222 protein-coding genes, 7 tRNA genes and 2 riboswitches (1 of these 231 cut by a window edge) are annotated in these 230,686 nt (G+C 56.8%); of the genes, 118 read left to right on the top strand and 111 right to left on the bottom strand.

Translation table 11 applies throughout. The annotated features are described in order from the left end of the window. From ETC00_RS05565 to ETC00_RS05520, 10 genes are all read left to right on the top strand, one after another. Positions 1-886: the 3' portion of a hypothetical protein gene (locus ETC00_RS05565; RefSeq protein WP_171564962.1), read on the top strand. It extends 227 nt beyond the left edge of the window; only the last 886 of its 1,113 coding nucleotides appear in the window; its start codon lies beyond the left edge, outside the window; its stop codon occupies positions 884-886. A gap of 10 nt (positions 887-896) precedes the next feature. Next, the gene (locus ETC00_RS05560; RefSeq protein ID WP_171564961.1) at positions 897-1,118 is read left to right on the top strand and encodes an IDEAL domain-containing protein; all 222 of its coding nucleotides are present in this window, start codon (positions 897-899) and stop codon (positions 1,116-1,118) included. 86 nt (positions 1,119-1,204) lie between these two features. Further along, a complete protein-coding gene (locus ETC00_RS05555) occupies positions 1,205-1,627 on the top strand; it encodes a DUF2487 family protein (protein ID WP_171564960.1) in 423 nt (140 codons plus the stop codon). Positions 1,628-1,846: 219 nt separating this feature from the next. Then, positions 1,847-2,365: a Rieske (2Fe-2S) protein gene (locus ETC00_RS05550; RefSeq protein WP_171564959.1), complete on the top strand. Its 519-nt coding sequence runs from the start codon at positions 1,847-1,849 to the stop codon at positions 2,363-2,365. A gap of 1 nt (position 2,366) precedes the next feature. Further along, positions 2,367-3,038, top strand: coding sequence for a menaquinol-cytochrome c reductase cytochrome b subunit (gene qcrB, locus ETC00_RS05545; RefSeq protein ID WP_171564958.1), 672 nt, complete (start codon positions 2,367-2,369; stop codon positions 3,036-3,038). Positions 3,039-3,067: 29 nt separating this feature from the next. Next, positions 3,068-3,862 (top strand): menaquinol-cytochrome c reductase cytochrome b/c subunit, encoded by a 795-nt coding sequence (locus ETC00_RS05540; protein ID WP_171564957.1) that lies wholly within the window; start codon positions 3,068-3,070, stop codon positions 3,860-3,862. 74 nt (positions 3,863-3,936) lie between these two features. Continuing rightward, complete coding sequence (locus ETC00_RS05535) at positions 3,937-4,536, top strand: DUF1405 domain-containing protein (protein WP_171564956.1); 600 nt, start codon at positions 3,937-3,939, stop codon at positions 4,534-4,536. A 49-nt stretch (positions 4,537-4,585) separates the two neighbouring features. After that, entirely contained in the window at positions 4,586-5,395 is an 810-nt protein-coding gene (locus tag ETC00_RS05530; RefSeq protein WP_171564955.1) for a sporulation protein YpjB, read from the top strand. Between the two features lie 241 nt (positions 5,396-5,636). Further along, entirely contained in the window at positions 5,637-7,172 is a 1,536-nt protein-coding gene (locus tag ETC00_RS05525; RefSeq protein ID WP_171564954.1) for an FMN-binding glutamate synthase family protein, read from the top strand. A gap of 27 nt (positions 7,173-7,199) precedes the next feature. Beyond that, complete coding sequence (locus ETC00_RS05520) at positions 7,200-7,898, top strand: YqjF family protein (RefSeq protein ID WP_171564953.1); 699 nt, start codon at positions 7,200-7,202, stop codon at positions 7,896-7,898. Between the two features lie 122 nt (positions 7,899-8,020). Here the strand turns inward: ETC00_RS05520 and ETC00_RS05515 are convergent, their stop codons facing one another. Next, on the bottom strand, positions 8,021-8,878 hold the full coding sequence (locus ETC00_RS05515; protein WP_171564952.1) for a YitT family protein: 858 nt from the start codon (positions 8,876-8,878) through the stop codon (positions 8,021-8,023). A 311-nt stretch (positions 8,879-9,189) separates the two neighbouring features. On the opposite strand from ETC00_RS05515, the gene ETC00_RS05510 reads away from it, so the two are divergent. From ETC00_RS05510 to ETC00_RS05440, 15 genes are all read left to right on the top strand, one after another. Further along, complete coding sequence (locus ETC00_RS05510; RefSeq protein ID WP_171564951.1) at positions 9,190-9,528, top strand: nucleotide pyrophosphohydrolase; 339 nt, start codon at positions 9,190-9,192, stop codon at positions 9,526-9,528. Positions 9,529-9,530: 2 nt separating this feature from the next. Then, positions 9,531-10,283 carry a 4-hydroxy-tetrahydrodipicolinate reductase gene (gene dapB, locus ETC00_RS05505; RefSeq protein ID WP_171564950.1) on the top strand — a complete coding sequence of 251 codons (753 nt, stop codon included), beginning with the start codon at positions 9,531-9,533 and terminating at the stop codon, positions 10,281-10,283. Between the two features lie 43 nt (positions 10,284-10,326). After that, positions 10,327-10,737 (top strand): methylglyoxal synthase, encoded by a 411-nt coding sequence (locus ETC00_RS05500; protein ID WP_171564949.1) that lies wholly within the window; start codon positions 10,327-10,329, stop codon positions 10,735-10,737. Continuing rightward, positions 10,734-11,423 (top strand): bacillithiol biosynthesis deacetylase BshB1, encoded by a 690-nt coding sequence (gene bshB1 / locus ETC00_RS05495; RefSeq protein ID WP_171564948.1) that lies wholly within the window; start codon positions 10,734-10,736, stop codon positions 11,421-11,423. Before ETC00_RS05500 ends, bshB1 begins: the two co-directional genes overlap by 4 nt. Positions 11,424-11,441: 18 nt before the next feature. Continuing rightward, positions 11,442-12,569, top strand: a complete 1,128-nt coding sequence (bshA, locus tag ETC00_RS05490; RefSeq protein WP_171564947.1) for an N-acetyl-alpha-D-glucosaminyl L-malate synthase BshA — start codon at positions 11,442-11,444, stop codon at positions 12,567-12,569. Positions 12,570-12,696: 127 nt separating this feature from the next. Next, a complete protein-coding gene (locus ETC00_RS05485) occupies positions 12,697-13,920 on the top strand; it encodes a CCA tRNA nucleotidyltransferase (protein WP_171565023.1) in 1,224 nt (407 codons plus the stop codon). Continuing rightward, positions 13,910-14,893: a biotin--[acetyl-CoA-carboxylase] ligase gene (locus tag ETC00_RS05480; protein WP_171564946.1), complete on the top strand. Its 984-nt coding sequence runs from the start codon at positions 13,910-13,912 to the stop codon at positions 14,891-14,893. The genes ETC00_RS05485 and ETC00_RS05480 overlap by 11 nt, the downstream gene beginning before the upstream one ends. A gap of 251 nt (positions 14,894-15,144) precedes the next feature. Then, positions 15,145-16,008, top strand: coding sequence for a 3-methyl-2-oxobutanoate hydroxymethyltransferase (gene panB / locus ETC00_RS05475; RefSeq protein ID WP_171564945.1), 864 nt, complete (start codon positions 15,145-15,147; stop codon positions 16,006-16,008). Then, entirely contained in the window at positions 16,008-16,868 is an 861-nt protein-coding gene (panC, locus tag ETC00_RS05470) for a pantoate--beta-alanine ligase (RefSeq protein WP_249178866.1), read from the top strand. The genes panB and panC overlap by 1 nt, the downstream gene beginning before the upstream one ends. Positions 16,869-16,900: 32 nt before the next feature. Beyond that, the gene (gene panD, locus ETC00_RS05465; RefSeq protein ID WP_171564944.1) at positions 16,901-17,284 is read left to right on the top strand and encodes an aspartate 1-decarboxylase; all 384 of its coding nucleotides are present in this window, start codon (positions 16,901-16,903) and stop codon (positions 17,282-17,284) included. A gap of 79 nt (positions 17,285-17,363) precedes the next feature. Then, positions 17,364-18,917 (top strand): tetratricopeptide repeat protein, encoded by a 1,554-nt coding sequence (locus ETC00_RS05460; RefSeq protein WP_171564943.1) that lies wholly within the window; start codon positions 17,364-17,366, stop codon positions 18,915-18,917. Positions 18,918-18,963: 46 nt separating this feature from the next. Beyond that, positions 18,964-21,846 (top strand): ATP-dependent DNA helicase DinG, encoded by a 2,883-nt coding sequence (dinG, locus tag ETC00_RS05455; RefSeq protein WP_171564942.1) that lies wholly within the window; start codon positions 18,964-18,966, stop codon positions 21,844-21,846. A 90-nt stretch (positions 21,847-21,936) separates the two neighbouring features. Continuing rightward, a complete protein-coding gene (locus ETC00_RS05450; protein WP_171564941.1) occupies positions 21,937-22,830 on the top strand; it encodes a ComEC/Rec2 family competence protein in 894 nt (297 codons plus the stop codon). 16 nt (positions 22,831-22,846) lie between these two features. Further along, complete coding sequence (locus tag ETC00_RS05445; protein ID WP_171564940.1) at positions 22,847-23,470, top strand: redox-sensing transcriptional repressor Rex; 624 nt, start codon at positions 22,847-22,849, stop codon at positions 23,468-23,470. A gap of 15 nt (positions 23,471-23,485) precedes the next feature. Continuing rightward, the gene (locus ETC00_RS05440; protein WP_171564939.1) at positions 23,486-24,784 is read left to right on the top strand and encodes an amidohydrolase; all 1,299 of its coding nucleotides are present in this window, start codon (positions 23,486-23,488) and stop codon (positions 24,782-24,784) included. 82 nt (positions 24,785-24,866) lie between these two features. On the opposite strand, the gene ETC00_RS05435 is transcribed toward ETC00_RS05440, so the two are convergent. Next, entirely contained in the window at positions 24,867-25,028 is a 162-nt protein-coding gene (locus ETC00_RS05435; protein ID WP_171564938.1) for a hypothetical protein, read from the bottom strand. A 133-nt stretch (positions 25,029-25,161) separates the two neighbouring features. Between ETC00_RS05435 and ETC00_RS05430 the strand changes: the two genes are divergently transcribed. From ETC00_RS05430 to ETC00_RS05335, 20 genes are all read left to right on the top strand, one after another. Then, complete coding sequence (locus ETC00_RS05430; RefSeq protein ID WP_171564937.1) at positions 25,162-25,845, top strand: hypothetical protein; 684 nt, start codon at positions 25,162-25,164, stop codon at positions 25,843-25,845. A gap of 28 nt (positions 25,846-25,873) precedes the next feature. Next, positions 25,874-26,353, top strand: a complete 480-nt coding sequence (locus ETC00_RS05425) for a cell wall elongation regulator TseB-like domain-containing protein (protein ID WP_171564936.1) — start codon at positions 25,874-25,876, stop codon at positions 26,351-26,353. Positions 26,354-26,528: 175 nt separating this feature from the next. After that, positions 26,529-27,056, top strand: coding sequence for a hypothetical protein (locus ETC00_RS05420; protein ID WP_171564935.1), 528 nt, complete (start codon positions 26,529-26,531; stop codon positions 27,054-27,056). Then, a complete protein-coding gene (locus tag ETC00_RS05415; protein ID WP_171564934.1) occupies positions 27,049-28,560 on the top strand; it encodes an AAA family ATPase in 1,512 nt (503 codons plus the stop codon). The genes ETC00_RS05420 and ETC00_RS05415 overlap by 8 nt, the downstream gene beginning before the upstream one ends. Positions 28,561-28,736: 176 nt before the next feature. Next, entirely contained in the window at positions 28,737-31,535 is a 2,799-nt protein-coding gene (locus ETC00_RS05410) for a WIAG-tail domain (protein WP_171564933.1), read from the top strand. Positions 31,536-31,763: 228 nt separating this feature from the next. Beyond that, positions 31,764-33,053, top strand: a complete 1,290-nt coding sequence (asnS, locus tag ETC00_RS05405) for an asparagine--tRNA ligase (protein WP_171564932.1) — start codon at positions 31,764-31,766, stop codon at positions 33,051-33,053. Positions 33,054-33,178: 125 nt separating this feature from the next. After that, entirely contained in the window at positions 33,179-33,874 is a 696-nt protein-coding gene (locus ETC00_RS05400) for a DnaD domain-containing protein (protein WP_171564931.1), read from the top strand. A gap of 202 nt (positions 33,875-34,076) precedes the next feature. Next, entirely contained in the window at positions 34,077-34,436 is a 360-nt protein-coding gene (locus ETC00_RS05395) for a hypothetical protein (protein WP_171564930.1), read from the top strand. Further along, positions 34,417-35,610, top strand: coding sequence for a glycosyltransferase family 4 protein (locus tag ETC00_RS05390; protein ID WP_171564929.1), 1,194 nt, complete (start codon positions 34,417-34,419; stop codon positions 35,608-35,610). Before ETC00_RS05395 ends, ETC00_RS05390 begins: the two co-directional genes overlap by 20 nt. Before the next feature lie 123 nt (positions 35,611-35,733). Beyond that, complete coding sequence (locus ETC00_RS05385) at positions 35,734-36,780, top strand: glucose-1-phosphate thymidylyltransferase (protein ID WP_171564928.1); 1,047 nt, start codon at positions 35,734-35,736, stop codon at positions 36,778-36,780. Further along, positions 36,777-37,598, top strand: a complete 822-nt coding sequence (locus ETC00_RS05380) for a glycosyltransferase family 2 protein (RefSeq protein ID WP_371808871.1) — start codon at positions 36,777-36,779, stop codon at positions 37,596-37,598. Before ETC00_RS05385 ends, ETC00_RS05380 begins: the two co-directional genes overlap by 4 nt. A 120-nt stretch (positions 37,599-37,718) precedes the next feature. Then, positions 37,719-38,795, top strand: coding sequence for a glycosyltransferase (locus ETC00_RS05375; RefSeq protein ID WP_171564927.1), 1,077 nt, complete (start codon positions 37,719-37,721; stop codon positions 38,793-38,795). A 9-nt stretch (positions 38,796-38,804) separates the two neighbouring features. Continuing rightward, entirely contained in the window at positions 38,805-40,094 is a 1,290-nt protein-coding gene (locus ETC00_RS05370; protein WP_171564926.1) for a UDP-glucose dehydrogenase family protein, read from the top strand. Between the two features lie 122 nt (positions 40,095-40,216). Then, positions 40,217-42,028, top strand: coding sequence for an oligoendopeptidase F (gene pepF / locus ETC00_RS05365; RefSeq protein ID WP_171564925.1), 1,812 nt, complete (start codon positions 40,217-40,219; stop codon positions 42,026-42,028). Between the two features lie 245 nt (positions 42,029-42,273). After that, complete coding sequence (locus ETC00_RS05360) at positions 42,274-43,497, top strand: efflux RND transporter periplasmic adaptor subunit (RefSeq protein WP_171564924.1); 1,224 nt, start codon at positions 42,274-42,276, stop codon at positions 43,495-43,497. A gap of 3 nt (positions 43,498-43,500) precedes the next feature. Next, positions 43,501-46,584, top strand: a complete 3,084-nt coding sequence (locus tag ETC00_RS05355; protein ID WP_171564923.1) for an efflux RND transporter permease subunit — start codon at positions 43,501-43,503, stop codon at positions 46,582-46,584. Positions 46,585-46,798: 214 nt separating this feature from the next. Beyond that, positions 46,799-47,587: an SDR family oxidoreductase gene (locus tag ETC00_RS05350; protein ID WP_171564922.1), complete on the top strand. Its 789-nt coding sequence runs from the start codon at positions 46,799-46,801 to the stop codon at positions 47,585-47,587. Between the two features lie 49 nt (positions 47,588-47,636). Further along, entirely contained in the window at positions 47,637-48,128 is a 492-nt protein-coding gene (locus ETC00_RS05345) for a YajQ family cyclic di-GMP-binding protein (protein WP_171564921.1), read from the top strand. Between the two features lie 80 nt (positions 48,129-48,208). After that, positions 48,209-48,679 carry a hypothetical protein gene (locus ETC00_RS05340; RefSeq protein WP_171564920.1) on the top strand — a complete coding sequence of 157 codons (471 nt, stop codon included), beginning with the start codon at positions 48,209-48,211 and terminating at the stop codon, positions 48,677-48,679. 176 nt (positions 48,680-48,855) lie between these two features. Continuing rightward, positions 48,856-50,514, top strand: coding sequence for an AMP-binding protein (locus ETC00_RS05335; RefSeq protein WP_171564919.1), 1,659 nt, complete (start codon positions 48,856-48,858; stop codon positions 50,512-50,514). A 287-nt stretch (positions 50,515-50,801) separates the two neighbouring features. Here the strand turns inward: ETC00_RS05335 and leuD are convergent, their stop codons facing one another. Continuing rightward, entirely contained in the window at positions 50,802-51,398 is a 597-nt protein-coding gene (gene leuD / locus ETC00_RS05330; protein ID WP_171564918.1) for a 3-isopropylmalate dehydratase small subunit, read from the bottom strand. Beyond that, positions 51,398-52,828 carry a 3-isopropylmalate dehydratase large subunit gene (gene leuC, locus ETC00_RS05325; protein WP_171564917.1) on the bottom strand — a complete coding sequence of 477 codons (1,431 nt, stop codon included), beginning with the start codon at positions 52,826-52,828 and terminating at the stop codon, positions 51,398-51,400. Before leuC ends, leuD begins: the two co-directional genes overlap by 1 nt. Positions 52,829-52,940: 112 nt before the next feature. On the opposite strand from leuC, the gene ETC00_RS05320 reads away from it, so the two are divergent. The 4 genes from ETC00_RS05320 (at position 52,941) to ETC00_RS05305 (ending at position 56,354) form a co-directional block, all read left to right on the top strand. Continuing rightward, positions 52,941-53,828, top strand: a complete 888-nt coding sequence (locus ETC00_RS05320) for a LysR family transcriptional regulator (RefSeq protein ID WP_171564916.1) — start codon at positions 52,941-52,943, stop codon at positions 53,826-53,828. A gap of 81 nt (positions 53,829-53,909) precedes the next feature. Then, entirely contained in the window at positions 53,910-54,257 is a 348-nt protein-coding gene (locus ETC00_RS05315; protein WP_171564915.1) for a thioredoxin family protein, read from the top strand. Positions 54,258-54,290: 33 nt separating this feature from the next. Next, on the top strand, positions 54,291-55,211 hold the full coding sequence (locus ETC00_RS05310; RefSeq protein WP_171564914.1) for an RluA family pseudouridine synthase: 921 nt from the start codon (positions 54,291-54,293) through the stop codon (positions 55,209-55,211). 42 nt (positions 55,212-55,253) lie between these two features. Beyond that, on the top strand, positions 55,254-56,354 hold the full coding sequence (locus ETC00_RS05305; protein WP_171564913.1) for a YheC/YheD family endospore coat-associated protein: 1,101 nt from the start codon (positions 55,254-55,256) through the stop codon (positions 56,352-56,354). Positions 56,355-56,459: 105 nt separating this feature from the next. On the opposite strand, the gene ETC00_RS05300 is transcribed toward ETC00_RS05305, so the two are convergent. Beyond that, positions 56,460-57,443 (bottom strand): glycerophosphodiester phosphodiesterase family protein, encoded by a 984-nt coding sequence (locus tag ETC00_RS05300; protein ID WP_171564912.1) that lies wholly within the window; start codon positions 57,441-57,443, stop codon positions 56,460-56,462. 254 nt (positions 57,444-57,697) lie between these two features. Here ETC00_RS05300 and ETC00_RS05295 point away from each other — a divergent pair, with 254 nt between their 5' ends. From ETC00_RS05295 to ETC00_RS05280, 4 genes are all read left to right on the top strand, one after another. Further along, on the top strand, positions 57,698-58,147 hold the full coding sequence (locus ETC00_RS05295) for a hypothetical protein (RefSeq protein WP_171564911.1): 450 nt from the start codon (positions 57,698-57,700) through the stop codon (positions 58,145-58,147). Between the two features lie 463 nt (positions 58,148-58,610). Then, a complete protein-coding gene (locus ETC00_RS05290; RefSeq protein ID WP_371808870.1) occupies positions 58,611-60,383 on the top strand; it encodes an ABC transporter ATP-binding protein in 1,773 nt (590 codons plus the stop codon). A gap of 5 nt (positions 60,384-60,388) precedes the next feature. After that, entirely contained in the window at positions 60,389-61,063 is a 675-nt protein-coding gene (locus tag ETC00_RS05285) for a response regulator transcription factor (protein ID WP_171564909.1), read from the top strand. Beyond that, the gene (locus ETC00_RS05280; protein ID WP_171564908.1) at positions 61,060-62,109 is read left to right on the top strand and encodes a sensor histidine kinase; all 1,050 of its coding nucleotides are present in this window, start codon (positions 61,060-61,062) and stop codon (positions 62,107-62,109) included. Before ETC00_RS05285 ends, ETC00_RS05280 begins: the two co-directional genes overlap by 4 nt. Before the next feature lie 106 nt (positions 62,110-62,215). Here ETC00_RS05280 and trhO read toward each other — a convergent pair whose 3' ends face one another. The 5 genes from trhO to ETC00_RS05255 form a co-directional block, all read right to left on the bottom strand. Further along, on the bottom strand, positions 62,216-63,157 hold the full coding sequence (trhO, locus tag ETC00_RS05275) for an oxygen-dependent tRNA uridine(34) hydroxylase TrhO (RefSeq protein WP_171564907.1): 942 nt from the start codon (positions 63,155-63,157) through the stop codon (positions 62,216-62,218). A gap of 121 nt (positions 63,158-63,278) precedes the next feature. Beyond that, the gene (locus tag ETC00_RS05270) at positions 63,279-63,974 is read right to left on the bottom strand and encodes an iron-containing redox enzyme family protein (protein ID WP_171564906.1); all 696 of its coding nucleotides are present in this window, start codon (positions 63,972-63,974) and stop codon (positions 63,279-63,281) included. A gap of 10 nt (positions 63,975-63,984) precedes the next feature. Continuing rightward, positions 63,985-64,989 (bottom strand): hypothetical protein, encoded by a 1,005-nt coding sequence (locus ETC00_RS05265; protein WP_171564905.1) that lies wholly within the window; start codon positions 64,987-64,989, stop codon positions 63,985-63,987. Continuing rightward, the gene (locus ETC00_RS05260; RefSeq protein WP_171564904.1) at positions 64,986-66,077 is read right to left on the bottom strand and encodes a DUF3419 family protein; all 1,092 of its coding nucleotides are present in this window, start codon (positions 66,075-66,077) and stop codon (positions 64,986-64,988) included. Before ETC00_RS05260 ends, ETC00_RS05265 begins: the two co-directional genes overlap by 4 nt. After that, positions 66,070-66,807, bottom strand: a complete 738-nt coding sequence (locus ETC00_RS05255; RefSeq protein WP_171564903.1) for a hypothetical protein — start codon at positions 66,805-66,807, stop codon at positions 66,070-66,072. The genes ETC00_RS05260 and ETC00_RS05255 overlap by 8 nt, the downstream gene beginning before the upstream one ends. A gap of 345 nt (positions 66,808-67,152) precedes the next feature. On the opposite strand from ETC00_RS05255, the gene ETC00_RS05250 reads away from it, so the two are divergent. The 7 genes from ETC00_RS05250 (at position 67,153) to ETC00_RS05220 (ending at position 74,673) form a co-directional block, all read left to right on the top strand. Continuing rightward, complete coding sequence (locus ETC00_RS05250) at positions 67,153-67,692, top strand: dUTP diphosphatase (protein ID WP_171564902.1); 540 nt, start codon at positions 67,153-67,155, stop codon at positions 67,690-67,692. A gap of 149 nt (positions 67,693-67,841) precedes the next feature. Next, positions 67,842-68,486, top strand: coding sequence for an MOSC domain-containing protein (locus tag ETC00_RS05245; protein WP_171564901.1), 645 nt, complete (start codon positions 67,842-67,844; stop codon positions 68,484-68,486). Positions 68,487-68,754: 268 nt separating this feature from the next. After that, a complete protein-coding gene (locus ETC00_RS05240; RefSeq protein ID WP_171564900.1) occupies positions 68,755-69,804 on the top strand; it encodes a sulfate ABC transporter substrate-binding protein in 1,050 nt (349 codons plus the stop codon). Between the two features lie 35 nt (positions 69,805-69,839). Continuing rightward, entirely contained in the window at positions 69,840-70,685 is an 846-nt protein-coding gene (gene cysT, locus ETC00_RS05235) for a sulfate ABC transporter permease subunit CysT (protein WP_171564899.1), read from the top strand. A gap of 3 nt (positions 70,686-70,688) precedes the next feature. After that, the gene (gene cysW, locus ETC00_RS05230; protein ID WP_171564898.1) at positions 70,689-71,549 is read left to right on the top strand and encodes a sulfate ABC transporter permease subunit CysW; all 861 of its coding nucleotides are present in this window, start codon (positions 70,689-70,691) and stop codon (positions 71,547-71,549) included. Next, on the top strand, positions 71,549-72,673 hold the full coding sequence (locus tag ETC00_RS05225; RefSeq protein ID WP_171564897.1) for a sulfate/molybdate ABC transporter ATP-binding protein: 1,125 nt from the start codon (positions 71,549-71,551) through the stop codon (positions 72,671-72,673). Before cysW ends, ETC00_RS05225 begins: the two co-directional genes overlap by 1 nt. A gap of 386 nt (positions 72,674-73,059) precedes the next feature. Beyond that, positions 73,060-74,673: an ABC-F family ATP-binding cassette domain-containing protein gene (locus tag ETC00_RS05220; RefSeq protein ID WP_171564896.1), complete on the top strand. Its 1,614-nt coding sequence runs from the start codon at positions 73,060-73,062 to the stop codon at positions 74,671-74,673. Positions 74,674-74,759: 86 nt separating this feature from the next. Here ETC00_RS05220 and ETC00_RS05215 read toward each other — a convergent pair whose 3' ends face one another. Beyond that, positions 74,760-76,382 carry a PucR family transcriptional regulator gene (locus tag ETC00_RS05215; protein ID WP_171564895.1) on the bottom strand — a complete coding sequence of 541 codons (1,623 nt, stop codon included), beginning with the start codon at positions 76,380-76,382 and terminating at the stop codon, positions 74,760-74,762. Between the two features lie 174 nt (positions 76,383-76,556). Here ETC00_RS05215 and ETC00_RS05210 point away from each other — a divergent pair, with 174 nt between their 5' ends. From ETC00_RS05210 to ETC00_RS05090, 25 genes are all read left to right on the top strand, one after another. After that, entirely contained in the window at positions 76,557-76,757 is a 201-nt protein-coding gene (locus tag ETC00_RS05210; protein WP_171564894.1) for a DUF3311 domain-containing protein, read from the top strand. Continuing rightward, a complete protein-coding gene (locus ETC00_RS05205) occupies positions 76,754-78,241 on the top strand; it encodes a sodium:solute symporter family protein (RefSeq protein ID WP_171564893.1) in 1,488 nt (495 codons plus the stop codon). Before ETC00_RS05210 ends, ETC00_RS05205 begins: the two co-directional genes overlap by 4 nt. Before the next feature lie 24 nt (positions 78,242-78,265). Continuing rightward, positions 78,266-79,888 (top strand): amidohydrolase, encoded by a 1,623-nt coding sequence (locus ETC00_RS05200; RefSeq protein WP_171564892.1) that lies wholly within the window; start codon positions 78,266-78,268, stop codon positions 79,886-79,888. Beyond that, complete coding sequence (locus ETC00_RS05195) at positions 79,885-81,144, top strand: M20 family metallo-hydrolase (protein WP_171564891.1); 1,260 nt, start codon at positions 79,885-79,887, stop codon at positions 81,142-81,144. The genes ETC00_RS05200 and ETC00_RS05195 overlap by 4 nt, the downstream gene beginning before the upstream one ends. 190 nt (positions 81,145-81,334) lie before the next feature. Next, a complete protein-coding gene (locus ETC00_RS05190; RefSeq protein WP_171564890.1) occupies positions 81,335-82,192 on the top strand; it encodes a carbon-nitrogen hydrolase family protein in 858 nt (285 codons plus the stop codon). A 16-nt stretch (positions 82,193-82,208) separates the two neighbouring features. Continuing rightward, positions 82,209-82,886, top strand: a complete 678-nt coding sequence (locus ETC00_RS05185) for a GNAT family N-acetyltransferase (protein WP_171564889.1) — start codon at positions 82,209-82,211, stop codon at positions 82,884-82,886. A gap of 54 nt (positions 82,887-82,940) precedes the next feature. After that, positions 82,941-83,612, top strand: a complete 672-nt coding sequence (locus tag ETC00_RS05180; protein ID WP_171564888.1) for a GNAT family N-acetyltransferase — start codon at positions 82,941-82,943, stop codon at positions 83,610-83,612. 123 nt (positions 83,613-83,735) lie between these two features. Next, complete coding sequence (locus ETC00_RS05175; RefSeq protein WP_171564887.1) at positions 83,736-83,984, top strand: hypothetical protein; 249 nt, start codon at positions 83,736-83,738, stop codon at positions 83,982-83,984. After that, the gene (locus ETC00_RS05170) at positions 83,981-85,294 is read left to right on the top strand and encodes a sigma-54 interaction domain-containing protein (protein ID WP_171564886.1); all 1,314 of its coding nucleotides are present in this window, start codon (positions 83,981-83,983) and stop codon (positions 85,292-85,294) included. Before ETC00_RS05175 ends, ETC00_RS05170 begins: the two co-directional genes overlap by 4 nt. Before the next feature lie 173 nt (positions 85,295-85,467). Continuing rightward, positions 85,468-86,544: a tartrate dehydrogenase gene (locus ETC00_RS05165; protein WP_171564885.1), complete on the top strand. Its 1,077-nt coding sequence runs from the start codon at positions 85,468-85,470 to the stop codon at positions 86,542-86,544. Positions 86,545-86,547: 3 nt separating this feature from the next. Then, a complete protein-coding gene (locus ETC00_RS05160) occupies positions 86,548-87,993 on the top strand; it encodes an aldehyde dehydrogenase family protein (RefSeq protein WP_171564884.1) in 1,446 nt (481 codons plus the stop codon). Positions 87,994-88,006: 13 nt separating this feature from the next. Next, positions 88,007-88,765 (top strand): SDR family oxidoreductase, encoded by a 759-nt coding sequence (locus ETC00_RS05155; RefSeq protein WP_171564883.1) that lies wholly within the window; start codon positions 88,007-88,009, stop codon positions 88,763-88,765. Between the two features lie 19 nt (positions 88,766-88,784). Beyond that, positions 88,785-89,654, top strand: a complete 870-nt coding sequence (locus ETC00_RS05150; protein ID WP_171564882.1) for an energy-coupling factor transporter ATPase — start codon at positions 88,785-88,787, stop codon at positions 89,652-89,654. Next, on the top strand, positions 89,651-90,511 hold the full coding sequence (locus ETC00_RS05145) for an energy-coupling factor transporter ATPase (protein WP_171564881.1): 861 nt from the start codon (positions 89,651-89,653) through the stop codon (positions 90,509-90,511). Before ETC00_RS05150 ends, ETC00_RS05145 begins: the two co-directional genes overlap by 4 nt. 12 nt (positions 90,512-90,523) lie before the next feature. After that, entirely contained in the window at positions 90,524-91,360 is an 837-nt protein-coding gene (locus tag ETC00_RS05140; protein ID WP_171564880.1) for an energy-coupling factor transporter transmembrane component T family protein, read from the top strand. Positions 91,361-91,423: 63 nt separating this feature from the next. Then, entirely contained in the window at positions 91,424-91,981 is a 558-nt protein-coding gene (locus ETC00_RS05135) for an ECF transporter S component (RefSeq protein WP_171564879.1), read from the top strand. A 139-nt stretch (positions 91,982-92,120) separates the two neighbouring features. Then, a complete protein-coding gene (locus tag ETC00_RS05130) occupies positions 92,121-93,338 on the top strand; it encodes a M20 family metallopeptidase (RefSeq protein ID WP_171564878.1) in 1,218 nt (405 codons plus the stop codon). Positions 93,339-93,360: 22 nt separating this feature from the next. After that, positions 93,361-94,683, top strand: coding sequence for an MFS transporter (locus ETC00_RS05125; RefSeq protein WP_171564877.1), 1,323 nt, complete (start codon positions 93,361-93,363; stop codon positions 94,681-94,683). A gap of 119 nt (positions 94,684-94,802) precedes the next feature. Next, a complete protein-coding gene (locus tag ETC00_RS05120) occupies positions 94,803-96,584 on the top strand; it encodes a M3 family oligoendopeptidase (protein WP_171564876.1) in 1,782 nt (593 codons plus the stop codon). Between the two features lie 100 nt (positions 96,585-96,684). Next, the gene (locus ETC00_RS05115) at positions 96,685-96,915 is read left to right on the top strand and encodes a hypothetical protein (protein WP_171564875.1); all 231 of its coding nucleotides are present in this window, start codon (positions 96,685-96,687) and stop codon (positions 96,913-96,915) included. A gap of 347 nt (positions 96,916-97,262) precedes the next feature. Beyond that, positions 97,263-99,482: a hypothetical protein gene (locus ETC00_RS05110; protein ID WP_171564874.1), complete on the top strand. Its 2,220-nt coding sequence runs from the start codon at positions 97,263-97,265 to the stop codon at positions 99,480-99,482. A 45-nt stretch (positions 99,483-99,527) separates the two neighbouring features. After that, positions 99,528-100,694 (top strand): HEAT repeat domain-containing protein, encoded by a 1,167-nt coding sequence (locus ETC00_RS05105; RefSeq protein ID WP_171564873.1) that lies wholly within the window; start codon positions 99,528-99,530, stop codon positions 100,692-100,694. Positions 100,695-100,809: 115 nt separating this feature from the next. Next, complete coding sequence (locus ETC00_RS05100; RefSeq protein ID WP_171564872.1) at positions 100,810-102,225, top strand: glycosyltransferase family 2 protein; 1,416 nt, start codon at positions 100,810-100,812, stop codon at positions 102,223-102,225. A gap of 24 nt (positions 102,226-102,249) precedes the next feature. Continuing rightward, positions 102,250-103,068: a response regulator transcription factor gene (locus ETC00_RS05095; protein ID WP_171564871.1), complete on the top strand. Its 819-nt coding sequence runs from the start codon at positions 102,250-102,252 to the stop codon at positions 103,066-103,068. Positions 103,069-103,096: 28 nt separating this feature from the next. Continuing rightward, positions 103,097-104,455, top strand: a complete 1,359-nt coding sequence (locus tag ETC00_RS05090) for a nucleotide sugar dehydrogenase (protein ID WP_171564870.1) — start codon at positions 103,097-103,099, stop codon at positions 104,453-104,455. Here ETC00_RS05090 and ETC00_RS05085 read toward each other — a convergent pair. Together ETC00_RS05085 and ETC00_RS05080 are read right to left on the bottom strand one after the other, a co-directional pair. Beyond that, on the bottom strand, positions 104,452-105,390 hold the full coding sequence (locus ETC00_RS05085) for a hypothetical protein (protein WP_171564869.1): 939 nt from the start codon (positions 105,388-105,390) through the stop codon (positions 104,452-104,454). The two genes, ETC00_RS05090 and ETC00_RS05085, sit on opposite strands and share 4 nt — an antisense overlap. Positions 105,391-105,622: 232 nt before the next feature. Continuing rightward, positions 105,623-106,558 (bottom strand): C40 family peptidase, encoded by a 936-nt coding sequence (locus ETC00_RS05080; protein WP_171564868.1) that lies wholly within the window; start codon positions 106,556-106,558, stop codon positions 105,623-105,625. Between the two features lie 184 nt (positions 106,559-106,742). Between ETC00_RS05080 and ETC00_RS05075 the strand changes: the two genes are divergently transcribed. The 8 genes from ETC00_RS05075 (at position 106,743) to ETC00_RS05040 (ending at position 112,381) form a co-directional block, all read left to right on the top strand. Beyond that, positions 106,743-106,819 (top strand) — tRNA-Asp (locus ETC00_RS05075). 57 nt (positions 106,820-106,876) lie between these two features. Then, positions 106,877-106,963, top strand: a tRNA-Leu gene (locus tag ETC00_RS05070). Between the two features lie 102 nt (positions 106,964-107,065). Further along, positions 107,066-107,152 (top strand) — tRNA-Leu (locus tag ETC00_RS05065). A 224-nt stretch (positions 107,153-107,376) separates the two neighbouring features. After that, positions 107,377-108,012, top strand: a complete 636-nt coding sequence (locus ETC00_RS05060; RefSeq protein WP_171564867.1) for a DsbA family oxidoreductase — start codon at positions 107,377-107,379, stop codon at positions 108,010-108,012. 191 nt (positions 108,013-108,203) lie between these two features. Next, positions 108,204-108,737, top strand: coding sequence for a hypothetical protein (locus ETC00_RS05055; RefSeq protein ID WP_171564866.1), 534 nt, complete (start codon positions 108,204-108,206; stop codon positions 108,735-108,737). Positions 108,738-108,812: 75 nt separating this feature from the next. Then, complete coding sequence (locus tag ETC00_RS05050) at positions 108,813-109,439, top strand: fumarylacetoacetate hydrolase family protein (protein ID WP_171564865.1); 627 nt, start codon at positions 108,813-108,815, stop codon at positions 109,437-109,439. Between the two features lie 275 nt (positions 109,440-109,714). After that, a complete protein-coding gene (locus ETC00_RS05045) occupies positions 109,715-110,623 on the top strand; it encodes a C40 family peptidase (RefSeq protein WP_171564864.1) in 909 nt (302 codons plus the stop codon). A gap of 177 nt (positions 110,624-110,800) precedes the next feature. Continuing rightward, positions 110,801-112,381 carry an acetate--CoA ligase gene (locus ETC00_RS05040; RefSeq protein ID WP_171564863.1) on the top strand — a complete coding sequence of 527 codons (1,581 nt, stop codon included), beginning with the start codon at positions 110,801-110,803 and terminating at the stop codon, positions 112,379-112,381. A gap of 136 nt (positions 112,382-112,517) precedes the next feature. On the opposite strand, the gene xerS is transcribed toward ETC00_RS05040, so the two are convergent. Further along, a complete protein-coding gene (gene xerS, locus ETC00_RS05035) occupies positions 112,518-113,690 on the bottom strand; it encodes a tyrosine recombinase XerS (RefSeq protein ID WP_171564862.1) in 1,173 nt (390 codons plus the stop codon). A 365-nt stretch (positions 113,691-114,055) separates the two neighbouring features. Between xerS and ETC00_RS05030 the strand changes: the two genes are divergently transcribed. After that, positions 114,056-115,249 carry a glycine C-acetyltransferase gene (locus ETC00_RS05030; RefSeq protein ID WP_171564861.1) on the top strand — a complete coding sequence of 398 codons (1,194 nt, stop codon included), beginning with the start codon at positions 114,056-114,058 and terminating at the stop codon, positions 115,247-115,249. Continuing rightward, a complete protein-coding gene (locus ETC00_RS05025) occupies positions 115,246-116,208 on the top strand; it encodes an L-threonine 3-dehydrogenase (RefSeq protein WP_171564860.1) in 963 nt (320 codons plus the stop codon). The genes ETC00_RS05030 and ETC00_RS05025 overlap by 4 nt, the downstream gene beginning before the upstream one ends. A gap of 470 nt (positions 116,209-116,678) precedes the next feature. Here the strand turns inward: ETC00_RS05025 and ETC00_RS05020 are convergent, their stop codons facing one another. After that, on the bottom strand, positions 116,679-118,259 hold the full coding sequence (locus ETC00_RS05020; protein WP_230076920.1) for an S-layer homology domain-containing protein: 1,581 nt from the start codon (positions 118,257-118,259) through the stop codon (positions 116,679-116,681). A 236-nt stretch (positions 118,260-118,495) separates the two neighbouring features. Between ETC00_RS05020 and ETC00_RS05015 the strand changes: the two genes are divergently transcribed. Then, the gene (locus ETC00_RS05015) at positions 118,496-119,479 is read left to right on the top strand and encodes a YpdA family putative bacillithiol disulfide reductase (RefSeq protein ID WP_171564858.1); all 984 of its coding nucleotides are present in this window, start codon (positions 118,496-118,498) and stop codon (positions 119,477-119,479) included. A gap of 71 nt (positions 119,480-119,550) precedes the next feature. Here ETC00_RS05015 and ETC00_RS05010 read toward each other — a convergent pair whose 3' ends face one another. Then, positions 119,551-119,889, bottom strand: coding sequence for a histidine triad nucleotide-binding protein (locus ETC00_RS05010; RefSeq protein ID WP_171564857.1), 339 nt, complete (start codon positions 119,887-119,889; stop codon positions 119,551-119,553). A 324-nt stretch (positions 119,890-120,213) separates the two neighbouring features. Between ETC00_RS05010 and fdhF the strand changes: the two genes are divergently transcribed. The 8 genes from fdhF (at position 120,214) to ETC00_RS04970 (ending at position 132,775) form a co-directional block, all read left to right on the top strand. Further along, the gene (gene fdhF / locus ETC00_RS05005; RefSeq protein WP_171564856.1) at positions 120,214-123,171 is read left to right on the top strand and encodes a formate dehydrogenase subunit alpha; all 2,958 of its coding nucleotides are present in this window, start codon (positions 120,214-120,216) and stop codon (positions 123,169-123,171) included. Then, positions 123,171-123,650: a helical membrane plugin domain-containing protein gene (locus ETC00_RS05000; RefSeq protein ID WP_171564855.1), complete on the top strand. Its 480-nt coding sequence runs from the start codon at positions 123,171-123,173 to the stop codon at positions 123,648-123,650. Before fdhF ends, ETC00_RS05000 begins: the two co-directional genes overlap by 1 nt. A 26-nt stretch (positions 123,651-123,676) precedes the next feature. After that, a complete protein-coding gene (locus ETC00_RS04995) occupies positions 123,677-124,087 on the top strand; it encodes a Na-translocating system protein MpsC family protein (protein WP_171564854.1) in 411 nt (136 codons plus the stop codon). 384 nt (positions 124,088-124,471) lie between these two features. Continuing rightward, complete coding sequence (locus ETC00_RS04990; RefSeq protein WP_171565020.1) at positions 124,472-125,713, top strand: exo-beta-N-acetylmuramidase NamZ family protein; 1,242 nt, start codon at positions 124,472-124,474, stop codon at positions 125,711-125,713. A gap of 13 nt (positions 125,714-125,726) precedes the next feature. Continuing rightward, positions 125,727-127,439, top strand: a complete 1,713-nt coding sequence (locus ETC00_RS04985) for a serine hydrolase domain-containing protein (protein ID WP_171564853.1) — start codon at positions 125,727-125,729, stop codon at positions 127,437-127,439. Positions 127,440-127,492: 53 nt separating this feature from the next. Then, entirely contained in the window at positions 127,493-129,544 is a 2,052-nt protein-coding gene (locus ETC00_RS04980; protein ID WP_171565019.1) for a glycoside hydrolase family 3 protein, read from the top strand. A 116-nt stretch (positions 129,545-129,660) separates the two neighbouring features. Next, positions 129,661-131,076: a hypothetical protein gene (locus ETC00_RS04975; protein WP_171564852.1), complete on the top strand. Its 1,416-nt coding sequence runs from the start codon at positions 129,661-129,663 to the stop codon at positions 131,074-131,076. 310 nt (positions 131,077-131,386) lie between these two features. Continuing rightward, the gene (locus ETC00_RS04970) at positions 131,387-132,775 is read left to right on the top strand and encodes an aspartate kinase (protein WP_171564851.1); all 1,389 of its coding nucleotides are present in this window, start codon (positions 131,387-131,389) and stop codon (positions 132,773-132,775) included. 51 nt (positions 132,776-132,826) lie between these two features. Here ETC00_RS04970 and ETC00_RS04965 read toward each other — a convergent pair whose 3' ends face one another. After that, positions 132,827-134,059 carry an MFS transporter gene (locus ETC00_RS04965; protein WP_171564850.1) on the bottom strand — a complete coding sequence of 411 codons (1,233 nt, stop codon included), beginning with the start codon at positions 134,057-134,059 and terminating at the stop codon, positions 132,827-132,829. A 901-nt stretch (positions 134,060-134,960) separates the two neighbouring features. Between ETC00_RS04965 and ETC00_RS04960 the strand changes: the two genes are divergently transcribed. Further along, positions 134,961-136,214 carry an MFS transporter gene (locus tag ETC00_RS04960; protein WP_171564849.1) on the top strand — a complete coding sequence of 418 codons (1,254 nt, stop codon included), beginning with the start codon at positions 134,961-134,963 and terminating at the stop codon, positions 136,212-136,214. Between the two features lie 792 nt (positions 136,215-137,006). Here ETC00_RS04960 and deoD read toward each other — a convergent pair. From deoD to ETC00_RS04925, 7 genes are all read right to left on the bottom strand, one after another. Beyond that, positions 137,007-137,714 (bottom strand): purine-nucleoside phosphorylase, encoded by a 708-nt coding sequence (deoD, locus tag ETC00_RS04955; RefSeq protein WP_171564848.1) that lies wholly within the window; start codon positions 137,712-137,714, stop codon positions 137,007-137,009. Between the two features lie 150 nt (positions 137,715-137,864). After that, a complete protein-coding gene (locus ETC00_RS04950; RefSeq protein WP_171564847.1) occupies positions 137,865-138,626 on the bottom strand; it encodes a glycosyltransferase family 2 protein in 762 nt (253 codons plus the stop codon). A 52-nt stretch (positions 138,627-138,678) separates the two neighbouring features. Further along, positions 138,679-139,548 (bottom strand): glycosyltransferase family 2 protein, encoded by an 870-nt coding sequence (locus tag ETC00_RS04945; protein WP_171564846.1) that lies wholly within the window; start codon positions 139,546-139,548, stop codon positions 138,679-138,681. 227 nt (positions 139,549-139,775) lie between these two features. Beyond that, positions 139,776-141,005, bottom strand: coding sequence for a D-alanyl-D-alanine carboxypeptidase family protein (locus ETC00_RS04940; RefSeq protein ID WP_171564845.1), 1,230 nt, complete (start codon positions 141,003-141,005; stop codon positions 139,776-139,778). A 52-nt stretch (positions 141,006-141,057) separates the two neighbouring features. Next, positions 141,058-141,873 carry a GTP pyrophosphokinase gene (locus tag ETC00_RS04935; RefSeq protein ID WP_171564844.1) on the bottom strand — a complete coding sequence of 272 codons (816 nt, stop codon included), beginning with the start codon at positions 141,871-141,873 and terminating at the stop codon, positions 141,058-141,060. Between the two features lie 590 nt (positions 141,874-142,463). Then, positions 142,464-142,736, bottom strand: a complete 273-nt coding sequence (locus ETC00_RS04930) for a hypothetical protein (protein ID WP_171564843.1) — start codon at positions 142,734-142,736, stop codon at positions 142,464-142,466. A gap of 188 nt (positions 142,737-142,924) precedes the next feature. Continuing rightward, positions 142,925-143,128, bottom strand: coding sequence for an alpha/beta-type small acid-soluble spore protein (locus ETC00_RS04925; RefSeq protein WP_304414317.1), 204 nt, complete (start codon positions 143,126-143,128; stop codon positions 142,925-142,927). Between the two features lie 244 nt (positions 143,129-143,372). On the opposite strand from ETC00_RS04925, the gene ETC00_RS04920 reads away from it, so the two are divergent. Further along, a complete protein-coding gene (locus tag ETC00_RS04920) occupies positions 143,373-144,251 on the top strand; it encodes a 5'-3' exonuclease (RefSeq protein WP_171564841.1) in 879 nt (292 codons plus the stop codon). Between the two features lie 148 nt (positions 144,252-144,399). Here ETC00_RS04920 and ETC00_RS04915 read toward each other — a convergent pair whose 3' ends face one another. Both ETC00_RS04915 and ETC00_RS04910 read right to left on the bottom strand, forming a co-directional pair. Then, complete coding sequence (locus tag ETC00_RS04915) at positions 144,400-146,124, bottom strand: hypothetical protein (RefSeq protein WP_171564840.1); 1,725 nt, start codon at positions 146,122-146,124, stop codon at positions 144,400-144,402. Between the two features lie 19 nt (positions 146,125-146,143). Continuing rightward, entirely contained in the window at positions 146,144-147,445 is a 1,302-nt protein-coding gene (locus tag ETC00_RS04910) for an AAA family ATPase (RefSeq protein ID WP_171565018.1), read from the bottom strand. Positions 147,446-147,691: 246 nt separating this feature from the next. Here ETC00_RS04910 and ETC00_RS04905 point away from each other — a divergent pair, with 246 nt between their 5' ends. Beyond that, entirely contained in the window at positions 147,692-147,838 is a 147-nt protein-coding gene (locus tag ETC00_RS04905) for a hypothetical protein (RefSeq protein ID WP_171564839.1), read from the top strand. A gap of 98 nt (positions 147,839-147,936) precedes the next feature. Next, positions 147,937-149,334, top strand: coding sequence for a hypothetical protein (locus tag ETC00_RS04900; RefSeq protein ID WP_171564838.1), 1,398 nt, complete (start codon positions 147,937-147,939; stop codon positions 149,332-149,334). Positions 149,335-149,432: 98 nt separating this feature from the next. On the opposite strand, the gene ETC00_RS04895 is transcribed toward ETC00_RS04900, so the two are convergent. From ETC00_RS04895 to ETC00_RS04865, 7 genes are all read right to left on the bottom strand, one after another. Beyond that, the gene (locus ETC00_RS04895; protein WP_171564837.1) at positions 149,433-151,505 is read right to left on the bottom strand and encodes a thioredoxin domain-containing protein; all 2,073 of its coding nucleotides are present in this window, start codon (positions 151,503-151,505) and stop codon (positions 149,433-149,435) included. Positions 151,506-151,636: 131 nt separating this feature from the next. Next, complete coding sequence (locus ETC00_RS04890) at positions 151,637-152,320, bottom strand: DUF2306 domain-containing protein (RefSeq protein WP_171564836.1); 684 nt, start codon at positions 152,318-152,320, stop codon at positions 151,637-151,639. A gap of 2 nt (positions 152,321-152,322) precedes the next feature. After that, positions 152,323-152,970 carry a TetR/AcrR family transcriptional regulator gene (locus ETC00_RS04885; RefSeq protein WP_171564835.1) on the bottom strand — a complete coding sequence of 216 codons (648 nt, stop codon included), beginning with the start codon at positions 152,968-152,970 and terminating at the stop codon, positions 152,323-152,325. 234 nt (positions 152,971-153,204) lie between these two features. After that, positions 153,205-154,593 (bottom strand): amino acid permease, encoded by a 1,389-nt coding sequence (locus ETC00_RS04880; RefSeq protein WP_171564834.1) that lies wholly within the window; start codon positions 154,591-154,593, stop codon positions 153,205-153,207. Between the two features lie 408 nt (positions 154,594-155,001). Further along, entirely contained in the window at positions 155,002-155,736 is a 735-nt protein-coding gene (locus tag ETC00_RS04875; protein ID WP_171564833.1) for a 2-phosphosulfolactate phosphatase, read from the bottom strand. Between the two features lie 37 nt (positions 155,737-155,773). Further along, positions 155,774-156,739: a phosphotransferase gene (locus ETC00_RS04870; RefSeq protein ID WP_171564832.1), complete on the bottom strand. Its 966-nt coding sequence runs from the start codon at positions 156,737-156,739 to the stop codon at positions 155,774-155,776. A 244-nt stretch (positions 156,740-156,983) separates the two neighbouring features. Then, positions 156,984-157,139, bottom strand: a complete 156-nt coding sequence (locus tag ETC00_RS04865) for a hypothetical protein (RefSeq protein ID WP_171564831.1) — start codon at positions 157,137-157,139, stop codon at positions 156,984-156,986. Between the two features lie 169 nt (positions 157,140-157,308). Further along, positions 157,309-157,459: riboswitch (cyclic di-AMP (ydaO/yuaA leader) on the top strand. Positions 157,460-157,466: 7 nt separating this feature from the next. On the opposite strand from ETC00_RS04865, the gene ETC00_RS04860 reads away from it, so the two are divergent. Further along, positions 157,467-158,201: a CAP domain-containing protein gene (locus tag ETC00_RS04860; RefSeq protein WP_171564830.1), complete on the top strand. Its 735-nt coding sequence runs from the start codon at positions 157,467-157,469 to the stop codon at positions 158,199-158,201. Positions 158,202-158,307: 106 nt separating this feature from the next. Here the strand turns inward: ETC00_RS04860 and def are convergent, their stop codons facing one another. Next, positions 158,308-158,835, bottom strand: coding sequence for a peptide deformylase (gene def, locus ETC00_RS04855; protein ID WP_171564829.1), 528 nt, complete (start codon positions 158,833-158,835; stop codon positions 158,308-158,310). Positions 158,836-159,008: 173 nt separating this feature from the next. On the opposite strand from def, the gene ETC00_RS04850 reads away from it, so the two are divergent. Then, positions 159,009-160,310, top strand: coding sequence for an aminotransferase class I/II-fold pyridoxal phosphate-dependent enzyme (locus ETC00_RS04850; RefSeq protein ID WP_171564828.1), 1,302 nt, complete (start codon positions 159,009-159,011; stop codon positions 160,308-160,310). A gap of 75 nt (positions 160,311-160,385) precedes the next feature. Here the strand turns inward: ETC00_RS04850 and ETC00_RS04845 are convergent, their stop codons facing one another. The 14 genes from ETC00_RS04845 to dacB form a co-directional block, all read right to left on the bottom strand. Then, positions 160,386-161,090 (bottom strand): YczE/YyaS/YitT family protein, encoded by a 705-nt coding sequence (locus tag ETC00_RS04845; RefSeq protein WP_212131954.1) that lies wholly within the window; start codon positions 161,088-161,090, stop codon positions 160,386-160,388. A 48-nt stretch (positions 161,091-161,138) separates the two neighbouring features. Next, a complete protein-coding gene (locus ETC00_RS04840; protein ID WP_171564827.1) occupies positions 161,139-161,543 on the bottom strand; it encodes a MarR family winged helix-turn-helix transcriptional regulator in 405 nt (134 codons plus the stop codon). 142 nt (positions 161,544-161,685) lie between these two features. Beyond that, complete coding sequence (locus ETC00_RS04835) at positions 161,686-162,864, bottom strand: acyltransferase (protein WP_171564826.1); 1,179 nt, start codon at positions 162,862-162,864, stop codon at positions 161,686-161,688. A gap of 114 nt (positions 162,865-162,978) precedes the next feature. After that, complete coding sequence (locus tag ETC00_RS04830; RefSeq protein ID WP_216369281.1) at positions 162,979-164,172, bottom strand: DUF418 domain-containing protein; 1,194 nt, start codon at positions 164,170-164,172, stop codon at positions 162,979-162,981. A 214-nt stretch (positions 164,173-164,386) separates the two neighbouring features. Further along, positions 164,387-165,697, bottom strand: a complete 1,311-nt coding sequence (brnQ, locus tag ETC00_RS04825; RefSeq protein ID WP_171565017.1) for a branched-chain amino acid transport system II carrier protein — start codon at positions 165,695-165,697, stop codon at positions 164,387-164,389. 260 nt (positions 165,698-165,957) lie between these two features. Then, positions 165,958-166,794, bottom strand: a complete 837-nt coding sequence (locus tag ETC00_RS04820; protein ID WP_171564824.1) for an alpha/beta fold hydrolase — start codon at positions 166,792-166,794, stop codon at positions 165,958-165,960. 68 nt (positions 166,795-166,862) lie between these two features. Next, positions 166,863-168,143: a purine/pyrimidine permease gene (locus ETC00_RS04815; protein WP_171564823.1), complete on the bottom strand. Its 1,281-nt coding sequence runs from the start codon at positions 168,141-168,143 to the stop codon at positions 166,863-166,865. Position 168,144: 1 nt separating this feature from the next. Continuing rightward, positions 168,145-168,936: a putative hydro-lyase gene (locus tag ETC00_RS04810; RefSeq protein WP_171564822.1), complete on the bottom strand. Its 792-nt coding sequence runs from the start codon at positions 168,934-168,936 to the stop codon at positions 168,145-168,147. A gap of 78 nt (positions 168,937-169,014) precedes the next feature. Further along, a complete protein-coding gene (locus tag ETC00_RS04805) occupies positions 169,015-170,202 on the bottom strand; it encodes an NRAMP family divalent metal transporter (RefSeq protein ID WP_171564821.1) in 1,188 nt (395 codons plus the stop codon). A gap of 21 nt (positions 170,203-170,223) precedes the next feature. After that, the gene (gene pxpA, locus ETC00_RS04800) at positions 170,224-170,991 is read right to left on the bottom strand and encodes a 5-oxoprolinase subunit PxpA (RefSeq protein ID WP_171564820.1); all 768 of its coding nucleotides are present in this window, start codon (positions 170,989-170,991) and stop codon (positions 170,224-170,226) included. Positions 170,992-171,002: 11 nt separating this feature from the next. Continuing rightward, positions 171,003-172,007 (bottom strand): 5-oxoprolinase subunit C family protein, encoded by a 1,005-nt coding sequence (locus ETC00_RS04795; RefSeq protein ID WP_171564819.1) that lies wholly within the window; start codon positions 172,005-172,007, stop codon positions 171,003-171,005. Continuing rightward, positions 172,004-172,747, bottom strand: coding sequence for a 5-oxoprolinase subunit PxpB (pxpB, locus tag ETC00_RS04790; RefSeq protein ID WP_171564818.1), 744 nt, complete (start codon positions 172,745-172,747; stop codon positions 172,004-172,006). The genes ETC00_RS04795 and pxpB overlap by 4 nt, the downstream gene beginning before the upstream one ends. Further along, positions 172,744-172,902, bottom strand: coding sequence for a hypothetical protein (locus tag ETC00_RS04785; RefSeq protein ID WP_171564817.1), 159 nt, complete (start codon positions 172,900-172,902; stop codon positions 172,744-172,746). The genes pxpB and ETC00_RS04785 overlap by 4 nt, the downstream gene beginning before the upstream one ends. A 213-nt stretch (positions 172,903-173,115) precedes the next feature. Further along, a complete protein-coding gene (gene dacB, locus ETC00_RS04780; protein WP_171564816.1) occupies positions 173,116-176,016 on the bottom strand; it encodes a D-alanyl-D-alanine carboxypeptidase/D-alanyl-D-alanine endopeptidase in 2,901 nt (966 codons plus the stop codon). Between the two features lie 255 nt (positions 176,017-176,271). On the opposite strand from dacB, the gene ETC00_RS04775 reads away from it, so the two are divergent. Next, positions 176,272-177,435 (top strand): glycosyltransferase family 4 protein, encoded by a 1,164-nt coding sequence (locus ETC00_RS04775; protein WP_171564815.1) that lies wholly within the window; start codon positions 176,272-176,274, stop codon positions 177,433-177,435. Positions 177,436-177,714: 279 nt separating this feature from the next. Here the strand turns inward: ETC00_RS04775 and ETC00_RS04770 are convergent, their stop codons facing one another. The 17 genes from ETC00_RS04770 to ETC00_RS04690 form a co-directional block, all read right to left on the bottom strand. Next, positions 177,715-178,749, bottom strand: coding sequence for an ABC transporter substrate-binding protein (locus tag ETC00_RS04770; RefSeq protein ID WP_171564814.1), 1,035 nt, complete (start codon positions 178,747-178,749; stop codon positions 177,715-177,717). Between the two features lie 15 nt (positions 178,750-178,764). After that, the gene (locus ETC00_RS04765; protein ID WP_171564813.1) at positions 178,765-179,544 is read right to left on the bottom strand and encodes an ABC transporter permease; all 780 of its coding nucleotides are present in this window, start codon (positions 179,542-179,544) and stop codon (positions 178,765-178,767) included. Continuing rightward, complete coding sequence (locus tag ETC00_RS04760; protein ID WP_171564812.1) at positions 179,544-180,320, bottom strand: ABC transporter ATP-binding protein; 777 nt, start codon at positions 180,318-180,320, stop codon at positions 179,544-179,546. The genes ETC00_RS04765 and ETC00_RS04760 overlap by 1 nt, the downstream gene beginning before the upstream one ends. Continuing rightward, entirely contained in the window at positions 180,305-180,985 is a 681-nt protein-coding gene (gene tenA, locus ETC00_RS04755; RefSeq protein ID WP_171564811.1) for a thiaminase II, read from the bottom strand. The genes ETC00_RS04760 and tenA overlap by 16 nt, the downstream gene beginning before the upstream one ends. An 8-nt stretch (positions 180,986-180,993) precedes the next feature. Further along, the gene (locus tag ETC00_RS04750) at positions 180,994-182,262 is read right to left on the bottom strand and encodes an acetylornithine deacetylase (RefSeq protein ID WP_371808872.1); all 1,269 of its coding nucleotides are present in this window, start codon (positions 182,260-182,262) and stop codon (positions 180,994-180,996) included. A 1-nt stretch (position 182,263) separates the two neighbouring features. Then, positions 182,264-183,034: a thiazole synthase gene (locus tag ETC00_RS04745; protein WP_171564809.1), complete on the bottom strand. Its 771-nt coding sequence runs from the start codon at positions 183,032-183,034 to the stop codon at positions 182,264-182,266. Positions 183,035-183,038: 4 nt separating this feature from the next. Continuing rightward, positions 183,039-183,242, bottom strand: a complete 204-nt coding sequence (gene thiS, locus ETC00_RS04740) for a sulfur carrier protein ThiS (RefSeq protein WP_171564808.1) — start codon at positions 183,240-183,242, stop codon at positions 183,039-183,041. Positions 183,243-183,474: 232 nt separating this feature from the next. Further along, positions 183,475-183,585: riboswitch (TPP riboswitch) on the bottom strand. A gap of 45 nt (positions 183,586-183,630) precedes the next feature. Then, positions 183,631-184,011, bottom strand: coding sequence for a kinase-associated lipoprotein KapB (gene kapB / locus ETC00_RS04735; protein WP_171564807.1), 381 nt, complete (start codon positions 184,009-184,011; stop codon positions 183,631-183,633). A gap of 36 nt (positions 184,012-184,047) precedes the next feature. Further along, on the bottom strand, positions 184,048-185,259 hold the full coding sequence (locus tag ETC00_RS04730) for an alanyl-tRNA editing protein (RefSeq protein WP_171564806.1): 1,212 nt from the start codon (positions 185,257-185,259) through the stop codon (positions 184,048-184,050). Between the two features lie 99 nt (positions 185,260-185,358). Then, positions 185,359-185,586: a 50S ribosomal protein L7ae gene (locus ETC00_RS04725; protein ID WP_171564805.1), complete on the bottom strand. Its 228-nt coding sequence runs from the start codon at positions 185,584-185,586 to the stop codon at positions 185,359-185,361. A 104-nt stretch (positions 185,587-185,690) separates the two neighbouring features. Beyond that, positions 185,691-186,974: a glycoside hydrolase family 18 protein gene (locus ETC00_RS04720; RefSeq protein ID WP_171564804.1), complete on the bottom strand. Its 1,284-nt coding sequence runs from the start codon at positions 186,972-186,974 to the stop codon at positions 185,691-185,693. Between the two features lie 168 nt (positions 186,975-187,142). Beyond that, positions 187,143-187,517 (bottom strand): DUF779 domain-containing protein, encoded by a 375-nt coding sequence (locus ETC00_RS04715; RefSeq protein WP_171564803.1) that lies wholly within the window; start codon positions 187,515-187,517, stop codon positions 187,143-187,145. Between the two features lie 33 nt (positions 187,518-187,550). Then, complete coding sequence (gene adh, locus ETC00_RS04710) at positions 187,551-189,071, bottom strand: aldehyde dehydrogenase (protein WP_171564802.1); 1,521 nt, start codon at positions 189,069-189,071, stop codon at positions 187,551-187,553. Between the two features lie 221 nt (positions 189,072-189,292). Then, positions 189,293-189,805, bottom strand: a complete 513-nt coding sequence (locus ETC00_RS04705; protein ID WP_171565016.1) for an ACT domain-containing protein — start codon at positions 189,803-189,805, stop codon at positions 189,293-189,295. 45 nt (positions 189,806-189,850) lie between these two features. Continuing rightward, positions 189,851-190,177, bottom strand: coding sequence for a hypothetical protein (locus ETC00_RS04700; RefSeq protein WP_171564801.1), 327 nt, complete (start codon positions 190,175-190,177; stop codon positions 189,851-189,853). Positions 190,178-190,198: 21 nt separating this feature from the next. Then, a complete protein-coding gene (mnmA, locus tag ETC00_RS04695) occupies positions 190,199-191,311 on the bottom strand; it encodes a tRNA 2-thiouridine(34) synthase MnmA (RefSeq protein ID WP_171564800.1) in 1,113 nt (370 codons plus the stop codon). Positions 191,312-191,522: 211 nt separating this feature from the next. Beyond that, entirely contained in the window at positions 191,523-191,768 is a 246-nt protein-coding gene (locus ETC00_RS04690; protein ID WP_171564799.1) for a hypothetical protein, read from the bottom strand. 165 nt (positions 191,769-191,933) lie between these two features. Between ETC00_RS04690 and ETC00_RS20830 the strand changes: the two genes are divergently transcribed. Next, positions 191,934-192,062, top strand: a complete 129-nt coding sequence (locus ETC00_RS20830) for a hypothetical protein (RefSeq protein ID WP_256379856.1) — start codon at positions 191,934-191,936, stop codon at positions 192,060-192,062. Next, entirely contained in the window at positions 192,001-192,249 is a 249-nt protein-coding gene (locus ETC00_RS04685; RefSeq protein ID WP_230077890.1) for a phospholipase A2 family protein, read from the top strand. Before ETC00_RS20830 ends, ETC00_RS04685 begins: the two co-directional genes overlap by 62 nt. Before the next feature lie 80 nt (positions 192,250-192,329). On the opposite strand, the gene ETC00_RS04680 is transcribed toward ETC00_RS04685, so the two are convergent. Then, entirely contained in the window at positions 192,330-194,027 is a 1,698-nt protein-coding gene (locus tag ETC00_RS04680) for a WG repeat-containing protein (RefSeq protein WP_171564797.1), read from the bottom strand. 295 nt (positions 194,028-194,322) lie between these two features. Between ETC00_RS04680 and ETC00_RS04675 the strand changes: the two genes are divergently transcribed. Next, on the top strand, positions 194,323-195,114 hold the full coding sequence (locus ETC00_RS04675) for a DUF2935 domain-containing protein (RefSeq protein ID WP_171564796.1): 792 nt from the start codon (positions 194,323-194,325) through the stop codon (positions 195,112-195,114). A gap of 101 nt (positions 195,115-195,215) precedes the next feature. Here the strand turns inward: ETC00_RS04675 and ETC00_RS04670 are convergent, their stop codons facing one another. The 29 genes from ETC00_RS04670 to ETC00_RS04530 form a co-directional block, all read right to left on the bottom strand. Beyond that, positions 195,216-195,569, bottom strand: a complete 354-nt coding sequence (locus ETC00_RS04670; protein ID WP_171564795.1) for a hypothetical protein — start codon at positions 195,567-195,569, stop codon at positions 195,216-195,218. Then, positions 195,554-195,796 (bottom strand): LexA family transcriptional regulator, encoded by a 243-nt coding sequence (locus ETC00_RS04665; RefSeq protein WP_171564794.1) that lies wholly within the window; start codon positions 195,794-195,796, stop codon positions 195,554-195,556. Before ETC00_RS04665 ends, ETC00_RS04670 begins: the two co-directional genes overlap by 16 nt. Then, a complete protein-coding gene (locus tag ETC00_RS04660; RefSeq protein WP_171564793.1) occupies positions 195,780-196,001 on the bottom strand; it encodes a WYL domain-containing protein in 222 nt (73 codons plus the stop codon). The genes ETC00_RS04665 and ETC00_RS04660 overlap by 17 nt, the downstream gene beginning before the upstream one ends. A gap of 168 nt (positions 196,002-196,169) precedes the next feature. Beyond that, positions 196,170-197,330 (bottom strand): iron-containing alcohol dehydrogenase, encoded by a 1,161-nt coding sequence (locus ETC00_RS04655; RefSeq protein WP_171564792.1) that lies wholly within the window; start codon positions 197,328-197,330, stop codon positions 196,170-196,172. Between the two features lie 1,460 nt (positions 197,331-198,790). Continuing rightward, positions 198,791-199,099, bottom strand: coding sequence for a hypothetical protein (locus ETC00_RS04650; protein ID WP_171564791.1), 309 nt, complete (start codon positions 199,097-199,099; stop codon positions 198,791-198,793). A gap of 1 nt (position 199,100) precedes the next feature. Then, positions 199,101-199,991, bottom strand: a complete 891-nt coding sequence (locus tag ETC00_RS04645; RefSeq protein ID WP_171564790.1) for an N-acetylmuramoyl-L-alanine amidase — start codon at positions 199,989-199,991, stop codon at positions 199,101-199,103. 1 nt (position 199,992) lies between these two features. Then, positions 199,993-200,463, bottom strand: coding sequence for a phage holin family protein (locus ETC00_RS04640; protein ID WP_171564789.1), 471 nt, complete (start codon positions 200,461-200,463; stop codon positions 199,993-199,995). 133 nt (positions 200,464-200,596) lie between these two features. Then, positions 200,597-200,734 carry an XkdX family protein gene (locus ETC00_RS04635; protein ID WP_171565015.1) on the bottom strand — a complete coding sequence of 46 codons (138 nt, stop codon included), beginning with the start codon at positions 200,732-200,734 and terminating at the stop codon, positions 200,597-200,599. After that, positions 200,734-200,934: a hypothetical protein gene (locus ETC00_RS04630; protein ID WP_171564788.1), complete on the bottom strand. Its 201-nt coding sequence runs from the start codon at positions 200,932-200,934 to the stop codon at positions 200,734-200,736. The genes ETC00_RS04635 and ETC00_RS04630 overlap by 1 nt, the downstream gene beginning before the upstream one ends. After that, positions 200,931-203,072 carry a DNRLRE domain-containing protein gene (locus ETC00_RS04625; protein WP_171564787.1) on the bottom strand — a complete coding sequence of 714 codons (2,142 nt, stop codon included), beginning with the start codon at positions 203,070-203,072 and terminating at the stop codon, positions 200,931-200,933. Before ETC00_RS04625 ends, ETC00_RS04630 begins: the two co-directional genes overlap by 4 nt. A gap of 56 nt (positions 203,073-203,128) precedes the next feature. Next, a complete protein-coding gene (locus ETC00_RS04620; protein ID WP_171564786.1) occupies positions 203,129-203,401 on the bottom strand; it encodes a hypothetical protein in 273 nt (90 codons plus the stop codon). Continuing rightward, the gene (locus ETC00_RS04615) at positions 203,401-203,685 is read right to left on the bottom strand and encodes a hypothetical protein (RefSeq protein ID WP_171564785.1); all 285 of its coding nucleotides are present in this window, start codon (positions 203,683-203,685) and stop codon (positions 203,401-203,403) included. Before ETC00_RS04615 ends, ETC00_RS04620 begins: the two co-directional genes overlap by 1 nt. Beyond that, positions 203,682-204,239, bottom strand: coding sequence for a putative phage tail protein (locus ETC00_RS04610; protein WP_171564784.1), 558 nt, complete (start codon positions 204,237-204,239; stop codon positions 203,682-203,684). Before ETC00_RS04610 ends, ETC00_RS04615 begins: the two co-directional genes overlap by 4 nt. Continuing rightward, positions 204,232-205,302, bottom strand: coding sequence for a baseplate J/gp47 family protein (locus tag ETC00_RS04605; RefSeq protein ID WP_171564783.1), 1,071 nt, complete (start codon positions 205,300-205,302; stop codon positions 204,232-204,234). The genes ETC00_RS04610 and ETC00_RS04605 overlap by 8 nt, the downstream gene beginning before the upstream one ends. After that, positions 205,303-205,740 carry a DUF2634 domain-containing protein gene (locus ETC00_RS04600; protein WP_171564782.1) on the bottom strand — a complete coding sequence of 146 codons (438 nt, stop codon included), beginning with the start codon at positions 205,738-205,740 and terminating at the stop codon, positions 205,303-205,305. Further along, positions 205,737-206,183, bottom strand: coding sequence for a DUF2577 family protein (locus tag ETC00_RS04595; RefSeq protein WP_171564781.1), 447 nt, complete (start codon positions 206,181-206,183; stop codon positions 205,737-205,739). Before ETC00_RS04595 ends, ETC00_RS04600 begins: the two co-directional genes overlap by 4 nt. A 12-nt stretch (positions 206,184-206,195) precedes the next feature. After that, on the bottom strand, positions 206,196-207,212 hold the full coding sequence (locus ETC00_RS04590) for an XkdQ/YqbQ family protein (RefSeq protein ID WP_171564780.1): 1,017 nt from the start codon (positions 207,210-207,212) through the stop codon (positions 206,196-206,198). Positions 207,213-207,216: 4 nt separating this feature from the next. Further along, positions 207,217-207,639 (bottom strand): hypothetical protein, encoded by a 423-nt coding sequence (locus tag ETC00_RS04585; protein ID WP_349290963.1) that lies wholly within the window; start codon positions 207,637-207,639, stop codon positions 207,217-207,219. A gap of 14 nt (positions 207,640-207,653) precedes the next feature. Continuing rightward, entirely contained in the window at positions 207,654-209,456 is a 1,803-nt protein-coding gene (locus ETC00_RS04580; RefSeq protein WP_171564779.1) for a tape measure protein, read from the bottom strand. Positions 209,457-209,863: 407 nt separating this feature from the next. After that, positions 209,864-210,412: a hypothetical protein gene (locus ETC00_RS04575; RefSeq protein WP_171564778.1), complete on the bottom strand. Its 549-nt coding sequence runs from the start codon at positions 210,410-210,412 to the stop codon at positions 209,864-209,866. A 224-nt stretch (positions 210,413-210,636) separates the two neighbouring features. Next, positions 210,637-211,026, bottom strand: a complete 390-nt coding sequence (locus tag ETC00_RS04570; protein WP_171564777.1) for a phage tail assembly chaperone — start codon at positions 211,024-211,026, stop codon at positions 210,637-210,639. A gap of 13 nt (positions 211,027-211,039) precedes the next feature. Beyond that, on the bottom strand, positions 211,040-211,477 hold the full coding sequence (locus tag ETC00_RS04565; protein WP_171564776.1) for a phage tail tube protein: 438 nt from the start codon (positions 211,475-211,477) through the stop codon (positions 211,040-211,042). A 15-nt stretch (positions 211,478-211,492) separates the two neighbouring features. Further along, positions 211,493-212,554, bottom strand: a complete 1,062-nt coding sequence (locus ETC00_RS04560; protein ID WP_171564775.1) for a phage tail sheath subtilisin-like domain-containing protein — start codon at positions 212,552-212,554, stop codon at positions 211,493-211,495. Positions 212,555-212,647: 93 nt separating this feature from the next. Further along, entirely contained in the window at positions 212,648-213,076 is a 429-nt protein-coding gene (locus tag ETC00_RS04555) for a phage tail terminator family protein (RefSeq protein WP_171564774.1), read from the bottom strand. Positions 213,077-213,426: 350 nt separating this feature from the next. Next, positions 213,427-213,885: an ArpU family phage packaging/lysis transcriptional regulator gene (locus ETC00_RS04550; RefSeq protein WP_171564773.1), complete on the bottom strand. Its 459-nt coding sequence runs from the start codon at positions 213,883-213,885 to the stop codon at positions 213,427-213,429. 224 nt (positions 213,886-214,109) lie between these two features. Next, positions 214,110-214,823, bottom strand: coding sequence for a BRO family protein (locus ETC00_RS04545; RefSeq protein WP_171564772.1), 714 nt, complete (start codon positions 214,821-214,823; stop codon positions 214,110-214,112). 58 nt (positions 214,824-214,881) lie between these two features. Further along, positions 214,882-215,769, bottom strand: coding sequence for a DnaD domain protein (locus tag ETC00_RS04540; protein ID WP_171564771.1), 888 nt, complete (start codon positions 215,767-215,769; stop codon positions 214,882-214,884). Positions 215,770-216,203: 434 nt separating this feature from the next. Beyond that, positions 216,204-216,428, bottom strand: a complete 225-nt coding sequence (locus ETC00_RS04535; protein ID WP_171564770.1) for a hypothetical protein — start codon at positions 216,426-216,428, stop codon at positions 216,204-216,206. Positions 216,429-216,510: 82 nt separating this feature from the next. Further along, positions 216,511-216,741, bottom strand: a complete 231-nt coding sequence (locus ETC00_RS04530) for a helix-turn-helix domain-containing protein (RefSeq protein ID WP_171564769.1) — start codon at positions 216,739-216,741, stop codon at positions 216,511-216,513. Between the two features lie 217 nt (positions 216,742-216,958). Between ETC00_RS04530 and ETC00_RS04525 the strand changes: the two genes are divergently transcribed. Both ETC00_RS04525 and ETC00_RS04520 read left to right on the top strand, forming a co-directional pair. Then, positions 216,959-217,390, top strand: a complete 432-nt coding sequence (locus ETC00_RS04525) for a helix-turn-helix domain-containing protein (RefSeq protein WP_171564768.1) — start codon at positions 216,959-216,961, stop codon at positions 217,388-217,390. 24 nt (positions 217,391-217,414) lie between these two features. Further along, complete coding sequence (locus tag ETC00_RS04520) at positions 217,415-217,849, top strand: ImmA/IrrE family metallo-endopeptidase (RefSeq protein ID WP_171564767.1); 435 nt, start codon at positions 217,415-217,417, stop codon at positions 217,847-217,849. 224 nt (positions 217,850-218,073) lie between these two features. Here ETC00_RS04520 and ETC00_RS04515 read toward each other — a convergent pair. From ETC00_RS04515 to ETC00_RS04480, 8 genes are all read right to left on the bottom strand, one after another. Continuing rightward, a tRNA-Gly gene (locus ETC00_RS04515) sits at positions 218,074-218,147 on the bottom strand. An 11-nt stretch (positions 218,148-218,158) separates the two neighbouring features. Continuing rightward, positions 218,159-218,244 (bottom strand) — tRNA-Leu (locus ETC00_RS04510). A gap of 42 nt (positions 218,245-218,286) precedes the next feature. Beyond that, positions 218,287-218,371 (bottom strand) — tRNA-Tyr (locus tag ETC00_RS04505). 12 nt (positions 218,372-218,383) lie between these two features. After that, a tRNA-Thr gene (locus ETC00_RS04500) sits at positions 218,384-218,459 on the bottom strand. A 106-nt stretch (positions 218,460-218,565) separates the two neighbouring features. Then, positions 218,566-218,874, bottom strand: a complete 309-nt coding sequence (locus ETC00_RS04495) for a hypothetical protein (protein WP_171565013.1) — start codon at positions 218,872-218,874, stop codon at positions 218,566-218,568. 89 nt (positions 218,875-218,963) lie between these two features. Then, positions 218,964-219,530 (bottom strand): thioredoxin family protein, encoded by a 567-nt coding sequence (locus ETC00_RS04490; RefSeq protein WP_171564766.1) that lies wholly within the window; start codon positions 219,528-219,530, stop codon positions 218,964-218,966. A 205-nt stretch (positions 219,531-219,735) separates the two neighbouring features. Then, a complete protein-coding gene (locus ETC00_RS04485) occupies positions 219,736-219,936 on the bottom strand; it encodes a hypothetical protein (protein ID WP_171564765.1) in 201 nt (66 codons plus the stop codon). Between the two features lie 273 nt (positions 219,937-220,209). Continuing rightward, a complete protein-coding gene (locus tag ETC00_RS04480; protein ID WP_029099143.1) occupies positions 220,210-220,503 on the bottom strand; it encodes an Mpo1-like protein in 294 nt (97 codons plus the stop codon). 266 nt (positions 220,504-220,769) lie between these two features. Between ETC00_RS04480 and ETC00_RS04475 the strand changes: the two genes are divergently transcribed. Further along, on the top strand, positions 220,770-221,936 hold the full coding sequence (locus ETC00_RS04475; protein ID WP_171564764.1) for a CapA family protein: 1,167 nt from the start codon (positions 220,770-220,772) through the stop codon (positions 221,934-221,936). A 130-nt stretch (positions 221,937-222,066) separates the two neighbouring features. Here the strand turns inward: ETC00_RS04475 and ETC00_RS04470 are convergent, their stop codons facing one another. The 8 genes from ETC00_RS04470 to ETC00_RS04435 all read right to left on the bottom strand — a co-directional run bounded on the left by ETC00_RS04470 (position 222,067) and on the right by ETC00_RS04435 (position 229,807). Then, on the bottom strand, positions 222,067-222,609 hold the full coding sequence (locus ETC00_RS04470) for a TlpA family protein disulfide reductase (RefSeq protein WP_171564763.1): 543 nt from the start codon (positions 222,607-222,609) through the stop codon (positions 222,067-222,069). A 13-nt stretch (positions 222,610-222,622) separates the two neighbouring features. Next, a complete protein-coding gene (locus tag ETC00_RS04465; protein ID WP_171564762.1) occupies positions 222,623-223,333 on the bottom strand; it encodes a cytochrome c biogenesis CcdA family protein in 711 nt (236 codons plus the stop codon). Between the two features lie 260 nt (positions 223,334-223,593). Then, complete coding sequence (locus tag ETC00_RS04460) at positions 223,594-225,111, bottom strand: two-component system sensor histidine kinase NtrB (RefSeq protein ID WP_171564761.1); 1,518 nt, start codon at positions 225,109-225,111, stop codon at positions 223,594-223,596. Positions 225,112-225,248: 137 nt separating this feature from the next. Beyond that, on the bottom strand, positions 225,249-227,006 hold the full coding sequence (locus ETC00_RS04455) for an aromatic amino acid hydroxylase (RefSeq protein ID WP_171564760.1): 1,758 nt from the start codon (positions 227,004-227,006) through the stop codon (positions 225,249-225,251). Between the two features lie 178 nt (positions 227,007-227,184). After that, the gene (locus ETC00_RS04450) at positions 227,185-228,093 is read right to left on the bottom strand and encodes a hypothetical protein (protein ID WP_171564759.1); all 909 of its coding nucleotides are present in this window, start codon (positions 228,091-228,093) and stop codon (positions 227,185-227,187) included. A 61-nt stretch (positions 228,094-228,154) separates the two neighbouring features. Next, positions 228,155-228,835, bottom strand: a complete 681-nt coding sequence (gene thiE, locus ETC00_RS04445; RefSeq protein WP_171564758.1) for a thiamine phosphate synthase — start codon at positions 228,833-228,835, stop codon at positions 228,155-228,157. Beyond that, positions 228,832-229,464 carry a thiamine phosphate synthase gene (locus ETC00_RS04440; RefSeq protein WP_171564757.1) on the bottom strand — a complete coding sequence of 211 codons (633 nt, stop codon included), beginning with the start codon at positions 229,462-229,464 and terminating at the stop codon, positions 228,832-228,834. The genes thiE and ETC00_RS04440 overlap by 4 nt, the downstream gene beginning before the upstream one ends. Then, positions 229,445-229,807: a hypothetical protein gene (locus ETC00_RS04435; RefSeq protein WP_171564756.1), complete on the bottom strand. Its 363-nt coding sequence runs from the start codon at positions 229,805-229,807 to the stop codon at positions 229,445-229,447. The genes ETC00_RS04440 and ETC00_RS04435 overlap by 20 nt, the downstream gene beginning before the upstream one ends. A gap of 395 nt (positions 229,808-230,202) precedes the next feature. Here ETC00_RS04435 and ETC00_RS04430 point away from each other — a divergent pair. Next, positions 230,203-230,686, top strand: a 484-nt coding sequence (locus ETC00_RS04430; protein WP_171564755.1) for a transposase, incomplete at its 3' end; no start/stop codon positions are given.

Below are 230,686 nucleotides of genomic sequence, written 5' to 3'. Positions count from 1 at the left end.
CGAAGACCTGATGGCCAAGGCCGGCTTGGCACTGGATGCACACAAGGAACGTAAGGCTGAAAACGCGCGCAAATTTATCGCCGACGCAATGCGGCGCGGCTGGATCTTCCCGGCAAAAAGCAGGGCGGGCGGCCAGTACCAGATTCCCCTGGACATGCGGGAACCGTACCTGCAGGCGTGGCTGGACAAATGGCGGGTTACTGTTACAGCAGCGGAACCGACGGCCTATCGCGACGAAGGAACCGCACTCTGTGACGATATCATGCAATTTTTACAATTCCTGCAGCAGGAGCCTGTTCCGCTGACTGCGGACGGTGCCATGTACAAGCGGTACCAGCAGCAGTTGTTTCAGTTTCTGCACATCAAGGAAGAGCCGCTCACGCCGCAGAAATGGCGTTTTGGCTACGGACTTCACTTCGACCTGTACCCGGACCGGTTCTCGCTGCTTTACGACTACTGCTACTACCAGAAATGGATCGAAGAGATGCCGGGGCAGGTAATGCTTACGGAAGCGGGAGAAGAACGGTTGAAACAGCCGTATGACGATCAACTGCACCACGATCTGATCCGCTTCTGGATGCGGCTGTACAAGCGGGCGGTCCCCAATCTGCCGATGCTTGTCCAACTGATTCCCCTGCTGGGAGCGGGAGGCTGGGTCAGCCAAGACGCACTTTCGGACCGGCTGCTACCCTGGATCAGGCCGTTTTACTACGATGACCCAGTCAACATTCTGACCAACCGCGTCCTGAAAATGATGGTCCATCTGGGGCTGCTCCGGGTCGGACAGGATGAAAGCGGTCAGTGGCTGTACGCCGGGACGTATGCCAGCCAGACATGGCTTCGCAAATACAATGGCTTTGCCGAATCGACTATTTTATTGAAGTGAGGGATGTATCATGGAGTGGCCAAATTTTTATTCCAATTCCAATGTGTACGGGACGAATAACCAATTGGTGTCGGGGCTGTTGTCGGAAATGGTGATTGACGAGCAAGTGCGTCTGTATCGTAAGCGCACCCTGTACAAGGAGATCGACGAAGCGCTGGCGATGAAAAACAAGGAGCGGTTTATGCGTCTGACCGACGAACTGCGCCAGATCATGGCCTACGAACAATCGTAACGTTGGGCAGCTGATGGTGGATTGCCTGTCTCCTCCTGTTCATGGTACGCTTAATTTCAGATAGTAATGGAAAGAGGAGACGCCTGATGCAGTGGAATGTTCAAGAACTGGAAAATTGGGAGGAGCTGCGGACCTATGTGGACACCGCGCTGCTCCCTCTTTATTTGTACCGACCGGAGAAGCCGGTGAAGGAGCACGTGCAGCGGATGAGTTATCTGGTGCAGGTGGCCGCTTCAATCGAACAGCGTTTGAAGGGACGGGTGCTGATGTTCCCGCTCTGTTACCAGATCGGTGACGAGCCGCTTGCCCAACGGCTGCCGGCCGGGTTTGCCCACTACGTCCTGCTGCAGTTCAGCGGGGATCGGCTGGATGCACACGAGGGTGAAGGCAGTCGCTTGAGGCTGACAGTGGGAGATGAAGACCTGGAATCGGCACTCCGCTTTGAGGTAACGATCGATGTCCTCAGCCGGGAAATTATTCGTCACTGGCAGCACGGCGGCCGTCAATAAGCGGAAATATTTCAGGAAATACTATATCAATCAGGGGAGAGTTGCCATATTTGACAAAATGGCAACAATCTCTCAATCAGACGAGGTTGGGGCCGGGCCCGTCCCCCGGATATTCTTGACATCTCTATAGGCGTTTAGCTATGATTGGGATTGACCTAGTGTATATGTATGGAAATCGCCAAAGTTGCGCTATTCTACAGAGTAAGGAGGGAAAAAGACATGGGCGACAAACGGGAAATTTCCAGACGTACGTTCCTCAACTACGCACTCATGGGAACAGGCGGATTCCTCGCTGCAGGAATAATCACACCAATGCTTCGTTTTGCAGTCGACCCCTTGCTGCAAAGCAGTGCGGGTACAGATAAAGTGGCTGTCGGCAGCGTGGACGAGTTCGGTCCAGAGCCGAAGCGTGTGGATTTCAAGGTACATACCAAGGACGGGTGGTATGAGTCCGAGTCGACGTTGGCTGCGTGGGTGACCAAGAATGAGAAGGGCGAGATTCTCGCACTGTCCCCGATCTGTAAGCACTTGGGCTGTACAGTGAGCTGGAACTCGGACCCGAATCATCCCAACCAGTATTTCTGTCCGTGCCACCTGGGTCGTTATGACAAGGAAGGTGCGCACATTTTGGGAACTCCGCCGACAGCATCCCTCGATGTATACGAGACGGAAGTGAAGGACGGCAAGCTCTATTTGGGCAAACTGAAACCAAATCCTCGTCCGGGGGTGAGTGGCTAAGATGTTGCAAAAAATGTATGACTGGGTTGATGAGCGCCTGAACATCACCCCGATGTGGCGCGATTTGGCCGACCACGAAGTCCCAGAGCACGTAAACCCGGCACACCATTTTTCCGCGTTTGTGTATTGCTTTGGTGGCCTTACGTTCTTTATTACAGTCATTCAAATCCTGTCTGGTATGTTCCTGACCATGTACTATGTACCGGACATTATCAATGCGTATGAATCGGTCAAATACCTGCAGAACGAAGTGGCATTCGGGGTAATCGTGCGCGGCATGCACCACTGGGGGGCCAGCCTGGTCATTGTCATGATGTTTCTGCACACGCTGCGTGTGTTCTTTACCGGTGCGTACAAAAAACCGCGTGAATTGAACTGGGTAGTGGGCGTGTTGATTTTCTTCGTCATGCTCGGCCTTGGTTTCACCGGTTACCTGCTGCCTTGGGACAACACAGCGTACTTCGCGACCAAGGTAGGTCTGGAGATCGCGAACTCCGTGCCGTTAATCGGTCCGTACGTCAAAACCCTGCTGACCGGCGGCGAAATCGTAGGGGCACAAACCCTGTCCCGCTTCTTCGCGATTCACGTGTTCTTCCTGCCGGGTGCCCTCTTGGGTCTGTTGGGAGCACACTTTATCATGATTCGCGCGCAAGGTATCTCGGGTCCACTATGATGAGTCTTCGATTATAAGGAGGAAATAGCATGGCGAAACACGAAAAAGATGCTACCTTCGTCGGAGACTCCCGGATACCGGCGAAGCGCATTCCAAACATTGCCCCGTCGTACTCCGACTTTCCGGGAAAAACGGAGCCGTTCTGGCCGAACTTCCTGCTGAAAGAGTGGATGGTGGCAGCCGTCTGTCTGGTCGGGTTTCTGGTGTTGACTGTCTCTCACCCGTCGCCGCTGACCGACAAGGCCAACCCGAACGACACGTCGTTCATTCCGCTGCCGGACTGGTACTTCCTGTTTCTGTATCAAATGCTCAAGTATCCGTGGGCGGCAGGTGACTGGGTAGTCCTGGGTACGGTCATCATTCCGGGTATTGCCTTTGGTGCGCTGCTGCTGGCTCCGTGGCTGGATACCAGCAAGGAACGCCGTCCGTCCCGCCGTCCGGTGGCAACCGGTCTGATGATGACGGCGCTGGTGTCGATTTTCTACCTGACGTGGGCAGCAGACCATGAGCACACCCTGAACCACGGGTCCAATCACGGCGGCAGCGGCAGCGGAGGCGGCTCCAACGCAGCTGCTCCGGCTCCGGCTGATCCGAGCTTCAAGGCCGATGCACTGTGGACTGCTCAAACGGGCTGCATGGGCTGCCATGGCAAGAACATGGAAGGCGGCATGGGGCCCAATCTGCAGAAGGTCGGAAGCAAGTATGACGCAAACCAGATTGCCGAAATCATCAAGAACGGGATACCGCCGGCAATGCCGGGCGGCCTGATTCAGGATGAAGAAGCAATCCAGAAATTGGCTGAGTACATGGCTACGTTGAAATAAGCCCATGCAAGAAAAGCTGACTGACGTTCGGTCAGCTTTTTCTTTAACGGCCTACATAGTGGGAGACGATGTTCATGAACTGGTTATGGATGTGGTTCCGGCAGTCTTTGGGGAAAAGGTGGTTTCTCTGGACCCTGTTCGTCGTCAACTTGCTGGGAACCATTTACGGCTTTGTCTGGTACAGCGATCAACTGGCAGCTACCCCGGGGTATTTGCGCCCGTTTGTACCGGACAGTCCCACGGGGAGCGGACTATTTACCATCGTGCTGTTTACCTACCTGATGGGACGGCACATACCGGTGCTGGAATCTCTGGCCGGCATCACCAATTTTAAATACGGCGTCTGGGCAGTAGGCATCATCGTGGCCGGATGGCTGTTGGGTGACGAGGTGAGCGGGACAGATATCATGTTGTTGATCTCCCACGCAGGCATGGCCGTCGAATCGGTGCTGTATGCCCGCTTTTTCAAGCTGAGCTGGCTGCCGGTGGGAATCGCTGCACTGTGGACGTTGAATAACGATTTCCTCGATTACGTCATGGACATCCATCCGTGGCTGCCTGCCGTGCTGGATCCGTACGAGGGATTCGTCGGCCTTTGCACGGTTCTGCTCAGCCTGATTTCCATCGCAGTGATCTGGTTTACCTTCACGCGGTTCAACAGAATCAAGGTCTAATCTTGTCCTCCTTTCCATAGTCTTTACTAGGGGAAGGAGGGTTTTTGCATTGAGAAAAAACATCCGGTTTCTGCTGTTCTTCCTGATCATCGGGCTGTTCCTGTCCTGGCCCATCCATACATTGCTCAACAAGCTTGACCGTCCGGCCGAAGAACAACAGTTGGCCGCGTTGGATCACATAGCGCAAGAGTTGTTAACCCATACGAAAAGAGGGGAGCTGGAGGCGGCACAGGAGAAGATCCGGCAGCTGGCGGAGCGCTTTCCCCAGCAACGCCTGCCCGTCTCCCTGCGGATAGACAGTTTGAACGCTGTGACGCAATCAATTTTGGCGGCGAAAAACAGCTTTGCCAAGTCCAGCACGAGCGATCAACTGCTGTGGCACGCGACCCGCGTGCGGATCGCCATCGACGCGCTTACCCATGATCATCAGCCAATGTGGCGAAGCTACTACGTATCCTATGCGACCCAGATGCAAAATCTGATGGAGTCGGCAGTGGAGCGGAATTATGACCAGTTTCGCCAACAATTCGACGAAAACACCCGCTTGTATCTGGCGATCAAACCGGCGATGAGCATCCATTTAAGGGAAGAGCAGATCAGGCAGATCGACGCTGCGTACGATCTCATCTCCAAAGAGCTGCGCCGCGACCGGATCGAGTGGCAGATGGTTCGGAACGCCCTGCGCGATTTGAACGTCACGATGCAGGCAGCGTTCATTGGAAAGGATCAGAGCACCATCGCCCAGTTGATGCGGCCGGCCTCGCCGTTTCCGATGTTTGTGGCGATTGTTGCAGCCGTGGTGCTGACACTGGCATATGTGGCCTGGAAAAAATACCGGGGGCAGATGAACCCTACCTGATGGTGTGAAAAGAGCATCTACCATGTGCGTAGATGCTCTTTGCTATTTTGGATATCGGGTACGTACGGCAGTCGTTGATGACGGATGTGGCTGCATTGGGGAACTGGATAAGACGGGGAAACGTGTATACCAGCAAATGAGTGGCTGCGTTTGTTTCCAACCGGTGCTTTTATGCGACAGACGCATAGGCTGCGTGCAAGATCGAAATAATGAGGGATGAAAAAAGGGCTAGGAGGTTGTCATGACCAACACGTGGCTTTCCTATCTCGCCGGAGCGTTCGCCGGGGCATTTCTGGCCATTCTCTGTGCGGGGCTGATCGCCTTCCTGTTTGCCCGCCCTTTGATCAAATGGGGAGTCGGGCGCTTCACGAAACGGCTGATGGCTGACCGTTACCCGGAAAACATTTGGGAGATGGTGTCGGCGCTTACCAGAACCAGCCCCCGAATCGTCGTGGAAAACAGTCTTCGCGCATCCAGCGGCGGCGTAATTGAGCGACCGTTTGGCAGTCCGCGCAAGTTTCTGGATTTTGACGGTCTGATTTTTTCTCCTGCTCAGCTTGCCACACTGCCCGCACCGGAAGATGCGCCCGTCGATATGATGACGACCATTGGCCCGCTTGCCCAACGTCCGCTCATCCTGAAAATCCCCGTGATGGCCGGCGCAATGGGTTACGGCATCGGGGTGTCCGAAAACGTAAAAATTGCGATCGCCAAAGGAACGGCAGCGGTCGGAACCGCGACGAACTCTGGTGAAGGACCTCTGCTGCCCGAAGAGCGAGCACATGCCGCCCATTACATCTTGCAGTACAATTCCGGGCACTGGGCCAAAGAGCCGGAGACTCTTCAGCAGGCAGATGCGATCGAGATTCATATTGGTCAGGGGGCAACAGCAGGTGCCGCGAGCAGAATCCCGTCCAAGTATATAGATGGACGGGCCCGTGAACTTCTGCAGGTTCCGGACGGTGAGGGCCTCATCATCCCTTCCCGTCACGCGGAAATTGTCAAACCGCAGGATCTGAAGCTTTTGGTCGACAGACTGCGCTCTGTAACGCAAGGCGTCCCCATTGGTGTCAAGATGTGTGCCAGCGGAAAGTTGGAAGCCGACCTGGAAGTAGCCATTCAGGCCGGAGTGGATTTTATCAGTCTGGACGGCGGACAGGCCGGCACAAAAGGGGGGCCGCCGATTTTGGAAGACGACTTTGGCCTGCCGACGATTTTCGCCTTGTCTCGCGCAGTTCACTACCTGAAAAAGCGGGGAGTCAAAGACAGGATCAGCCTCCTGATCGGTGGGGGAATTTCTACGCCCGGCCAATGTTTGAAAGCACTCGCCTTGGGAGCGGATGCCGTGTTCATGGGGACAGCCTTGTTGTGGGCCATGACCCATGAGCAGGTGACCAAAGCCATTCCGTGGGAGCCGCCCACGCAGCTTGCCTATTACACGGGCAGCCAAAAGAAGGCGTTTGACATAGAGAAGGCCGCGCATTCCTTGGAGAATTTTTTGGTTTCGTTTGTGGAAGAGATGAAAGTCGCCATTCGTGCGCTGGGTAAGACCTCCTTGAGGGACGTGAACGCAGACGATCTGGTAGCGCTTGACGAATGGACGAGCACGGTTACGAAGGTGCGGTTGGTCACTCACCCATATGAGATCGTACCCGGCTCATCGTCAGAAGAGGCGGAACCAGACGATATGGCGTTGTCGATGGGAAAGGATAATGCTGAGGAGTTAGAGGCAAACCGGGAGCGTCCAAGTGTGCTGAGTCTGTTCGAGACGTTTTGACACGAGCAGCGAGAGGAGGGGGGCGACATGAAAGGCACATGGATCATCTCGCAAACCTGGGCAGATTTGCTGTTTGCCCATTGGCCTGTTCCGGTTGAAAGGATTCAGCCGTTTGTTCCTCCTCCGTTGGAAGTAGATACATTTGACGGCATGGCGTGGATTGGCCTGATTCCGTTTGAAATGAGCGAGATTCGGCTCAGGTTTCTTCCAGTTCCCGTAACAGTTCCCTTTCCGGAAATCAATGTGCGCACATACGTGATCTTAGGTGGAAAACCGGCGGTATTCTTTTTGTCATTGGACGCGTCCAATCAGTTGGCCGTCGGAGCGGCAAAATTGACCTATCACCTACCGTACTTCCACGCGAAGATGTCAATCAAACGGACAGCAGCGGAGATCCATTTCCAAAGTGAGCGGAAAGGGGGGGAGCAGCGGTTCAGCGCGATCTACCGTCCTGCGTCCGAACCGTTCACGGCCAGACCAGGCAGCATTGAGCATTGGCTGACCGAGCGATATCGTTTTTGCTGTTTGTGCCCCCGCACGCAGCGGATTTACGGCGGGGATATTTGCCATGAACCTTGGCGTCTGCAGGCAGCCGAGGCGGTGATCCGGGAAAATACGATGGGGGACCAATACGGAATCGACATGTCGAAGGCCCCTGTGCATCTGCTTTATGCACAGGGCGTAGTAGCGCGGATATGGCGGGCCAGAAAAATGTTCGGAGCATAGGGCTTCGCTTCCCTAGTGCCTGCACACCCTGCAGCCAAACGACTCACGGTGATTCGGGGATACGGCGAAGCAGGCGAAATGCATGTCCCCGTGGCAGCTGCAGGGTATGGGCTTTGGTCCGATTACTCATGAATGGGCTGCTTGTTTTCATCCAGGGTAAATCCTTCGCCGAGCACCTCGTGCACGTCATTGACAATCACGAAGGCATGGGGATCGATCTCCTGCACGATGCTTTTGTAACGCATCACTTCGTTACGGCTGACCACGACGTACACGACCTGTTTCTGCTCGCCGGAAAACGCTCCTTTGCCTGCCAGCAGCGTAACACCGCGCCCCAGCTCCAGGATCTGTTTGGCGATTGCATCGGCGTGATTGGAGATGATGGTGAGCGCCTTTCCGGCGTATGCGCCGTCCTGAAAAAAGTCGATGACGCGGGCGGCGATGAAGACGGCGACCAGGGTGTACATGGCGCTTTCGAGATTCAAATAGATCAGCGACGCGGCAATCACCAGCATGTCGCCAAAAAACAGCGTACGGCCCATGCTGATGCCCATGTATTTTTGCAGTACGCGGGCGATGATGTCGATACCACCCGTGGTGCCGCCGTAGCGGAAAATGATACCGAGGCCTACCCCGACTGCCACGCCGGCGTACAGCGAGGCGAGCAGCCGATCGTCCATTGGCAGGGGCAGCACGCCCTCAAATACAGAGAGAAAGACGGAGAGGGCAACTGTGCCAAGAATCGTATAGGCAAAAGCAGTGCGTCCCAGCACTTTCCACCCGATCACGAACAGCGGCACGTTCAGGACGAAAAAGACGATCCCCTGGTCGACACTTGGGATCAACAGCTTGATCAGAATACTGATGCCGGTAATGCCGCCCTCAGCCAGATTGTTTGGAATGTTGAAGGCGTTGATGCCGAATCCCATGATGGCGGATCCGACGATGATGGCGATGATGCTTTTGAGGCGCAGATTCATAAGCGTTCTCCCTTCTTGTCGGTGATCCTGCGTCCGAAGGCTTCTGTCCGAGGAAGCGGGAGGGTCCTCTGGGGGATACCTTGCGGCGGCAGACATTCGCATGGTTGGATGCGGCCGAGGCGTGTGACTGCCCGACTGGCTGCTTCGTGCGAATAGTTGGTTGAAGGCTTGTTGGTAGGTTCGACAGCCATTATAATGGAATGTTGATTTGCTTGTCCATAACCTTCCAGCCAGCGTATTGAGATTTGGCAAACGCAGGCTTTTCAGGTACGATAAAGTCACCGAATATTCTCTGGCAGAGGAGTGACCTGATGAATCAGCGGAAGACCTTGCAGGAAATCCAACAGGAAGTCGACCAGTACATATCACAATTTAAGGAAGGATATTTCTCCCCGCTGGCGATGATGGCCCGGATGACGGAAGAGGTGGGAGAACTGGCGCGGGAGATCAACCACTACTACGGCGAAAAACCAAAGAAAAAAGACGAAGCGGAGAAAACCGTGGAGGAAGAACTGGGCGACGTCTTTTTTATCGTGCTGTGTTTCGCCAATTCGCTCGGTATTGATTTGCAAGAGGCATTTGATCGTATTATGCACAAATTTAACACGCGCGATAAGGATCGCTGGACCAGAGTAGAGGAGACGAACTAGAAATGGACAAACTGATTCGTGTAGCAGTAGCAGGGGCCCATGGCCGCATGGGCCAGGAAGTGGTCAAGATGCTGGAGCAGGATGAGGAGTTGGTGTACGCAGGAGCACTGGACACGCGGGGGGATGATGAGGCGATTCAGCGGCAGCTGGACGAAATGCGCCCCGACGTGCTCGTTGACTTTACGACGCCGCACAGCGTCTACCGCCACCTCGAACTGTGCCTTACCCACGGCATTCGGCCAGTGGTGGGGACGACCGGACTGACACCGGCGCAGCTTCAGGAGTTGACGGCGAGATACCGGGAGGCGGGGCTTGGCGGCATCATCGCGCCCAACTTCGCGATCGGGGCCATTTTGCTGATGAAATTTGCCGCCATGGCAGCGAAATACATGCCGCACGTGGAGATCATCGAGCTGCACCACGACCGGAAGCTGGACGCACCCAGCGGTACGGCGCTGAAAACGGCGGAGATGATCGCAGCTGTTCGTGAGGAAATCAAACAGGGTCACCCGGAAGAAGCGGAGAGCATCCTGGGGGCGCGCGGCGCGGAATACCACGGGTTCCGGATTCACAGCGTGCGGTTGCCGGGCTTGGTGGCTCACCAGGAAGTGCTGTTCGGGGCAACTGGCCAGACACTTTCGATCCGTCACGACTCGATCAACCGCGAGTCGTTCATGCCGGGTGTAAACATGGCGATTAAGGCCGTTGTGAACCTGAGCGAACTGATCTATGGACTGGAGCACCTGATTGATTAGGATTAGGCAGGATAACGCTACTTTCAGCGAGGGAGAGGTTTGCGTGAGAATTGCTTTGATCGCACACGACAGAAAAAAAGAAGAAATCGTTCAATTGGCAATGGCTTACGAGTCCATCCTGCGCGAGCATGAATTGTACGCCACAGGGACGACCGGACTTCGGATCATGGAAGCAACATCCCTGCAGGTCACGCGGTTTCTCTCCGGCCCCCTGGGAGGAGATCAGCAAATCGGAGCGATGATTGCCCGCAACGAGATGGATCTGATCATATTCTTGCGTGACCCGTTGACGGCTCAGCCGCATGAACCGGACATTATCGCACTGCTTCGCCTGTGCGACGTGCACAAGATTCCGTTTGCCACCAACATGGGCACGGCAGAAGTGCTGCTGAAGGCGCTGGAACGGGGCGAATTGCGCTGGCGCGAGGTCGTGCGCGAGGAGGAGCAGGCATGAGCGAGCTTGACATCCTCGCCATCGGAGCGCATCCCGATGACGTGGAGATCGGGGCGGCCGGCAGTCTGTTGCTGGCAGTGAAGCAGGGCAAACGCGTCGGCATCCTCGACCTGACCTACGCCGAGCTTTCGTCCAACGGCACCGTCGAGCGCCGGCAGGCGGAGGCGGCCGAGGCCGACAAGCGGCTGGGAATTGCCGTCCGCTACAATTTTGGCTTGCCGGATCGCGGCCTGGAACGGGTGCGCGACGAGGCGATCAGCCGGGTCGTCGACCTGATCCGGCAAACGCGGCCAAGCGTGGTGCTTGCGCCTTACTGGCAGGACCGTCACCCCGATCACGAGAGCGTCAGCCGGATCGTCCGAGAAGCAGTCTTTTCCGCCGGGATTCGTCTGTATAAACAATCCCTGCCCGCCTACCGCCCCAGCCAATTGCTGTACTATTTTATCAACACGACGGTGACGCCGAATGTGGTCGTGGACGTCACGCCGGTGTACGAGCAAAAAATGGAGGTGCTGCGTGCGTACCGCAGCCAGTTTGAAAAAGAAGAAGGCAGCGTCGCTACGCCGCTCAACAACGGGTATCTGGAACTGGTCGAATACAGGGAACGTCTGTTCGGGCAGCAGGCAGGCGTCAAGTACGCGGAGGGGTTTGTCAGCGCTGCGCCTTACGTGCTGACGAGCTTGTAGGAAGGAGAGAACACCTCGATGAAGATTGGCATTACCTGCTACCCCTCGTTGGGCGGATCGGGCGTGGTTGCCACGGAATTGGGCAAACTGCTGGCGGAGCGGGGCCATCAGGTTCACTTTATCACATCCAGCATGCCTTTCCGCCTGGGAACGTTTCATCCCAACATTTTTTACCATGATGTGGAAGTAAATCATTACGACGTTTTCAAATACCCTCCGTACGACTTGACGCTGGCCAACCGGATGGCGCAGGTGGCCCAAAACGAAAAGCTGGACCTGCTGCACGTCCATTACGCTGTTCCCCATGCACTGTGCGCCTATCTGGCCAAACAGATGGTGGGCGAACAGCTCAAGATCGTAACCACCCTGCACGGAACAGACATTACCGTACTGGGATACGACTCCAGCCTGAGCGGCATGATTCGCTTCGGGATCGAGCAAAGCGACCTGGTCACCGCCGTCTCCAAGGATTTGATCCGGCAGACGTACGACCTGCTGCAAGTCGACAAGGAGATCGTCCCGGTCTACAATTTTGTGGATAAACGGCGCTACTATCCCAAAGAGGTGGGAGAGTGGAAGCGCGTGTTCGCACCCAACGGCGAAAAGATCCTGATGCACATTTCCAATTTTCGCCCAGTCAAGCGGGTGCCGGACGTGATCGAAGTTTTTCGGCTGGTACGGGAGCAGCTTCCGGTCAAGCTGATGCTGATTGGCGAGGGGCCTGACCTGGCCTCGGTACGCAACATGGTGGCCGAACTGGGTCTGGAAGGGGACACCTATTTCCTCGGCAAACAGGAGGATGTGGCCGAGGTCATTTCCATGGCCGACATCATGTTGCTCCCGTCGGAAAAGGAGAGCTTCGGGCTGGTAGCGCTGGAAGCCATGGCCTGCGGCGTGCCGGTCGTGACGACCAATGCGGGCGGATTGCCGGAAGTGGTGCTGGACGGCGAGTGCGGCTTTCTCCTGCCGGTCGGGGACGTGGCTGGCATGGCGGAACGGACCGTGCGCCTGTTGACCGACCCGGATCTTTTCCAGCGCCTGTCCCGCAACAGTATCCGGCGGTCGTGTGAAACCTTCTGTCACGAGAAGATCACGTCCCAGTACGAATCGCTGTACCGCCAGCTGATCGGCTCAGGATCGTCATGACGGTCACGGACGGTACAGGCTGCTTTTCGCCATCTGAAACAGCTTGGAAATCATGATGAACAGGCCATATACGATTTTCACACAAACGCCTCCTTTGCTGGGCGGACGAAAAAACGGGGTGAAGGAGTTGCTCAAGGAACTGGCGGTTCGTATCCTGCGCACACTGGAGGACAACGGCTATGAAGCCTATTTCGTCGGCGGGTGCGTCCGCGATTGGCTGCTCGGCAGAACCGTACACGATATAGATATATGTACGAATGCCCATCCCGGCGACGTCATGCGGCTGTTTCCCGATCACTTTCCTACCGGCCTGCAGCACGGCACCGTCTCTGTCAGGCTTGACGGCCAGATGTTTGAAGTGACCACGTACCGGGTGGAAAGCACGTACGAGGACTACCGCCGGCCCACAGAGGTCTGCTTCGTCTCCGACCTGCAGCTCGACCTGGAGCGGCGCGATTTTACCATCAACGCGATGGCGATGGATCGGTTCGACCGTTTGCGCGATCCGTTTCGCGGGCGGGACGACCTGCGGGATCGGCTGATCCGGGCGGTGGGGGTCGCGGAGCGGCGCTTTTGCGAGGATGCCCTCAGGCTGTTGAGGGCGGTGCGGTTTGCCGCGCAGCTTGACTTTTCCATCGAGCCGGCTACCCTGGCGGCGATGGAGAAAACGGCACCGCTCTTGTCGCATATCGCCGCAGAGCGAATTCGGGACGAACTGCACAAGATCGTCGACAGTGCGGCGCCGCAAAAGGGGATCGGCCTGATCGTGCAGACGGGTTTGGCCGGTTTTTCTCCGCTGCTGGATCGCCTGTTCCGGACGTCGCACGAGCAGGCGTGGCGGCTGGTGCACCTGGGTACGCTCAACCAAAAGTGGGCCCTGCTGATGTATGCCGCCCGGTTTGACCCGCAGGAGGCGCGCACGCTCTGTCGACAGCTTCGGATGTCCAAGCGGGAAGTGGAAGCGATCGCCCAATTCGTCGGGCTGCTGGCGTCGCTGCGGCCGGATTGGGATGCGCCGCGCGACGTGGAGTGGGGACGACTGCTGCTGCAGGCAGGGTGGCAAGTCTGCATGGAAACGGACAACCTGTTGCAGGCGTGCTGGTGGAAGCGGAAGGACGGCCGCTCCTCCCGGTCGCTGATTGCCGCCTACGAGTCGATGCCGGTCAAGTCGCTGCGCGAACTGGCTGTCACCGGTCGCGATCTGCAGGCGGCGCTGGAACGAAAACCGGGGGGATGGATTCAGCGCGTGCTCTTGCACCTGTTGGAGCAAACGGCGCTGCACGGACTGCCCAACACCCCGGAGGCACTGGTGGAAGAGGCAAGGAGAGAGGTAGCGCGTCATGAACATTAAGCAGGAAATCCTAAAGGCGTTTCACGCCAATCCCGGCCGATTTATCTCCGGCGAGGAGCTGAGCCAGACCTGCGGCTGCTCGCGGACGGCCGTGTGGAAGCATATCGAGGAACTGCGTCAGGAAGGCTACGAGGTGGAAGCGGTCCGCAAGGCGGGCTACCGATTGCTGGCCGCCCCTGATCGCCTGTCCGCCGAAGCGGTCATCGCCGGCTTGGACACAAAGCGGATTGGCCAGCACGTGTTGGCCTACGACACGGTAGTCTCCACCCAGCTGTTGGCGCATGAAGCGGCAGCCAAAGGGATGCCGGAAGGGACCCTGGTGATCGCGGAGCAGCAGACGGGCGGCAAAGGGCGCCTGGGACGCGCCTGGCATTCGCCCAAGGGCACGGGCATCTGGATGAGCATGATCGTCCGTCCCGTGATCCCGATTCCGAAAACACCGCAGATGACGCTGCTGACAGCTGTCGCTGTGGCCAAGACGATGCAGCAGGAGACAGGCGTGGACGTCAAGATCAAATGGCCCAACGACATTTTTATCGGGGGCAAAAAGGTGTGCGGCGTGCTGACGGAGTTAAATGCGGAAGCGGACCGTGTCAATTACCTCGTCATCGGCATCGGCATCAACGCCAACACCGCCGCGGCCGATTTTCCCGAAGAGCTTAGGGACATTGCCACGTCGCTTGCGATCGAGAGCGGGACGACTGTCGACCGGGTGCGGTTCATCCAGCAGTTTTGCCGGATCTTTGAAGCGGAGTACGACCACTATTTGCGGCACGGCTTTGACCGGATCAAGACGGAGTGGGAAGCGTGCTCCTACACGATCGGCCGGTGGGTGACCGTCAAAACCATCCATTCCGAACTGGAAGGACGAGCAGTTGGTCTCGACGAAGAAGGCGTCCTGATTATCGAAGACGCCGCGGGTGCACGGCACAAAGTGTATTCCGCCGACGTCAATTATGGTGCAAACGAATAAGTCTTCTGGTATACTCCTATGGTGGAGGCCGTATCGTCCGGCGAACGGCACTCCAAACCGGGAGTATTTTTTATGTATGAACAACACATCGTAATGGACTACAATCTGCTCAGAGCCTGTGTGGACCGAGACAGAAGGAATCCAGCGACCATGGACATATGTTTGCATGGACACCCTTCTCCCTTTTCGGCGAGAGGGTTTTTTATTTCCGGATGGGTCCACGGGGTGGGGCGCACAAAGAGGTGGGAGAGATGACAAACAACCTGGCGCCGGTCACCACGTCCGATTTGCGTAAAAAAAAGCGTGACGGCCAACCGATCACCATGGTCACCGCGTACGATTTTCCTTCCGCCAAGCTGGTGGAGGAAGCGGGAGCGGACATGATCCTGGTGGGAGATTCGCTCGGGATGGTGGTACTGGGATACGATTCGACGATCCCGGTCACGATGGACGACATGCTGCACCATACCAAAGCTGTGACCAGGGCGGTCAAGCGGGCCTTCGTGGTCAGCGACATGCCGTTTCTCAGCTACCACGGAACGGTGGAGGAAGCAGTGAAAAACGCGGGCCGTCTCCTGCAGGAGGGGCTGGCCAAAGCGGTAAAAATGGAGGGGGGCCGGGAGCTGTCCCCAATCATCACGCGCTGTGTGCAGGCCGGTATTCCGGTGATGGGGCACATCGGTCTGACGCCGCAGGCCGTTCACCAATTGGGCGGTTACAAAGTGCAGGGGCGTGAGCTGCATCAGGCCCGCCGTCTGCTGGAAGATGCGCTGGCGCTGGAGGAAGCGGGCGTGTTTGCGCTCGTGCTGGAATGTGTGCCGCAGGAAGTGGCTGCTGTCATTGCGGACAAGCTGGAGATTCCGGTCATCGGCATCGGGGCCGGTCCCTCCTGTGACGGCCAGGTGCTGGTCCTGCACGATCTGGTCGGCTACGGGTCGTCAGATTGGAAGCCCAAGTTCGCCAAGCGTTACGCCGATACCGGGACCATCATCCGCGAAGCAGTGGCGGCATACGTCTCCGATGTGAAGGAGCGCCGTTTTCCGGCTCCCGAACACGTCTTTCACGCGGCGGAGGAAACGGTGAAACAGCTCTACGGAGAAGGAGTGAACCGGTGATGATCGAACGCATGCTGCAGGTACCCACGATTGCCGAACTGCGCCGTTTGGTCGGCGAAGCGCGCCGGCAGGGGAAACGGATCGGCTTTGTGCCCACCATGGGCTATCTCCATGACGGCCACCTCAGCCTGGTCAAGAAGGCGCGGGAGACGTGCGATTTTGTCGTGATGAGCATTTTTGTCAACCCGCTGCAATTTGGGCCCAACGAGGATTTTGATCGCTATCCGCGCGATCTGGAACGGGACCGTGAACTGGCCCGGTCTGCCGGAGTTGACCTCCTGTTCACCCCGAGCGTGGAGGAAATGTACCCGCGTCAGGTGTTGACGACCGTCTCCGTGGCGCAGGTGTCCGAGCCGCTGTGCGGACAATCCCGTCCAGGTCACTTTGACGGCGTAGCGACTGTCGTGTTGAAGCTGTTTCAGATCGTCCAGCCGGATGCCGCCTTTTTTGGACAAAAGGACGCCCAGCAGCTAGCCGTCATCAGCCAGATGGTGGAGGATTTGTCTGTTCCGGTGCAGATCGTGCCCTGCCCGATCGTGCGCGAACCGGACGGATTGGCGATGAGCTCGCGCAACGTCTATCTCAGCCCGGAGGAACGGCAGCAGGCCACCGTCCTGTACCGCAGCCTCAAACAGGCGGATGCGTGGCTCAAAGAGGGCGTTCCGCTTGACGAGATCAAGCAGCGCATGGCGGAGATGATCACGGCCGAGCCGTTGGCCGAGATCGATTACGTCGAGGTGCTGACGTACCCGCGATTGACGCCAGTGGACACGGCCAGCCCCGGCCAGCAGCTGATATTCGCCCTGGCGGTGCGGTTCGGCCGCACTCGCCTGATCGACAACATGCTCGTAACCGTATAGCGACCACGACAGAAAATAGGGAGGAGACCGCCGTGTTTCGCACGATGATGAAAGCAAAAATCCACCGCGCCACCGTCACGGAAGCCAACCTGAACTACGTCGGCAGCATCACCATCGACAAGGAAATCCTCGATGCGCTGGACATCCTGCCGAACGAAAAGGTGCAAGTCGTCAACAACAACAACGGCGCGCGCCTGGAAACCTACGTGATAGAAGGGGAGCCGGGCAGCGGGGTAATCTGCCTGAACGGAGCCGCCGCCCGCCTGGTGCAGCCGGGCGACATCGTCATCATCATTTCCTACGCGATGATGTCGGACGAAGAAGCTCGCACCCACAAGCCGCGCGTGGCCATTATGGACGAAAACAACAAAATTGCCCAACTGCTGGCGGAGGAAGTGCACGCGACCGTCTATTGACGGAAGCGGTAGGCCTGCATAGAGCCACCTGCCTTGTGAGACAATGAGACTACTCACGCCACAAGGGGGTGGCTTTTTTATGAAGCTGGAAGAATGGTTCTCTGCGCTGCGTTCCAAAGCGGAGACAATCGAACGGAAGTGGCCGACGGCGTCCCAGGATGAAAAGCTCCGGCTCGCCGAAGAGTTGTTTGAACTGCGCCAGGTGAGTGATCGGGTAGTCGATCTGTGGCTGCAGTTTGAGGAAAAGCTGTCCATTGCGATTCGCCATATCAAGCAGCTGGAGGGAGAATACCCGCAATTGGAGGGTGAGTATCCGTCTGCTGATGCAAGTCAACCGGGCGCAGCCGCGCCGGCGATGGAAACTACGGACGTCAACGCATCGTCGGGGACACAACATGACGATGTCAGCAGCACGGCCGCCGTAAACCTGGAAACGTTCCCGGCAGATGTGGCCGGTCGTCCCTTTGAGCACATGTACCGCAAAGGCGAAGGGTTTTATCAGCTTCGCCTCTATCAGGACGCCCGACAGTGCTTTGCCGAACTGCTCAAGGAATCGCCGGACTGGGAGAGCGGTCGGCTGTATTACGCCTACAGCCTGTTGTTTTCCGAGGCGAGAGAGGAAGCGCTCCGGGAATTCCGCCTGCTCAGCCGCTCAGCCCAATCGCCGGTGGTGGCGGCGATCAGCTACAATGCGATCGGCTGCATGCTGGCGGAAGAACGGCAGTGGCTGGAGGCGGCACAAGCCTTCAAGACGGCGCTCGAACACCATCCGGAACAGCGGGAGGCGCGGTTTAACCTGGCGCTCTGCTACCTGCAGGACGACGATGTGCAGGAGGCGCTGGAGACGATCGAATCGCTGCTTCACGAGGGGGATTCTGACTGGGAAGCGCAATTGCTCTGGTTGAGGGCGGCCCGCATCCTGCAGGCGCGTGACGAGTCGGCGCAGCCGCTGCCTCCGGACTTGCTGAAACTGCCGACGCGCAAGCTGGACAGCGAGACACTGCGGGAGATGGCCAGCCTCTATGAATCGTTGGGCAACTATCACCGCGCCCAGGTGTGCTACCACTTTTTGGTAGAGCGATTTCCTCGCGAAGGGTGGGCGTGGCACGGATTGGCCTGGAACACCTGGTTGATCGCCGGCACGCGGCGGGCGCTGACCCTGATGAAAAAAGCGATCAGCCTAGCGCCGGACAATCCCGACTTTACCTTCAGCTACGGCTGGATGCTGCTGTTTGACGGCCGGGTGGACGACGCGCTGGCGACGTTTCGCTCGATCCTAAGCAAGCAGCGGGATCACCGGCTGGCCCAGTCCGGACTGATCACCGCATACGAGCGGCTGGGGGACACGCTGACAGCCAAGCGATTGGCCGCGCCGTTTACCGAGGACGGTGATCCGTATATTCGTTCGCTCGGGTATTACCATCTCGGCCGGATTGCCGTTGCAGAGGAGAATTGGCGGCTGGCGGAGCACTATTTTCGACGGGTGCTTCCCCACAGCGGCCACTTTCAGGAAATTCCGCTTTACCTGCAGTTGTGCGCCGCCAAACTTGGGGGACCGACGGCCGCCAGCGAGCTTTTGCAGCCGGAGACAGTGACCGGAGCAGGAATATGTACGGACGCTGCCGAATGCTAGGGAAGCGGACGCCCTACTGTCCGCGCACGTACGAGGTGACAAGAGATTGAATCGTTTTATCGTCGTAGACTTTGAGACAACGGGAAGCCACCCGCGGCAGGGGGACAGCATCATCCAGATTGGCGCCGTCGCCATCGACGACGGGCAGATAACGGAGAGCTACTCCACCCTGATCAATCCCGGGCAGCCGATCCCGCCGTTTATTACGCAGTTGACCGGCATCACAGACGACATGGTGGCAGATGCCCCCTCGCTGGAGGAAGCGCTCCCCAGGTTCCTGCGCATGCTGGAGGGGCGGGCTTTTGTCGCTCACAATGCCGCATTTGACCTGCAATTTTTGCAAGAAGCCCTGCTGAGCCAGGGCTATTATACGTTTGACGGATATGTGCTGGACACGGTGGAATTGTCCCGCTTTTTGATGCCGATGCAAAACAGCTACCGCCTGGGGGAATTGGCCGATGACCTGCAGATCGAACACGACCGTCCGCATCAGGCGGACAGCGACGCGTTGGCGACGGCCAGGCTGTTTTTGCATCTGTTGGACATCCTGCGCCAACTTCCGTTGGTGACGGTGCAGCGGCTGCAAATGCTCGTTTCGTCGTTTCGCACTGACATCGACGTGCTGCTGCGCCACATTGAGATGGAAAAGCTGGCGGAGGTGCCGCTTTTGGATGAATCCGGCACCAGGGCAGACGAGTCAAAGCTGTGGGACGTGTACCGCCAGCTTGCCCTGCGCAAACGGGACGGACGTGCCAAGGTGCCGCTTGCCCGGTCCGACGCGCCGACAAAACCGTTTGCCGAGTTGCTGGAGCAGATGCTGGATGAACAGGCGGCGCTGGGGCGCAACCTGCCTGGCTATCAGCGGCGGGAAGCGCAGGAAGCGATGATGCGCGCGATCCATGACGCGATGAGCGATGGTGCCCATCTGCTGGTGGAAGCGGGGACCGGGACCGGCAAATCGCTCGCCTACCTGCTGCCCAGCATCGTGTGGGCCAAACAGAATCGTGAACCCGTGGTGATCAGCACGCACACCATCCACCTGCAGGAGCAGTTGTTTCATAAGGACATCCCTGCACTGAAACAATCGCTGCCGTTTGACTTTGAGGCGGCCACGCTGAAGGGGCGGGGCAATTATCTCTGCTTGCGCAAGTTTGAACAAAGCCTGGAGGAACCCGTGGAGGGAAACAGTCAGGAACTGCGCCTGGTTAAAGGGCAAATGCTCATCTGGCTGACCCAGACGGAAACGGGCGATGTGGAAGAGCTGAGCCTGCCCGCCACCGGACAGTTGTACTGGCAGCAGGTGAACAGCGATGCCGCTTCCTGCCTGCACAGAAACTGCCCGTGGTTCAGCCGCTGCTACTATTTCCAGGCCCGGGAGCGGGCGCGGGACGCGGACATCCTGATCGTCAACCACGCGCTTTTAATCAGCGATTTGCAGGCAGACAGCCGGATCCTGCCGCCGTATGAGACGGCAGTAATCGACGAGGCGCACCATCTGGAAGAGATCGCTACCGCTCATCTCGGCAAGCAGTTGTCCACAGCAGGAATGATGTTCCTCCTGGATCGGGCGGCAACGGAAGAAGGCAGCCTTGTGCGCCGCTTCACCGCCGAACTGCTGGATTGGCAGGCGGATGAGGGGGGCAGAGTCGCGGAGATCCTGGAAGAGATGGACGGGCTGTTGCCCGCGCTGCGCGAAAAGGCGTTGCAGTTGACTCAGCTGCTGTACAAATGGGCGGCGGATCGGGGAGAGGAGACGACCGATACCGGGCATGAAACCGTGCGGTACCGCAAGGAGTCGTTTTCCGGCCGACACGAGCGGATTCGCAGAGCGGCGCGCCGGGTGATCGATGCCCTCACGTCGTACACCGCTTTGATCGACCGCCTGCTTGCGTGCATCCCCGCCGACGAAAAACCGCCGTATGAGCTGCGCAGCCTCAGGACGGACGTGTCAGGCCTGGTGGACGAACTTCAGGAAGCGGCCGAACTGCTTCACTTTTTTTTGCTGGAACCGGACACGGCGTACGTCTGCTGGATGGAAGTGGAGGCCCGCACTCCGCGCAAGCACGTCTATTTGCACGCCGCACCGCTAAACGTCGCCGATGTGCTTGCCCATCCGCTGTTTGCCGCAAAACGCAGTCTGATTCTCACCTCGGCCACCTTGACGGTGAAGAACAGCTTTACCTACATGATCGAGCGGTTTGGCCTGGACCGGCTGCCGGAGGAGAAGGTCCGCACCCTGACCCTGCCCTCCCCGTTTGCCTATGAGGAACAGGGACTGCTGTTCATCCCTTCTGATTTTCCCACCCCGGGAAAAGAAAGCGACGAACACTACATGGAAGCAGTCGTGCAGGGCTGCCTGGACGTGATCCGCGCCGCCGGTGGTCGAACACTGATCCTGTTTACGTCTCACTCGATGCTCCGCCAGGTATACCAGATGATGAAGGAGCAGTTGACGGACGAGCCATACACCCTGCTTGGCCACGGCATTGACAGCAGCAACCGCAGCAAGCTGGTCCGGCTGTTCCAACAGCTGGAACATAGCGTGCTGCTGGGGACCAGCAGCTTTTGGGAAGGCGTGGACATCCCCGGCGAAGCGCTCAGCTGCCTGGTCATCGTGCGGCTTCCCTTTACGCCGCCCAACCATCCTGTATATCAGGGGAGAGCGGAGCAGTTGAAAGCAGTCGGGAAAAACGCCTTCATGTCGCTGGCTCTGCCGCAGGCGGTGATCCAGTTCAAACAGGGCGTCGGCCGGCTGATCCGGCATCATTTGGATCGCGGCGTCGTGGTCGTGTTTGACGCACGCATCATCGAGTCACGCTACGGCCGGGCGTTTTTGCAATCCCTGCCGCCGTTTCAGGTGCAGACGGGCACCTGGCCGGAGCTCCGTGAACGGATCGGTCCGTTTCTGGCCCAAGAGACCGGCACGTAACGAAAGGCGTTGAGCGCCGGTCTGCATGCAATCCTGGCGAGGCTCATAAAATGAAGCAATAGTCTCGCAGGGATTTAGGTGATAGAATAAATGCTGGGGATTACGCGTAAGGCTTGTTGGCTGCTGCTGTGCGTCGTGCTGTTCGCCGGCTGTTCGATCGACAGTCATTTGCAGAACGCGGTGAAGGTGGAGGACCCCTACGCCAGCGACGACGAACGCGAATTTGTCGGGCTGGTGATCCACTTTCTCGCCCTGCCGCATGGCGAGAGCACGCTGATCCGACTGCCAAGCGGAAAGACCATGCTGGTCGACACGGGAAGCGCGGAAGACTGGCCCGTCTTGTTTGGCTTGTTGTCCGAGCAAAAACTGACGCGGCTGGACTACGTCGTCGTGACCAACGATCAGCCGGAACAAGCGGGAGGCTTTGCCTTCCTCAGTGACCGGATGCTGGTGGATACGGTCATTCTGCCCCGTCTGATCGAGCCGTCGATTCGCGGGTTTGTCCCGCTCAAAGGGGACAAGAAGCTGTTGCCCGTCGCGGACGGCGACGCGATCAGACTGGACAACGACGTGGTGTTGGACGTGCTTCATCCCAGCGAACCGCTGTTTTTGTCTCCGCAGGACAATTCCCTGGTATTCCGGCTGCGACACGGCCAGCTTCGCTTTCTCTTCGCCAGCGCCATCAATGAAAAGGCGGAAGAGCGCCTATTGGAGCAGTACGGCGGGCAGTTGAAGGCGGAAGTGCTGAAGGTGGCCGACCAGGGGAGAAATCAGGCCTCTTCCCAGCCGTTTCTCTCCAAGGTGGACCCGCAGGTGGCAGTCATTCTGACCGGCAAGTCCCGAAACGAGCTGAAAGACAGCCAGGAGGAAGTGCTGGAACGACTGGGGGAATCATGGGCGGAGACCTTCATCACCAGCCAGCACGGCACGATCACGATTCTGTCCAACGGCCGCGATTACCGTGTCGTCAAGCGAAAAACGTAAGGAGGGAGGACCGTACGTGGCCAAAAGTGAAAAAATTTCAGAAGCGGTTGTTCGCCGTTTGCCGATCTATCTGCGCTATTTGAGCTATCTGCAGCAAGTGGGCGTGACGACGGTATCCTCCCAGCAGATGGGCAAAAATCTGGACATCAACCCCGCCCAAATCCGCAAAGATTTAGCCGCGTTCGGCGATTTCGGCAAAAAAGGCATCGGCTATGACGTCAACTACCTGGTGGAAAAAATCCGCCAGATTCTCAAACTGGATCAGGAAATCCGCGTCGCGCTCGTCGGAGCCGGCCATCTCGGCCATGCCATCAGCAATTACAATGCGTTCCTGAAGGATCAGATACGGATCGCGGCGATTTTTGACAGCGATCCGGCCAAGCAGGGCAAGCAGATCGCAGGGATCACGATCCAGCCGTTGGAAGAGCTGAAAGAGACGGTGAAGGAGCGTCACATTCGCCTGGCGATCATTACGGTCCCGGCTGCCGCCGCACAATCAGTGGCCGATCTCTTGATCGAGGCGGGGATCGAAGGCATTCTCAACTTCGCGCCGACGACCATTCGGACGGAGAAAGAGGTGCGCATCCACTATGCGGATGTGACGTCCAGTCTGCAAAGCCTGGCTTATTATCTAACGTAAGAACGGAGTGGTACGATGAAACAGACGATCTTGACTCACGCCACCGTGATCACCGTAAACGAACAGAACGAAGTGATTCATGACGGGGCCGTCGCGTTTGCCGGCAGCACGATTACGTACGTTGGGCCGACGCCTGAGGATGTGTCCGGCTACGACGAGGTGATCGACCTGAAGGGCAACTACGTCCTGCCGGGCCTGATCAACACGCACGGCCATGCGGGCATGTCGCTGTTGCGCGGATACTCAGACGATCTGCCGCTGCAGCAGTGGCTCGAAGACAAAATGTGGCCGCTGGAAGCGCAGTTTACCGGCGACCATGTGAAATGGGGCACATACCTGTCGCTGATTGAAATGATTCGCACGGGGACGACAACGTTTGTCGACATGTACGACCACATGGACGAAGTGGCGAAAGCCGTGGAAGCAACCGGGATGCGCGCCCGGCTGTGCCGCGGCATGATCGGCCTCTGCTCGGAGGAAGAGCGGGCGGCAAAACTTGAGGAGGCCACCAATTTTGCCAAAAACTGGCACAATCAGGCGGACGGCCGCATCACCACGATGCTTGCACCCCATGCGCCTTACACCTGCCCGCCGGAATTTATCATGCAAATTGTGGAACGGGCAGAAGAGCTTGCTTTGCCGATTCACATCCACATGTCGGAAACGAAGTGGGAAGTGGGGCAAAACGAGCAGGATTATGGCCTTCGTCCGGTCGCCCACCTGGAAAAACTGGGCGTGTTCCGCCGTCCGACGCTGGTAGCACATGCCGTCCATTTGACGGATGAAGAAATAGATGTATTGGCAAACTATCAGGTGAAAGTCTCCCACAATGTGGTGAGCAACCTGAAGCTGGCCAGCGGCGTGGCGCCGGTTCCCAAAATGTTGGCGAAGGGGATCAGCGTTTCGCTGGGTACAGACAGCACCGCCAGCAACAACAACCTGAACCTGTTTGAAGAGTTGAAGCTGGCTGCTATTCTGCACAAGGGAGTGAGCTACGATCCCGTTGCCGTTCCGGCGGAAGAAGCGCTGCGCATGGCTACCCGCTACGGGGCGGATGGCGTGTTCCAGCCGGATGCGCTTGGGTCGATTGAGACTGGCAAGCAGGCCGACCTGATCGTCCTGGACAGCCATCAGGCCCATTTCCATCCCGCTCACAACCCGGTCTCCCACGTGGTGTATGCGGCCAATGGCCGGGACGTGACCGACACGATCGTAGCCGGCCGGTTCCTGATGCGCAACCGCGAGCTGTTGACTGTGGACGAGGAGCGCGTGATTTTTGAAGCAAACCGCGTGTTCCAAACGCTGAAACGGTAAAAGTCTCCTGTCAGGGCAAGTGACAGGAGAAGGGGAGCGTAGGTGTAGGTAGGGGAAGTTTTGTTTGGACGCCATGCCACGCTCATTTTTTCCACACGTCCGTAAGCGGGGCGTGGCGGAACTTAAGTGTGGGCGAGTGGGTCAAGGTTCTCAGCGGCGACGACAACGCTGCCCAGGAGACGCGGTATTCCTGGAGCAGATACCCTAGCACGTCAGGAGATGTCGTTCGTTGCGACGGTTTCACGCGCTCACCTCCTCGGGGTGTATCTGTAGTATGACCGGGACGACCGGGGGTATGTTTAGCAAGTTTTCCGTAGCGTTCTAAAACCTTCCCGCCGCACATAGGGTAAGGAAAAACGGGACAGGAGGGGAAGGACATGTACGTCCGGCCCAAGCAGCTCTGGTGGCTTATCCCTGTTTTTCTCGGCCTGTTTTTCCTTGGCGTGTCGCTGGGGGCGCTGCACAACCGGCACGACGGGAAGGTGACCATCATGGCGGAGGCGGAACGTGCGGAAGCGGATCGGACGGTCGTGGCCGCTCTCTTGGACCAGCTCACCGGGCAACAGGAGAGGCCGTTTGAAGTATTGCTCAAAGATCACGTCCTGAGCGGACGCTACCAGGGACAGCAGTTTCAAGTAAGCGGGGAGTTTGACGGTCACCACATGGAACTTAGGCGAAGCGGACAGGATGTCAGCGTGAGCGTGGATGGCCAGGTGCAGGACCACACAGCGCTGCCCTATGCCCTGTTTACGCCCCACGAGCATGCGGCACTGTTGAAAGCTCACCTGCACTCGGTCACGCCGCTAGCCGTGTCGGACCCCTCCAACCGGGCGTGGCAGGGGTACCGCTTGTCCATCCCGGCTGAAGAGGTCAGCTCGCTTTTGGCGACGTGGCTGGGACCGTCATTTCCCATCCAGGAGGCGGAAATGGCCCGCCAGATTTCCGTCGATTACCATGTGTGGTACGATGGTGCGACACGGGAATTGCGGCAGTTGGACGTACTGCTGCAAATGAAGACGCCGGCCGGCACGAAGCAGGACCAGCTTCGCTTCCGGCTGTAACGTATGGAGGATAAAGGGGATTGTCATTGTGTTGGTACGAATCATAATAGGGGCTGTAGCCGTTTGTCTGGTGGTCACCCTGGGTGCCGCCTATCACTTGACGTCCACGGTCGTGGGCAAACGGCACGACTTCGAAGACCAGGTGCGGCAGTGGGTACAGGAACGGACGACGATCACCGAGATCGATGTGATTGACGAATACCGCAGCAAAGAGTCCTACGCCGTCGTGCTGGGCAAGAACAAGGTCGGAACACCGGTAGTCGCATGGTTGACCGCCGACAAGGCCGTGTTTGACACGATGGACAGGGCGGTCAGCCGGGAAAGTGTCGAAGAGGCAGTCAAAAAAGGCTTTCCCGATGCGCGGGTGCTGCACATCGTCCCGGGGCTGGACGAAAACAGCCGCTTCTGGGAAGTCACCCTGCAGGATCGCGACGGCCGCTTTCACTATCTCCACTACGACCTGTTCAGCGGCAAGCTGCTCACCTCTTATATCGTCTCGCCGGCGTAGGCCGGATGCAGATGTACAGATGTACGCTCAAAAGGCCTTTTTCCAAGTGAAAAAGGCCTTTTTGCCGTTCTGCTCGGGGCCGGGTATCCAACATCTGCATACAAAAAACGCTATACGGATGTGATATACTGGAACCGTTGACTGAGCGCACAATACAACAAAAGGGGGAGTAGCTGTGCAACTGCGAAAACGTGCAATTGGCCTCTCGCTGCTGGCGACGCTCACTCTCCTGTTCGGTGGTTGGTTTTTATACCAAAAAATGGAAGTGGAAACACCGCTTCGTACCCATATCGGACAGATGAAGTCAGCGGAACTGACGCACTTGGATGTTAGCAAGGATCGCATTGAGATAAAGCTGCAAGTGACCCGCCCGGATCTGTTCCCGCAGGAATACCGCCGCTTGCTCCAGGAAACTGCCGACCTGGCTCGGGGCAAGACGGTGGAAGTTGACGTGGACAACGATTCGCAAGACCTGGAACAGATTTGGATGGATGGGTTATTTTCCTTTACGGAAGCGCTGGATTTGCATCAATACAGCCGCATTCCGCAGATGTTGACGGAGTGGAAGACCGCTCATCGGCTGGATGAAGCGTCCGCACTGATGGACGACCGCAACGTCTACGTCTACTTGAAAAAGGGGAAGGACGACTTCTACGCGATCATTCCCCGTTCGGCCGGAAACGAGGTGACGATGCATGGGTAAGGAAATCTTGATCGGCGTGGTTCCCGGCATCCTGATTTTTCTGCTGTTTCTCGGTGTCAACATTACACCGTTTCTCTTGTTTGCCGCCGTCTTGACGGCCATGTATTTTCTGATCGTGCGGCAGAATCAGGGAAAACTTCCGTTTGGCGGAAAGTCCCAGCCGAGCAAACACGCTGTACCCGCCTCCAACGTGACGTTCGCCGACATCGGCGGACAGGAGCGGGCCAAAAACGAGCTGAAAGAAGCGCTCGATTTTCTCGTGCACAAGGACAAAATTGAGCAGTACGGCATTCGCCCGATCAAAGGCGTGCTGCTGACAGGTCCCCCGGGGACGGGGAAAACGCTGATGGCCAAAGCGGCTGCCAATTACACCAATTCCGCGTTTTTGGCTGCGTCCGGTTCCCAGTTTGTGGAGATGTACGTCGGGGTGGGTGCTCAGCGCATTCGTGATCTGTTCAAGGAAGTCAAAGCACTGGCGGAAAAGAACGGTCAGGACAGCGGGATCATTTTCATCGACGAAATTGACGTGATCGGCGGCAAGCGCGACGGTCAGCAGCAGCGCGAATACGACCAGACGCTGAACCAGCTGTTGACCGAGATGGACGGCATCGCCACCAGCGACAAGCCGCGCATCCTGCTGATTGCCGCGACCAACCGCAAGGACATGCTGGACCCCGCTCTGCTGCGTCCCGGACGCTTTGACCGGCACATCAGCGTCGATCTGCCAGACAAGACTGCACGCGAGCAGATTCTGATGATCCACACCGCCAACAAGCCGCTTGCTTCCGATGTCTCGCTGGACAAAGTGGCGCAGGAGACGTTTGGCTTCTCCGGCGCGCAGCTGGAGAGCGTGGCAAATGAAGCAGCAATTTACGCCATGCGCGACCAGAGTGAGATGATTGAGGCGCGCCACTTTGCGCTGGCGGTGGACAAGGTCATGCTGGGGGAAAAAGTGGACCGGGAAGCGTCCCTGGAAGAAAAGAAACGGGTGGCGCTGCACGAACTGGGACACGCGATCGTCAGCGAACACGTGCGCCCGGGTTCTGTCTCCCAGGTGACGCTGAGTCCTCGCGGCAAAGCGTTGGGGTACGTCCGTCAAAATCCGCTGGAGGATCGCTACCTGTATACCAAGGAAGCGCTGGAACAGCAGATCATGGTCTGCCTGGGCGGCGCCGTTGCCGAAGAAATCTACTACGGCGGCCGGAGCACCGGCTCCAAAAACGACTTTGAGCAGGCGCTGAACATGGCGACGGAGATTGTCCAAAGCGGGATGTCCCGCTTGGGGATTGTCCATTTGCAATTCGCAGACAAAACGCACATTCACGAAGAAGTAAACCGGTTGCTGGAGGAACTGCTGGAGAAGACGCGCGCGCTGCTGCGCAAGTTCGACTCCGTGTTCCAGATTGGCCTCAACACGCTGCTGGAAGAGGAAGTGCTGCATGGCGATGCGTTCCGCCGCCTGCTGGCCGAAGCCCGGCAATCGTCCAAGGAGCTGGCGGTTTGATCCGCCGGCTTTTTTGTGTTTCTACAATCTCTGGCAGGGAACAGGCCGTGCCGGTTTTCCGCTGTTCAGACCAGTTGTCGTCTCGACTTTTTTTGCAGGACAGGGTACCCAACCCCGCCCGTGTTGAATATCCTACAAGAGCACATGGGAGTGACATCAGAAGGGAAGGAGACCCAATGGCAAAAGTAAACCGGAGAAAACAGCACAAATCCTTGGGAAAACGCTCGAAGAATGAGTCGTTCGAGATTCCCTTTCTGCCGCAGACATCAGAGTTGGTCTGGCTCGAACGGCTGGAGTCGGAATTGACGGATGAAGACGATTACGAGGATTTTGAGCCGAAATCGTTCACAATCACCAACAAAAGCAGTGACGTCATTCCGCCCCTGCACAATGTGCCCCCACAAAACGTTTCCTCCAATCAAACAACGTTCTCCAAGATCATCAAGGAGCGGAAGCAGGAGCAAGAATATTCCTTTGTCTACACGGACGATCTGAGCGACCAGGCAGTGACGACCGAAAAGATTGCGAACCGGGCGATCGACGCTTCCAAGATCAAGCCGGGCTGCATCGACAACACCCTGCTGAAAGACTACGCCGTCGACAGTGCCAAACTGGCCGACAACAGCGTCACGTCCGGCAAGATTGCCCCGGAAGCCATCCAATCCATCCACATCGGCAGATACGTCATTACGGGTGAGATGATTCAGGACCGCACCATTTCCGGTGACAAGCTGATGAACAACAGCATCACCTCGGAAAAGCTGGCAGACAAGACGATCGACTCGATCAAGTTTGCCGAGGGAGCAATCCAGACCAAGCACATTCAGGAACAGGCGATCACCAGCGAACTGATCCAGGATCAGGCAATCACGTCGGAAAAGATCAAAATGGGCACGATTCAAACAGGCAATCTGGCCAACTACATCATCAATTCCGTCAAGCTGGAGGACGGTGCAGTCACGACCGACAAACTGAGGGACGCGTCAGTGACCGCAAGCAAGCTGGACGAGGAAGCGGTCGAATCCCAGCACATCAAACGCGGGGCAATTCTGCACGAACATTTGGCAGAACGTGCTGTGGACAGCGTCAACCTGATGCCGGGCTGCGTTGGGGAGCAGCATATTGCCCATCTGATCATCGGCCCTCACCATCTGGCTCCGGAGGCGGTCAACAGCCAAAAGCTGGCACCGTTCGCGGTTCAGTCGGAGCATTTGGACAGCGGTTGTGTCACCAGCGAAAAATTGGCCAAGGGAGCTGTCAGTGGTGTCCATCTGCAGGCAGGCGTGATTCAAACCAGTCACCTGCAGGACAACGTGGTGACCAGCAAGAAAATCGGCGACCAGCAGGTGACCACCAGCAAACTGGCCCATCAGGCGGTGGAAGCCGACAAGCTGGCGCCGCGCAGCGTCTACGGTGTCCATGTGGCCGATGAGTCGATCGAAGCCAGACACATCGCCGAAGGGGCGATCACCAAGGAGAAGCTGGCCAGGAGCGCAATCGAAGATGTCCATCTGCGCGAGCGCATTATCAGCAACGTTCATTTAAAGGATCACATTATCCAGACGAACAACCTGGCCGATCACGTGGTGACCACGTCGAAGTTGGCGAGCGAATCTGTCTCCACCGACAAAATCACGGACCTGAGCGTCACCACCCCCAAACTGGCGGACGGGGCCGTCACATCGGCGAAATTGGCTACGGAGGCCATCAAGGTACGTCATTTGTCAAATGGCGTGGTCACCTGGGATAAACTGGCCGAGAAGTCCGTGCATGCCCAGCATCTGGTGAGCGGATCCGTGCACAACGAACACATCCTACCAGGCGCCGTGACGGGGGAAAAGCTGGCCGACAGCAGCGTCACCCGGGAGAAACTGGCGGACGGCAGTGTGGATGGCACCAAACTGGAAGCCCGTTCGGTGACCGGAGTGCACGTGGTGAAAGGCAGCCTGACCGGTGAGCACCTGGCTCCCGGCAGCGTGACCGGCGATCTGCTCACTCCCCAGATCGTCGACAGCGACCATATTCGTCCGCAGGCGATAGGCCCTCAGCATCTCCAGCCGCAGTTGATCACTTCTACATTCCTGGCCGATCAGGCGGTCACCCGGGAAAAGTTGGCGGCACGCAGCGTGGACGGCGATAAGCTGGACGTGTTTGCAGTGTCGACAGATCACATCGTGGACCGGTCGATCAATCGGGATAAGCTGGCCAACGGCTCGGTTCATGGCGAACACCTGCAGCGAAAGAGCATTGCGTCTCATCATCTGCAGGAATCGATCGTGTCCGCTGTCCATCTGAAGGCGGCTGCCGTGACAGAGGAAAAGCTGGCTGCCGGTGCCGTGACGGCGGAAAAATTGGCGGCTGGTGCCGTAACTGCCGAGCATTTGGCTGAAAACGCGATCGTCACGCAGCATCTCGCCGATGGTGCTGTCACACCGGAAAAGCTGTCGTTTCGGCCGCTGGAATCCGGCAGCATACAAGGGAACACCCTGCAGCAGTTCGGAATCGTTCCGTTTCACCTGGCTGCCGGGGAAAAGTCGACAGATGTGACCATCCGGCTCAACGTTCCCTATGCAGATCCCCATTACTGCCTGATCGCCATGAGCAATCAGTTGGGATGTTGTACATCGCTCAAATTCACGAACCGAACGTATGCCGTCGTGAGCGTGTTCCGCACCGATGAAGGCCAGGAGACTTCTGGCGTATTGCAGTGGATTGCGGTCGGGGAAAAGGGAACGGCGCAGACGTTGTACGAGGAACAGCCGATTGTGTTGGCGGAGAAGGACGTAGAGCCTGACGTCGACCTGAGTGCAGAGGCACAGACGGAGGAGGCTGCTGTTGTCCACGCCGAAGACGCCGGACAGACCGAAGATGCGCCCGTGACAGACCGCCATCCCGTATTCGCAGATGAGCAGGATGCCGAAAACGAACCAGGCAACGTATATTCCGTCCATCCGGATGAGACGGAGCAGCACTGACAACGGAGAAGCGGGCCCTCTCAGGCAGGGAGGGCCTTGTTTTTGCGCTCGTGCACCTGCAGGCGGGACAGTTGCTTCGCGTGCGCGTTTTGTTACCATAATATTTTTACGGTAACCTTGGTCCTAGTCAGTCTTTCATTGAATTTATACATACCCGATAGTATAATTGATTCGTTACAACCAAGTCGGAATTTGTTTTGAATGGGATATTGGAGGGAAAACAAGCCGATGATGACGACCATTGCCCAGATCGGGCAGCACGTGGGACAAGAAGTGCGACTGGGCTGCTGGCTCTACAACAAGCGCAGCAGCGGTAAAATACAATTCCTGCAGCTTCGCGATGGCTCCGGCTTTATTCAGGGCGTCGTGGTTAAGGCCGAGGTGCCGGAAGCAGTGTGGGAAGCGGCTTCCAAGCTGACTCAGGAAAGCTCTCTGTACATAACCGGTGTCGTGCGCGCTGACGAGCGGGCCCCCAGCGGCTATGAGCTGACTGTCACCGGAATCGACATCATTCAACTCGCGCAAGATTACCCGATCTCGCTCAAGGAGCACGGCGTTGACTTCCTGATGGACCATCGTCACCTGTGGCTGAGAACACCGCGCCAGCGGGCCGTGATGGCGATCCGTTCCGAGGTGATCCGCGCTGTTACTGAATTTTTCCATCAGCACGGGTTTTACAAAGTGGACCCGCCAATTCTCACGCCGACATCCGCAGAAGGAACGACCAACCTGTTCCACACCAAGTATTTTGACGAGGATGCCTACCTGTCGCAATCCGGCCAGCTTTACATGGAAGCGGCCGCCATGGCGTTGGGGCGTGTCTATTCCTTCGGACCGACGTTCCGTGCGGAAAAGTCCAAAACGCGCCGCCATCTGATCGAGTTTTGGATGATCGAGCCCGAGATGGCCTTTGTCGATCACGAAGAAAACCTGCGCATTCAGGAGGCGTTTGTCTCCCATATCGTGCAGTCCGTCCTGAAAAATTGCCAGCGTGAACTGAAAACACTGCAGCGCGACACCAGCAAGCTGGAAAACGTAGTGGCTCCGTTCCCGCGCATCACGTACGATGACGCGATCAAGCTGCTGCAGGAAAAGGGCAGCGACATCAAGTGGGGCGACGATTTCGGCGCGCCGGACGAAACGATGATCGCCGAGCACTTTGACAAGCCGGTCTTCATCACCCACTATCCGACCGAGATCAAAGCGTTCTACATGAAACCGGACCCGAACCGTCCGGAAGTGGTGCTTTGTGCCGACCTGATCGCGCCGGAGGGCTACGGTGAAATTATCGGCGGCAGCCAGCGGATTGACGATCCGGTCCTGCTGGAGCAGCGCTTCGCCGAACACAACCTGTCCGAAGACGCCTACAAGTGGTACCTCGATCTGCGAAAATACGGCACGGTGCCGCACTCCGGATTCGGTCTCGGTCTGGAACGGACGATCGCCTGGATTTGCGGACTTGACCACGTGCGCGAGACGATCCCGTTCCCGCGCATGCTGTACCGTCTCTACCCATAATGCCCCAACCGTTATGCGGCAGCGCGGCTGCCTGACGGCCCGACACCCTGTTGCCGGTGGGCGGCAGGGTGTTTTCTTGTTTGGATTTGCCGGATGACCGGCCTGTCAATGAGGTGAATGGTTTCATGGACCCCCATATTTTGCAACTGCTGCAAGAAGGCGCGACATCCGTCTCCAATCTGCTGCTGAAGATGTACAAGCGCATGTCTCTGTCCGACGAGGAGATGATGCTGATCATCCACCTGCTGTCGTTTCAACAGGAGGGGAAGCGGTTTCCCACCCTGCAGGAACTGGAAGAGCGCATGTCCCTCACGCCTGCGCGGCTGATCCAGACGCTGCAAAAGCTGTTGAAGGAAGAGTGGATCAGGATTGACGAATACATTGACCAGCAAACGGGACTGCGCCACGAGCAGTACAATTTGACGCCGCTGTACCGCAAGTTGTACCAGAGCTGGCGTGAGCAGCTCACGGCTTCCCGCATCGTCGACTCGGTGGCAGAACCGTTTGCCGAGGCGGCCGCGGCGTCTTTCGAGGAGCCGACCGACCTGTACAGCCGGTTCGAACAGGCCTTCGGACGTCCCCTGTCTCCCTTTGAAATCGAGACGATCCACATGTGGGTTGAGCAGGATGGCCATGCGGAGGAATTGATCCTGACCGCCCTTCGGGAAGCAGCAGCCGTGGGCAAACTGCACATCCGCTACATCGATCGGATTCTTCTGGAGTGGCAAAAACAACAGATCACCAGCGTGGAGGAGGCGCGGCATTACAGTCTGCGTTTTCGGCGACAGGCCCCCTCGCGCGATTACCGGCAACCGCTGTGAGCACGTAAGTCACAGCGGTTTTTTTGTTGGGCACGTACCGGTGTGAATGGCTGCTGTCGTTTCGCGGCTGTACACGTACCCATTTCCGCGTCGTTTCATACCATATTACGAAATACGTGACGTGTGCCCGTGCGGCATCGGTTTGGACGGGTAACATGGTGACCCGCTGCCGCCGGGGCACGCAGGTTGGAGGTATGTTGCCGTGGAGAAACGAAAACGAGGGGAACCGCCCCACTGGGTCATGCCGGGCGTCTTTTCCGGTCATGTCATCGTCGAGGAAGCCGTCGAACGGGTCACCTCCGTCAAACTGCCGGAGTTGCTTCCGTTTGAAGGGCAGGCGCCGAATGAGCAGGTCAAACAGCCCGAGGAATCGACGTGGAAGGAGCGGATCGAACAGCTCGAGGCGCAGGTAGCTGAGCTGAAGCAATCGCTCGCCGCCTGGGAGGAACGTTTCAAGGCGCTGGAAGCCGAACAGAAACGGGATTGTGAGTATCTGTACCAGGTCGTCCTCTCCTTGAAAAAAGAGTGGGAGAAAGAGCGAGATGAACATCGCGATCATTAGCCCCGGTCCGTTTTCCGTACCGCCAGTCAAGGGCAGCTCCGTAGAGCACGATATAGACGAAGTGAGCAAAGTGTTCGGGCCGCAGCATCAGGTGACGATCTACACCCGCACGTGTCCCGACTACCCAGAGTCCACTCGGGAGAGACACCGGGAGTTCGTCCGCTTCGACTACAGCGGCCCTGGCCCATACCTGCGCAGCGTGATCCGCGATCTGCGCAAGCGGCAGCCGGATGTGATTCTGGTGGAAAACCGGCCGCATTATGTACCGGCGCTGCGGCGCCATTTTCCCCGTGTGCCGATCGTTGTGAACATGCACTCCCACGTCTACGCGTCCCCGCCGCTGATCAGCGCAGAACAAATGCGGCGGGTAGGCCGGCTGGCAGACGGCATACTCACGAACAGCGAGTATTTGCGCAGCCATTTTATTGAGAAACTCCGGCTGCCCGCGGCCAAGGTGCACGCTGTACACCTCGGGGTGGACGTCACCCCCTATCAGGCAGCCCGAAAAAGCCGCGCGGTGAAGAAACTGCGTCGGCAGTTGGGGCTGAAGTCGCATCATCGGGTGTTGGTCTACGCGGGTCGGCTGATTCGCGAAAAAGGGGTGCACGTATTACTCAGAGCGTTTCGGCACGTGCTCGAAAGGGACCCCAAAGCCCGGTTGGTCATCGTCGGAGGGACGGGATACGGCAGCAACCGCGAAAATGCCTACGTGCGCCGTCTGAAAGAACTGGCGGCTCCGCTGGGCGACGCAGTGATCTTCGTCAACTTCGTACCCAGCGCGCAGATGCCGCTGTACTACCAGATTGGCGATGTGGTGGCGACACCGTCGGTATGGCAAGAGCCATTTTGCCGCGTCAATCTGGAAGCGATGGCGTCCGGCAAGCCAGTCATCACCACGCCGCGGGGGGGCATCGCGGAAGTGGTCAACCACCTGGGCAGCGGGTTCCTCATCCCGCCCGAGGAGTGGTCACAGGAACTTCCTTCCGTCTGGGAGTCGCTGTGGAGGATTCCCCGTTTCCGTTCTGACATGGGAAGGCGGGCGCTGATGCGAGCCAGGCAATTTTCCTGGCACACGACCGCCCAGGAGTATCTGCGTGTTTTCGAGGAAGTCATCGCCAAACGAACAGGGCGAAAGCAGGCACAGAGCAGGCAGCCGCTGCGCAGCATCGGCTGAACGGATGACCGGTTGGAGTGGATGGTCGCCCGTTCTTTTGCGGTTGAGGACGTAAGCCCTGCTCGGAAGGGAAAAGCCGCATACCTTATAAGTATCGCAGAGCACAACTGGGGAGTGATTGTCGTGAAAGGGTTAATCTTGTGTGCTGGACGCGGCACCCGCCTGCATCCCTTTTCCTATTCCCAACCCAAAACCCTTCTCCCTGTGGCCAATCACCCGGTATTGCATTACTGCATACTCAAACTGCGTGAAGTGGGTGTGCGTGATATCGGAATTGTCATACAACCGTCCCAAAAGGAAATTCCACAATATGTTGGTGATGGTAGTCAATTTGGGGCTACCATTACCTTTCTTGAACAACAAAAACCATTGGGAATTGCCCATGCCGTGCAGCTGGCGCAGCCGTTCCTGCGTGACGAACCGTTTATCCTGCTGTTGGGCGATAATCTGCTGATGGATTCCTTGCACGAGCTGACGAAGACCTTTACCCGCACCGGGGCGGACGGTGTCGTGATGCTGAGTAAGGTGGACCGACCGCAGGATTACGGGATCGCGGAAATCCAGGATGAGCGTCTGGTCTCCGTAGAGGAAAAGCCGCAGCGTCCCAAAAGCAATCTCGCAGTGATCGGCGCCTACCTGTTTACCCGCCCGATTTTTGCAGCAATTGCCACCCTGCGTCCGTCCAAACGCGGTGAGTACGAAATCACAGACGCGATCCAGTCGATGATCGACAGCGGCTATCACATTGCCCATACCGTTACCCACCGACAATATACGGATGTGGGAACGATTGAACGCTGGCTCGAGGCCAACCGCTGGATGCTGACACAGGAGCTCGGCGTCCGGCACGAAATCGGCAGCGACAGCATTGTGGAAAACTGCACCATCATCGGTCCGGTGTTGATCGGGAAGCGCTGCCGGATCGAAAACTGTCGGCTGGGTCCCTATGTGGCGATACAGGACGGCGTTCAGTTGAAAAACTGCAAGCACATTGAAAACAGCATTCTGCTCGAAAACAGCTCCCTCAATGACGTGGAATGGCCGGTGACCAACAGCGTGTTTGGCCGTTCATCCCATCTCGCCGGCAGCGGAGCGGACAGCAGTGGGGTGTTTATCCTCAGTGACAAATCCTCCATCCGCATGCCCAGGGCGAAGGGGAGTCCGCCATGACGACAATGCCGCCCAAGCCCACTACGTTCACTGTCGTCATTCCCACGTACAACCGGGAAGCGTTTATCGACAAGGCGATCCGCAGTGTGCTCAAGCAGACGTGTACAGACTGGAAACTGCTGATCATGGACGATGCGTCTACAGACCAGACGTACGAGAAGGTCGCCCCCTATCTCACAGATCCTCGCATCCAGTATTTCCAGATGGAGGAGAACTCCGGCATTTCCAAGGTGATGAACCAAGCGCTGGCGATGGTGGATACGCCGTTTTTGGTCCAGTTGGATTCGGATGACTGGCTGCCGCGTGAGGCACTCTCCATCCTGAAGCGATACATCCGCAAAGACAAGAAGAACACGGCGCTGTTCTATGGAAACGTGAAAATCTGGCGGGTCAAGCGCGAGCGCTGCTGCGATCCGTTTATCATCACCCACAAGCAATTTCACAACAAATACGACTTTTTGCAGTACAACCGCTGGATGGTGGCGCCGCGGTGCTATCGGGTAGAGGCGTTGCGGGAGGTAGGAGGATGGGATACCTCTGATCCGTATGAGGGACGGATCATGGAAGACCGGCGAATGATTCTCCGGCTGATCGAACGGTATCCCGTAAAGTGGATCAACCGCATGCTGTACAACAGGACCAAGCACCGGGGTCAGCTTACCGACAAGGAGATGAAATCGAAACGGAACCGGCTTCGCAGAGAGACCTTTCAGTACTATCTCACGCGCTGGGGGGGCAAGTACAAACCCGTCTACGGCTATAAAGGCGGGTATCTCATCATCAAGGAGCTGCAGCGAGTGAGGCGGTCACACAGATGAGGACCGTGCCGGCCATGTGTTGGCAGTGGGAGGGATTCTTCGTCTGTCCGCCACAAACCGCAGCGCAAGCACATGCGCACCGTTCAAAACGGCTCACAGATGTAATCGGGAGGCCATCGCATGCATCGGGTTCTTGTTTACCGGCGCAAATTCCTGCCGAAAAGCGAAACCTTCATCTACGAACAACTGCTTGGCCACCAGCGTGTGCAGCCGGTCGTGCTCACGCGGCGGCAGTGCAACCGCAAGGATTTTCCCTATTGGCCCGTGTACGTGCGCAGGCGGTTTAAGGGTCTTGCCGGCTGGCTGAAAAAACAGAAGTTTGCCTGCCTGCACGCCCGGTTTGGCACGGCCGGAGTGGAGCTGCTGCCGCATGCGCGAAAGGCGAAACTGCCGCTGATCACCTCCTTTCACGGATTTGACGTGACCAAACGCGTGCAACAGGACAGCCGCTACCGCCGCGCGCTGAAGCGGCTGTTTCGTCACGGAAAGGCGTTTACGGTCGTCAGCAAGCACATGAAGCGGCAGCTGATCCGACTCGGCTGTCCGCAAAAAAAAATCACCGTGATCCGCTCGGGGATTGATCTGGGCAAATTTCCCCTGCAGCCTCCGCAGCCGGTCGTCGACGGGGCGTTTCGCCTGCTGAGCGTCGGCCGTTTGACCGAAAAGAAGGGGATGGACACACTGATCAAGGCGTTTGCCCGCATTCGCCGCAAGTATCCCCGTGCGACGCTGACGATTGTCGGGGACGGGGAAGAGAAGCAGAAACTGCGCCGCCTGATCAAACGCCACCGCCTGCAGCATGCTGTTACGCTGCGCGGCGCCCAGCCCCATCACGAGGTTGGGCGTGAACTGGCGAACTGCCATGTGTTCGTCCTCGCCTGCAAAACGGCGAAAAACGGCAATCAGGAAGGCATCCCCAACGTCCTGATGGAAGCCATGGCGGTCGGCAGACCAGTCATCTCTACCTATCACGCAGGTATTCCCGAACTGGTGAAACACGGCAAGACGGGATACCTCGTGCCGGAGCGGTCCGTCGCCAAGCTGGCCAAGATGATCAAACGCGTGCTGAAGGAGCAGGACCGATGGCCGGACGTGGTGATCCGGGCGAGAGAACAGGTGGAGCGCCGCCACGATATAGAGAAACAGCGCGCAAAACTGGAAGACTTGTATCTTCGCGTACTGAAAAAGCAGCGATGAGGTGAAAGCATGGAGGTAGCCGTAGTAGGTACGGGATACGTGGGTCTGACGACGGCGGTGTCCTTTGCCTTGCACGGACATCGGGTGACGGGGGTGGATGTCGACGCGGCGAAAATCAACCGCTTGAAACAAAAAATCTGCCCCATCTACGAACCTGGTCTGGAGGAAGCGTTGGCCCGGGCGATCGACAGCGGCGCACTTCGCTTTGCCGCCAGTCTAAAGGAGGGCGCACGCGATGCGGATGTGTTGTTCATCTGCGTTGGCACGCCGGAAGCAGCCGACGGTTCAGCCGATCTGTCCTATCTGTTTGCCGCCGTGGATGATATTCGCGCCCTGCAGGCGGATGTGCCGAAGCAGCGCACCGTGGTGATCAAAAGCACGGTTCCTGTCGGCACGGCCGATCGCGTGGCCGCCCTGCTTGCCGCCTGCGGGGGGATACACGTGGCGTCCAACCCGGAGTTTTTACGGGAAGGAAGCGCCTTACAGGATGCGCTTTCGCCGTCCCGCATCGTGATCGGGGCCGACGCGGATGAGGCGTTTGCCGTCCTCAAGCGGTTGTACGAAGGGGTAAAGGCACCGCGCGTGTTCACGACGCGAGCCGATGCGGAGCTGATCAAATACGCGTCCAACGCGTTTTTAGCCACGAAGATTTCGTTTATGAACGAGCTGGCCCGGCTGTGCGCGGTTCTGGGCACGGACGTGCAGACCGTAGCCCGCGGGATGGGGCTGGACAGCCGGATCGGGCCGGAGTTTTTGCAGGCGGGGCTGGGCTTCGGCGGGTCGTGTTTTCCCAAGGACACGATCGCCCTGCTGCAGCTGGCCAAACAGCACGGCGTCTCTCTCTCCATCCTGGAAAAGGTGCGGGATTTGAATGCGACGCAGCCGGACTGGTTTATCGCTCGGCTGCGCGATCGGCTGGGGACGCTGCACGGCAAGCGGATTGCCGTGCTGGGCCTGGCGTTCAAACCGAATACGGACGACATCCGGGAAGCTCCGTCCCTAAAAGTGCTGAATGTTTTGCTCCGTGAAGGGGCAGCGGTGTCGGCGTACGATCCGGTGGCGTCTCCGGCAGTCGCCCGGCTGTTCCCTCAGGTGACGTACGCGTCCGATCCGTATGCAGCGCTCCAGGCTGCGGATGCCGCCGTGCTGGTGACAGAGTGGAAACAGTGTGTAGACCTTGACTGGCAGCAGGTGAAGGCGGTGATGAACGCTCCCGTGCTGTTTGACGGGCGCAACGCCTGGCCGGCCGATGCGCTGTCGAAAGCCGGTTTCGTCTATGTCGGCGTGGGCAGAAGCTGACTTTTCCGTCGAGAAAAGTCAGCTTTTTGCGTACGGAGCTATTTGAACCGAATGGTAGAATGCGCTACCATACACTTATGGAAGGGTTCCCCAAGGAGAGAAAATACAAGGGAGTGATCGCGGTGAACAATAGCAAAACCCTGCCGAAGCGAAGCGAGATTCCGGCTGAGTACAAGTGGCGGCTGGAAGACATCTACAAAAGCGACGCTGACTGGGAGAACGACGTCCGCAAAGTAAAGGAGATGGCTGAGCAGATCGCAGCCAAGAAAGGCACGCTGTCGCAGGGCGGCCAACAACTGCTGGACGTTCTGAAACTGCAGGACGAACTGCTGATGACGCTCGACCAGGTTTACGTGTACGCCCGCATGCGGCGTGACGAAGACAACACCAACAGCACCTACCAGGCATTGACCGACCGGGCGACCGCCCTCAGCACGCAGGTATACGGAGCGATTTCGTACATACAACCGGAGATTCTGGCGATCCCGACCGAGCAGTTGGAAGCGTGGATCAATCAGGTGCCGGGACTGGATCATTACCGCATCCTGCTGGACGAAATCACCCGCTTCAAGCCGCATACGCTGTCGGCCGAGGAGGAGGCGATCCTGGCCAATGTCAGCGAGATTGCTTCGGCGCCGTCCAAAATCTACGGGATGCTGAACAACGCCGACATCAAATTCCCGATGATCACCGATGAAAACGGCGAAGAAGTGGAACTGACCAAAGGGCGTTACGTCCAGTTCATGGAGTGCAAGGACCGCCGTGTGCGCAAGGAAGCGTTCGAGGCGCTGTACGCCACGTACGACAAGCACCGCAACACGATTGCCGCCTCGCTCACATCTGCGGTCAAGGCAGACGTGTTCTACGCCCGCACCCGCAAATACCCGTCCGCCCTGTACGCCGCCCTATTTGCGGACAACGTCGACATTTCGGTGTACGACAACCTGATCGCCACCATCCGTGAGCACCTGCCGCTGATGCACCGCTACATCGCGCTGCGCAAAAAGATGCTGGGTGTGGACGAACTGCACATGTACGATCTCTACGTGCCGATCGTGCCGGAAGTGGAGATGAAGATTCCCTACCAGCAGGCAGTGGAGACGATCAAGGAAGCGCTGCGGCCGCTGGGAGAGGACTACGGCCGCGTCCTCGCCGAAGGATTTGCCGGCGGCTGGATCGATGTATACGAAAACCAGGGCAAAACCAGCGGCGCGTATTCCTGGGGAGCGTACACGACACATCCGTATGTGCTGATGAACTACCAGGACAACGTCAACAACATGTTTACCCTGGCGCACGAGATGGGGCACGCCCTGCACAGCTACTACTCCAATCAGACGCAGCCGTACACCTACGCCGACTACAAGATCTTCGTCGCCGAGGTGGCCTCTACGCTGAACGAGGCGCTGCTGATGCACCACCTGTTGCAGACGACCACGGACAAAAAACAGCGGATGTACCTGATCAACTACTATCTGGAGCAGTTCCGCACCACTGTCTTCCGCCAGACCATGTTTGCCGAGTTTGAGAAAACCGTGCACGCCAAGGCGGAACAGGATGAACCGCTCACGGCCGACAGCCTGAGCGAAATCTACCGCGAGCTGAATGTGGCCTACCACGGGCCGGAGATGGTCGTGGACAGCCAGATTGATCTGGAGTGGGCGCGCGTTCCCCACTTCTATCGCAACTTCTACGTCTACAAATACGCCACAGGGTTCTCTGCGGCCACATCGCTGGCCAAACAAATTCTCGAAGAAGGACAGCCGGCGGTGGAGCGGTACCTGCAGTTCTTGAAGAGCGGCAGCTCCGACTACCCGCTCAATCTGCTGAAAAAAGCGGGCGTCGACATGACCTCGCCGCAGCCGATCCGCGAGGCGCTGAGCGTCTTTGCCGAGATGCTCACGGAGATGGAACAATTGGCGGGAGCAAACTAAACGAATGTGCAAAACCGGGACAGCGTGTCCCGGTTTTTTTGCTGCAGCGCGAATTTGTTCCAACTTTTTTTAATAATGATGTAATCATTTTCCATCCGCGACGTATTACCCTTCTGGGGACATTGTCGGGGTTGGCTCCGTCTTGAGGAGGAGAAAAAGTTCCACCTGTTGACGGTTTCGAATAATATGGGGCCCCTGGCACAATGTTCCTTGGAAATGATTGTAACAGACTTGGGGGAATTATTGTGAACAAACGCGCATCCATTTTTCTTGCTTCTCTGCTGGTCATCACCGCAGGCTGCGGACCAGGGGCAGCTCAACCGCCGGAAGAGCAGCCCGCCAAAGCCAAAGTCGTCCAGGTGTTGACGGTAAAGAAACCGGATCACCCCGTCATGCTGTCCGTGACCGGCATCGTGGAAGCCAAGCGGGATGCCATCCTGCAGTTTGGCACGGGAGGCACGGTTGCGGCCATCCATGCGACGAAAGGAGCGAAGATCGCCCAGGGTCAGCTTCTGGCTTCGCTTGATGCCAGCTACTACCAGAAGGAAGTGGAGGCGGCGGCAAGCCAGGTGGAAGAAGCGGCGGCCCGCAAGAGCAAGACGTTGAAGGGTGCGACGGAAGAAGCGATTCAACAGCAGCGTTTGCAACTGCAAAGCGCCCAGAACCAGCTGGAGAAGGCCAAGCAGGAGTATGAGCAAGGCCAAAAGCTGTTCGAAGGCGGTGCCATTTCCAAAAGCGAATGGAACGACCGGAAATGGGCCTTGGACCAGGCGCAATTAGCCGTGAACAACGCCAAGCTGACCCTCGACGAACTGCTCAAGGGAGCTCAGCCTGAAGACATCGCCATGGCCAACGCTTCGCTGAAACAGGCGGCGGGTCAAGTGGAGCGGGCGAAAAAGACGCTGAACGACACCAAAATCATCGCCCCGTTCGCTGGTACGGTGGTGGAGGTCTCCAAGCAGGTGGGCGAATTGGCCAATCCGGGCGAATCCATCATCCATCTGGTCGATTTGTCGGAGGTAAAAGTGACACTGGACGTCACCAATGAGCTAATCAACCAGTTCCGCGAGAAGGCCAAGGTCCAGGTCATTGGCGAAGACGGCCAGAAGAACGAGGGAACCGTCACCTACGTCTCGCCGGTGGTCGACAAGCAGACCGGGAAGTTTCGGGTGGAAGTGACCGTCCCCAATCCGAAAGGCATATGGCGCGGGGGAATGGTGGCCACAGTGGAGATCCCGCGTACAATCAACGGTTTTCTCGTACCGTTGGAAAGCGTCGGCGTGAGTGAATCCACGCACTATGTGATGGCGGTGGAAAACGGCGTGATCGTCAAGCGGGAAGTCAAAACGGGACAACTGGTAGGCGATCAGATCGAAATCGTTTCCGGTGTCAAACCGGGCGACCAACTGCTGCGCGCCGGCATTACCTTCTACGTTGAGGGGCAAAAAGTGGAGGCGAAAGGGGAATAACGCATGGAAAAGACCATTCTCTTTCTGCTGAAGCGACGCCTCATTGTATTTCTGGTCACGTTTGTCATCGTCATCGCCGGGTTCGGCTCGCTGTTCAGCTTTCAAGTGGAACTGGTTCCCAAGACAAACTTCCCGTGGATTAGCGTCGACGTTTCCGGCGGATCGCTTCCGCCCGAGGAGATGGAAGAAAAGGTCACCAGGAAAATCGAACAGGAGATCAAGTCGATCCCTGACGTGAAAGAGTACACGTCCACAACCACCACCGGGAATGTCAACATCACGGTGATCGCCGAAGAAGGCAAAGGGGACAAAGTAAGGCAGGAAGTGCAAAACGTGGTGAGCCGCCTGCGCAACTTATTCCCCAAGGCGGTTGACACGGTTAACGTCACCCAGGCCAATTTCGGGGACGACGCCCTGATTGACTATGCCCTGGTGGGGGCGGACCCGCAATCGATGCTCAACTTGGCGAAAACTGCGATCAAAGACCGGATCGAATCCGTCCCCGGGGTCAAGGAAGTGGAAGTGTCGGATCGCAGTTTTGCGAATCAGATCGCCATCACGCTGCGGCCGGAACGGCTGGCCGCCTACCGCACGACGACCGCATCAGTGATGGAGCAGCTCCAGGCGACCAACTGGAAACAAGCTGTCGGCATGCTGGAGAATCCCGGATTTGACACCGTCATCATGATCGACAACACGTACACGACCGTACAGGAGATCAACCGATTGAACATCGACACGCCGGAAGGGACGGTGACCCTGGACCAGTTGGCCACCGTTGAAGATTTGCGCGGCAAGGTAAAGGATTCGATCGCGCTGACAAACGGCAATATTTTTGTCCACCTCAGCGTCAAGCGTGCAGAAGGGCACGATCTGATCACACTTCAACGCAACGTGGAGGAGGTCGTGAAGCAGATCAACGCCGAAGCCGACGGACGCTACGAGCTCAAGGTGATGTTTGAGGCCGCCTCCTACATTGAGCACGCCGTGAGCAACCTCAGCCGGGACGTATTGCTCGGCGGGGCGCTGGCGATCATCATCCTGTTTGTCTTCCTGCGCAACTGGCGTGTGACACTGGTCATCGCCACGACGCTGCCGATGTCCGCCTTGATGACGTTTATCGCGATGAAATGGGGCGGGTACAACATCGACATGGTGAGCCTGCTGTCACTTTCCCTCTCGGTTGGCCTGATCGTCGACGCGGCGATTGTCGTTCTGGAGAGCATTTATCAGTTCCGGGAGAAAGGAGAGCCGCTGCAGCAGGCGATTGTGAAAGGAACGCGGGAAGTGCTGACCCCGGTGTTCACTTCGCAGTTGACGATTATCATCGTCTTTCTGCCGCTGGTCTTTGCCGACTTTGAAGACTGGATGAAACCGATTCTGCAGACGATCGCCTTCACGGTCACGTCGGCGATTGTGGCGTCGACCATTGCTGCATTTTTCTTCGTCCCGGTGTTTTCCGACCGGTTTCTCAGCAAGGACAAGAACGTGTCACTGGAGGGACAAGGAAAGGACCACGCGATCGTGCTGTGGTTCAACCGACTGCTGCAGGTGGCTTTGCGCCACAGGGTGAAAACGGTCATCCTCGCCATTGTCATCTTTGTCAGCTCCACGTTCCTTCTGCCTTTTGTCAGAATGGGGCAGAGCATTGACACGAACGAAAACCTGGTGTTTGCATCGATGACCATGTCGACCGGGTCCAGTCTGGAAGATGCGCAGCGTGCGGGCATTGCGGCGGAAGCATCTTTGCGGCAAATCCCGGAAGTAAAAGACGTCTTTTTCTTCGGGAACAAAGAGAAGACGGAACTGTTCATCTCCCTGAAGCCGAAGAAGGAACGGGAGCGCGACAAGGAAGCGCTGACCCAGGACATCAACGACCGGCTCAAGGCGATTCCCGGCATTGAGAGCATCACGACCGCATTTGGCGGCCAGGGAAATGAGCCGCCTGTCCAACTGGATATCGTCGGTGATGACCTGGAGAAAATGCGTCAGCTCGCCGGCGACGTGGAAGCTATGCTGGCAACGATCCCGGGCGTGACCAACATCCGCAACAATTTCAAGGAGGGCAAGGAGAAAATCACCTTGATTCCCAAGCAGGAAGCGCTCGCCCGGATGCAGGTGGATGCCCGCTCCCTGATGCAGCAGATCAGCATGATGATCGGGGAACAGACGGTCACGACGATCACGAGCGACGGGATTGAGGTAAATGTGGTCGCCAAAATGCCGGACAATTGGCTGATGCATCCGGAGCAATTGCGGCAAATCATGATCAGTTCCAATACAGGTGAGCAGGTGCCGCTCTCCGAACTGGTGGAGTGGCGGCACAGCAAGTCGCCGGTCACCATCGCCCGTGAAAAGGGAGAGCGGATGGTTACCGTGTCCGCCGAACTGCTGGGCAGCGATTTGGGAACGGTGGGTCGCCAGGTGGCGAATAAACTGCCTGCGCTTGCTGTCCCGGCCGGGTACAAGGTGGAGATCGCCGGCAAATTGAAAGAGCAGAGCGCCAACATGACGCAGGGATTCTTCGTCTTTCTGGGCGTCATCGCCTTGATTTACGTCATCATGGTGACGCAGTTTGGGCGTCTGTCCCAGCCGCTGTTGATCATGCTGACGATTCCGATGGCGCTGGTCGGCGTCATCCTCGGGTTTGTGCTGACGCAGCGGATTCTCGGCGAAATGGCGATGATCGGCATCATCATGCTGGTGGGGATCGCCGTCTCCAACGCCATTCTCCTGATCGACCGCATCAACCTGCTGCGCAGCCGCGGCATGGAGCTGACGGAGGCAATTCTCCAGGGGACGAAAGACCGCGTGCGGCCCGTGATCATGACCAAACTGACCGCGATTCTCGGCATGCTGCCGATGGCGTTGGCTTTCGCCGAAGGGTCTGATCTGGAAGCGCCGCTGGCAACCGCCGTCATTTCCGGCCTGATCTTCCACACATTGGTCACCCTGGTCCTGGTGCCGGTCCTGTACTCCCTGTTTGAAAGCGTCAAGGAACGTCGACTGGCCCGCAAAGCAGCCCGTCACGCCAAACGGCTCGCCAAACAGCAGGCGAAAAACAAGATGCCTGCCACCGAACTGTAAGCAGCACCGGTTGGCAGCAAGCAATGCAAGGGTTCCAGCCGGGACCCTTGCTGCTGGCATCCACATGCCCACGGCTGCCGCCTGCACCTAGCCAACCCAGGAGGCCGGAAAGTGTCCGGCCTCTTCCCTTTTGCTTGCATTGGTCAGATTTTTCTGTAGAATGAAGGCATACATGAAATCCCAGAACATTGCGAAAGCTGAAAGGAGAATTGACATGGATCTGCAATTGCAGGGAAGAGTGGCCATCGTGCTGGCTTCGACAAAAGGACTGGGAAAAGCGACGGCGCTGTCGCTCGCGGCGGAGGGGGCGAACGTCGCCATCTGCGGCCGTGACGAAGCTGCTTTGGCCGCCACTCGGGCGGAAATCATCGACAAGACAGGGAAAGAACCGCTGGCGATGCTGGTGGATGTGACCAAAGCCGAAGACATCCAGAAGCTGGTGGATGAGACGGCCGCCCGCTTCGGCCGTGTGGACATTTTGATCAACAACGCAGGCGGTCCGGCAGCGGGCACCTTTGATCAGCTGACCGACGAGCAGTGGATCGCCGCTTTTGAATTGAACCTGCTTAGCTTCGTGCGGGCGATTCGCGCGGTGCTGCCGCACATGCGCAAGCAGCAGTTCGGCCGCATCGTCAATTTTGCTTCCTCGTCGTTCAAACAGCCGCTGGAAAACCTGATTCTGTCCAACACCTTCCGCACCGGGATTGTCGGGCTGGCGAAAAGCCTGGCCGTGGAGCTCGGCCCGGACGGGATTCTCATCAACACGGTCGGCCCCGGACGCATTGCGACGGATCGAGTCGCTTCGCTGGACAAGTTGCGGGCGGAGCAGCTCCAGGTAGACGTTGGCGAGGTGAAACGACTGGCGGAGGCTGCGATTCCGCTGGGACGTTACGGCCAACCGGATGAGTTCGCCCGTGTCGTCACCTTCCTGGCCTCCCCTGCCAACAGCTACGTGACAGGACAGGCGTTACTTGTCGACGGCGGCCTGGTCAAGGCAATCTGACCATCGCTGTGCTATAATGGATGGAAAATGCAGGTGAAGGGGAGCAGGCATGAGCAAGGAAAGTTCGTTTGACATCGTATCCAAAGTGGATCTGGCTGAGGTGACCAACGCCATCCACACGGCTGTCAAGGAAATTGAAAACCGCTTTGACTTCAAAGGCAGCAAGAGCAGCATCACGTTGGAGAAAGAGGAGATCGTGCTGGTCTCCGACGATGAATTTAAGCTGGGCCAGGTCAAAGACATCCTCATCGGCAAACTGGTCAAACGGAATGTGCCGGTCAAAAATCTGGACTACGGCAAAGTGGAGCCTGCCGCAGGCGGGACCGTCCGCCAGCGGGTGAAGCTCGTGCAGGGCATCGACAAGGACAATGCGAAAAAAATCACCGGCATCATCAAGGAGACCGGCTTGAAAGTGAAATCGCAGATCCAGGACGATCAGATTCGGGTGTCTGGCAAAAGCAAGGACGATCTGCAGGCGGTGATCGCCGCCATCCGCAAGGCCGACCTGCCGATTGAGGTGCAATTTATCAACTACCGATAAAAGTTTTGCTTCTATTTTTTCTCTCTTCGCGTATGCATGTACCAATAGGTGACAAGCATACGCGAAAGGGAGAGTAAGCGATGAAGGTCTTTATCATCAGTCTGCGCAATCTGATCCTGGGCGGCATCGTCTTTCTGATTGTGCTGGTGGCGGGCATCATCCTGCTGGTCAAAGACCCGCTGCACGCATCCGACCCCTACAGCCCGGGAGATCAGAGCGTCCCCGCATCCGCACTGACCGCTGATCCGCCGGCCGGTGCCGCGAAGCCGTCCCTCAACCTGGACGTCAAGGTGGAGGGAGACACAGCTGAAGTCAAACTGCTCACCCAGAACTTTCAATTTGTCGAGGATTCGGGTGATGCCAGCCAGGCTGTGTTCGGTCAAGGGCACGCACACCTGTACCTGAACGGCGAACCAAAGGGGATGATCTACCAGCCGGAGTTTTTGCTGAAAAAGCTGCCAAAAGGGGAGCACGAGCTGCGGGTTGAGCTGAATTACAGCAATCACCTGCCGTACAAGGTGGAAGCGGTGAAGCGAATCGTGGTGCAGTGAGGAAAAAGCGTTCCGACAAAGGGACGCTTTTTCTTTCTGGATGTCATGGGATCGGCTTTCCCTCAGGAGAACGGTTGAGAAAAGGCGTATGACAGGAAGGAATATTCCGCCGAAAAATCGAATTGATTACAAGAGACAGAATAGTCAGACATATAAAACGAAAAGGGGTGTTTTCCATGTTGCGTTCCATTACGATCGGTGACCTGCTGGACGAAACGGCAAGCCGCATTCCTGACAAAGAGGCCGTGGTCTATAAGGAGCGGAGCCTGCGCTACACCTTTTCACAGTTCCGGGACGTGTGCGACCAGGTCGCCCGGGGGTTTCTCTCGCTGGGTATCCAAAAGGGGGAACACATCGCCATCTGGGCCACCAACGTGCCGGAGTGGGTGATCAGCCAGTTTGCCACGGCAAAGATCGGAGGCGTGTTGGTCACCGTCAACACCAGTTATCGCGTTCACGAGCTGGAATACCTGCTGCGCCAGTCGGAATCCACCACGCTGCTGTTGATCGACTCGTTCCGGGGCGTCAGCTACCTGGAGATGATCCGGGAAATCTGCCCCGAACTGGACGAGTGCGAACCGGGGCAATTGCGGTCGGCACGCCTGCCGCATCTGAAAAACGTCATCTACATCGGGGAGGAGCGGCAGCCCGGCATGTTTTTGTGGCGCGATCTGCTGGAACGCGGCGCAGCCGTGCCTGACGAAGAGCGGGCGGCTCGTCAGCGGGAACTGCACCCGGACGACGTCATCAACATGCAGTACACATCGGGAACGACCGGTTTTCCCAAAGGGGTCATGCTGTCCCACAACAACATCGTCAACAATGCCATCAAGGTGGCTGAGTGCCAGCGGCTGGGGATGGAGGACCGGGTGTGCATTCCGGTGCCATTCTTCCACTGCTTCGGCTGTGTGATGGGCACGCTTGCCTGCGTGGCGACCGGAGCCACGATGGTTCCGGTGATTACCTTTGATCCGGGGATGGTCTTGTCCGTCGTGGAGGAGGAGCGCTGTACCGCCTTGTACGGCGTGCCGACGATGTTTATCGCCGAATTGAACCACCCGTCGTTTGCAGAGCGGGATCTTCGTTCACTGCGCACCGGGATCATGGCCGGCTCACCGTGTCCGATTGAGGTGATGAAAAGCGTCGTGGAGAAAATGGGCATCCGCGAGATCACGATTGCGTACGGACAGACGGAATCCTCACCGGTCATCACCCAGACGCGGCCGGATGACTCCATTGAGCGGCGGGTCTCCACCGTGGGCAAGCCCCATGACGACGTGGAGGTGAAGGTGATCGATCCCGTCACCGGAGAGACGGTGCCTCCCGGTGTGCAGGGAGAACTGTGCACGCGCGGCTATCTTGTGATGAAGGGGTACTACAATATGCCGGAGCAGACAGCCAAAGTCATCGATGAAGAAGGCTGGCTGCACACCGGGGATTTGGCGACGATGGACGAAGATGGCTACTTCCGCATCACCGGCCGGCTGAAAGACATGATTATTCGCGGCGGAGAAAACATCTACCCGCGTGAAATCGAGGAATTCCTCTACACCCATCCCAAAGTGCTGGATGTCCAGGTAGTCGGAGTGCCGGACCCGAAATACGGCGAACAAGTGCTGGCCTGCATCAAGGTGAAACCAGGGGAGACGCTGACAGAGGAAGAGGTGCGAACATACTGCGAGGGCAAGATTGCCCGGTATAAAATTCCGCACTACATCCAGTTCGTCAGCGAATACCCGATGACTGCCTCCGGCAAAATCCAGAAGTTCAAGCTGCGGGAGCAGGCGATTCGCGCGTTCGGCCTGGAGGCTGCGGACAGCATCGAAACCGCGTGACAGATGGACTGCGAAGAGTTGAAAAACAACATGCAGTGTGACAATGGATCACGAGCAGCGTGGAAAGCGAACAGTGATTAACGCCGGGGCATGCCCCGGCGTTGGTTTGTCGATACGAGTTTGAAGCGGACGTTGTCAGCGTTGGGCAGCTCTTGGGAACAGCTCGATAAGGGCCATCTTTACTTTCCGGCCGCTGTGCACTATGATGGGTGGGAAAAGCTGGAGGTATGGTCACATGAAAAAGCGAAGGCACGGAGTGCTCCATGCCTTCGCCGGTTTGCGTGGATTTACGCAAACGTTTCCCGCTTCGCCTCGTAGGCGGCGATTTTATCTTCGTATTGCAGGGTGATGCCGATGTCGTCCAACCCGTTGAGCAGGCAGTACCGGCGATACTCGTCCACCTCGAACGAATAGGAGAGGCCGGCGCCGTCCGTAATCAACTGCTCCTTAAGATCGATCGTCAGCTGGTAGTTGTCGCGGGTTGTGGCACGGCTGAACAACTCCTGCACCTGGTCTTCGCTCAGCTTGATCGGCAGGATGCCGTTTTTAAAGCAGTTGTTGTAAAAAATGTCGGCAAACGACGGCGCGATGATGGCGCGGAAGCCGTAGTCCAGCAGCGCCCAAGGAGCGTGCTCGCGGGAAGAGCCGCAGCCGAAGTTGTTGCGGGCCAAGAGGACGGTGGCACCGGCGTATTTGGGCTGGTTCAGCACGAACGATTCGATCGGGCTGCCGTCAGCGTTGAAACGCCATTCGTAAAAGAGAAACTGGCCGAATCCGGTGCGCTCGATGCGTTTGAGAAACTGCTTGGGAATGATGGCGTCGGTGTCCACGTTGACGCGGTCCAACGGCGCTGCAATCCCGGTGTGTACGACAAACGGTTTCATTATTGCAGGACCTCCTTGTTCACGCCTTCACGTTTCCATTCGCGCACGTCCACGAAGTGGCCGGCGATGGCTGCGGCTGCCGCCATATCCGGGCTGACCAGATGGGTGCGTCCGCCGCGTCCCTGGCGTCCTTCAAAGTTGCGATTGGAAGTGGAGGCGCAGCGTTCGCCTTCCTGAAGCACGTCCGGGTTCATCGCCAGACACATGGAGCAGCCGGAGTCGCGCCATTCGAAGCCGGCCTCCTGGAAGATCAGGTGCAGGCCTTCACGTTCCGCCTGCTGCTTTACAGCTTGCGAACCGGGAACCACCATTGCGTGCACGTGCGGGGCGACGCGGCGTCCCTTTGCCACTTCGGCAGCACGGCGCAGGTCTTCAATCCGGCCGTTGGTACAGGAGCCGATAAAGACGCGGTCAATCTTGATCGCGGTCATCGGGGTGCCCGGTGTGAGACCCATGTAGGCGAGGGCGTCCTTGGCCGCTTTGCGCTGCGCTTCCGTCGGGAACGAATCGGGATCAGGAACGGTGCCGGTAATGTCGGTGCCCATGCCCGGGCTGGTTCCCCAGGTGACTTGCGGCGCAATTTCGCTGGCGTCAATTTCCACGCGGTGATCGTACGTGGCGCCCGGGTCGGTGCGGAGCTGTTTCCAGCGCTCGACGGCACGCAGGAAATCTTCCCCTTGCGGCGCGTAGCGTCTGCCCTTGAGGTAGGCGAACGTGGTCTCGTCCGGTGCGATCAGGCCGGCCCGCGCTCCCGCCTCGATCGACATGTTGCAGACAGTCATGCGTTCTTCCATCGTCAGTTTGCGGATAGCCTCACCGGTGTACTCAATCACGTAACCGGTAGCAAAGTCTGTCCCGAATTTTGCAATGATCGCCAAAATTAAGTCTTTGGCAGTGACGCCAAAGCCCAGCTCGCCTTTCACGTGCACTTCCAGCGTCTTCGGTTTGGCTTGCTGGAGGCATTGGGTAGCCAGCACGTGCTCCACTTCGCTCGTGCCGATCCCGAAGGCGAGAGCGCCAAATGCGCCGTGCGTGGAGGTGTGGCTGTCACCGCAGACGATCGTTTTGCCGGGGAGAGTCAATCCCAGCTCCGGTCCGATTACGTGCACAATCCCTTGATCGGGGCTGTTCAGGTCGGCCAGCGTAATGCCGAATTCCTCGCAGTTCTTCGTCAGTGTCTCCATTTGCTGACGGGAAATCGGGTCTTTGACATTGAAACGATCAGCCGTCGGCACGTTGTGGTCCATCGTCGCAAACGTCAGGTCGGGACGGCGGACGCGGCGCCCGGCCAGGCGGAGTCCTTCAAACGCCTGGGGCGAGGTGACCTCGTGGACCAGGTGCAGGTCGATGTACAGCAGGCTGGGTTTGCCAGGCTCTTCGTGAATCACGTGGGCATCCCAGATCTTTTCAAACATCGTGCGGGGTTTCATGTGTCGTCCTCCTTCGTGCAAAACTCTTATCACGGTTGTATCATGGCATTAGGAATAGTTCAAAGATATAATTATTATGAGATGGATAGCTTTTGCCTATCGGGAGGTCTTCATGGAATTACGACAGATTCGTTATGTGCTGGCAGTGGCGGAAGAGCGCAGCTTTTCCCGGGCGGCGAGCCGGCTCCATCTGGCCCAGCCGTCGCTCAGCCAGCAGATTGCCAAATTGGAAAAACTGCTCGGGGTAACCCTGTTTCATCGACTGCCGCAGCACGTGGAGCTGACAGACGCGGGGCAGCGCTTCGTTCAGGTGGCCCAGTCGCTGATTGATATGGCGGAAGCCCTGGAGCGGGAGATGCGCGCTTACGCGGTCGGCGAGAGCGGTAAACTTCTGGTGGGCAGTCTGCCGATTACGGGCGCGTACGTCCTGCCCCGGGTCATCCCCGCCTTTACCAGGCAGTTTCCGGGCGTCGAACTGCAACTAATAGAAGAGACGTCCAGCAACCTGGAGCAGCTTCTGGTCCGGGGAAAAATCGACGTCAGCCTGTTGACGATGCCGATCGCCGATCCCTCACTGGAGGTAATCCCCGCCATTCACGAGGAGATTTACCTGGCGGTTCCGCCGCAGCACCCGCTGGCGGAGCGGCAGGAAATAGATCTGGCCGAATTGGCCGGACAGCCGTTTATCCTGCTAAAAGAAGGGCAGGGCTTCCGCACGATCTCGCTGCGCCTGTGCGAACAGGCCGGATTCCGTCCGCGAATCGTCTTTGAGAGCAGCAACATCCAGACGGTGCAGTCGCTGGTGGCGGCGGGGATGGGCTTTTCGTTTGCCCCCAAGATGATTTCCCTGGCACCGGGCACGACGGCACCGCCCGTCTACGTGAGCCTGACCGGACGGCCGTATCGCACGCTGGTCGTCGCTTACCGCAAAGACCGGCCGCTCTCCCGTCCGGCAGAGTTGTTTGTCCGTTCCCTGGTGGAGCAGGGGAGCGCGATGTAGCCAAGTGCAACCCTTCGGGGACAAACATCTGCGGCTGTGATACACTAAATCCACACGAAATCCGAGAAAGGATGATTGGAAATGAAGGAAATCAAGACCGAAGCAGAATTTGAACAAGCCATCGCCTCGGAAAAACCCGTGGTCGTCAAGTTTTACACGGACTGGTGCCCGGACTGCCACCGGATCGATCCGTTCATGCCGGAAGTTGAGGAAGCCTACAAGGACAAGTTGGACATGGTCGCTGTCAACCGCGACACCCTGCCGGAACTGTCGCAAAAGCTGGACGTCTTCGGCATCCCCAGCTTTATCGCCTTTGCCAACGGCAAGGAATTGGTCCGCTTTGTCAGCAAGCTGGGCAAAAGCCGGGAGGAAATCGAACACTTCCTGAACCGCGCAGTAGAAGTGTACGAGGGCTTGAAGCAGGCCTAACCGGATGGAATACCAACCAGGAGTTGCGACGGCATGATACACATGAAAAAAGACGGGGAGTGGCTGGTCGGCCATCTCGTGGAGGACGCCGCGTCCGTAGGGGCGCTGCTCCGGGAGCAGTGGAGACTGCCGCGCAAGCAGGTGCATCTGCTCTTTCAGCACAAGGAGGTCTTGCTGGACGGCACCCCGGCTGCCCAGCTTGCGGAGGCGAAAGCCGGACAGGAGATTCGGCTCCGCCTCTGCCGACCAGAACCGCTGGGGCTCGCACCGCTGAATGAACCGGCAGACATCTTGTACGAAGACGACCATTTGCTGGTCGCAAACAAACCCCCCGGGCTGCTGCTCCATCCCACGGAGCCGCGTCACACCAGGACGCTCGATCATCTGATCGCCGGCCATTTCGCGCGGACGGGGGTGGCAGCCAAGGTGCGTCACGTCCACCGGCTGGACCAGGACACCTCCGGGGTCGTTCTCTACGCAAAACACGCCCTGGCATCGGCCCTCCTGGACGAACGGTTGCGAGAGCGGAATATTTCGCGCACCTACATCGCGTTCGTGCACGGAATGGTCAAGCAGGACAGCGGCACCATCAGCCAACCGATCGGCAAGGACCGCCATCATCCCAATCGGCGCCGGGTGTCATCCAATGGCGATCCGGCGGTTACGCACTACCGCGTGGTGGAGCGGTATGCGCAAGCGTCCAAGCTGGAGTGCCGGCTGGAGACGGGCCGCACCCATCAGATTCGCGTCCACCTCAGCCATTTGGGCCATCCCCTGCTTGGTGATACCCTGTACGGCGGAAAGGGCGGCATGATCAGCCGCCAGGCCCTGCACGCCGCCGTCCTGCGCTTTTCCCACCCGTTTGGCGAACGGCCGATGGAGGTGCGATCGCCGCTGCCGGACGATTTGCTCCGTTTGGAACAGACCTTGCGTCAAGCGCCAATGCGCCGCTAGGTGAATACACTGCCAGGGAAGGGATCGAAAGAGGGTGGTGTGATGAGACGACCCGTGATCGGCATCCTGACCTGGCGGGAGGGAAAACGATTTGCAGAGCCGGCCTACTTTCGCCGGCTGATCCGGGCAGGCCGGGCGCTGGGCGGTACGGTTTTTTTGTTTGCGCCACAGGACGTGTCGCCGTCCGGCAGGCAGGTGCGCGGTTTTGTCCCGGATGGGCGAAGCTGGAAGGCCCGCGTGTTTCCCCGTCCCGACGTGGTGATCGACCGCTACCGCTACAAGCCGACGGCGGCGTTTCGGCAGTACGTCACGTTTCGCCGGACAAATGGCTTTCGGTACGCCAACAGCCGGCTGGCCAACAAGTGGAAAGTGCACGAGGTCCTGCGGCGGGATGAGCGGATGCACCGCTGGCTGCCAGAGGCGATGCTGTACAACCACAAGCATCTGCGCAGCATGCTGGCGCGTCATCGGCTGCTCTACCTGAAGCCGCTGAACGGCACCGGCGGCAGGGGAATTGTCCGGCTGGAGAAGACGGCGGAAGGGTACCGCCTTCTGGCGCGCAACAAGGATCGGGCGAAAGTGTCTGCACTGATCAGACGCATTCCGGCCCTGCTGCGCTGGATCGACCGGTGGAAAACCGAGAAGATGATTATTCAGCAAGGGCTTCGTCTCGATCTGGTGCCGAAACGGTCAGTGGACATGCGCCTGCTGATCCAAAAAGACGGCAACGGCCGCTGGAGCATCACCGGCGCGGGCATGCGCGTCGGCGGGGAGAAGAGCGCCACAGCCAACTTGCACGGCGGCGGCAAAGCCGTACCCGTCGAGACGTTATTGCGCTCACGGTTTGGCGAACAGCGGGCGCAGGAGATCATCACGGATTGCGAGCAGTTGGCCTACCAGACGGCAGAGACGATAGAACAGCACTTCGGCCGGATGATCGAACTGGGATTGGACATCGGCATCGACGTTGACGGCCGTGCCTGGCTGATCGAGGTAAATCCCAAGCCAGGGCGTGAAATCTTCCGCGAACTGGGTATGCCTCAGGTGTACCGAGAAGCGATCCGCAAACCGATTCAATACGCCCTGTACCTCATCCGGCAGCACCCCGGAGACGAGCGGCAGTCGTCACAAGCGGCGCTGTGACAGCGGGGCTTTACAAACAGTCACATCTTGTACGAAGAAAAAAGGGGTTTCCCGAACAGGTTCGGGACAGCCCCTTATTCATGCAAACAATCTCCGGCAGGGTTGCTATTGCGTCTTGAACACAGGTGCGATTTTATCGATGCGGTTGGTCCAGATGCCGCCGGTGTAGTTGGCAGGCAAACGTGTCAGGTCTTCCACCGTATCAAAACCTTCGGAGAAATCTCCGCCGCCCGCTACCAAAATGGTTCGGGTGTTGCGGGCATCCATCCGATTGAGGAACTTGTCAGGCCAGCCCCACAGCCAGGGGGCGATCTTTTCCGGAATGTGCAGCTGCGTATTGGCGCACGCCTCCGGGACATACCCGGTCCATCCCACGGCGATATACGGGAGTAAACAGCTCTTCATCGTCGCGACGGACATGACGCGCACCTGTGGAAGCTCTTCGCGCAGCGCTTCGATCGGCTGATCTCCACCATATACCGCTAGCTTTTTCAGGCGCGTTTCCGGCAGTGCGGACAAGTACCGGGCCAGTTGTTTGCCTTCTTCCGGGTCGTTGCTTTTCACGTGAATCAAAAAGGACTGCTCGGGAAAATGAGCGAGCACTTCATCGAGTGAAGGCATCATGCCCACGCCTTTACCGCGAAACGGATACGTTTTCCCGTTGTCATACGTATAGCCGTAGCCGATGTCCAGCTTTTTCAATTCATCCAGGGTGTGTTCTCGGGTAACTCCTTTTCCATTGGTTCTGCAATCCAGCGTCCAATCGTGGAAGACGGCGAATTGTCCGTCCGTTGTCGGATGGATATCAAACTCGATGATATCGGCTCCCGCCTTGACGGCAGCTTCCATGGACGGAATCGTGTTCTCCAGGTAAGGATGCTCCGGCTTGAAGATGCGCGCGGCTGTACAGGTGTCATTGGTGATGCCTTCCATGCTGAACGTCTGCGCCAATCCCCGATGAGCCAACAGCAGGGGGGAGCCTGTCCGCTTCTCGGCCAGCAGCGATGTATTGTTTACATACATGAAGGCAACGAGCGCGATGCAAACCAATACAAACTTGTTCTTGAAAAACGCACGAAATCTGTTCATGTTACTCTCCTTGTCCATCATGCTGTTCGTACAGTACACCATGATACCATGGATGGGCGGGTTGTGCACAAACAGCAGCCGGGAAGGAGCAGTTTTCACACGATCGTCCATAACGGAACGTGCCGTGCCATTTGACCGGACCGTTTACAACCATTCATAATAGGAATAGCTTCTGGCAGTATGCAACTGGAACCTGAGGCATGGTTAGGTACGGCCCCGTTTGGGTCAGAATGGGTATAAAAGGAGTGATGGATGTGGATTCGCTGCTCAACCTCGTCAAAGATTATTGGCCCATCGTCATATGTTTGATTGTGGTGGTCGCCGCCTTTCAATGGATCATGCGGAGCCTGTTTCGGCTGTTCGCCGTGATGGCAGTGATCGGCGTCATTCTCGTGCTGGTCTTTCATTTCAGCCCGGAGCAGGTAATCGATATGGGACGCACAGCCGTGCAGACCACGCAGGATGCGGTGCAGAAGACAGTCGTCCCGATTCTGGAGGCGGAATTGAAGGACGCGGATATTACGTTTCATGACGACGGCAGCTACGAAGTGAAGACTTCCAGCATCCGGATCATTGGGAAAAAAGGCGACTCCAAGGCGACGGTGTATTACAAAGAGAACAAATGGGAAGTGGATATCGGGGTGCTGGGTGACGTGTTCAAAGAACAGCTGAACAAAGCGGAGACGTCCCAGACCACGCTGTAAACGGGGGCGAATGCGCCCGACGTTCCCAGGACATGCGCCGCCCCATTCCGTTAGACCGGCTGCTCGCGCTCGAGCGGATGCGCGAAGCGAGAAACGTGCTGGAATCAGCGCAATCGTCCGGGCGAAGAACATTGAAAAAAACGATAAAACTGGCGTAAGAAAACTCCGGTTTGTTCGTACTTTTAGACGAACACCGGAGTTTTCGGCCTGATTGGCGGAGAGCTGACTGTGGCGGCGACACCTGCCATCCGGTCATGCAGTCTTGTGCGTTGAGCCCGCGTCGTTCACATTCCGTTCATATACGTGTTGTATCCTGTTCACGGCCATAAGAGTGGAAAAGGAGTGAACACGTATGACAGACAGGAAACCGCGAGGCGGTCTGGTGAGGGACCCGGCCGTGCAGGCGGTCCCCCAAGCGTTGTAAGGATCACGGCAAACGTTTTTACAAAAGGAGATGGAGAACATGTCGAAGCAACAATCGGGTGGCTGGCGCCCATTTCTCAATCTGATCAGACAGACGAAACCTCCTGCACTGCCGCTGGCCATCGCGCTGTTCCTGAGTGTGGCTTCCACCGTCGTGGGCCTGTTCGTTCCGCTGTTCACGAAAGACCTCGTCAACAGCTTCTCGCTGGCGTCGCTGGACAAGGGGCAGGTGGCCGTGCTGACGGTTGCCTTTCTCGCCCAATCGCTCGCCGGCGGATTGTCGATTTACCTGCTCAACCGGATCGGTCAGGGCGTGGTGGCCGGTCTGCGGGACCGCTTGTGGAAAAAGCTGCTCGTTCTGCCGGTTTCCTATTACGACGACCACCAGACCGGCGAGACGATCAGCAGGATGACGAATGACACAGCAGTCATCAAGGGACTGATTACGGACCACTTGACCAACTTTTTTACCGGTGCGATCTCCATCGTCGGCTCGGTAACGATCCTGCTTTTTCTGGACTGGAAAATGACACTGCTGATGCTGACTGCCGTTCCGCTGACGATTCTGGTCCTGAAGCCGCTGGGAAGGACGATGCACAAAATTTCCCGCGGGATGCAGGATGAGACCGCAGCATTTTCCGCGACCTTGAACCAGGTGTTGTCGGAGATTCGACTGGTGAAGGCATCAAACGCGGAAGCGATCGAGTACCAAAACGGCAAACGGGGCATTACCAATCTGCTTTCCCTCGGCATCAAAGAGGGGACGGTGCACGCACTGATCTCCCCGTTTATTTCCCTCGTCATGATGACGCTGCTGGTGCTCATTCTCGGGTACGGCGGCATGCGGGTGTCGTCCGGAGCGCTCACGGCAGGCGATCTGGTCGCGTTTATCCTGTATCTCTTTCAAATCGTCATCCCGATGAGCCAATTGTCCATGTTTGTAACCAATCTGCAAAAGACGAGGGGAGCAACCGAGCGAATCATTACCACGCTGGAAGCGGCAGAAGAAGACCTGACGGCCGGACGTGAGGTCACCGACCCGCATCAGCCGATCACCCTGGAGCATGTGAGCTTTGCCTACAAGGCGGGCGAACCGGTACTGGACGACGTCAGCTTCACGATTGAGCCGGGGCGCGTCACGGCGATCGTGGGGCCCAGCGGCAGCGGGAAAACGACGCTGTTCTCGCTGATAGAACGTTACTACCGGCCGACGGGGGGGACGATCAGGCTGGGCCAGGACCCGATCGACGCGTTTTCTCTCCATTCGTGGCGGAGCCAGATCGGATACGTCTCCCAGGAGAGCCCGATCATTGCCGGAACCATCCGGGAGAACATCTGTTACGGTATGGAATATGAGGTCAGCGAGGAAGAACTACGTCGCGCCGCACGCATGGCTTACGCTGATCACTTTATCGAGGAGATGCCGGACCAGTACGACACCCAGGTGGGAGAAAGAGGTGTCAAATTGTCCGGCGGCCAGCGTCAGCGCATCGCCATCGCCCGGGCGCTGCTGCGCAATCCGCGCATCCTCATGCTGGATGAAGCTACATCCAGCCTGGACAGCAAATCGGAGATCGAGGTGCAAAAAGCGCTGCAAAATCTGATGAAGGGGCGGACGACGCTGGTGATTGCCCACCGCCTGTCCACCGTCATGGACGCGGATCACATCATCTTTCTGGAAAAAGGCAGGATCACCGGCCGGGGAACGCATGAGGAACTGTTCACCACTCATGCGATGTATCGCGAATTTGCCAGCCAACAGCTGCGGATCGATCAGCAGACCGCGGCGCAAATCCAGGCGGGGAAGGGATGAGGAGCATGGCCACCATACTGGTTGTAGATGACGATCCCCATATTCGGGAGCTGGTCGGCGTTTTTCTGAGGGAGGAAGGATTTTCCGTCCTGGAGGCCGCCGATGGCAGGGAAGCGCTTGTGCTCCTGGAAACAACCCGGGCGGATCTGGTGATACTGGACATCATGATGCCCAACATGGACGGGTGGCAGCTGTGCCGTGAACTGCGGGAACTTTACGACACCCCGATGCTCATGCTGACCGCCAAAGGAGAAACGTCGCAGAAAATCAAAGGCTTCCAATTGGGCACGGACGACTACCTGGTCAAGCCATTTGAACCGCTGGAACTGGTCGCCAGGGTAAAAGCGCTGCTGAGACGATACCGGATCGCCGTGTCGCAGCGGGTGCAGATCGGCGAACTGCTGCTTGACCGCAAGACCTACGAAGTGCAGGTGGGGGACAAGCAGCTGACTCTGCCCTTGAAGGAGTTTGAACTGTTATTCAAACTGGCCAGTTACCCAGGAAAGACCTTTTCCCGCGAGGAGTTGATCGAGCAGATCTGGGGATACGATTACGAAGGGGATGAGCGGACTGTCGACGTGCACATCAAGCGCCTGCGCGAGCGTTTTCCGGAAGAGCGGCACTCGTTTCGGATCCGCACCATCCGCGGGCTTGGTTACCGATTGGAGGTTCGCTCATGAAAGGAAAAAGAATCCTGCGCCACGCAGCGGGCATCGTGTTTGTGGTGGGATTTTTTACTGCCTGCTGGTCGGCCGTCTATTTCCTGATGTCGCAGTACGCCGGCGGGCTGACCAGGCAGATGCCCGATTACGTCAGGCAGCTCATCACCGTGATGCTCGGCTATGTGCTGGCGGGCATTTTGATGGCTTCCATCGGCATCTTGATCCGCTCCAAACAAAGAATGTTGTGGCAGTCACTGTACGATGCCTTGCGTCGAATCGCCAAGGGGGATTTCAACGTCAACCTGCAGGTCAAGGCGGACGAACACCATCCGCTCGGACAGCTTGTCGAGAGCATCAACCATATGGCCGTCGAGCTGAGTCAAATGGAGAAAATGCGTCAGGAGTTCATTTCCAACGTCTCCCACGAGATCCAGTCGCCGCTCACCTCGATCAGCGGGTTTGCCCGGGCGCTGCAAAACGAGCGGCTCAGCCGGGAGGAGCGCCTGCATTATCTCAGCATCATTGAGACGGAATGCCAACGCTTGTCGAAGCTGAGCGACAACCTGCTGAAGCTCACGTCACTGGAGTCGGACCATCATCCGTTTGAGCCGAAGCGCTACCGCCTGGACCGGCAATTGCGGCAAGTGATCCTCGCCTGCGAACCGCAGTGGGCGGACAAAGCGATCGACATGGACGTGTCCCTGGAGGAAGTGTACGTCGTCGCCGATGAAGAACTGATGAGTCAGGTGTGGGTCAATCTGCTGCACAACTGCGTGAAATTTACCCCGCACGGCGGGAGCATCTCCGTCCGTTTGGAGCAGGACGGGCAGCATGTGATCGTGTGCGTTGCCGACACCGGCATCGGCATCGCGGAGGAGGATCTGCCGCATTTGTTCGAACGCTTTTTTAAGGCGGACAAATCGCGCAATCGCTCCAGCGGCGGCAGCGGGCTCGGTCTGTCCATCGTGAAGAAAATAGTCGACATGCATCACGGTACCATCAGCGTGACGAGCAAACCGGGGGAAGGGGCGGCCTTTACCGTTACGCTGCCCCTTAAACAATAGCGAACCTTTACTTGTCAGGATGGGGGAGGAACGGCTGCGCAGCCAGATGCTCTCATAGGCAAAAAAACAAGCTGATCTCATTCACGAGATCAGCTTGTTTGCCTGTTTACGCCTGAGAGCCGGCTGCTTGCAGCTTGGCGTTTTCCTCTTCCACGTAGCGGTTGCGCGGATGTTCGCGGCATTCGTCGGAGCAGGAACGCTTGTATTTCACTTCGCATTCCGGGCAGCAGAAGTGCTGCTTGTTGCAGAACGGGTTGGCGCAGTTGACGTAGCGGTCTTCCGGTTTGCCGCAGTAGTAGCAGCGGCCGATGACAACGTCTTCCTCGGTGTGGTTGATCTTCACGGAAATGCGCTCGTCAAAGACGTAGCATTTACCGTCCCACAGGCGCCCTTTCACCTCGGGGTCTTTGCCGTAGGTGACGATGCCGCCGTGCAGTTGGTACACATCCTTGAAGCCTTCCTTCAGCAGGATACCGGTCAGCTTTTCGCAGCGGATGCCGCCGGTGCAGTAGGTGAGCACCTTCTTGTCCTTGAACTGGCTCAGATTCTCGCGGATCCACTTCGGAAACTCGCGGGAAGCGCGGACGTCCGGCTTAATGGCGCCGCGGAAGTGACCCAGTTCGTACTCGTAATCGTTGCGGCCGTCGATGATGACCACATCGTCCTGCTGCATCATTTCATAGAATTCTTTCGGCGTCAGGTACTTACCCGTCAGCTCGGTCGGACTGAAATCGTCTTCCAGACGCCAGGTGACCAACTCTTTTTTCGGGCGAACAAACATTTTCTTGAACGCATGTCCGTCTGCTTCATCTATTTTAAACCAGATGTCCGCAAAACGCGGATCCTTGCGAACGAATTCCATGTACGCGTCGGTCTGTTCGATGGTGCCGGACACCGTGCCGTTCAGGCCCTCCGGTGCGACGATGATACGTCCTTTCAGCCCAATCTCTTTACAGAACTTGAGGTGTTCCGCCGCGTATTCCTCGTAGTCGTCAAGCTGGACGTACTTGTAGTAAAGCAGCACACGATACGGCTTTTGTACTTGCAAGGTACAATTCACCCTTCCTTTATTCTTATTGAATTTTTGACGCAACAGTGATTATATCACATTGCGTTGATAAATGCCGAAAAAAATGTCAGGAAGGATGTGACCATTTGATGTCCGCCGGTTACAAGTGAGCCGCAAACGACTGCACATGGTCCAAAATGTCCGTATACAGCCGGGTGTGGTAGTACATGCCCAACTGCATGCCGCGTTCCACCAGCGGCTTGTTGTCGCCGGAATACACCTGGGCGACCACTTCGTAGATTTCGTTGGCATGCGTCACGTCCAGGATTTCGTGATCGGTAAAATGGGCCAAATCAGCCGCATTGCCGTACGCAGAGGCTGCGTAGGCGCCGACGAGCGGAGAGACGCGGGCCACGATCTCTTCGATCACACCCAGGGCGGCCAGCCCTTCCGGGAACGGGTAATGCAGGCAAAGATCGGTGATGGCGCGGTTGTACGCCAGTACGGGAATGATCGGACGGCTCACGTCCCGTTCGGCGTCTGTCACGCCGATGCCGCGCAAAAAGCGCTTGTACGTCTCCAGGTGCACATGTGCTTCATTCATCCGGCCGTGCTCTTCATACAGGTTGTCCACCAGCGGCATGCGCAGCCGGTAGTCAGGCAGATTGGTCAGGATGGCGGACAAAAAACGGGGGAAATGCTCCACGACGTGATAGATTTGCAAGGCCGCTTCCTTGGCCTGCGCCGGGGAAAACGATCGGTCGTGCAGCGCGAGAAACAGCGGATGCCGCTCCACCTGGTGCCGGGCAAAGAGCTGCTCGGCCAGCTGCTTTACTTCCGTATATGCATTTGTCATAGAATACCTCCTACAGCAAGGTGAGTTCATAGGCGCCCAGCGCCAGGCCGGACGGGACATCTCCGTAAGCGTAGGCGGTGGAGCGCAGCTTGATAAACAACGGGTGTCGATACCTCTCCGCCAGCTGCGGGGAGACGCCGGTAAAGACATAAGGGTACGCCTGCCGGTGAAAGCGGGCCAGATAGGCGAAAAACGTCCGTCGCCTGTCTTCTCCGTCCGCGCTGGCGTAATAGGCGAGGTAGGCGTGCAGAAACGGCGCTCCGGGACCAGGCAGGGCTGCGATCCCGCGCCACCGACAGGCACCATGGATCAGGCGCAGTGGAAGGGGGAGCATACGGGTGACGACCAGTCGGCGCTCCGATGATTGGTCGATGACTTTGCAGACGGCGCGCAGTTTGCCGCCATCATGCAGGCCCAAAAACCAGCCATCCCGGCGCAAAAAACGGTCGCGGTCGGCGTACGCAAACGCAGTGTCCGCTGACCAGCGCTCGTAACAGGACCACGCTTCCTCGCCGTCAATCGGAGTTACACGACGCCAGTCTCCGTCCATCGGCCAGAACAGCGGCACGCCAAGGTGGACGATGCGGCCGATGGGGACCGCTTCCGGGAACAAGCTGTTTGCCCGTGTCAGCGGCGAGCGGTGCCGGTTGCTGTCCAGGACGACGGCAAACACCCAGCGGCACACTTGGCCCAGACTCTCCGTAGCATGACCCGCCAGCCGCTGAAAGGCGCGCGTGCCGGTAAAATCAGGATGAATCCTGACATCGTGCAGGTAGAATACGGGCTCTGCCTGGCCGTTCAGAAAGCGGACCTGCTTCGTCACCCCGAAGCAGCCGATCAGACGGCTGCCGCGCCACAGCCCCGTGTATCGCGATTCCCCCCAGCTTTCGCCCAGCCGGAAAAAATCAGGCGAGCGATCTACGACAAACAGGTCGCTGCCCGTATCCGTTGCATGGGCCAGGGCCAGCAGTGCGTCGTTGTGCTCCCTCGTCAATGGGGATGTCGAGTAGTTCATTTCAGCACACCCACGGTAATGCGCTGGTACATCATCGACCGATCGAGGTCGGTCATCTCACGGGAACACGCTTCGTCCACTGCCAGCTGCTCGTAAAATGCCTCTGGAAGGGGAGGAGCGGACAGCATGTTGCGGTACAGCAGGACCGCTTCCCTGCTTTTGGCTTCAAGCACGGCGGCGCAAATCGCCGCACGCTGTGCTTCGTCCGACCAGTCGAAAACATTGGAGAGGAAAAAGGCGTCGATGCCCTGCATTTGTGGCAGTGCCTGCTGCAGGGAGAGCGGCAGCACCCGCAGTTTGTAAAGGTTGCGCTTCGCCGAGGCATAGCCTTCCTCGCTCAGGTAGTGGGGAGCTCCTTCCGGTCTGTCGAGCAGGTACGTTCCAAACATGAGCTGGGTGAAAAAATAGTTGTGGCCAATCAACCGTCGCTCCAGCTCTCTATTGAACATCGCCTCAAAAAATGCGCCAAAGTCCTGTTCCCTGGCCTGGGCAAACATGTGGGCAGGGAAGAACTGCAGGTGGGTGGTTTTGCTCAGCAAAAGACGCACGGCTGTGTGCCAGGCGTCTGTGTTCAGGTAGCGCTCGCGAAAGGCGGCCTGCTCGTCCAAGGTGCGGCAGGAAAGCAGTTCCTGCCAGACCTCGTCGCCGTAGAGGTTGAAGCGAATATTTTGGCTGATGAACCGGTAGAAACGCTCCGTCGCGCCGCACTGGTTCACGCCGAGCGCCAGCAGGTGCGGATGACTGTCCCAAAAAGTGCGGGCGTAATCGGGAAGCAGCGGCGCCAGGCGGCGGTACGTTTCCTGCCGATCCGATCCGTCCGACTCTCTTGCTCCGTCCGTCTCTCCCGCGAACGCCAGGTATTCCTCGCGGCTCATGGTCCCGATGGCCGCTTTTTTCAATTCAATCAGCGCGGCCTGAGCGGGGTTGAAATCGATCGCGTAAATCGTCTGCACATCGTCGCGCAGCAGGGAAAACGCCGTACACCCCCCGGACCCGATGACGGCGACCGTTTTCGGACGGTACCGGTCCGCAAGCGTTCGTTCCACCATGCTGTCTTCGCGAATCTGTGCAAAATACAGGTCAGTCACGGGCAGCGCCCTCCTTAAATTTTCGTAGCATCACCGGACGAAACCGCTCCCAGTGCGCGAGCATCAGCCGGCCGCGTTCCAACTCCTGCATGAGCCGGGAGCGGGATGAAGCATCGGCGGGGCAGATGAGCAGCAGGATCTGGCTGTCTCCTTGGTCCATCCGTACGCCCCTGGCGTGCAGCCAGCTCATTACTGCATCGAAGCCAACCGCCGGGCGGTACAGGGTATGGCTGCTGCGCGAAGTGAGGTTGTCCGGCCTAAACCCGTCGATATGCCCAATCCGTTCGACGAATGCCTGTGCCGTTTGCCGAACGGTCGGGGGAATTTCGCGGGTGTGAAGCAGCGGGTACGACCGCTGAAACAGGGTTTTGCAGACGAGCAGCAGGGCGGGATTCTGCAGTTCGGCCATGAAGTGAAGCGGCTCGTCCGGCCAGGTGTCCATTGCGCTGCGGAAGAAATGAAGCAGCATCGGCAGATAGGCCTTCCGCAGGGAGAACAAGGGGCCCAGGTAGACAAACCGGCCGTGGTCTGTCTGAAACCGCTGTATCAATTGAAAAGAGGCCAGTCCGGTTTCGTCATGGGCCATCAGCACTGCGTCATACAGGGGAAAGCGCTCCGCCAGGTAGGCGGTTTGGTCGCAGTGGGGAAAAGCGCGGTTGGCCGTCTCCACCAACATCTGTCTGTCAGCGGCGGACAGGGAGGTGAGCAGACGGTTGGAAAACTGGATCACGACCCCACTCCTTCCAGATTATTCTCAACTCACCATTTGATTGTAATTCTTCTGACGCTTTGCTGACAAGCACACTGGAAAAGTGTCCGAAAATATGATCCGCTTGCTTGCGAGGGATAGCGGCATCCTGTACACTATGAAAATGGTTTACGACATCTCGCCAGTCCGTTTTTTCTCTGGATGGTGCGCGAGCGGAACCGGATTACATACCTGTGTGCCGCCAAGGTGCGGGAGTGATGCAGATCGACTTCTAAAGCGATCTTTTGTACCACATCGAGCGGCTTTGCATGCAGCGATCTGTAATGGTAGGTAAATCACGTATCCATGTACAAGGAGAGACATGTTATGAGCACAATCGCAATCAATCAACGGCTGGTTGCACCGGTGAAAATCAAACTGCTGCACCAAGACGCCGTCATTCCCCGCTATGCACGGGCGTTTGACGCCGGCTTCGACCTGGTGGCAGTGGAGGATGTCTTGATACCGCCTGGGCAGACGGCAAAGATCCCCACAGGGCTTGCCTTTGCCCTGCCGGATGGTTACGAACTGCAGGTGCGGCCTCGTTCCGGCATCAGCGCCAAGACAAAACTGCGCATCAGCAATGCACCTGGTACCGTAGACGCCGGATACCGGGGGGAAGTGTGCGTGCTGATGGACAACACCCGCATGCCGTCCGGCGAAATCGGCGATACCTGCCTGGACGTCAGTGAAAAAACGGTGAAAGTTGACCGGGAAGTAGACAGCCACACCTATCTGATCCGCAAAGGCGACCGCATCGCCCAGGGCGTGCTGGCCCTCGTCCCATTGGCACAGTTTGAAGTCGTGGACGAGCTTGATGAGACGGAGCGCGGCGCTGGCGGGTTTGGCAGCAGCGGTGTCCAGTAAGTCTTCCGGACCGATTCCCAAGCAGTAACACCCTTGACCGCCTGTCTGTCATGACAGGGTCAAGGGTGTTTTTATTGGATTCGAATTTTACACTCAGAGGGATGGCCTCTGTGGTACAATGAGCAGAAAATGGAAGGGAGGTGGTCTTTGTGGAAGTGGTATCCGTCAATGCAGGAAAGCCGCAGTCTGTCACCTATCAGGGCAAGGAGCTGAGCACCGGCATATTCAAACAGCCGGTAAATGGTCCCGTCTATCTGGACTGGACGCAGTTGGAGGGTGACGGGCAGGCTGACCTGCGCTACCACGGCGGCCCCGACAAGGCCCTCTGTGTCTACAGCGCCGATCATTATCCGCATTGGGAAAACGTGCTGAAACAGCCCTTGATTCCCGCTGCATTCGGGGAAAACATCACGGTTCGCGGGCTGACAGAAGAAGCGGTCTGCATCGGGGACATCTTTCAATTGGGGGAGGCGGTGGTGCAGGTGAGCCAGCCGCGCCGTCCCTGTTTCAAACTAAACGTCAGGTACGGACGGACCGATCTGGTAGATCTCGTGCAGCAGACCGGATTCAGCGGCTTTTACTTCCGCGTGCTGCAGCCGGGCCTGATCGGGACGGACATGCCGTTTCGCCTGCTTGAGCGGCAGCATGCAGAGGTAAGCGTCGCCTTTGTCAACCGGATCAGGTATCACGACAAGGGCAACCGCGCCGCCATCGAGCGGATACTGGCGGTAAAGGAACTGTCTGACAGTTGGCGCGCGGCATTTGAATCGAGACTGTCGGCAGGACAAGCGTAAACGGACAGACTGCATCGGCTGTTCGCGGCCCCATCACCTAGCGCAGCGGACCTTGTCTGCATCTTTGCGGCACCCATACAGAGGGTGTCGTATTTTTTTCGCGTGCCGAGACGAACGCTGCCCATGCTGGACGCATAGGGTAAATTGACGTCACTGGTGCCCGACTGGATTATGGGGGAAAAAAGGGTTGACAGGGAGAAAAAAGCGGAAATACAATACATATAATTCCGATTAAATTACTATGACTTTATCTGGGGGAGTAACAGGCATGGACCATTCGAAACATGTTCGCCGACCGTTTTACAAATCACTGCTGCCAATCGTCCTGGCGTTCAGTCTGGCCGGCTGTGGCGGGGCGTCGGGTGGAGAGCAGACTGGTTCCGGTACGGGTGTCGAGCTTCTCAACGTCTCCTACGACCCGACCCGTGAATTGTATCAGGATATCAATGAACACTTTGCAAAGTATTGGAACGAGAAAACGGGACAGATCGTTACTATCAAGCAGTCTCACGGGGGATCGGGGAAGCAGTCCCGCTCCGTCATCGACGGTCTGGAGGCGGATGTCGTGACGCTGGCTCTGGCCTATGACATCGACGCCATCGCCCAATACGGCCTGCTGCCCGCTGAATGGCAGAAACGCCTGCCGGACAACAGCTCGCCGTACACATCCACGATCGTCTTCCTGGTGCGCAAGGGCAACCCGAAACAAATCAAGGATTGGGACGATCTGGTGAAGCCGGGCATCTCTGTCATCACCCCCAATCCCAAAACATCGGGCGGCGCCCGTTGGAATTATCTTGCCGCCTGGGGATATGCGCTGAAGAAACATAACAGCGACGAAACGAAAGCCAGGGAGTTTGTCACCGCCCTGTTGAAAAACGTACCGGTGCTCGACTCCGGCGCGCGCGGCGCCACCACCACCTTTGTGGAACGGGGCATCGGCGACGTGCTGCTCGCCTGGGAAAACGAAGCCTACCTGGCGATCAACGAGCTGGGCAAGGACAAATTTGAAATCGTCAATCCGTCTGTCAGCATCCTGGCGGAACCGCCCGTCGCGGTGGTGGACAAAAACGTCGACAAACACAACACGCGTGAGGTTGCCGAAGCGTATCTCCAGTTCCTCTACAGCAAAGAGGGGCAGGAGTTGGCCGCCAAGCATTACTACCGTCCCCGTTCCGAAGAAGTGAGAAAGGCAAATCAAGACAAGTTTCCCGACATTGAGCTGTTCACCATCGACGAAGTGTTCGGCGGCTGGGAGAACGCCCAGAAGACCCATTTTGCGGACGGAGGCGTGTTTGACCAGATTTACCAACCTTGATTATCTCGATTTTGTTGTTGTAGGGAGTGCCATCCATGAACAAATCTAAGCGAACCAGAGGGGTCTTGCCCGGATTTGGTCTGACCATGGGCTATACCGTGATTTACTTGAGCCTGCTGGTGCTGATCCCGCTCTCGGTCCTGTTCCTGAAGACCTCCAGCATGACGTGGGACCAGTTTGTCGACACGGTGATGAATCGGCGGGTGATCGCGTCGTTTCAGGTCAGTTTCCTGACCTCCTTTTTCGCGGCGTGCCTGAATGCGGTGTTTGGCGTGCTCGTGGCCTGGGTGCTGGCACGGTACCAGTTTCCGGGGAAGCGGGTGATTGACGGGATCGTCGACCTGCCGTTCGCCCTGCCCACCGCCGTGGCGGGGATCGCGCTGGCCACCATTTATGCGGAAACCGGCTGGATCGGTCAGTGGTTTGCCGTCTTGGGGATTAAAATCGCCTATACACCGCTGGGCATTTTGGTGGCACTGACATTTATCGGACTGCCGTTCGTGGTCCGAACCGTCCAGCCGGTCCTGCAAGACTTGGACAGACAAGTGGAAGAAGCCGCGGCGACACTGGGAGCGACGCGGTGGCAGACGTTTACCCGCGTGATACTGCCTCATCTGCTTCCGGCGGTGGTTACGGGATTCGCGCTGGCGTTTGCGCGAGCACTGGGTGAATACGGCTCCGTCGTGTTTATTTCCGGAAACATGCCGCTGAAGACCGAGATCGTGCCGCTGTTGATCATGACCAAGCTGGAGCAGTTCGACTACACGGGGGCAACGGCCATCGCCTCTGTCATGTTGGTCGCTTCATTTGTGATGCTGCTGGTGATCAATTACCTGCAGTGGAAGACGAATAAACTGAACGCTGCCCGATCGGAGGGATAACCTTTGACCAAACAGACGGAACCTGTTGTCGTGCGCTGGCTGTTGATCGGCACTGCCCTTGTCTTTTTGGGATTGTTTCTGATCGTTCCCTTGATCGCGGTCTTTTCCCAGGCCTTCCGCCAGGGGGTGGACGTGTTTCTCGAAGCGGTGCGCGATCCGGATACGCTCGCCGCTGTCAAGCTCACCCTGCTGACGGCGGCAATCAGCGTCCCGCTCAACGTCGTGTTCGGGGTGGCAGCGGCGTGGGCGATCGCCAAGTTTTCCTTCCGCGGAAAAAACGTGCTGCTGACGCTGATCGACCTGCCATTTGCCGTCTCGCCGGTCATCTCCGGATTGATTTTCGTACTGCTGTTCGGCAGTCAGGGGTTGTTTGGCCCCTGGTTGGAGGCGCACAATCTGAAAATCATCTTCGCCGTGCCGGGGATTGTGTTGGCGACCACGTTCGTCACCTTTCCATTCGTCGCCCGTGAGCTGATCCCGGTCATGGAGGCGCAGGGGAAGGACGAGGAGGAGGCTGCGCTGTCGCTGGGGGCAAACGGTTGGCAGACGTTTTTCCGCATCACGCTGCCCAACGTCAAGTGGGGGCTGTTATACGGTGTGATTCTCTGTAACGCCCGGGCGATGGGAGAGTTTGGCGCCGTGTCAGTCGTCTCCGGCCACATTCGCGGTCAGACCAACACCCTGCCCTTGCATGTGGAGATTCTGTACAACGAGTACAACTTTGTCGCCGCGTTTGCCGTCGCCACGCTGCTGGCCGCCCTGGCACTGGTGACGCTGGTGGTAAAAAGCGTCATCGAATGGAAGACAGAGCGGCAAGAGCAGGCGGAGGCACCTCAGTTTCATGCGATGGGAGAGGCTAGCTGATGAGCATAAAAGTGGTCAACATCACCAAATCATACGGGTCGTTTACGGCCGTCAAAGACGTCAGCCTGGAAATTCCCGAGGGCAAGCTGGTCGCGCTGCTGGGGCCGTCCGGCTCGGGCAAGACGACGCTGCTCAGGTTGATTGCCGGTCTGGAGTCGCCGGACCGAGGGCAAATTTACTTCAACGGGGAGGACAACACGCATCGCGACGTGAGAGAGCGCCGCGTCGGGTTTGTCTTCCAGCATTACGCGCTGTTTCGGCACATGACCATTTTTGACAACGTCGCGTTCGGCCTGACCGTCCGCCCGCGCAAGTTCCGGCCGTCAAAAGAAGAGATACGCGAACGGGTCCATGAACTCTTGCGCCTGGTTCAGCTTGAGGGATTGGCCCACCGCTATCCGTCCCAGCTTTCCGGCGGACAGCGGCAGCGGGTCGCGCTGGCCAGGGCGTTGGCTGTCGAGCCGAAGTATCTCCTGCTGGACGAACCGTTTGGGGCGCTGGACGCCAAAGTACGGCAGGATTTGCGCCGCTGGCTTCGCCGCCTGCACGAAAAGCTGAAGCTGACGATCGTGTTTGTTACACACGATCAGGAAGAGGCGCTGGAGCTGGCCGACAGTGTGGTGGTGATGAACGAAGGGCGGGTGGAGCAAACCGGCTCGTCGCAGGAGGTATACCACCAACCGGCCAATCCGTTCGTCTACGGCTTCCTCGGCAGGGTCAACCTGTTTCAGGGGCGTATCCGCGGCGGCAAAGTGACCCTGGGGAATGCGGAGTTTACGGCGGAATGGTCCAATCAATCCGAGGAACTTCCAGCCGTCGGCTACGTCCGTCCGCACGATGTGGAGCTCAGCCGGACGCCGCAGCACGCGCAGAGCCTGGCTGCCGAGGTGCGGCACATCTACGCGTTGGGGTCGCTCATGAGGCTGGAGCTGAAGCGGCTGGATACCCAGGAGACGTTGGAAGCGGAAGTGACCCTGCAGCAATTTGCCGAGCTGAACGTCCAGACGGGCGACACCCTGTACATTACGCTGCGCAACGTGTATGTCTACGTGGAGCCGGAGAACCGGTTTGTCCAGGCGGCGCTGCCGGCTGCCTCCGCGCTGGCTCTGCGGGCAAACGGTTAGGAGAAGAACATGAAAAAACCGGTCTGCGGTGCGGACCGGTTTTTTATGACCGTTATTCCCCGCGCTGTTTGGAGCGCGTTTCTTCTTTACCGATCGTAGTAGAGGACCGGGTTTGCGACGGATTTTCCTTGTCGCCTTGTTCGTTTTTGACTCCGTTATGCTTGGACATCTGTTTCCACCCCTTTCCGCGATTGGCATGAGCTGTATCGGTAGTGTGCCCGCGATGCCGTTGTTCTATCAGCGTAGGAAGGGAACGTGCCGCTGTCCGCTGCGTCTGCTGTTTCAGCCGGCGAAGTCGCGACGCCCGATCGACTTGCCTTTTTGCAAAACAGAACAGGTTCTGCTAAGATAAATGTTTGAACGATTGGAAAAAGGCAGGTATTGCGATGATTAGCACACATAACGTGACGCTGCGTTACGGCAAGCGCGTCCTGTTTGAAGACGTCTCTATCAAGTTTACACCCGGCAACTGCTACGGCCTGATCGGCGCAAACGGCGCCGGGAAGTCCACGTTTTTAAAAATTCTCGCCGGAGAAATCGAGCCGACCAGCGGACACGTTTCGGTGACGCCCGGCGAACGGATCGCCGTGCTGAAACAGAACCACTTCGAGTTCGACGAATACGAGGTGCTGAAAACCGTCATCATGGGGCACAAGCGCCTCTATGAAATCATGGAAGAGAAAAACGCGCTCTACATGAAGCCGGACTTCAGCGAGGAGGACGGCATGCGCGCGTCCCAACTGGAAGCGGAGTTTGAGGAGCTGAACGGCTGGATGGCCGAAGCTGACGCCGCTGAACTGCTCACCGGGCTGGGCATCCCGGCCGAGCTGCACGACAAAAAGATGAAAGATCTCACCGGTAACGAAAAAGTGCGCGTGCTGCTCGCCCAGGCGCTTTTCGGCAACCCGCACATTCTGCTCCTTGACGAGCCGACCAACCACCTGGACATCGAATCGATCCGCTGGCTGGAAAACTTCCTGGCTGACTACGAAAACACGGTCATCGTCGTCTCCCACGACCGTCACTTCCTGAACAAGGTGTGCACGCACATCGCCGACATCGACTTTGGCAAAATCCAGCTGTACGTGGGCAACTACGATTTCTGGTACGAATCCAGCCAACTGGCGCTGAAGATGGCCAAGGAACAGAACAAAAAGAAGGAAGAGAAAATCAAGGAACTGCAGGAGTTCATCGCCCGGTTCAGCGCCAACGCCTCCAAGTCGAGGCAGGCGACCTCCCGCAAGAAGCTGCTGGAGAAGATCACGCTGGAGGACATCAAACCGTCCAACCGCCGCTATCCGTTTATCAATTTCAAGCCCGATCGGGAAGCGGGCAAGAACCTGCTGGCGATTGAGGGCTTGAGCAAGACGGTCGACGGCGAAAAGCTGTTCGAAAACCTGACGCTGACGATCAACAAAGGGGACAAAGTGGCCTTTGTCGGCCCCAACGAGCTGGCCAAAACCACGCTGTTCCGCATTTTGATGGGCGAAGTCGAGCCGGACAGCGGCACGTTTGAGTGGGGAGTCACCACGTCCCGGGCGTATTTCCCAAAGGACAACTCCGAGTATTTCAATACCGACCTGACCCTGGTCGATTGGCTGCGTCAGTATTCCAAAGAACAGGACGAGACATTTATCCGCAGCTACCTCGGCCGGATGCTCTTCTCCGGCGACGAATCGCTGAAAAAGGCAAACGTCCTCTCCGGCGGCGAAAAGGTGCGCTGCATGCTTGCGAAAATGATGCTCTCCGGCGCCAACGTGCTGATTCTGGACGAACCGACCAACCACCTGGACCTGGAGTCGATTACGGCGCTGAACAACGGGCTGATCGACTTCGAAGGCACGATTTTGTTCGTCTCCCACGACCACCAGTTCGTGCAGACGATCGCCAACCGCATTATCGAAATCACACCGAAAGGCGTCATCGACAAGTTGATGACCTACGATGAATACCTGGAAAGCGAAGAGATCAAGCGGCTGCGCGAAGAACATTACGCGTAAGGCCGGTCGTTTTCCCCCTATGCCCCCGGCTCTTCCTTTGTGAGGAGCAGGGGCTTTTTTTGTCTGTCTCCCGGCTAAAGAATTCCTCATCCAGCGCTGTGCACGGTCAGCGCGATGCGAAACAGAAGCTGGTCCCGGCCGCATTCCGGCTGCAGGCCGGTCAGCTCGCGGATCAGATGCAGCCGGTACTTGACGGTGTTTTTGTGCACGAACAGTTTTTCCGCCGCCACCGCGTGATTGCCATCGGCCTCCAAAAACGCGCGCAAAGTGCGAACGAGCTGTCCGTTCCGCTCCCGGTCGTAGCGGTTCAGACTGTTCAGACATTCATCGGCCAGGCGCCTGGCTTCCTGTTCGGGGCTCGCTGCAAACAGCACCCGTTCCAGGCCCAGCCGGGCAAACCATCGCACGACCAACGGCGCTGATTGGCCGTCGGCGGAGGCATTCGAGACGGCGTTCAGGGCGGCCCGGCACGCGATCACCGCTTCCCGATAACTGTGCGGGACGGCCTCCAAACCGGGATGGAGGCGTCCGATGCCCAAACAGAGCGGGCGCGTATGACGGCGGGCGATGCGCTTAACGCTCTCCACGGCCTCTGGGGATGGCTCCGCCGAGCCCGCGTCGGCGGGGAACAGGAGCAGAATCCGGTTCTCACGGTCCAGGCCGCAGAGTACGGACGGGGAGATATGTTCCCACTCGCTCCGCAGCGCCTCCAATAGAGAAACCCGCTCCCTCCAGGTGTGCATGATGTCGGGAGCGCCGGCATCGCTCAGCACAGCGGCAGCATAGTGGTCCGCCAGGCTCCAGCCGGCTTCTTCTGCTTTGCGGTAGAGGAGGTCGCGCGAAGCGTCACAGCCGCCGACCAGCAAGTGCAGGAAGTCGTTGCGAAAACGCTGGCAGGCCGCTGCGAGCGTCTGGTGCCGCTCGATTTCCAGCGAAAGCAGCGCGGCTGTCTGTTCTATCGCCACCTTTTCCCACGGGTGGAGGTCACGTTCCACCTCCCACAGCAGGATGGCCCCCTGTGTTTCGCCGTTGTGCAGAAGCCAGCGAATCAGGTGACGATCCCGGTAACGCGTGAGGGGCTCACGGGCGGATGCATTCGGGCCTGTCCGGCCGAGCAGCTTTTCCAGCGGCGGTGCGTGGGTGACAGAGGCAGGTACGTCCAGCTTTTTCCGAGGGGTACGCAGGTAGATACTGATTGGCCGCTCCAGGATGTGATACAGCAGTTCGGCCAGATTTTCCACACTCCCTCCGCTGGTGAGATGGCGGTGAAACCGTTCGTAGATGGCGTGGGTCCGGTCCAGTTCCTGCCGTTGTTTGGCGTTGATGTAGCTGGTGACCGGCACGATCACATCCGACCAGCCCTTTTCCATGGGAAACGAAAGCACCGGCATCTGCCTTTCATTGGCACGGTCAATCACCGCTTCCGGGAGCGCGTCGATGTACCGGCCCAGCTTGATGGCAAACCCAGGTGTTCCCCGTTCCGCCAGGGCGTCGATCAACTGGATCAAGCCGGAAGCGGTTTCCCGCCCTTGGGCGACAAACGGAAAACCGGTCGTCAGGACAAATTCTCCCGGTCGCAGCCAGAGATGGCCGTCGGGTGAATCAAACGACGTGACCCCGTGCAGTTCCTTGTCCAGAAACGCTTCCCCGGCCAACACATCAGTGGTGTCCATGCCGGCCACCTCGATCAATTCACGCACAGTAATCATCTGACTCCTCCCCATACGCTGCATGTGTCGTTCGTTGGTCCCGCAGACAAAAAGCGCCGGTTCTTTCTGGCTGACGGGACAAAGGAAAAGAGTGAATCTTTCGATAATAGTAGCATACAAGTCCGACAAGCCGGCCGGCAATGGGACAAACCGCATACCAAAAGGGGGATGAGAATGAAGGTCAAATATGCGCTGGGTGCGCTGCCGTTTATTGGAATGCTGGGCGGGGTGGCGTTTGTCAACCGGGTGGAACCGTACGTGTTGGGCATGCCTTTTGTGCTGTTTTGGATTGTCATGTGGGTGGTGCTGACCTCGCTTATCATGTTGGCCGTCAACAAGCTGGACCAATCCGACAGAAAGGGGGAGAAGCTGTGAATCCGGCACTCGTCATCCTTTTTCTGTTTCTTGCCCTGTCGCTTTTCCTCGGCATCCGCGCCCAGAGAGGAAAAGACATGAACATGGAGCAGTGGACGGTAGGCGGGCGCGGCTTTGGATCGGTCTTCATCTTCCTGCTCGTTGCCGGCGAGATCTACACCACATTCACGTTTCTGGGCGGCAGCGGCTGGGCGTACTCGAAAGGCGCCCCCTCCTACTACGTGCTGGCATACATTTCGCTTGCGTACGTGCTGTCCTACTGGCTGCTGCCGCCTATCTGGCGGTACGCCAAGGAGCACAGGCTGGTTTCCCAACCCGATTTTTTCGTCAGCAAGTACAACAGTCCGATGCTCGGCATCCTTGTCTCCACGGTTGGCGTGCTGGCGATCATTCCATACCTGGTGCTGCAGTTTAAAGGGCTCGGGATTATCGTGTCGGAGACCTCGTACGGGACGATTGCTCCGACGGCCGCCGTCTGGATCGGCGTGCTGGCGGTGACCATCTACGTCATGATCTCCGGCATTCACGGCTCCGCCTGGACGGCGGTAATCAAGGACATCATGATCTTTTTCGTGGTCGTCTTCCTCGGACTGTATCTGCCCTATCACTACTACGGCGGGATACAGCCGATGTTTGAAGCGGTGGATGCGGCCAAGCCGGGCTTCTTGATTTTCCCTGACGAAGGGATGAGCATCTCCTGGTTTGTCTCCACCGTGCTCTTGACCGTGTTCGGGTTTTACATGTGGCCGCATACGTTCGGCTCCGTGTTTTCCGCCAAAAATGAAAACGTGTTTCGCAAAAACACGGTCGTGCTGCCGCTTTATACCCTGATGCTGCTGTTCGTCTTCTTCGTTGGATTCACCGCGATCCTGCAGGTTCCCGGACTGCAGGGAGCGGAGGGCGACCTGTCGCTTTTGCGGCTGTCGATACGGACGTTTGACCCCTGGGTGGTGGGACTGATCGGCGCGGCCGGTTTGCTCACGGCCCTGGTGCCCGGGTCGATGCTGCTGATGACGGCTGCCACCCTGTTGGCGAAAAACGTGATCCACGTGTTTGTGCCTGCGGCCACAGAAGAGCGGATCGGCCGCATCGCCAAAGGGCTGGTGCCCGTGCTCTCGCTGATCTGCCTGTATTACACGCTGAGCGGGGGAGAGGCGCTGGTCACGCTGCTGTTGATGGGATACAGCCTGGTGACGCAGTTGTTTCCGGCGCTGCTGTTCAGCCTGCCCGCACGTCCGCTGGTCAACAAGTACGGTGCGTTTGCGGGCATTGCCTGCGGCGTGCTGACGGTTGTCTACGTGACGGTGGCCGATGTGACGATAGGCACACTGTTTCCATCACTGCCGGCCTTCATCAAGGACATCAACGTGGGCGTGATTGCCCTGCTCATCAACGTGGCGGTGATGGGGGTGGTCCATGTCCTGACCGCCCGGCTGACAGCGTCCGGGACTCGGGCAGCGGCGGAAAAGTCGCCGACAATCTAGGGGCAGGAAAAGGGAGGGGATGAGATGGCTGACATCGTTTTTCTGAACGGACAGGTAGTGACGGCAGACACGCAAAACCGCGTGGCGGAAGCGGTGGCGGTGAGCGGAAACCGTATCGTCGCCGTGGGCGGAGACGAAGAGATGCGCCGCCATGTGCACGCGGGCACGCGCGTGATTGATCTGGAAGGCAGGAGTCTCCTGCCGGGATTCATCGACGCCCACCTGCACATCACACTCTACGGCACGAACAAATTGGGGGTGGACTGCAAGGCGGCGGGCATCGACTCGGTGGACGGCCTGCTGGAGGCGTTGAAGCGGCAGGCGGAACGGACGCCGGCGGGATCGTGGGTGCGCGCCTCCGGATTTGACGAAAACCGGATGAAGGAACGGCGTTACCCTACCAGGCAGGAACTGGACGAGGTGTCGACGGAGCATCCCATTTTCGTGATGCGGACCTGCGCCCATCACTCCGTCGTCAACAGCCGGGCGCTCGCCTTGGCCGGGTTTGACGAACATACGCCCGATCCGCAGGGGGGACGGCTTGACCGGGACGAGACGGGGGCGCTGACGGGACTATTGGTGGAAACGGCGCACATGAAGATGTTTGAAACGGCGGCATTTAGCGAGGAAGAGTACCGGAGAGCCCTGCGCCTGGCTTCGGACGATTTTGTGGCCGCGGGCATCACCAGTGTGCACGACGCGGGCGGATACGGGCCGGACAACCTGCGGGCGATGCAGAAAGCGGTGCGGAGCGGCGACGTAAAAGTGCGGATCTACGCGATGATCTGCGCGTTGAACGAGTCAGACGCCTTCGTCCGCCGTATGATGGAGGCAGGTGTCGTGACAGGGTTGGGAGACGAGCGGTTTCGGATTGGCCCCGCCAAAGTGTTCGTGGACGGAGCCAGCACCGCAGCGACGATGGCGATGCGGCAGCCGTACGACAACCGTCCCGGCGACTGCGGAATCCTCTACTACAACCGGGACGAGCTGCATACGATTTTGGGAGAAGCGCATGCAAAAGGGTTCCAGATTACCGCTCATGCACAGGGGGACCGGGCCATTGACCTGCTGCTCGACTGTATCGAGGACGCGCTGCGCAAACATCCGCGGGGCAACCACCGCCACCGCATCGAGCACGCCGGCGTCTCCGCCCCCGACTTGGTCGAGCGGATGGCCCGTCTTGGCGTCGTGCCGATTCCCAATCCCGCCTTTCTCTACGAGTACGGCGACGGTTACGTCCGGAGCATCGGCGATCGGGTCAGCCACATGTATCCCGTCGGCGACTTTTTCCAAAGCGGTATCGTGTCGGCAGGGGGTTCAGACTGCCCAGTGACGGATTTTTCACCGCTGTTGGGCATTCACGCCGCCGCCAACCGCAGGAGCAAAAGCGGACGGGTCGTGGGGGACCGTCAGCGGATCGGGGTGATGGAGGCGATTCGCCTGTTTACCGTAAACGGCGCCTACGCCAGCTTTGAAGAGGACATCAAAGGCAGCATCGAAGCGGGAAAACTGGCTGATCTGGTCGTCTTGAACGGGCGGATTCTCGACGCAGCACCGGAGCGGATCAGGGACCTGCAAGTGGAGCTCACCATGATCGACGGAGAGATTGTCTACCAAAAACAGGGCAGGGAGGTCATGAAGGGATGAATACCGAGGCAGGAGCGCTTGCGATCAACCGGGAACGCTTGCAGCAGCGGATCGAGGCATTGGCGCAAATCGGCAAAATCGGGGAGACGGGGGTGTGCCGGCTGGCGCTGTCCCCCGAGGACCGGGCGGGCGTGGAACTGGTCAAACGCTGGATGGAGGAGGCGGGACTCACGACGCGGATCGACCACTTTGGCAACCTGATCGGGCGGCTGGAGGGAAGACAGCCGGATGCGCCGGTGCTGATGATCGGCTCGCACATCGACTCCCAGCCGTATGGCGGCCGTTTTGACGGCACGATCGGCGTGCTCGGCGGGCTGGAGACGGTGCAGACGATGATCGAAAACGGATTTCAGCCAGAGCGGCCGATTGAGGTGGTCGCATTTTGCGATGAAGAAGGCTGCCGGTTTCAAAAGGGGCTGTTCGGCTCTCGCGGCATCCTCGGGCAGGTGGAGGCCGAAGAGTTGGAACGAACGGACAAAAACGGCATCTCGCGCAGACAGGCCTTGATCGACTTTGGCTGTGACCCGGAGCGGCTTGCCGACTCCGTCTATCCGGCCGGGGCAATCGGGGCGTATCTGGAACTGCACATTGAGCAGGGGCCGGTACTGGATCAGGCGGGGCAGCCCGTCGGCATTGTCACCGGCATCTCCGGTCCGCTCTGGTGGACTGTGGAATTTGCCGGCTTTGCCGGTCACGCCGGCTCCGTGCCGATGTCGATGCGACGTGACGCCTTGGTGGGGGCCGCCAAGGTAATTGCCGCCCTGAACAAGATCGCCAGTCAGGACCCGAACGCTCCCACGGTGGGAACCGTCGGCCATCTGGAGGTCTTCCCCGATTCGCGCAACATCATCCCGGAGCGGGTCAGGTTCAGCATCGACCTGCGCGATATCGACCTTGACCGGCGAAACCGGCGGGAGGCGGAACTGCGCGAGGTAATCGAACAGACCGCGGTCGAATGCGGACTTGCGTACACGATCACCGAAGACACAAACAGCGAGCCGCGCTACTGCGCCGAGTGGATCAAGGCAGTGATGCGGGAGGAAAGCAAACGGATGGGACTTACGACGCCCGAACTGATGAGCGGCCCGTTCCACGACGCCTTGGCGCTTTCCTACGCTTGCGAGTACGGGATGATTTTCGTCCGCTGCAAGGACGGCATCAGTCACAACCCGCAGGAGTATGCCTCCCCCGAAGACATCGCGCTCGGCACTGAACTGTTGTACCGCACCGCCTTGCGGATGGCCGCGCTCCGATAGGCGTTAGTGAACGCCGGCTGTCATGGGTTTCGCCAATCGGCATTTCTCCATACGGCTGTCTGTCCTGGTACAGACAGCCGTGTTCCGTATTCAGGATACCTGCGGCAAAAGTGCGGCCGCAGGAAGACTTTGGCGCGCTTTTTTGCTATAGTTTAGCTATCACGAATATTGCGAGGAGGAAATCGTCTTCATGAAGATGCGCGTCTCCGCGGTGCAGTATCACCTGCATACCATACAAAGTTTTGATGAATTTGCCCGCCAGGTGGAGCACTACGTGAAAACGGCGGAGGAGTACGAAACGGAATTCCTGCTGTTTCCGGAACTGTTCACCACGCAGCTGATGTCAATTGGCGACGGGACAGGCAGCGCCCTGCCCATTACCGCCCTCCCATCGTTTACGGAGGACTACGTCAATCTGTTCTCCACGCTGGCCGCCCGGCATGGCATGCACATCATCGGCGGCACCCACATCATTGAAGAAAACGGCCGGCTCTACAACACAGCCTTCCTTTTTTACCCGGACGGACGTGTCGGCCGTCAGAAAAAGGTCCACATCACCCCGTGGGAAATCAAGGGATGGAACATGGGCGCAGGAGACGGACTGGAGATTTTCGAGACGGAGAAAGGGAAAATCGCCGTGATCATTTGCTACGACATCGAGTTTCCCGAACTGGTGCGGATGGCCAAGGCGCGCGGTGCCGACGTCATCTTCTGCCCGTCGTGCACCGACGATCGGCACGCGTTCCACCGCGTCCGCTACACCAGCCATGCGCGCACCATTGAAAACCAGGTGTACGTAGTCGTCACGGGCACTGTCGGCTCGCTGCCTACGGTCGATTTCATGCGGGCCAACTTTGGGCAAGCGGCCGTGCTGACGCCCAACGACGTGCCGTTCCCGCCGCGCGGCGTCCTGGCAGAAGGGGAGATCAACCACGACATGATCGTCACCGCCGACCTGGATCTGCAGCTCCTGTACGACGTGCGGGAAAAAGGCTCCGTCACCACCTGGCGCGATCGCCGCATCGACCTGTATCCTGATTGGAAGTAAAACGGAGGGAAGCCTCATGTACCGCAAAGAGCTGTACGTCTTTGATCAGGACAAGCCGGTCAAGGCGATGATCCGCAATTATACGCCGGACGACTTTGACGAGCTGATCCGGATCCAGCAGGAGAGCTTTCCGCCGCCGTTTCCCTCGGAACTGTGGTGGAACAAGGAGCAGCTGACCAACCACGTCACCCTGTTTCCCGAGGGAGCCGTCTGCGTCGAGGTGGACGGCGTCCTCGCCGGCTCCATCACCGGCCTGCTGGTCACGTTTGACCCGGCCCACCCGGACCACACCTGGGAGGAAGTGACCGACAGCGGCTACATTCGCAACCACGATCCCAACGGAGACACCCTGTACATCGTGGACATCTGCATCCGTCCGTCCCACCGCAAGCTGGGGCTGGGCAAATGGATGATGCAGGCAATGTACGAACTGGTCGTCCACAAAGGGCTGAAGCGCCTGTTGGGAGGCGGCCGCATGCCCGGCTACGGCCGGTACGCCGACCAAATGACGGCGGAAGCGTACCTGGAAAAGGTGGTAGCGGGGGATCTGAAGGATCCGGTCGTGACGTTTCTGATGCGCTGCGGCCGCACACCCCTGAAAGTGGTGGCCAACTACCTGGAAGACGAAGAATCTCGCAATTACGCTGCGCTGATGGAGTGGAAAAACCCCTTTATGTCCGCAACGAGACAATAGTGCTCCATGCAGACAATCGAGCGCCCATAAATATAGGCGAGGAGGAATAGATCCGTGCAGTACATTCGCATTGCAAGCATTGACGATCCCTTGTTTGCGCGCATGCATCGCCTGATGCAGGAAGTGTTTCCGCCGGAAGAAGTGCTGGCGTTTGACTTGTGGAAAGAACCGCTGGAAGACCCGGGCATCCGCGTATTTGTGGCCGTCCACGAAGGCGAGGTCGTAGGGGCGACCGAGTACCGCTACTACGCCGACCTGAACGTGGCCATGACCGACTTTACGATTATCGGGCGGGAGGGGCTTGGCATCGGACGTTTTCTCGCGCTTGAACGGCAAAAGGACCTGAACGCCCTCGCTGCGGTGCAGGGCAAGCAGTTATACGGCATGTTCGCAGAGATTTACGATCCGTACCGGGTAGAGAACCACGAATTTGGCGGGATCAAGCCGATGGACCCATTCGTGCGGCGGGAAGTGCTGTCCCATCTCGGGTACAAGCGAATTGACTTCCCGTATGTCCATCCGTCCTGGCAAAATGACGGCGAGGCCGTTTCCGGTCTTGACCTGTGCTTCCTGCCGACTAACGAGGACCAGGACAGCCTGGAAGCCGATCTGATCGTCACCTTCCTCACCCGCTACTACGCCGTCCTGCCGCAAAAGCCGCAGGCGTGGGTGGAGATGGTGGAACGCCTGTCCGGAATGGACCGCGTCCCCCTTCGTCCGATCTGACGGGAACGCGGTGGCTGCCGGACACTTGAAAAACTCCTGTGGAGCCGATGGCGCTTCACGGGAGTTTCTTGCACCCACAGAAAATGAACTCGTCCCCACGCCGGGAAAAAGGAGTGACGGGAGATGAAAGCCAAAAATCTGGCCGCCATTCTGCTGTACGTGGCTGTACTATTCCATCTGCTCGGGATGAGCGGGTGGGTAGTCCCCGAGATGGTGCAGCCGATTCAGCTGGCAACGTTGGGGTTGATGCTGGCGGCGCTGGTGGTCCTCAGGCAGAAGAAGCGCAGGACCAAACGGCGAACGGCGCGAAAACCGCCCGCGGAAGTGAACGCCCTGGTGGACCGGGCGCAAGAGGGGGATGCGGCAAAGTGAACAGCAACATCCACATCCAGGCCATTTTGGACGCCTCGCATGACGGCATCATCGCCGTCGACCGGGATTCCACCGTCATCTGGGTAAACAAGAACGCGATCGAAATCCTCGGCCTCCCCGCCGACATCGTCGGAGAGAAGATCACCCGCTACATTCCGAATTCCGACATGCTGCGCATCCTGGCGACCGGCAAAAAGGAGATCGGCGACATCGCTACCGTGCTCAACCGGCAGATCATCATCAACCGCCTGCCGATCATTGTGGATGGCGAGATCGTGGGAGCAGTCTCCACATTCAAGGAGATCACCGACGTACAAAAAATGGAAATGCGCATCCGCAAGCACTACATGGAGAGCGGACTGGAGGCCAAATACAGGCTGGAAGACATCGTCGGCTGCTCGCAGGCCATCCGCGAGGCGAAAGCGTGGGCGGCCAGTTTCGGAAAGACGGAGGCGACCGTACTGATTACGGGGGAGACCGGGACGGGAAAAGAGCTGTTTGCGCAGGGCATTCACCTGGTCAGCCAACGCTCGGCCGGTCCGTTCATCGCCGTCAACTGCGCTGCTCTGCCCGGCAACCTGTTGGAAAGCGAATTGTTCGGCTACGAGGATGGAGCATTCACCGGAGCGCGCAGGGGAGGAAAGCCGGGGCTGTTTGAGCTGGCCCACGGCGGCACCTTGTTCCTGGACGAAATCGGTGAGCTGTCGCTGCCGATCCAGGCCCTTTTGCTTCGCGTCCTGCAGGAGAAAAAGGTGAGGCGAATCGGCGGGGAGCGCATCGTGCCCGTCGACGTGCGGATCATCGCTGCGACCAACCGCGATCTGGAGCAGCAGATAGCGTCCGGCCAGTTTCGCTCCGATCTCTACTACCGGCTGAACGTGTTGACGCTGGAAATCCCTCCGCTGCGAGAGCGGAAAGAAGACATCCCCGACCTGGTCTGGTCGATCATTCACGAGGTGGGCGAGCGAAGAGACAAAGCGATCAGGGAGGTGGACCCGGCGATCTTTGCCCTGCTGGAGCAGCACAACTGGCCCGGCAACGTGCGCGAACTGCGCAACGTGGTAGAGCGCATGGTGCTGTTGTGTCAATCCGACCGCCTGGACGCGTCTGATGCCGAATTTTTTGTCAGCAAAATCCAGCGTGTCCGCGATAGACCGCAGCCGGGCGAATCTGAGGAAGCCATGCTGATTCGGAAAGTTTTGGAAGAGACAAAGGGAAATCGGATGGAGGCGGCGAAGATACTCGGCATGGACAGGACTACTCTGTGGCGAAAGCTGAAAAAGTACGGATACAACGGAACGCGCCGGTGACACATGCTGCATGGATTGCAACACATGTTGCACGTTTTGCAACAACGAGTGTACGCCATGCAACGAGTAGCGACCGTACATGCCACAATACGACTGAAAATTATGAATATACCGACTGTGGTATGGGATTTGCAAGTGAAAAAGGGCATCCTCATGGCAAAGGAGGAGCCACGATGAAGCATTACGCGGTCGCGGTCATTGCCGGAGACGGTATCGGACCGGAGGTGATGGAGGAGGGACTCGCTCTCTTGCAGGCGGCTGCCGAGATTCACGGCGGACTTGCCTTTGAGACCTCGACTTTTCCCTGGAACTGCCGGTATTACCAGGAGCACGGGCGGATGATGCCGGAGGACGGCCTGACGACCCTGCGGCAGTTTGACGTCATCCTGCTCGGGGCGATCGGTGATCCCAGCGTGCCTGATCACATCTCCGTCTGGGAGTTGATCCTTCCGATCCGGCGAGCGTTTCAGCAGTATGTCAATCTTCGGCCGATCAAGCTGCTGCGCGGGCTGGAGAGTCCGCTGCGCTGCAAGGGGCACGCCGATCTCGACTTTGTCGTCGTGCGGGAAAACACAGAAGGTGAGTACTCCAACATGGGCGGACGCCTGCACGAGGGCACACCGTATGAGCTGGCGGTGCAAAACAACGTCTTCACCCGTTACGGCGTGGAGCGGATCGTGCGCTACGCCTATCGGCTGGCAAAAGAAACCGGCAAGCGGCGCCTGACAGCGGCGACGAAGTCCAATGGCATCAACCACTCCATGCCGTTTTGGGACGAAATCGTCAAGGAAGTGAGCCTGGAGTACCCGGAGATTGAGACCCGGCTGACACACATTGATGCGCTGTCCGCCTATTTTGTCAGCTGCCCGGAAACGTTTGACGTCGTCGTCGCCAGCAACCTGTTCGGTGACATCCTGACCGACCTGGGTGCGGCCCTCGTCGGCGGGCTGGGATTGGCCCCGTCCGGCAACATCAATCCGGAAAAAAACTACCCTTCGATGTTTGAACCGATTCACGGATCGGCGCCCGACATCGCGGGCACAGGCACTGCCAATCCGATCGCGACCATCTGGAGCGTGAGCATGATGCTGGATCACCTGGGCGAGCGGGAACTGGGCAGGTTGGTGCTGGACAGCATCGAAGACGTCCTGGCGGAGCGGCGCGTCCGCACGCCGGACCTCGGCGGGACAGCCACCACGCGGGAGATGGGGCAGGCCATCCGTGAACAACTATACCGCAGGGGAGGATGACCTATGGAAAGGACACAGGCACAGGTGCATCACTACCGACTGTACATCGACGGTACATGGGTGGAGACAGACGAGCGCATTCCCGTCACTCACAAGTATACGGGCGAGGTCATCGCCACGATCGCCAAGGCAAAGCGGCAGCACGTGGAAGACGCCGTCACATGCGCGCTGGAGACGTTCCGCCGAAGCACCCTGACGCCGAGCATGCGCGCAGACATCCTGCTGGAGGCAAGCCGGATTGCCGAACAACGCCGGGAGGAATTGGAACTGTCGCTGGTCAGGGAAGTGGGCAAGACACGCAAAGACGCCCGGGGCGAGCTGGACCGTGTCATCAATACACTGCGGCTGTCGGCCGAGGAAGCAAAGCGGATTGCCGGTGAGATGGTGCCCCTCGCGGCTACGCCGGGTGCGGAAAACCGGATCGGCTTTGCCATCCGCGTGCCCAAAGGGGTGATCGGGGCGATTACGCCGTTCAACTATCCGCTGCTCCTCGGCACGCATAAGGTCGCTCCCGCCATCGCCGCAGGCAACACAGTGGTGCTGAAACCGGCGACCGCCACGCCGATCGCGTCCTTTCTGCTGGTGGAACTGTTGGAACAAGCCGGCCTTCCAAAAGGGCACGTCAACATCGTCACCGGCTCCGGCAGCCAGGTGGGAGAATGGATGCTGGACGATCCCCGGATCGCCATGTACACCTTTACCGGCTCGGCGGAGGTGGGCGCCATCATCAAGCAGCGCAGCGGCCTGCGACCCGTGGCGCTGGAGCTGGGCAACAACTCCCCCAACATCGTCCACGAAGACGCCGACCTTGACCTGGCGGCGAAGCTGATCGCCCAGCGCAGCTTTCACAACGCGGGGCAGGCCTGCATCGCCGTGCAGCGAATCCTCGTGGCCGAGCGTGTCGCCGAAGCGTTTACAGAGGCATTCCTGCACGAGGTTCGTCAACTGCGCGTGGGCGATCCGGAAGACCCGGAGACGGACGTCGGGCCGATGATCAGCGAAGCGGAAGCGATCCGAGCGGAAAACTGGGTGCAGGAAGCTGTCGCGCAGGGGGCGGAGCTGCTTTGCGGAGGCCGGCGGGACAAAGCCGTGTTCCATCCGACGGTGCTGACGCGAACCACCCCGGAGATGAAGGTAAATTGTCTGGAGGTGTTCGCCCCGGTCGTCACCATCATCCCTTACCGCACCATCGAGGAAGCCTTTGCCGTCGCCAATGCATCCAGCTACGGCCTGCAGGCAGGCATTTTCACCAACGATTTGAACATTGCCATGCGGGCTGCACGGGTGCTGGAGTACGGCGGCGTCATCATCAACGACGTCTCCACGTACCGCAATGACGTGATGCCCTACGGCGGCATCAAGAACAGCGGTCTGGGCAAGGAAGGGCCGCGCTACGCGATCGAAGAGATGACCGACCTGCGCATGGTCGTGATGAATCTGAAACAGTAGGGGGGGCGTGCCAATGCTGTTGAAAGACAAGGCGGTTATCGTCACGGGTGGCGGTTCCGGCATGGGAAAAGCGATCTGCCGCCGCTTTGTGCGGGAGGGGGCGCGGGTGGCCGTCGTCGATTGGAACGGGGAAGCCGCCCGGGAGACAGCCGAAGCGTGCGGCTCTGACGCATGGGCGGTTCCGGCAAACGTGGCCGTTGACGCCGAAGTAAAGGTGATGGTGGAGCGTACAGTTCAGCGATTCGGCACGGTGGACGCCGTCGTCAACTGCGCCGGGGTGCCGATGACGTTTACCCCGGTCGAGGAGGTGTCGGAAGAGCTGTGGCAGCGGATCATGGATGTCAATGTCAAGTCCATCTACCTGACGTCCAGGTACGTCGTTCCCGTCATGAAACAGCGGGGAAGCGGCGTGATCCTCAACATCTGTTCGATCGCCGGCATCCGCGCCCGCCCGGGACTAAACGCGTACTGCGCCTCGAAGGGAGCGGCGATCATGCTGACCAAGGCGTTGGCAATCGAACTGGCTCCCTACAAGATTCGCGTAAACGGGATCAATCCCGGTCCGGCGGAGACGCCGATGCTGCGCCAATTCATGAGCGGGGATGCGGAGAAAATCTCCAGGGACACGCAGGAGATCTTTGTCAGCAGCGTCCCGCTCGGCAGCCTGATCCAGCCGGACGATATCGCTCATGCTGCTCTTTATCTGTGCAGCGACTTGTCCCGAATGGTGACCGGGGAAATTGTCAACGTGGACGGCGGGCGGGGAATTTAAGTGAAAGCGAGGGGAACGCATGACAAACGAGCCGCTCATTCGCATAGAAAACGTCTCGTTTTCCTATCAGGTGAACCACGAACAGCAGATTCCCGTCCTGCACGGCGTCTCCTTTGAGGTGTACCGGGGTGAACACCTGGCCATTATTGGCCACAACGGCTCGGGAAAATCGACGATCTCCAAACACCTCAATGGCATCTTGACGCCGCGGGAAGGCGATGTTTGGGTAAACGGCATCAATACCCGGGACAAGAAGCGGATGCACGAGATCCGCAGCCTTGTCGGCATGGTTTTTCAACATCCCGACAACCAGCTTGTCGCCACCATCGTGGAGGAGGATGTCGCCTTTGGGCTGGAAAACATCGGCGTGCCGCCGGAGGAAATGAAGCAGCGCGTCGACTTTGCCCTGGAGTCCGTCGGAATGAGCGCGTTCCGCCACCGGCCGCCGCACCATCTGTCTGGGGGACAGAAGCAGCGGATCGCGATTGCCGGCGTCCTCGCGATGAAACCGCAGTGTCTGGTGATGGACGAAGCCACCAGTATGCTGGACAGCTTCGGACGGCAGGAGATACTTGCTGTCGTCCGCAGACTGCATCGTGAAGGAATGACGATCGTGAACGTGACGCACCACATGTCAGAAGCGGCGGCAGCGGACCGGGTGATCGTGATGGAAGGCGGCCGGATCGCGCTGCAGGGCACCCCGCGGGACGTGTTTGCCCAGCATGAGCGGCTGCGTGAGCTTCACTTGGACGTCCCGGACGCCAGCCGGATTGCTGCATGGGTCCACCGGGAAGTGCCGGCGTTTTCCCCCGCGCTGATTCACAACGAGGAAGTGGTGGCGGAAGTAAACAGGCTCACGCTTAAACGGGCGGAGGCGAGCGGATCATGAGTCAGCCGATCATTGAAGTACGGAATCTGTCACACGTGTACATGCAGAACACCCCGCTGGAGCACCGCGCCCTCACCGACGTGACCATGCAGGTGGCAGCAGGGGAGTGTATCGCCATCATCGGTCACACCGGATCGGGCAAATCGACGCTGATTCAACATTTCAACGGCTTGATCCGTCCCCAGTCCGGCACCGTCATCGTCAACGGGCTGGACGTCTCCCATCCGAAGCTGGACGTAAAAGCGCTCAGGCGTCAGGTGGGGCTGGTCTTTCAAAACCCGGAAGACCAGATTTTCGAGAAGCTGGTCGGCGATGACGTAGCGTACGGCCCGTTCAAGATGGGGCTGCCGCTGGATGAGGTGCGGCGCCGCGTACAGTGGGCCATGGAGCTGGTCGGGCTGTCGTTTCAGGAGATGAAAGACAGACCGACGTTTGCGCTCAGCGGCGGCCAAAAGCGGAAGGTGGCCCTGGCCGGCGTGCTGGCGCTTGCGCCCAAGGTACTGGTGCTGGACGAACCGACGGCCGGGCTTGACCCGCGTTCGCGCAACGAGCTGTTGGAGCGGATACGCCGGCTGAACCGAGAGGAAGGCCTGACGGTCATCTTCGTCTCTCACAACATGGAGGAAGTGGCCCGGCTGGCCGACCGCGTCTATGTCATGGCCGGCGGGCGGACCGTCTGCACAGGCACCCCGCGCGACATCTTTGGCAACCAGGAGATTTTGCGCGCCCATCGGATCGGAACGCCGGAGAGCGTCGACATCCTCTACCGGCTGCGGGACCAGGGGTATTCGGTCGATGTGGGGGCGTACCGTGCCGAAGAAGCAGCGGAGCAAATCGTGACGTTGATCAGGCGGTGAGGAGGGATTCGCATGTCCGCCGAATTTGAATTGACCCGAAACATCACGATCGGCCAGTATCTGCCGACAGGTTCGATCGTGCACCGGCTCGATCCGCGGTTTAAGTTGGCCGCCTTTGTCATCCTCATCCTCGCGATTGCGATCTGCGGCACCTACGCGGGCAACCTGTTCGGTCTCCTTGTCTGCTTGTGGCTGTTTCACCTCGCCAGGATTCCGCTGCGCTACGGCCTGTCCGGGGTAAAACCGGCTGTGCCGTTCATCCTCATCTTGGCCGTGTTGCAGCTGCTTTTTTACGGGGAAATCGCCCGAGGCGGGACCATCTATCTCCAGTACGGTATTGTGACCATCTCCAGCGAAAGCGTTCGGCTGGTGATCGTGTCGGCAATGCGGTTTGTGGAGGTGATCTTTCTCTCCAGCGTGCTGACGCTCAGCACGTCGACGACCGAGCTGACGCACGGGATGGAGCGGCTGTTACGGCCGCTTGCAGCCATCCGGTTTCCCGTCCACGCGTTCGCCCTGATCATCACCATCGCGATCCGCTTCGTGCCCACCTTTGCGCTGGAAATGGAAAAGATGATGAAGGCCCAGGCGTCGCGCGGCGCCGACTTTGGCACCGGCGAGTGGTGGCGGATCGTAAAACGGACGAAAGACATGCTGCCGATTCTCATCCCGCTGTTTAACGTGGCGCTGTCTCGCGCGGAGGACCTGATTCTCGCCATGGAGGCGCGCTGCTACACGCCGGGAGCGGCTCGGACGCGCTACGCCCACTACAAGGCGCACGGCAGGGATTACGCTGTCATTGCTGCAAGCGTGGTCATGGCTGCGGTGATGGTGGCGATACCCTGGTAGTGGAGAGTGCTTGCTGGACGGAAAAATCGCCAATAATCAGCATTCAATTAGGAGGGAAGACGCATGGAAAAGGGCTTGACGGTTCGCAAAATTGTGATCGCCGGTGTGTTAGGGGCCATTGCCATCCTGCTGGGCGTGACGCGTCTCGGCTTCATTCCGGTCCCGACGGCGGCAGGCAATGCGACGATCATGCACATCCCGGCAGTGATCGGCGGCATTGTGGAAGGGTGGGGCGTTGGGTTGGTGATTGGTCTCATTTTCGGTGTTTCTTCCTTTTTAAATGCCACAGTTCCGCTGTTTAAAGACCCGTTGGTCGCCATCCTGCCGCGGCTGTTTATCGGGGTCACGGCGTACCTGACGTACACGGGTTTGCGGCGTCTCAACGAGCATGCAGCGATTGCCCTTGCCGGCTTTGTGGGTTCGATGACAAACACGATCCTGGTGCTCGGGATGGCGGTTATCCGCGGCTACATGCCGGTCGGCGTCGCTGCCAGCGTAGCGGTGTTCAGTGGCCTTCCGGAAGCGATCGTCTCCGTTATCGTGACGCTGGCTGTCGTGGTGGCGTGGAAGAAAATCGGCTCGGCCGGCAAACAAAAGTCAAAAATTTCAGGAGATTTGTGATAGCGGGATGATGTACTGTCGGTTGCGTGCATGTGAGACAGCGGCGGAAGTTGTGATGCAGGGGGACTGACGGAAACGGACCAGCGGAATGCCGTCCCATCGCGGTATCCGTGCAGAATCTGGAGAGGAGAGATTGTCCATGAATCAAGTCATTTCCTATGTAGATGAGCAGGAAGTCGTTCGCCTTACGCAGGAGTTGGTGCGCATCCCGAGCGTGTATCGGCCAGGTCAGCCGGATGGCAACGAAGAGCGGGTCGCCCAATTTGTCGCCGAGACCCTGCAGCAGATGGGACTTCAGGTATTTTACGAGGAAGTGGTGCCGGGGCGGCCCAACGTGATCGCCTTTTACGATTCCGGCCGTCCGGGCAAAACGCTTCTCTTTGAGGCGCATACGGACGTCGTGACGGAGGGGGACCGCGACGCGTGGAGCTACGACCCGTTCGGCGGGCAGATCGCAGGCGGCCGCATCTACGGCCGGGGCGCCTGCGACACAAAAGGCAACCTGGCGGCGGCAATCTGTGCCGTCAAGGCGATTCAGCGTTCCGCCATCCCATTTCCGGGCAAAATTCTGCTCTGCATCCCTTGCGACGAAGAAGGCATGATGATCGGGATCAAGGATTTCATCCGCCGCGGGTGGGCGGACGGTGTGGATGCTGCGATCATCTGCGAGCCCGAGGAAAACCAGCTTTGCATCACGCAGAAAGGGGCAATGCGGGCGATCCTCAGGACCTACGGAAAAATGGCCCACGGCGCCATGCCGCTGACCGGGGTGAATCCCAACACCCGCATGGCCCGGGTGATACTCGCACTGGAGGAGTTGGAACGACGAGAGAAGGAACGTCTGGGAGAGCATCCCATGCTCGGGTGGCCCAGCATCACGCCGACGATTGTGCAGGCCCCGGTCAAGGGAGAACCGCAGATCAACGTCGTTCCCGATCAGTGCATGACTACGCTGGACATCCGCACGGTGCCCGGTCAGGATCACGATGTGCTGCGCCGGGAGATGAACGACATTCTGGAGCGGCTGGCGCACGAGGATGACCAGTTCAAGGCCGTGCTGGACGTGATCGAGGAGCGCCCGTGGACGTTGACGCCAATGGAGGCGGAAGTGGTGCAGGCGGTCGCGACAGCATACCGGGAAGTGGCGAAAAAGGAGCCGGTCTTCAACGGAGTGCCCGGCGCCACCGACGGGACGTTTTTGCACAAGGCCGGCATCCCGATCCTGACCACCGGCGCGGGGGACCGGCACATCCCGCACCACGTCGACGAATACGTGGACATCGCACAACTCGTGGAGACGACCCAACTGTTTGCCCTGTCCGCACTGACCTATCTGACACAGCCGGTTCACGCTTGAAATGCGCGAAGGAGGAACGCCAATGAATCAGGAACAAACCGTGCAGCCATCCGTCGGCGAGCGGACTGTCCGCAAGGTGATGCGGCGAATCATCCCCTTTATTTTTCTGCTGTACATCGTTGCGTTCATGGACAGGGTCAATTTGGGTTACGCGGCTCTGGAGATGAACCAGGCGCTGGGATTGAGCGCCGAGGTGTTCGGCCTTGTGTCCGGCATCTTTTTCATCGGGTACTTTCTATTTGAAATACCCAGCAATATCCTGATGCACCGGATTGGTGCCCGCATCTGGATCGCCCGCATCATTGTGAGCTGGGGGCTGGTCGTGATCGTCACGGCATGGGCGCAGAACGCCATGCACCTTTACGTTCTCCGCTTTCTTCTCGGCGTGGCAGAGGCGGGCTTCTTCCCGGGGATCATCTTGTACATCACGTACTGGTTTCGGGCACGGGAGCAGGCGCGCGCGTTTGCCTTGTTCATGACGGCGCTGGCCGCTTCCAATATCATCGGGGCCCCAATCTCCACCTGGATCATGGACAACATCAACTGGTTTGGCATGCCGGGATGGCGCTGGATGTTCATCCTGGAAGGTATCCCGGCGGTCATCTGCGGCGTTGTCACCTATTTCTACCTGACGGACCGTCCCGATGACGCGCATTGGCTGACTGCGGAAGAAAAGCAGTGGCTCAATGCGGAACTGGCTCGCGAACAGATGGCCAAACAGCACCAAAAGCGGTATACGACCAAAGACGTGCTGGCCAACCCGCGCGTGTGGCATCTGGCCCTGATTTACTTCACATTGGTCGTGGGGTTGTACGGAATCGGTTTCTGGATGCCGACGATCATCAAGCTGCTGTCCGGCAAGCTGACCAATACGCAGGTGGGATTGGTTACGATGATTCCCTATGTGATCGGCGGATTGGCGATGATTGCATGGGCCCGCCGCTCGGACCGTACCGGGGAACGGCGGATGCACGCGGCTATCCCCCCGGCGGTGGGAGCGCTCGGGTTGATCATCTGCGCCTTTACCGACGATCCGTACCTCTCCGTCCTCATGATGGGTGTGGCGACGGCTGGAATATACAGCTTCTTTGGACCGTTCTGGGCGCTGCCTGCGCTGTTCCTCAGCGAGGAAGCGGCGGCGGTGGGCATCGCGTTGATCAACTCCATCGGCAACCTGGGCGGTTTTCTCGGCCCTTATGCGCTCGGGTATTTGAACGAAGCGACGGGCAGCATGACAGCCAGCTTGTTTTTTCTCAGCGGGTTTTTACTCCTGTGCTCCCTGCTGACGCTGGCGATCAAGCGGCAGACCCTGGTGCAGCATCCCGAAACAAAGATGAAAGTGTAAGCGTTGCCCCTACCCGGAATCAGGGTAGGGGTTCCTTTTGAAAAACTTGCTCACTCCATAAGATTTTTTTTACAATAAGGAAGGAATTGATCAAGAAGTTGCTAAGGAGGCACGTGTGTATGGAGATGCGCTGGAGTTTGGACGTGTTGTACCCGTCTTTCGATTCCCCGGAACTGCAAAAAGATTGGGACAAATTGTGCAGTGAGATGAAGGAACTGAAAGCGTGGAGCAAAGAGCACCTGCATGGGCAGGATGACGCCGTGAACAAAATGGAAACGTACATAACCAAACTGACGTCTGTGCTGCAAACGCAGTCCCGTTTGTATCATTTTGCCGAGCTGACCGCCAGTGTCGACGCAAAAAACGAACGCGCCCTGCAATTGGTGGAGCGGATTCAGGAGCAGGCGGTGGAACTGGTGGAGCCAGGCGTCCAGTTTCAAAAGTGGTTGGGATCGCTTTCCGGCCTGGAAAGTCTGATCAGCCAGTCTCCGCTGCTGGAAACGCACCGGTTCTTCCTCACCGAGACGGCGCAAAAGGCAAAGTACCTGCTGAGCGAAAAAGAAGAAATCATTCTGGCAAAGATGAAAAACACCGGCTCCAACGCATGGTCGAAGCTGCAGGAACTGCTCACCTCCACACTAATGGTAGACATCACCGTCGATGGCGAAGCGAAACAGCTGCCGCTGTCGGTCGTGCGCAACATGGCCTACGAAAAAGATCCGCAAGTGCGCAGGACGGCGTATGAGGCTGAACTGGCCGCGTACAAGAAAATCGAGGAATCGTCTGCAGCCTGCCTGAACGGCATCAAGGGCGAGGTGATCACCACCGTCAAACTGCGCGGCTACGAATCTGCTCTCGACAAAACGCTGCAGGACTCCCGCATGGACAAGGAAACGCTGGACGCGATGTTGACCGCGATGCGCGAAAGCCTGCCCGTCTTTCACAAGTACTACCGGACGAAAGCGAAGCTGTTGGGCCACGCGAACGGACTGCCGTTCTACGATCTGTTTGCGCCCGTGGGAGAGGCGGACATGCGCTTTACGTATCAAGAGGCGCGGGACTTTATCGTCAAACACTTCGGCAGCTTTAGTGAAAAGCTGGCCAACTACGCCGCGCGTGCGTTTGACAACCGCTGGATTGACGCCGAACCGCGCGAAGGCAAACGGGGCGGCGCGTTCTGCCACAACCTGCACGTCGTCAAGGAAAGCCGGATCATGGCCAACTTCACCGGCTCGTACAACGACGTGAGCACGTTGGCCCACGAACTGGGACACGGCTATCACGGTGAGTGCCTGGTAGACGAAGCGTTTTTGAACAGCGACTATCCGATGCCGATTGCCGAAACCGCTTCCATCTTCTGCGAGACGATCATCGCCAAAGCGGCGCTTCAGCAGGCGACCGAGGAAGAGGCGTTTGCCATTTTGGAAAATGCCATCTCCGGCGAAGGACAAGTCATTGTCGACATCTACAGCCGCTATCTGTTTGAATCGGAGGTGTTCAAGCGCCGTGAAAACGGCTCGCTTTCCGTCAACGAGCTGAAGGCAATCATGCTGCAGGCGCAAAAAGAGGCGTACGGCGACGGCCTGGACCACGAATTCCTGCACCCGTACATGTGGGTGTGCAAGCCGCACTACTACTTTGCCGATTACAACTTCTACAACTTCCCGTACGCGTTTGGCCTCCTGTTTGCCAAAGGGCTGTACGCCGAGTACCTGAAGCGCGGCGCTTCGTTTGTTGAACAGTACGACCAATTGCTTGCGGTCACCGGCAAGATGAACATAGCCGACGTTGCCGCCATCATGGACGTGGACGTCCGCTCCGTCGATTTCTGGCGCGGCTCGCTCGCCCTGATCGCGGAGGATGTGGAGACATTCGTCTCCCTGGCCGCATCCCGCAGCTAACCGACCTACCCAAGAGCCCGACGATTACCGTCGGGCTTTTACGTGTGTATAGCCAGCCGGTCAGGTGGAGACGATATGAAAAAAAGGATGAGGTGATATTGTGGTGAACGGATTGCAGTTGCTTGATCTTCTGCGGGAAACGGAAAACAAGATGCTCCATTTACATAGAGCCATCGACAGGATTACGAATGAACCCGATTTCAAGGAGTCGGTCAGCGTCTTGACCGAGGTAGTGCGGGATTACCAGTTGCAGTTGGACAAAATGAAACAGGCGTTGGGCAAAATCGAGATTGGCCAGCAACACTCCTCTCAACAGTCCACCCACCAGTAGACCCAGCCTTGTTGTAAAGAACATGTAATAAATCAGCCTTCCATGTAAAGTGGAAGGCTTCTTTTTTGGGAGCAACATACCAATTTTTTCAAGTAAAATGGACCTATGTATGCGTTTACATATCCTGCCATTCCATTTCTTTTGTCCATATGTCCTTGACAGGTTGCAGGACTGGTTGATGATTTATCTGGGAATTTGGGCACGAAAATGGAATTGTATTACATTTTCGTTACAAAACAGGTGTTCGTGAAGCAGGAAACTGCGACTATGGCCGGTGTGGAATTTCCTGCCGTATAATGACCGACAGGCGTGTCAATCCGAGTAAAACGTGATCGGGGAGTGTCGAGATGGAGAAGGCTGGGATTCGCAAACGAATCAGTTGGCTGCTCCTCGCGGGATTCGCCGGCGCCACTGTCGGCTTTGCCATGTGGATGTTTCCCACGTCTGCCCAGGTTGAGACGGTGCAAACGTCGGAGGGACACCATATAAAATTCCGCACGCACGGCGAGCAGCTACAGATGTATAAAGACAGCACGTGGAAACCCTACTTCGTTAAAGGGATAAACTTGGGGGCATCCCTGCCGGGGCATTATCCTGGCGAACTGCCGATCCAAAAAGAAGACTACGAACGCTGGTTCGGCCAGATGTACGAATTGGGTGTCAGAGCCGTGCGGATTTACACCATCCATCAGCCTGTCTTCTACGAGACACTGGTGGAGTTCAATCGGAAGCACGCCGATGATCCGCTCTACCTGATTCAGGGAATCTGGTCGCCGGAAGAAGCGCTGATTGAAAAGAAGGATGCGTTTTTACCGGAGATCAAGACCGAGTTTCGCCAGGAAATCGAATACGCCGTTGGAGCGGTGTACGGAGACATCGAGATTCCCGAACGGCAGGGCAAAGCAAGTGGTACATACACAGCCAATGCCGGTCCCTACCTGTTGGGCTGGCATATCGGAACCGAATGGGACCCGGAAATGGTGAGCCAGACAAACCGAGTGCGCAGACAGGAACCGATGTATCACGGGCGTCACTTTCAGGCCGCTCCCGCAGCCACGCCGTTTGAGAGCTGGCTGGCGGAGATGCTTGATTATACAGCCCAACTGGAAGCCAAACGGGGCTGGCAGCATCCGGTGACGTTTACCAACTGGGTCACGACCGATCCGCTCTCCCATCCGGGTGAACCGATCATTCACGAGGACATGGTCAGCGTCGATCCGACGCATATCCAGAACGTCAACTGGGAGGCGGGTTTCTTCGCCGCCTATCACGTCTATCCGTATTATCCGGACTTTTTCCGGTTTGATCCGGAGGTCAGGACGGTGAAAAACGAGCGCGGCGAGATCGATCCGTACAAATCCTACCTCAGGCAATTGAAGTCCCACCACAAAGGGATGCCTGTCATGGTTACCGAGTTTGGTGTTCCCTCGTCCTTGGGAGTCGCGCACCTTGGCCCCTTGGGACGCGATCAGGGCGGACACGACGAGCGCGAGCAGGGACGCATCAATGCGGAACTGCTTCAGGAGATTTACGCCGAAGGGTATTCGGGCGCCATACTGTTCACCTGGCAGGACGAATGGTTTAAACGGACCTGGAACACCATGCGGTTCGAGATCCCGGAAGACCGGCGGGCGTACTGGAAAAACGAACTGACCAATGAATCGTTCTTCGGGCTTCTGGCGATGGATGCCGGCAAGGAAGATGATCTGGTCATCGACGGAAAGGCGGACGATTGGGACAGGCTGCCGGCGGAGGAAAAACGAAAGATGCCGGCACATATGCCAGGATTTCGCGACATCTGGATGACGCATGACGAAGCTTACGTCTACTTGCTGGCCCGGTTGGACGGTGCGTTTCAGCCGGAGAAAGAAACGTTGTACCTCGGCTTTGACACCATACCGGGCGGCAACCGGCAATCCGGCGAACTGCCCGGACTGTCGCTGGATGAGGGACTGGAGGCGCTCGCTGTGCTGGGAACCGAGCAGGAAAGCCAGGTCAAACTGGCGGCCCAATACGATTTCCATCGCCGACTGTACGGAGAGCGTTTCGGAATGTTGAGCATCCCGGAGGAAGAGCGCCAAGACAATTCCGGAGTGTTTACGCCGGTGAAGCTGGCGGTCAGCCTGGAGATGACTCCCCCGGATACGAAGCAGTACCATCCGTTTGAGGAGGTGGTGGTAGGAAAATTACGTCGGGGGACGACCGCTGTTGGAAAAGAAGGCTACAGCTCACAGGCACACTGGCAGGTCAACGGTGAGTGGTTGGAAGTACGCATTCCCTGGATGCTGATCGGGTTTACCGATCCAAGTACAAAACACGTCCTGAGCTATCGAGACGGCAATACCAAGTCGTTTGACGCCGTCAAGACCGAAGGGATTCGCATCATTGCCCTGCGGGGGGATAAAGCGTCTGGACGGCTCCAGGGAGTGGACGGCACCGTTGTTCCGCTCTCGACATGGGAGCGGTATACCTGGCGGGAGTGGGAACTGCCGCAGTTTTCGGAACGACTCAAAGAGAGCTATTCGATCTACCAGAAAGCGCTGCAGACCATTCCGGCCGACCGCTAGTGGCAAGGTAGTCAAGTTAGAGGAGAGGAGAGGAGAGCGAGAAGCATGTTTCAACATCTGCAGATCGCATACGGGTTTATCTGCGTCGCATCCGCATTGATTGTCAGCGGGATGGTCCTCCTGCTCGTGTTCAAGTGGCGAAACCTGCGTGTGGCTCGCATGAAAGACGAAGCACGAAAAAAGCAGCAGGACTATGTGGCGTACGTCATCGCTCATCTCGATGCGGATGAGGAGTTGAAACTCCCGATTGGTCCGCTCGACAAGTGGGACCTGGCAGTGTTGGAAGAGCAGTTGATCGAGCTGGCGGAGCGCGTCAAAGGAAGACACCGCGAGCGGCTGGCCGAATTGTTTGAGCGGCTGGGGCTGCCGGAAATGGAACTGGCCCGTCTGTCCCGTTCGTTTGGCGTGAGCCGCTTGGACGCTGCCTACAAATTGGGAGCGATGGGGTGCAGCCAGGCTGCTCCTGCGCTGTTGTCGGTCCTGAAAACGGAGCGAGACGAACCGGGCCGCTTTATCATCGCCCGCGCTATCGCCCGTTGCGCCAGAGATACGGCGGATCTGCGTGAAATGGTTACGCACATGGTCGCCCTTTCTCCGGAATCGCCCCGGCTTATGGCCGAGATTCTGAGCGAGTCGGCTGTCGATCCTGTGCCGCTGATGCGGGAGTGGATCGAACATTCCGATTGGCGGCTGGTGCTGGTTGCGATGGCCGGGATGCCGTCCACGGCTGACCAGGAGCTGCTCGGCAGCTTGTGGAAGCTGATCGGTGCGGACGAGAAAGAGATCCGCATCAACGCAGCCAAGCTGCTGCTCCGTTCAGGGGATGGGGTGACGCCACAGCAGGTGGAATCGCTCATTACGCACCCGGATTGGGAGATCAGATCGCTTACGGCCAAGTCGATCGGCAGATGGGCAGACGACCGCTATGTGCCGCTGCTCAGTCGGGCCATTGAAGACGAGAACTGGTGGGTGCGGTACAATTCCGCCCGCAGCCTGGCCGCACTCGGCGACGACGGATTCAGAGCCCTGTGCGAGATCGCTTCGCAGGCGAAGCAGCCTGAAATCGCCGACCTGGCCATGCAAAACATCCAGGAAGCGCTCCGCAGCGAGAGCGACGACAGCGGTCAGGCTGGTGCCGCAGGAGCCAAAACCAAGCAGGCCATGTACCACTCTTATTTCAACACGCAGCAGGCAGGCCATATGACAGGATAAGCGTGGAATACTTCCCCGAGAAGGGAGATAGCAGCACGAACTACTTCCGTGAGAGAAAGCCAACTTCATCGGAAGGTCTACGATGGAAGATTTCTTCGGAGGGAAAGGAGGAATTATGCGCGATCTGTTGCTGGGTTACGGGTTGTTTGCCATGTACTACGTCATGGTGGTCAACTCGATATACCTGCTGATTACCATCTTCTCGCATCTGAACATCTCGAAGATCATGAAGCGTTCCCGGTATACCCGTTATCAGTCACTTGCCGGATCGGATCGGGTCCCGCCCGTCTCCATCCTGGTGCCGGCATTCAATGAGGAGCTGACGATTATCGAGAACGTTCGCTCCCTGCTGGCTCTGCATTATCCGCAGTACGAAGTGATTGTCATCAACGACGGGTCCAAGGACGATACGCTGCAGGTGCTCATCAAGGAATTTGGATTGATCCGGCAGCCGCACGCCCGGATCCGCAATGTGGTGCACTCGTCGCCCGTTAAAGGGATTTATCACAACCCGCAGTACCCGCAGCTCTATGTCATCGACAAGGAAAACGGCGGCAAGGCGGATTCACTCAACGCAGGCATCAACTTGTCCCACTATCCGCTGATCGCGTCAATTGATGCCGATTCCTTGCTGGAAAAAGACGCACTCATCCGGATGGCACAGGTGTACATGGAAAATCCGGAAGAGACCGTCGCCATCGGCGGAAACGTGCGCATCGCCAACGGTTGCCTGATCGAGGACGGCATCGTCAAGAAAGTGAGGCTTCCTGACAAACTGCTGCCGATGTTTCAGACCATCGAATACATGAAAGCCTTCCTCGGCGGTCGGATTGGATGGAGCTCGATCAACGGCTTGATCATCGTGTCGGGGGCATTTGGCCTCTTCCGCAAAGACTGCGTGATCAAAGTTGGCGGCTACCGCGAAGGGTACCCCGGCGAGGACATGAACATCATCATTAAATTGCACAAGTACATGCTGGAGAACAAGCTGAAGTACCGTGTTGCCTTTTGTCCCGATGCTGTCTGCTGGACGCAGGCGCCGGACACATTCCGTATCTTGAGCAGTCAGCGCAAGCGCTGGGGCCGGGGTAACCTGAAAAACATGCTGGAATACCGGCACATGCTGTTCAATCCGAAGTATAAGATCATGGGCCTGTTGACCATGCCTTACAACGTGATGTTTGAAACGCTGAATCCCTATTTCAAGCTGACCGGGCTGCTCGCCCTGATCGGATACAGTTTGATGGACATGACCGATGCACACATCGTTCTGGTCTTTATGGCGATCAACCTCTTGTACGGCTACATGCTCACCGTCAGCGCCATTTTGCTGGAAGAGCGGGCGTTCCGCCGTTATCCGAAAATGAGCGATCTGGCCAAGCTGCTGGGATACGGATTCCTGATGTTTTTCGGGTACTACCAATTGGGAGCGATTTGGCGCCTCCTCGGTCACATTGAGTTTTTCCGCAAGAACAACACGTGGGGTGTCATGACGCGGCAGAGTTGGAAAGTAGAGACGCGACAATCGTGACGCATCTGCAAAGGAGTGGAGAAGATGCCTACAAGCGGTAACCAACGTGTGGCAGAGTCCCGGTTTGCCGAAAAGCTGTCGTATTTTTTGCGGTACTACGAGGCGAGCAACCTGGCGTGCGGTCTGATTGCCGCCCGATGCGAATCAGACGGTGACCCGGAATGGGCCGGACTGCAGCAGTATATCCAGGATCGCGATCCCCGGCAGGCTGCTCAGGTCTTTTACGACGACGAGTCAAAGGTGCTGTTCCTCTTGTTGGACGGCACAACGCTGGCCGATACGCACTATCTGGCGCTGCAAGTCAAGGAGAGGCTGCAGGAGCGCCACCGGCTGCAAGGGAGCGTCTACATTGCCAGCTTTCCCGAAAGCGGCGATTCGTTCGAGGCGTTGTATCAGGAAGTGATCCGGCGACTGGAACAAAAGGCCGGAGCCGCAGACAGTTTGCAGTTTGTCGTGTGCCAACCGTCTGTGCGGCCTCACCGCCTGCTGCTAATTGAGAACGACCCCGTCGTCAGGCAGCTCCTGGCGGTTCGGTTCGCGCGCAGCGGATACGATGTGCATACCGCAATAGACGGCGCAGAGGGGATGGAAAAATACCTGCAGCTGCGTCCTGACCTGGTAATCACTGAACTAACGCTGCCGGTGATGAACGGGTTTCAGGTGATCGATTGGCTTCGAGAGCAGCAGAAACCTGAAGCGCGATGCAAAATTGTGGTGCTGACGGACAAACGTCTGGAGGAAGACATGACCAAATGCTTCCAAAAAGGCGTTGCCGATTATATCACCAAACCATTTTCCCCCATTGAGCTGGACTGGCGCATCAAGCGCTTGCTAGTCTCCTAGACATACAAATAAACCGGAGGGATGCCAAGTGGACAGATTTACGGCATTGCAGCAAAAAATTGAAAACAAAACAGCAAAAGTCGGTGTCATCGGATTGGGCTATGTGGGCCTACCGCTTGCCGTCGAGATCGCGAGACACGGGTTTACCGTGTTTGGCATCGATCTGGATCTGAAAAAAATCGAGACGCTGCAGCGGGGAGAGTCGTACATTGGCGACGTACCCAACGAGTCAGTCCGCCCGTTGGTGGAAGAAGGCCGGTTTATTCCAACCGCCGATTACCGCGTATTGAAAGAGTTGGACGCAATCAGCATTTGCGTGCCGACGCCGCTGAGTGAAAATCAGGACCCGGACACGTCCTACATTTCCCGCGTCGTTGATCAGATCAAACACTACGTCCAAAACGGACCGCTGATCACGCTGGAGAGCACCACCTATCCCGGCACCACCGAAGAACTGATTCAGTGGGAGCTGGAAAAAATGGGCTACCGTGTGGGAGTCGACTTTTTCCTGTGCTTCTCGCCGGAGCGGGTGGACCCCGGCAACAACCGTTTCCAAACCACCAATACACCGAAAGTCATCGGTGGTACGACCGAGAAATGCCTGGAATTGGGTGTCAAGTTGTACAGCAACTTCATTGAAAACATCGTTCCCGTTTCGTCGACGAAAGTGGCGGAAATGTCCAAGCTGCTGGAAAACACCTTCCGCAGCGTGAACATCGCCTTCATCAACGAGATGGCGCTCATGTGCGAACGGATGGGCATCGACGTGTGGGAAGTTATCAAAGCGTCCTCGACCAAACCGTTCGGCTTCATGCCGTTCTATCCCGGCCCGGGCATTGGCGGCCATTGCATCCCGCTGGACCCGATGTACCTGTCGTGGAAGGCAAAAGGCTACCGTTTCTTCAGCAAGTTCATTGACCTGGCCCAATCGATCAACAACGGCATGCCCGATTACGTCGTCTACAAAGCGTCTGTAATTCTCAACCGTTACGCCAAATCGCTGCGCAACTCGCGCGTCCTGCTGCTGGGTATGGCGTACAAACCGGATATCGACGACGTGCGCGAATCTCCGGGATTGCAAGTATACGAACTGTTCAAGGATGCAGGGGCGTTCGTTGACTACTACGATCCGCACGCCGTCACGTTCAAAGACAAACACGGTCAAGAAGTCAAGAGCGTCGAGTACGACATCCGCGAGTGGAATAAATATGACATCATGGTACTGATCACCAATCACAGTGCGTTTAATTACCATGAACTGGCCGACCTGGGCGTCGCCATTCTGGATACGCGTAACGCTTTCGACGGCATTCATGTTCCGCACTTATACAAACTGGGCACCTCCATTGCGCCAGTGGAGGCGAAGGAACCGTCCATGGCGATCTAGTCCTTCGCCGCTTTCCACGAGGCGTAATCATGGATGGCATGCCCGCCATATGAGGCAAATGGCCGCAGATGCGCGTCAGTGATGGACAACTGGCGCAGCATCTCGGCCTTTCCTTTTTCCGAAAAACTTACCTTGTCGCCTTCGTTCGTGGCGTTGATGCTGACGCCGACCAGCACGGTCTTGTTCCAGGCAGCGGCAGTGTTCAGCTCACTGCGGACATGCGCGATGATGCCGTCGTCTTCAACTGCCTGGTTGCGGTAGGCCATTAGGGTGACGTGATCAAACTGCCGGATCATCCACGAGCTGAGCTGCCCGGAGGGAGTCTCTCCGGGAACAGACGGAACCTCATCCAGCCAGAAGGGCAGATCGGCCCCGGCGACCAGATCGCTGTGTTCCTTGATCTGCGCGACGATGCGTTCTGTATTTTCCTTCCATTCGCGGATGACTCGGTCACGGTCGGTTTTCCACTGCGGAAGCAGATATGGCTCGATGTCGAGGTGGATGCCGGTGAAGCTCTCGCTTCTCAGTACAGCATCGTTGTATCGACGCACCCAATCGACAAACGCCTGGAGGTCGTCATAGCGTTTACGCAGCGCCCACTCAGGCTGGCCGTTCAGGGCGTGTACATCGATGCCAAGCGACCGCGCTTTGCGAATGAAGTGCCGGTAGTGATCGACGGAGACGTCGGATGGCTTTACCTGCAGGTAGAGCAGAGTCACACCGTTTTTTTGCAAAAACGAAAGGATCTCGTCCGGTTCGGTCGCGATCCGGCGTACGTCCCACAGCCACGTCGCCTTGATCAGACGGCGATCGTCCGATTGGACCTCAACCGGAGCAGGAGCATGGGAGAGTACGGGAAAAACAAACGGCAGGAAGAGGAGCGCACTTACCGCAGCGATCCACGTGCCGCGCGACGAGGGACGAAACAGTTTCATAACGGCTTCCTCCTGATTGGATTTACTCAGCATAGTTGTACCACAGGTAGGATGGAAAAAAACAAAGCGAAAAGTCTTATTTTTGCTCCCGTTTTTGGCGCAGACGTCAGTCCGGAACAGGACTTGGCGCGTCATATCCACACCGGCCAACAGGGGTATATGACAAATAAAAAAACGGCAGGGCCAGTGCAAGCCTTGCCGTTTCTTGTTCGCGCTGAGCGATCTATTGTAGCTATTGGATCAGGTAGCGCTTCACTCCGTAAAAGGGGTAGAGCTTGTGCATGTTTTCCACTTTTTCGTAACGGACGTCGGTTCCGTTGGCGTGGACAATGAGGCCGTTGCCCATGTAGAGGGCGACGTGGGAGACGCGCCCTTTGTTCAGCGAGTCGTAGAAGAGCAAGTCGCCCGGTACGGCCTGTTCCAGGGGAACGGCTTGTCCACCGGCAAACTGTTCCTCCGACGTGCGTGGCAGCGTGACGCCAAGCTGCTGAAGGACGTAGGCGGTAAAGCCGCTGCAGTCAAATCCGTCCGGTGTCGTTCCACCATACACGTAAGGGGTCTTCAGCAGCGGCTGGACGATCGCCTGCAGACGATCCGCGCCGCGGGTATCATCGGAAAAAACGGGCAGCGTAGCAGAAGGAGCAGTGGCAGCGGTGTCGCTCAGATAGGTAGTGTAGACGTATGCTTCCGTCGATCCATAGGCGATTTTGCTCCATTCAGCACCATGCTCCAGGATTTGCACGACGGTGCCGAAGGGGAGTTTTCCCAGAATCGCGCCGTCGAGGGAAGGCGTTTGACGCACATTCAGCACATCCGCCGTCACTGTCATGTTCCGGCTATCAGCAATATCCGGTGGGCGGACACCGACATCGCTGCCGGAAGCCGGCGAAACATCAGCAAGTTGTGGAACCGGCGTTTCAGCATGGGCGATTTCGGAGAGCGGCAGGTTCAGCTTCTGTCCGATCGCCAGCCGGTCGGATGTCAAGTTGTTCATCTGCATCAGCGCCTGCACGGTCGTCCCGTGTTCACGCGCGATTTTGCTCAAGGTGTCTCCGGCCGCCACAACATAGACAACGGGAGATTCCTGCGCGGCGGCTGTCGGGATCGCCGCTGACGCCGTCAAGGCAATAAAGGAGAGGATAGTGAAAATTCGTGAAGTTGGTTTCATTGTCGTTCGTCTCCATCATTCAGCATTTTCCGCAAGTCTCTATGGTAAATTGTAGCGAAATTTGCATGGTAAATCTATGAAAAATTTTTTCAAAGAACGACAAAAAAGTGCTTGCTTTTTCCCTTTCGACCATGCTATATTACAAGAGTCGCTGAGATGAAAATCAGCAGATGGCAGAAGACACGGAGCTGTGGTGAAGCTGGAGTTCACGCCGGTCTGTCACACCGGAGGTCGCGGGTTCGAGTCCCGTCAGCTCCGCCATTAAAACAACGTTTCGCGTACAGCGACACCGGTGCAGCGATTCGGCACCATGTACATGCGGTCATGGCGGAATTGGCAGACGCGCTAGATTCAGGTTCTAGTGGTGGCAACACCGTGGAGGTTCAAGTCCTCTTGACCGCACCATCCATTATCCCTCTTGTGCAAGCAGGGCCATGTACGGGCAGCTTAATCCGGAAAACAGCAGTTAATTGACAATGTGAATACCTGCAATACACACCGTACCATGCGGTCGTGGCGGAATTGGCAGACGCGCTAGATTCAGGTTCTAGTGGTGGCAACACCGTGGAGGTTCAAGTCCTCTCGACCGCACCATACCTATCCCGTACAAGACGGTACATGGTACGTGTTCACGTACCGTTGTACCTTTTTGCATCAGCTCAAACCACAACCTAGACGAGATTCGAAAAAGCGCAAGCGCATTTCGCTTGGGCTTTTTTTATGCGTTTCGGATGGTGAGGCAGTCCGTCCGCTCACCATTCGAGCATGAATTGTGCCTGCCTTGGAAATCCTCAGTTGCACAGAAGGGAGTTTTCAGCATGATCATTGAAATTTTTCAGGACACGATCTGCCCGTGGTGCCGCATCGGCAAAAAACATTTGTTTGACGCGATTCGTCAGTGGGGCGGCGAGCCTGTGACAATTCGTTACCGCGCGTACCAGCTCAATCCGGATACGCCCAAAGAGGGCTTGCCGTTTTGGGACACGATGGCGGCGATGAAAGGCGGTCGCGACGTCGTGGAGCGTATGGTGCAGCATGCCGCCAACGCGGGTGAGGCGGCAGGCGTTCCGTTTCGCTTTGACCGGGTGAAAATGTGGCCCAATACGTATGCGTCCCATACATTGATCAAACTGGCGCCGCCGGAGAAGGCGACCGACCTGGTGGACGCGATTTTTCAGGCGTACTTTGAGGAAGGGAAAGACATCGGCAGCCTGGATGTGCTTGCCGCCATCGCCGTCTCCCAGGGGATGGATGCTGACTGGGTCCGCAGCCAGCTTGTCTCCGACGCCAAACGGGAGGAGATTGCCGAAGACCTGGCGTATGCACGCGAATTGAACATCACCGGCGTTCCGTTTTTCATCATCGACGGCAAACTGGCGCTGTCCGGCGCCCATCCGGCGGACAACTTCCTGCAAGCGTTCCGTCAGGCTACCGACATGTCGACACTCCAGTAACGATCCATCACCCCCTGCGCCAATCCCAAACCGCCGTCTGCGCAGGGAGGATCGCGACCTGGCTTTTACTCCTAACGGACAACGGAATGAAAACGCTGCGAGAACGGGAGTGCAGTCGATCCGACGACTGCCTCCCTTTTTGTTTTGGGGCGAGCGCCTCTGACCATACTGTAAGACGAGGAGGTGCCGTCATGTTTGTAGAAGTGCGGCAAGAACGGGGGCGTGTCAGCTTGTATGTGATGGGAGCAAAGCTGGTGCGGCATCCGGACGACTTTTTTTGGCTCCCGGGAAGGCTGGTCGCGGCGTTGAAACCTGCCGATCTCCCGGCGGGTATCCGCTTTGCCATCGAAGACCACCTGCCTTCCGGACGCGGCTTCTATCGGGAGGATCGCGTCGCGTTTCAGCGCGATCACGACTCCGCTCGTCTGTTGGTGGAAGTCACCTCGCAATACGATCCACAGGCGTGGGACGGGATATTTCCCCTCTCCGACACGCTGCGGGCACGGCAGAGCGTCATCATCGGGAAAAGGGACCTGCAGGTGACGGCTCACCAATTGGACGCAGCGGCAGGCATGCTCTATTACCAGTTTTACTGGCCGGCCGGCGGGGAGCGCGATCTGGAAACCGTATTGGATTCGCTGCGCGACACCGTCTGCGCCCTGGAGGCGGAGGGCAATGCCCGGCTCTGGTACGGCGCTGTATGGGGCAGCGGGGAAACAGAGTAGCTGTCCAGCCAAAAATTGGCGTGATATAGTAAGGAGGAGAAGCCAGCACCAACAGATATAAAGGAGCGAATGGACATGGAACAGATCCGCAACATTTACTGCGTAGGGCGCAACTACCGTCTGCATGCGGCCGAACTGGGCAATGCCGTGCCGGAGTATCCGATGCTGTTCAGCAAGCCGACGCATGCGCTCGCATACGCAAACGGGCAGCAGCTGGAGCTGCCGGGCAGCCGCGGCGAGCTGCACTACGAGGCCGAACTGGTGATTCGCATCGCCCGGCCGTACGAACCGGGCCTGACGCTGGAGGAGATGGTGGATCAGATCGCCCTGGGGATAGACTTCACACTGCGGGATGTGCAATCCGAATTAAAAAAGAAAGGACATCCCTGGCTGTTGGCCAAAGGATTCCGCAATTCTGCCGTCTTGACGGCATTTCGGCCGTTTCCGGGGTTGGCAGCTTGTCACGCCACCGATTTTTCCCTGCAAAAAAACGGGGAGGAAGTCCAGCGGGGAAACATCCGCGACGTCATCTTTGACCTGATGACCATCATTCGCTACACGCATGAGCATTTTGGCGTGGGCGAGGGAGACGTAATCTTCACAGGGACTCCGGCCGGCGTCGGTCCGGTGGCGGACAACGACCGCTTCGCGCTGCTGTGGGGCGGCGAAACATGGGGAAGTTTTACAGCCAAGCTGGTGTAATCTTGTAATCGTGTGACAACCATGCAGCCATCTCGTTGCCTGTTTGTGGCAATAGATGGCTGTTTTTTTGGTGTGAAACGGCCTTGTCCAAATGGGGCTGCCCACAGATGAACAGCGGTGTGCAGCGCTGTCCTGTCACGTAGCAGTGCAGCTGGTTCCAAGGTCCCAATTACCGCATTGGAAAATTTTTAGGGGTTATCTGCCTGTTTTTCCTACGTTACCCTTGTCCATGTACCCCTTGACCGGGATCACATCATGACAAGGAGGAAAAGAGGATGACGAAACGGGATTGGATAAGGAAATCAACGATCGGCCTCTTGCTGAGTACATCCCTGTTGCTGGGTGGTCAGGTCGGACAAGCAGCAGCATATTCGCAAAATTCTGCCATGTCCGAAACGATTGTGCAGACGGCCAAATCCTTGATCGGAAAAGACTACCAATACAAGGCGGAAGGACCGGAATCGTTTGGTTCCGCGCAGTTTGCAACTTACGTCTACAGACAGGCGGGTATGCGTATCGCCAATACGATGACGGCTCTGTACAGCGGCGGTACCCCGGTGAGCAGGAATGAACTGCAGGCGGGTGACCTGCTCTTCTTCTCGTCCAGCGGCGGCAGTAAACCGACGTATATGGGCATCTACATCGGCGGCGGCCAGTTCGTCTATTCGTCCCAACGCGAGGATCAGGTCGTTCTCAAGCAGCTCTCCGGTTACGACAGCAAGTTTCTGGGGGCCCGCCGCTATGTGGCGACGGCGTCAGCTGCGCCGAAAGCGTCGAGCAGTAACGAGAGTGTGAGCAGCATCGCGGACCAGATCATCCGCATCGGCGAAAAGTACCTGGGGACGCCGTACAAGTACGGTTCCAGCAGCAATACGACCAGTACGTTTGACTGCTCGTCGTTTACCCAGCGCGTATTCAGGGAAGCAGGCATCACCCTGCCTCGCGATTCCCGCCAGCAGTCGACTGTCGGCAAAACCGTATCCAAAAGCCAGCTGAAAAAAGGAGATCTCATCTTCATGCGCAGTTCCGGCAGCAGTTCAGACCGGATCACGCACGTGGCCATTTACGCAGGGGACGGAAAAATTCTGCACACCTATGGCAAGCCGGGGGTCACGTACTCCACATTCTTTGGCACCAATTGGGAAAAACGCGTCGTCACGATCAAACGCGTCATTCCGGAATAACGAGCGGACAGGCTTTGCTCTCGCGCGGCGGCGCGGGAGCTTTTTTCTTCTTTGCCAGGCAGTTTGTTTGAACCAGGCAGTACCTTTGATCGGAAAAGTCGAATGATTTTCCAAAAAGGGAAAATTGAAAAAATGAAGAAGTAACCCTATATACCTGTTTGAAATGGGGGAATGTTCATGCAGCTTACAATGCCGGAACGATACAATTTTGCCGCACAGGTGGATGAGTGGGCCAACCGCCACCCCGACAAGCCGGCCGTGTGGGAAGTTGCCAATGACGGTCAGGAAACCATCGTTTCGTACGGCGAACTGCGCCGTTTTTCCAACCGCATCGCCAACGGATTGCAGTCGCTCGGGATTTCCCGGGGGGACAAGGTTCTCGTGCTCGTTCCGCGAGGCAAGGAAGCGTACGGGCTGTACCTTGGGCTGCTCAAGTTGGGGGCAGTGATCATTCCTGGTTCCGAGATGCTGCGCGGCAAAGATATCGAATACCGCGTCAATCACGCACCGGCCAAGGCTGTGATCGGCTTTGACGGCATCGTGGAGGAAGTAGACGGGATTCGCGGCCAATGTCCATCGCTTACGGTACTGGTCACCATCGGCAAGGCGCGCGAAGGCTGGATTGCCCTGACTGAACTGTTGGGCGAACAATCCGATGAATTTGTCTGCGCCGATACGCGCTCGGACGAACTGGCCTTTTTGTCGTACACGTCGGGCACGACCGGCGGTCCCAAGGGCGTGATGCACGTGCATGGCTGGCCGTACGCTCACCTGGAAGTGGCCGCCAAGCTGTGGCTGGATGTGCGTGAGGAGGACCTCGTTTGGGCGACGGCCGGACCCGGCTGGGCCAAATGGGTGTGGAGCCCGTTCGTCTCCACGCTGGGCATGGGTGCGACCGCATTCGTGTACAAGGGACGCTTCGACCCGACCGCCTATCTCACGCTGATGCAGCAGTACCCCATTACCGTCCTGTGTGCCACGCCGACCGAGTACCGGCTGATGGCCAAAGTCTCCGGTCTGGAACAATACCGGCTGAAGGCGCTGCGGACGGCATGTTCCGCCGGCGAACCGCTCAACCGGGAAGTGATTGACACCTTCCGCCGAGTCTTTTCCATCACTGTGCGCGACGGATACGGCCAGACGGAAAACACGCTCCTGATCGGGACGTTTGCCGGCATGGACCCCAAGCCCGGTTCGATGGGCCGCCCTTCTCCCGTCGTCCGCGTGGCCATCGTCGATGAGGAAGGGAACGAGGTGCCCCAAGGCAGCGTGGGGGACATCGCCATCGACCGCGGGATGATCGCCCTGTTCAAGGGTTATCTAAACGATCCGGAGCGAACGGCCAAGGCTTTTCGCGGCAATTGGTACATCACCGGCGACCAGGGACGCATGGACGAGGACGGCTACATCTGGTTCGAGGGCCGCGCCGACGACATCATCATCTCCGGCGGATACACGATCGGCCCGTTTGAAGTGGAGGATGCCCTGGTCAAGCATCCGGCAGTAGCGGAATGCGCCGCTGTCGCCAGTCCGGACCCGGAACGCGGCCACGTCGTCAAAGCGTTTGTCGTGCTGAAACAGGGAGCCTCGCCGTCCGATGCGCTGGTCAGTGAGCTGCAGGAACACGTCAAGAAACTGACTGCCCCCTATAAATACCCGCGCAAGATCGAATTCGTCGCCGATCTGCCCAAGACCACGTCCGGCAAAATCCGCCGCGTCGAGCTTCGGCAGAGGGAAAGCAACCGGATGCGCACGTGACAGCGGCCGCACATCCATCCAAGCACAACAGGTCCGAACGCCAGCATGGCCGGACCTGTTTTTCATGCCGCGCACTGTCGCCGCCGAAGTGGAGTGGGGCCCGCTGCGGCAAACAGGTCTTGCTCATTTAAAACCCCTAGGATTCCTCCGTCGGATTGTGCGTCTGTGTTGTATCGGGGGAGAGCGTGCCCACCGTTCGGGTCGTCCGGTTGACCGCTTCGCTCAAGGCATCTTCCAGCACATGAGCGTACTGCATCGTCGTTTCCAGTTTGGAGTGGCCCAACTGTGCCTGAAGCTGGTGCGGATCGGGGTTAAGCCGGAGAAACTGGGTGGCAAAACTGTGCCGAAGCTTGTGAACGGACAGGTCGGGAATGCCAAACGCCTGGGCGTATTTCTTCACCAGCTTTTGCACGGAGCGCACCTCGATCCGATGACCGTGCGGTTTGGTCGGCGATACGGCGAGAAACACCGCCTGTTCCCCTGCGGCCGGTTGGTACTTGCTCCTCACCTGCAGGTAGCGCTGCAGGTACTCTTTGCCCCAGTCGCTGAAAAACGGCGCGTCTTCCTTTTTTCCTTTCCGCACCATTTTGAGCTGGTTTTTTTCCAGCACCACGTCGGAGAGATTGAGGTTGACGATTTCCGATACACGAAACCCCCCGGACAGGATCAGGGCGATGATCGCTGCGTCCCGATCGCGGTTCTGGTAATGGTACTGCTGTTTTTTTGTGGTCGTGCAGTGGGCCAGATAGCCGTTGTAGACAAAGTCGACGAACTGGTGTATCTCCCCGTCGATCAAGATCTTGGCGCGCATGGCGTGAGCCCGGGCGAGCGGGGTCAGTTCGTCCGCCTCCACCTCGATTTTGGCCATGACGTTGCGGGTGAGGTAGGATTCACCGTTTTCGTCTTCCGCCAGCGACGCCAGGTAGTGGAACAGCGACTTCAGACTGGAGATTTTCCGCTTGATCGTCTGATCGCTGTACTCCCGGCGGGAACTGCGCGTGGGCTTGTCCAAGAAAGCGGCCCGCTCGTAGAGGTGGGATTCCTGCAGGTAAAGGATGTAGCTCTCCACGGTTTCCTTTTTCAAGTCGTTCAGCACGTGCAGCGGAATCTGCTTCATCTCCGGCGCGTCGGTCAACCCCTCGGCCATCAACCAGCGAAAAAAGAAGGCGAAGTCGCGCAAATACCCCAACAGCGTGGAAGGGGAGTGTTTTTTCGCCTTCTTATGCTCCACGAACTTTTCCACGTACCAGGGAAACGAAGGGATGGTCTTTAAGAGCTGCAGAGCGTCACGCTGTTTGGTCACGGACATGTTCACACCACCATTCTCGTCTAAGATACCGAACATATATTCTAGCAAAAAGAGGATGGGTTGAGAATTGCCTTTTGCCGGCCTGCAGCCGAACAACCGAGCGGGCATCAGGTACATGCGAGCAGACGCTGCAGGGCATGGTAAACATGCCGCCACGAGTTGATAGCGCTTACTTTTTTGTCTTTGTCATATGGACATTTTGTGAAAATAATGATATCGTTGTAGTAAAGAACATTGATTTATCGCTTTTTTCAAACGGATAAAACGTCTTTTCCACGAGGACATTTGTGCATCGGATTGCGACTGTTTGTGAGAAATCAGATGGTCCGTCGCGAAAAAGACGATCCGGTCAGGAGGGATTTATCTTGGCAAGCAAAGTGTTGGAACAATTTCTTCACGAGAATTTGGCCGACTTGAAAAGCAAAGGGCTGTACAACGTAATCGATCCTCTGCAAAGCGCTAACGGCCCCGTCATTACCATTTCCGGAAAAGAACTGATCAATCTGTCGTCCAATAACTATCTGGGGTTGGCCACGGATCAGCGCTTGATCGACGCTGCGGTCAAGGCCGCTCAAACGTACGGCGTCGGCGCAGGTGCGGTGCGGACGATCAACGGTACGCTGGAGCTGCACGTTCAGCTCGAAGAAAAGCTGGCCGCTTTCAAGCACACGGAAGCCGCCATTGCCTATCAATCCGGGTTTAACTGCAACATGGCCGCGATCTCCGCAGTCATGGACAAGAACGACGCGATCCTGTCCGACGAATTGAACCACGCGTCCATTATTGACGGCTGCCGGCTGTCCAAGGCGCAGATCATCCGGTTCAACCACTCCGACATCGACGATCTGCGGGCCAAGGCCAAGGAAGCGAAGGAATCGGGCAAATACAAAAAGATCATGGTGATCACTGACGGTGTCTTCTCCATGGACGGCGACATTGCCAAGCTGCCGGAAATCGTCGAGGTGGCGGAAGAATTTGACCTGATCACCTACGTCGACGACGCGCACGGTTCCGGGGTTCTCGGCAACGGCGCAGGCACAGTCAAGCATTTCGGCCTGTCGGATAAGATCGACTTCCAGATCGGGACACTTTCCAAGGCGATCGGTGTGGTCGGCGGATACGTGGCCGGCCGCAAGGAGCTGATCGACTGGCTGAAGGTGCGTTCTCGCCCGTTCCTGTTCTCCACGGCACTGACGCCGGCAGACGTGGCCGCTTGCATCACTGCCATTGACATTCTGCAAAACAGCACGGAACTGCAGGAGCGCCTGTGGGAAAACGGCAACTACCTGAAGAACGGCCTGAAAGCGCTGGGCTTTGACATCGGACACAGCGAGACGCCGATCACCCCTTGTATCATTGGTGACGAACAGCAGACTCAGGAGTTCAGCAAACGCTTGTATGAAGCGGGCGTTTACGCGAAGGCGATCGTCTTCCCGACGGTGCCAAGAGGCACGGGGCGTGTGCGCAACATGCCGACGGCCGCCCATACGAAAGAAATGCTGGACCGCGCGTTGGACATCTACGAAAAAGTGGGCAAAGAAATGGGGATTTTGAAATGAAAAGGATACTGATTACCGGGGCCCTCGGACAAATCGGCTCCGAACTCACCATGAAACTGCGCGACGTATATGGAGCAGATAACGTCATCGCCACTGACATCCGCCAGCCGGAGGACAACCCGGTAGTGCAGTCCGGTCCGTTTGCCATCCTGGACGTGATGGATGACAAGGCCATGTTTGAGCTTGCACGCACGCACAAGGTGGATACGATCATTCACCTGGCTGCACTGCTCTCCGCTACGGCGGAGGCCAAACCGCTCCTGGCCTGGAATCTCAATATGGGCGGTCTGGTCAATGCGCTGGAGGTGGCCCGCGAACTGAACTGCAAGTTCTTTACGCCCAGCTCCATCGGCGCGTTTGGCCCGACCACACCGAAAGACAACACGCCGCAGGACACCATTCAGCGGCCGACGACCATGTACGGTGTGAACAAGGTGTCCGGCGAGCTGCTGTGCGACTACTACTTCCACAAGTTTGGCGTCGACACCCGCGGCGTCCGTTTCCCCGGCCTGATTTCGTACGTCGCGCCGCCGGGCGGAGGCACGACCGACTACGCGGTGGAGATCTACTACGAAGCGATCCGCCGCGGCGCCTATACCTCCTACATCGCCAAGGATACGTACATGGACATGATGTACATGCCGGACGCGCTGAACGCGATTATTGCGCTGATGGAGGCCGATCCGGCCAAATTGAAGCACCGCAACGCGTTTAACGTCACGGCGATGAGCGTGGAGCCGGAACAGATCGCCGCCGCGATCCGCAAGCACATCCCTGATTTTACGCTGGATTATCAGGTGGACCCGGTGCGCCAGGCGATCGCGGAAAGTTGGCCAAACTCCATTGACGCGTCTGCTGCCCGGGAAGAGTGGGGCTTCAAGGCGGAGTACGATCTGGAGAAGATGACCGAGGACATGCTGGCCAAGCTGCGCGGAAAGCTGCTTCAGGAAATCGGCTGAGCGAACGGCATGCTCCCGAATTTGAATGACAAGTCATCATAAAAACGGCTGTCCGATTGACGGACAGCCGTTGACTGAAGACAAACGGTTCATTGTATAAGTGTCCATAAGAAAATGATTTCCAGGCCGAAAGGCCTGCCCATTCATCATCCGAAGCGGAAGACAATGTGTATCGCATGGCGGGATGGGCCAAGCGAGCTCCTTTGACGACCGACTCAGCGGAAAAACGAAGACACGGGAATCAACAGGGGACACAAGTCTCACTTCATCGAAACACCCAGATGTTTGTCCCCTGCCCGCGTCTCGTTTTGGAGCGGACTTCATCCGCTTCTTTGCTGGGCGTCAAGCGAGCGAGCGGGCCCGATCTCCCATGCGCCGCGGACTTTGTCTACACGCTGCGGCTGTCCGATTGACGGACAGCCGTTTTCTTGCCAGTGAAGATTCTGCAGGGGGCAGGACTCTTTTTGTCGCTACAATTGGACGTTTGCTCTGACCTGCTGCAGGGTAATTGCGTTGGACACCGCTGTCCAAATATCCGGCACCGGCGATCCCACGTACCAAAACGCGAACCCAGCCACTGGCCAGTTCAGACTGGTTTCCACTTTTCGTCCGATGGAACGACTCTCTTCCATCCAGATCGTGTGCGATACCCCGTTTTTTCGATAACTTACCCGGTACTGGCCAAGTGTGGAATCCCAGCGGATGCTCGCACCGCTGGCAGTGGCCAACTGGTAGGATTGGGGAATGGTCAGGTCGGCGGAGAGCCATTTGCCGTTCGACTGATACCAATCCCGCGTGTAGAGCGGCAGCCCAACGATCAGCTTGCCGGCCGGGACCCGTCCAACCAGTCCCGAGATGCTGTCGGCCAGCCACGGGAGGGAGGAGACGGAACCGGCTTTCGCACCGCCGCTCCAATGCTCTTCATACCCCATCAGCACCAGGTAGTCGGCATGTTGGGCCAATGCGGCGTAATCGTAGGGATCGCTCCAGTCGCTGTGCAAATCGCGCGGCACGTCGACGGAGACAACCGCTCCCTTTGCGTGCAAGGCGGCCGAGAGTTCGCGGACAAATGTGGTGAAGGCGATTCTGTCGGCCGGATACATGTTTTCAAAGTCGACGTTGATCCCGTCCAGCCGGTACGTATCCACGAGCGCAGCCAGCTTGTCCACGAGGGCGTTCATTTTGGCCGGGGTTGACAGGATATCGTGTGTCGCCTTCGCGTCAAAGCGGTTGCCGAACAGCGCCCACACCTTCTTCCCCTTTTCGTGTGCCCATTGGACGAGCGATGGATCGGCGGAATCCGATATGGACCCGTCCGGATTTAGAAAAAACCAGCGGGGCGAGAGCGTATTGACCTCGGAGCCGTTCACCAGGTTGAGAAATTCCTGGGTGGTCGACTGGTACTGCCAGCCGAGGACGACGGGAGGTTTGGGCGGTTGTTTGTCCAGACGCGACAGCACCCGGTGCAGAATGACGGCCGTCTCTTCCCTGCTGATTGGATCAGTGGGGCGGAAGTGACCCGCGTAGCCGACCAGCAGTTTGGTCTTGAGTGCTTCGCTTACGTACGGTTTTGCCCATGCCGCGATTAGGGAGGAATCAGCAACGGGGAGGCTAGGCGTCCCGCTGGGCTTTGTGCCCAACGCCCGCATGATGATTACGGCCGCTTCCTGGCGGGTAAGCGTGCGATTCGGCGCAAAGGTCGTCACACTGGTGCCGTTGACGATGCCCAAGGCAGCAGACGCCTGCACGTCGCCATAGGACCAGACGTATTTCGGCACGTCCGTATAGGCCTGAATCTGGCTGGAGACGGGGCGAATACCCAGTGTGCGGTTCAGCAAGGCGACGAACTCCGCCCGTTTGACGGACTGGTGGGGGCGGAAATAGCCGTCAGGGTCGCCGACAATCACGCCGGCCTTCACCAGCGACAGGATCTGCTCTTCCGCATAGCTGTCGGCAATGTCTTTCAGCGGCATGGTTTTGGCTGTCGACGCGGGCACCGCGATGGTCAAAAACAGGAGGGAAACGATCCACAGAAGCGATAGACTTGTCATATGTACGGTTCTTTTTCGCATAGTTGCACTCACTCAAATAGTCAAATTTTTTTTGGCGGCAGACCAATCACATCCAGTGTAAAGGGAACCATGTGCACATTCACCGCTTAATTTCTGGAAATCGAATGAATTCATGGAAATTCGATGCACATTCCGGACTTTTCTCTCTCGGCGGGTATGGTATCATGAAAATACGGCTGCCAGAACGTGAGGAAGGAAAAGGAAGGAACGAGGATATGGAACAGGTGATTATCATCGGAGCCGGACCGTGCGGATTGGCGGCTGCGGTGGAATGCAAGCGGGCAGGGATCGACCCGCTCGTGATTGAAAAAGGGCCCTTGGTCAATTCCATCTACCGGTATCCGACGTACATGATCTTTCACAGCACGCCGGAATTGCTGGAGATCGGCGATATTCCGTTTACCACGGCCAACGAAAAGCCGACCAGACTGGAAGCGCTCAACTACTACCGGCTGGTGGCAACGCGCAATGACCTGCGCGTCCGCTGTTACGAGACGGTGACGGCGGCGGAGCGGACGGCGGACGGGTTTCGGCTGACGACCGTCGACCGGTTTCAGGCGGTGCAGACGTATGAGTGCCGGCGCCTGATCATCGCCACCGGCTATTTTGACAACCCCAACCGCTTGGGCGTGCCGGGCGAGGATCTGCCGAAAGTTTCGTCGTTTTACACGGAAGCCCACCCGTACAGCGGGATGAAAGTGGCGATTGTCGGCGGCAACAACTCGGCGGTGGACGCCGCGCTGGAGCTGGAGCGGGCGGGAGCCGAAGTGACCGTGATTTGCCGCAAGCCGCAGTTGTCCGACCGCGTCAAGGCGTGGACGCGTCCCGTGTTTGAAAGCATGGTGCAGAAAGGCCGGATTCGCATTCTCTACGAAGCGACTGTGCAGGTCATTACAGAGCGGGAAGTCCACATAGTGCAACAGGGAAAAACGCTCACGCTGGAAAACGACTTCGTCTTATCGCTGATCGGATTCCGTCCCGACCGGACGCTGCTGCACGCCCTGGGCGGGAAGATAGACCCCGAAAGCGGCGTACCCGTACACGATCCCGAGACGATGGAGACCAATGTTCCCGGTCTCTACATCGCCGGCGTCATTGCCTCCGGTCACCACGCCAACGCCATCTTCATCGAGAACGGCCGCTTCCACGGCAAGCTGATCGCCCGCCATCTGGCCGGTCAGCTCCAATCGGATGGATAGAAAAAAAGACAACGCGCCCTACCGTACGGGCAAGCGTTGTCTTTTTTCATGCGGCTCGGTGCTGTGGCCGCTTACATCGTCCACTGCAGCTGACGGCCGCCGATCACGTGGTAGTGAATGTGGAAGACGGTCTGCTGGCCGTGCTTGCCGATGTTGGTCACGACGCGGAATCCGTCCTGGTTCACGCCGGTCAGCTCGGCTACTTTTTGCAGACCCAGGTGCAGATGGCCGATCAGCTCCTTGTCTTCCGGCTGAATCTCCATCAGCGAGGAGATGTGCTTCTTCGGAATGACCAGCACATGCACCGGCGCGATCGGATTGATGTCGTGAAACGCCAGGATGTGATCGTCCTCATACACCTTTTTCGACGGCAGTTCTCCCTGCACGATTTTGCAAAAAATGCAGTCCATTGCGGCATCCTTCCTTTTTTGTTTTTCTCTCTTATATTGGATGAGATTCGCCATAAACATCCTATTTCCTGTCGGATGATGAGGCCGCGTGCAAGCGTTTTTACCTTGCAATCTTCCTCCATTTGGTTATAATGAGGGTGAGAAGTTCATTGATGCTTGCAGGAATGCACTCATTTCTGGCACATCCTGGCTTCTCAGTTCTTATGGCGGGATTGATAACTGGTATGGAAGATGCTAAGTATTAACCCACCATAAAACAGCTTGAGCGCTTTTTGCAGGCGCGGGTTGTTTTATGGTGGGTTTTTTGCTTCAGAGGAGGGACCGATGGAACAGAAAACAGTGCGATTCCACTTGAATGGTGAGGTGCACGAGGCCAAAACAGGCACCCGCGTCCTGGACTACATGCTGGAGAACGGGATCGAACATCCGCACATCTGCTATTCGCCGGTGTTGGGGCCGATTCAGAGCTGCGACACCTGTATGTGCGAGGTCGACGGCAAGATCATGCGCGCCTGCTCGACGACGATCACCGAGGGCATGCAGATCGAGAGCGCATCCGCCCGTGCCCGCGCCGCCCAAATGGAAGCGATGGACCGGGTACTGGAAAACCACATGCTCTACTGTACGGTGTGCGACAACAACAACGGAAACTGCCGCGTGCACAACACGACAGAACTCCTGCACGTGCAGCATCAAAACCGTCCGTTCCGGGAAAAAGGGTACGAAGTCGACATGTCCCACCCGTTTTACCGCTACGATCCCAACCAGTGCATTTTGTGCGGACGCTGCGTCGAGGTGTGTCAGGATCTGCAGGTGAACGAAACGCTGACCATTGACTGGGCGCGGGATATGCCGCGGGTCATCTGGGACGACGACAAGCCGATCAACGAGTCGTCCTGTGTCTCCTGCGGCCAGTGCGTCACCGTATGCCCGTGCAACGCGCTGATGGAGAAGTCGATGCTGGGCCAAGCGGGGTTCATGACCGGCCTGGACAAAGACCTGCTCAATCCGATGATCGATCTGGTCAAGCAAGTGGAGCCGGACTATGGCAGCGTCATGGCCATTTCCGAAATCGAAGCGGCCATGCGTGAGACCCGCACGAAGAAGACCAAGACGGTCTGCACGTTCTGCGGTGTGGGCTGTTCGTTTGAAGTGTGGACGAAAGGACGCCAGATTTTGAAAATTGAACCGACGGAAGATGCGCCGGTCAACAGCGTTTCCACATGCGTCAAAGGCAAGTTCGGCTGGGATTTTGTCAACAGCGACCAGCGCCTGACCACGCCGCTGATCCGACGAGGGGACGCATTCGTTCCGGCGAGCTGGGACGAAGCACTCACGCTGATTGCCGAGAAACTGGGCGCGATCAAGCAAACGCATGGCGGCAGTGCGCTCGGCTTCATCAGTTCGTCCAAGACGACCAACGAGGAAGCGTACCTGGTGCAGAAGCTGGCCCGTCAGGTATTTGAAACCAACAACGTGGACAACTGCGCCCGTTACTGTCAGACGCCGGCTTCAGACGGGCTGATGAATACGGTGGGCATTGGCGGTGACTCCGGCACGATCAAGGACATCGCATCCGCTGGATTGGTGATCATTGTCGGAGCCAACCCGGCGGAGGGGCATCCGGTGCTTGCCACCCGCATCAAACGGGCGAAGAAGCTGTACGGCCAGAAACTGATCGTCTCCGATCTGCGCAAACACGAGATGGCGGAACGTTCCGACTTGTTCCTGCACCCGCGGCAGGGGACAGACTTTGTCTGGATCACGGCTGTGGCCAAGTACATCATCGATCAGGGATGGCATGACGAAGCCTTTATCAAAGCCCGCGTGAACAACTACGAAGCATACCTGAAACATGTGGAAAAGTACACGCTGGACTATGCGGAAGAGGTGACCGGCATCCCGAAGGAACAGCTGATCAAAGCCGCGACGATGATTCACGAAGCGGACGGCACGTGCGTGCTGTGGGGAATGGGCGTGACGCAGAATGTCGCCGGTTCGCACACTTCCATGGCGATTGCCAACCTGCTATTGATCACCGGCAACTTCGGCCGTCCGGGGGCGGGCGCCTATCCGCTGCGCGGCCACAACAACGTGCAGGGCACCTGCGACATGGGGGCGCTGCCCAGCTTCCTGCCGGGGTATCAGAGCGTCAAAGATGAGGTGGCCCGGAAGCGGTTTGAACACGCTTACGGTGTATCCATTTCCAGCGAGCCGGGACTGACCAGCATTCAAATGCTGGAAGCGATCGGCAAAGGCACGCTGAAAGCGATGTACGTGGTAGGCGAAGACATGGCCTGGGTGGATTCCAACTCCAACCACGTCCATGAGATGTTAAGCCAGCTGGAATTCTTCGTCGTGCAGGACGTCTTTTTCACCAAGACGGCCCAGTTTGCCGACGTGATTCTGCCGGCCGCGCCGTCTCTCGAAAAGGAAGGGACGTTTACCAATACGGAGCGCCGCATTCAGCGTCTGTACCAGGTGTTTGAACCGCTTGGGGAGTCCAAGCCGGACTGGTGGATCATTCAGGAAGTCGCCAAGCGGATGGGCTTCGACTGGAACTACAGCCACCCGGGCGAAATCATGGACGAAATCGCCTCGCTCACGCCGTTTTTCGCCGGCGTCTCCTACGATCGTCTGGAAGGCTGGAACAGCCTGGTGTGGCCGGTTCACCCGGATGGAACGGACGAACCGCTTCTCTACAAGGAGCGCTTCAACTTCCCGGACGGACGGGCGCGCTTGTCGCTGGTGGATTACGTGCCGCCGGTCGAATATCCGGCGGAATTTGACCTCGTCGTCAACAACGGCCGGATGCTGGAACATTTCCACGAGGGCAATCTGACCGGCAAATCTTCAGGTATTACCTACAAGGTGCCGGACGTCTTCGTCGAAGTGTCGCCGGAGCTGGCCCGCGAGCGCGGCATTCAGGACGGCACGCTGGTCCGCCTGGTGTCCCCGTACGGCGCAATCAAGCTGCGGGCGGTGGTCACCAATCGCGTCCACGGCAAGGAACTGTTTGTCCCGATGCACTCCGCCAGCCACGAAAACGCGATCAACATCCTGACCGGTAACGCCGTGGACGTGCGGACGCAGACCCCGGCCTACAAGCAGGCCAAGGTACGCATGGAAATCCTCGAACGGGACGGGGAAAATCCGCTGCCGAGATACAATCCGCGCTACGCCAAGCGCAACCCGCAGTTGGGCGTGCAGGTGGAACGCAAATGGGCGCGCAGCGACTACGAGCCCATCGCAGATGTCAACGCGGCAGGAGGTGCGCAATAATGGCAAAACCGACGACGAAAATCGTGCGGCCTGTGCTCACCGAAGCAGAAAAGCAGGCGCAGGCGCTGGAGCAGGTGAAACAAGATGCGGCACAGCACGCGGAAGGCATCCGCGAAGCGCTGAAACTGCTGCAGGAATTGCATGACAGCGGCATTCTGGAGGCGCTGAAGTCGCTCATCGAAGCAAAGGAAAAGGTGGCCAAGATCGCCGTGGGCCAACTGCTTCGCCCGCCTGTCACCAACTCGATCAACAACGCGATGGCAGCGGCCGAAGCTCTGGCGGAAATCGAGCCGGACATGACCAAAAAGCTGGTCGGCAGTCTGGTCCAAGGGCTGCAGCAGGCCAAAGCAGGGCTCGAACAGGACAGCAAAGTGGGCCTGTTTGACCTGGTCAGAGCGCTGCAGGACCCTGACATTAACCGGGCGATCAGCTTCGGCCTCAACCTGTTGAAAGGCATGGGGCAGGGATTGAAAGAGTAAATGTTGGCATGAGATGTGGTGATTGGATGTCCAGACGTGTGGAACATGAATTCAGCAAGCTCGTACGCGAGATTCGCAAGGAATACGTGGGCTGCGGCCCGCAGCAGATCCGGACGCGATTCGTGGGCCCGTGGGCCATCACCGAGATGACTGGCAACTTGACCGACGTGGAAAAGTGGATGATTGATTCGGAAGAGGGCCGGCGCATCATCCATGAGACGAGAACGAAAATGGTCAAAGACATTTACAAACATGCCGAGGTGGTTGAGAAACTGGAAAAACTGGTCCACGCGAAACTTGTTACGCTGTTTGCGGACATCAATCTCGCAAGCGATGTCGCGATCACGGTGTTCGTATTTGACCGGGATATCCAGTCCGACGCACGATGGTTTGCCCGTTCGTCGGTGTCACGGAGAACGCCCGTGGGCTCCCCGTAATTGTTGCCCACCAGGAGCATGCGGCCGCGTCTGCATCCAGTCCGGATGTGGGCGCGGCTATTTTTCGTATGAAAGTAGAGCGCTGGCCGCGTACGTTTCCTGCCAATCTCTCTAGTCAAAAGGAACTAGGTGTATAGTAAGGGAAATATTTGAAGAAAATACATAAATATAGGTAATCATTCCCAAGAAAAAAGACTGGACAGCCTATATGATTAGGATATACTTACAGAATTTTCTGTCAAAGAAATCTCCATTCCAGAGAGGAGGGTGCAGGAGTCAAGCGGGTTTTCTCGACAAGGTGAAAGGGAATGTCGCGGCTTTTTCCATTTGCAGTCGACTATGTTCACACACGAGGTGATCCTGTTGAAACTCATCCGCTGGTCGATGCTTCTTCTGTCACTGGCACTGCTGGGTACGATAAGCATGGCGGGTGCGGCCGCTCCCGGATTGGCCAAGGATAAGCCAAACGGCCGCAGCGTCCAGACGGGCATCGAGGTGCTGCTTGACAAACCGGATCTGGTCAAAGGGAAAAGAGTGGGGTTGATCACCAACCCGACCGGTGTTACCAGTGATCTGACGCACGCTGTCGATGCCATGCTGGCCAAAAAAGTGAACCTGGTGGCCGTCTACGGACCGGAGCACGGTATTCGCGGAACAGAACAGGCCGGTTCGGCGCCTGGCACCTACGAAGACCCGAAAACGGGGCTGCCGTTTTACAATCTGTACAACAAGTCGCCGGAAGAGATCGCGCCGCTGTTTCGGGATGTGGATGTCGTGTTGTTTGACATCCAGGATGTCGGTTCCCGATTCTATACCTACATATCAACGATGGCGTACGCGATGAAAGCGGCCGCATTGGAGGACATACCGTTTATTGTGTTGGACAGACCCAACCCGATCGGCGGGGAAAAAGTGGAGGGCCCCGTTCTCGAGCCCGGTTACGAGTCGTTTGTCGGAATTTACCCCATCCCGATTCGCCACGGTATGACCGTGGGTGAACTGGCCATGCTGTTTAACGATCAGTATCTGGAAAAGGAGATCGGGAAAAAAGCGGATCTCACGGTCGTGAAGATGAAAGGCTGGAAGCGGGACATGTGGTATGATGAAACGGGTCTTCCCTGGGTGCTGCCTTCCCCCAACATGCCGACGTTGGAGACAGCGACGGTCTATCCGGGCAACTGTCTGTTTGAAGCGACCAACCTGTCCGAAGGCCGGGGAACGACGCGGCCCTTTGAACTGATCGGTGCACCGTACATCAAGGCGTGGGAGCTGGCCGATCGGATGAATGCGCGCCGACTGCCTGGCGTCAGCTTCCGCGAGGCGTATTTCAATCCGACGTTTTCCAAGCACGCGGGCGTGAATGTCGGCGGGCTGCAGGTATACGTGACCGACCGGAACAAGTACGATCCGATTCACACAGCTCTCGCCATCATCGAGGAAGTCAAAGACCTGTATCCGGACGACTTCGCCTGGAGAGCCGACAACTGGATCGACAAGTTGACCGGATCGGACAAGGTCCGCAAGGCGATGGACGCAGGCACGCCTGTCGAGGAGATCGTCAAATCGTGGCGGGGTGAATTGGACGCATTCAAGAAACTGCGCAAGTCCTATCTGCTGTACCACTAGGGAGGAGTAGACGATGAACAAACGCGCCGCAATGATTGGACTGTGCGTCTGCTTGTCATGGGGAGCGTTCATACTGCCGACAGTTGCCGCCAAGCACGGCGAAGAGGCGCACTCGGCATTGGAAGCGCAGGAAAAAAAGACAAAGCCTGTCAAGCACCCGCTGTCTCATCCCTGGGACAAACCCGGCCCCTCCTCCGCCATCCTGCATCCGGGAGCACCTGCCGCCGCAGGGATGACGCCTGCACCGTTGCGAGAAATCGACTCATTCATTGAAACGGCAATCCAGGACGGCGTGATGCCGGGTGCGGTCGTGCTGATCGCCAGACGCGGGGTGATTGTCAAGGAACAGGCGTATGGCCATGCCGCCCGCTTCGCCGACGACCAGGGGACTTTGCTGGACCAACCAGTCGCAATGCGGACCGACACCATCTTTGACCTGGCGTCAATCAGCAAGCTGTTTACCTCCACCTCCGTCATGCAGCTTCACGAGCAAGGGCTGTTCCAACTGGATGATCCGGTGGCCAGGTACATCCCGGCGTTTGCGGAAAACGGCAAGGAGGACGTGACCATTCGACAGCTCTTGACCCACACCTCCGGCTTTGAACCATTCATTCCCCTGTACAAGATGGGGAACAGCCGGGAGGAGCGGCTGGAGATCGCTGTTCGCCATCCCCTTGTCAACAAGCCTGGCAGTGCGTACGTATACAGCGACCTCAACCTGATTGCACTGGGGGTGCTGGTGGAGAAACTGAGCGGCCAGCGCCTGGACGAATACGTCCGTGAGCACATCACCAAGCCCCTGCGCATGACGGATACGATGTACAATCCGCCTGAGCGCTTGCAGAAACGGACGGCGGCGACGGAGTACCAGCCCTGGACAAACCGGGAGCTGGTCTGGGGCCAGGTGCATGATGAGAATGCATGGGCGCTGGACGGCGTCGCCGGGCATGCCGGGGTGTTCAGCACTGCCCGCGATTTGGCTGTCTTTGCACAGATGATGCTCAACGGCGGCACCTACGCCGGAAAGCGGATTTTGTCCAAACAATCGGTGAAGCTGATGATGGAAAACCAGATCCCGGAATTCCCTGGGGACGACCATGGGCTTGGTTGGGAGCTGAACCAGGGCTGGTACATGGACGCGCTGGGCGACAGCCGGACCATGGGGCATACCGGCTACACCGGCACGTCGATCGTCGTCAGTCCCAACAACGACACGATCTGCATCGTGCTGACCAACCGCGTCCATCCCACCCGCAACACCGTCTCCACCAACCCGGTTCGCCGGGGAGTCGCTCGTCTGGCCGCACTGGCGATCCCGGTGGACCTGCCCGGAAAGGACGGTGCCTGGTTTGCGGGGACAGGCGATGAGCTGGACAACACATTGACGGCAACGGCCGATCTTCCAGAAGGGGGACTCCTCACATTTGACACCTGGTACCGGATTGAAAACGAGAGCGACTTCGGCCATGTGGAAGCGTCTGTAGACGGCGAACAATGGACAGAGGTGGGGACTGCGCTTACCGGTGAAGGCGACTGGCAGACGGTTGCGTGGCAGCTTCCTGCTGGTACACAACAGGTCCGGTTCCGCTACGCTACTGATCCCAGCGTGAACGGCCGGGGCTGGTATGTGCTGAACCCGACCATTACCGACCCGTCCGGCAAGCCGGTTAAAACCGTCTGGAACCCGCTAGGCTGGACATACGAAGGCAAAAACAGGGGGAGATAATCGTGAAGCACAAAAAGCATGCAGGGCTGGCAATTTTCTTCGCGCTGCTGCTGATGTTCTGCCCGGCAGTGATTGGCGCAGACGCAGCGCCTGTGACTCCAGAAGGAGACAAGGTCGGCGTCACCGATTTGATCATCAGCCTGAACATCCCCGAGGCAGATGCGGTCGTGTCGGGCATGACGCTGCAGCTTCAGGCGCTGCATCTGTACGCGGACGGCCATTTTGAGCAGACGTCGCGCAAGCTGAGATGGCACTCCTCCAACAAAAATGTGGCCAGTGTCGATGCGCAGGGCACCGTCACGATTACCGGACACAACGGCAGAACCTTCATCTCCGTAACGGACGGCAAATTTGAGGATCGCATCGCCATTGACTACAAGGAAAAAGGGGAGCCGCAGGTACAGATCGTCAAGCAGAAAGGGAAGCGGTACGACATCATCGGCAAAGCGATCGCCGGCATGACGCTGGAAGAAAAAGTAGGCCAGATGATGATGCCCGACTTCCGCAAGTGGAACGGCACCGATGTGACCCGCATGCTTCCGGAAATTGAAGAGCTGGTGAAGAAGTACCACATCGGCGGTGTCATTTTGTTCAGGGAAAACGTGGTGGATACCGCGCAAACGGTCCGTCTCGTCCACGACTACCAGCAGGCGGCGGAAAAATACGGGCTGCTCGTGACGATCGACCAGGAGGGAGGCATCGTGACCCGGCTGCAGCAGGGCACCGACACACCGGGGAACATGGCCCTCGGAGCCACCCGTTCCACGGAACTGGCCCATCAGGTGGGCAAGGTGATCGGCAGGGAGCTTTCTGTCCTGGGCATCAACACCAACTTTGCCCCGGTCATGGACGTCAACAACAACCCGGACAACCCGGTGATCGGAGTGCGGTCATTTGGTGAAAATCCCAAGCTCGTGGCCGAGATGGGTGAGGCCTACATCAAAGGACTGCAGGAATACGGCGTAGCTGCTACGGCCAAACACTTCCCCGGCCACGGTGATACGGCTGTCGATTCTCATTTGGGACTGCCGGAAATTCCCCACGACAAGGAACGGCTGATGAATGTGGAGCTGTACCCGTTCAAGCAGGCGATGGAAGCGGGGGTGGACGCAATTATGACGGCCCATGTTACCTTCCCGAAAATCGACGACACCAAAGTCGTCTCCCGCAAAGACGGAACGGAAATCTCACTGCCTGCCACCCTGTCTCCCAAAGTGATCACCGGGTTGATCCGCGACGAACTGGGCTTTGACGGCGTGGTCTCCACCGATGCGATGGACATGCAGGCGATCGCCGACCACTTTGGTCCGGTGGACGCTGCCATTCGCGCGATACAGGCGGGCGTGGACATCGTGCTGATGCCGGTTGGACTGGAAGAAGTGACAAACGGTGTCCTGAAAGCCGTCAGCGACGGCACAATCAGCGAAGAACGGATCGACCAGTCCGTCCGCCGGATTATGACGTTGAAAGTAAAACGGGGAATTTTTAAAGCCGAGCAGCCCGCTGATGTACAGGACCAGATCGCCCGTGCCCTCGAGGTGGTCGGCTCGGCGGAGCACAAGCGGGTGGAAGCGGAAGCAGCCGCTCGTTCTGTGACCCTGGTTAAAAACGACGGGGTACTGCCGCTCAACATGGACGAAAAAGCGACCATTGCGGTGGTGGGCACCACGTATGTCGACAAACTGGCTGATGCCATCAGGAAACATCATGCCAACACCGTCACGATCAAGGTGACAAACAACACCCTGACTGACGAACAGCGAAAGCAGGTGGAGGAGGCAGACGCGGTCATTATCGGTTCCTACACGTTTGACGTAAAGGGACGTTCCTCGGACAACCCGTTGATGAAACTCTACCGGGAGATCAGCCAGCAAGCGGACACCCCCGTGATCGGCGTGGGCATCCGCAATCCGTACGACATCATGGCGTACCCGGAAGTGGATGCCTACCTGGCCCAATACGGCTTTCGCACCGCCAGCTTTCACGCGACAGCAGAGACGATCTTCGGTCAAAACGAGCCGACGGGAACACTGCCGGTCAGCATTCCGGACGGGAAAGGCGGTACCCTGTACCCGTTTGGTCACGGTCTGGGATACATTAGGTAAATCTCCGGTTCGGACGAATGGCCCGATTCGCTTGTCGAGTCGGGCTTTTTCACGTGGAAAGAGTTCGCTCCTAGATCAATTTCGTTCCCGTTGGTATAATATGGGTGTTTCGCGAAATGCTGAGCACGCTTGTTGCAATCCAGGGGGGAATGGAAAAGGTGTACGGTAACAGACGAACAGGAGTCATCCTTCTGGTCGTTTTGCTTCTAGTCCTGTTTGCTGTGAAACGATGGGACCAACCAGTCGATCAGAAGGTGATCAAAGTCGACAGGTGGGAGGAAGTCAAGCAGTATCAATATACCAAGACCCCTGGACTGAAACGGGCGGAAGAATTGGATCTTGTCCGTACCTTTGACATGAAGATCCCTGTACCCGGTACCGGCCGCACATTGTCGATCGACGAGATCTGGTACAACAGCAACCATGTTTTTTTCTTTACCAGCATTGACGTACCTTCCGGATTTCTGGGGGCTCTCCCCAATGAGAGGGAGGTGCCGATTGTCTCGTTTGTGATGGGGCTGCCGGGGGATCAGCAGGATGGACCGGGCCATCCGCTCTTTACCTTGAACTGGGAACCAAATGAAGGTGTCATTTACGACGGGCGGTTTTACAACCGCGCGACCACCAACCCGCTTTACAAGGATGGCATGACCGACATTTTGTCCAAGGTCGACGAGATCGTACTGCGGGATGTATCTGTGAGCATCGGGGGACAAACCATTCCGCTGCCTGATATTACTCTCCCCATTCGTTTTGACGTTCGCCAGGAGGTGATGGTCTCGGTACCGTTGAAGCAGGAACTGCACCCGATGGACCGCACGATCACCCTGGAGTCCCTGGAACTGGGCACGACGGTCAATCGGCTGTACTTTCGCTTCCGTTCCCCGGAACCACACGAACAGTTGAGCCATGTGTCCTTTACCCTGCATTCCGAAGCGGGAGAGGTGCGCGACTCCAACCTGAGCCGGATCGAAACAGGGCCAAACGGGCAGCATTACGTCGAATTTGAACCGTTTGACAAACGGCCGGCAAAGTTGGAACTGATCCTGCATTCGCTTTGGCTCGCGGGAGACGATCAAATCCATTTTTCGATTGATTCTGAATCATACGACCGCCACCTAAACAATGAAACAGACTCCTACCGTGAAAAAGTAGCGAAGCACCTCGCCACGATCAAAAACACCGATGTCTATCTGGATGAACTGTACTACGACGACAGGGGCATTTCCTTTTCCATTCGCTATGAGCATCAGGAAGCGGAGAAACTGCCTCGAATGCATCTGATTGTCGGAAAGCCCAACGATGCTGAAGTGGGGACCAATCGGAAACTGCCGCTGACGGTAACGGCGACAAACGAGCGGGGCGAGCCCGGTGAATACGGGCAGAGCGGCAGCGGTGAGAACACCTATCACATGTTTTTGGACGCAGCATTTGTGCAGGCTTCCAAGCGCATTGACGTTACCGTTGACCGGTTGCTGTACGAGATAGCGGGGGAGTGGAAAACAGCATGTGAGGTGCCAAAAGGTGAATAGAGGTTCCAGGAAACGCTTGCCGGTATGGCAGGCGTTTTTACAATGGTTTGCGTATGGTTTGCGGCCAAACCGTGTTACTCTATGTCCATGTGGAATAGACAGTTGTCTTTTTGACGTAAATGGCGTAAGCTAAGAATTGACATCAGGGCCAATCGTCCGGCCGCGGCATCAGCCGCCATCGCGCAAAGGCGAAAGGGTGGCTTCCTCTTTCACGGCCGGCGTCGGGACCGTGGAAACATGCCATGAAAAGAAGAGAAGAAAGATAAAACCAGGAGAGATCACCTCACTAGAGGGATAGGAGGATCAGGAGATGAAGGTAGCAAAATTCGGGGGAACTTCGCTGGCCAGTGCCGAGCAGATCAAAAAAGTGTGCCAGATTGTGAGAGCGGACCAGGAGCGGCGGATCGTGATCGTCTCGGCGCCGGGAAAACGGCATCCAGCGGATACGAAGGTGACGGACCTGTTGATCGCTTATGCCCAACGCCGCCTGAACGAAGGCGAAGCGGAAAGCGAGAAGCAGGCCGTCATCGACCGGTTTGTGGAGATTATGGAGGGATTGGCGTTTCCTGCACAGCTTTCCCGCGAGATCGTGGCCGCACTGGAGGAGAGCCTGGCTGCGGCGCCCGTCGATCAGCCCGAACGCTTTGTGGACGCCGTCAAAGCATCGGGTGAAGACACCTGCGCCAAGTTGGTTGCGGCGTATCTGCGCCAGCTTGGCGAGCAGGCGGAGTACGTCAATCCACGGGAAGCCGGACTGTACGTAACGGATGAAGCCGGCAACGCACAGGTGCTCCCGGAGGCGTACGACCGGCTGCAGTCTCTTGGCCAGCGGCAGGGCATCGTCGTGTTCCCCGGGTTCTTCGGGTATACGCCGGACGGGGTTCTTGTCACGTTTTCCCGTGGCGGTTCGGACATAACAGGTTCCATCCTGGCTGCCGCCGTGAAGGCTGACCTGTACGAGAACTTTACCGACGTGGATTCGGTCTACGCGGTAAACCCCAACCTGATCGCCAATCCAAAAGAAATCCGCGTCGTCACCTACAGGGAAATGCGCGAGCTGGCCTATTCCGGCTTTACCGTTTTCCACGAAGAGGCGCTGCTGCCCGCATTTCGCGCCGGCATACCGGTCTGCATCAAAAATACGAACAATCCCGCCGCGCCGGGGACCAAGATCGTCTCCGGCAGGGAAACGAAAGACGCGCCGGTGGCCGGTATCGCCAGCGACAAAGGCTTTTGCAGCATCTACGTGAGCAAATACCTGATGAACCGGGAGATCGGCTTTGGCCGCAGACTGCTGCAAATTCTGGAAGAAGAAGGCATTTCGTACGAACACACGCCGTCCGGTATAGACAACATCTCCGTCATCTTGCGGGAACGGTTTTTTGACGAGGAGACGGAGTCGCGCGTCATCAAGCGGATCATGGACGAACTGCATGTGGATGAAGTCTCCGTCGAACGAAATCTGGCGCTCGTCATGATCGTCGGAGAGGGGATGAGGCGTTCCGTCGGGGTGTGCGCGCGAGCCACCACTGCCCTGGCAAACGCGCGGGTCAACCTGGAGATGATCAATCAGGGATCGTCCGAAGTGAGCATGATCTTTGGCGTCAAGGCGGACGATGCCGACAGGGCGGTGCTGGCGCTCTACCAGGAGTTTTTTACGGCGCAAAACGCTTGCCCGCAGCCGGCGGCTATCCGCTAGCGACAGTCATAAAAAATGAGGGGGAGTTCCCCCTCTTTTTTGCGTTTATCGTTACCCCTGGATTGGGACGTGTCCTTCAGATGCACGCCGCTCTTGTCTGCGGTCGTTCCCGATCAGTTTGCCTGATCTGACCAGTGCAGCCGTGACCAGCAGCGCCGCACCATTGATGAGAAACACCGCGCGAATCGGAATCAGTCCGCCCAAAAAGCCGCCCATCACGGGGCCGATCATGGTGGCCAACTGTGTGACGGACTGATTGAGACTGAACGCTCTGCCGCGAAACTCCGGTGCGGTGACGCTGACGATCAGCGCGTTGATCGACGGATAGACGGCTGCAAAAAAGAGCCCGTACACAAACCGCAGCACGCCGAAGCCGTACAGATGAGTGAAGAAAAACTGCAGGAGATTGCCAATTGCCCCGCCCACCAGGCCGATAAACAAAATCCTGGTATAACCGAGCCGAGTCCCTGCCGCTCCCCACCGAGGCGCGGCCAGCACCGTAGCGATGCCTACGGCGGAAAAGATGATGCCCGCGCTGAGCGACGCATCCTGCCGGGACGTTCCAAGCTGCAATACGTACACGGTCAGCAGCGGTTCCAGCAGCATGACGGACACGGTAACGATCATCGACAATCCCAGAACGGCAACAAACGGGCGGTTGCCCAGAGCGGTGCGCAGGTCGTCGCGTATGTTGGAACGCTCAGCGGAACGGTTTACATTGGTCTCTTTTGCGAAAAACGTGGCGATCAGCGCCGCCACCAACACGACGTACCCGGAGAAGAGAAACGCTTCCCGGGTGCCCCACAAATGGCTGACAAAGCCGCCCACGAGCGGTCCGACAATCCCTCCGGTGGCGCCGGCCGTCGACATGATGCCGAGCGCGTAGCCCACGTGTTTTTCCGGTGTGTTCGTCGCCACCAGGGCGATGGATGCCGGGACAAAACCGGCCAGCAGCCCCTGCAGTACCCGAAGCAGCAGAAATGTATACGGATCGGTGACGAAATAGTTCAAAAAGTACAACACGGCCAAGCTAAACCCTGACCGCATCAGCATCGGTTTCCGTCCGTACTTGTCGGCGAGCGATCCCCAGTAGGGAGAGATCAAGGCGCTCACCAGGAAGGTAATGCCAAACGAAATGCCCGACCACGCCTCCAGATGTTCATCGACGCCAAGAGACGTGTGGAGGAAGAGGGGCAGAAACGGTATGGAGATGGAGTACGCCGTGCTGCAAAAAAACACCCCGATCCATAGCACAACGAGATTTCGCTTCCAGGAAAACGTCATCTGTCGTCACAACCTTTGTGGAAAGAAGAGTTGCGTGATGCGATCATTTTAACATTGACTGACAAAAATGACTAATTGAGAAATTACATTGAATTGTTTCGGAAATGAAATTAGGGCGTACCACTCTTCGAAAATATTTCAAAAAAACTGCTTGACAGTTGCCAATACCCATACTATACTTTTTCCATGTCAGGCAAAACGGTTTGTGCCTGGAATCCTGTAACAGGGAAACTTTGCGTAAGGAGGCAAGAACGATCATGGTAAGTGAATTCGTACAAACAGCCAAAACGAAAACACTTCCCGATCGTTCGATTGCAGCGTAGGTTTCTTTCGCGTTCCCTTTCCGTTCCATGGGATCAGGGATTGCGAAAGGCGAGCGGCACAGCCGGAACCATACATGCATGAACACAGACGTCGGGAAGAACCATGACGTCTTTTTGCGTTTGCGAGATGGCGGGGAAAGCCCGGCGTCTTCGTAATCCGCACGAGGCGTCAGATAACAACCTGGCGTCTTTTTGTGTTTGCGAGACGCTGGAGATATGTGCCGGCCTCTTTGTGCGCAGCGCGAGACGCCGGAATGATTAATGTTCCCGCGTCTTCGTGCACAGCGTGAGACGTCGGAAACGCCCGGCGTCTTTTTGCGCTTGACGAGGTGCCGGACACCCGCCATTCATGCATGGTAAAACCGCTGTCACATATTACGTAAATCTGTGCGCTGCAATCGAATCAGTGGAGGGTTGCCCGATCAACGCAACAGGAGTGTGGAGAATGGGCAGCTGAATACCGGACCGGGACGCAACCGGACCACAGAGGAGTGATCGCCAAAACATGCGGCTGGACTTATTATCAGACATTTACATGTACATGACAAAAACACAAAAACAAAAGAAAGAGGGATGGTATGACAGCTCAAACGACTGCTAACAATTCGGCGGGAAATTTGTTCCGCAACCGGGTGGTACGGACCATTCTGCTGTCGGCGTTATTTTTGCAGATCGGCATCTGGGTCCGCAACTACGCTATTTTGCTGTACGTGATGGAGCAGACGAATGGGGACCCGATTGCCGTATCGCTCATCTCCGTGGCTGAATTTGCGCCGATTTTTCTGTTTTCCTTTATCGGGGGCACGTTTGCCGACCGCTGGCGCCCCAAGCGAACAATGATCTGGTGTGACCTGCTCAGTTCGCTTTCCATGTTTGTCGTGCTGCTTACGCTGGTGTTCGGCAGTTGGAAAGCCATCTTTTTCGCGACACTGGTCTCGTCTGTGCTGTCGCAGTTTTCGCAGCCGTCCGGCATGAAGTTGTTCAAACTGCACGTGCCGGAACAGCTCATTCAGATGGGGATGTCCATGTACCAGACGCTGATTGCACTGTTCATGATCCTGGGACCGGTTGTCGGTACATTTGTGTATCAGCATTACGGCGTCGGCGCCGCAATCGCAATCACGGGTGCAGCCTTCCTGCTGTCCGCTGTCGTGCTTGTGATGCTGCCGCCTGATCGCGACGTGGAGAAGCAGGATGAGAACACCACCTTCTGGCAGGAGATGAAGGCAGGCTTGCGCTATGTGCAGGGGAACCGGACGTTGACCCTCCTCGGCGGCTGTTTTGCTGCAGCGGGGTTTGCGATTGGTCTGACGCAGCCGTTGGTGGTATTCCTCGTCACCGAACGTCTCGGACTGCCGAAGGAGAACCTGCAATGGCTGATGGCCGTCAACGGCGTCGCCATGATCCTCGGTGGAGGAGTGATGATGGGCCTGGCGAAAAAAATTGCCCCGCAAAAGCTCCTCATGCTGGGGATGACCGTGAGCGCCTGCGGTTTCCTGGTGATGGGACTGTCGACTGAACTGTGGCTGACGCTGACGGCCCAATTCATCAACGGTCTGGTCATACCGTGCATCCATATCGGAATCAACACGTTGATTCTGCAAAACACCGAAGCATCGTTTGTCGGGCGTGTCAACGGCATTCTAAGCCCGCTGTTCATGGGCGCGATGGTGCTGATGATGAGCATCACCGGATGGTTGAAAGCCACATTCTCGCTGGTGACGATGTTCGAGGTGGCTACCGCGCTGTTCTTCATTGGGGTGGCGGTGATTCTGCCGCTGCTCAAACAGCAGCAGGGGGGAGCTCCGCAAAAAGTCGTACAGCCGGAATAAAACGGAATAAAATAGGAATACAAAAATCGAGTCGTGTGAATACGCAGGTACCCAGTAAGGCGTACCTGCGTTTTTCATTCGTTCCGTTTTTATTGGTTCAAAGAACGCATGGACATGGCATAGGAATAGATACAGCGTACATGGTTGAAAAGAAGCATATTATCAGTTCATGAAATGGCATTTTCATGAACTGATACAAAAAAATAGACAGAAAGCCATCCACAAGGCACCAGCTGTTCTCCATTTTTGGCGAACGATATTGTTCGTTCTTGACAACTTGCGTTTTGTATGGGCTTTGGCAACGTTGTCTATGCCAGGATGCTGCTTGAACCGCTAGCCAGCGACGAGTTCTTTGATGGAATATCATATAAAATATCCGACAACCATTGTGATGGTCGCATGTCTGTGTCTGATACCTTACTGATCGCATGTTTCCAATCAAGGACTTGTCATCGAGCTCTTGTCATGAGGATTGTCTGGTAAACGTCATCGGATGCTCATCGGATGATTATTATTGGATAATCATTGTTCGTGTCACTATTAGCGTTATTGCTTTGGAGTTTGCGACGCTGTCTGTATCATGGGATGCCTGCTGAGAACCGCCAGTACATGGCGATTCTTGAATGTTTATCAGTTTACATAATATATATTATCGGACTCAAAAGGAAATCGATCCGCTTCGCAATATCTTTCCGCTATAAATCGCTGTAAAGCTTTAGGAATCCGCAGAAAAAAGAATCCGCAGACATATTTGCCTGCGGACAAAAGTTCTTCCTCGATTGTGGCCGCGTGTTACTTCAGCAGCGCTGCATCCAGTGCCACTTCGATCATCGCGTTGAACGTGGTCTGACGTTCTTCAGCTGAGGTGGCTTCGCCGGTGAAAATATGATCGCTGACGGTCAGGATGGACAAGGCGTTGCGCTTAAATTTGGCGGCCAGTGTGTAGAGGGCGGCCGTCTCCATTTCCACAGCCAGTACCTGATAGCTGGCCAGTTTTTTGTACAGGTCCAGGCTTTCCTGATAGAACGTGTCGCTGGTGAACACATTGCCCACCTTCACAGACAGATTCCGGTCTTTGGCGGCCTGGTATGCCTTGTGCAGCAGATCAAAATTGGCCGTTGGCGCAAAATCAACCTGCTGGAAGCGCAGCCGGTTTGCCTGCGAATCGGTGGACGCCGCCATGGCGATGATCACGTCGCGCACCTTGATGTCTTCCTGGATGGCACCGCAGGTCCCGACGCGGATCAGGTTTTGCACGCCGTATTCCTCCATCAGCTCATGGATGTAAATGGAGATGGATGGCACGCCCATGCCTGTCCCCTGTACGGACACCCGCTTTCCTTTATATGTACCGGTAAAGCCCAGCATGCCACGAACGTTGTTGTAGCACACTGCATCTTCGAGAAACGTTTCTGCGATGTATTTGGCCCGCAGCGGATCGCCTGGCAACAGAATCGTATCCGCAATCTCATTGGCCTTTGCTCCGATATGGATGCTCATAAATCATCTGCCCCTTTTCTACTCCAGATTGTCCTACGAAGTAATCGTACTACAAACGACCCAAATCGCAAAGTATATCCGTTTACAGAATGAACCACCGCCGCCACCCCGATGAGGTGACAACGGTGGTACTGGCACATGGACAGTTTTTTATGTCTCAAACGGCAGTATGACATGCCGATCGCTGATGATCCGCGCCTTCTCCACGTGCGAAAACACGTCCCGCTGCCGAAACGGGTCTTCTAAACCCATCCGGTCAGAGTTCTTCACGTGTTGCACGTACTGTATCGCTTCCAGGTGATCGCCCAGGAGCAGCTCCTGAATTTTGGGTGAAAGTTTTCGGCGAAACACGTTCACACTCTCTGCCTGGACGACGACCATCCCGTTGGCAATCGCCATCGCCAGCGCTTTTGGCGGAACCATCAGACTGTCGAAACCAAGTGCGGCAGCAGCGCTTCGCTTCATCGCATGCGGTGCCGCGCTCAGTGACGAATAGCGCAGGTCGGGGCGGGACAGCATCCGGTTGAGATAATATGTCGCCATCGCGACGGCGTCCAGTTTGGCTGGCTGACGGTAAAACGGATTGGCGTTGTTCAGCGCGATGTCCGCCCCCCGATAGCAGGCGTTTGCAAATGACTGCAGCGACGCTGCGGGCACGACGTAGCTGCCATCAAGAAACAGCAAGACCTCCCCGCTGGCTTCCCCAGCGCCGATGGCCCTCCCCACGTCGCGTCCCAACTCGAACGGATAAACCACACAGGTGACCGGGTGACTCCAGACCATGTCCACCGTACGGTCGCGGCAGCCGTTGACAATCACAATGATTTCCTTGGGCCGCAGCTTTTCCACCTGCCGCAGCACCGCTCCAATCGTCTTTTCTCCATTGCTGACCGGGATAATTACCGAGAGCATCCGGCTGTTTCTTGCCAGCTGTTGGGGCGTTAGCTGCTGCCCGGATGATGGTTTAGCGCGGACGACGCGTTTTGGGCCCGGTTTTGCGCTGAGTCTTTTGTTTGGCTTTTCGAACGACACGCCAATCCCCCCCTGTCGTCCCTCTCATCATCTGACTGTATACGGTCCGCAGGTGCAACTGCGGAGGGACTAACAGCAGATCCCGATGACGTTCGTGATCGTAAAATCCTGCCCGCTCTCCCCTTTCTCGCAGACAGGTGGCGATGGCATCCGCGTGATCGCTCAATTCAAGATCAACAGCTCTATCGTTTCGCCCGGCGCGTGAATTGTTCAGCCGCGCCGTATTGATCGGGCAGACTCTGGTAATCGCCAGACCTTGCAGTGCGGCTTTGACCAGCGCCCTGGGCGGGACAGCCAAATCCTCGAAGCCGATCCGTTCGGCCGCCTGCCGGCTCATGGCGTGCGGAACGGTGGTCAGGGAGCTGCCGGCCAGATCAGGCCGCCCCACGATGTGATTCAACAGCCGTCTGACCTGGGTGACTGTTCCGTTATACCGACAGCCGGTGGAAGCGTTGAGCACCACATCCCATCCCTTTTTCACTTCGTCCACGTACTGACGAAGTTTGGAAGCCGGCACCAGACAGTCCGCATCGATGAACAACATGATGTCGCCTCTGGCAAAAAAAGCTCCTATGGCACGACCAACATCCTGACCGAGAGTGGGAACCGCTTCGATAACCTTGGCTCCTTGTTCCAGCGCCCGTTTGGGTGTGTGATCCGTCATGCCGCTGCATACGACGATCACTTCCGTTGAAGGGGACACACGCCGTGCCTCTTGGATGACCCGGACGATTCGCTGGGCCTCGTTTTGGACGGAAATAATCACGGACACTTCAGGTGCAGGACATGTCGTGCTGTCCATTGCGTTTCCCCCTTCGCAGGAATATCGGGTCTCATCCTACGATACGCCGGGAGGAGGCTAATGGACACGGCTGCTGTCACAGCCGTCCCTGAGCAGAATTAAAGGGCCGCATGTGCACCACCGATCCGCTCTGTCCCAACTCATGATCCCACATGCTCAGTGTTTGTTGGAAAGCGGTATTCCATACGAAAGAAGGACGCCCGGTTGGGGACGTCCATCCTCAGGAATCAGGACCAATGCGCACGGCGTGGCAGATGCCGCAGTCTCTCCCAACGGCGGCGGCGAGATCGCGCAACCGTCAGGACAAACAAAAACAGGTTTAACATCAGCCAGGCAAAGAAAATCGCGTATCGCGGCCATGCGGAATCCGCTTCCTTCTCCTTGGGTGCGGCATCCGCAATCGCGGCGGCGCGAGGGGGATCTTTCCGCAGTAACGGCAGCGTCTGCGTCATCTCCCCTGCCCTGACCAGCAGCTGGCCGTCGGCAGTCAGCTCCGTTTGCGGCTCCGTCCGTTTGGGGACTGTGGCGTACAGATCAGTCTCTGCCTGATAGGTGACCGCAGGTGCAGCATCGTTGGCCGCCGCTTCCTGACCAAATGTTTGGCCGGCAGTGGCCACCTGTCTGGTCTCATAGTGGGCAAACCCATAGTCCAGCATGGCGGTCACGTCCTTGTAGGCGTATGCGCTGGACCCTGCTTTCATCGTGACCGCGATCAGTTCTGTTTCGCCGCGCTTGGCCGAACCCACCAGCGTGTGCATCGCCTGGTCGGTAAAACCGTTCTTGATCCCGGTCGCCCCTTCGTAATTGCGGAGCAGCTTGTTGTGATTAATCAGCTCCGTCTGCCATTCGCGACCGTTCCACGGCAGGCGGACAGTGGCCACGATCTCGCGGAAGGTCGGGTTTTTCATCGCATATTGGGCGATTTTGGCCATGTCTGCCGCAGTCGTATAGTGATTGGGATCATGCAAGCCGTGTGCGTTTGCAAAATGGGTCTCAGTGACACCCGCTTTTTCCTGCAAGTATGTGTTCAGCAGATCGGCGAAATGCTCGACGCTGCCGCCCAAATGCTCCGCGATCGCAGTCGCCGCGTCGTTGCCGGAATTCATCAGCAGCCCGTACTCCAGCTTGCGTAAGGTGACCTGCTCCCCTTCGCCCAGGTACACGCGTGTGCCTTCTTCGTAGCGCGCTCTTTTGGAGACGGTTACAATATCATCCGGATTGCCGTTTTCAATCGAGTAAATCCCGGTGGCGATTTTGGTAATGCTCGCCGGATACAGGCGAAGATGCGGATTTTTTTCAAACAAAATCTGACCCGTTGCCGCGTCAATCAGTATGGCAGATTCCCCGTAAATGCCGCTGGGTGTCAGATTGTCTTCCCCACGGGCGGATGCGGGCTGCACGTTGAAGCTGCACAAAACGCAGGCTGCAACGAGCAGGTACGTAAGCAGTAGACGCATGGTTGTCGGTTCCTTTCTTTGTACTTGCGGGCATCAGCACGTCCGTGCTCGGCTAGCCCAGTCGCTTGCCCAGCAGATCGTGAATCATTTTAAATTTCGGATTGTCTTGAAAAGCCTGTTCAAAACCGCTTACGTGTTCGCGGTACAACGCTGCCGCTGATTCAAAATCCTGCTTCACGTACAGCGAGAAGATTTCTTCCAGTTTTTCCTCAAGCGACGTGTTCACTTCCGGCGGCGTCAAAATCTCCTGGCGCAAGCTGTTCATCAAGACGTCCAACTGGTGCGTGATCACGGACGCCTCGTGGAGCTGCTGCATCACGTTTTCCGGGATGTTCCCGGCGTATTTGTAACGCAGCTCGTGTTCGTTCGTCGCCCAAAAATTCATGCCCAACGTACGAATTTGAATTTCGCAGAACAGCGTGATTTTTTCACTTCCGTGGTACACTGTGTAGGAAACGATCATGTGGATGCTGCGGTATCCGGAATCCTTGGGCGTTGCGATGTAGTCCTTGATGTCGTGGACTTCGATGTCCTCCCGCTCCTGCAACAGCTGCTGGACTTCACGCACGTCATCAATGTACCGGCAGACGATGCGCAGTCCGGCGATATCCGTAATCTCCCTGGCCACTCGCTCCTGCCAGGTGTCCTGCTGAAAATCGATCCCTCTTTCCTGCGCTTTCTTGATCAGGCTGTCAACCTTTTTCACCCGCCCGACGACGAACTCGATGGGTGAATAACGGCCTCTTTTCAAAAAACCGTACTTGATGCCCTTCAATTTCAGCTTGAGTTCATCGACAGCCTGTTCGTACGGGGCCAGAAAATGAACAAGGTTGTTCAGCACCTTGTTGGGTACGTGTGTAGTGCTCATGCAAATTCACCTCCATGTCACTCCCAGAGGAAAGGCGAGTCTCCACAGCGGCTGCGGGTTCATATACGTGTTGTGAGATCAGCATGCCGCAGTGCAGATGGATGGGGACCTGTGAAAAAAACGGTGCTCCCCATGCGGTCGATTATTCGGCCGCGTCTGAGCCTGTCCGCAAACAATTTGCGGCTTTCCCGTGACGACGCGCTGACAGCTAAACGGCATCGTCATACGGCCTTGGGGCAGGCATGAGATACGTATCGGAAAAATACGGCATCTAAAGCGGAAGTGTGCCGCGTTTATCTCTGTCTGGTCGGCATCGATTCGTTCCGTGTTGTGCCGCATCTGGTTCATCTGTGTGCTGACAGTCAGCTTGTCGGCGGCATTCGTGTTGGGGGCGATGATCAGGCTGGCGAAATGCTGCTTGTCCACCGACAGCACCAGGTACGCGCCCGGCTTTCGCATTTAAGGGAATGGAAATCCAATGACCAGGTATATGGGCGAGCAATCAAAATGACGCATTCCCTTCCATTTTCCAGTATACCAAAAGAATACGGGAAAGGAAAAAGAAAAAGAAGGCTAACCATCCAGCCTTCCTATTGTTCCTGCTCCGCCTGTCTTTTGTTGTAATCGGCCATCATCTCCATGATGGATGTCATGTTCGTCAGCATCTCGCTTGCCCGTTTTGTCTTCTGCGAGATGGAGGTAAAGTCAATCTTCCCTTTTTTTCGGTCCTTCCAGCGCCTGAACAGCTCCCCTGCCTTTTCAGGATTGGAGCGGATACTGGAGATGCGAGCAGCGTCCTGCATCAGCCACGCCTTGAAATCGGGATTGTCCCGCAGCAGGCGTTTTACTTCTTTCTTTTTCATTCCCGGACGTCACTCCTTTCCGTCAGCCATGGTTAGTTTGCCTGTTCCCTACACCATATGACTAGTCCCGGAATATGATTGTGTGTTTACACCGGGAGAAAAAGAAAGGGCGTGTGCACCACGCACACGCAAAGAAAAGGCCCCTGTCCGGGGCCTCGTTCATCCAGTTATTTGCTTTTTGTCAGATGTTAGCTGCGACCAGCCAGTTGTTGTTCAGCAAAGCTTACCAGACGCTTGGTGATTTCGCCACCTACAGAACCGTTTTGACGGGAGGTGGTGTCAGGGCCAAGAACTACGCCGAATTCAGCAGCGATTTCATACTTCAGTTGGTCAAGCGCTGCGTTTGCTTGAGGAACTACCAGGTTGTTGGATCCACCAGTGTTGTTTGCCACGTGTGATTCCTCCTTCATAACAAGTTTTCTCCCGGGACGGGGTTGAACCGCCAGCGAAGCCGCTTCTCTCCGATGAGACCGAGAGGCGGTGGAGTGAGAGCAACTCTGGCTCTCTCGTGTTACTATCATCCCTCCGTTGAACGCATCCATGCAGTGTTCGTCGATGTAAAATCTGTCAAGGTTGATCGTACGCTTTGTGTTATAATGGGGCGAGACAGTTGGACACGAGAGGAGTCGCGTTTTTGTGAACCACCCCGAAAAAGTTCTGCTCATTGACGGTATGAGTTTTTTGTTTCGTGCGTTTTACGCCTCCGCCTGGGCGGGCGGGTATCGGCAGACCTCACAAGGCGTTTATACAAACGCTGTCTACGGGTTTACGAAAATGATGCTGGACTACATCGATCTGGTGCGCCCCACCCACGTCGCCGTCGGCTGGGATGTGGCTGCGCGGGACACCCTGATTCGCTGTCAGTGGTACGAGGGATACAAGTCCAACCGGGTGGCACCGCCTGAAGAACTGGTCCCCCAGTTTGATCTGGTCAAGGAGGTGACGGATGCATTTTCCGTCCCCAACCTGGGCATCCCGGGATATGAAGGAGACGACATTCTCGGCACTGTCAGCACGCGGCTTCAGGCCGAGGGGCATCAGGTGGTCATCGCGACCGGTGACTATGACAGCCTGCAGCTGTTGTCCGAGCAGGTCAGCGTGAAAATCCTGAAAAATGGCGGCAAGCACGAACACTACACACCCGCCAGCCTGCTGGCCGTCCGCGGGATCAATCCGGAACAGGTCGTCGACGTAAAGGCATTGATGGGCGACGCCTCCGACTGCATTCCCGGCTGCCCGGGGATCGGCGAGAAGACGGCAGTCAAGCTGATTGCCGCCCACGGCTCGCTGGACGGACTGTACGCCAATCTGGATGCATGCACGCCCAAAATGCGCGCCAAACTGGAAGAACACCGCGAACAGGTGTATCTGAGCAAAAAGCTGGCGACGATTTTCCGCGATGCGCCGATCGATTTTTCACTCGAAGCGGCAAAATGGGAGTACGATCGGGAACGCGTTCAAGAAAAGTTTGCCGAACTTGAGTTTGGCCGCACCTTGGTCAGCAGGGTAAGCTGAGTCACGACAGCGCCGTCTGCCATGATGTTGCGGCGACGATAGAGCGAAAACACGCTCGAGTCGTCGCACCGCCAACGTGCACGCGAAAAATCCCGGCCCTTTTGAATAAGGGTCCGGGATTTTTTCAATTAACATGCGCGGCGGTTGTTCACGATTTGTATCGTTCCTCAAATACATCGAGAAGCAAACGGGTGTTCTCTTCTTCCTGGCAGTCCCATGTCGCGGCAAAGCGGACCCGGTGGGAGACCCCCAGGATGTCGTACTTCTGGACCAGGTGTTGACGGGGCGAGCCTACGATGAGACTGTGCAGCCGCACTTGTTTGCGCTTGGCCAGATCGGCCAGCATCTCGCGCACGTACAGGGAAAGGCCGCCCACCCCATCCGTCACCATGACGAAATCAGCCCCGCGAAACTGCTGGTTCTCCTCCACGATTTGAATCGCCCGCTTCATGGGCGCATCAAAGTGCGTTCCGCCCCCGAAAGCCATTTGCGCCAGCGCGTAAAACGCGGGCCAGTCCGGCCGCCGATGGTACAGAGCCTGTTCGCGAAGTTCTCCTTTTGCGCCAAACAGCAGCAGCAAAAAGTCTCGTTTTTCCAGGAGGCTGAGCGCGGCAAACGTCATGACAAACAGCTGGGCCAGGCGCAGTTTGCTCCCCCGCATCGAATGGGAAGTGTCCAGCATGCAGATCACGGGACCTTTGGGCGGCTCCTCCAGCCATCCGACAGTGTCGTACGTCATCAGCTTCTGCTCTACCCACTTGAGCAGAAAATACGTCTCGTAATCCGCATCGGCCAAAAGGCCGGCTTCGCTTGGCAGCATGTGCGCGATGTCGCCCGACTGCCTCAGATCGTAGTATTCTTCCGGCAGCCGCCGCGAGCGCATCTGCTTCCTTTTTATCCGGACGTGATGGACGTTGCGCCCCACCTCGTTAAGGAAATCAACCAGGTCCGGATGCCGTTTCAACTTTTCCAGCCACTTCATATATTGTTCAAAGCTCTGGCGCCGGAGCTTGCCCAACTCATGCCCCCAGCGGCGGTTGGCAAAGCGCTGGCTGGCCGTAAGCAGCTCATGGACGAACAACGATTCGTCCGATTCCTGCGACAGCGTCTCTTTCAGGGAACGGTCCAGCCACTGCCCCAGCTCCTGTTCCAACTGGGCCACGGCCTCCCGTTCCTGCCTGGACAGCCGCTCTCGCTGTTTTTCCCGCTGGCCCAGCTCGTCCTCCAGCTTTTTGACTTTTTGCTGCAGCTTGGGGCGCTTGGTCACATTCACCCGCATCTCTTCCCGCAGTTCCTGAATGCGCGCTTTCAGGGAGCGGATCTCCGCTTCCACCAGCGGCCGGGTGTCCATCGCCTGCTGTTTGTCCTCTACCATGCGCTTGCCCTGCTGCAGCGTGTAGCCGACAAGCTGAAGCTTGGCAACCTGTTTTTCCGTCAGCAGCTCGGACAATTGGGCCTGTTCTCTGCCCTCGTGTCCCTGCTTTTGCTTAAGTCCGGCGACCAAGGGCGTCAGCTGCTGTTCCCGCTCCCGGCGTTTTACTTCTTCCGCGTATGACGCCGTCAGCCACATGAGCGCCTTGATGGCCGTCTTGAAGGCGGCGCTCTCATTGCCTGCCGTCCGCGGGTGGATCATCCGGTAAAAATACTGTTTCATCAGCGTCTGCACCATCCAGCGGTGAAACGGCGGTGCGTTTTGCGTCTGGTCAAGTTCGGGTTGGACAAGATAAAACGCCAGGAAAAAATCGGCCAACAGTTCGCGGTCGAACCACGGCGCCCGCGCTTTGGCTTCTTCCATCCATTCGCGCGCTGTGCGCGACGAGTACTGGTACGCATCAAACAAGTAGCGGTCGACCCGACTGGCACGAATGATCATGCGATTGCATCCTGCCTTCCTACAACGTGTAATCGTATTCGGTGCCGGGAAGTTCCCGGTCAAATACCGTACGGTAGATGCCCTGCAGCATTTGCAGGATTCGCTCACCTTCAATGCGCAGATGGGCGTATTTGACTGTGTATTTTTCCGGATTGGGCAGCAGTCGGTTTTTCTCCCGCACGAACGCGGTCAGATCCTGCTCCCGCTGCTGCCACTGAAGCAGGCGGTTGCGCAGGTCGCGGCCGGTCTCTTCCAGCTCCAACCGGCATTCGTCGAGGAGCGAACGGTAGCGCTCGGCGGCCTCTTTTCCCAGTTTGGCCCCGATCTCTTTCTTAAACTGAAACGCATGCAGATCGGCTTCTTTTTCCATCCACTTTTCAGCGGTCTGCTTTGAACGGCGAAGCGGCAAGTCGTGCTCCATGTCTGCTTTCAACTGTTCGGTGAAGCGCTGGTCAAACAGTTCCTGCAATACAGGCAAATCTTCCGGCACGTCCCAGAGCATGTGCGGGGTAAACACCGTATCCCAGATCGAGACACTTTCACGGCCGTGAAGGGCGGCCGATGTTTTCCAGACGTGGGCAATCTTGCTCCATCGCCGGTCAGAGAGGACGAACTCCTTTGCTTCCATATCCTGCTTCAAGCGGTAGAGGAAATAGATCAGCGATTCCGGGATGCTGACCCGGGACGCTTCGCGCTGGATGTCCTTCACGTCATGGAGGGAAAAGACAACCGGCAGCGGTTCGCTCGGCAGTGAAAACATTTTTTCGTAGCTGGAGGCCTGCTGCAGGTAGCCCACCTCGTAGCGGATGAGAAAGCGGTCGTACAGCGCGGTCAACTGTTCATCCTCGTCCGGCAGCTCGTTGGACGCAGCGATTAAAAACAGCAGCGGCACCGCCTCTTTTTCCCTCCCGTTGAAATAGACGCGCTCGTTTAGGATGGAGAGCAGGGAGTTGAGGATCGCACTGTTGGCTTTAAAGATTTCGTCAAGAAAGGCAAATTGGGCAGACGGCAGGTAGCCTGCTGTCTTGCGCACGTACTGGTCCTGTTTTAACTGCTGCAGCGACACGGGGCCGAAAATTTCGTCGGGCGTGGTGAACCGCGTCAGCAGGTATTCAAACCAGTGTTCGGAGCCGAACAGTTGAGCGACGGCCCGGGCCATCTGCGATTTGGCCGTACCCGGCGGCCCGATCAGCAGGGCGTTCTCTCCGCTCATGATGCCCAACAGCAGCAGACGGATCAGCTCGCTTCGTTCGAGAAAACGGCGCTCCAGTAGTTCGACTGCTTGTTCCAATTTGTGTGTCAATGGGATTGACTTGTTCATCATCGCTGGCGCAATCGTGCTGTCACGGCAGACGTGCTGCGCCGTTCCCCCTCCTCGTGCAAGATGTGATTGGTATCGGTTGGCACTCTCTACCTGTAGTGTATACATCCTGATCGGACCACACAAGCCAATGCACGAACGCGGGGTACGGCGGCTGGCATGAACGCGGCGGCACGCGCGTATGATGGAAGGTGTGTGTTGGAAACAATATCCAACAAGAGCAAAACATGCAAAAGGAGGATCGTCATGCCCCAGCTTCACCTGTCTGATGAAGAATACAATCATCTGATGGAACGGATTTTTAAAATCCTGAGCCGAACAGAAGAGCTGGACCACGTCACCCATCACTGGATGTGGGAAGTGTGGCGCGTGCTCTACTATAGTAAACTGTAAAAAATTGTAAGATAGAATCCGCTATCACCCATGTCTGTACCTCCGCATAGTGTGTGAACAAGAGAGGTTTGCCCGACACACGAGAAGGAGGGATGGGCATGGGTGTTGAACTGTCCTGGCTCCACGGGGTGTACGTCCTGTTCGTAATCGGCATTATCGCCACCATGGTGCACCGCCGCGATACCAGTCTCATCTGCATCGCCGGGATCGCCGCGCTCGGCCTGACGGCTACCGGTTCAATATCGGCGGCGGTGGGTGGCGTGTTCGGCAGCTTCATATACGCGATAACGGAACTGCTGCCGACGATTCTGGTCATCTGCATCATCGTAGCGATGAGCCGCGTGCTGACCGAGACGGGCATCAACGAAACGATGATCCGGCCGCTGGCCTCGCTGGTGCGGACGCCGGCGCTGGCATACTGGGTGATTGGCATTGTCATGATGATCATGTCCTGGTTCTTCTGGCCTTCGCCAGCTGTGGCGCTGATCGGCGCGGTGATGCTGCCTGTCGCTCTCCGTGTGGGGCTGCCCGCTGTCGGCGCAGCCGTCGCGATGAACCTGTTTGGTCACGGCATCGCCCTGTCCGGTGACTTTATCATCCAGGGTGCACCCACGCTCACCGCAAAGGCGGCCGGCCTTCCCGTCGCCGAAGTGATGACCGCCAGCGTGCCGCTGGTCATCGTGATGGGGACGGTTACCACTCTGACCGCGTTTTGGTACCTGAATAAAGACATGAAAAGCGGAGCACTTCGCGTCGATCCGGAAGCATCAGCCATACTCTCCGCGCCTCGCGACACCGCACCTGTCCGGCTTTCGCCCGTGCTGCGCAGCGGGCTGGCGACGCTGGTTCCCCTGTTGTTTCTATTGGATGTCGTGGCCATGTTCGCGCTGGATCTGAGAGGAGGCGACGCCACCGCATTGGTCGGCGGCACCGCGCTGTTGATCCTGTTAATGGTCACCGTGCTGGCCCACAGACAGGCTGGTCTGGAACAGGTAACCGCTCACCTGATCCAAGGATTCCAATTCGGATTTCGCGTATTTGGTCCCGTCATCCCCATCGCTGCGTTTTTCTACATGGGTGACAGCGGCTTCGTCAGCGTGTTTGGCGAGATGCTGCCGAACGGTTCCCATGGGATCGTCAACGATCTGGGCGTCGCTCTCGCCCACACCATCCCGATTGGCAAGGAGGTGGCCGCTCTCGCCCTGACGACGATCGGCGTCATCACAGGATTGGATGGCTCAGGGTTCTCCGGGATCACGCTGGCCGGTTCCCTTGCCCAACTGTTTGCGACCGCACTGGGAAGCGGAGCGGCGACGCTGACAGCACTCGGGCAAATCGCCGCCATCTGGGTGGGCGGCGGCACGATTATCCCGTGGGCGCTGCTTCCGGCTGCCGCCATCTGCGGAGTCGATCCGTTCGAATTGGCGCGGCGCAATCTCTACCCGGTCGTGATCGGCCTGCTGGTGACCACGCTGGTGGCCATGTTTCTGATTTGAATAGGAGAAAAAAAGAAGCCTCAGCCAGTCGGTGAGGCTTCTTTTATATAGTAATATGTGGTAGCTGTCAATTCTTTTTCGTTTTCAGGAATAGTCCCTCACGCGCGCGTCTGCTCCAGCTCTGCCTGGAACTGTTCCCGATCGGTAATCGGCGCGCGGCAGGCGAAGTTTTCGCAGATGTAGGCCGTCACTTCGCCTCCCTGCATCACTTTGTCCCGGACCACTTCAGCCATGCTGCCCAGCTCTTCGGTCGGATCGTGCAGCACAGTCACTGTGAACGGGGCGTAACCGCTGCGCGTCTCCTGGAGAAACGCCTGCGTTCGCTCATCGTCTCTTGGGCCCGCGATAACCACCTGCCGCACCGGATGCAGGAGCAGCTGCATCGCCAAGAGGGAAAAGCTGTACCCGATGGGGTACTGATTGATGCTCCCCGCAAATGTCGTCAAAAGGCGCTCCGCCTTGTCGCGCAAATCGCTTCGTCCCGTCAGGTAGAACAGCCGCAGGAAGGTGTAGGCGGCGACGCCGTTGCCGGAAGGAGTCGCGCCGTCGTATATTTCTTTGGGTCGGGCGATGAGTTGTTCGCCGTCACTGCCGTAGAAGAACAGTCCGCCGTTTTCTTCATCCCAGAACAGGCGGAGCAGATCATCGGCCAGCTCCAGCGCCCGCTTGAGGTGCTGCGGCTCCTGTCCGGCCTCATACAATTCCGTAAGCCCCCAGATGAGAAAAGCGTAGTCGTCCACGTAGCCGAGATACGCCGCTTCTCCGTCGCGGTAGCGAGCCAGCAGACGGCCGTTGGCGTCGCGCAGTTTGCTCTCGATAAACTCACATGCCCGCTCCGCCGCCTCCAGATATGCGGGCTCTTCCAGCACCAGCCCCCCTTTGGCCAGCGCCGCGATCATCAAGCCGTTCCAGGACGTCAGAATCTTGTCGTCCTTGCCCGGATGAGTCCGCTGTTTCCGTCGGGCAAACAGCTTCTGGCGCGCTTCTTCCAATCGCTGCGTCAATTCCTCAACAGTCATTCCCCGGCGGCGGGCGAACGCATCCAGATCGGTCCCGATCAGATTGGGGATGCTGCGTCCTTCAAAATTGCCGTGTTCCGTGATGTCATACGTCTCGCAGTATAGCTGCCCCAGTTCATCACCCAGCACATCGCGCACTTCCCACGGCGTCCAGATGTAGAATTTGCCTTCTTCTCCTTCCGAATCGGCGTCTTCCGCCGAATAAAAGCCTCCGTCCGGGTCGGTCATGTCGCGCAGGACGTAGGTGAAAATGTCGCGGGCGACGCGGGCGTAGTCGCGTTTGCCGGTGGCCTGGTACGCCTCCAGATACGCGTAGGCCAAAAGCGCGTTGTCGTAGAGCATCTTTTCAAAGTGCGGCACCAGCCACTTTTGATCTACGGAGTAGCGGGCGAATCCGAATCCCACGTGGTCGTAAATGCCGCCGCGGTGCATGTGCTCCAAGGTGGTTTCCGCCATCTGCAGCGCCTCCGTCTCACCCGCCGCCTTGGCGTGGCGCAGCAGGAAAATGAGGTTGTGCGGCGTGGGAAACTTGGGCGCTTCGCCAAAGCCCCCGTAGATGTCGTCAAACTGCTGTTTGTACAGCTCCAACGCTTTCCCAAACGTCTCCCGGCTCAGCGTCCCCGGAGCGGTCCGGGCCATCTGCGGCGCCAGTGTGTTGTAAATGTGGTCCACACTGCGGTCGATCCGTCCCCGGTCATTCTCCCAGACCTCGGAAAGCTGCCGCAGAATGTCCATCACGCCCGGCCGTCCCCACTTGGCCGACTTGGGAAAATACGTCCCGGCAAAAAACGGCTTTTTCTCCGGCGTCATCACAATGGTCAGCGGCCATCCGCCCTGTCCGGTCATCGCCTGGCAGACCGTCATGTAGATGTGGTCAACATCCGGCCGCTCTTCCCGATCCACTTTGATGGCGACAAACTTTTCGTTCAGCAGCGCGGCCACTTCTTCGTCTTCAAACGATTCGCGTTCCATCACGTGACACCAGTGACAGGTGGAGTAGCCGATGCTGAGGAAGATGGGTTTGTCTTCCTGTTTGGCTTTGGTGAACGCTTCTTCTCCCCACGGATACCAATCAACGGGGTTGTAGGCATGCTGAAGCAAATACGGTGATTTTTCTTTGGCCAATTGATTGGGTTTGCGGTGCGTTGTCATGGGGAACAACCCCTTTCCTACTGGATTTTATTGTATATGACACATAGCATACCCTGCATGAACAAAAAACACGACTGCCCCATTTCCATCCAATCCTTGTTTTTCGTACAGGAAAATCGGAGTGCCGCATGTCAGTCGGCAAGCGGAAAGCGCGCTTGGGCTCCGCTTTTGCGCCGCCTGCGGATCAGCCATTCGGCAGCGATCAGGTTGGGGACCCAGCACAACCAGGCGTCAATCCGGTAGATGCGGTTAAAGTCACCCAACAGCAAGTCGGATTGTGAGAGGCTTTCAACCGGGATGGTCAGCATCCCCAGCAAACCGAGCCAGAACCGCAGCGTGACGCCTGCAAACGTCAGCGCGTAGCTGCGCAGCATCCATTCCCGATGCTGCTCGACCTGCTTTTGACGAATCCGTTTGTACCCGAGATAGGTGGCCGCCAGCCAGACCACGTCCAACGCCAGGAATCCCGCTTGACTCATCACCCCTCCGAGTGCCTCAAAGGCCAGGTAGATGCCGGAGACCCCTCCAACCCCGATCGACAATACATACAGTTTGCCCAACTGGCGATGCAGGCGCAGGTGTTTTGTCTGAAGCCGCGTGCTGAACAACAACGGCCCGACGGCCAGAGCGATCGCCGATCCGACGGCATGCAGATACAGGAAATTGACCCACTGTGTATAAGGAAACTCTTTATCCAACAAATGCAGCTGTACCAGCCCGGCGCTTTTCGGGTTGAACACGACAAACTGCACAATCGCATACGCGGAAACGACCAAAGCCAGTACAGACGCGACTCCCATCCATATTTTTCTCATCTTCACCTGTTCACTCCGTTTGACAGAAATAGTTGCAAATGCAGGTCATAAAACTCCATAAATTGATCAGAGTTGTATAGATGCGCGGTAAGATAAGCGCCGTAGAAAATGGTGAACGTGACTTTCACCAGGTCATCCGTCGGCAGGTGGTCCGGTATGTCCCCGTCTTCCTTCGCTTCCTCGATAAACTGAGTAAACAACGCACCAAGATTGGGCGCTTCCGCGTCAACAAGCGTTTCTTTGTCGGGATACAGAATCTGGATTTCCGCTTCACTGAGGGTCGGCATATGGGGGTGCATGTTTACTTCCGTCATAAACCCGATCAAGCTCAGCATCAGTCCCGGCCTTTCCCTGGCGTCTGCGGCAACGTGTTGAAACAGATGACGGATCGCCTCGATTCCCCGTTTCGGATGCAGCTTGAGTTCGATCATACGCTCCGTAAGCCACAAGCACATGAAGTAAATCAGTACGTCTTCTTTTTGCGGAAAAAATTTAAAAAAAGTGACCTTCGAGACTTCCGCTTTTTCGCATACGTCTTCCACCTTCACGTCTTTAAACGACTTTTTGCCGATCAGATCGAGACTTGCCTGAAAGAGCGCAATTTTCGACTTCGCCTTTTTGAGCTCACGCAGTGGCACCTTTTTACCCATCAGTTGGTTCTGCCCTCCTTTTCCGATAGCTTCCGGTTGTATCTTTTCCTGCAATCCGGATATTTGCTAATCCCTCCACTTGATCTTTTGACTTTAGTTAAAAGGTTAACCCCGGTTAAGTTATTTAGTCAAGTTATTTTTTGATTGCGAGCATAAACATAAAAAAGAGGGACATTTTTACATGTCCCTCTTTACAGATCGATTTTTCGTTTTTCGTTAACCGCATATCCGTTCTTACGCGATTTCCTCATGGGCTTCCGCCTGCGTCGTGGTTTTGGCCTTGCCCACTCCAAACGCAAAGTAACTGATCACGACAATAGCCAGGAAGACCAGCCCCGCCACAAGAGAGATGCGCGTCTCCTGATTGATCCACATCCCTACCAGCACCATGAGCAGGAAGGCAATCGTCAGATAGTTGGATACCGGTGCAAACGGCATTTTGAACGGATGCTGTGCCATCTCGGCGCCTTTTGCCTTACGGAAGCGGATTTGACTGATCAGAATCACAAACCACGGAACCATGCCGGGCAGCACACTGGCACTGTATACATAGACAAACAGATTTTCCGGTGCCAGGTAGTTCAAGACAACACCTACGGCCAGCCCTACGAGAACGCCGAGCGTTCCGAGCAGCGGCACGCCGTTGTGGGTCAGCTTGGTAAAGAATTTCGGCGCTTGTCCATTTACCCCCAGCGTGTACAGCATGCGACCCGCACTGTAGATGCCGCTGTTGCAGCCAGACATGGCGGCAGTGATGACGACAAAGTTGATGAACCCTGCTGCGGCCGTAATCCCGATTTTCGCGAAGGTTGCCACGAACGGGCTGCCGATCGACTGCAGTTGATCCCACGGGTAAACGGTTACAATTACAAAGATCGCACCAATGTAGAAGATCAGAATCCGCCAAATGATACTTTGAATCGCACTTGTCAGCGTTTTGCGCGGATCTTTTGCCTCACCGGCGGTAATCCCGATGAGCTCCACCCCTTGATAAGCCCCGATCACCAGCGAGAGCGCAAAGAAAAAGCCTGTCCAGCCGCCTGCGAAGAATCCGCCGTGTTCCCACAGGTTAGACAACCCGATGGCGTTTCCTCCGTTGCCAAAACCGAAGAAAATCAGTCCAAACCCGGCAACGATCATCAAGACAATGGTCACAATCTTGATCATGGCAAACCAATACTCAAATTCACCAAACGATTTCACGGAGAACAGGTTTGCCGCACCGAGGATCAGCATCGCGATCAACCCTGGTATCCAGGCGGGCAAATCCGGGAACCAGTATTTCATGTACGTCCCGACGGCGATGATTTCCGACATCCCGACGACGACCCACTGAAACCAGTTGCTCCAGGCCGTCACATAACCTGCCAGGGGATGGATATACTTGTGTCCAAAGGTCGCAAATGATCCCGTGCTGGGCTCCAGGTACAGCATTTCCCCCATTGCACGCATGATGAAAAAGATAAAAATCCCGACAATTGCGTACGCGAGCATCACGGACGGGCCTGTCCATTTGATCGTGCTCGCCGAGCCCATGAATAAACCAACTCCGATTGTTCCGCCCAACGCGATCATTTGAATATGACGCGCTTGCAGGCCCCGCTTCAATTCCTTGTTCGCCACTAGTCGCTCCCTCTTTCCTTTCTGCCAACACCGGCTGTCTTTTCAGGAATGCTGCGGGACACTCCTTTCGTCCGCGATGACGCGGCAGGTATCCCGTTTTTTGACAGTACCATTTTTATTCAGCATTCCTAATAGTGAGAAAAATTGTACACTATTTTCCTTCTGCTTCGCGCTGAAGTAATTGTATTGTAATATGTTTTCTTCGCGAAGACAATTGTGCAAGTAAAAAAAACATTGGTAAATCAACATTTCTGACGTAATCGAATAATTAAAAATATGTGATTGTTCAATCAATTTGAGCAAGGCCACATGGCACAGTGAGGCCCTGCGTCCGTGTTTGTCACAACGATGCAGATCATGATTGAGGAGCGTTTGCGAGTGAGACGAAGGAATTTTTTAAACAAATGTTTAATATCCGGAAACAAATGCCCCTTCGCGATTGAGCACGGGAACCACCTGGCTGGCATTCCAAACGGAAGCGATCGCCACATCCTCGGCAAATCCCGCCGCGATCAGCTCCCGTCCCGAGGCAGACTCACACAGCAGCGGGTACATCTCCGACTTGGCGGCGTCAAAGGCAGCGACAGCCAGGCGGGCCTCCGGTGACAGCCGGTATCCGTGAAGTTCGCCGAGGATCGCCCCTGCCGCAACCATGTCCTCGAATGCGGGACGGAGGCTGCCGTCCGGCCACCGCTCTCCGCTGGCGATCACCGTGACGATGCCCCCTGTATTTCGGATGAACCGGGCCACCGCCGAGGCATTCCGCAAACTGCCGGCCACCACAATCGCGCCGCTGTCCTTTGCCAAAAAGGCGCACGTGGCTCCGTTGGGCGACGGCAGTACGATCCGGCACCCCTCGTCAATCGCAGAGAGCGAAGCGGGAGACAGCGAGATGGGCTCGCCGCGTTTACCGGCCAATACGGCCTGTACGCTGGCTGCGTACTCCGAGGCGGACGCATGCCGATAGCGATATGGATACACCACTCCGCCCCGAGCGAGGACCACATCGACACAGGTCGTAAACGAGAGCACATCGACGATCACCACGATGTCGGAAACAGGGGCCAAGGCTTTCACCCCTTCATACCCCCAATCAAAACGGGCGTGAAATCCGTTTTGCTGAAACACTGCCACATCCGCCATTTGCTTCCCCTTCCTTTCCAGGACTGCGTGTCCCTCTTCAATGTTGACAATGCGACTGCGCGAACGCTTCCCACTTGTCTCGATCTTGTGAAAACCACACCGGTTCCATGCGTTCAAAATACAGGTGATCTTCCGCAATGAGCTGCACTCTGCCGAGCATCTCCTGACGCTGCTCATGACCCATTTGGGCAGTCCAGACCACGGCGGAGAACAGACTCATCGCCACGTATACCGCGTACAACGTCCAAAACTCCGGCGGGATCTTGCGTGGGTAAAAATATCCGATAATCTGTCCGAAGCAAAAGGGGACGCTTACTTCTCTGCTGAACAAGGCCAGCTTGCAAAAGTCGCAGATGGGATCTCCCCAATCGAACCGGTCGAAATCGATGGTCCCGGCATATTGCTTGTCCTTTACGATCAGATTGCCCACGTGGAAATCATCGTGCTGGAACCGGTTTGGCCGCTTGCGCAGATACGCCTTGTTTACTTCCACAAACGCCATGATTTTCTCGTCGTGCGGTATGGCACTGCCAGCAGTGCGATACGCTTCGAGGTATCTCGCGTGTTTTTGAACGGCTCGCGAATTCCAGGCGGGGATGCCGGACGGCGCGTGAAGCTGGTGCAGTTTTCTCAGGTCTTGACCCGCCTGCCATCCGATAAAAAACTGTTCTTCTTCCGTACAGAGAGGCAGCATGTCCCGGGCGACCTCTCCGTCGATATGGGACAACAGGATGTAGCAAATCTGCAGGTCCTCTGATATCCCGTATTCAATCGGCTGCGGAATGCTCGCTCCGAACGGTTGCAGGGCGTGGAGAATATGAAACTCCGACCGCTTCCGCTCCCAGTTGCTCTGGTCTGCTATGCGCAGGATTCGCCGTTCTTCCGACACCATCTGGACCAGATATTTTCTGTCTGTCGAAAACCCATTGGTGATCGGCTCGAAGCCGACTGCTGATCGAAGTGCGGGACTTTTGCTTCGCAGCCATTCGATTTGTCCGTTCATGCTACACCTCCCAAAAATGGCAGCTTTTTCATTATATCATCCATGCTTCTGATAACAAGAACATTCTGGTAATTCCATACATGTTCTTTATGATGGCAGCATGGCCGAGAGCACGTCGACATGCCTGCGCCGTTTGTCACGAACGTCCACGAACGTCATAAAAAAACGGTTATCCCGTCTGGGCAGGATAACCGTTTTGTACCATGACTTCCTGTTGGTATCAATTCGCGGACTGATTGCCTGATTAGCCCTGCGTATTTTCGCTGGACGGCTGCTTCGTCGGTGTCGTCTCGCGCTCTTTCTCATCCAGCAGCGTCACGTTTTGCTGGTGCATTTTCTGCTTGGTCGGATACGCGCCCACCTGCTGCAGTTCCACATTGACATCTGTCTGCTTGTCCATCGCTGATCGCCTCCCATGTTGGTTTCCCATTTAGTATGGTTGCAAATCCGAGATTGCTATACGGCCGATAACAGCGGGCACGGCGGGCGCTAAGTGACCGTCGTTTCCATCTCATTTCCATATTTTAAAGGTTCCTTTTTTCCGGTATCTTTGTTATTCTCGTAAGCGAGCCAAAAACAAGCCGAAACTTCCGAGAGTGGAAGTGCGGGGGATTTTTTTTGCAGACCACGGTCTGCATGGGGTGAATTGCCGCATGGCAAAGGGTTGTCTCCTCAATCCTAACCCGACAACTAACCTCGTAGGCGAAGAAAAGGAGACGATGTGCACATGAAACGATTTGCCAAGCCGATTCTTGCCATCGCTATGGGATTGGCCGTAACCAGCATTTCCACGTCCGCATTTGCCGCGACGTGCCCGTACCAATCGATCACCAGCCAAAAACAATTGGTTCAATATTCCGATTTTTACCAAAAGGTACGGAGCATTACCCCTATCTGGACCGTGAACAACCAGGTAATTGTGAAACAACCGACTACTGTGAAACAGCCGGTAACCGTCAAGCAGCCGGTAATCGTGAAGAAACCGGTAATTGTTAATAAACCGGTGCAACAACCGGCACAAAATCAGACAGCTCCCGCCAACAACAATGCTGTGACCCAGCCGAAAGCACCGGCCCAACAAGCGGCACCGTCCGTTTCTCAATTTGCCAAGCAGGTGGCCGACCTGGTGAATCAGGAGCGTGCGAAAGCCGGCTTGAAGCCGCTGACGCTGGACAGCGCCCTGTCCAAAGTGGCCATGGACAAAGCGGTCGACATGTACCAAAACCGCTACTTCAGCCACACCAGCCCGACTTACGGTTCTCCGTTTGACATGATGAAACAATACGGCATCACGTTCAGAACGGCCGGCGAAAATATCGCCATGGGTCAGCGCAGCCCGCAGGAAGTCATGCAGCAATGGATGAACAGCCAAGGCCATCGCGCCAATATTTTGAATCCGAACTTCACGAAAATTGGCGTGGCGTACTACAATGGTTACTGGGTGCAGGAATTTACCGGATAAACGATGAACAATGGAAACAGCAAGCCGTGCTTCTCGCATGAGAGGCACGGCTTTTTTGCCGGCGACGTTATCTGCATCGCTCGTTTCGTCAATGCCGGGCAGACCGCTAATACCGGATCAATGGGCGTTTATGCGCGAGAATCGGATTGGCGGCCTCGGGTTTCAGCCGCTTGCCGGTGCTGGCATCATACAGAACGTTGACGTAGTCGATGTACAGGATGCCATTCAGATGGTCGATTTCGTGCTGGATGCAGCGGGCCAAATAGCCTTCCGCTTCGAGGACCACTTCTTCGCCCGCCCGGTTCAGCGTTATTACCTTCACGTACGTGGCCCGTTTCACTCTGCCGACCACGCCGGGAATGGACAAGCACCCTTCGGCCCCTATCTCTGCACCTTTTTTTTCCACGATCCGCGGGTTGATCAGCTCCACCAGGCCGGTACCGCAGTCCATCACGACCAGCTGCTTCGGTATGCCGATCTGGATTGCGGACAAGCCTGCCCTGCCCTCGTCGGCGTAGATGGTGTCCGCCATGTCGTTCAAGATTCTTTCCACGTTTTTCGTGACGGCAGTCACTGGCTTCGAGATTTGCCGCAGGATCGGATCGCCCAATTTTACGATGAGCCGTTCTGCCATATCGGTTCCCCTCTCGTTTGAGACTGTCGTGTATTCACCGTAACAAATGCACCTGACATCCGTCAATTGATCTGCGCCGGCTTCCGTCCGTTTTTTCAATCGACAAACACACTTATATGCGCTATCTTTAATGGTAAACATGATTGATGATGGAAACGAAGAGGGAGGAAACCATGCATTCATTGGCAGCAAAGCTCAACGATACGCTTCAGCGAGAAAATCCGCACGTCTTTGCCATGCTGTCCGACCTGGGCAAGCTCATCTACTTTCCCAAGGAAGGCATACTCAGCCAGTCTGCCGAAGCCAAGGCAAAAGGGCACAAATACAATGCCACGATTGGAATTGCCTTGGAAAATGGCCAACCGATGCATCTGGACGTGATCCAAAGCACCTTGTCCGCCTACAATCCCAAGGATCTGTACGAGTACGCCCCGCCCGCGGGTAAACCGGAACTGCGTGCGGCATGGCGGAAAAAGATGATCGAGGAACATCCGTCGCTTGCGGATAAAACCTTTGGCAATCCAATCGTCACCAATGCGCTGACCCACGGGCTGAGCGTGGTCGCTGATCTGTTCGCCGGGCCGGGAGACGCCGTCATTCTGCCGGACAAAAACTGGGAAAACTACGAGCTCACCTTCTCCATTCGCCGTGGAGCAGAACTGGTCTACTACCCGCTCTACAACGCGGACATGAAGTTTAACGCAGCCGGCCTCCGCGATGCCATCCTGGCGCAAAAGGAAAAAGGCAAGGCCATCGTCGTGCTCAACTTCCCCAACAACCCGACAGGGTACACGCCGGGCATCGAGGAAGGCAAGCAGATTGTTGCCGCACTGAAGGAAGCGGCCGAAGCCGGTATCAACATCGTGGCCGTTACGGATGACGCGTACTTCAGCCTGTTCTTCGAAGACTCGATGCGAGAATCCCTGTTTGCCGAGCTGTGCGGCCTGCATCCGCGCGTGCTGCCGGTAAAGGTGGACGGCGCCACCAAGGAGGAATACGTCTGGGGATTCCGCGTCGGCTTTATCACGTACGGCGCAGCCAACGATGCGGTACTGGCCGCACTGGAACAGAAAACGCTCGGCATCATTCGGGCGACCATCTCCAGCGGTCCGCATCCGTCGCAGACCTTTGTTTTGCATGCGCTGAACGCCCCGGAATTCCAGGCGCAAAAGCAGGAAAAATTTGAGATCATGAAGCGCCGGGCCAACCGCGTCAAAGAGCTGTTGGACAGCGGCCGGTTTGACGACGCCTGGACCTACTATCCGTTCAACTCCGGCTACTTCATGTGCCTCAAATTGAAAACCGTCAACGCAGAAGAGCTCCGCACGCACCTGCTGGAGAAATACGGCGTCGGCACGATCGCTCTGGGCGACACCGATCTGCGCATCGCCTTTTCCTGCATCGAGGAGGAACAGATCGAGGACCTGTTCAACCTGGTGTACAGCGGCGTAAAAGACCTGCAGGGACAACAATAGCAGAGCACGGCACCGCCCAGCAAAAAAGCGTTTTGGCTTCTATCGCCAAAACGCTTTTTCTTTGACGCTTTTCAATCAGGAGGCGCGCTCTGCCTGGCCTTGAACACGGGGAATCGCCTGCGGTCCCGACTGCTCCCCGCCCCAGCGTTCCCAGCGCTGCACCTGACCGCGCCAAAAGCCGAGCGAGGCCTGCATGACCGGACCAATCAGGAACACGGAGACAAACGTCCCTACGGAGACGGGACCGCCTGCCAGCCAGCCGCACAAGAGTGCAATCCCTTCCAGAAAGGTGCGGACGAGCCGGATCGACCGGCCGGTCAGCCGAGCCAGGGACAGCGTCAGCCCGTCTCGCGGCCCCGCCCCGATGCCGGAAGCCACGTACATGCCGGACCCGATCCCCATCAGCACAATCCCCGCAAGCAACAGGGCAAACCGGGCCCACAAGGCCGAAAACGTCGGCACGATCCCGGCGTCGAGAAATCCGTTGACAAAATAGCCGATCAAAAGGATGTTGGCGACGCTGCCGATACGCGGCCACTGACGGTCCAGCACACACGCCATGCCGATCATCGCGATGCCGACGATCTGCACCCACGTGCCGATCGACCAGCCCGTCAGCCCGGCCAACCCGATGTGCAGCACGTCCCAGGTGGCGACGCCCACCGCGGCGCGCATCAACGACACGGCGCCCAGCGCCAGCACCATCAGACCGGCGACAAACAGCACCAGCTTGGCGCCGAAAACCCCCGCACGCCTCAACCCTGCCTGTTTTCGCTTCATCGCAATCTCTGCTCCTCTCCTATCTCCTGCCGCCTGCTGCGGCTCTTTCTACGATTCACTCAAATTCTTCATCATGCGATCTATCACGCTAGAAAACACAGCCAGCTCGTCGGCGGAAATTCCCCGCACGGCTTTCGCTTCGACGAAGTCTGATGCGCGCATCCACTCGTCCGCCATCGCTCGGGCCTTCTCCGTAAGTGCCACCCGCCGCTCCCGTTTGTCCGCACCGCTGTGCCGCTCGATCCATCCTGCCTGCTCCATCCGGGCCAGCGTGCGGGTCATTGTTGGCGCTTCCACGCACAGGTATTGGCACAACTCCGTCTGCGTGGCCGGCCCTTCCAGCAGCCGCACGACGACAGCCCACTGGGCCGTGAACAGACCCAGCGGGGTCAGCCGTTCGTTCAGCGTCTTGGAAAAACGCCTGCCCAGTTGATTCACCTTGTGTCCGTACACGGTGACACATTCCTCCCGTCAATTATTTACCTAGCTAACTTTTACCCAGCTAAGTATACAGATACGCCGTGGAAATTGTCAATCTGACGGAGCACATGCAAAAAGGCTTCCCCTGTAGAGAAGCCTTTTTCGTATCATCCTCTTACATCGCCTGCTTCCACTGCTTGTCCGCCTGTCCCGGCGCACTGGTCCGCTTTTTTTCCGCCGCCCCGACCAACAATGCTCCAAACGGCAGTTTGGCCAGTCCGTACGAGAGAGCGATCGAAGCCGATGAACAAAGCAGAAACGCAATCACGCTGCCAAACATGCTGCTAAAGGTGACATCCCAGAGGTTCAAACCCTTCATCACGTACGTGAGCACGAGAGCATGAACCAGGTACGCCCCGTACGAATTCCGGCCGATCATCGCAAACAAGGCAGTCCAGCGCGAGTCCCGTTTTGTCACGAGGACGGCCAGCAGGTAGATCAGCAGCAGTTGGGCCACCGTATAGATAAACATGGACGGTTTCAGCGACGTGGCCACGTTGAGGTTGACCATATAGCCGCCCGAATCCCTGACCAGCTCATACCCGATGTACGCGTAGGCAGCGGCAAACACAATCAGCAGGTAGGGCCAGCGCTGCTGCAGAAACGAACGGAACGCGGGCAGTGCCAACGCGACCATCCCACCCATCAGGAAATAAAAGGAATAGTACAGGAAATTGCGGTCCCTGCAGGTGATCAGATACGCGTCCAGCCAGGCCACGTCAAAACGGAACGGATGAGCTGGCAGATAGCGTGCCGACACCCACATCAGTCCCGCGTACACGAAAGCCGCCGCTGCGACGGCGAGCGCCTGTGCCGCGCGGCCGGACAAACGCTGCTTTGCCGCCTTGAAGCCTTTTAACAGCAGCGGGTACAGCAGATAAAACTGAAAGATCATGACGACAAACCACAGGTGGTACGAGGCGGTGCCTGCGACCAACGATTTCACGAAGCTGACGAGCGCCGAGACGTCCCACCCGGTCACGTCTCGGCGCCACACCATGTAGATCAACGACCAGATCGCGTAGGGCACGACGATCTCGGTAAACCGCTTGCGGATAAAGCCGGGGTAGTTCACCCGGTCGTAGTAGTTGTAAAACAGCACCAGTCCGGTAATAAAGACGAAAGCCGGAACGGCAAACTTGAACAGGTGAAATAGATTTCCGTACAAAAATGCCGTCATCTCGTCCACTCCGGGCTTTCGCATGTAGACGCCGATCACGTGCTGATACACCACTGCAAAAAAGGCAAAAGCGCGTAACGCGTCCAGTTCAACAATTCGTTCTTTTCGGGCCATTGACTCGTTTCCAACCCTTTCTCCCGTTCAAAAAAATACAGATATTCACATCCTGCCGATCCGCCGCACTTGCCTGAAAGTGCAGCGCGGGCGGCGGACCGATGCGAATGTGCCTCATCGTTTCATCTGTGGAACAATACCGTATGTCAAACAGCGCCACAGCCACTCCAGCGGTCCGAATCGATAGCGGGCAAGCCACCAATGGCTCCACGCCACCTGCAGCGGAAAAATCACCAGGCACAGCACAAGTCCGAGCCACATCTCCGCCTCCCCGTACAGATGGAAAAACCGGACGATGCAAAGCGACAGAACGGTCTGCGCCAGGTAATTGGTTAGAGCCATCTGCCCCACAGGCGCGAGTGGTGCCAGCAGCTTTCGTCCTCGCCCTGTCCGCATCAGCAGAAGCAGTGACGTGATGTAAAACGCGCACAGCGCCAGGCCGCTCCACCCGATAAACACCAGTCCAGCTATGTCGGGCGGTGCAGGCAGGTCCACGACGCCAGATTGGACAAGCGGAATCATCGCCACCAGCGGAACGCTTGCAGCCAGCGCCAACAGCCAGACGCGCTTGATGGCCGCCATGTGCTGTTCGGGACGATGAAAGACGCCCTTTTTGGCTGCGTACAATCCCAGCAAAAACAGCGGCAGGATGGACAAGACGTTTATCAAATCGTTCTGCAGCACGATCGGCAGTTCATGGGTCCAGCGGAACTGCAGCCATTCCGCCAGCCCCGCCTGGTTGTACACGGAGATCGTTTCCTGTGCAAGCTGCCATGTTTCAGCGCTGTACGAAGATTCGCCGGGAATCAACAGCGTCAGCGCCATCAACAGATTCCACCCGATCAGCAGAATGAGTGCCGCCCTGCGTATGGACGTTTCCGATCTGTTGAAAAACCAGAGCAAACACAAGCCCGCCAGCGCATAGGTGTGGAGAATGTCCCCATACCAGAAAAACAGCAGGTGGACCAGCCCGAACAGCATCAGCCCGGTCAAGCGGCGCAGATACAACCGTTTGGCCGCATATCCCTTCTGCTCTGCCCGACTCATGAACAGGTAAAATCCGGCGCCAAACAAAAATGAAAAGATGGTGTAAAACTTGGTTTGGACAAACATGTCGAACAGCAGCCGAATCCAATCGTCCGACACCGAATGCGACAGCGGCAACCGGTCATCTGGGAGAAACAGGTCAGGCATAAGGAAAGTGGGCATGTTCACCAAAAAGATGCCAAACAGGGCAAATCCGCGCAGAACATCCAGTTCGGCGATCCTCTCCCCAGCCGAGACGGGTGTTGCCTTCACTCGCGTCATCCTTTCTTTTTCGTATCTTCCGTGTTTTCCTATGTAATCTTCCCTTGGTTACTACGAACGTACCGGCAAAAAGTCACAATCTTCCAGAATAACAAGGGCGCAAGCACGAGATGCTGCCGGTATGAATCCCGAGCTTTCTTACGCAAGACGCGGGAAATATAAAACAGGGCGGAAAAAGCAGAATCGTCTGCTTCTTCCCCCCTGCATCGCCGTCTTAGGACGGCTGCTCCTCTCTTCTTTCGCCCCGGATTCGTCTGCTGAAATCAAGCACCATGCCGGCGCAGCACCCGATCAGCGCCGGCATCACCCAGCCGGCTCCCTGCGCGTACAGCGGCAGCGCATTCAGCCAGGTGTCCCAGCGGTGATTTCCCGCCGTCGCATTGATCAGATCAATCACGCCAAACAGCGCGACCAGACTGACCGTGGTCACGTAGACAAACGAACGGGCGGAAATGACGCGGTCGGCCAGCGCCAGAAGGATGAGCACGATGGCGACCGGATAGATCGCTCCCAGGATTGGTACGGAGACCGCGAGAATTTGCGTCAACCCCAGGTTGGCGATCGTCATGCTGACGAGACAGAGGATGCTTACCCAGGCCCGGTACGAAAGGCGCGGCAGCAGGCTGTTGAAGTACTGGCTGCACGAGGTGACCAGTCCGATGGAAACGCAGAGACACGCCACCGTAAACACGACGCCAAGCAGCACTTTCCCGCTGGCGCCGAACAGGTAGCCCATCACGTTGGTCAGAATCTGCGCCCCGTTGTCCGCTTTGCCCAAGAACGAACTGGCGGAACCAATCATCCCCAGCATCACGTAAATGACGCCCAACAGCACACCCGCCCCGAGACCGGCGCCAATCATGTAGACGGACAGGCGACCTTTGTCCTCGATGCCCTTGGCGCGCAGCGTGTTGGCCACGACGATGCCGAAGACCAAAGCGGCCAGCGCATCCATGGTCAGATACCCGTCGAGAAATCCCTGAAACGCGGGATGCTCGGCGTACGGCCCGACAGGCTGCGCCGATGGCCCCATCGGAGACAGCAGGCTTTTAACAAAGATGAGCAAAATGATTGCCAACAGCGTCGGGGTCAACAACTTGCCGAAGCGATCCACCAGTTTGGACGGGGACAGGCTCAGCCAGAAGACCACCGCGAAGAAGACGGCGGAGTACACGGCCAGCCCCCACGGCTGCGTCGACCAGGCAGCCGGCAGAAACGGCGCCATTCCCATCTCAAACGCCAGGCTTCCGGCGCGCGGAATCGCCAGACCGGGACCGATCGACAGGTAGATCAAGAGCGGGAACAGCCAGGCAAAGACCGGGTGCACGCGTTGGGACAGCGCGAAAAAGCTGCCCGCCTTGGCGATGGCAACGACCCCGAGAATCGGCAGCCCTACCGCCGACAGCAGAAAGCCTGCGAGGGATAGCCACACCTGCTCACCGGCCGATTGGCCGAGAAACGGCGGAAAAATGAGATTTCCCGCCCCAAAAAACATGGAAAACAGCATAAAACTGATCAGGACCATGTCCTTTTTGGACAGCGTATGTTTCACAGTATAGCTCCCTCCTCCTATATAGAGAGGGATTCTATCAACTTTTCCGCCGGGAATCCAGTAGCAACGCGATATTCGCAATGTTCACTTTTGTAAATGATTTCAATTTATTTGAAAAATACGTTCCTGATCAGGATGGTACGCCGAGTCCTGTGTCTGCACGCCGAAATTGTTACTCGTGCGGACGACAAGCGGAGACATAGGAACATAACCGGCTGCCTGACTGACGCAGACTACCGTTTTTCCCTGCGCAGCTCCTCCTCCACTCGGTCCAGCCATTCGTGGACGAGCGCGGTAAACAGCCGGCTTTGCTCGATCTGCAGGTTGTGGCCCGCGCGATCCAACACGACGAAGCTAGCCCGCGGATAATGCTCCAGGATCGTCCACACGTCCCGGTAGCCCGTGCAGTCATCCTGCCGTCCGGTCAGGATCAGCACCGGTTTGTCATACCGCCCGACCAGCGGTTCCACATCAAAGGAAAACGAGAATCGCTGCTTCAGCTTGTTCAGAAAGTGCTTGTCGGCCATCTGTAAGCCGGAGAGGATTTCCCGCTCAAAGCGCTCCCAGCTGCAGCGGTCCTGCACGACAGCAATGGAGGTAAACTCCTCCCGCTCTTCCGGCGTCAGTTCGGCCAGCAGTTTCTCATCCCGAGCCAGCACGGTAAGCGGGGGCAGGTCCCGTTTCTCCTTTTCCGCGTGAATGGCCGGACAGATCAGCAGCATACCGGCCATTCGATGCGCCTGCCGGGTGAGCAGCCCTCTGGCGAGATAGCCTCCGTAGGATTCTCCCGCGACCAAAAACGGCGCTCCGTGCGGTATCAGCCGCTCCACCACCCGCTCGACGACCGACAACATCTCATCCGATCCTGTGATCCAATCCGCTGCTTTGGTCCGTCCCATCCCCGGGAGGTCCAGATAGATCCGCCGCCAGCCCGGACGGTCGGCGAAGACAGGCTCCATGCAGCCCGTCATCAGCCGATGATCAGGTGAAAATCCGTGCAGCATCAATACAGGAAATCCCTCACCGTACTCTACGTAATGAACCGTCACGTCGTCCAGCACGCATTCCATATGCCTTCCTCCCAACTCGAACGTTTGTTCTGTGTCATCATACCACGTTTGCAGAAAAATGGGAAGAATTATTCGCTTTCCCGGCTGGACGCAGGCCGCGAGTGGACCAGCCGCTCCAGCGCCATGCAGATCAGCACGCCCATCAAAAGACCGTTGCTGACGAGCGGACTGATGTAGGGCGGCAGCTGCGCCAGGAATGAGGCGGGCAAAAACATGCAGCCGACACCGGCCATCAGCGCAACGCCGACGATATACCCCTGCCGTTCATCCAGCCCGCTTTTGGCGATCTCCTGGATTCCCATGCCAATCATGTTGGCAAACGAGAGGAACACGCTGGCGTACCCCACCGAGACGGGGATCGAGGCAAACCACAGCGTGACCGCCGGTATGAAACTGACCGCGACCAGCAGCAGACTGCCCATCACAAACGGCCATTTGTCCTTCATCCGCGTGGTCAGGATAAAGCCGGCCGTGTAGGACACCGGCACGAAGCCGATCGTGGAAAACGCGGCGGACAGCAGTTGGCTGATGCCCATGATGATGCCGGACCGGTTGGCACTGACGGGCTCGGCAGGGTGGACCACCCGTTTCACCGCCTCCATGCTGGCGATCAGATTGCTCAGCAAAAGGACGGTGACGATGAGCGAGGTCAGCATAATGCCGCCGTCAGCGTGCGGCCATCCCCACGACAGCAGATGAGGCAGGGAAACCCAGTCCTCTGCCGGTGCTTCGATTTTCTGGTACAGGCCCGCCAGGACGAACAAGGACCAGCCAAACGCAATTGCGATCAGCACCGAATAACTGCGCAGCAGTTGGTATCGGCTCCTTGCCAGGACCAGCGACACGATGAGCGTAGCGAGCGAAATGGCCGCCGCTTTTCCGTCAATCGCGCCCGATTTTGCTCCCAGGATGCCGGTGACAAACGGTCCGCTCATCTGCGCCACCAGCAGGAGAAAATACGTGCCGACCACCGTCGGCGAAAACAGCCGGCGAATCAGGTCCATCCAGCCAAACGCGCTCAGTGCAAGGAAAATCAGGCCGCTTGCGATCAGCCCCAGTTCCAGGGCAGGCAGAACCTCGCGCGGCTGGAGTCCCATCGCGGGAGCCAGGGAAGCAAACAGGAGAAACACGCCCCACCACAGCGCTGCGGGCCCCTCGGCGATGGGCAGCCGGTGTCCCCAGAGGGCCTGCAGGACCGATACGACCCCCAGGACAAACAGCGAGCGCTGCACAAAGTCGGCGATTTCCACCGGCGTCATGCCGTACGCCTGCCCGATCGCGAGCGGAGCCACCACACTGCCGGCGAGGATAAACATGGCCCACTGAATGATCGAGAGTGCCTGCCGCATGTTACAGTACCCCGTACTGTGCGTCCCGCTGGTCGGTAATAAACATGTGCCCCGGAGCGTGGGTGATCATCAGTTCCGGTTTGCAGCGCATCGCCACAGCTTGCGGCGTCACGCCGCAGGCCCAAAAGACGGGGACCTCCCCCGGATAAATCGGGACGGGATCGCCAAAGTCAGGCGTGTTTACATCGGCTATCCCGATCTGCCGCGGGTCGCCGATGTGGACGGGTGCGCCGTGCACCGCCGGAAAGCGGGAGGTGACCTGTACCGCCCGCACCACCTGATCGTGCGGAATGGGCCGCATGCTGACCACCATGGGGCCGGAGAAGCGGCCCGCCTTTGCACAGTCCAGATTGGTTACGTACATGGGCACGTTGCAGTGTTGTTCGATGTGGCGCACCGGAATGCCGTTGTCCAGCAGCGCTTGTTCAAAGGTAAAGCTGCACCCCAGTAAAAAGGCGACCATATCCTCCCGCCACAAATGGTCAATCCGGGTGACTTCCTCCGCCAGTACACCCTTCCGATAGACACGGTATCGGGGGAGATCGGTACGCAGGTCGGCGTCCGGAGCGACCAGTGCCGGAACGGGTGATCCGGGTTCGGTCACATCCAGTACGGGACACGGCTTTGGATTGCGCTGACAAAACAGCAGGAAGTCAAAGGCGAGCGATTGCGGCAAAATCACCAGGTTGGCCTGTGCATATCCGGCAGCCATTCCTGCCGTCGGTTTGTCCCAACGCCCTTCCCGCATCAGCATACGGGCCTCTTTCGGATGCATCGACGCAAACTCGTTCATGCTCAGTCCCTCCATTCATTTGTGATTTGCATGGAAAACACCGCAGGCGGCGGCAAGCGTCCTGCGGTATCCATTTGATTATTGGAACAGTTTTGGCAGCTCATTCACCAAGGTATATACGCCCATGACTGCCATCGTAATCGTGACGATCAAGCCGAAAATGGTCATCCACAGCGGGTGTTTGTAATCCCCGACGATGTTTTTGCGATAGGCGGCGATCAGCATCACCCCGAGCGTTAGCGGGAGAATCAAGCCGTTTAACGCCCCCACCAAAACGAGGATTTTCACGGGACGGCCGACCAGCACAAAGACCAGCGTGGAAACAGCGATGAAGCCGACGATGATCCAGTTGTGGTAACGGTCAATCTTTTCATGGAACGTACGAATAAACGAGACCGATGTGTAGGCGCTGCCGATGACCGAAGTGATCGCCGCGGCCCACATGACCACGCCGAAGATCTTGTACCCCACCTGTCCAGCCGCCAACTGAAAGACGGATGCAGGCGGATTGGAGGGGTCCAATTGCAGCCCCTGGGCGACTATGCCTAACGCCGCGAGAAACAGGATGATGCGCATGACAGACGCGATGGCGATACCGGAGACAGAACTTTTCGTCACTTCCGGCAAGGAGGAAACCCCCTTGATCCCCGCATCCAGGAGACGATGGCCGCCGGCAAACGTGATGTATCCCCCGACCGTTCCGCCCACCAGGGTGACGATCGCCAGCACGTCAATGGTGTCGGGAACAAAGGATTTGACGACCGCTTCCCCCACAGGCGGCGAAGAGGTGACCGCTACGTACAGGGTCAGGACAATCATGACAGCGCCCATGAACTGGGCAAATCGGTCCATCAGTTTGCCTGCTTCGCGCACGAGGAAAATCCCGATGGCGATGATTGCACTTACCAACGCCCCCGTCTCTGCAGAGATGCCAAACAGCACGTTCAATCCCAGCCCCGCTCCGGCGACGTTTCCGATGTTAAACGCCAGACCGCCCAGGACGATCAGCAGAGCGACGAGGTAACCCAGGCCGGGCAGGACCATGTTGGCAATGTCCTGGGCCCGCTTTTCCGAGACCGTGATAATGCGCCACACGTTCAGCTGCGCCCCGATGTCCAGCAGGATCGACATCAGGATGACAAAGCCAAAACTGGCGGCCAACTGCTGCGTAAATACAGTCGTCTGCGTCAAGAAGCCCGGTCCGATGGCGGACGTAGCCATCAAAAATGCGGCACCCAACAGCAGGCTGATTCTCGATGCTTTCATAATAGATCCCCCCGATTGTCTCTACATTGGATGTTTCATCGCCTTGACTGCGATTCCAGACGTTTCCAACGCCGCACGAATCTTGCGGGCAAACGTCAGTGCGTGCGGACCGTCGCCGTGGATGCAGACGGTTTCCGCCGTTATCTCGATGTCTGTCCCCTGCCGTGTGGTCACCTTACCTTCCTTGACCATGCGGATTACTTGGGAGACCGCCTGTTCGTCATCGGCAATCAGCGCATCCGGCTGGCTGCGGGGCGTCAGCGAGCCATCCTGCTGATAGGTGCGGTCGGCAAAGACTTCGTTGATTACATGCAGACCGATGTTCTTCCCTTGCACAACAAGCTGACTGCCCGCGAGTCCGACCAGGTAAAGCTCCGGATTGATCCGATAGACGGCTTCGGCAATCGCCCGGGCCAGTTCCGGGTTGGCAGCCGCCATGTTGTACAAGGCTCCATGCGGTTTCACATGCTGCATCGTGCCTCCTTCCGCCTGTACAAAGCCCTGCAGTGCTCCCACCTGATAGACGATCAGATCGTACGCTTCCTGCGGAGATACGGCCATGTTGCGCCGGCCGAAGCCCTGCAGATCAGGCAGGCCCGGATGGGCGCCGATCATGACGCCGTGTTCCAGTGCCAGCTTTACCGTCCGGCGCATTGTGCCCGGATCGCCGGCATGGAAGCCGCAGGCGATGTTGGCGGAAGTGATATAGGGCAGAATCGCTTCGTCGTTTCCAATCGTGTAGGCGCCAAAGCTCTCTCCCATGTCGCAATTGAGATCCACGCGGTGCATGCAAATCCCTCCTATGCAAGTTTGAACTGAATGCCCAACCTGGCCTGCCGAATGCTGTACTCCCTCTCAAGCAGCAGCGCTTCCGCTTCGGCCCGGCTGATTTCGACGAACCGGATCACATCCCCCGGCTTGGTCTGGGCGATGAGCGGCAGATCGACACTGGCAATCTGGGCGATTTTCGGATAGCCGCCCGTCGTCTGCCGGTCGGCCAGCAGCACGATGGGCTTGCCCTCGGCCGGGACTTGCACAGTGCCAAACGACACGGCTTCGGAGATCAGCTCCGTCTGCGAGACGAGCGACAAGACAGGTCCCTCCAGCCTGTAGCCCATTCGGTCCGATTGCGGTGAGATCCGAAACGCCTGCGAAAAAAATGCCTCCTGACTCGCTTCTGTAAACCAGTCCCACTGACTGCCGCGCATGGCCCGTATCACTGGCGATGAATCGTATGCCGGCAGCAATTCCGGTCCGATCCCCCACTCTGCCGGAACAAATGCCCCCTCCTCCGCGTGCGAGCGCAAGTGGCGGATCATCATCGTCGACTGTTCCGGAAGCGGCCCGGCTTTCAAAACGTCTCCGGCACGAAGCGGCCGCCCCTCATGACCGCCGATACCGGCCCGCAAGTATGTAGAGCTGCTGTTCATCACCACCGGCACCTGTATCCCTCCGGCCACAGCCAGGTAACTGCGCGCCCCGGCACGGCAGCCGCCTGACTCCAGGACGGCGCCCTTTTTTACCCACACCGGCTTCCACAGCGGCACGGGAACGCCGGCGATCGTGGGCGACAAATCGGCGCCGCAAATGGCGATCAGCGCGTCCTCCGTAAATTCGAGGGCCGGTCCGATCAGCGTCATTTCCAGCGTGGCGTCTGCGTCGCAGTTGCCCACCAGCAGATTGGCGGCCCGGTGGGCAACCGGGTCCATCGCCCCGCTTACGATCACGCCGTGTTTTTGATACCCGTAACGCCCAGCATCCTGGACCGTTGTCAGCAGTCCGGGGCGAATGACGCGTATCGTCATGCCGATCCCTCCTCGTATGCGCGAAATTCCTCTTCCGTTATGGGCACAAACTGGACGCGATCCCCTGCCTGCAGCAGGCTGGGCGGATCTGCTTCCGGACGGAACAGCCTCAGCGGCGTGCGGCCGATGATCTGCCAACCGCCCGGCGTTTCCAGCGGATAGATGCCAGTCTGCTTGCCGGCGATACCGACAGAACCTGCCGGAATGGACAGGCGGGGTGACTGTCTCCGCGGTGTGGCGATTTTTTCCGGCATCCCCCCGATATAGGGAAATCCGGGGGCAAATCCGATCATGTACACCTGGTAATCGCCAGAGGCGTGCGTTTCAATCACTTCCTGCTCCGTCAGGTTGTTGTGGCGGGCCACTTCCCCGAGGTCGGGGCCCATTTCGCCCCCGTATAGGACGGGAATCTTGACCAACCGGCCGCTGACAGGGGCTGTTTGCCCCAGATTGTTCAGCCTTTCGCGAATCTGCCCGCAGAACCATTCATAGGGTGAAAACGGCTGACGGCTTCCTCCGTCCATCCGCTGCCGTCCCTTGTATCGCTCGTACAACTGGAAGGGGTCGTAAAACACCGTGACAGTAACATAAGCGGGGATGTATTCCACCATGCCGGGCAGCGGCTCCTGCTCCAGCGATGCGGAAAATTGCATCACCTGGCTGTGAATGTGCGGGTCAATGCTTGTCCCGAAGCGGACGACCACGGCGTGATCGCCGAGCGGTTCCAGACGTACCTTCATCGCCGATTCCCTCCTGACGGTTGTCGCCATGCCAGTCCGTGTCCGCACATGTTCGGGTGAACGGCAGGTTCGACCGTTTCCGACAGGTGCTGGCGGGCGAGAAACAGCTGAAGCAGGTCCGCCGCCTTGTGGACCGATTTGTTGATGTCCGACAATCCTCACCCTCCGTTCCGATATTCGGAATTTTTGTTCCGTTTTCGTTTTTTTGTTTTTCATTATACGACAATTTTCAATCCGTATACAATCACGAATTTTCCGTTAATAAAAACGTCCGCAAGCTGCTTGCCGTCGATCCGACAAGGCTTGCGGACTTCCTGACATCCGTCAGCTTTAAGTGGTCTGTCAGCTATGGTGAAGTCGCCAGCTTTTCATTGGTCCTCTTGAAATGAGGCGAGCGCAATGGCGATCTGATCCTGGATGTCTGTAAAGGTTTTGCTGCCTTTTGCGTACCCGTTCAGCAGGATGGAGAACGCCAGCTTCTTGCCGTCCTGGGTGGTCACGTAGCCGGACAGGCAGTTCACGCCTGTCATCGAGCCTGTCTTGGCGTGTACGTTCTGTTCGGCTGCCGTTCCCTTCATCCGGTTTTGCAGCGTTCCGTCCACGCCGGCCACCGCCAGGGAGTCGTAGTACATCTCGAAGGTCTCCTGCCTGCTCATTCCCTCCAACACTGACAGGACGTGACGGGCGGAGATGAGGTTGTAGCGGGTCAGACCGGAGCCGTCCACCATGTCAAAATTGGTGCGGCCTCCAAGCGATTGAACAGTATCACTCACGACCTTCACACCGGCTACAGCGCTGCCCTCCTCCCCTTTGACCGCACCCAGTGTTTTTAACAGCATCTCGGCGTAGAAGTTGTCGCTTTTCTTGTTGAGATAGGAGACGATCTCCCGCAGCGGCTGCGACGCAAACTCCGTCCACTTGACCGCCTGAGCGGGAACAGTTCCTGCTAATACCTTACCGCTGCCGGCGAAGGTGATTCCTTCCTTTTCCAGCACCTCCCGCAGGACTGTGCCGAAGTACAAGGCAGGCTCTTCCACCGGTACCCGTTCGTAGTCGCCTGCCGTTCCCAGCGGCAGGTTTCCGGTGACGTGAATCGTGTTCGTTCCACGTTCGCGCGTGATGGCAAAGGTGTTTTCCTCACCGGCTGAGACCGTTTTCGCTTCGTTGATGATCTTGACGTACGCGGTCTTGGGCAGCAGATTTACCTGAACCGCTTCTCCCGCTTTCGCACCCGGCTGGTACTCCACCATGACCGTGCCGCGGTTGAGGGACAGCGCGCCGATCAGCGGATTGTAGTAGTAGCTCTCGTCGTCCCAGGCCCAGCCGAGGCCGAGCCGCTGGTCATCAAAATAGCTGTCGTCCAGCACCAGATTGCCATTAATCCGCTTGATGCCCTGCGCTTTCAGCCAGCCTGCGATTTCTTCGACGGAAACGCCTTCCTGCACCTTCAGACGGTCCTCCGTGTGCAAGGTGGGATCGCCGTAGCCCTTGACATACAGATCGCCGTTCAGCACGCCGTTTTTCGGCAAGGGCGCCGATCCATACAGCTCCGTTTTAAATGTATACCCACTCCCCAACTGGAGGAGACTCGCCGCTGATGTCAGCAGTTTCAAATTGGAGGCCGGTGTCATCAACGTATCCGCGTTGCGCTCGTACCAGACAGCGTCGTCTCCTTTATCGTCCAGCGACTTGACGATCACGCCGGCGGTGATACCGGACTGGTCGGCAGCGTCGAGGATCGGGTCCAACAGCGCAGAGAGCTTGTAGGTGGCGGGCTCCTGCGCCTCGTATTTGTCCGGGGGGGCAAGCTCCGGGTACTGGGTCAGCAGGATCGCGAGCTGGTCCTGCAGATCGCGGGCGTACTTTGATTTGTAGATGCCATTGATCAGGATGGAAAACGCCAGCTTGTGGCCGTTTTTGGCTGTGGCGTAGCCGGACAGGCTGTTTACGCCGCCCATCGAGCCGGTCTTGGCGATGACGTTCCGCTCCGCCGGGGTTCCCTGCAGACGGTTTTTCAAGGTGCCGTCCACACCGGCGATCGGCAGGGACGTTTCCAGCGCATCCCGATACTCCTGCTCCTGCACGAAGGCGAGCAGTTTGACCATCTGCTCGGCGGTGATCCAGTTGAAGCGAGACAGGCCGGAACCGTCCACCTGTTGATAACCGGCGTCTATACCTGCCCGCTTCAGCACGTCGGCGACCACTTCGCTCCCCGCTTTGCTGCTGCCCTCTCCTTTTTGCGTCGCCCCAAGCGTCTTCAAAAACATCTCGGCGTAGAAGTTGTCGCTCTCCTTGTTCAGTTCCACGAGCAGCTCGGACAGCGGTTTGGACAGGTGGGTGTAGAGCGCGACGCCCGTAGTGACCGTGGTTTTGGCCGTTTTCGCCTGGGGACGCAGTTTGATCCCGGCGGCAGCCAACTGCCGCTTCCACACATCGGCAACAAACAGGGCGGGGTCTTCCATCGTCACGTCTTCCTGGTAGGGCTTGGCCTGAATGCCGATCATTCCGGAAAAGACGACCGTATTTGTGCCGCGCGGCCGCTCTACACTGATGTTGCTTGTGGTGCCCTCGACCGTTTTCAGTTTGTTTACCAACCGGATGTAGGACGTATCCGGCTCCATCGTCAACGTCGGTGCCTCTCCCGCTTGTTTCGCCGGCGTGACTGTTACAGTGATGCTGTTCTTATGTACCGCTAGTGCGCTTATTTGGGCACTGTAGCCGTATGGCTCGTCATCCCACATCCAGCCGATGCCGAGGCGGGTGTCATCGAAATAGCTGTCGTCTACCAAAAGATCGCCGTTTATCTGGGTCAGCCCCTTCTCCTTCAGCGCGGCCGCGATACGCTGCAAGTCTTCGACGGACAGCCCGGGGTTCCCATACCCCTTTAGGATCAGGTCGCCATTGAGCACGCCGCTTGGCAGCAGCTTGCCCGCAGCGTACACCTCCGTCTTCCATTGGTAATCGGGGCCCAGTCTGTCCAGCGCCGCGACAGAGGTAAAGAGCTTCAAGTTGGACGCGGGCACGTACGTTCGGTGGGCGTTGTGCCGGTACAGATACGCCTTTTCCTGCAAATCGTATACGGCGATGCCGGCGTGAAGACCGATGCTGTTCTCGTCACGGGCCAGATCGGCCAGCAGTTTTTCGATGTGGGCTGTCAGCGGGTCGGCTGCGGTTGCTGCCTTTTGGGCAAAGGCCGGTACCGCCGCAACATTCAGCAGCAACAGCAGCGTCAGCAGCCACATCCCTATGCGTTTGTGTAACTGATTCATAATACCCTCCTTCTCCTAGTGTAGTGCCAGATTGAAAAATCTAGCAGACCTATGTACCATAATACCATTTTGCAAAATTTTCCGAAATATCATACCGGCAACAAAGGGGCAGTTTCTCTTGCAGCATTGTATCCCCCGTGTGGCATGGGCGGCCTATTTTTTGAAAACAGGTAGTTGTCTAGGAGTTCACACCTCGTCCCGACATAGGATATACAGGCATTAACTCAACAAACGTACACGTGGAGGGGTGAAGAGGTGCGCATCCTGGTTGTTTGTCCAGAGCAACTGCCGGTCCCCCCGATCAAAGGCGGCTCCGTCGAATCCGTCACGTACAACATTTTCAAGCGCATGGCGCAAAGCGAAAAGGTCGTGCTGCTCAGCCGCAGCCATCCCCGCTTGCCGAGCGTCAGCCGGTACGTCGGCGGCAACCTTCAGGTGATCCGCGTCCCCAGCAGCAGGCCGTTCGCCTACCTGCGCGCCGCGCTGCGCAAAGTGGCGGGACAGTCGTTTGACATCATCCAGATTGAGAATCGGCCGCGATTTGTTCCGTTTGTGCGACAGGCGTTCCCCCATACGCCGATCATTCTGTCGCTCCACTCGCTTACATTCATGTCTCGCTTGACCCTGCCGCAGGCCAATGCGATCCTCCGTCAGGTGAACGGCATCACGTCCGTATCGTCGTTTGTCACCAACACGATGAAACGGCGCTATCCCGCCCACGCCCACAAATTCCGCACCGCGATTCCCGGAGTGGACGCGGTAAAATTCCGTCCGTGGCCGGCCGCGGCGAAACTGCGTCTGCGGAGACGCATGGGATTGGCCGGGAGTTTCAATGTTCTGTTCGTCGGACGAATCGTCAGAGGCAAGGGACTGCATACCCTGATCCGCTCCGTCGCTCAGTTGAAACGGCGCATACCCAACATCCGCCTGGTGGCTGTCGGCGCCTCCTGGCCAGGCGTGAGGCGGCAGACGCCATACATGCGGTACGTTCGCAATCTGTCCAAGCGCCTGCGCGTCCCTGTCCGCTTCACGGGCTACGTGCCGCCTTCCCGGGTGCACCAGATGTTCCAGCTCGGAGATGTCTTTGTCTGCCCCACCCTGTTTCGCGAAGGCCTGGCCACCGTCAACACCGAAGCGATGGCATCCGGCATCCCCGTTGTGGCTTCCAATCGCGGCGGGATACGGGAAGTTGTCATACACGGACACAGCGGCCTGCTGGTCAACCAGGCCAACAGCCCGGCCGCTTTTGCCCGCGCCATCGCCCGCATCCGCAACAATCCGGCACTGCGCAGACGGCTGATTGCCAACGGCAGGATGAGGGTCCGCTCCTCTTTCAACTGGTACGGTACAGTCCGCCGACTAAAAGCGCATTACCAGGATGTCCGTTCAGCAGCCTCGTCGTCCAAAAAAAGCCACTGACCGGCGTCAGTGGCTTCATTGTTGTTCCCGTTTATTCAAAACATGATCATGTACATGTAAATGGCGACGGACAGCGTACAAATCAACACACTGCCGACAAACGTCCAGATAATCAGCTTATTGTAGCGATCTTCGCGATTGTCGTTCATCAAAACGTCTCCTTGTCCTGATTTCCCCTTTCCATTATAAGACCATTGTCAGCAAAAAGGAAAGGGGGTGTGCAGGATAAAAGCAAGCCCAAACGCGTGTTGAACGTTTGGGCTTGTTCGTTATCTTCAACTACTTCAACAGATTGCGCATGACGTCGTCCACCTTGACGTCGTTTGTGATCAGCTTCTCTTGTTTCATCCAGTCGATCAGCTTCTGCCAGGATTCGGCCGTCTGGGTGCCGAACGGCTGGTCGCCCGCGTCCATCAGCGGCAGCAAGATGTCCAGGCTCTTTGTTTCCACGTCTTGATCCAGCGGGAACTCTTTGGCCTGTTTGTCCAAGAGGAGCTGGAGCGCTTCCGCCTTGTGGTTCTTCACGTATTCCTGTCCTTTGGCAGCCGCCCGCAGGAACGCCTCCAGCGCCTGCTGCTTTTTGCCCAAGGTCTCGTCGCTGGTGGCTATAACCAGCTCATAGTAGGAAGGAACGCCGTAGTCGCTGGGCTTGATAACGTTGACGGGCACGCCATTTTTCTCCAGGATCAACTGTTCGTGGTTGATATAGCCGCCCACTACCGCATCCACTTGTTTCGCTGTGAGCGCCGGGATGATGTCAAAGCCGATGTTGGTAAAACTGAGCTTGGAATCGTCCGCGCCCGTATGCTTCAGCACAGTGCGGACGATCGACTCGTCCAGCGGAATGGACGGATAGCCAATGTTTTTGCCAACCAGCTTTTCCGGCGTGTCCAAACCGCTGTCCTTGCGCGTCATGATCACGTTCAGCGGCTCGCGCACGAGCGCCGCGATGGAGACGACCGGAATGTCTTCGGAACGAGCCTGCACCACCTGCGGCTGGTAGCTGATGGCCAAGTCCACCTTGCCGACCGCCACCATTTTCAGCGGGTCGTTGGTGTCCGATGGCATTTGCAGGTGGACGTTCAGGTTTTCCTCACGAAAATAACCCTGTTCTTCTGCCGCGTAGAGGAACGAGTGCACGGCGTTTGGATACCAGTCGAGCGCGATGGTCAGTTCGGTCGGCTCGCCTGTGCCCGCCGCCGGCTGATTGGCTTGCGGTGCCGTCTCGCTTCCTGTCGGGCTGCCGCACGCCGCCAGCCCGGCCGCCAGCGACAAGCTCATCAATGTCTTGGCCCATCTGGAATAACGTTTCATGGCTCAATATTCTCCTTACTGTGTTTTCATCTGTTTCCGTGTGTTTGTGCGCGCATGTGGTGCAAACCGCCGTTCAATCGTGCCGGCCAGCCAGAAGAGCAGCATGCCGAGCGCAGAGAGCAGCAGCACGGAGGCAAACAGGGCGGGTGCCTGAAAATTGCCCGATGCGCGCCGGCCGAAATAGCCCAATCCCTCGCTCGCGCCCAGCCACTCGCCGATGGTCGCCCCTCCTACGCTGTACGTGGCCGCTACCTTCAGACCGCTGAAAAAATGCGGCAGGCTGGCCGGAAGCTGCAGTTTGGAAAAAATCTGCCAGCGCGACGCCCCCATCGTCCTCAGCAGGTTGACCATCTCCGGGTCGGCCGCGCGCAGACCATCATAGGTGCTGACGACGATGGGAAAAAACGTGAACAGGATCGTCACAGCGATTTTTCCCGACAGTTCGTAGCCAAACCAGAGGATGAAGACAGGCGACAGGGCGATGATGGGAATCGTCTGTGAAATCACAATATAGGGATAGACCAGCCGTTCCACCGGGCGGCTGAGATTCATCATCAGGGCGAGCGCAATGCCGAACACGATCGACGCCGACAACCCCAACAGCACTTCCCGCAGCGTTGCCCACAGGTGCAGGCCGAACAGCTGCTCGCGCAAATCCCATACGGCCAGCAGCACGGCACTTGGCGGCGGAAGGATAAACGGCGGGATGGCAAACAGGCGGCAGACCGCTTCCCAGCCGGCCAAGAGCAGCACGAACGAGAGGCCAAACCAGATACCCTGGTGAACCGTCTTCATCACGCATACCTCCCGACCGGCTGTGCCGTGGCCGATTGCCGCAACAGCTCCCAAATCTGCCCGCGCAGCGCCTGAAACGCCGGATGACTGCGGCTCGCCAGCGAGCGCGGCCGCGGCACCGGGACGTCCAGTTCCACCGGACTGCTGATCGGGCTGCCAAGCAGCACGACGATTCGGTCCGCCAGCAGGATCGCCTCGTCGATGTCGTGGGTGATCAACAACATCGTGCAACCCGTCTGCTGCCACATCGTAAGCAGCCACTCCTGCATCTCCATCCGGGTGATGCCGTCCAAAGCGCTGAACGGCTCGTCCAGGAGCAAGAGGTCGCTGCCCGTCATCAGCGCGCGCAAAAACGATACCCGCTGCCGCATGCCGCCGGAGAGCTGCGCCGGATAAGCATCCGCCCAGCCGTCCAAACCGAAGCGTGGCAGCTCCTGCCTTACCCGGGCCTGTGCCTCCCTGCGCGGCATGCCCTGAATCTCCAACGGCAGCGCGGCGTTTTCCACGACTGTCCGCCACGGCATCAGCAGATCACGCTGCGGCATATAGGCGACCTGCCCCAGCCGCCGGGCTGCCGGTTCCCCGTCCAGCCTGATCTCGCCGTGTTGCGGCTCCAGAAGGCCTGCCGCCAGCTGAAACAGCGTGCTTTTGCCAATCCCGCTCGGCCCGATCAGGCTGACCAGTTCGCCGCGTCCGACCGCAAGCTGAAATCCGTCGAGAATGGCCTTCTCCCCGTAGGAGAATCGGACGCCGGCGAAGGCTAGTTTTTCTCGCACGGCCACATTTCCCTCCGGTATGCCATATCCCAAAACAGATACTCCATGCGCGAGGTATTGAGAAAATGCTCTTCCAGACGGTTCAGCTCCCGTTCACTTTTGCCTTCCGCCAGTTGATCCATCAGTCCGATCAGCCACTGTGCATGTTGGCCGAACTCGTCGGAGCTGTAGGTGCGCACCCACTCACCGTAGAGCGGATGATCCAGTGCGCCGTCCACCTGCGCCAGTTGCTTGCCGATCTCCCAATAGCTCCACGTGCAGGGAAGAACGGCGCTGACCAGTTCGGCGAGCGTGCCTTGGTGGGCTACTTTCAGCATGTAGCTGGTGTAGGCCAGCATGACAAATGACGGCTCGGTCGCCTCCAGTTCTTCGCGGGAAATCCCGAAGCGGGCAGCGTACTGCCGGTGCAGTTCCATCTCGTAATGAAGCGTCGACTCCTGCAGGGCGGCAAATCTGGCGCTGGTGGCCAGATCGTCTGCCTTGGTACTGGCGATTGCGAACAGTTTGGCGTAGTCGATCAGGTAGACGTAATCCTGCTTCAGGTAAAACCGGAACGATTCAACCGGCAGACTGCCGTCGCCCAAGCCGGTTACGAACGGATGACGATGCGAACGCTCCCAAATCGGGGCGACGCGATTCAACAGGCGCTCTGTAAAAGTGGCCACGAGGACATTCACTCCTTTTCCGTGTTGCACCAGTCTGCGAGAAACCGGGCCATGATTTGCGCAAAGCGGACCAGTTCGTCTGGATCGATCGACTCGTCAACGGCATGGGCCTGGGACAGCTCGCCGGGTCCGAAGATCACCGCCGGAATGCCGGCGTGGGCAAACCAGCCTGCGTCCGTTACCGTTCCGGACATGTCCACCACAGGTGTACGCTGCATCACCGCCTGATAGGCCTGCTTCAGTCTGGACAGCGCCGGATGGTTTTGATCCAGTTCCAGCGAGGGGAAAATCTCGCCCCGCTCTTCGATCATCGACCGTCCTCCCCACCGGAATGTGGGCGGGTGGTCCCGCAGCCACGGGTCAGCCGCAGCCGCCGCCTGCACATGGGCTTCGATTTCTTGAATGATCGCTTCATGCGATTCGTTGGGGTAAAAATGGACGGTGATCCACAGCGCGCAGCGGTCGGCGATAAATGCCGCATGCCGACCGCCCTCGATGACCGCGGGGTTGATCGTGTTGCTGCCCGGCGAAAATCCCGGGTACGACTTCATCACTGCCCAGTGGCGTTCCAGCTCCTGCAGCGAGGCGATGATCTTCATCATCTTTTCGATCGCGGAGGCACCGTGCACGCGTCCGCCGGCATGGATGGTTTTTGCCCGCATCCCGTCGTGCAGGGTGACGGGGCTTTCTACCGTGATCCAGCCGGTAATCACACCGCCCTGTCCCTGCATGTGCAGGTGGCTGGTGTCCACCACGACGGCGTAGTCGGCGGAATAGCCCCGTTCGATGGCGGAGAGAGTGCCTGCTTCCCCCGCTTCTTCGCCGATCACCGATTGAAAAATCAGGTTGCCTTTCAGCTCGATTCCGTGCTCGCGCAGCATCCGGATGGCAAACAGGCTGGCTGCCAGGCCGCCTTTCATGTCGGCGACGCCGCGTCCGTACAGGCGTCCGTCCCGGCCCCGGGTAAGCGTAAACGGCGGATAGGTCCAGCCGCTGTCGTCGCCCACTTCCGCCACGTCGATATGCCCGTTGATGATCAGGCTGTGCGCCCGCTCCGGCGCAGTGCCCCGCAGGCGGCCCACCACGTTGTCATCGCCGGGAAAGACCGGCCAGCGATCTACCTCAAAGCCCAGCTCGTCCAGTTTTCGGGCGATCAGGCTCTGCGCGCCGCCGCTGTTGCGGGCAGGCGGGCTGACCGTGGGATGAGCGACGAGTTCGGCCAGCAGGGCAAACAACTCTTCTCTCCGCTCGGCTATAGCTGCCGTGACGCGTTCCACGTTATTCAATCATCCCTTCTGTCGGACTGCTGGCCGAGGCGTAACGCTTTTTCGGGATGCGCCCGGCGAGGAAACCCTTGCGCCCCGCCTCCACGGCCAATTTCATCGCTTCGGCCATCAGCACCGGGTTGTCTGCCAGCGCCACGGCTGTGTTCAGCAGGACGCCGTCTGCCCCCAACTCCATCGCCTTGGCGCAGTCGGCCGGAGACCCGATGCCCGCGTCCACGATAACCGGCACCTTGGCGTCTTCGATGATGAAGCGCAGGTTGTGCTCATTGAGAATCCCTTGGCCGGAACCGATCGGCGACGCTCCCGGCATGACTGCGTGCACACCCACTTCCTGCAACCGTTTGGCGAGAATCGGGTCATCGTTGGTGTAGGTCAATACGATGAAGCCTTCTTGCACCAGGATGCGGGATGCCTCCAAGGTGCCGATCGGATCAGGCAGAAGCGTCTTGGGATCGCCGATCACTTCCACCTTGATCATGTCGCACAGCCCCGACGCCTTGGCCAGCCGGGCGATCCGCACCGCCTCCTCGGCCGTGTAAGCGCCTGCCGTGTTTGGCAGCAGGGTGAATTTTTTCAAATCCAACCGTTCCAAAAAGTTGGGCGCGTGCGGATCTTCCAAATTGAGCCGGCGCACGGCAAAGGTAAGGATCTCCGCTTCCGATACTGCCACCGCCTGGGTCTGCGTGTCCAAATCGGGAAATTTACCGGTTCCCAGCAAGAGGCGGGAATGAAACTCATACGGTCCAATTTTCAATGTATCCATCTTGTCAGCCTCCTCCGACAAAGTGAACGATTTCGATTCGATCGCCGTCTGCGACTGGCGTGGTTTCATAACGGGCGCGGTCGACAATCTCGCCGTTGCGCTCCACGACCACGATCTTTTCCTGCAGTTGGTAGGACATTAGCAGGGCTCTGACAGTATTAACCTCGTCGTCCAGCTCCACGCGTTTGCCGTTCAACTGTACCAGCATGGTCCCCCTCCTTTCGTCAGCGCCGCCGGGAATGGCCGGCCGCTTGTCGTCTTCCAGCCGATAAAAAAACAGCTTCCCTGACTGACCGAAGTCCAGACAGAAGAAGCCGTTTGCACCGATGTCGGGCGGACGGCAAACAAAAAAACCATCCGCCACGGATGGTTTTGGTTATGCATGTGCAGTGATCGCACTTCGGTCCGCGTGTCGCGGCACGAAATCACGACAGTGCGTTAATGCAGCCGATACCTCTTCCTCCGCTGGCATGACCCAGGTCAGGTTCAACGGTCAGTAACACATTCGTTACAATCTCAGCCGACTATGCTCGGCCCCCGTTTGGTATTGCGCTATGCAGTTTTGCTTGCTCGACTACTACAGTAGCACGCTGCCCTTAGTTTGTAAAGGTCTCCTTGCGCAGTGCCTCCAACTCGTCGAGACAGCGCTGGGCCCACGTGACCATTTTGCGCAGTTTGTCCATCTCCCGCTCCAAAGCGGTCTGAACCGATTCCTTGTAGTCGGGCACCGCTCCACCGTAACGGATCACGGTCTGACTGGGCACCATGATCTTTTCCTGATAAGACAGCGCGGGACGCTGATGAAACAGCGGCACATCCACCTCGTACGGGTTGTGCAGGTCGCCCTGCGTCGGGTATTTCAATACCGCAAGCACCTTGACCAGCAGTTTGTCCCCGTGATTTTCCAACACCTCCGTCACGTATTCGCCCGTTCTGTAGGAGACGCGTACCAGATCTCCCGTTTGCCACAGCGACATGTCTATCTCTCCTTTCTTGAAAAAGCGTCAGTCCTGTTATACCCTGATCGATTCTTCCAGCAGCCGGCAGGCGTGTGCCAGCACCGCTTCCGCAGGAAGAATCGGCGCGCCCCCTCCCTGGGCCAGCGCAGGATTGCCGCCTCCTTTGCCGTCGATCAAGGGCAGCGTATCCTTGAGCAACTGGTTCATCGGCAGCGCCACCTGCTCGCCGCGAGCGAACAGAATCTGCAGCTTGTCTCCCTCGGCCGCGAACAGACAGACCGCGTCCGCTGCCTGTGCCGTTACCAGTTTGGCGAGCTGCTGCAGCTGCTGCATGCTCCGGCCAGCCCACACGGCCTTCACCAGCCGTACGTCAGACAGCGGTACCGCCTGCGCCAGCAGAGACTGCGCTTCTCCTTCGAGCAATTGTGTTTCTTTTTCCTCCAGCGCCGCTTTCAGCTGCTCCCGTTCTGTCACCAGCCGCTGTACCTGCTCGGCCAACTCCGGCTCGCCGGCACTCAGCGTGCGGGTCAACTCACGCAGCAGCAGATGCTTGCGGGAATAGTCGGCGAGAGCCCGCCAGCCGCAGAGGAACGTGACCCGGATGTTGCCGCGGTGCCGCTCCCACCCGATGATTTTAATCGGCCCCACTTCGCCGGTCCGAGCCGGATGGGTGCCGCCGCAGGGGTTGTAGTCAAAGTCCGGGATAATTACCACACGAATGTTTTCGCTGACGGTTGGCTGTTTGCAAAGAGGCATGAGGGCCAGTTCAGCGTCCGTGACAAACCGTGCCTCGATGGGCCGGTTTTCCAGCACGATGCGGTTGGCCAGGGCTTCTACCTGCTCCGCCTGCTGAATGGACAGCTCATCCAACCGGACATCAATGGTGACGTAATCCCTGCCGAGGTGAAAGGCGACGGTCTCTGCCCCCAGTACCTCGACAAACGACGCCGAGAGGATGTGCTGCCCGGCGTGCTGCTGCATGTGATCAAACCGCCTGGGCCAATCGATTTGGCCCGCGATCTGCTGCCGCTCCTGGGGCAGCGGAGCTTCCAAGCGGTGGCGGATGTCACCGTCCACTTCCACCACGTCGATGACGCGGATGCCGCCCAGCTCGCCCAAATCGCAGGGCTGCCCTCCCCCTGTCGGGTAAAAGGCAGTGCGGTCCAGCACCACGTACGGTGTCCCGTCGGGTTCCGTCCCCCATTTCAGCACGCTTGCTTCAAAGGTGTGCAAATACGGATCGTCATAGTACAATCGGTTGTTCATAGCCGCTCCTTACTGCCGATTTTTGTCTTCCAGCAGGTTTTATCCATTTCGCTTCACGCAAGTCTCCCTCGTCCGGATACTGCCGTATGTACGTGTCGCTCAGCCGGCCAGTCGCGCCAGTTTTTGCTCCCGTTCTGCTCGTTCCTCCGGCGAAGCGAGATCGTATTTTTTCAACAAATGAAACAGTTCGTTCAACGTCTCCTGGGACAGCGGCGTTGCGAGCAATTCCTCAAGACGGGCTGCCAGCGCTTCGGGCAGGTAGGGCGTCTGCTCCGCCAGCTTCGCCCGCACGTCTTCCACGCTGTGATTCAGTCTGCATTCTCCCATATGCCCTCTCCTTCTTCCGTTTTGCACCATCATACCATGAGTGGCAGGCGAAGAAAAAGGCGTACGCCCCGTTCGGAGGTACGCCTTTTGTTTCTGCGTAGTCTTCACACTCGTTTGCGAACGCGAAAATTGTCTTCGATCAACAGCCAGTTTTGCGGAAACGGCAGCCCCAATTTCCAGTAGCTGACGCCGCGCAGGCCCAGTTCCTTGACCAGGTTGAACTTGGCCTGGATCGAACGGGCGTCTTCGAACCAGACGCGATGGCGGTTCTGATCGTCGTCCGTGTACTCGAAAAACGGCGCCTGCGCTTGATAATCGTACTGAATGTTGACGTTCCGCTCCCGTGCCAACGCGATTGCCGCCTGCGGGCTGAGGGAGCGAGCGGTCGTGCCGGGCTGGAAGGGCAGCCTCCAGTCGTACCCGTACAAATTCTGGCCCATCAAGATTTTGTTGGCGGGCATTTCCGTCAAGGCGTACTCCAGGACCCGGCGTACGGGACCAATGGGCGAAACCGGCATGGGCGGACCGCCGCTGTATCCCCATTCGTACGTCATGATCACGACAAAGTCGACGATTTCTCCGATTGCCCGGTAGTCGTGGGCGGGGTACCAAAGACCAGGCTGATCTGCTCTGGTCTTGGGTGCCAGGGCGGCGGAGACCATTTTTCCCACTGCGCTCGCCCGCTGGCGGGCGCGTCGCAAAAAGCGGACGTAGGCGTCCCGATCAGCAGCAGGCAGAGCTTCCAAGTCGAAGTGAATGTCGCCAAAACCAAGCCGCTGCGATGTACTGATGATGTTGTCCAGCAGCCGGTTTTGCACTGACATGTCGTTCAACACCAGGCTGCCCAGATCTGAACTGAACCGTTCCCCCTCCAGATTGGTGACCACCATCATCAGGACGTTCCGATTCTCCCGGGCAATCTGCGCAAAGTCATTTAGCGGCGGGGGCGACAGCGTGCCGTCCCGCCTGATCCGAAAGCTGAACGGCGCCAGATACGTCAGATGCGGCGCCGCTCTGCGCACGTCTGCCTCCAATGCCGGGGTCACCGTTCGCCGCGGCTCGGCATAGGCGTTAAAATCAGCCGCCGGTCGCGGGCGCGGCGGAATGAACAACCGCATCCCTACCTGCAGGGGACGGAATTGTGAAATTTGATTGGCCCGGGCCAGTTCCGCGGCACTGATGCCAAAACGCTGGCCAATGGTGTACAGCGTATCACCCTGCCTCACCCAGTAATAGCTGCCCCGGATGGGGATCACCAGCGCCTGTCCGACGACAAGCCTGCCGGGATCAGGGAGCTCATTGGCCCGCGCGATCGCTTCGACAGACGAATCGTACGCCTGGGCGATGCCTGACAGTGTCTGTCCCGGCTGCACCACATGAATTTGCATGCGCCTCCTCCTTCGCGTTTTGTCTCTCTCTTCCATGTATTCAATGCGAGGCAGATAGGTGTTTGTCTCGCCCAAACGCTCACACGTTTGCCGCAAAAAAAGCATCCCGAAGATGATCCTCCGGGATGCTTTGTTACTTGCTTCGGAAGTTTACCGCGCCGCCGCTTGTCACAGCTCGCCAGATTCTTTTAACGTGCGGATCTCCTCGTCGGTAAACACCCGCGAGCGGGTGAGAAAGCGGACGCCCTCCGGCCCTTCCAGGGAGAACATGCCCCCTCTCCCCGGCACCACGTCGATGATGAGCTGCGTGTGCTTCCAGTATTCGTACTGGGCGGCGCTCATGTAAAACGGCGTCTCGCCGATCTCGCCCAACAGCACGTCGTTTTCCCCGATGAGAAATTCTCCGCGCGGATAGCACATCGGCGAGCTGCCATCGCAGCAACCGCCCGACTGGTGGAACAACAGCGGTCCGTACCTCTCCTTCAGCCGCTCGATCAACCGCAGCGCCGCTTCTGTTGCCAGCACTTTCGGCACTGTGCCCATGCGCTTCCTCCTTTTACAGGGGCTTTGTCTCGCTCAGAACAATCCGAGCGCATCCGGGCTGTAGCTGACCAACAGGTTTTTCGTCTGCTGATAGTGCTCAAGCATCATCTTGTGCGTCTCGCGGCCAATGCCGGATACCTTGTACCCGCCAAACGCGGCATGCGCCGGATAGGCGTGGTAGCAGTTGGTCCAGACGCGGCCGGCCTGGATCTCGCGCCCCATCCGGTACGCCAGATTCACGTCGCGGGTCCAGACGCCTGCCCCCAGCCCGTACAGCGTGTCGTTGGCCAGTTCCAGCGCTTCCTCCTGGTTCCGGAAGGTGGCCACGGAGACGACCGGGCCGAAGATCTCTTCCTGGAAAATGCGCATCTTGTTATGCCCTTTGAACACGGTCGGCTTGACGTAGTACCCGTCTTTCAGCTCGCCGGGAAGGATGTTCCGCTCGCCGCCGATCAGACACTGAGCCCCTTCCTGTCTGCCGATGTCGAGGTAGGAGAGAATTTTTTCCAATTGTTCCGCCGACGCCTGCGCACCGATCATCGTCTCTGTGTCGAGCGGGTTGCCCTGCTTGATCGCCGCAACGCGGGCCAGCGCTTTTTCCATGAACCGGTCGTATATCGACTCCTGGATAAAGGCGCGTGACGGGCACGTGCAGACCTCGCCCTGATTGAGCGCAAACATGACGAATCCTTCCACCGCTTTGTTGAAAAACGCGTCATCCTTGGCGCAGACGTCCTCAAAGAAGATGTTTGGCGACTTGCCGCCCAACTCCAGCGTCACCGGGATGATGTTTTGCGACGCGTACTGCATGATCAGGCGGCCGGTCGTCGTCTCCCCTGTAAAGGCAATTTTGGCGATCCGGTTGCTGGTGGCCAACGGTTTGCCGGCTTCCAGTCCAAAGCCGTTGACCACATTGACGACACCGGGCGGAATGAGGTCCTGCACCAGTTCGAGGAAGACCAGAACGGACGCGGGCGTCTGTTCGGCCGGCTTCAACACGACGCAGTTGCCTGCGGCGAGTGCCGGAGCCAGTTTCCATACGGCCATCAGCAGCGGAAAGTTCCACGGGATGATTTGACCGACGACGCCGAGCGGCTCGTGGAAATGGTAGGCCACCGTGTGCTCGTCGATTTGGCTGATGCTTCCTTCCTGGGCCCGGATGCAGCCGGCAAAGTAGCGGAAATGATCGATCGCCAGCGGCAGATCGGCTGCCAGCGCCTCGCGAATCGGCTTGCCGTTGTCCCACGTTTCCGCTACGGCCAGCATTTCCAGATTGGCTTCCATGCGGTCGGCGATTTTGTTCAAGAGGGCCGCCCGCTCTGCCGGTGATGTGCGCCCCCACGCTGCTTTTGCCTCATGAGCCGCATCCAGCGCCAATTCAATATCGTCCGCCGTGGAGCGCGGCACTTCGCAAAATGCCCGTCCCGTTATGGGCGTGACATTTTCAAAGTACTCCCCTTTTACCGGCGGAACCCATTTCCCTCCGATAAAATTTTCGTACCGCTTTTTGAACGAAACCTTTGCCCCTGGTTGTCCCGGCTGCGCGTAGATCATCGATGGCCACTCCTCCTCTTTCACTTTCATGTTCATCCCTTTTATACATATGAGGGAAGCGGACAAATCAGAAGCGTTTCTCCCAGCCCGGGTCTCGTACAATTTGGAGGGGCCCGATTTTGGCCACCAGACCGAATACAGCCCCGTCCCGCTCATCCATCTGCTGATGTACAAATGATGTACAAAAAACAGCCGCCCGCGGTTGCGGACGGCCGTGTGCTTCATTGGAGGGAAATCACGCGGGTGATCTGCGGCAGTTTCTCAATGGCGGTGACCACGTCAGGCGTAATGGCTTCGTCGGTAACGGACACGAGCAGCGCGTTTTTCCCTTTTTGCTCTCGGGAGACATTCAGTTTGGAGATGTTGATTTGATTGTCGGCTAATATGCGGGACACGTCGTAAATCACGCCGGGATAATCATTGTGATAGACGAGCAGTCCGTGCGATTGCGGCGGAATCCGGCATGGACAGTAATTGATCTCGGCAATGTACACCTCCCGCCAGTCCTGGGCGATCGTGTACTTGTTGCCTCCCACCCGGACAACAGCCAGATGGTTGGCGTACTCCCCCGAACTGGTCTGTACCGGTACGTCGGCACCCAGTCCTTCCACCAACGCCTTGGCAATGGCATCGCGTTGCTCGTATGCCAGGATCGTCAGCGACGCTCCCGCCAGATTTGGCTCCATCCTGCGGATCAGGCTTGCCAGGTCGCGCAGTTGTTCCGCATTGATCATGTTCATGCACTCACATCCCCTGTCATCTCTTTGTTTTCTCGGGTGTTACCTGGGGAGAATCCACGCTTCTTCCTCTTTGATGATCGAGGAATGATTGATCGAGCGATACCACGCCGTCAAGGTGTTGCCGTCCTTTTCGTACGTGATTTTGTAGATCGTGTTTCCTTTTCCGCTCTTCTCAAACGGGCTCTCATCCACAGGGACGACGGTAATGGCTGTCACCTTTCCCCCTTGGCTGGCGATCTTTTCGTGAATCATCGACACGTGCTCCTGACTTGTGGTGTACAAGCCCATGTAGGCCAGTCCCCCGATGAGTATCGCTCCCAGCAAAAACGAAACGATGATCAGCTTTGATTTCTGTGTCGCTTCCACGTTCCGATTCTCCCATCCGCGTTAATTCTCTGCATCCAGCCGCGTCACCTGGTCGATGATTCCGCCGCCGAGGCACTCCTCCCCGTTGTAGAAGACAACGGCTTGTCCCGGCGTAACCGCTTTTTGCGGCTGATCAAAGACGACCTCCACGGTGTTGCCTTCGCGAAGATGCACCGTCACGCCTTGATCCGGTTGTCGGTAGCGAAACTTGGCTGTACAGGTAAAGGCAGACTCCGGCTCCTTGCCGCTGATCCAGTTCACGTCAGTAGCGATCAGACTGGTAGAGTAAAGGCGGGGATGGCCGGCCCCTTCGGCGACAATCAGCACGTTGCGCTCCAAATCCTTGTCAACCACAAACCACGGTTGGCCGGTCTTTCCGTGTCCGCCGCCGATACCCAGCCCCTGCCGCTGTCCCAGGGTGTAATACATCAAGCCATCGTGGCGGCCGATCACTTCGCCGTCCACCGTTTCGATGTTCCCCGGTTTGGCGGGCAGATAGTTTTGCAGAAACTCGCGGAAATTGCGCTCCCCGATGAAACAGATCCCGGTGCTGTCCTTCTTCTTGGCGGTGGCCAGCCCCGCTTTTTCCGCGATCTCCCGCACCTGCGGCTTGGTCAGGGAACCGAGCGGGAACATCGTTTTGGACAATTGGTGCTGATTCAGGGCGTTGAGAAAGTAAGACTGATCCTTGTTGGTGTCAACACCGCGCAGCAGCCGATACGCTCCGTCCCGGTACTCTACCCGGGCATAGTGGCCGGTCGCAATGTAATCGGCGCCGAGGTCCATCACCTTGTCGAGCAGTTCGCCAAACTTGATTTCCCGGTTGCACATGACATCCGGGTTGGGCGTGCGTCCCCGTTTATATTCATCCAAAAAATACTGGAAGACTTTCTCCATGTATTCTTTTTCAAAGTTAACCGTGTAGTACGGGATGCCTATTTGTTCGCAGACGCGCCGGACGTCCTGGAAGTCTTCTTCCGCCGTGCAGTGGCCAAATTCATCGGTATCATCCCAGTTTTTCATAAAGATGCCGATGACGTCGTATCCCTGTTGTTTCAGCAGGTAAGCCGTCACGGAGGAGTCGACCCCACCGGACATGCCGACGACGACGCGCGTGTCTTCTGGTCGCTTCATGGTCTTTCTCCTCTTTTCACTAAGGTTCCTTATCAGCATACCACGTTTTCAGCGACAATTCATGTGTAGAAACAAAGCGAAGTGCGAATGGTTGACTGCACCTTTCTATTTTGTGTTTGAGGCGGAAAACGTTTCGTACTGTGTACAACGCAAAGACAGATGGGGACGCTCTTCCCGGCGGGTGTTCCACTTCCTTTGCCTTGTCTGCGGGTTACCGGTTTTTAAGCGTTCGTTCAATGTGGCGAATCGCCTTCCAATAGGCTGCTTCGTCCAGTCGCCCCTGCTCACGCTGCCACTCGATGTAATTGCGCAGGGAGAGGAGGTCGATCCAGGCCTCCTTGGACTGCGGGTTGTCTCCCGGCACCTCGCCGGTAATTTCGCCTTCCCGCACCAGCTTGGCCATTTTTGTGGGATGGATGCCGATTTGATAGGCGATCTGGTATAATGCCGTCTTCATGGAATTCTCTCCTTCGTCAAACGCTTCGGCCCTGTACAGGGAAGCTGGCTTGTCCTCTTCATTCTGCCAGTCTTGACGCCGGCTGCCAATCCCCGAACTGTCAATGGTGAAAAAGCAGCGTCAGTCGATCAGATAAGCGTACAATCACTTTTGGCGAAACCCGATATGGTAGTAGTAACTCTTTCCATGGCGGTGATGCGAAGTGCCAATCCGCAAGCGGCGTTTTGGATCAATTCCCTGTTTTTACGGAAACTGGTGCGGTCCCGGCTGTTCTGGGCCAAATCCGCCCATTGACGAAATAGACTGGTGCTGCATGATGCACGACAAGTGTTACCAAAAACGCGGCTATTTTGCGTGCAGCTGCGACAGAAAAATGGTGAAATGCCTGAAGCGGTGCATTGATCACAAGACGGAGAACGGGCGAATCGCCTATCTCATGTATCTGTATTTTTGCAAAAGCATCTGCGATCCCAAGCGCTAAGCGATCAACCGCCTGGGATCGTTATCTGGTCATGAAGTCATTCGCCCCTCACTTCATTGGATCAGGTCAGTTCCAGCCACTTATTTCATTACGTAGTTTCCTTTTTTATCAATATAGATTTGATCGTTCGACCCGTCCGGCGTCACCAGCGCCAAACCGTCTTGAAAACTGCGTGCATGGGAAAATTGCGGCGAAATCACCCATGTTCCGGTTTTGTCGATAAATCCGTCTTTCCCCTTGACGCGGACGCGCGCCAGCCCCTCGGAGAATGACTCTGCTTCATCAAACTGCGCCGGGATCACCATTTTTCCGGTCTTGTCAATATAACCGAATCGGTATCCGATCCTGACCATTGCCAGGCCGTCAGAAAAATCCGTGGCATAGTCACCTGTTTGATTGCGGGTGTCAAACGTCGGTGAAATGATGGTCTTTCCTGTTTTGTCGATATACCCGTACTTCCCGTTGATCATAACCCGGGCCAATCCTTCATGAAAGTCAAACAACCGCGGCTTGCCGCTGTAATTGTAATTGAGCCCCTCCACTGAAAATTGCGGCTTGATGACGTAGGCACCGTTTTTGCCGATATAGCCGTACCGACCGTTTCGCGCTACCGCGGCCAGGCCTTCGTGAAAGTCGTTGGCGATGTCAAATTGCGGTTTGACGACCATCTTTCCGTTTTGGTCGATATACCCCCACAGGTTGCCGACCCGCACGGCGGCAAGTCCTTCCTGAAACGGCATGACCTCGTCATACGCTGCCGAGACAACCTTGCCGCTTTTGTTGATGAAGGCGTACTTGTTCCCTTGTGTAATGACAGCAAGCCCCTCTTGAAAATCGACGCCTCTGTCATACTCGTAGGCAGACCCCAGCGGATAGACAGGGTTGATGGCCCACTTCCCTTGTTTATTGATGTACCCGTACTTGTAACCGACCCGCGCGGCAGCCAGTCCCTCACTGAAATCTTTCACATCATCAAACTGCAGGGGAATCGCCAATTCGCCATTGGCTCCGACAAATCCCCATTTGCCGTTGAAGTATACCGCCCCCAATCCATCCCGAAACGGTCTGGCATTGCTAAACTGCGGATCGACCAGGACACGACCCGCAGCATCCATGTATCCCCATTTGCCGTTTTGGGTGAACGGGTACAATTTCTCACTCGGCGGAATGAGCGGAGTGGACGGCTGATCGGGCGCCGGCTTGGCCTGGACGATGGATTTGTCCGCCAGATTCTTGATGAATTGAACCGCTTCTGTCCGGGTGAGATACGATTCCTTGGCAAAGCCGGTCAAGCTGGCTGTTTCCCCCCGCCCTTTGACCAGCCCTTGGTTGTACAAATACTGGATCGCGTTGTTCGTGTCGTAACGGAAGCCCTGCGAGGCAGCTATCAGTTTGGCTACACTGCCCCGTTTGATCGGACGATCCGACTGAGCACGGGACACCGGCCAATGATACGCTTCGGCCTGACGATAATAAACGTCAGCCCAGTATGTACCTGCAGGCTGAAGCGTCAGTGCGTTTCCGTGATTAGCGTAATAACGGAGCAGCATCGCCAAAAATTCGCTTTCCTTGACGTACTGATCCGGTTTGAAGGTGCGGTCCGGGAAACCGGAAACCAAACGCTGCTCCACACCCCATCTGATCGTATCGTACCCCCAATAGGCCGAGGTGACGTCCTGAAACGTAACGGACTCCGCCGCAGCCGTCAAACCGACGCTGCTCCACGCCAAAACGCCGGCGACTACCATCTTCAAGCAGTGTTTTCTGTACTTCTTCAAGTAACTTCTCCCTCTTTCGTCAAATGTGTTGCAAAATGTTAAGACGCGAATGAAATGGAAAAGTTCCGGTTGCCAGTTTCCAGCACAAAACATTTTTGGGCGTGAGCGTCCAAGTTCGCACTTTTTCAAAATGTAGGCGTAAGCCCAGTCCACGACCTGGGTATTGGCATAGAGATACATCGTACTTGCAAATACAAAGGAGTCGTCTGCGGATGCGAATCCACGCTGGGAACTGTCCATTCCCAGTGGCCAGGATTGCGCGAAGCGACACAAAAATGCATGGAGGAGTTACCGTATGGCAGATACATTTGTGAGTCGGTCGTTAGATGAAATCAGATTTTGGTCAAGAATCATGAAAGAACATTCCCTGTTCCTTAAATTGGGGTTTCGTTATGACGATACCAAATTAATCGACGAAGCCAATCGGTTTTACAACATTTTTGAAGACATTGAAAATCAGGCCCATGCCTTCTCGCCGGATGCAGACCCGCAAAGAATTTTCGAATTTAACAATGTCGTTCACCATGCGGTTTGTCACATTTGGAAGTTCAAACGAAGAGTCCTTGACTTGATTATTCGCTGCAAGATTGGGGGAAATAATTTTCCCTTGTTGGTCGATCATATCAGCAGGGAAGCTGCCTATTTCATGAATCGATTAGAGCAATTAAATACGGGAACCCTTGATCCCTTGCCCGATGCCATCATTAATGAAAATGTATTTTTCCTCAGAATCATGGCAGACCACGCCAAATTTATCAACCACTTGCTTGATCCTTCCGAAAGAAAACTTGTCGAACAGGCTCGTGAGTTTAGCCATGACTTTGATCAACTCCTTTATCAAGCGATTGACCTCAACTCCATGCGGCCTCAGTCACAAACCCTTCCTCTCCTTGAACAATTTGTCGATCAAAATCGCGTTTCCGTACGTCAATTGCGCGACTTCAAGAAGACAGCACGTGAACTGATTGAGGCATGCAGAATAAAAAGCATAATCCCGCCGCTGCTCGCTGATCACGTATTCAGAGAAGCATCGCGCTTTCTCGAAATCCTGGATGCATTTGAGGTGGCTTTGTCCTCCTCGAAATAAAGAGAACGTCATATCGGTCTGTAAGCATGATGAATCCACCCCCACCCCCATAATGGGGGTTTCAACATTTTACAACATTTGAACCAAGTGAGCTGTAGGAGTCAACCGGTGTACGATTTCGTCACACGCACGACATCCTCGATCTGAATCCACACAGAATCCCAATCACTGACCAGCAGGAACCGTCGTTCGTCAGCGTCAATCTGCTTTACGCTCCCCCATGCCGTTTCAAACACGCCGCGTCCTGCGTATAATTCCCGGAACCATGTAACGCTGATCGCGTAGTCGTACTGCGTAGCGTCATAGATACGAAAACAGTTTTCATCATAGTCGATCGCGTCAACAACCGGTCTCTCTGCAAGCTCTTTATCCGCGTTCACAGGCCCGCTTTCTGTTTTTTTCTCCGGCTGTACCATCCGCGCGGTTCTGAACCATTCTCCTATTTTCTGCCCCATCCAGATGTCTCCTTTCGTTCCCACGCTTCCAACAGCTTGATGTCGTTCGGGTGTGAGCGAACCCATTGGATGTACCCTTCCCGTGCCAAAATGGCCAGTACCTCCATGACACCGGCGCGGCTACGACCTGTTTTCACGCACAGTTCATCCACGTTCGGCGTTCGCCTGCGCCCAACAGAAAAGTTGGCGATGATGCGGAGCACCTTCCGTTCAATATCCTGCAGCACGCTGTTTCACCACTGGAACTGCAGCGAGGATGTTGTCAACGGAGAAGATGCGAAACGCCCGACGCGCAAAACAGTAGGCTTTTACACGCCCCCTGCTGATCTCATGAATTCGGACAGTTCGCTTCGACGTTCGCCCATGGCGATCCAGATAGATGATCTCGACTAGCTGACCGCTGTTCATATAGCGCTGCAGGTACCCGATCATCGTCATTCCTCCTGTGTATACGAACATTTGTTTGTATTATATGCGAACACGAGGCGAACATGCAAGAAAAAATGCCCCACTGTCCGTGGAGCATGTGTTCGTTCACCATTGTCAGCCCATTGTGGTGATTGCGTCAGAAGTGCAGCGCTTCAATTGTTTCCGGCATTCTTACGACCGATACGCCTCCTCCAGAATGCGCAGGTAATCCTCCGCCGTAATCGTCCGCACATTGCTTGGCGTGGAGGCGTTTTGCACCGACAGCTCTACGATCCGCGGAAAGTCCTCTTCGCGCACACCCGGCAAGTCTTTCAGCTTTGGAATGTCCAGGCTGTGCGTAAAGGCCTCAATGCCGTCAATCAGCTTTTCGACAGCCAACTCGTCCGCGTCCGCATCGGCGGCAAACCCCATGTAACGCGCCAATCTGGCGTGCATCGGCTTGTTTTCCACTGCATTGAACCGAAGCACATGGGGCAAAAATACTGCATTCGCGACGCCGTGGGGCGTGTCGTAAAGCCCGCCGAGCGCTTCCGCCAGACAGTGCACAGCCGCGACATCCGCCGAGCCAAAACAGAGCCCCGCCAGCAGACTGCCCTCCAGCATGGCGGAACGGGCCTCTACATTTCGACCATCGGCATAAGCAGCCGGCAGTGCGGAGACAATCGTCTGCATCGCACGGGCGCCGAGGGATTGCGAGATCGGATTGGTCACCTTGCAGGTATACCCCTCGATGGCGTGAACCAAGGCGTCGACGCCGGTGGCAGCGGTGACAGCGGGCGGAACACTGAGCGTCAAACTGGGATCAAGCACGGCCAGCGTTGGGCGCAAGGCGGCGTGTTTGAGCGTCATTTTTCGGTGCGTGGCCGACTCGGTAATGACTGCGGAGCGGGTCACTTCCGATCCCGTCCCGGCTGTAGTGGGAACGCAAATGATCGGGGCAATGTTTGCGTAGGGAAGCCGTCCGTCCGCGTAGTCGGCGGGCGTTCCGCCATTTGGTCCGCACAGCGCGATCGTTTTCCCCGTGTCCATGGCGCTTCCCCCGCCGATGGCCACCACCATGCTGGCACCTGTGTCACGGAATTGTTCTGCTCCCGCCAAGCATTCCGTATCCCGCGGATTTTGGCTGAGCGACGCAAACAGCGACACGGCAAAACCCGCTTCCTGCAGAGCTGTCTGGATCGGTTCAACCAGGCCCGCGCGGATCACGCCGGGGTCACTGACCAGCAATATGGACGAGCCGACCTGCAGGGAGTGCAGCAGTTCCGGCAGGTGGAGAGCCTTGCCCATCCCCATTTCAATACGCGTGGAGCAATTGTAGTGAAAGGCATTCATCCGGTTTCCCCCCGATTTTTACAAGCTTGTGACAGTACCATCATAACTGGCAGGAAAAACGGATTTCCACACAAAATTTGAAATATTCCACTTATTGAAGCGAACTAATATGTACAACGAGCAGAAGCCGCCATACGAAAATGTTGTTGCAATTTCTGCCAAAATCGCTTTGATGTTTACGTGACCAGCCAGACAATCTGTTCGTCATACGGTATGAACTCCAGTTCCCAGGGGGGCTAGCAGTGATAAAAAATGGATGGTATGTGATTACAGGTTCCTATTTTGTTACCCTATTCCTTGCATCATGGATGTACACTGCGATCACGAAGCTGCCGATTGACCAGCATCGAGATGTGTCAGGACTGGTTTTGGGATCTGTAATGGTAGTCATCCCATATATCGTCGGTGGTCTGTAGGCAGGGATTGCTCATAAACGAGGGGCAACAAGAGCAGCCGTGTGGATCGGTATACTCCCTGCCATTGCGGAAAAGGTTCTGATTTTTCTGATCGGCAGCTGCTATGTCATAATGGAAGGGAGCCCTGTCACATGGGAAAACGTCATGATGTTTGTCAGTGCCGAAGCCGTTCCCTATTATACAAATGCGTACCTGTTGACATTCCCCTTGTCTGTTTTGGTATGTGTTGCGACAGCAGCGTGTGTTCATGTCGTAACGAGATCGAAGGGCTAATAAACGATGCTTCGGATACAAGGGATGTGTCAGCAAAAAACCTGCCTTCGCTCAGGAGGCGGTTTTTCCTCTTACCAAAAAAACGTTGATTTCTCAAGGGTTTCATCTGGAGCGGGTGATAGAAATCGAACCTGCGCCGCCATGCAGAGAGTTGCTGCGGGAAGACCAATATTTTACAGATTAAACAAATTGGCATAATTAAGGCAAGAAAGGAGGTGAGTACGTGGGATGGTGAAAGGAGTAGGTACACCCGAAGCTAGCGGAAGAAAAAGCGAAAGCGGCGCTCCCGCCAAGGTAAACGCTGCAGGTGACCAGTGAGGCCCCCCACCATCCTAAGAATAGCATGAAGACAAGAAAAATAGACATCAGAAATCTGCGTTCCATCCGAGGAGTGTTAGGGTTCGCTGTTTTAGCCACATACTCGCCTGCTGCTCAGTGGTGGCAGAAAGCCATCCTGATTTACGTTGTGGCATATTTGTGGATAACAGCAGCATTGGGAAGAAGGGATTAAATAATTGCAGATTAATTTGGACGACATCATGGGGTTGTCAGAGGTCTGCGAAATGACCGGCAAGTCCAGGAACTACATGAAGGAGTATCTGAGGCGTGGACAGTTCCCGCAGCCCGTCAAGGAGCTTGCTTGCGGACCGTTGTGGCTTCGGGGGCAAGTTCAAGCATGGATGGACACGCCCCGGCTTCGCGGCAGAAGGAAGAAAGACGAGAGAGAATAAAAAATGCCCTCCACCGGTTTTCCGGCAGAGGGCTGTTTGTTTAGCTTCTCTTTGCTCGATCTCGCACGAATTTGTACATCCACCTGACCAGCGCGGCCCATGCTGTTTTCCCACCCACCAAAGCGAAACCGGCGCGGATTCTTGTCGGCAGCCGGTCATAACGATTGACGAGGGCCTGCTCCTTCGCCTCCAGATGGTCGTACAAGCCGGGGAACACCGCTTCGATCTCGGCGATAAAGGCGGCGATGCGCGGGAACAGGTCGGCGGCCAGGACGAGCAGTACCAAAAGAAAAAGGGCGATCAACGCACCCCACTCTTGTCCAAAGACAACCACATCCGCGAAAGTCATGTCACACACATCCTTTCTTCAGTTTTACCGTTTTCGTTGCCTGGTCCCACTCCACCGCCAGACCGAGGATGGCAGCCAGTTCCCGGGCAGGGGCATACGACGTGCCGTTTTCGATGCTCTCTGTCAGGTCTTGGCCGTTCACCTTGACCTGTTTTGTGCAGGCGCACCACTCCACCTTGCCGCCGACTGCCTCGGCCACGGACCGGATCGGAAGCCACGATACGCCGTCGCGGAGGTAGCCTTGAACCGGCAGGCGGCAGCCGTTAATCTCAATGGAAACCTTATCCACAGGTTTTTGTGCGGGTTGTGGATTGTCTGTGGATGCTTTGAAAGGCACTCCGTAGTGTTCGCAGATAGCCTTTGCAATTGCGGTGGCGAACTTCTCCCGGTAGGCATCCGTTTTCAACAGGGCGCACTCGTCCCGGTTGGTCATGAAACCCAGTTCGCAGAGTACACCAGGAATGCCGTGTCTTGCGGTCTCTCTGGTGATGTGCAGGTCAGCTCGTTTCACCCCGCGATCCCGCAGACCGGTATCTGCTAGGAGGCGACGCTGAATAATCTGCGCCAGCTTCTCCGCCTGGTCGTTTGTGTACGTCTCAATCCCGTTCGCTGTGCTCCATCCGTTACCGGCAGCGTTGGCGTGGATGGACACGAGCAGGACGTCGTATCCCTGCCGTTTCAAGTCTCGCGCCTGGTTCGTGCGCTGAATCAAGGGCATGTCTTTGTCGTCGTTAACCGTCAGGCGGACGTCGAAGCCGGACATATGGAGTTTTTTCACCAGCCGGCGAGCGACATTTCGATTGAATTCATACTCTCGCAGCGTGCCGTCCGGGGAGCGTTTACCGGCTGTTTCGGCGCCATGACCGGGGTCGATCAGAATCACTCTCTTCATCTCACTTACCCTCCTTTTGTCTCATGGCCCGTTCCGTCTTGGCTCTGATCTCGGACTCCACCAGTTTGGCGACTGCCTTTGGCACCGGCCAGCCGGCTCGTGTTGCGTTGGCCGTCAGGCTGTTCCAGGTGTGATAGATAAGGCCGAACGTGACGCCGTAAAAGAGAAAGCCAGGCGTGCCCATAACGCGGTCGAGCAAGTTGCCCAACGCCGGCAGGGCCAGCAGAAACAAGGTACGCGGAATGCGATTCAGGCCATATTCCGACGAGTACGTTTTGTCTTTTTTCTTGGCTGCCTGGATGCCGGTTATCCAATCCAGTACAATGCAAAGCAAAAGCACCACGATAATGTCAGTCCGGCCCGTGCCATAAAAGTAATGGAACACAGGTGCTGTCACCGCCCCCAACGTCGCTGCGAGGGCGTTTGCTTGGGTTGCAATGTTCTCCAGTTCAAGTCTTTGTACAAAGCGCAATGTTCTTCATCCTCCTCGCCCCCCATGACAAAATCAAAGCCCTGCTCGGCCAGGGACGGGTTTTCAGTCTAGAAGCAAAAAAGGGGAGCCACTGCTCCCCATGAAAAACGCCTGTCCGCATTGGGAAAGGCGCTCAGAAATCCTGGCCGGTGATTTGCTTGAACTCCTCCGGCGTGATCTCCCCGTATGGATTGGATTCAGTCCGAACAGCCAAGCGCAACTGTTCAATCGTGACCCACTTGTATTTGTACGCCAGGTTCCAGAATGCCATCATACACCACCTCCTTTCATTTGGATCAGTTCCAGCTTGACTAATGCCAACTGGTGCCCAAGGGTTTGAATCATCGCGTCTTTTTCAATATTTTCCAGCTTCAGCATGGCGAGTTCCTGCCCCATGGTTAATACCGGGTCTTCCTGCTCCTTTTGACGAATGACTGAAATTTTCTCCACGTTTTGTGTTTTGAAACTCAATCAAACGCACCCCCAAATCCGTCCAATCTCACCCGCTCTGTCGCTGTGCCTTTGGCGATACGCACCCAGATATTGATGCGCCAGTTTGCGGCGGTTTTTTGCTGGTTGGTGAAGAGATAACCACGGCCAGCGTTTACTGCTGCGGTCATATCCTCCCAAGTCGGTGTTTCGTCCATAGCGTTGTTTGTCACTCTCACAAACTCGATCTGCGATCCTGGAGGCAGGTACCTATCCAGTGTGACAAGCACGCGTTTTGGCATCCCGTCTAAGGTAAAATGTGCTTCGATGTCCGGGTTATCAAAATTCAGCATGAATTCGATGTGCGTCTCTTCCCTGATGAACGTAAACGTCCTGGTCGATGTCAACCCATTGTTATCCGTTGCCTCGATCGTCAATTCATGTGGTGTATCCAGGTCCAATCTGATCCACATGTCATGTGGGATCGTTATGGTCTCCTCCCGACCAGGTACGCCTTCAAATGACCGGATTGCCTTTCCGTCGATCTTTTCGGTGATGGTGAAAGGGTTGCCCTCCGGATCAGTGACACTATAGGTTTTGCTCGGGGGCTCCATGATCTTACCCAAGTCTTCGTTGGCCCCACTGATCACCGGCGGCCGATTCCAGATGACGCGGAATTTGCGCGTGACTTCCGCGCTCTTTCCACCTTGGTCGTCTTCTGCCCATACCTTGAGGATGTGATCGACGTCTTCGGCCAGATCAGCTCCAGCCACGTCCGTCGCGCCGTCCCACATCCTTTTGTTGTGGTAGGTCAGCGTGCGGGCAAAAGAAATAGGCGTTACCCCGTCGGATACGCCTGATCCAATATTTCGTATTGGGCCATTGTTAATTTGACACTTGACGACCACGTTGTTGTTTGCGTCTGCGTCGCTGGCCTCGCCCGCCACCGGCAGCGCATTACCTTCCGTCAATGTTTGATTATCCGTAGGTGACGTGAGCGTGAGCGTTGGCGCATTGTTGGAGAGTGGCTCCAGTACCATTAAAAGAGATACACCGTTTGCCGCATTGTTCACGACGCTGTTCATCTCTGAACTTGTCAATGTTTGTTTATCGTGCAAATAGCGGTATGAACTTTCTATAACCTTTCCGACATAGTGGTTGTCATAGGTCTCGATGTGACTTAATGGCGGGGTTATCGCTAGCGTCTGCGTGTCGTGTTCCGCATGGTTGAAAAGGACTAGCAAGCCCTTTGTAAAGCCAATTTCCCCTGCTGTTATTGCCATTGGCTGAGCATTAGCGCCTGAAAAACTTCTGGCGTGGGAAGTTACTTTATCAGCTGTTTTTACATTCCGGAAAGCGTACAGTGCCGCTTGCCCACTAGCATCTGGATGCGTGAAAGCATAATTTGTATCACCGGCATTCATGTACTTGTATGCTATAAACACTCTGTCGCCAAAAGAAGCAGTTGAATCGTAGAAAACCGTCCAACCGCTTGGCGGAGTGATCGCGGCAGTGCCTACCAACTGTATTTGGGCGATTAGCAAGTCCCCAGCCTGCGCTCCCGCAGGAACCGACAATACCTTCGCTGTTCCCGACGACGCGCTTGACGATTTCCCAACATACTCAACCTGCTTTTTCCCTGTTGATGGAATTGTGTAGTCGATGGTGAGGGTGGGTCGGTAAGAATCTATTGCATGATCCAGTTGATAAAAGTTGTGTGCGTACGTTCCGCTTGGCTCGTCAGAATCTTTTATCAAGAACCCGTAATTCGGGTAAACACCGTTAACCATATCTTGGATCAGTGCCGTAACATCAAAATCAACATCGATATTACTGCCGGTTGGGACAGTAGTAGATACTTTCCTGCCGCCATCGTATGGTGTTGGACTGTACCAAGTTGGTCCTGTTTCACTCCAAAAAGCCTTCAAAGGATGTATATCGAGCGTTCTAACATCTAGCCCACTCGATTGTTTCATTCTCAATATTGCACTGTTGATAATGACATCATTTGGGATAAGGCCAAGGTCAAAAAAAAGTTGGTATCTGCAAATGTCACCAACAGCGACAGACCGCCCAATTGAACCGGCAGTTGCCGTAGCAAAGTTTGACGAGGGTGAAGCTTTTGATATCGAAGTGTCGTATGCTTTCGTATTCGATTTTGTTAATGTAATTACAGACATGTTCCTCCCCCTTCCTTTCGTAAATGGCCGTTATCCGAAGGTATCCAGTTCATGGATTACACCTCCAAGCGCGTTTGAGCCTCGTTGAAATATCCACGAATCACAATGATCGAATCGACTGTCGCTAAATCGTCGTCGAACTTGTTGTAGAGGAAGTTCTCCGGCAAAATCGACTCCAGCGTATTCATCCGGATTTTCAGGTTTGATACGTCCGCAGACAGCGCAGCCAACTGCACGTGAGCGTCCGCGATCCCCTTTTCCCATCGATTAATGTCGGCTTCCGTGACGTCGTCGTCAGGTTTCCAGTCCAGTTTTGGATCATATGGCATTATGCGCTCCCGCCTTTCACTTCAAATTCAAATCGGAAGGCCAGTCGCTGCTGATCTGCAACAGTAATGCTGGGCATCCGCTCAGTGATCAAGTTCCCTTTCTCGTCGTACAGCCTAATGGATGTCACTTCCGTGATCCCCTGCTGGCTCAATGTTTCTACGATGATTGTCCTGCCGTTCCGGGTAACGTTTTGAATCGGAACGGTTTGATTATTCACGACGAGGGATCCGATTCGGTTTTTCAGGTCTTCGGCGGCGCGGGCCAAATATGCGTTATCAATCATACGATCACCTCAGTCTGATACTTAATCGGCTTCATGCCGACCCGGAACTCAGACACCTTATGGTACCGACGTTGGCTGACAGTCACCTTATCTGTTATCACCAGAGCGCAGCTATTCCCCAGATCATACTCCACATCGATATGCGCCGGTTTGACGTCCTCCAGCGCAGCCGCGACAGCAATAAGGTTTAGATTGGTGAGCCCGTCAAAATGGATCCTGATCCTGCCCGTAAAGGTTACCCGCCGCACTTGATCGGTGAAAGCCCTCACAATGGCGAGCGCCATTTCGGCAGTGAACTTACCTGTTGCGCGCATCTTCGCGATAACGGCCGCCCTGCGTTCCTCCAATGACTTGGATGGATCTGGTTTGATCTCATATTCCTTTTCATATAAAGGCAAAGCCCAGGTTGCGGTTGTCACTGACATCTGGGCCTCCAAGTCTGATATGGCTTCTTCTCTGCTGGCAAACGCCGGTTCGACGGAATCAAAGAAGGACTTAAACACCTCGGACCGGCGCATAAAGGGTGCCAATCTATTGATCATCTTATCAGCCATCTACCGTCACCGTCCCAAGCACTGCTACTTCTTCTCTGCCAATCGGTATGTTTGCCGTGCCTCCATTGACGAGCAGATTACTGTAATCGGCAACACCTTCGCTGTCCAGGATCTCTCCTCCAATCCTTGCATAGCTTACAAACGACATCTCATCTGGCTCAATAAAGGCAATATCTTTCAGGTATTGCGTCAGCTTCACTTGAATGTTATTTGCAGCTTGCTGGAGGGTGTATCCAGGGGAGAGCATGATCGTAACAGAAACGTCGATGCTAACCCCGGTCGCGCTTACCACGGTGCAAAACGCACCAAGAGGGGCTGCACCGCTTCCGTCTCCGGTAATGCCCGGATCAATGTGCTCTTGCACAGCGTCCACGATGGATTGACTGGCCGGCTTCCTGTCACTGTCGATGATGACCACCTTCACTGTGTTGTCGCCGTTCCAGAGGGGAATGACCCGCGCATCTCCAACACCGGGGACCTCTTTCGCCCAGTTTTTATAGTGATATTTATTGCCGCTCGTTGCTGGCGTGCGGATCTTTTCGTAGTATCTTTGCAAGAGATCCTCATCAGATTCCGCATCAAAGCCATCTGCTGTAGGTTCGTGATTGGTCACCGCTGTAAATCCTGCCAGTGTGACAGGAAACATGGTGATCGTGTTTGCCGGGACGTTTCCGCTGGCACCAGGTTCGACAGCCCGAATATTTACGGTGCCGCTGACAGCGATATTTTTCTGCTCCGTCGCCTGGAATTGGACGCCGCCTGGCGTTTCAAACAGATCTCCCACAAAGATTGTCCCGGTACCGGTAACGGTCACACTGCCGATCGCGTGTGTGGCCTGTTTTCGTTCAATCCCTGTCCGTTCATAGACACGTCGTTCAAGCTCCTGGCCTGACAGATTGGAGATGTCCAGCTTTTCCTTGACCGTCGCAATTTCTGTATCTGTCTTTTCAAAGCGATCTGCCACCGGAGCGAGAAAATCATACGCAAAGTTGCCCGGGCGCTTGTCATATCTGGAAGAAAGTGAACTCATCATTTCTGTGAGAATCTCTTTTTTATCAGCCATCTACACCGTCACCCTCCCTTCCGTTGAACCATAGATACTCTTTACTTGAAACTCGATGGTGAGTTTTTCGCCGCTTTGGGTGAACACAAAGTTGTCCACCTGGGTGATCGCATCGTTTTGCAGCAGAGCATCGCGAATCATCCGCTCATACTCTGATCGGGTAAAGTCCGGGTGGAAGTTCTTGCCGATCAGTGTGTGATATTCACTTCCATACCCGGTTCCTTCGTAGATGAGGGAGTCTTTCATCGTGCGAAGCGCTTTTTCTACCCAAATCTTTACATACTCGATTCCGGTTACCTCAATCAGTTTCCCGTCTTTCAAGACAAAATCGCCCTTGTTGAAGTCCCACAAAAAAGTCTTGTGGACCTTCTCGGGCGATGTTTGCTGAATCAGCTCTGTGTCAGGAAACTCCAGCTGGGCAATCTGAGGCAGTGTCATGTTTCGCCCCCCTCCCAAACCTTATCGAGCACAAACCAGTTTTTCCAGTCCTGGTCAGGAATCATGATCACCCGGTTCCCTGCTTGCAAGGGAGTAGTCAGTTTGGCCACGATCTTGTTGTTCTCCCCGGTGGCTGCCGGAATGGACAATCTTTTGATGCGCTCTGTCAGATCCCCGCCTACTTCACGATGAAATGTGATAGTGGCCGAATTGCTCGCATCGTTACCCACCATGTTGGTCTCTGTTATCTCAACAGGAGTACCCATCATCAGCCGTTCGGCGACGATCAGTTTGTGCTGTTCCAGGATGATGTTTTCCCCGTATTGGATACGCAGAGGGGAAACGCTCAAGACCTTTCCCACCACGGGGGCCGTACTCAAGGGATTTCGATTATCCTTGTACATTTGGGCAAGTTTTTGCGCCAGACGGTCGATACTGTCCACGGATCACCCCTCCTACTTAACGTCCTCAGGCAGAGCCAGTTCCAGCTGCATGGTGTGGATCTGGTTTTTTACCTCGTGTTTTACCGCTGTGATCATAAACCGCTGTTTCATGCCAGTGATCGGCTCGTCCACGTCCAGCAGCCGGCCGGCCTTGAAAGCCACATCGCCTACCAGCTTTAAGCTGTTGGTTTCGTGGATCCGCGCAAGCCGGCTCAAGAGGATGCGAGCCACCTCTCTGGCCTTTGCGGCATCTTCGGCATCGATCTTGAATACTTCCTCCAAAAGCCCGTATTTTCGGATCAGTCCCTCATCCTGCGCGTTTGCGACGATTTCGTACTTGGGTTTCGTCTTCTCCTGGTCGTCTCGCTCAATCAGGATTTTCACCCGATTTCGCATGCTCTCGATGGTCCGGGTGCGATCCGCCCCCAACGGATTGGCCAGCACATCAACCGGCGCGATATTATCCGCCAGCTTAAACGTACCTTTAATGACCAGGTCTTTCATCTCTTCAAAATAGATTTTGCCCTGCCGCATCTCTACGTTGTACCGCTTGCCAGATGCCTTTTCGTGCCGTTTGTAGATGTCCTCGATAATCTCCGCCGGGCTTTTTTCCAGATAGATTTCGTCGATGACTGTGCCCATGTAAGGGACGCTGCCGATCAGCATGCCGAAATCGTTTAGAATCTTCGTGATTGCTTGGGACGCCGGGATTCGGTTAAACTGGTACACGCTCTTGGACTTGCCCAAATACCAGGCATAGTCGTACACCGTGTATTTGATCGCTTCTCTTCCAGATCGGCCTTCCGTAACGATTACGCCGCGATGTACCTCCTGTCCATCCTTGGTCAAGATCACGACGTCTCCCAAATCACAAGGATTGACAGGAAAAAGTTTTGCGTCTGTCCAGTTGATGTCAAACTCCATGGACGCCATCAGGGAAAGGTTGGAATCCCATGAAATGCTGCCGACCAATGGCGTAATGTCAAGGGTTTTGGAAGCATCATTTTTGATCAGGAGTAACTGAAACACATTGTCACCCCCTCGCTGTGCTAATAAATGGGAACTCCGTCATCTGCAGCGTGTAGGAAATGTCCCCGTCCTGTTTAACACCCCACTCGAAATTATCAATGGTGACAGCCATGTTCAGCGATTGAGCGCCGCCTGAATCGACGATGACCAGACGGACCGGGATTCGCATGCCGCGCCAACGTTCGATTGTTTCTACATAGGCCATCCCCCACATACTCCGATTTTGCAGAAAGGGGTAATCCCGAACCGGAAAAAAGCTCTTGATCTCGACGGAGCGAAGTCCTTTTAATCCAATCAGGTTCAGCGTCTGCTGCAATCCGTCCACCCGCTCGTTGTTCCATGGAGACGGCACGTTGTATTCTGCTGGAGGCACGGGGAGCTGCAGGACTTCAGCATTGTTGTTGATGGACAAAAACACGTTGATCACCCTGACCTACCCCCTTACGTCGTTGCCCAGATATGGCGCTCAATCCGCGCCAACAGGCTGTCTGCGAGATCCAACGGAGTCTGATTATCTCTCAATTGCGCCTTGGTGTTTTTGTCGGTTGCACTCGTGTTGAGCGCAGTCGCATCCGTGTTGAAGGTGAGTGCCTTGGTGTTGTTGTTCAGCGCGTCGAGCAGCTTTTGATCCTGTTGGACGCGCAGTTTACGGGCTTCGTTTTGTTCCTTTCGAGCTTGTGCGATGTCGTTTGACGCTTTGCCCGTGGAAAACTTTGCACCGCTGAAGTCTAAATGGGGAATCGGGCTATAACTGCTGTCCCAAGTCGGCACATCAATATTTGCCACCTTCGCCCCTGCAAAGTTTACTTCGATACGTTCTTTACCGAAAGCTTCCAGAGCCGCATTAAGAGGCTCGAGCATCTTTTGTACGCCCATCTCTGCGGCGGCAATGATTCCGTTCCACATGGAAATCGCGCCGAACTTGATGGCGTCCCAGGCGTATTTGAACACACGGAGCATGAAGTTCGCGTAATCGATGTACTTATTCACGCCCCATTCCACTGCGCCAACGACGACATTCCACAGTTCCATCCCTTTTTGCTTAATGGTTTCCCAGTTTTGAACGACATAGATACCGGCGGTGACCAGCAACCCCAATAATGTAACGACAAACCCGATTGGGTTGGCTTTGAATGCCGCATTCAACAATAACACGGCGTCCCTTAGGATACTGACCTGACCCGAGGCAACCAATGCCGCAACGCCCATCACCTGAGTTTTTATGGCGGCGAAAGTTGACTGCTGGCCAAATAACTTGATCGCAAGCGTCGAACCGTACACAGCGAGCTTGTGCATGAGAAAAGCCGCGGCGGCTCCGTACACAATTGGTCCAATGACGGACCAGTTTTCCATGATAAAGGAGGAAACCTCCCAAATCGTTTCCGCCACCGCTTTGGCGCCAAAATAGACCGCCATAAGGGCCGCGGAAAAGCGTGCACCCCATTCTGCTGCGCGATCACTGGACAGAAATTCCCGAATCCCTTTCATATCTTCCTTGACCGCCATGAACAGCGGTTTGGTGATTTCGGCGAGTTGCCGCGAGCCTGTTGCCTTGATATTGGCGACCGTGTTCTCAAACGTCTCCGACATTTTTTGCATGGAGCCGCCAAAGCGGTTTTCCAGACCTGTAAACAGTATCGGTAGAACCTGGCTGGATAAGAGTTTGCCCTGCTCGGCCAACTTCATCAGCTCTGCCGGAGTTTTTCCCATCTCTTTTGAAAGTATCTGCCAAGCAGGAATACCGCTCTCCGCAAGCTGGTTTACCTCTGCAGCGCTCAGCTTCCCTTTCATTTGGATTTGACCTAACACTTGGGTTATGCCCTCCAATTGCTTGGTACTGCCGCCGGTTGCTACCACTGCATCACCCAGACGCTGCAAGACGGGCATGACTTGCTGCCCAGTGAAACCCATATTCAACAACGTCTTGGCAGACTGCTGCAATCCGGAAAATTCAAAGGGTGACGACTCTGCCAGTTTCTGTAAATCAGAAACCATCTGTTTCGCAGCCTCCGTCGAGTTGAGCATGAGACCAAGAGACTGTTCGGCCGTCTCAAAGCTGGCATTTGCTTGAATACCAATTCCGACAATGGCGGTTGAAGCGGTCTTTACCGCGCCCGCTGCAGCTGCCGCACCCGTTTTGATCACATCCCATGTTTTTTTGCTGATCTGCTGGAGTTCCTTCAAACGGCGTTGATAATCCTGTGCCAAAGCATTTAATAGCGTATTAGTGAAGTTGGTTATCATCGCATCTCACCCCCTCACAAAAGAAAAGAGCACTCTCATTGAGTGCCTCAGACTGAAGACAAACGGTTCATTGGAAGCGTCCGTAAGAAAATGATTTCCAGACCGGAAGGCCTGCACATTCATCAAACAGAAGCGGAAGACAACGTACCTCGCATGGAGAGATGGGCCAAGCGAGCTCCTTTGACGACCCACTCAGCGGGAAAACGAAGACGCGGGGATCAACAGGGGACACAAGTCTCACTTCCTCGAAACACCCAGATGTTTGTCCCCTGCCCGCGTCTCGTTTTGGAGCGGACTACATCCGCTTCTGTGCTGGGCGTCAAGCGATCGAGCGGACCCGATCTCCCATGCGCCGCGGACGTTATCTACACGCTGGAGCACTCTCATTGAGTGCCTTTTGAAACATATTACAAGATCACCGTTTCTGTTTTGTTCTCACTTATCTTATTATTGACTGCTTCGCAAAACTTGTTTACGCGGATGATATTAAAATTGTTCAGAAACGTAACACCTGCTAATTTTCCGTTATTATTAACAAAGTTTAAGATCAAGTAGGTGTTTGACTTGCCCTTCACTTTCTTGGTTCCGATACCCGACATGCCACCTACGATTGTTCCCCATCCCGGAACAAGCAACGTACCGATCAAGGCTCTTCCAACGACGCTCTTGTCTTTTTCGTATATTTCTTGTTCCGTTTTAACCACTGCTGCCCTCATCCTGGCCAATGGAATTTCAAACTTTCGGCCATTGTGATCAATGACTACTTTATCCGAAAAAAGGAATAAATCACAGTCTGCTCTTCTTCCAAGGCCAATTCCTTCGATATGGAAGGCGCTTATCATAGCATCGGCCCCGGAGTCGTGCATCTTTCGGTCCATTTCCTTATTACCTGCACGATTTATCAAAATCACTACAATCAGAACAACAACGATACTAAAGGCTATTACATAAAACATGGAATCCTCTCCCTTTTACCCACAGGAATATTATACTAATATTTCCAAGCAAAAGGTAGAGGAAACCTAAATGCCCCATCGCTGCTTTTCCTCTTTCATGGATACGATCATGGACTGGACCATGAAACGCTTGGTCGCAAAGTCCAGTCCGAGCAGATACTCCGGTGAAAATCCTTTTTGTACATAGTGGTGGAGAAAGTAAAAGTCCTCGTCACCACTTTCAATCAGTTTTTTATGTCACGATCCACTTTTCGCACGCCTTCGCCAAAGCCCGCTAGCTTCAAAGCGTGGCCGCTGATCGCCGCAATCTCGCCAGGACGGAACAAGATACCCACGATGTCTGTCGGTTCGACGCAGCCGAATTCCTTTTGAAGTTGCGCGTCTTTCAGATCCGGTTGGACCACACAGTGATAGACGATATACGGGTCGGCCATCTGGCTGCGCGAGTCGTCCTGCGCCATCGTCAACGCCTCAATCGCTATTGAGCGATCCGGCTCCTGAATCGTGATCTCTCCGTCCAGTGACTCGATGTACAGGTTGGCCGTTCGGCGTTTTCCTCGCTTCAATTTTTCTTTCTCTGCGAGCAGATCTGCAATGGTCAACTGTTTCCCCACTGCCGGATACCTCCTATTTAACAGAAATGGTGTCAAGCATGTTATAATCACTGAACGCAAACGGTACCTCTTCGCTCCCCAGCGTTTTTTGCTCGTACTTCAGGAGGAAGAATTCACCGATTGTGACATCATAGAGCGCGACCCGCTCCGCTCCATGAGCATCCGGGTCTGCCAGCTTTCCAACGATCTCAAAACGAGGATACTCACCTTTTCGTACAGCGTCAGCCAGCTTTTGTTGTACTCGGGAGTATACCTTTTTGATCGTCATGGACCCCTCACCAGTCCAGCCTACAGCTTTTTTATAGGTGGCTGCCTCACCGGCAAAGTTGACATCTTCGTAATTGATCGTTACTTTTGCCTCAAAGCTGTCCACTTCGGCCCACAGTTCTCCGTCTACCCACACACGGCCATATGTTCCGTTGATGACTTTTCTTACATCGGGTTTTGCCATCTTCTATTCACCGCCTTATACATAAATCTTCATTTGCAGGTCTTCGATTGCGTCCAAAAACTTGAGACGTCCGGCCAGGAACACTTTTGCTTGGAACGTGTTCTCCTTCACCTTCTGATCGTCCCAATTGCTCGTGTCCGTACCAATCGCTTCCCAGGCCAGGCGCTGTGCCTCCACGTCCACGCCCACCGTGTTATCTGCAGTCGGATCCAACACGTCCCCTTCCAGGCTCCGCAGGTACGCATTGATGGCAGTGATGAGCAGAACCTGGTTGTCGTAGCTGTTGATGATCTTTCCTGCATACTCGTCATGGAACGTCCGAATGATGTCCTCTTTTACCAGATCATGTCCTTCGATGATCTTGATCTTTTTCCAATCTGCGCCCTTTTGCGTTGTTGTCGTAGTAAGGCTGTTCACGCCGCGGGCGATCTTGACTTTTTCGCCGTCGTTGATCAGGATGAGTTTTCCTGCATCGATGTCGGCATCCGGATCAGAACTCTCTTGGATTGCTTCAACCTCTGGCAGCACATAGTAGGTTGCGCTGCGGTTCAGCGGTAATCCAGCGAGAATACCCGCAATCCGGGCTGTATATTCAGATGCCGAGAAAGGATTGTCAATGCCTTTTACTTTGATGCCCTCAGTCGCAAAGTTGATGATCCCTTCATGGTCGGCTGCCACATTTGGCAACACTGCTTTATAGGTTTTCTTCTGAGTGTCCCGCCAGGTTTTAATCTGGGAGACGATGTCCGCAACATCTCCTTGTTGAATCCCTGGAACGGCTAGGTAATTCCACCGTTTGCTCCCCAATCGGGCAAGCGCATCGTTGTAATTTGCGGCGGTTGTGTCGATTCTCTCCACAATCACCTTCGATGGCGTACCAAGAAAAGCATCCTTGATATACTGCAGGTTTGGCGAGGACCAATCGCTTGATTGGACTTCAGACACAGCTTTGTACTCTTTTGTATCAAAGCTCCCCGTATCGTCCTTGAGGATTAGCGCCACAATGCCGCGCTGGCTTCTCTGAATTGCCGACACGGCCAACGATGAAAAAATAATCGAAATCTCAGGCAGACCCATGCCGCCACCTCCCAAAACTTATCCATGATTTTGTCGAACACTTTCACCAGATTGGCACATCCCAATCTCGTGATTTCACTTCAAAGTCAGCGATCAAAACAACAATTCCCGCATCTTTTCCGTATTCACACCGGCGTCAGGATCAACCGCGGCGGCGTCGTAATACGAAAAGTCGAAGTCGTAGTGCAGTACCTTGTCGATCACTTCGGCTGTAACACCGGAGATCGTGATCGTTCGATCGCCGACCGTAAAGGACAACGCGAACAATTTGTCGAGCCGATCCATGACATCGTAGACTTCTTCCCTGTAAGTGGACAGATTGGCAGGAAAGAATCGGATACGGCAGGTCATATCCCGAAGAATGCTGTACGGGAACGCTTCCACCCGGTTCGTTTCCAGAGACACGAAAAAAGAAGGGCGGTTAATCCCTTCTTCTGCGTCGCTGCTTAGGATCGGTATGTTCGAAAACTCTGCCTTGATCTTGTCATTGATCGCATTCATGATCTGCATGCGCGTCAGCATATCACTGTCTCTCCCTACCCATCATCTGCAACGTCAGCTTTTCAACACCTCCCCTGGAAAGCTTTACATTGACTTCCGATGTCGATGTCCGGAACTCCATGCAAGCGACGGCCATCGACGTTCAACTCCAGCGTGTCGCTCCTTTCTTTGACGCCGGACATGTACGAGGCAAACTTCGCAAGCTTCATAAGCTTCACATCCTCACCTCCTTTCAAAGCCCCATGCGCTTACTGGCATTCGTATCATCCTGGCAGGAAAACAAAAAACCACCCGAGAAATCGAGTGGTTGTCTTATTATCCGATGATATTATTTTAACACCTGACAGGAACAATTGTTCCTCATTATTCGCTCAATTTCCTCTCAAATCTGTGTCACATTCATAGACCTCTAACTTCAAAGCAAACGCCAGCTTAAAAAATGCTCTGCCTCTGATCCTATAGTAAGTGGACTGCGACATACCAAGTTCCATGTATACCTCTATGTCAGTCATATCCTCGTCCCCGAACCACCTCTTCAAAATCAGTTCACGTTCTCTCTTTCCCAACCTCGTCACAGCAGTAATCACACGCTGCACATACTCTTTGCGCTTTAACTCTATGTCAACATTTTTGATCGCCACGTTTTCCGTGCTGCTGTGGAACTGGTTTGTCTGAGTTGGGGGAACCAAGGAGTAACCAGTCGTTGTACCTACCTCTACACCAGGATGAAATCCCATCCTGATGAAGTCGCGTGCTAAATCCAATGCCTCTTTTACTCTTCTCTCTGTGGCTGGACGATCAATCTTCGGCAGTAATTGCTGCGCGCTCATCTTTCATTCCCCCTCGCTGATTTTTCTGTCCGGTCAATTCAGCCCGGACAGCAGTGACCTCGACGTCTTCGCGGATCTCTACCATGTTCTACGCTCCTTTTCGAAACACGCCAAACGAACCTGTCTGCCGATAAACGGTGACCATTTCAGCAGGAGTGTCCCTTCGACAAATCAGTTGGCTTGGACTAAGCTTGTGCTGCTCGATTACTTATTCCGGGCTTGTGTTAGGCGTCCTGCGCTTTCCAGCCTGGCATCCAGGCTTCCACGCAGCGGAGTACCTGCTGCAGTTCGGACCGGCGTACATCCCGATAGCTGGGAACTCCGAAACGATCTTTAATCTCCCGATACAGCTGGCGGAACAATGCACGGCGCCGCTGTGGATCGCTCTCCACCTCGTAGACCCTGCGAGCAACCGCCTTCTGCAACATGCGCTGCTCTCCGTAGTCGATGGTGATTTGTTCGTCGACCTTCTGTTCCAGCTCCAGCAGCTTTTGGCTGTGGGTTTGGGTGACGGATTTCACCTCCTCCATCTCCTCCGCCAATTCTGCCGTCAGCTTGAGGGATTGAATCAGCGCCTGGCGTTCGCTGAGGGGGACGGCTTTACTTTGATCGACAGCGTATTCGCCAGTCTTCCTGATCGCCGGTATTACCTCGTGAGTAATCCAGCGCTTGAAGGATTTTGCCTCTTGCTTGCTGCTGGACAAGATGAGTGAGTACAGGCCCGGCTCGTTCACCAGCCATACCTCCCTGTTTTGACCTGATTCAATCATCGTTTGGATCAGCTTCTCATCGTCATCCAGCTGCCGAATTGCCGTACCGGTATCACGGTTATCCAGCACCTCGCACACATCACGAGCCACGAACCAGGGCTCCCCATCCCGCAGAACAACTCGCACCTGCTTGTCTTGAAAACGGAATACGCTTTGAAGTACGTGCATGCTTTTTCCTCCTTCCTCACTCCCTGATGCCCGCATCTCGCCTCTGCACCGCGCCGGCCTAACTCCCTGCCTTCTTTGAACGATGCAAGTCACGAAGCATCTCAGCCAATTCTGGGTCATCCGCCACTGTGCGCGGTTCTCGTGGCTGCATCGGCACCCCAAGCCTTTCTTGCTCTTGCTGCCACTGAATGGACGCGGGCAGCTTGTCCATGAGCACGACGTTCCCGCGATAACCACGCAATCGCGAACGTCTCTTTCCCTCATGTTCACGAAGCACTTGAACGGTGTGAATCTTCTCCGCATGCCAATTCCGGAGAATTTCAATTGCATACGCGACGCTTTTCATCTCCGAACGCTTTAGGGCTTCGCGTATCAACTCCGGCTCCATAATGCCGACGAAGGCTTCCAACGCATCGATGTCCCATACACCCCTACACTTGATATTCAACTCATTGATCATCGAGAGAAAATTTTCGCGTACCGGTATTTCAAGAGAGAAATTTGTCTTTCGTTTCGTTTTGTTTTGTTTATATAAAGCCTCATGGTTTACCTCACGTTTTTCCGCAAGGTTTGCCTCATGAAGCACCTCACGATCTGCTGCAATTTTTGAGGCATGGTCATCGCTTTTCTCGTGATTCACCTCATTTTTTGCGGTAAGATTAGGAGCCGAGAACGGAATGATCCGGTACTTGCCGGCCTTCTGTTTCCCCTGTGAACGGTACTCTATCCTTCCCTTCTGAACGAGGGTGTTCCGGTGCTTCGCCAGGGTGTTTTCCGTCACGCTGAGTTTCGCCTGCAGGGTTAGATTGGATACCGCAAACCACTCTGGCCAACCGCTCTTGTTTGCGATCGCCATGAGGTGGAACCACAAAGTTTGTGCGGTTGCTTCCAATGGGTTTGTTTCGAGCCAATCTACAAAGGCGTTCAGCTCTCGTATGTAGTTCACACCATCACCTCACCCTCTACACTGGTTGGTGGAAAGCCGCTTGGCAGCCGGCATCCGTTTATTTGCTGTTGTCAGTCCATAGTTTCGTTGATGCGATGGAAACTGTCATGGTATCCCTCCTCTTGATTTACAAGGGACGATAAGCTACGATTAAAGTGATTCCCAATCGTGCATATTTGACCGAGACTCAGCGTGGCCGCGCTGGGTCTTTTGCCTTTATTGCAGCCTGAACGTCATGCAAGTTGTCCCTCCTTTCCGCTTAGTCACGAGGCCGCTGCCGGCCCAACCTACACCGGCAGCCGTTACGGCTCCGCTGGCCGCCCCCGGATTGACCTCGTTTCTGGCGGAGGTATCGACCTCCGTGGAAGCATCGACCGATGGGAAACCTGCTGTACAGACTCTGTGTCAATGCTCCCACCAGGCCGAAGCCCGCGTCATTTCAACAGGCGTCTGGCCTGTTCTCTTACCCCGTCAACAAACTCCTCAGGCGCCATCGTCGCTTTCATGTCCACCAGGTACTCCAGTTCCTCAATTACGTCCCGGACCGTCCACTCCAGACCGTCCCGGTCATCGTCGAACGCGATTGGCTGCAGCAGACGCTGTCTGGCAGGCTCGGTTTGCTCAACGTATTGCGGGAAATCAAGCAGTTTCTCGGGCATTCCGTAGGTCGTTCATGCCGTTTCCTCCTTTCTCAAATCGCGCGGTTTTGCTTCAGCCGTTTCTCGACAGTTTGCACGGAAGTCATGCCTCCATATCTACTTGTATTTCCGACATTTTCAGCACGTTTAAGTCTAGATCCAGATAAACGGCTATCTTGGTAAGCGTCTCGACGCTGGGCACGTATCTCCCGTTCTCGATGTCCGAGATATAGTTGCGAGATAACTTGGTGGCGGATGAAACTTGGCTCTGTTTGATATTCCTTTCCCTGCGCCGGTTTTTTATCACCAGGCCCAACGCTTTTCGGTCTAGCATCCGAATCACCTCCACGTTTCAAATGTATTGTATTTCCGTCACAGAGTAAAATAGCATTTTTGGCAAAATATGAGCAAATGAAAAGAATATCTCGATATAACTTGTCCTTCCGTCATATTACTTGTATTTCCGTCACTTATCAACTTGTATATCCGACATTTCCGACATATAATAGTCATGAAAGTCGGATATACCGACCAAAAAGGAGTGTTGTGATATGTCGCTCGGGGCAAATATTAAGAGGTTTCGGAAACTTAGAGGCTTTACACAGGAAATGTTAGCCAGGAAAGCAAACATGTCCCGTTCTTACCTGGCTGATGTTGAGCGTGATCGTTACAATCCCAGCGTGGATACATTGAAAGCCATCGCGGGAGCGCTTAACGTCGGCGTAAATGATTTGATCGACGCATTGGACGAGCCTGTGAACAATCCTGTTCCCGGCCAACTCACACCAAAAGAAGAACGAGATATCGCCAAGGATCTGGAGCGTATCATGGAGAACCTGGAAAGCGACAATGCCCTGGCATTCCACGGTGAGCCACTAGATGAGGAGACAAAGCGACTGTTGCAAATATCACTCGAAAACTCCCTGCGACTAGCGAAAGAGCTCGCGAAGAAAAAGTTCAGCCCTCACAAATACAAGAAGTAGCGTTCAGAGGATGGGGATCGTTGCATGCGAAAACCAGTTAAGCAAATCGTTTCAGAATTGATCAAAAAACACGGAACCAACGACCCCTTTGAAATCGCAGCTCAGAAAAATATAGTGGTTCTGTTCGAGGAACTTGGCAGTATTTATGGCTATTTCAATGTGTACAAGCGCATACCCATGATCCATATTAATTGTGATCTGAATGAATCTGATCAACTTTTTACCTGCGCTCATGAATTAGGTCACAGCGTGATGCACACGGACGTAAACACCCCTTTCCTAAAAAAGAACACGCTCTTTTCCGTGGAACGGATCGAGCGTGAAGCAAACGAATTCGCCGTCGAATTGTTGATGCCTGACTGTGTGCTTTATGAATATCGAAGCACCGGCATGACCATACATGAAGCGGCTGCCATCTATGGTGTTCCACGTGAGATTGCGCATCTTAAGAAACTGTGACAGGTTTCCCCCGTTTCAGGGCATGATTTCGCCCCAAAACCGAACATACGTTCTTGCGAAAACAACATGGCAAGTGTCAATAACGCGGTGAGAACAATTTCCTACTCGTCGTCGAAGCAGGTTGATGCACCTGGAAAGCGGATCAGGCACACCACCCCCGCTTTCCCCCCTCAACATTCCCTTTCCAAAAAGCAAAAAACCCTTGATTTCTCAAGGGTTTCATATGGAGCGGGTGATGGGAATCGAACCCACGCCGCCAGCTTGGGAAGCTGGAGTTCTACCATTGAACTACACCCGCATCTGGGAGTATGGTGCCGGTGAAGGGACTTGAACCCCCACTCCATTGCTGGAAACGGATTTTGAGTCCGTCGCGTCTGCCATTCCGCCACACCGGCACGTCTGTATAATGTTATAACAGATTGGAAAGAAATCGTCAATGGTGGGGAGAGACGGATTCGAACCGCCGAACCCAGAGGGAGCAGATTTACAGTCTGCCGCGTTTAGCCACTTCGCTATCTCCCCATATAATGCCCGTGGTGCCGGCGATAGGAATCGAACCCACAACCCCCTGATTACAAGTCAGGTGCTCTACCAATTGAGCTACACCGGCAAATTTGCGTCCGCCTCCCATTTTTATCAAGAGTGAAAAAGGAGGTGACGCCATTAAATCTATCATAGTAAGTCATACATGTCAATAGGAAATTTCAGAGAAAGTTTCACTTCCCCTGCTCCTCGAGAATGCGTTTCGCCCATTCGTGGAATATTGGCAGTGCCTGCTCCACGTCGGGGAACACCTGCTCCGCTTCGCAGACGTAATCGGGGAAATTGGTGATGCGGTTCTTGCGGATGCGGACGCCGACCGATTCGCACTTGATTTCCAGAAAGTGCGGAACGGGTTCGTCCACGCCCCATTGATTCTCCATGAATTCATAGGTGCGCACCCATTCCAGAATGCGGATTTCCCCTGGCTTCAGGCGGAGTACCTGTTCCACAGACATAATCGTCTCATTTCCGTAGTAATGCAAGCTCGTCATCCCTTCTTCTGCACCTCCGGCCATGTATCGCGTCGGGCGTCTGGCCGGAGGAATTCCATACATCCGCTGTTGCTGCTTTCCTAGATCGAGGAAAGCAGTTCTTTCAGTTCTTTGACGATTACCGCCTGATAGCCCGTTCCCTCACCGTACTTCTCCAGCATCTCGGCGCGGGCAACCTTGATCTTTTCTTCGTAGTCCGGCGCGCTGCGGTCAGGGTTTTGCTGTTTGAAGGCGACCATTACCGCTTGGACGTGCTGCGGGCGCGGTCCCCATTTCCCCAGCACATGGCCGCCCGCGTCGGCAAAGATGGCGATGGGAATCGCTCTGCCGCCCATGGTGAGAAACTGGTCCATCAGATCGAGGTGCTGTTCCATCACCAGTACTTCCACAGGCATTTCCGTTTCCTCCAACGCGCGGAACAAGACGGGCACATTGCGCACGACGTCGCCGCACCAGTCGGCGGCCAAAATCAGGCAGCGCAAGTCGTCGCGGTGGCGCAGCGAGGCAAAAAATTGCCGATCCTCTTCGCTCGGCCAGGAAAATGCTTCATACCACCCGGCGAAGGCTTCCTTATTTTTGCTCATGGTGTCCATGAACACCTGAGGCTTCAATCCGTTTCCAAATTTGTGGGCCACATTGACCGACATGGTTTCCCCTCCTCAATTCACTGTACCGTTCTAGCTTTCCACACAGCGGAACAAAAATCCTCTTTCTTCCCGCTCACAGCCTAACTCTCAGCTGCTATCGCCACACCGGTGCCTGGGCTTGTCCCGCGCAAGGGGCTCCAGACGTTGCATGTTTCCCAAAACCATCCTCAAAAACAAACAGCGCGGGTTCGCGCTGTCGTTTCCATCATGTCCGGGGAGCCGTCAGAATGCAGGGCACACCACGGCCCACCGCCCCCGGCCGCGACATCTTGTCGACGTACGCCATGCCTCGCGCACACGGCTGCTTGCACGCTTTACAGGTCTCGGACGTGACGATTTTCAGATTCAACTGGTTGGGATGCTGCCGGGATTCCCGATTCGTCTTTGCCTTTTTCGGTTTTGCCATCCGTTCTCCCCCCTCCGCCCCTTGATCGGTTTATTGTATGAAGGAGAACAACCCTGTTCTTTAGGCAAGGACACAAAACGGAGAGACCCGCCGGAAATTGGGCCGGGAGCGGAAAAGATGCGGCACGGTTTCGGTTCGCCCGGAGCGGAAAAGATGCGGCACGGTTTTGGTTCGCCCGGTGTCTCGCCATGACGGTGTCGGCACAAAACAGCCGGCGCGCAGCAAGCGCCTCCGGCCGTTCGTCATGGCCCCGGTCCGCTGTGGATTACCTCCTCACCGGTACGGCTGGCCGGTGAGAAACCCCCACAGCCGCTTCAGTATCCACCACGGTCCGATCAGCAGAAAGACGGGATTTTTCAGAAAGGAGGGAGGATTCCCCTCAACGTAGTGGCCGACAAATTGGAAGATCCACCCGACGATGAACAGGCCGAGCGCCCACTTCCAGCTCCAGAAAAAGAGCGGCAGGGAAATGACGATCATGGGAATGCCGAACGCGTGGGTCAGCTTGTTGACGGGATGCTGGTGGTCGCGCTTGTACCGTTCCAAAAAGGACACCTTTTCCTCCATGTTAAAGACCTCCTTTTTTTCAATATTCTAACACTTTGGAGTACTGCCTTTGAAGCCGTTCACTGCCGTATTTTCGCTGCTTTCCCACGACGGATCGCCCATTCGTCTCCCCATCTGGGCCTCATGACCGTCGCGCGTGAACGGAGGACTTGCGCATCATATTGGCTGTCATGGGCCGCTTTTCATGTGGGAGCCAAGCAAAGGATGGTATAATGAGGAAGTGTTTGCTGTCAGAGAAAAACCGTGATGTTACAGGTGGGAGAGCGATGAATCGGACCAGAACGGAACGGGTCAAGGCCGAAAAGAGGAAGAGACGGCGCAGACGCTTGTACATGTTGCTTAATGGCCTCGTACTCGGTGTGATGTTCTTTCTGTTCTTCGGGTTGTATCATATGGAGAATCTGCAGAGGGAGATTCCCCGGCAGAGCGGAAGCGGTCAAGTGGAACAAGCCGGCGAATCAACGGCAGGCAGCGATCCGACCGTCACGCTCAGCTTTGCGGGAGACACGATGATGTCCGGCCACGTGGAAACGAGGTTGAGGGAGAATGGCTTCGACTTTCCGTTTGTGCACGTTACATCGCTGTTTCAGCACGACGATGTTACCGTCGTCAATTTGGAAACACCCGTGACTACGCGCGGAACACCCGCTGCCAAGACCTATGTGTACAAGTCGCCCCCGGAAGCTGTACCGGCGATGAAAACAGCCGGGATTGACCTGGTCAACCTGGCGAACAACCATTCCATGGACCAGGGTGTGGAAGGCCTGCTTGACACGATGCGCGTACTGGATGAAAACGAGATCGCCTATGTCGGCGCCGGTGCGGATGCAGCCCGCGCATACGCCCCGGTGTTGGTCGAGCGACACGGCATCACCATCGCGTTCTTCGGCTTCAGTCGGGTTGTACCGGAAGTCAGTTGGTACGCCGGCAAAAACAAGCCGGGACTCGCCGTCTCGTACGACCCGGCCCGCGCTGTCGAGGCGATTCGCGCGGCACGTTCCAAAGCCGACCTCGTCGTCGTAATCGCCCATTGGGGCAAGGAAAAAGTGGACCTCCCTGTCGATCACCAAAAGGAACTGGCCCGTGCCTACATTGACGCCGGTGCCGATCTCGTCGTCGGCAGTCATCCGCACGTGCTGCAGGGGTTTGAATCGTATCATGGCAAGTGGATTGCGTACAGTTTGGGCAACTTCATTTTTACGCGTGCCGCAGAGCCGAAAACCTGGGAGACCATGGTGCTGCAGGCGACATGCACGAAACAGGGAGACTGCACTCTGAAGATGCTGCCGTACCACGCGGAGTTGGGACAGCCGGTGCCGATGAACGAGGCGGACGGCGCCCGCCTGCTCAAGCGGATCGAATCCATCTCCACCCATGTCAGGATCGATCCGGACGGCAGCGTGCATGGCGGGACTGCCCAGACGGCACAATGAACTGGCGACCGGAAACACCACGCCCTGCGCTGACATACGGATCACAAAAAAGGAGCCGGAAATCCAGGCTCCTTTTCATGTACGTATCGAAACACTAACACGAAGAAAAAACCGCTGCACCTCGCAGCGGTCAGCGCTTTTCGGACAGCAGTTTGCGTACTTCCTGCTCCAGGACGGCCGCGTCAACCATGCCGATGATGGTTTTGCGGATGATACCCTGCTGATCGATCAGAAATGTGGTGGGAAACGCCATAATCCGATAGCGGTTGGCCACTTCCCCTGTCTTGTCCATCGGCACGGGAAACAGCAGTTTGTATGTCTGCACAAAGTTTTTGGCGCCGTCCACGCTGTCTTCACTGGTCACGTTGATGGCGTACAGATCCACCTGCTGACCAAACTTTTGGTAGAACTTGCGCAGTTCCGGTGCTTCCATCTGGCACGGACCGCACCAGGAAGCCCAGAAATTCAGGATGAGCGGCTTATTACGCTTGCCGTTTAGCTGATACGTCTGGTTGTCCATCCCGATCAGCGTAAAATGGGGGGCTTCATAACCCTGTATCGGCTTTTGTTCCGCTTTCGGTTCCGCCATGACCGTCGGGCTTTGTCCCGCATGCGGCCAGAAGATCAGTCCGACGAAAAAGGCTACAAATAGTGCCGGCAGCAGTTTTTTCATCTCTTCACCTCGTTTAGAATCCGGTAAAGCCTCCATACAGTTGAATCAGGACGCGGGTAATTTCCGTCAACTTATCGGTATACAGCAGGATCCCGAACAGGATCATGGCTGCACCGCCCAGTTTCATCAGCCGGTCCGAGTACTTGACGATCGCTCCGACCTTGCTGATGAAAAACGTCATGAGGAAGAACGGCAGGGCAAACCCCAGGGTGTAGGCCAGCGTGTAGGTCAGCGCACGCGTCGGATCGGTCACGCCCAGCACGAAGATCCCGGAGAGGATCGGACCCACACACGGCGTCCACCCCGCCGCATAGGTGATGCCGACCAGTATGGACCCAGTATACCCCAACGGGCGAGATTTTAAATCAATCTTCCACGTCCGCATCATCCAGTCCATTTGGAATACACCGAGCAGGACCAGCCCAATCACCGCCAGGAGAATGCCGCCCAGTTGGCGGATCAGGTCTTTTTTCTCGGCAAACAGATTGCCCAGCCAGGACGTGGACAGACCCAGTGCGACAAAGACGATGGAAAACCCGAGAATGAAAAACAACGTATGCAGCAACGCCTGCCGTTGAAAGACCGCCCTCCCCTTCTTCACCTCGTCCATGGTGATGCCGGTCACATAGGACAAAAACGAAGGGTAGAGCGGCAGACAGCATGGGGAAACAAAGGAAAGAAGCCCCGCGCCAAAAGCCAGCAATACGGAAAGATTTGCAGTCATAACTACCTCCGAGGACACCATTTTGTACTATTGTAACGGATGCAGTCCTTGTCCAAAAAGTGGATCGGGCACTTTGTCTTAAAAACGTTGGAATTTCGTTTACAGAAGATATATTATGGTAACTCGCTGTAACCAAAAGATCCCACTAACTAAAAAGAGACGAATGAAACAGTCATCCGTCTTTTTCTCAATTGATATGTATCTGTCCAACTGCGGGTCAATCAGCACGAGGGTTTGTGCCCGTTTTCTCTGCCGCTCGCTTACTGCATGGAAATCGGCAGCCGAACCTCAAACCGTGCCCCGCCCAACTGCGGCGAATTGTCGGCGAAGATCTCGCCGCCGTGATCGATGATGATCCGCTGCGTCGTGGACAGTCCCAGCCCCGTTCCATCCGGTTTGGTCGTGTAAAACGGCACGAACAGATTTTGCTTGACACTGTCGGACAAGCCCACGCCGTCATCCTCCACAATAATGACGACCTGATTGATCGACGCGTACGCCGACACCTGAACGACTGACCCTTTGGATGCCAGTGCCTCCAGCGCATTTTTCAGGATATTCAAAATCGCCTGTTTAATGCGCGCGCGGTAGCCGAAGACATGCCATTGTTCGCCGGACCAGTTCAGTTCCAACCGGATGCCCCGTCGGATTGACTCCGGTTCCAGCAGGCGAATCACGCCCAGCACTTCCTCCATCACCAAAAACCGTTCGGCTACGATCTTGTCGTCCCGGTAGCGGGCCAGGACAAGTACGTCGTTCAACAGCCCGTCGATCCGCTCGATTTCGGTCAAGATGACGGAAAAATACGATTGGTTTCCGTCCGTCTCCATCTGTTCCCGCAGCAGTTGAATAAACCCTTTGATCGAGGTCAGCGGGTTGCGGATTTCATGGGCCATGCCGGCAGCCAGCTGCCCTACGGCGGCGAGGGCTTCCCGCTTGGTCAGTTCCTCATCGTACCGCTTGCTCTCCGTAATGTTGCGCATCACGGCAATGGCTCCCTGCAGTTCCCCTTCGTGATAGATCGGGCTGGTGCTGACTGTTGTCCACTTGCCATTGTACTCCGCCACGTAGTGACCGGATTGGCCGCGCTCCACCACCCATTGCAGAAAGCGTTCACATTCGCGCGGGCGAAACGTTTCGTCGATCTGCTTGCCGATGATTTGCTCCCGCTCCACCGAGAGCAGATCTGCCAGGGCTTGGTTGGCTTCCACAATCCGCAGATCCTTGTCGATCATCAGCACGGCGATGTCTGTCGACTTCAAGATGAGCTGCACAAGTTCCTGTTCCGCCACTTCCGTAAACGGTTCACCTGTGGTAAGAGCGCTTTCAGGCTGGCGCATGTCCTCGCGCTCGGCCATTTGACAGGTTTGTACCACAGCGTCTATCAGCTTTTCGACATAACGAAACACGTCCATCTGCATTGAAGAAAATGAGGGCCATTCCGCGGGCGATTGCATCAACTGTTCCGCTTCTGCCTGCAGCTGCTCCACAATCACGTCACGTCCCAGCCGGATAAATTCCAGAATGCTGGCGAGCGGCACCCCCTGCTTGGCCTGTTTCAACGCAAACTCTCGCATCTGCTGTTCCAGCATCAACCCGTTCCCGGTTTCCAAAACATTCGCCAATCCCTTGATGAACTGCTCCAACAATGCCAGGGTGTGGGGGGCGTCTGCCTTGAATAGATCGGAGAGTTGGTCGTGGTTCAACAATAACGAATTCGCTTTGGCCGCCAGATCAGGGGCCAGACTGGTTACGCGCATAGCGACACGTTTTTTCACTTCCCACTGGCTCCTTCACGCTTGTTTCCATTTTTGGATGTTGCCCTACATTTCCTATTATCACCAAAAGATTGTCGCTGTGTAAAGCGGCGTGATGATCGGCTCGCACGATTCACGCCGCTGTAACCGCCGCAAAATTACGTTCCGATCAACAACAGGCCGTTATCGATCAACTGTGCCTGCTCCTCGCCTTTCTCGCGCAGCGCTTCCAATGCCAGGCGAAGCTGTGCCTGTTTGTCCGGGAGCAGGCCGCGTTTGTGGAGAACCTCCAGGATTTCCAGACGAATCAGCCAGTCGTCCGTATACGCCTCGTCTACTTCCCGCAGCACTTCCGCCAGTACACGCTGCGCCGTCTCGGCAGCAGGTGCCTGTTCGCGAATGTCGCGCACCTGCTGATACAACCGATGCAGCCGTTTTTGCTCCGGACTGTACACCGGGCGTCTGGCGTTGACGGCCGAAGGCTTGTGCGTGCCGGTGGCAAACGCTTCGCGGTCTGCCGCTCCCGCAAAGACAGAGACGATTTTTTCGCCGACCGCCATGTCGTACGTCCCCCACTCGGACATAAACAGCGTTTTTCCCCGGTACGTGACGGTGCAGTTGTCAAATCCGATTAAGACGATCTTGCCGTTTTCCCGTCGAATGTACGCCACTTTGCCGACCACCTGGACACCGGAGGCAAAGGTCAGCGTGGTCGTCTGGTCCACGACGATTCCGTACGCCTCAAGCTGTCCGTCCGTAAACTCCTCCAGCGGGGTGGGTTCGCCGGCAAGCAAGCCGATCGGAGAGCCGAAGCCTTCTGCGTGATTGCCGTGGCCGGGAAGTTCCTTGTCACCCACGGCCAGCGCAGTCGGTCCCGTCGTCTTCAAGTAGACCGCTTCACCTCTGTCGTCAAATTCCAGCTCGCTGAGCACGCCGCTCACCTGCAGACCGGAACTGTATACGGAGGTGGACGTCTGCGGCATTTTGCTCGCCTTGATCAGGCTCTGTGTGCCGCCGACGGACATGGCCATCGTTTTGGCAAATTCCTGCACGGCTTCGATCAGCTCGTCAAAATCCCTGCAGACGAACAACTGCGGCTGCGGTTTGGTGATGTCGTAATCCGTTTCGATGCAGGCCTGAAGGGAAAACGGAATTTTTTTCACGTCGTCTTTCAGGCAGCTCATGCTCTCCCCTACCGATGACAGCAGGCCGGCACCGTAAATCTGCGGATTCTCCAGGTCGCCAATCAGCCCGTATTCCACCGTCCACCAGTAGAGACGGGCAAGCTGGTTGGCTTCGGACACTTCCTTGACCGCCTGCGCTTTTTGCTCCAATGCCAACTCTGCTGCCCGGATCTCCTCATCGGTGGACTCGGGATCCTCTTTGACGATCGACAGCAAGCGGATGGCCTCGTACAATTCGTAATCCTCGCGGGAGGACAGCGCGCGGGAACCGATTTCCCCGAATAATTTGAGGTAGGAACGGTACTTTTCGTCTTTGATGATCGGCGCGTGTCCCGCCGCCTCGTGGATGATGTCGGGTGCCGGCGTGTATGCGATGTGATCGTACTGGCGGATGTCGCAGGCGATGGGCAGGATGCCGTGCGCCTGGAAGTCAAAAAACGCCACGGCCGGAATAAAGCCGTTGATGGTAACGGCGCCCCAGCCGATCTGGGCCAGGCTTTCGTTCATCTCCCGGATGTTGGGGATGCGCTCCACGCTGATACCGGAAGTGCGCAGACCGTCCACGTAGGCGGCGTGGGCCTTCTTGCTGAGAAAACTGAGATTTTGCCGCATCACGTAGCGCCAGACGGCGTGGTCGACGGGCGTGTACCGCTCGTAATCCTGTTCCACTACAAACTCTCTGAGATGGACAGGCACCTGCACCAGAGAAAAATCGGATTCCACACGATTCATTCTCACAGCCTCCTCAACAGGTTTTTGTGAAAACGCTTTCTCGATCTATCATACCACGTCCCGGACCAAAATTGTGCAAAAAATGTTTATTGTTCAACTTATCTGGATAAGACCATCCGACTTCTATTTTCTTCCATTATACAACAAAAGCATAAATAATGAAAAAACCGCAGGACGCTTACTCGCGTCTGCGGTTGATCTGCTGTTCCAGCATGATGTCCACCAGCAGCAAATCTTGCAGTGGGTCCTTGGGATCAGTCGTCAACAGTGCCGAGACGGCCGCCATGGCGCAGCGGACGGCATGGTACGAGTAAAAGGCGTCCCGTTCTGCGTCGTTGGACAGCGACAGGTCGGACAACTCCTGGACCGGATAAGGAAAATCACTCTCCAGACCGGCTCTGTCCAGTACGATCAGGGCCTGTTTGATGGCGATCAGCGCGGCGCTGACGCTGATTCCGTATTCCTGGCGCAGTTCTTCCCACACCTGAAACGCTGAACGCTCCACCCGCTCCTGATTCGGCCGGATGATAATTCCTGTCTTTCGCCCTTCTTTCAGGAGCCAGTCGACAAAGATGTCATGGCGGGGCGGAAACGCATACACCTGCAGTTTCAGCTCCAATTCCGTGGGAAAGTCTTTGGCGAACCGGGCGTGGGCCAGTGACATTTCGTATCGGCGGGACGGGTGGCCGGGCACCGTGACAAACACTGTCTCCTGCCGGATGGCCGCGATCTGCAGTTTGGTCCGCGCCGGAATGCGCGCCTGAGGGGCCTTGTCCCGACGGATGTTGCCCGGAATCAATTCTGTGCCGAACTGATGATACTCCAGCGGCGAATCGATCCAGGGGATTGGCTCGCGGGACTGAATTTCGTACAGACCGTTGAAGGTGATCCATTCCCCCGGACGGCGCTGGCTGCGAATCAGCACGGCGTGCCGCTCATCTTCCGGGACGATCTCTCCTGTCGTGCCCTCATCCGCGGGGAACAACCGCTTGTGCTCGACCAACACGCAATCGGTCAACTGCAACCTCTCCAGAAGCTCCCGCTTGCTGACCCATTCGTACCCGATCCGGTATATGCGATGTTTCATCATTTCCACCTCCTCGCCGCTTGGGAGGGCACTGTTTTGTTGGTTATTGTACGTTATGCGCTCAGCTTGACTGCCCGTTCGCCGCATCTGTCGCGATGCGTTTCAGTTCTCTGGCCGCTTCGGCGGGCGACGAGGCACGAGTGATTGCGCTGATGACGGCGACGCCATCCGCTCCTGCCGCCAGTACGTTCCGCGCATTCTCCAGCGTGATGCCGCCGATGCCGACGATCGGCAGTCCGCTGCCGACAGCCTCGCGGATGGCTCGCAGTCCCTCAGGACCAATCGGCTCACCGGCGTCCGCTTTGGATGCGGTGGCATACATCGCGCCGACTCCCAGGCAGTCGGCTCCGCCTGCTTGGGCAGCAAGTGCTTCCTCCACCGTCCCGGCAGATACGCCTATGTACATCTGCTCGCCAACCAACTCCCGCACCTGGGCGAGCGGCATGTCGTCCTGTCCGACGTGGACCCCGTCCGCCTTCAGCCGCACTGCCAATGATACGTCGTCATTGACGACAAACAACGCACCGTACTGCCGGCACAAGGCCCGCATTTCCAGGCCGAGACGGTACCGCTCTTCGTCCGTCAAACGGCTCCCCTTGTCCCGCAGCTGCAGCATCCCGACGCCGCCGGCCAATGCCTCGCGGACAATGGCCAGCGTACGCTCGGGCGAAAAACCGCAATCCTGCGTGCCCACCACAAAATAGACCTGCATGCTTTTCCGCAAGCGTTCACGGTCTCTCATCTCTGACTCTCCTTCCATCGATCCAGCGCCTCCCGGTACCCTCGCGCCGCCGCCTGCGGGTCACTCGCCGCTGTAATGCCGGACAGCACAGCGATCCCCGCTGAGCCTGCTGCCAGCACATGAGAGGCGTTTTCCGGCGTGATCCCGCCGATGCCGATGACGGGAATCTTCACCTGCGCAGCGATCTTACGCAATTCATCCGTTCCGCGCGGCTCCAGACCGGGTTTGGACGCACTCGGAAAAATATGGCCGTACAAGAGGTAATCCGCTCCCTCCACAGCCGCCTGCTTGGCTTCGGCCAGCGAATGAACGGATCGGCCGATCTGCTGCCCCGGCTTTAACACACGGCGGGCTTCCGCCGGGGTCAAGCTGTGGTACGCGAGATGAGCGCCCCTGCACCCGGCCGCCGCTGCCACGTCTACCCGGTCGTTGACCAGAATTCGCTCACGGGGCATGACCTGGGCCAGCGCTTCCACCCACTCCATGCATTCTCGGGCAGTCCGCTGCTTTTCACGGATGTGCAGGTAGTCCATCCCGACCAAAAAGGCGGCCTCCGCCACCCTCAGCACTTCATTGAGGGACTGCCTGCCGCTGGTGATGACGTGCAGTTCAGGTTGCCGGGGTCCCATATGCCCCTGCCCCTCCTGTCAGTGCTGACACGCACTCCTGCAGCCAGCTTGTCATGTTGTCCTCCTGGCCCTCCGGCACGCGAGCCAGCATCTCGTGCGCCAGGCGGCGAAGCAAAAACGATTGCGGCAGCGTCAGCGGGAACGTGACCGTTCTCGGCTTTGTCTCTCGCCCTTCCAGCTCCTGCACTCCTGCCAACAAAATATCGGCAATGGATTCTACCAGATCTTGCATCGATTCCTGCTGTTTCATATCATCGTAGCAGCCGTCGAACAGGCGGCACAAAATCAAAAACGCCTGTGTCGACAGCGTCACCTGCTGTACATCCTGCATCGGTTCGGTCACGGTTGCTCCCCCCACTTGTTGAGAAACTCCCCCTATTATATCACTAGCCGATGCGGCTCCGCCAAGCCTGCAAATCGCTGCTCCACTCGGTTGGGCCCGCAAGTCGGTCTGCCTGGAAACTCCCTCTATGCAGTTGGTTTGTCGTTGCAAAAATCGCTTTTCCCATACGTTCCTGGCCGGAGGCCTGCACCACGTCAGGACACTGTCCACTTTTTTTGCCGATCGTCAGGGGTGCGAGCGGGCACCATCACCCATGACACCCCGGACTTTGTCTGCAAACAAAAACCGCCGGATTCACCGGCGGTTCAGCGTGTAGACAAAGTACCGAAGGTACAAGGTCTACACGCTTTTTTGTCGAATAAACAAGACATTCAACACTTTGTAGAGGTGAAAGCATGCTGAACAAGCAACAGGCCGAAGGCCGTTATCAGATATCTGTAGTCTCATTAGATGAATTGGTTCCACAAGATCATCTTGTTCGAAAAATTGAAAATGCCATCGACTTTTCTTTTATCTACGACTTGGTGAAAGATCGATACTCTCTCGATAACGGAAGACCTAGCATTGATCCTGTTGTCCTCATCAAAATGGTGCTCATCCAGTACCTGTTTGGAATCCGTTCCATGCGTCAAACCATCAAAGAAATCGAAACGAACATTGCTTATCGGTGGTTTCTGGGTTACGACTTTACACAACCGATTCCCCACTTCACTACGTTCGGTAAAAACTACGTACGGCGATTCCAAGGAACCGATCTGTTTCAAAAGATTTTTACTCGTATTCTCGAGGAGGCTTGCCATCATGGATTTGTAGATCCCTCGGTCCTGTATATTGATTCCACCCATGTAAAAGCCAGTGCGAACAAGAACAAATACATCA

This window comes from Brevibacillus sp. MCWH (genome assembly GCF_013096935.1).
Taxonomy (GTDB): Bacteria; Bacillota; Bacilli; order Brevibacillales; family Brevibacillaceae; genus Brevibacillus; species Brevibacillus aydinogluensis.
The sequence above is the reverse complement of the archived record's forward strand: the minus strand, read 5'-3'. Positions and strand labels throughout refer to the sequence as shown.

Excerpts from the sequence above, each read along its gene's own strand:
- ETC00_RS05480 (WP_171564946.1), top strand. The coding sequence starts at position 13,910 with ATGAACATTAAGCAGGAAATCCTAAAGGCGTTTCACGCCAATCCCGGC.
- ETC00_RS05520 (WP_171564953.1), top strand. The coding sequence starts at position 7,200 with ATGAAAGGCACATGGATCATCTCGCAAACCTGGGCAGATTTGCTGTTT.
- ETC00_RS05525 (WP_171564954.1), top strand. The coding sequence starts at position 5,637 with ATGACCAACACGTGGCTTTCCTATCTCGCCGGAGCGTTCGCCGGGGCA.
- ETC00_RS05340 (WP_171564920.1), top strand. The coding sequence starts at position 48,209 with ATGAAGGTCTTTATCATCAGTCTGCGCAATCTGATCCTGGGCGGCATC.
- ETC00_RS04985 (WP_171564853.1), top strand. The coding sequence starts at position 125,727 with ATGAACAAACGCGCCGCAATGATTGGACTGTGCGTCTGCTTGTCATGG.
- ETC00_RS04895 (WP_171564837.1), bottom strand. The coding sequence starts at position 151,505 with ATGACAACGCACCGCAAACCCAATCAATTGGCCAAAGAAAAATCACCG.
- ETC00_RS04580 (WP_171564779.1), bottom strand. The coding sequence starts at position 209,456 with ATGATAACCAACTTCACTAATACGCTATTAAATGCTTTGGCACAGGAT.
- ETC00_RS04850 (WP_171564828.1), top strand. The coding sequence starts at position 159,009 with ATGCATTCATTGGCAGCAAAGCTCAACGATACGCTTCAGCGAGAAAAT.
- ETC00_RS05060 (WP_171564867.1), top strand. The coding sequence starts at position 107,377 with ATGATCATTGAAATTTTTCAGGACACGATCTGCCCGTGGTGCCGCATC.
- dacB (WP_171564816.1), bottom strand. The coding sequence starts at position 176,016 with ATGAATCAGTTACACAAACGCATAGGGATGTGGCTGCTGACGCTGCTG.
- ETC00_RS04565 (WP_171564776.1), bottom strand. The coding sequence starts at position 211,477 with ATGGCAAAACCCGATGTAAGAAAAGTCATCAACGGAACATATGGCCGT.
- ETC00_RS04485 (WP_171564765.1), bottom strand. The coding sequence starts at position 219,936 with ATGGCAAAACCGAAAAAGGCAAAGACGAATCGGGAATCCCGGCAGCAT.
- ETC00_RS05055 (WP_171564866.1), top strand. The coding sequence starts at position 108,204 with ATGTTTGTAGAAGTGCGGCAAGAACGGGGGCGTGTCAGCTTGTATGTG.
- ETC00_RS04975 (WP_171564852.1), top strand. The coding sequence starts at position 129,661 with ATGCTGAGCACGCTTGTTGCAATCCAGGGGGGAATGGAAAAGGTGTAC.
- ETC00_RS05300 (WP_171564912.1), bottom strand. The coding sequence starts at position 57,443 with ATGAACAGATTTCGTGCGTTTTTCAAGAACAAGTTTGTATTGGTTTGC.
- ETC00_RS05045 (WP_171564864.1), top strand. The coding sequence starts at position 109,715 with ATGACGAAACGGGATTGGATAAGGAAATCAACGATCGGCCTCTTGCTG.
- ETC00_RS04605 (WP_171564783.1), bottom strand. The coding sequence starts at position 205,302 with ATGGCTGATAAAAAAGAGATTCTCACAGAAATGATGAGTTCACTTTCT.
- ETC00_RS04615 (WP_171564785.1), bottom strand. The coding sequence starts at position 203,685 with ATGATTGATAACGCATATTTGGCCCGCGCCGCCGAAGACCTGAAAAAC.
- xerS (WP_171564862.1), bottom strand. The coding sequence starts at position 113,690 with ATGTCCGTGACCAAACAGCGTGACGCTCTGCAGCTCTTAAAGACCATC.
- ETC00_RS04865 (WP_171564831.1), bottom strand. The coding sequence starts at position 157,139 with ATGGACAAGCAGACAGATGTCAATGTGGAACTGCAGCAGGTGGGCGCG.
- ETC00_RS05050 (WP_171564865.1), top strand. The coding sequence starts at position 108,813 with ATGGAACAGATCCGCAACATTTACTGCGTAGGGCGCAACTACCGTCTG.
- ETC00_RS05110 (WP_171564874.1), top strand. The coding sequence starts at position 97,263 with ATGGAGAAGGCTGGGATTCGCAAACGAATCAGTTGGCTGCTCCTCGCG.
- ETC00_RS04915 (WP_171564840.1), bottom strand. The coding sequence starts at position 146,124 with ATGATCATTCGTGCCAGTCGGGTCGACCGCTACTTGTTTGATGCGTAC.
- ETC00_RS05410 (WP_171564933.1), top strand. The coding sequence starts at position 28,737 with ATGGCAAAAGTAAACCGGAGAAAACAGCACAAATCCTTGGGAAAACGC.
- ETC00_RS04950 (WP_171564847.1), bottom strand. The coding sequence starts at position 138,626 with ATGCTCTCGGTAATTATCCCGGTCAGCAATGGAGAAAAGACGATTGGA.
- ETC00_RS04635 (WP_171565015.1), bottom strand. The coding sequence starts at position 200,734 with ATGGCATTCTGGAACCTGGCGTACAAATACAAGTGGGTCACGATTGAA.
- fdhF (WP_171564856.1), top strand. The coding sequence starts at position 120,214 with ATGGAACAGAAAACAGTGCGATTCCACTTGAATGGTGAGGTGCACGAG.
- ETC00_RS05540 (WP_171564957.1), top strand. The coding sequence starts at position 3,068 with ATGGCGAAACACGAAAAAGATGCTACCTTCGTCGGAGACTCCCGGATA.
- ETC00_RS05080 (WP_171564868.1), bottom strand. The coding sequence starts at position 106,558 with ATGAAACCAACTTCACGAATTTTCACTATCCTCTCCTTTATTGCCTTG.
- ETC00_RS05220 (WP_171564896.1), top strand. The coding sequence starts at position 73,060 with ATGATTAGCACACATAACGTGACGCTGCGTTACGGCAAGCGCGTCCTG.
- ETC00_RS04885 (WP_171564835.1), bottom strand. The coding sequence starts at position 152,970 with ATGGGTAAAAAGGTGCCACTGCGTGAGCTCAAAAAGGCGAAGTCGAAA.
- pxpB (WP_171564818.1), bottom strand. The coding sequence starts at position 172,747 with ATGAAGGTACGTCTGGAACCGCTCGGCGATCACGCCGTGGTCGTCCGC.
- ETC00_RS04830 (WP_216369281.1), bottom strand. The coding sequence starts at position 164,172 with ATGACGCGAGTGAAGGCAACACCCGTCTCGGCTGGGGAGAGGATCGCC.
- ETC00_RS04905 (WP_171564839.1), top strand. The coding sequence starts at position 147,692 with ATGCCCCAGCTTCACCTGTCTGATGAAGAATACAATCATCTGATGGAA.
- ETC00_RS05320 (WP_171564916.1), top strand. The coding sequence starts at position 52,941 with ATGGAATTACGACAGATTCGTTATGTGCTGGCAGTGGCGGAAGAGCGC.
- deoD (WP_171564848.1), bottom strand. The coding sequence starts at position 137,714 with ATGAGCATCCATATCGGAGCAAAGGCCAATGAGATTGCGGATACGATT.
- ETC00_RS04650 (WP_171564791.1), bottom strand. The coding sequence starts at position 199,099 with ATGACTTTCGCGGATGTGGTTGTCTTTGGACAAGAGTGGGGTGCGTTG.
- ETC00_RS05135 (WP_171564879.1), top strand. The coding sequence starts at position 91,424 with ATGGAAAAGGGCTTGACGGTTCGCAAAATTGTGATCGCCGGTGTGTTA.
- ETC00_RS04875 (WP_171564833.1), bottom strand. The coding sequence starts at position 155,736 with ATGGCGGATGTGGCAGTGTTTCAGCAAAACGGATTTCACGCCCGTTTT.
- bshB1 (WP_171564948.1), top strand. The coding sequence starts at position 10,734 with ATGAGCGAGCTTGACATCCTCGCCATCGGAGCGCATCCCGATGACGTG.
- ETC00_RS04455 (WP_171564760.1), bottom strand. The coding sequence starts at position 227,006 with ATGAATCGTGTGGAATCCGATTTTTCTCTGGTGCAGGTGCCTGTCCAT.
- ETC00_RS04440 (WP_171564757.1), bottom strand. The coding sequence starts at position 229,464 with ATGGGACCCCGGCAACCTGAACTGCACGTCATCACCAGCGGCAGGCAG.
- thiE (WP_171564758.1), bottom strand. The coding sequence starts at position 228,835 with ATGAGAGACCGTGAACGCTTGCGGAAAAGCATGCAGGTCTATTTTGTG.
- ETC00_RS05025 (WP_171564860.1), top strand. The coding sequence starts at position 115,246 with ATGAAAAGGATACTGATTACCGGGGCCCTCGGACAAATCGGCTCCGAA.
- ETC00_RS04980 (WP_171565019.1), top strand. The coding sequence starts at position 127,493 with ATGTTCTGCCCGGCAGTGATTGGCGCAGACGCAGCGCCTGTGACTCCA.
- cysT (WP_171564899.1), top strand. The coding sequence starts at position 69,840 with ATGAACAAATCTAAGCGAACCAGAGGGGTCTTGCCCGGATTTGGTCTG.
- ETC00_RS05165 (WP_171564885.1), top strand. The coding sequence starts at position 85,468 with ATGAAGCATTACGCGGTCGCGGTCATTGCCGGAGACGGTATCGGACCG.
- ETC00_RS04690 (WP_171564799.1), bottom strand. The coding sequence starts at position 191,768 with ATGAAGACGGCATTATACCAGATCGCCTATCAAATCGGCATCCATCCC.
- ETC00_RS04475 (WP_171564764.1), top strand. The coding sequence starts at position 220,770 with ATGAATCGGACCAGAACGGAACGGGTCAAGGCCGAAAAGAGGAAGAGA.
- ETC00_RS04765 (WP_171564813.1), bottom strand. The coding sequence starts at position 179,544 with ATGAAGACGGTTCACCAGGGTATCTGGTTTGGCCTCTCGTTCGTGCTG.
- ETC00_RS04660 (WP_171564793.1), bottom strand. The coding sequence starts at position 196,001 with ATGATCGGGTACCTGCAGCGCTATATGAACAGCGGTCAGCTAGTCGAG.
- ETC00_RS04725 (WP_171564805.1), bottom strand. The coding sequence starts at position 185,586 with ATGGGAGAATGCAGACTGAATCACAGCGTGGAAGACGTGCGGGCGAAG.
- ETC00_RS05000 (WP_171564855.1), top strand. The coding sequence starts at position 123,171 with ATGGCAAAACCGACGACGAAAATCGTGCGGCCTGTGCTCACCGAAGCA.
- ETC00_RS04715 (WP_171564803.1), bottom strand. The coding sequence starts at position 187,517 with ATGGGCACAGTGCCGAAAGTGCTGGCAACAGAAGCGGCGCTGCGGTTG.
- ETC00_RS04910 (WP_171565018.1), bottom strand. The coding sequence starts at position 147,445 with ATGAACAAGTCAATCCCATTGACACACAAATTGGAACAAGCAGTCGAA.
- ETC00_RS04730 (WP_171564806.1), bottom strand. The coding sequence starts at position 185,259 with ATGAACAACCGATTGTACTATGACGATCCGTATTTGCACACCTTTGAA.
- ETC00_RS05125 (WP_171564877.1), top strand. The coding sequence starts at position 93,361 with ATGAATCAGGAACAAACCGTGCAGCCATCCGTCGGCGAGCGGACTGTC.
- ETC00_RS05285 (WP_171564909.1), top strand. The coding sequence starts at position 60,389 with ATGGCCACCATACTGGTTGTAGATGACGATCCCCATATTCGGGAGCTG.
- ETC00_RS05400 (WP_171564931.1), top strand. The coding sequence starts at position 33,179 with ATGGACCCCCATATTTTGCAACTGCTGCAAGAAGGCGCGACATCCGTC.
- ETC00_RS04520 (WP_171564767.1), top strand. The coding sequence starts at position 217,415 with ATGCGAAAACCAGTTAAGCAAATCGTTTCAGAATTGATCAAAAAACAC.
- ETC00_RS04655 (WP_171564792.1), bottom strand. The coding sequence starts at position 197,330 with ATGAATGCCTTTCACTACAATTGCTCCACGCGTATTGAAATGGGGATG.
- ETC00_RS05305 (WP_171564913.1), top strand. The coding sequence starts at position 55,254 with ATGAGACGACCCGTGATCGGCATCCTGACCTGGCGGGAGGGAAAACGA.
- adh (WP_171564802.1), bottom strand. The coding sequence starts at position 189,071 with ATGATCTACGCGCAGCCGGGACAACCAGGGGCAAAGGTTTCGTTCAAA.
- ETC00_RS05550 (WP_171564959.1), top strand. The coding sequence starts at position 1,847 with ATGGGCGACAAACGGGAAATTTCCAGACGTACGTTCCTCAACTACGCA.
- ETC00_RS04720 (WP_171564804.1), bottom strand. The coding sequence starts at position 186,974 with ATGCAAATTCATGTGGTGCAGCCGGGACAGACACTGTCAGGCATCGCC.
- ETC00_RS05085 (WP_171564869.1), bottom strand. The coding sequence starts at position 105,390 with ATGAAACTGTTTCGTCCCTCGTCGCGCGGCACGTGGATCGCTGCGGTA.
- ETC00_RS04450 (WP_171564759.1), bottom strand. The coding sequence starts at position 228,093 with ATGAAACATCGCATATACCGGATCGGGTACGAATGGGTCAGCAAGCGG.
- ETC00_RS05120 (WP_171564876.1), top strand. The coding sequence starts at position 94,803 with ATGGAGATGCGCTGGAGTTTGGACGTGTTGTACCCGTCTTTCGATTCC.
- ETC00_RS20830 (WP_256379856.1), top strand. The coding sequence starts at position 191,934 with ATGGTAGTAGTAACTCTTTCCATGGCGGTGATGCGAAGTGCCAATCCG.
- panB (WP_171564945.1), top strand. The coding sequence starts at position 15,145 with ATGACAAACAACCTGGCGCCGGTCACCACGTCCGATTTGCGTAAAAAA.
- ETC00_RS04625 (WP_171564787.1), bottom strand. The coding sequence starts at position 203,072 with ATGTCTGTAATTACATTAACAAAATCGAATACGAAAGCATACGACACT.
- ETC00_RS04535 (WP_171564770.1), bottom strand. The coding sequence starts at position 216,428 with ATGCCCGAGAAACTGCTTGATTTCCCGCAATACGTTGAGCAAACCGAG.
- ETC00_RS05195 (WP_171564891.1), top strand. The coding sequence starts at position 79,885 with ATGAATACCGAGGCAGGAGCGCTTGCGATCAACCGGGAACGCTTGCAG.
- ETC00_RS05140 (WP_171564880.1), top strand. The coding sequence starts at position 90,524 with ATGTCCGCCGAATTTGAATTGACCCGAAACATCACGATCGGCCAGTAT.
- ETC00_RS05440 (WP_171564939.1), top strand. The coding sequence starts at position 23,486 with ATGAAACAGACGATCTTGACTCACGCCACCGTGATCACCGTAAACGAA.
- ETC00_RS05015 (WP_171564858.1), top strand. The coding sequence starts at position 118,496 with ATGGAACAGGTGATTATCATCGGAGCCGGACCGTGCGGATTGGCGGCT.
- ETC00_RS04575 (WP_171564778.1), bottom strand. The coding sequence starts at position 210,412 with ATGTTTTATGTAATAGCCTTTAGTATCGTTGTTGTTCTGATTGTAGTG.
- ETC00_RS04995 (WP_171564854.1), top strand. The coding sequence starts at position 123,677 with ATGTCCAGACGTGTGGAACATGAATTCAGCAAGCTCGTACGCGAGATT.
- ETC00_RS05200 (WP_171564892.1), top strand. The coding sequence starts at position 78,266 with ATGGCTGACATCGTTTTTCTGAACGGACAGGTAGTGACGGCAGACACG.
- ETC00_RS04610 (WP_171564784.1), bottom strand. The coding sequence starts at position 204,239 with ATGGCTGATAAGATGATCAATAGATTGGCACCCTTTATGCGCCGGTCC.
- ETC00_RS05040 (WP_171564863.1), top strand. The coding sequence starts at position 110,801 with ATGCAGCTTACAATGCCGGAACGATACAATTTTGCCGCACAGGTGGAT.
- ETC00_RS05415 (WP_171564934.1), top strand. The coding sequence starts at position 27,049 with ATGGGTAAGGAAATCTTGATCGGCGTGGTTCCCGGCATCCTGATTTTT.
- ETC00_RS05515 (WP_171564952.1), bottom strand. The coding sequence starts at position 8,878 with ATGAATCTGCGCCTCAAAAGCATCATCGCCATCATCGTCGGATCCGCC.
- bshA (WP_171564947.1), top strand. The coding sequence starts at position 11,442 with ATGAAGATTGGCATTACCTGCTACCCCTCGTTGGGCGGATCGGGCGTG.
- ETC00_RS04835 (WP_171564826.1), bottom strand. The coding sequence starts at position 162,864 with ATGGCCCGAAAAGAACGAATTGTTGAACTGGACGCGTTACGCGCTTTT.
- ETC00_RS05190 (WP_171564890.1), top strand. The coding sequence starts at position 81,335 with ATGAAGATGCGCGTCTCCGCGGTGCAGTATCACCTGCATACCATACAA.
- ETC00_RS05250 (WP_171564902.1), top strand. The coding sequence starts at position 67,153 with ATGAGCACAATCGCAATCAATCAACGGCTGGTTGCACCGGTGAAAATC.
- ETC00_RS04550 (WP_171564773.1), bottom strand. The coding sequence starts at position 213,885 with ATGAGCGCGCAGCAATTACTGCCGAAGATTGATCGTCCAGCCACAGAG.
- brnQ (WP_171565017.1), bottom strand. The coding sequence starts at position 165,697 with ATGGTCCTGATCAGTTTTATGCTGTTTTCCATGTTTTTTGGGGCGGGA.
- ETC00_RS04795 (WP_171564819.1), bottom strand. The coding sequence starts at position 172,007 with ATGACGATACGCGTCATTCGCCCCGGACTGCTGACAACGGTCCAGGAT.
- ETC00_RS04645 (WP_171564790.1), bottom strand. The coding sequence starts at position 199,991 with ATGAAGAGAGTGATTCTGATCGACCCCGGTCATGGCGCCGAAACAGCC.
- ETC00_RS05355 (WP_171564923.1), top strand. The coding sequence starts at position 43,501 with ATGGAAAAGACCATTCTCTTTCTGCTGAAGCGACGCCTCATTGTATTT.
- ETC00_RS05020 (WP_230076920.1), bottom strand. The coding sequence starts at position 118,259 with ATGACAAGTCTATCGCTTCTGTGGATCGTTTCCCTCCTGTTTTTGACC.
- ETC00_RS04545 (WP_171564772.1), bottom strand. The coding sequence starts at position 214,823 with ATGCACGTACTTCAAAGCGTATTCCGTTTTCAAGACAAGCAGGTGCGA.
- ETC00_RS05280 (WP_171564908.1), top strand. The coding sequence starts at position 61,060 with ATGAAAGGAAAAAGAATCCTGCGCCACGCAGCGGGCATCGTGTTTGTG.
- ETC00_RS04620 (WP_171564786.1), bottom strand. The coding sequence starts at position 203,401 with ATGCCATATGATCCAAAACTGGACTGGAAACCTGACGACGACGTCACG.
- ETC00_RS04560 (WP_171564775.1), bottom strand. The coding sequence starts at position 212,554 with ATGGGTCTGCCTGAGATTTCGATTATTTTTTCATCGTTGGCCGTGTCG.
- leuC (WP_171564917.1), bottom strand. The coding sequence starts at position 52,828 with ATGAAACCCCGCACGATGTTTGAAAAGATCTGGGATGCCCACGTGATT.
- ETC00_RS05560 (WP_171564961.1), top strand. The coding sequence starts at position 897 with ATGGAGTGGCCAAATTTTTATTCCAATTCCAATGTGTACGGGACGAAT.
- ETC00_RS04490 (WP_171564766.1), bottom strand. The coding sequence starts at position 219,530 with ATGTCGGTCAATGTGGCCCACAAATTTGGAAACGGATTGAAGCCTCAG.
- ETC00_RS04555 (WP_171564774.1), bottom strand. The coding sequence starts at position 213,076 with ATGCTGACGCGCATGCAGATCATGAATGCGATCAATGACAAGATCAAG.
- ETC00_RS04675 (WP_171564796.1), top strand. The coding sequence starts at position 194,323 with ATGGCAGATACATTTGTGAGTCGGTCGTTAGATGAAATCAGATTTTGG.
- ETC00_RS04930 (WP_171564843.1), bottom strand. The coding sequence starts at position 142,736 with ATGAAAAAGAAAGAAGTAAAACGCCTGCTGCGGGACAATCCCGATTTC.
- ETC00_RS04480 (WP_029099143.1), bottom strand. The coding sequence starts at position 220,503 with ATGGAGGAAAAGGTGTCCTTTTTGGAACGGTACAAGCGCGACCACCAG.
- ETC00_RS05210 (WP_171564894.1), top strand. The coding sequence starts at position 76,557 with ATGAAGGTCAAATATGCGCTGGGTGCGCTGCCGTTTATTGGAATGCTG.
- ETC00_RS05510 (WP_171564951.1), top strand. The coding sequence starts at position 9,190 with ATGAATCAGCGGAAGACCTTGCAGGAAATCCAACAGGAAGTCGACCAG.
- ETC00_RS05100 (WP_171564872.1), top strand. The coding sequence starts at position 100,810 with ATGCGCGATCTGTTGCTGGGTTACGGGTTGTTTGCCATGTACTACGTC.
- ETC00_RS04470 (WP_171564763.1), bottom strand. The coding sequence starts at position 222,609 with ATGAAAAAACTGCTGCCGGCACTATTTGTAGCCTTTTTCGTCGGACTG.
- ETC00_RS04770 (WP_171564814.1), bottom strand. The coding sequence starts at position 178,749 with ATGAAACGTTATTCCAGATGGGCCAAGACATTGATGAGCTTGTCGCTG.
- ETC00_RS04530 (WP_171564769.1), bottom strand. The coding sequence starts at position 216,741 with ATGCTAGACCGAAAAGCGTTGGGCCTGGTGATAAAAAACCGGCGCAGG.
- ETC00_RS04970 (WP_171564851.1), top strand. The coding sequence starts at position 131,387 with ATGAAGGTAGCAAAATTCGGGGGAACTTCGCTGGCCAGTGCCGAGCAG.
- ETC00_RS05265 (WP_171564905.1), bottom strand. The coding sequence starts at position 64,989 with ATGAACTACTCGACATCCCCATTGACGAGGGAGCACAACGACGCACTG.
- ETC00_RS04745 (WP_171564809.1), bottom strand. The coding sequence starts at position 183,034 with ATGGATACATTGAAAATTGGACCGTATGAGTTTCATTCCCGCCTCTTG.
- ETC00_RS05130 (WP_171564878.1), top strand. The coding sequence starts at position 92,121 with ATGAATCAAGTCATTTCCTATGTAGATGAGCAGGAAGTCGTTCGCCTT.
- ETC00_RS05270 (WP_171564906.1), bottom strand. The coding sequence starts at position 63,974 with ATGACAAATGCATATACGGAAGTAAAGCAGCTGGCCGAGCAGCTCTTT.
- ETC00_RS05185 (WP_171564889.1), top strand. The coding sequence starts at position 82,209 with ATGTACCGCAAAGAGCTGTACGTCTTTGATCAGGACAAGCCGGTCAAG.
- ETC00_RS04705 (WP_171565016.1), bottom strand. The coding sequence starts at position 189,805 with ATGATCAATGCGGAACAACTGCGCGACCTGGCAAGCCTGATCCGCAGG.
- ETC00_RS05380 (WP_371808871.1), top strand. The coding sequence starts at position 36,777 with ATGACGACAATGCCGCCCAAGCCCACTACGTTCACTGTCGTCATTCCC.
- panC (WP_249178866.1), top strand. The coding sequence starts at position 16,008 with ATGATCGAACGCATGCTGCAGGTACCCACGATTGCCGAACTGCGCCGT.
- ETC00_RS05390 (WP_171564929.1), top strand. The coding sequence starts at position 34,417 with ATGAACATCGCGATCATTAGCCCCGGTCCGTTTTCCGTACCGCCAGTC.
- ETC00_RS04525 (WP_171564768.1), top strand. The coding sequence starts at position 216,959 with ATGTCGCTCGGGGCAAATATTAAGAGGTTTCGGAAACTTAGAGGCTTT.
- ETC00_RS04960 (WP_171564849.1), top strand. The coding sequence starts at position 134,961 with ATGACAGCTCAAACGACTGCTAACAATTCGGCGGGAAATTTGTTCCGC.
- def (WP_171564829.1), bottom strand. The coding sequence starts at position 158,835 with ATGGCAGAACGGCTCATCGTAAAATTGGGCGATCCGATCCTGCGGCAA.
- ETC00_RS04810 (WP_171564822.1), bottom strand. The coding sequence starts at position 168,936 with ATGAACGAGTTTGCGTCGATGCATCCGAAAGAGGCCCGTATGCTGATG.
- ETC00_RS05095 (WP_171564871.1), top strand. The coding sequence starts at position 102,250 with ATGCCTACAAGCGGTAACCAACGTGTGGCAGAGTCCCGGTTTGCCGAA.
- ETC00_RS05155 (WP_171564883.1), top strand. The coding sequence starts at position 88,007 with ATGCTGTTGAAAGACAAGGCGGTTATCGTCACGGGTGGCGGTTCCGGC.
- ETC00_RS05375 (WP_171564927.1), top strand. The coding sequence starts at position 37,719 with ATGCATCGGGTTCTTGTTTACCGGCGCAAATTCCTGCCGAAAAGCGAA.
- ETC00_RS04820 (WP_171564824.1), bottom strand. The coding sequence starts at position 166,794 with ATGGAATGCGTGCTGGACGACGTGACGGTTCATTACGTAGAGTACGGT.
- ETC00_RS04845 (WP_212131954.1), bottom strand. The coding sequence starts at position 161,090 with ATGAAGCGAAAACAGGCAGGGTTGAGGCGTGCGGGGGTTTTCGGCGCC.
- thiS (WP_171564808.1), bottom strand. The coding sequence starts at position 183,242 with ATGCTGGTACAGTTGAACGGCAAACGCGTGGAGCTGGACGACGAGGTT.
- kapB (WP_171564807.1), bottom strand. The coding sequence starts at position 184,011 with ATGTCGCTGTGGCAAACGGGAGATCTGGTACGCGTCTCCTACAGAACG.
- ETC00_RS04860 (WP_171564830.1), top strand. The coding sequence starts at position 157,467 with ATGAAACGATTTGCCAAGCCGATTCTTGCCATCGCTATGGGATTGGCC.
- ETC00_RS04900 (WP_171564838.1), top strand. The coding sequence starts at position 147,937 with ATGGGTGTTGAACTGTCCTGGCTCCACGGGGTGTACGTCCTGTTCGTA.
- ETC00_RS05225 (WP_171564897.1), top strand. The coding sequence starts at position 71,549 with ATGAGCATAAAAGTGGTCAACATCACCAAATCATACGGGTCGTTTACG.
- ETC00_RS05555 (WP_171564960.1), top strand. The coding sequence starts at position 1,205 with ATGCAGTGGAATGTTCAAGAACTGGAAAATTGGGAGGAGCTGCGGACC.
- dapB (WP_171564950.1), top strand. The coding sequence starts at position 9,531 with ATGGACAAACTGATTCGTGTAGCAGTAGCAGGGGCCCATGGCCGCATG.
- ETC00_RS05150 (WP_171564882.1), top strand. The coding sequence starts at position 88,785 with ATGACAAACGAGCCGCTCATTCGCATAGAAAACGTCTCGTTTTCCTAT.
- qcrB (WP_171564958.1), top strand. The coding sequence starts at position 2,367 with ATGTTGCAAAAAATGTATGACTGGGTTGATGAGCGCCTGAACATCACC.
- ETC00_RS04670 (WP_171564795.1), bottom strand. The coding sequence starts at position 195,569 with ATGGGGCAGAAAATAGGAGAATGGTTCAGAACCGCGCGGATGGTACAG.
- ETC00_RS05535 (WP_171564956.1), top strand. The coding sequence starts at position 3,937 with ATGAACTGGTTATGGATGTGGTTCCGGCAGTCTTTGGGGAAAAGGTGG.
- ETC00_RS05240 (WP_171564900.1), top strand. The coding sequence starts at position 68,755 with ATGGACCATTCGAAACATGTTCGCCGACCGTTTTACAAATCACTGCTG.
- mnmA (WP_171564800.1), bottom strand. The coding sequence starts at position 191,311 with ATGAAGCGACCAGAAGACACGCGCGTCGTCGTCGGCATGTCCGGTGGG.
- ETC00_RS05370 (WP_171564926.1), top strand. The coding sequence starts at position 38,805 with ATGGAGGTAGCCGTAGTAGGTACGGGATACGTGGGTCTGACGACGGCG.
- ETC00_RS05215 (WP_171564895.1), bottom strand. The coding sequence starts at position 76,382 with ATGATTACTGTGCGTGAATTGATCGAGGTGGCCGGCATGGACACCACT.
- ETC00_RS04965 (WP_171564850.1), bottom strand. The coding sequence starts at position 134,059 with ATGACGTTTTCCTGGAAGCGAAATCTCGTTGTGCTATGGATCGGGGTG.
- ETC00_RS05160 (WP_171564884.1), top strand. The coding sequence starts at position 86,548 with ATGGAAAGGACACAGGCACAGGTGCATCACTACCGACTGTACATCGAC.
- pxpA (WP_171564820.1), bottom strand. The coding sequence starts at position 170,991 with ATGCACCGCGTGGATCTCAATTGCGACATGGGAGAGAGCTTTGGCGCC.
- ETC00_RS04805 (WP_171564821.1), bottom strand. The coding sequence starts at position 170,202 with ATGAAAGCATCGAGAATCAGCCTGCTGTTGGGTGCCGCATTTTTGATG.
- ETC00_RS04890 (WP_171564836.1), bottom strand. The coding sequence starts at position 152,320 with ATGAGAAAAATATGGATGGGAGTCGCGTCTGTACTGGCTTTGGTCGTT.
- ETC00_RS04940 (WP_171564845.1), bottom strand. The coding sequence starts at position 141,005 with ATGCGTCTACTGCTTACGTACCTGCTCGTTGCAGCCTGCGTTTTGTGC.
- ETC00_RS04945 (WP_171564846.1), bottom strand. The coding sequence starts at position 139,548 with ATGGACAGCACGACATGTCCTGCACCTGAAGTGTCCGTGATTATTTCC.
- leuD (WP_171564918.1), bottom strand. The coding sequence starts at position 51,398 with ATGAAACCGTTTGTCGTACACACCGGGATTGCAGCGCCGTTGGACCGC.
- ETC00_RS05335 (WP_171564919.1), top strand. The coding sequence starts at position 48,856 with ATGTTGCGTTCCATTACGATCGGTGACCTGCTGGACGAAACGGCAAGC.
- asnS (WP_171564932.1), top strand. The coding sequence starts at position 31,764 with ATGATGACGACCATTGCCCAGATCGGGCAGCACGTGGGACAAGAAGTG.
- ETC00_RS04935 (WP_171564844.1), bottom strand. The coding sequence starts at position 141,873 with ATGAGCACTACACACGTACCCAACAAGGTGCTGAACAACCTTGTTCAT.
- ETC00_RS05010 (WP_171564857.1), bottom strand. The coding sequence starts at position 119,889 with ATGGACTGCATTTTTTGCAAAATCGTGCAGGGAGAACTGCCGTCGAAA.
- ETC00_RS05315 (WP_171564915.1), top strand. The coding sequence starts at position 53,910 with ATGAAGGAAATCAAGACCGAAGCAGAATTTGAACAAGCCATCGCCTCG.
- ETC00_RS05105 (WP_171564873.1), top strand. The coding sequence starts at position 99,528 with ATGTTTCAACATCTGCAGATCGCATACGGGTTTATCTGCGTCGCATCC.
- ETC00_RS05175 (WP_171564887.1), top strand. The coding sequence starts at position 83,736 with ATGAAAGCCAAAAATCTGGCCGCCATTCTGCTGTACGTGGCTGTACTA.
- ETC00_RS05310 (WP_171564914.1), top strand. The coding sequence starts at position 54,291 with ATGATACACATGAAAAAAGACGGGGAGTGGCTGGTCGGCCATCTCGTG.
- ETC00_RS04990 (WP_171565020.1), top strand. The coding sequence starts at position 124,472 with ATGCTTCTTCTGTCACTGGCACTGCTGGGTACGATAAGCATGGCGGGT.
- ETC00_RS05450 (WP_171564941.1), top strand. The coding sequence starts at position 21,937 with ATGCTGGGGATTACGCGTAAGGCTTGTTGGCTGCTGCTGTGCGTCGTG.
- ETC00_RS04600 (WP_171564782.1), bottom strand. The coding sequence starts at position 205,740 with ATGACACTGCCTCAGATTGCCCAGCTGGAGTTTCCTGACACAGAGCTG.
- ETC00_RS05345 (WP_171564921.1), top strand. The coding sequence starts at position 47,637 with ATGAGCAAGGAAAGTTCGTTTGACATCGTATCCAAAGTGGATCTGGCT.
- ETC00_RS05430 (WP_171564937.1), top strand. The coding sequence starts at position 25,162 with ATGTACGTCCGGCCCAAGCAGCTCTGGTGGCTTATCCCTGTTTTTCTC.
- ETC00_RS05290 (WP_371808870.1), top strand. The coding sequence starts at position 58,611 with ATGTCGAAGCAACAATCGGGTGGCTGGCGCCCATTTCTCAATCTGATC.
- ETC00_RS05145 (WP_171564881.1), top strand. The coding sequence starts at position 89,651 with ATGAGTCAGCCGATCATTGAAGTACGGAATCTGTCACACGTGTACATG.
- ETC00_RS04870 (WP_171564832.1), bottom strand. The coding sequence starts at position 156,739 with ATGAACGGACAAATCGAATGGCTGCGAAGCAAAAGTCCCGCACTTCGA.
- ETC00_RS04465 (WP_171564762.1), bottom strand. The coding sequence starts at position 223,333 with ATGACTGCAAATCTTTCCGTATTGCTGGCTTTTGGCGCGGGGCTTCTT.
- ETC00_RS05350 (WP_171564922.1), top strand. The coding sequence starts at position 46,799 with ATGGATCTGCAATTGCAGGGAAGAGTGGCCATCGTGCTGGCTTCGACA.
- ETC00_RS05460 (WP_171564943.1), top strand. The coding sequence starts at position 17,364 with ATGAAGCTGGAAGAATGGTTCTCTGCGCTGCGTTCCAAAGCGGAGACA.
- ETC00_RS04815 (WP_171564823.1), bottom strand. The coding sequence starts at position 168,143 with ATGCGGCAGGCACTCTCGATCATTCAGTGGGCCATGTTTATCCTCGCC.